The following is a 174,873-nucleotide window of genomic DNA, read 5'->3' as shown; positions in this document are numbered from 1 at the left end:
GCTCATATTCCATTCAGACCAAGGAACACAATACACCTCAAAAGCATTGCGTTCGCACCTTAAAGACAAGGGGATTACTCAGAGCATGAGTCGTAGAGGTAATTGCTGGGATAATGCTGTCCAAGAGCGCTTCTTTAGGAACATTAAATTTGAATACTTGGATGATTTAAGCTTTATTAACCATCAAGCAGTAGATGATGCTGTGGGGCGTTATATTAGATATTACAACAACATTAGGATTAACTCTGCAATTGGCTACATGACGCCATTACAAAAAAGAAGAGAATTATTAAAAACAGGCTAAAAAACCCTACAAAAAAACTTGACCATTACAGCTCTTGGTCTATCACATTACCCATAAAGAAACTATTTTTCCCTATTTCCTCGCAAGTAAAAATAATATCTTTCCAAGATACTGTTATTTGTTCACCATTGCGTTGACTAAAATGTACTAATTGTTCTTTTCGATTAAATCTGATTGGATTATGCGTATAAGTAAAATAAATCCTAAAAAAAGAAATATTAAAAAATATATAAATCATACCTAAAGATGGTATTAAGAGACAAATAAACAAAATTGAAAAAATCGTAAAGGATTCGAATAATGAATTTACAGTGCGTAAAAGAACAAAGCTAAAAGCTAATATAAACCCTAAAAATACTAGACTAAAAAACATAAGACTTGTTTTTGTAGAGGTAAAGGTACTGTCTACCATTTCAAAATAAGTAGAATTAAATTTTGTAATAAAATTACCAGGGTAGCACATGCTATCAGCCACTCTAACTCGTTCATCTAATTTATGGCATCCCTTCTTCTCATCAAACTTGATTTCATCTCTTGGGAACTCTCTTTTAGGCAAAAATAAGGCTTTAATAAATTGTTTTTTTTGTTCACTTTTAAATTTTTTCATTCTATTTGCTAATTTTAATTTTTAAATATAAATGACTATTTAGTATTAACTGTAGCCATTCTTTCGGTTGATCTAGAAAAATTAATTCATCAAAAATTGTTCTGGTCAAGTTTTTTTGTAGGGTTTTTTAGCCTGTTTTTAATAATTCTCTTCTTTTTTATAATGGCGTCATGTAGCCAATTGCAGAGTTGATCCTACTGTAATTATAATATCTGATATATCGTCCCACAGCATCATCTACCGCTTGATGGTTGAGAAAACTCAATTCATCCAAGTATTAAAATTTAATATTCCTAAAGAAGCGCTCTTGGACAACATTATCCCAGCAATTCCCCCTCCTACTCATATCATACTTTGAATTATCCCTTTATCTTTAAGATGTGTACCTAGTACCCGTGAGATATATTGTGTCCCTTGGTCTGCATGGAATATTAGTCCATTCAGCTGGGGCTTATACGTTAAAATAGCTGATGTTAATGCGTTAATAACAAGCTGAGTATCCGCACGTTCAGATGTGGCATACCCGACTATTTCTTTATTTGCTAGATCAAGTATGGTCGCCAAGTAACTCCAATCTTTCGCTGTTCGGATATACGTAATACCGCTACACCAATACGTATTCAATTTAGGCTGATTAAACTGCCTATTTAATAAATTAGGGATATCTGGCCGAGCCTCATCGACATCATAATAATGACGTTTCTTAGGTGTTTTAGCATAAATACCAGCATGTTTCATCAGAGAGCTTATCTTATAAACTCCGATTTTAATGCCTTGTATCATTAACTCTTTCTGCATTCTACGCTTGCCATAGCACTTAAGATTATCATGATGTATCTCAATAATTTTTTCCGTAATAATCTCACTTTCTTGATTAACAACTGGTTTATAATAAAAAGAAGAGACCGGGACTTCTAATAAAGAACACACTCGCTCTATAGATAAATTGGGCTCTGCCTTACTCAGCCTCTTAATCAACGCAATGCGGGATTGTCGTGTATGAATAAGGCTGTTGCCTTTTTTAAAATGCGGATATCCTCACGGGCTTCAGCTAACTGGCGTTTGAGCTCATAAATTTCCCTTTTTTCTTCATTCAGGGGAACTTTACCCTCAGCTAAATTACCGGCTTTCTCATTTAAATACTGACTTTTCCAGCGCGTAACAGCCGAGTGAGATGCACCAGAAATTTCCATAACGTGTTTTATTGAGTGATTGTCTTCAACGATGAGTTTAGCGAATTCATTCTTTTGTTTTGGGGTAAAAGATTGGTGCACTTTTCTGTTTTTATCTGTCATGTAATGTCACCAGTTTGATTGTCATTGTAGGCTATAATTGCCTACAAGAAAACTATACTAGTACAACAGACATATATGTACCTTAGTGTATTTAAGTTCTTAATTGATGATTAGATTTTGATTTAATCTTTTGATTATTCTTAATTATACATTAATTAATCAATTTTTGAACAGCTGAATATTAAGATATATATAAATAAAATAGTTTAACACAAGTTCATTTTAAATGTGTTGAATGCATATGTTGTTGGTGCGAAAAAAGTATTAAGGGATAGACATATACGGTTAGCTTATGATGTGAATTACAAAGTATTTGTTTTGAGGCGGGACTTAGCAACAAAAACACCGAAGGGAGTTAATAATAAACTAACCGCAGTAGGGAACCCCTTCCTTATAGGGAGGGGAGGATGTCAAATCTGCCTGGTTAAGTTGCTAGGAATTAGGCACAAACCAATAAATGCAATTCCAGCCATTACATAAAAAGTATGAGTACCAATTTCACTTAATAATACACCTGATAATGCGGTAAAAATAGCTAAGCCCACTCCAGATGCCATAGTCGCATAAGCTGCTTGGAGATAGATTATTTCTTGCGCTGTATATTGGCTTATAAAACGCATTATTGCCATGTGTCCCATGACATAAGTGAATGCATGAAATGATTGCATTAACAATATAGTAGGCAAGAAAGTAAAATTTGCCATTAAAATCCAGCGTAACACTGTGAATATTGCGGAGCAAATCAATAGCGAACGTATTGTCCACCTACTTACTAATTTGTGACCAAAAGCAAAAAATAAAATTTCGACACCTACAGAGAAGGCAATCAGCATACCAACAATAGTATCACTGTAACCAGCATCAGACCAATAAGTAGCAGCAAAACTATAATAGGCCGCATGTGATCCTTGCACCAGCATAATTGAAAGCAATACTAGAATAATCGAAGGAGTTAAGAACAAAGCCTTAAAATCAAAACTTTGCTTATGGTTATTAAGTTTATTTTGTTGATTCAAATCGGTTAAAGCATTATCGTTAAAGTTATTTTCATCTGGCTTAATGGTATATTTTAAAAAAGTACTAATTACAAATGTAATTTGTGTAATTAAAAGGCAGATAATGATAGCCTTATAATCAAATAAATCTAATAAAATGCCAACGCCAGTACTTGCGATGATGAAGCCTATTGATCCCCATAATCTGACTTTTCCATATTCGAAATAGACTTTTTTCTGCCAAGCAGCTGAAAGAGAATCAGTTAAAGGTATGCAGGGACTTATAATAAAATTGTATAAAACCATCAGTAAAAGTAATAAAACCCAATTTAAAGGAACTAAAAAAGCGCTAGCAGTCATTGCTCCTAAAATCCCAAGAATTCGTAAACTTGGGATCAGATGCTCAGATTTTTTCAGCATTAATGGTACAATTAGGGTTCCTAGGCTTCTTGCAATTAGGCTAATTGCAATCATATTTCCAATATCTTGGTTTGTATAACCAAGACCTTGTAGCCATTTAGCCCAGTAAGGAATTAAAATTCCCCGGCTCATAAAGAAAGTCAAGTATGAAAACGAAAGCCATCTATTTGGTGAAAGTTTATTTCTAAGCAGAAATAAGGTATTTTGCATATCTAACCTTGTCTGGTATGTTTTTGGATTATAAATGTGCATAATGATAGAGCATGAGTTTTGCGTAGTATAAATTAATTAATTCTATGATTTTTCAACTGGATTTCAAAATTAATATAAAATTAAACTAACAAGCTTTAAATTTTAACTCTATTAATTAACTCTACACGACTAATAACTCTTAGCCTAAAGGTTACTTTAATTAGTTAGTTTGTCAATATAATAGATTCGGAATAAATAATATGAATGAAAAGCAAATACAAGCATTATGCTGGCATCCTAAGCGATTGATTGAATTAGAAGGGGGGATTAATTTTCGTGATTTAGGAGGATATACAACTAAAGATGGACGTTCTGTAAAATGGCGAAAACTGTTTAGATCTGGTGCCCATAATTTACTTACACAAAATGATGCTAAACTCCTGCACTCCTTAAGTATAGAAACAATTGCAGATTTTAGAAGTCTTGATGAGCAGCGCAAAGCCCCAACAAATTTAGCCCTATTTGGAAAAAAAGCAGATCACCTTTCATGGAATTATAATTTGGATATGAATGATTCCACATTTCTAGAGAAGTTTAAACAAGGAGGCGATCTGACTGCGTTATCTAAAGAGATAATGTCTTCGTTTTACTTAAAATTGCCTACAGATTTTGCGCCAAGGTACCAAAAAGTGTTTGAATCTATTTTAGCAAACAAAGTTACACTTTTTCATTGCAGTGCTGGTAAAGACCGTACAGGTGTGATGTCAATGTTATTCTTATCTTTATGTGATGTGGAAGAAGAACAAATTATAGCAGATTATGAGATGACTCAGCATGTTGCTAGCCTAAAAAAATTGCATAGCAGTGGTAATAACTCTGCGGATAAAAATAGCACTGCTATGGCGATGTTTGCAAAATTACCAGCAGACGCAGTTAATGCGCTTATGGGGTCACCTATTGAATATATTAAATTAGCCATGGATCAGATTAAAACTGAGTATGGGAGTATAAAAAATTATGCACGAAATGTACTCAATTTAACAGATTCAGATATCAGAACAATACAGGATAATTTTTTGCAATAGGCTTAACTTTTAGAATGTATTTTAGGAGTAATGCAAGTTTATTTCATCTTTCTAAAAGACGAGTATTTCATAATAAGGATCTTGAAAATTTTACTGTAAACCTTCATTCGATTAGGATGAAGTTATCAGTAAATTGTTGAGTAATTTTTAATACGGGCAATAGCTTATTTTGGATAAACCTTAATAATTCTGTATCATCCATGGAATCAACTCGCTGTACATTAGTTTGGCAACAGAACTCAAATAAATATTCATTAAGTTTTAACAGTTTTGACCATAATTTAGAAAAAAACAGACTTGTCGGATGCATTTTAAAATTGACATCAAAAACAGACAGTGTATTTTCAATGGCGTTTCTATCTTTAAGGGTTAGAAGGTGTCTTAAAAAAAACTTTAACCAAACGATGTGTGCAAACTTCAAAGATGGTAAGGAAATTTTGTTTTCTATCAAATAGCGATTGAGATAGTTTTTAAAATCAATTTCACTGATGGTCGAATCAAGATCTAAAGATGCTAAGATTAACAACGAATCAGAAATATTTTCTTGCATGATTAAATTTTCAGCCCATTTGACTATCATTCTATTTATATCTACTTTTGTGAAAGGTGGTAATTCAATAGAATATTGATATGACTCCTCCCAGTCTATAATCATACGGTTTATATTCCCATTTTGACCAAAGGGGACATCATCAATTACTTTAAAACAGAGTAATTCCATGAGGGTGTATTGATAATTCATTAAGATATCCTACAAATAGTTTTGCATGCTACGTGTTAACTGTCTAATTATTTGCGTTTGTTTGTTAAATAAGCGTAGCAACCAAGCATCGCACAGAATAATGATGCTATCCCACCTGCCTGCATAGATGCAGGGCCACTAAAATGAGATGCGATAAATCCAATGATAGGGGCACCAATTAATGTACTTCCCATCGATATCGATAGATAAAAAGCCATAACCCGTCCTCTCACTTCAGCGGGAATTGACAATTGTACTAAAGCATTTGTTGTCGTATTGAAAATTTGAACGAATATGCCACAAGCTACCAAAGCAATGCTAAATAACCAGTAATTAGTAGCGAAACTTCCAATCAATAAGCTACATGCAAACGCAGATGCACCTAGTACGATGAACGATAATGTTGGCTCTGAACGTTTAGCTGCCAATAGCGACCCAATTACTGATCCTATCGCAAGCGTTGAAACTAATGCACCATAGTGTTTAGATGAGAGTTGCAATACTTCAACAGTAATTGTTGAAATAAATACAGTAAAGTTAAGGCCAAATGCCCCAACTAAAAATAGCATCACAAATAAAATTCTTAATTCAGGTTTGTTCCAGACATATAATACACCATCAATAATCTGTTTAAACCTAATAGGTGTTTTAGTTTTAGGGATTAATAAAGCACGATTTAACGCCAGTAATGCCCATAACATGGCAACAAAACTACAGGCATTTAAAATAAATATCCAGCCAGAACCAATAATAGCGATTAAAATACCAGCTATCGCAGGCCCTATTAATCTTGCTAAGTTGAAAGAAGTTGAGTTTAAAGCAACTGCATTAGATAAATCTGAGCCCTCAACTAGTTCAGAAACAAATGTTTGTCTTGCCGTTGCATCAAAAGCAGTGACACACCCAAGTGCAAGTGCAAACCCATATACCTGGAAGAGAGTAATAAGACCAGTTAAAGTTAGTGTCCCAAGGGCTAGAGCCAATAAACACATTGCAATTTGGGTTATGATCAAAATTTTTCGGCGGTCATATTGTTCGACAATATAACTTGTTACTGGTAACAGAAGAAGTTGTGGGCCAAATTGTAAGGCCAGAACTATTCCTAATGCAGACGGATCATTTTGCGTTAACTCTGTTAAGACTAACCAATCTTGACCGGTTCTTTGCATCCATGTGCCGATATTCGAGAATAATGCACCTATAGCCCACCATTTATAATTTGGGTGTTTTAAAGATCTAAATGCTTTTGCCATAGACTACCCTTATATTGAAATCACAATAATTTTATAGTACTGAAAAATAAGTTACCACTAAGAGACAAACTTATCAATTTAAACATTTAAAAATTATTGCGATGACTTTTATTGGGTCTTTTCTATCAAATAAGGAACATAATTAGGTGTAATAAAAGGTTCACTTAGGTTAATTTCAATTTCATCAGTCATATCTACTTCTAAATATTGATTAATTCCATATAAGTTTTTGCCTTGTAAAAACGTTCTGTTAGTATCATATTGTTGTAGCTCAATATCGGTTCCTAATCTTGCCGCAAGCCACCTAGACATTTCAAAATGTGATATCCAGTACGTATTTTCAACTGAGTCAGCTAATTTTGTTCCATTAGGGGCATTCCAGCTTGCACTTAAAAGGGGGACTATTGCAACTTCTTTTCTTAAAATATTATGTCCCCATAGATTATCTTCACCTAACAGCTGACCATGATCTGCTGTGATCACGACATGGTTTTCACCTTCTAAAGAATAAATTCGTTCAAGAATCTGATCTAAAACAGAATCTGTAAATAAAATAGAATTATCATAACTATTTTTACCTTCAATTATTCTATCTAACTCATCATCGTCGTTCCATTTTGCAAATTCTTTTCGATTAGGGTCATAGTTAATTTTATAAGGGGCATGTGCACCACGAAGTAAAATAACAACAAAGTTTTTACCTTGGAGATTTTGCTCATCAATAAATTCAATAATAGCTTGGTCTCTTTTTTGTTCAAATCGTATTAAAGCATCTTCCTGACCAATTAAAGTATCAATATGTCTAACACCTAGATCATTTAACACTCTGGAGCCTTGTGAAGACAACCAAGTGGTTTTGAAACCAGCTTCCTTGGCAAGTTTAAATAGATTAGTTTCTTCCGATTTTAATTGTAAGAGATTACCTGGATCTTGTATTACATTCATCATTAAAGGAATGCTTGCAGCTGTGGCCACAGCTGCAGCAATACCTTTATGAGCTGTTAAACCTTTTGATTGCCATTTCACCAAATTAGGTGTTGTTTCTCTTTCATAACCAAAAATTTGCATGTGATCAGCTCTTATTGAATCTGCGATGATTAGCCATACAGTATGAGCGTTTGATTCTATTTTTGATAAAATTGGTTTTGGAATTTCTGCTTTTGGCATCACATCTTCTATATCTGGAAAGCCTTTTACTAAAAGAAATGAAAAGGTGTCTAAGCTATTATATAAGCTTGGTCTAGTCGGACTTGGCAAAAAAAAGTTCAAATCACGATAAGTTGCTCGGTAAGGTTTAGAGGCAAGGATTAAAAAAATGCCTAAATAACAGAAGGTGGTTAACCATTTATTTAAACGGTTGGGCAGAAAACGCCAAAAAAGATAAAAATTGATTAAAAATGGTATAACAACAGCAAGAATTATATGTAAGTGCTCAGTTAATGTACCTTGTACAGCACTACTTATGTCCCCTGTTTCTTTAAGTGAACTTGTTATTGTTGTTGGGTCGAGAGGTCTACCTAAATAAGAAATATGTAGCAATTGGATAAATTGCATAACAGCAAAAAGACTAATAACTGTTAAAGCTAACGTTCTATTGCCTGCAAGCCAAAGTAAAAGGTGGAAACCCAATAAACTTAGGGTGAATTTTAGTTCAAACGTAGCTTGGTTTGCTTCGGTAAATAATTTTTGTATATAATCATCACTTTGCATAAGCAAGCTTGATAAAGCTGCTAATATTAAATATTTTAAAAAAATTTTAATGTTAATTTTGGCTTTTGGTGTTAAAAATTGCATAATTTGAATTTATTTATTAGTAGATGTATTCATTTATGGGAGTTATTACTCTCGCACGATATTTTCATAAAAAGCTCATGTTGATTAGGGTGCTTTAAAGTTATGTGATTTTTTATAACCGCTGATTCTACACAACCCATAGTTAAATAACCATCATCACCCATATCATCCATAGTCAGGCTAAGTTCAGCTCCAGGATTCCAAATAACAATATTACAAGGCTGTTTAGTGAATAGTTTATCACATGCATTTTGGTAAGTAACATGATTGTTTGATAATGTGATTTTACGTTTAAACCCACAATCATGCAAACTGATTGTATCAGAGGGATTTGTGAAGATTCTATCAATATGAGTTTTAAAGTGAGTTTCTGAATTCTCATTATCATCAAATGATTGTTTTTCTCTTAAGGCATCTATGTAATTTCCACCTACATTTTTGACTCGAACATTATGAATATCTGACAAGTTAAAATAACTATGTAAAGCCGTGGTGAAGCTAAACTCTCCTTTTGATGTCATCGATATATTGCACTCATCACTCAATCTAAATGTCATTGAAAGCAAAAAATTGTGTGGCCAAATTTTAAGCGTTTCAGCTGTTTCGCAAAGCGTGAGGGTCAATTCCACATATTCATTGGTGTCATCGATATTTTCTAGATTCCAAATTGTATTTCTCGCAAAGCCATGTGATGGAGAACCTAAAGGACCAAACCAAGGCCAACAAACAGGTATGCCACCACGAATTGCTTTGCCAAGTTTAAAAGGGGAACGTTCACTTACCCAAAATACAGGTTCAGTTTCATTGGGTTGCCAACTAATCAGATGACTTCCTTGTTTAGCAATTGCCGCTTTGAATTTAGGGTGCTTGATAACAAGGATATCAAGTTCACCAAATTCACTTATTGCTACATGCTCTGAAACCTTTTCACGAGTAGGTAGGTTGAATAATGTTTGATGAATGTTAGTGCTAACTTTTTCATTCGAAACTATATTATTGTTCATGTATCTTCCTAAATATTTACAATGAATGATTCTTGTTATGTCATATTTTATTACTTTTAAAGCCTATTAATAGCGTAATAAGATGCTAGTATAGTAACGTATAAAATTAAATGCTAAAATCATATCTAATGAACCATATTACAACAAAATGCAGTAAATATCATTAACTGTATTAGTTTATTAAATAATAAGCATTTTTGTGTTAACCAATTTAGACTGAAAATATATGACATCAAATACAGTATTACCTATTGTCCCTTCTGCTAAAATTTGCGTTCCTGACGAAAGTATTATCGAACAAAATAGCACCCAAAAAGTTATTATTGGCATGTCTGGAGGGGTTGACTCATCTGTTGCTGCATATCTTTTACTGTTACAAGGCTATCAAGTAGAAGGTCTTTTCATGAAAAATTGGGAAGAAGATGATGGCACAGATTATTGCACAGCTGCGGAAGATCTAGCTGATGCTCAAGCCGTAAGTGATAAGTTAGGGATAAAGCTGCATGCAATTAATTTTGCTGCTGAGTATTGGGATAATGTTTTTGAACATTTTCTTGAAGAATATAAGGCAGGTAGAACACCAAACCCTGACATTTTGTGCAATAAAGAAATAAAATTTAAAGCTTTTCTTACTTATGCTGCAGAAGATTTAGGAGCAAACTATATTGCAACAGGTCATTATGTGAGGAGAGCTCAAGAGTTGGTAGATAATAAGCTTGTCACTAAAATGCTTAGGGGGTTAGATTCAAATAAAGATCAGAGTTATTTTCTCTATACTTTAAGCCATGAACAAGTTGCGCAAAGTTTGTTTCCTATAGGTTCACTTGAAAAGACACTAGTCAGGCAAATAGCATTAGAACTAGATTTAGCAACAGCGAGAAAGAAAGATTCTACTGGAATTTGTTTTATTGGAGAACGAAAATTTAGTGATTTTCTTGCTAGATTCTTACCTGCTCAACCTGGAAAAATAGTCAGTGTAGAAGGACAAGTATTAGGGGAACATTTAGGATTAATGTACCATACTTTAGGACAACGTAAGGGTTTAAAAATAGGTGGTGTTAGAGAGGCAGATGAAAACCCATGGTATGTCGTCGACAAAGATATTGAAAAAAATGAGTTAATTGTTGCACAGGGGGCGAATCATGTCCGATTACAGTCAATCGGTTTAATCGCAGAACAATTACATTGGGTAAACACTTTAACCCCATTTTTGGATCGGGATATTGGATTTAAATGTACAGTAAAAACTCGATATCGCCAATCAGATATTCCATGTGAGATATACCTAGCTAAAAATGAAACCCTTTTGGTGAAATTTGCGCATGAAGTTACGGCGGTTACACCTGGTCAATCTGCAGTTTTTTACTTAGATGATGTTTGTCTGGGTGGTGGAATTATACAAGCAAGAATTCCAAAAAATTAAGCATACATTATTATCATTTAATTGGTCTTCAAAGTTATAATAAATTAAGCGTTCACCTAGTGTAAATGGAAACGCAGCTCTAAACTAGATAAGGAAATAAGGAAATATTGTGTCGAAAAATTATTCAAATAATATCATAGCATTAGCTGGGTTATGCCAAGCTGCAACACTTGTTAGAGATCTATCGCAAACAGGCCAGGCATCCGAACATTATCAAACCGCTTTAATTGATAGTTTACTTCAAAATAATCCAGAAACTGCATTGGATGTTTATGGTGGCGATTTAGATAATATACGACTTGGTTTAAAAAGCGTTAACTATTTATTAAATATGGATAAAAGCCCTGCAGTATTTGACATAACAAGATATGCATTATCTATGCTTGTTCTTGAAAGGCGCCTAATGAGGTCAACTGATTCTCAGAACACGCTAAGACTCAGAATGGCTAGCTTAACCAATAATATGAATGTGATAGAAGATAACCATGAACAACTCATATATAAAATTGCTGGAATATATGCTGATGTTATTAGTCCATTAGGACAAAGAGTGCAAGTAACTGGATCAGAGCAAATTTTAACTAATACTCTAGTTCAAGCTAAAATTAGAACTTTATTGTTATCAGGTATTCGTGCTGCAATTTTATGGCGGCAAGTTGGTGGCAATCGTTGGCAATTTGTGTTTGCTAGAAAAAAAATGATCGATACTGCTGAGTCACTACTTAATTATGTTGAATAATACTTAAAAAAAGTACTCAAGTACTTTTTGAGGAGACAATAATATGATATCTGTTAAGCGAGCAACTACCCAAGATGTTAGTTTACTGATACCGATTTTTAATCAGTATCTTTTATTTTATCAGCAGGAGATTGATTTAATTACACAAGAAAAATTTTTATGTGACAGGTTAAGCCATCATGAGTCAATTATTTTTATCGCGCTTAAAGATGAGCAAATCGTTGGGTTTACCCAGATATACCCAACATTTTCTTCAATAAATTTGACGACTAGCTTAATATTGAATGATCTTTTTGTAATCGAATCTGCTAGAAAAGGTGGAATAGCCAGACTATTAATGGATGCAGCTATAAGATATGGACATGAGATAAAAGCAAATGGAATTTCATTAGAAACAGCTCAAGATAATGCCAAAGCACAAGCACTTTATGAATCTCTTGGCTTTGAAATTGATGAAAAATTCATTCACTATTTTTTAAGACTTAAATAATCACACAGAAATATTTTAAACTTTGCGGAGCCTACATGGAATTAACAACTTTGAGTGCTATATCACCTATAGATGGTAGATATGGCGATAAAACATCAAACTTAAAAGCAATTTTCAGTGAGTTTGGTTTATTAAAATATAGGGTTACTGTTGAAGTTAAATGGCTTCAAATGCTATCAAAGACTGATTTAATCAAAGAGGTTCCTAGTTTTAACCAAGCGACTAATGAATTCCTTGATTCTATTATCACTAATTTTACGATTGAGGAAGCTCAAAAAATTAAAGAAATAGAAAAAACGACTAATCATGATGTTAAAGCAGTTGAATATTATCTTAAAGATAAAATAAAAGATCAGCCTGAACTTAATAGTATTAGTGAGTTTATACACTTTGCATGTACTTCTGAGGATATTAATAATCTATCTCATGCACTGATGTTAAAAGAAGCTAAGGAAACGATTATTACCCCTTACTGGACTGAAATAATTGAGCAGATGGTTGGTTTAGCAAACGAATATGAATCAATTCCATTATTGTCTAGAACTCATGGTCAGCCGGCTACGCCTTCAACATTAGGCAAAGAGTTTGCGAATGTTGTTTATCGATTCAAGCGGCAATTAAAGCAGCTTGAACAAATAGAAATATTAGGCAAAATTAATGGTGCTGTCGGGAATTTTAATGCACACATTGCAGCTTATCCAGAAATAAACTGGCGCTTATTAAGTGAGACCTTTATTACGGAACTCGGTATTACCTATAATCCTTATACTACTCAAATCGAACCTCATGATTATATAGCGGAATTATTTGATTGTATTGCTCGTTTTAATACTATTTTGATTGATTTAGATAGAGATATATGGGGCTATATTGCGCTCAATCATTTTAAGCAAAAAACAATTGCTGGTGAAATAGGTTCTTCGACTATGCCTCATAAAGTTAATCCAATCGATTTTGAAAATTCAGAAGGCAATTTGGGTCTTGCTAATGCTATGCTGAATCATTTAAGTTCAAAGCTCCCAATTTCTAGATGGCAAAGGGATCTAACGGACTCAACTGTATTGAGAAACTTAGGAGTAGGGATTGGTTATTCTATTATAGCTTATCAAGCAACCTTAAAAGGATTGCGCAAGTTAGAAGTTAATGAAAATGCGCTTTTAGATGAGTTGGACAATAATTGGGAAGTGCTTGCAGAGCCAATTCAAACAGTCATGCGTCGATATAATATTGAAAAACCATATGAAAAACTAAAAGAACTTACTCGTGGTAAAAGAGTCAATAAAGAAAGCATGCAACAGTTTATCGACTCTTTAGAACTACCATTAGATGAAAAAATCAGACTTAAAGAGATGACCCCTGCAAATTATCTAGGTAATGCAGTTGATATGGTCAAACGCCTAAGCTAATTCAATTATTTTTTGATCCCTAAACTTTTACGGCTAATACTTATATTAGCCGTTGTTAATTATAAAACCAGACAATGAAAATCTTACTAACCACACTTAATGCTCGATATTCACATGCTTCTTTAGGGTTACGCTACTTAAAAGCAAATATGGGGGACTTATACGAGCTCACACAAATCCATGAATTTACTATACAGCAATCACCAGAAGAAATTGTTGAACAAATTGTTGCATTATCTCCTAAAATAGTGGGGTTTGGTGTGTATATCTGGAATGTTGAAGAAACAACCAAGATTGTTCAGACTTTAAAAGTATTGAGACCTGAAATTAAAATCATTTTAGGTGGTCCAGAAGTATCTTATGAGTACGAAGCACAAGCTATAGTGCAAAGTGCTGATTATTTAATTACTGGTTGGGGAGATGTAAGTTTTCCTGCTTTATGCCGTAATTTAATAGACGGATTAAGACCACAACAAAAAGTGATAGCAGGAATTCAACCACCATTAGAAAACATTACGCTTCCATATGATGAATATACAGATGAAGACATTAAGCAAAGAACTGTTTATGTCGAAGCATCTAGAGGATGTCCTTTTACCTGCGAATTTTGTTTATCAAGTTTGGATAAAAAAGCATGGAGTTTTTCATTACCTGAATTTATGAATGCAATGGATAATCTTTATAGCAGAGGATTAAGGCAGTATAAATTTGTTGATAGAACATTTAATCTAAAAACTGATTTCACTACGACTATATTGACATTTTTTTTAGAAAAATTAGCTCAAAATCCTAGTGATGAGTTATTCTTGCACTTCGAACTTGTACCAGATCACCTTTCTGACGAACTTAAGGAATTAATTTTACAATTTCCTGAAGGGTGTTTGCAGTTTGAAATCGGCATACAAACACTTAATCCATCGACACAAAAACAAATTTCAAGAAGAACTAACTTAACTAAAGCTGAAGATAATATTAGGTGGCTTGTTGAAAAAAGCCACGTACATCTTCATGTGGATTTAATAGCTGGTTTACCTGATGAGAATTTAGAAACATTCGGTCAAGGAATGAACCGCTTATATTCTTGGCAACCTCACGAAATTCAGTTAGGTATTTTGAAACGATTAAGAGGGACGCCTATTATTCGGCACACTGAAGCATTTGAGTATAAGTATAGTTCTGAACCACCATATTCAGTAATGGAAAATAAAGATGTTCATTTCGATGAAATGAATCACATGAAAAGGCTCGCTAAATATTGGGATTTAGTTATTAACTCAGGAAGATTTAAACACATCCAGCCACTTTTACTTGAAAGTCAACCGTATGAAAATATGTCTAATTTAACCAAATGGTTATATGAACGGTTAGGGCGCTCTCACTCCATTCGTTTAGAAAAATTATTTGAATTGATTTTTGAATATCTTTTTAATGTTAAAAAAATTGAACCTGAATTGCTAAAAATGGCGATTACTGAAGATTTCGTCAAAACAGGTATACAAGGCTGGCCAAAATTTTTGGGAGAGCAACCTGATAATTGGAGAGAAAGAATGAGCGAATTAAATAAAAGAAGACAAGATAACGATGGGAATGCAACCCCTAAAAGGCAGCAAAGACATAAAGAGTAGGACTTGTAGCAAGTAATCAATAATACAAAAACTGCAAAAATGATAAGCAGCTTTTGTATTTTCAAATTTACTCAATATTTAATGATTCAAAACTCACAAATCGAACTAGGTCTACTAAATTAAGTTATGTGCATTAGCATAAGTATCACATCGCTTTAACCAACCAGGTAAGAAAACATCATCTTTTTTGTTGCTTGGTTGATTGTTAACCCTAGCTTTAAGTGTTTTTTTACATCCTTCAGAAAAATCTGAAAGTGCGGTTCGACCTACATTCGAACCATTCATACTTTCCAATACCTGCTGTAATCCCCAACTAATATTATTGTACTCTTTAATAGGTTTAGTTCCTTCGCCTTTAAAATTTACATAATCAATCAACGGATATAGACCATTTTTAGTTTTCATCACGCGAGTAAACTGTTTTTTGATATGATCAGGTTTTTTAGAGCTCGCTACCATTTTATCAACAGAGTCTAATAGACGTTTATAGATAAACACAATTTGGACGTCTTTAGTTTCTTCAAAAAAACGAATTAATTCTTCAAATTCACCACGTTTTCTTGCCGCTTCGAATTCAGAACGATTTTTCCATGGGGCATACCTAGATGTCAAAATCTTTGGGACTTTACGATTGTTTTGTTGATAAAAAGCAATTAGGCTTGGCAACATATCCCCATAGCTTGCATTATAACCCTTTGGATACCATATAAAATGACCAATCCCTAATGATGGGAAAGGCTCGTTAGGGTTCCAATATACTAAGTTATCGCGATTTTCCCCTGTTTCATTTTTATAGATCATTTGAGCTATAGTCAGAAGCTCTTTTCTTGCTGCGGCAATTTTAGGATCAGCAGAAGAATTATTCTTTTGTAACTTTACAACTTCATCGAATGAAGGAGCGGATTTTGAAATAGGGGCTCTGTCAATTTTTTTGTTACTAGAAGAACACGCTGTTAAAGCTGTAAGACAGAGCAGTATTATAGGAATTTTTGATGCATTTAAAAAAGATAACATTGTAAGCGCCTAATAGAGATAAAAAATAAGTTAATAAAATGAATTATACCTTTATTTTATGATGATTAGAAAATAAATTATTAGTTTTGAACTTGTGATATATAAGAAGTAGACTGCTAGTATGATTTTTCTTTTTAATAACAATATCTAAATTGCTTGTATGACTAAAATAAAGGAAGGAATGTATAGAAAAAAATAGATTTAAACACAACTGCTGTTAGATAAATGTTCGTTTCAGAGCGTAAAAAAGTATCATATTATGATCCTTGTTGATTTAATGTTTGCAAAGATTTTATAGGTTGGCAAAATAGTGCTATTAACTTAACTATTTCTATTTAATTGTATTGAATGCGTGCAATTCAAATTTTTTTGAAAAGTAGATAGCTAGTTTAGGAGTGTTTGTTTAACTGTTATTTAATAAAAATCGATACACTGATTCAAGGATTTATTATGAGCTTAAAATTTTTCTTAAAAAAAATATTTACCTTAATGTTCAGAATTGAGGTAATTGGAACCTTTTCTAATACTAGCGATACAAAAAAAATCATCACCCCTAACCACGTATCTTTGTTAGATGGCATATTATTAGGCTTATTTCTACCGATTGAACCAGTTTTTGCGATTTACAGCCCATATATCGAAAAAGCACCATTGAAATGGCTCAAGAGTAGAATGAAATTTTTACCAGTTGAACCGACTAATCCATTTGCAATTAAACAAATGATAAAAGAAGTGGATTCAGGTGTCCCCCTAGTCATCTTCCCAGAAGGCCGCATTTCTTTAACGGGGTCTTTAATGAAAGTATTTGACGGTGCAGGTTTCATAGCTGCTAAGACAAATGCTGATATCATACCAGTTCGGATTGAAGGTGCTGAATTTAGTTTTTTTAGCTATCTAAAAGGTCTGGTAAAGCTACAAATCTTTCCAAAAATAACAATTCATATATTACCAGCGGAACGTTTAGATATGCCCCTTTTAGGGACAGGAGCACAAAAAAGAGCGATATTAGGGGATCAATTACATCGCATTATGATGAATGCAAAAGTTGACGCAAGAAAAGCCCAAACCATCTGGGAAGCTTACATTCAAGCTGCGTGTAACTATGGTATGAGCACAAAAATTATCGAAGATATTAATTTTATAGAAGAATCATATAGAACGCTAACAAAAAAATCACTTGCATTAAGTCGAATTTTTGATAAATGCAGTGCTAAAAAAGAAACGTTAGGGCTCTTGTTGCCTAATGCGACTGTTATGGGAGCGGCAATTTTAGGGGCTAATTTAAGCTCGAGGGTTTGTGCGTTATTGAATTACACTGCTGGCGCAAAAGGCATTAATAGTGCTGTAATTGCATCAGAAATTAAAACTATTATTACCTCTAGAAGCTTTATTGAAAAGGGCAATCTTGAAAATTTAATCCTTGATGTTAAGTCCGTTAACTGGATATTTTTAGAAGATTTTAAAGATAGACTCACGCTAACAGATAAAGTTTGGATTGGCATTAGAACTTATTTTCCAAACCTAGTTAAGCAATCAGTAGAACCAGATAGTCCTGCTGTTAATTTATACACATCTGGGTCAGAGGGTAATCCAAAAGGTGTTGTGCATAGTAATAGTTCAATCTTAGCAAATATTGAACAAATTAAAGCAGTTGCTGATTTTACCCCAAAAGACAAATTTATGTCCTGCCTGCCACTATTTCACGCTTTTGGTCTTACAGCTGGATTACTTGCACCATTGTATTGCGGTAGCCGATTATTTTTATATCCAAGCCCATTACATTATCGTATTATTCCAGAATTAATTTATGATAAACAATGCACTGTGTTATTTGGCACGTCCACCTTTTTAGAAAAGTATGCCAAGTTTGGACATCCATATGATTTTGTCAAATTAAGATATGTCGTAGCCGGAGCAGAAAAATTAAGCCAACAGACAAAACTGTTATGGCAGAATAAATTTGGAATAAGAATCTTGGAAGGTTACGGTGTCACAGAATGTGCGCCCGTTATATCTATCAACGTACCTATGGCGGTTAAAGAAGGAACAGTTGGAAGAGCGCTGCCTAGGATTGAAACTCGCTTGATACCGGTGCCTGGAATTGATAATGCTGGTGTATTACAAGTTAAAGGACCAAATGTGATGCAAGGGTATTTGAAAGTGGAAAAACCAGGTATGTTAGAACCTACAGGGGCTTATAATGCTAATGGTCAATTTGAATCTGGTTGGTATGATACCGGTGATATCGTAAGCATAGATGATGATGGGTATTGTAGCATATTAGGCCGGATGAAACGTTTTGCAAAAATAGCAGGTGAAATGGTCGCACTTGAATCAATTGAAAACTTAGCTTTGGCGATAAATAAAGAGGCGCAGCATGCAGCTGTAACCCGTAAGGATGAACAAAAAGGCGAGGCTGTTGTTCTTTTTACAACAGATAAATCACTGAACCGTGAAAAATTAAGAGAACAAGCGAAAATTATTGGGATGCCGGAAATTTCGGTGCCAAGATTGATTTGCTATATAGAAAGTATCCCATTATTAGGTTCAGGTAAAACAGATTTTGTCACCCTTACACAATTAGCATTGGAAGTATAATGCTTAACATTCATACTTTCAAATTTGAGGTAATATATGAATAAAAATGAAACCACAAATGAAGCTGTGCCATTATTCAATCGAGGTTTAACTTCTGTTGCGTTAGCTCAATTTTTTTCGGCGCTTGCAGATAACGCGTTACTTTTTGCAATATTAGCGCTTGCGATTAAGTTGGAATATGCAAGCTGGATTGATCCTATTTTTCAATTATTATTTGTTGGTGTATATGTGATAACGGCCCCTTTTGTTGGAAGTTTTGCTGATAAATTTGATAAGGGTAAAGTTATGCTAATTTCGAACGGACTAAAATTAGTCGGTTCATTATTAATATTTAGCGGCGGAAATCCGTTTTTAGGGTATGTCATTGTAGGGTTAGGGGCTGCGTTGTACTCCCCAGCAAAATACGGTATTTTAGGTGAGGTCTCTCACCCAGGAAATCTTGTTAAAGCGAATGGTGTAATCGAGGCAAGCACTATTGCTGCGATATTAATTGGCGCAATTGCTGGTGGATTTGCTGCAGATCATCATACAACATTTGCGCTAGGTATGTGCGCAGCACTATATTTTGCAGCCCTTATTGCAAATTTATATATCCCCAAATTACCTGCAAAAAATATAGAGATGTCTTGGCATCCTAATACGATGTGTAAAAATTTTATTCAATCACTTAAAGTACTGTTGTCGGATATCGATGCAAAAGTATCATTATTAGGTACAAGTTTATTTTGGGGAGCTGGGATAACTTTAAGATTCCTATTAATTGCTTGGGTACCTTATGTTCTTAATGTTGTTGATAAAACGACCCCATCTATTTTAAATGCTACAGTTGCAATTGGCATTGTCATCGGATCAGGATTAGCCGCAAAATTTATTACATTAGAAAAAGCCAAATTAGCGCTATATGCAGGGGTGTTAATGGGGATATGTGTTGTTATTGCTATGTTAATTGAAGTGAGACCAGAAGTTTTAGCTGATGGTATCACTCATAACTTGGAATTTTGGGCAATTCAACAAGCATTAATCCCAATTCATGCTATGCTTATTTTAATAGGGATTTTTGGTGGTGTATTTATTGTCCCATTAAATGCGCTTCTTCAAGAAAGAGGCCGTGATTTAATTGGGGTAGGAAAGGCGATTGCTGCACAAAATTTTTCAGAAAACAGTATGATGTTATTTATGCTAGTGTTTTATACTCTTTTTCATTCGCTCGGTATGAGCCCCAATATTATGGGAATTGGGTTTGGCGGGATTTTTGCTATCACAATACTCATAATTATCTTTAAGACAATGAAAAATAAATGAAAGCATTCCAATTAAATAAGTACTAATCTTATTGAAATAATAATTTCCTTTATTTTCTTATGCCAAAAAGGAATGTAGCATATTTAAAGCGGTAAAATCATGCATGAAAAAGAAAATGGAATGTGTAATTGCATTTAAATCAATTAAATAGTAAAGGTTTTAATCTATTTGTCATGAAGCATAGTGTTCACTAAAGGATAAAATAATGGCTGACTAAAATGACATTCATTATTCTACTAATAGCAAGTTTTTTTGCAAAATAATGAGGTTCAGTGGATAATGAATAATTAAGTTTAAAAACTTAAGCTAAATAGTAGATAAAAAGTTTTAATGAGGAAGACATGGATAGAGATAAGCCACAAGGTGAACTAGTTCTAAGAACACTTGCAATGCCGACTGATACTAATGCAAATGGAGATATTTTTGGTGGATGGTTGATGTCACAAATGGATTTAGGAGGCGCAATATTAGCAAAAGAAATTGCTGAAGGGCGAGTTGTGACTGTGAAAGCCGACAGTATGACATTTTTAAAATCTGTAGCTGTTGGCGATGTAGTTTGCTGTTATGCTGAGTGTTTAAAAACTGGTAAAAGTTCGTTAACGATTAATATACAAGTTTGGATTAAACGACTAGCGACAAGTCCAATTGGGATACGATATCAAGCTACAGAGGCCACATTTACTTACGTTAGAGTGGATAAATCAGGCAAACCTATAGAATTACCAACTGCAAGGCAAAACTTTTCATTTGGCAATACGCCATTATCACATATTTGATTTTTAAAGGTATTGTATTATTAAATGACTTGTAAATGTAAAAATTAGCTCAAATAGTGCTATTGACGTATTTTTATTGGTATTTTTGGTCAATATCAGCGTAAAATAGATGCTAAGTATTTATAATCATAAAGTACGCACTTCCATCTTATTTCATTAGGGTAAACAAAGTTATATATGAGTAAAAAATTACACATCAAAACATGGGGATGTCAAATGAATGAATACGACTCCTCTAAAATGTCAGATCTTTTATCCGCAACACATGGTTATGAGTTAACTGATAGTCCTGAGGAGGCCGATGTTTTATTACTTAATACATGCTCAATACGTGAAAAAGCACAAGAAAAAGTCTTTCATCAACTAGGCAGATGGAGGAAGTTAAAAGAAAAAAATCCCGATCTCATCATTGGTGTTGGAGGTTGTGTTGCTTCTCAAGAAGGGGAAAATATCCGTTCTCGAGCAAAATGTGTAGATATTGTATTTGGTCCACAAACCTTGCATCGATTACCTGAAATGATAAATCACGTTCAAGGATCAAACTCACCTATTGTTGATATAAGCTTTCCAGAAATTGAAAAGTTTGACCGATTACCTGAGCCTAAAGCTGATGGCGTGACAGCATTTGTTTCAATTATGGAAGGATGCAATAAATATTGCACATTCTGTGTTGTCCCATACACACGCGGTGAAGAAGTTAGTAGACCTGTGGATGATGTATTATTTGAAATTGCTCAGCTTGCAGATCAAGGTGTCAGAGAGGTAAACCTCTTAGGGCAAAATGTGAACGCATACAAAGGCCTCACTTTCGATGGTGAGATATGTCGTTTTTCTGAATTGTTGCGCTTAGTCGCTGCAATTGATGGAATTGACAGAGTAAGATACACAACTAGTCATCCTATAGAGTTCACGGATGACATAATCCATGTCTATGAAGATACCCCAGAACTTGTGAGTTATCTTCATTTACCAGTACAAAGTGGTTCAGATCGTATATTAAATTTAATGCAACGTGGACATACGGCCTTAGAATATAAATCTATTATCCGTAAACTTAAAAAAGTAAGACCTGATATGCTGTTTAGCTCAGATTTTATTGTTGGTTTTCCAGGGGAAACTGCAGATGATTTTATGCAAACTATGAATTTAATTGCTGATGTCAATTTTGATACGAGTTTTAGCTTTGTTTATTCTTCAAGACCAGGCACTCCTGCTGCGGAAATGGAGGATGAAGTAAGTGAAGAAGAAAAAAAACAAAGATTGTACTTGTTACAAGAACGCATAACGCAACAAGCGATGCAATTTAGTAGACGTAAATTAGGTACCATTGTACGTATTTTGGTCGAAGGTACCTCTAAAAAGGATGTAATGGAACTCCAAGGACGTACTGAATGCAATCGTGTTGTTAATTTCCAAGGTACTCCTGATATGGTTGGCCAGTTTGTTGATATTGAAATCACTGAAGCGCTAAATAATTCATTGAGGGGTGTTGTTGTTAGAACAGAAAAAGAAATGGGACTAAGAAGTATTGAATCGCCAAGTAAAGTGATTGCGAGAACCCGTAAAGAAAATGAGCTTGGTGTTGGTATCTACACACCAGACTAGTATATCGTTCCTCCTCATTGATAACGAAGAGTATTTAATGAGAAGGAAATATTCGCATTGCTTGTATGGAGATAATTAATTGAATACCTCAACTCAAGAAATATTTTTAGAACCTGCAGATTCTGATAGACTGCAAAATCTTTGTGGTCCTATGGATTCACATATCACTGTTTTAGAAAAAAGATTGGGTCTTGAGATTAATCGACGCGAGAATCGCTTCAAATTAATTGGTAAGACATTTATAGTTAATGCTGCAATCAAGTTATTAAGAGATTTATATATCGAAACTGCACCGATTAAAGGACGCATACCAGAAGTTGATGTTGAGATGATACATCTAGCTATTAAAGAAAGCGGTATATTAGATCAAGCTAAAGACCATACACCTGATTACGGCAAATCTGTCAATATTCAGACGAAGCGTGGTTTAATTAAGCCAAGAACGCCTAATCAAGCCACTTATATTTCCAACATCCTCACACATGATATTATTTTTGGAATTGGGCCTGCTGGTACGGGTAAAACATATCTTGCAGTTGCAGCTGCTGTAGATGCACTTGAAAAACAAGAAATCAGACGCATATTATTGACAAGGCCAGCTGTAGAAGCTGGTGAAAAATTAGGGTTTTTACCAGGAGATTTAGCACAAAAGGTCGATCCTTATTTGAGACCGCTATATGATGCCTTGTTCGAAATGTTAGGCTTTGAAAAAGTTGAAAAATTGATGGAAAGAAATGTGATTGAAGTTGCTCCATTAGCGTATATGCGAGGGAGAACTTTGAATGATGCATTTATTATTTTAGATGAAAGCCAAAATACAACACCAGAACAAATGAAAATGTTTTTAACAAGAATTGGTTTTAATTCTAAAGCTGTTATTACTGGCGATATCACTCAAATTGATTTACCAAAGCATCAAAAATCTGGTTTAAGACATGCGATTGATGTCTTGAGTCAATTAGATGAACTGAGTTTTAATTTTTTCCAAAGTGAAGATGTTGTTCGTCATCCAGTTGTAGCAAGAATTGTAACAGCATATGAGCTTTGGGATGAAAAAGAGAGACAAGATCAAGAAACGATGAAACGAAAACGACAGGAAATAATGCAGCGAAGCACCCAATCTGAAAGTATAATTGAGACCAATGTTGAATCTAAAAATGAATAAGCCTTTTATAATTGATTTTCAAAATGCATTAGAAATTGAACAATCCTCTCTTCCAGAACTTGAGCAGATCGAATTATGGGCTGAATCTGTTCTTAAGTTATTTGAAACTGAGGCTGAATTGACCATAAGAGTTGTCGAGTTAGAAGAAAGCCAGTTATTAAATTTTCAATATAGAGGGAAAAATAGCCCAACAAATGTGCTTTCATTTCCATCTGAAAGTCATGAAAGTTTAGAAACAAAACTTTTAGGGGATTTAGTGATCTGTCATGCTATTGTTGCAAAAGAAGCCCAAGAACAAGGTAAAAAAATTAATGCTCATTACGCTCATATGGTAATACATGGATGCCTACATTTACTAGGTTATGATCATATTGAACCTGAAGATGCTGAAGAAATGGAATCGATAGAAATTGAAGTAATGGAATCATTAGGATTTAAAAATCCTTATGAAATTGATTAACGTGTGCTACTTTATTTAGATAAACATGATTGACTCATATTAGTCATTCTTAATAGGAATAAATATGTCAGAAGAGAATCCTCCGAGTAGAAACTTAGATAAAGAAACCCATAATTCACAAAGTTTTATCTCTAGTTTGATGCAAAAACTATTTAAAAAGCCTCTACAGGATCGTGCAGAATTATTAAAAATCATGCATGAAGCTAAAAATGAAGAACTCATTGATCCGGCAACTTTAGACATGTTAGAAGGTGTGATGGATATTGCAGACCAGAGAGTCCGAGATATTATGATACCTCGTTCTCAAATGGTAACATTACAACAAGATCTAACGTTATCAGCTTGCCTGGATATTATTACAAGATCAGCCCATTCAAGATTCCCCGTAATAGGTGAGGATAAAGATCATATTGAGGGGATTTTACTCGCAAAAGATCTTTTACCCTTTACTTTGAGCAGTGAAGAAACATTTGAACTAAAAAAATTATTAAGACCAGTTGTTATTGTTCCAGAGAGCAAACGTGTAGATAGTATGTTAAAGGAATTTAGATCATCACGTTACCATATGGCAATCGTAATAGATGAGTTTGGTGGTGTATCTGGATTAGTTACTATAGAGGATATCTTAGAGTTAATTGTGGGGGATATAGAAGATGAGTTTGACCCTATTGAAGAATCCGATGTAAGACAACTTAACAAACATACTTTTAGTGTGAAAGCACTTATTGATATTGAAGAATTTAACGAGATATTTTTAACTCATTTGAGTGATGAAGATGTTGATACACTCGGTGGTTTAGTTATGCAGACTCTTGGACACCTCCCTGAACGAGGCGAAAAAGTGACGATTGATGGCTATTTATTTAAAGTGACGGCTGCAGATAATCGTAGGATTATTCAAGTTCAAGTTACCATACCTGAAACTGCCCCAACTCCGATTTTGACTAATGCATCTGAATAATCAATTAATTATAATAAATTGAAATATATAGAATAAATACATGAAAATAAGTATTTCATTACTAAGTAAATTAAGTGTTGCTTTTATTTTTGGCGCTTTAGGCGTACTGGCGTTTGCACCATTTGACCAATATCTCCCTTATAATGGTTTATTGATATTTGCAAGCTTAGCGGGTTTATTTTTCTTAATTGAGACTATACCAAATGCAAGTAAAACTAAATGGATTGGATTTACGTGGGGCTTAGGCTTTTTTGGATTTGGCATCAATTGGGTATACGTCAGTGTTGCGGGTTTTGGAGGGATGCCTTATCTTGCAAATCTTTTTATAGTGGGGCTATTAATTGCATATTTATCTTTGTATCCTGCTTTATTTAGCTATCTAATTAATAAATTATCTCCTAAAAATAACCAAGCAAAATGGATTCTACTTGCCCCAATTATTTGGGGGTGTGTTGAATTCTTAAGAGGTTGGGTGCTTACTGGTTTTCCATGGTTACAAATTGGATATTCACAAATCAATTTACCACTTAGACATCTAGCGCCTATTTTTGGTGTTGAGGGAATTAATATAGCGCTTGTGATCCTAAGCGCCATGTTAATGCTATTGTGGAGGATTATTTGGACGTGCATATCTGCCAAACAATCAGTTGCTTATAAGAATTTCTTTATTCTTTTAAGTGGTTTCTTATTGCTAAATTTGAGTCCTTTGTTTCTAGGAATGATTAAATGGACAAATGAAGTTCCAGAAAGAGCAATTGAAGTTACACTTATTCAGCCTAATATTGATCAAAAGCTCAGATGGGAAGGTCAGGAGCTTGCTAATATTATCGATAAAACTAAGCAGTTAAGTTTACCGCATATTGGAAGAAGTGACCTTATTATTTGGCCTGAAACAGCCATTCCAAGTATTGAAAGCTATCAGAGATATTTTTTGAAAGAATTTGATGATTTTTTGAGACTTAACAATACTCAATTAATTACTGGTTTAGTCGATATGAGGGATAATGGAACAACCTATAATGCTGCGATAGTTTTAGGTACTAAAACTCCTTATGAGTTGCCAGATTTATCAGCAACGGAGGCAATAATACCCACGGAGCAAAGATATTTTAAACATCATTTAGTACCATTTGGTGAAACTGTTCCTTTGCAAGATATTATGAAGCATATTGCTCCATTGTTTAATTTACCTATGTCATCTTTTAGCCAAGGGCCTTATATTTCTCCTAATTTGATTGCTGCGAATCGAAACTTTGCCATGGCAATTTGCTATGAAATTATTTTAGGGCAACAACTTAGATCTAACATGACTAAGGATACAGATTTTATCTTAACAATTAGCAATGATGCTTGGTTTGGTGAATCGACTGGGCCATGGCAACATCTAGAAATGGCTAGGATGAGAGCTTTAGAATTAGGAAGACCAGTGCTTCGCAGTACTAATAATGGTATCACTGCAATTATTGATGCAAATGGTAATATTACAGCTAAATTAGAACAATTCAAGGAAGGAACCTTGACTGAGAACGTTTCTCCGACATCTGGAGTAACATTATTTGCCCAATATGGAAATTACATCAATTGGTTAGTTAAGTTTTTTTTATTGGTGATTTTACTTTTAATAGTAAAAATCTACCGTAAGAAAAATTAAGCTCCGTAATGAGAATAATAAATTATATATTGGATCCAATATGCAAGATAGTTCACTCTTTCAATTTGAACATAACGAAGAAACTGGTAATATTACTGTAATTTTTGATGCTAAAAATTTTACACATGAAAATATTCAGTCAGATACACATATCAAGATAACATTAGATCAGTTAGTGCATGAATTTAGTGCTAAGGGATGGGATGCATCAAGATTAAATAATGAATCTGCTGCAAATTTTATTTTTCAGTGTAATGAAAAAAACAGTGTTACCAATCCTATCCGTGAATCTATCGCAAATATTGTTGATGGTAAATTTCAAATAACTATCTCGCAAGATAAAATGAATGCTTACTTGCAAATATGGCCTGCATCCGGCGGTAGACTTGTATCTGAAACTGACGTTAAATCAAAATTAGAACAACTGAATATTGTATTTGGCGTTGATGAAGCTTTAATATCTGAGTTAATCCAAAAGCAGCAAACACCTGCTACAGTGATAGCTTCAGGTATTCCAGCTGAAGAAGGGAAAGCTGCACATTTTATTAGTTATGTCGAGGGCCTAGTGCCCTATGATTTAATGAGTAATCAAGATGAAGAATCTTTTTTTGACTTGTTTAGTTTGAAAAAATTACCATACATAAAAATTGGCACCCCTATAATGCGGCTTGTACCTAAATATGATGGCGTAGATGGAATAGATATCACTGGGGCATTTATTACTCCAAAATCGTATCCTGACATTACTTTTGCAGAAGATTTAAAAGGGGTGAAATTTGATGATCTAGATCCTAATTTATTGATTGCAGCTGTTGAAGGTAAACCTATTTTACATAGATATGGAATGAGCGTTGTACCTTATCATGAAATTAATTTAGAAGGTATTGGTACCAAATATATTGAGTTTGAAGGCGCTTTAGTAATAAATGGTGACTTACAAAATGGGATGGATGTAAAAGTAAATGGTGATATAGCTGTAGATGGTACTATTGGTATTTCGAGAGTTGAAGCATCAGGTAGAATTAGCACGAGTGGGGGGATAATAGGTGCCCCAGATATTGAGGAAACATCTAAACAGGTCCATATCGTTTGCCAAGGTGATATTAGAGCAAAATTTATTGAAAATGCAAATGTCCGTTCATCACGTTCTGTTTATTGTGAACATGCTATTGTTGGTAGCCAGGTAATTGCAGGTGAATCAATTTTTGTAGGCAAACGAGGTGTGAATAGCGGCCTTATTCGTGGTGGAAAACTTATTGCATTTAACAAAGTGATTGCTGGTTCAATTGGTTTCGATAATGGGCTAGAAACGCACATTCATGTTGGTATTGATCTTTTTGTAGATAATAAAAAATATAAAATTAAAAAAAGATATGATGAAATTTTGGTTGAAAAACAAAAGCTGGATAAGTTAATCAAGTTAATTTTTGAAGAGCCTGAACGAGGTGAAAATGGGATTGCACAAAGAGTCAAATTATCAAGGGATAAAATGATTGAGAAGCTCGATGAATTAAGATCGACATACCAAAAAATTGAAGCGAATATACATGGTCTTGAAAGCGCTAAAATTGTTTTTTATGATACACTTTATGGCGGAACAACTATTTCAATTGGTAATAGGACGATGGAATTTAAAAAAGATGTTTTTAGTTCAACCATTTATTATGGTATTGATGGTGAGATTAAATTAGGTGGTTTAGCACTTAAATAATCTCTAAATTAATTACATGATAGATCAATCAAAATCAACTAAAGGTATATAAAATGAAACTTTATTATAAGGCAGGTTCATGTTCACTATCGCCACATATTGCTTTAAGAGAAGCGGGTATAGACTTTACGCTTGAAGCTGTAGATTTAGCAACAAAAAAAACTGAATCTGGTGAGGATTTCTTAGCGATTAATCCTAAAGGACAGGTGCCTGCATTATTGCTTGATAATGGTTATTTGCTTACAGAAGGTGTTGCTATTGTACAATATATAGCTGATCAAAAGAAAGATCGTCAGCTTTTACCAGAATTAAATTCTTTAAAACGATATGAAGCAATAGGCTGGTTAAATTTTGTCTCAACAGAAATGCATAAAGGTTTTGGTCCACTTTATAATCCAAAAACACCTGAGGAATATAGGGAAATTGCTAAAGCTAACCTTATGCAAAAACTAGCAATGCTAGATAAGCATTTTGCTAGTAATGAGTATTTACTAGGTGCTAATTATAGTTGTGCTGATGGATATCTGTTTACTGTTATTAATTGGACTTTTTTCTTACAGATGGATATCAGTCATTTAGAGAATGTTAAAAAGTATATGAAGCGAGTAGGGAATAGGCCTGCTGTACTAAGCGCGTTAGCCGCAGAAGGACTTCAATTAAATTGGTAGTAAATGTTTTTTACTAATATTGAATATTCAAAACACACTAAAAAATATACTGAATGATTTTTAGTGTGTTTATTACAGCCACATTACCTTTCTTGCTTAAGCCCAATTGCGTATTTTAATATAAAATTTTTTATTAAATTGTTATGTTCTACGGCCATGAATAAAAAATTTCTTAATAATTTAATTGGTCTATTTTTGTTAGAAAAAGAAAAGTAAATGGCATCCATAGCACTTTGCATCAATAAATTATCTTTAATGCGCTTAGAATTATACTTAGATAATACCTCGTTTGAATACCAATTTTTACCAGAATTATGAGATGTGACTATTAAGTTTGAAAGATATTCAATGTCCTTAAAGCCTAAATTAGCACCTTGACCTGCAAGTGGATTAATAGTGTGAGCTGCATCACCTACTAAAGCAATTCTTGGTTTCCAATACGTTTTTGCATGCATTCTAGTTAAAGGGAACATAGCTTTATCAATAACTTCAATTTCCCCGATTCTTGCAGGGAAGGCGAGTTTTATTTCATTTGTAAGTTGTTCGTCTGACAGGCTCATTAATTGCTTTATTTTAACCTTATCATCATACCAAATTAAAGATGCCCAGTTGTCATGTAAAGGTAAATAAGCTTTTGGGCCTGATGGAGTGAATTGTTGCCAAGTAATATCTTTTTCTAAACTATTAGTTTTAACAGTAATCAGCATACAGCTTTGGTTATATTGCCATCCTATTGTGCCTATGTTAGCAAGTCTTCTAATACTCGACTGTGCACCATCAGCACCAACAATAAGCTTTGAGTAAATCGATTTTTTTTGAGAATTAGCACAATCAAATTCGATTGTTTGTACTTCATTTTCATCTATAGAGCTAATTTTAGTTACACTAGCACCTTCAAAAAAGGTGATGTTAATTTTTTGTTTTACTAATGAGATTAAAGTTGATTGTAAAATGCTATTTTCTACCATGAACCCTAATTGTTGATATCCGAGATTAGCAGAATCAAAATTAACAGCAGGTAAATGTGCATCCCATGTGGATAATTTAGAATATGGAGTATAACGTTGTTTTTCTAAGTGTTCCCAAACATGAATTTTAGCCAGAAAATCTTTCGTGCCTAACGATAAAGATGAGACTCTTATATCTGGTTGTTCTGCAGTGGAATAGATGTCTTGCGTTAGGAAAGATTTATCAATAATGGCAATATTAAATCCTTCGTTAGCGAGTGCAATTGCAAGTGAGAGACCTATCATTCCAGCCCCCACTATGGTTATATCGAAATCGGATTCAGGCTGTATTTTTGCATCATGTACTTGTTTTAAAATAATATCAGGCATGACTCGAATTTCCTTGCAATAAAAAAATGTATACAATTACATTAAGTATATGTATGTATAAAGTTTATCTACATTTAATGTAATTCAAATAAAAGTGAAAAGACAAAATTGAGTGTAATGATTTAGAGCTAATAACTGAGAACATTACATGGGTTAAATCAAAAAAATGAGATATAGTCCACACTCTTAGCACAATCAAGACTAAAAAAATAAATTATATTGATCTAATGCAAGTTATCATGCAAATATAACAATTAGAACAAAAAAATGAATTCACTTGTATACTGAAAGTTTAACGTAACGCTTTAATTGTTGCAAATGAATACTTTTTCCCTCTTTACTTTACGTTTCATTAAGGTTATAAATTTACTCCTTGTTCTTAAGCCTAACCGTTATGTATTTAGTCTGTGGTTACAAGATAAATATAAAACTAAATAAGATGTGCTTAGTAACGTACAAGCACTAAAATTAAATTGATAGAGGTTGTTAATAATGAAATTTAAGTTATCTAAATTAGCTTGTTTGACAATAGGTATTGTTGGTTTGTCATTTTCTACAATATCACAAGCCAATACATTAGTTTATTGCTCTGAAGCATCGCCAGAAGGGTTTAATCCGCAGCTTTATACTTCTGGTACGACTTATGATGCATCATCGGTACCAATGTATAACCGGTTAATTGAATTTAAACTAGGCACAACTGAAATTGAGCCAGGGCTTGCTGAAAGTTGGGAAGTGAGTGAAGATGGTTTAGTTTATACGTTTAAACTGCGCCAAGGTGTTAAATTTCATGAAACAGATGATTTTACACCAACACGTGATTTCAATGCAGACGATGTAGTGTTTAGCTTTATGAGGCAAAAAGATAGTGCTCATCCTTATCATAAAGTGTCTGGTGGTACTTATGAATATTTTCAAGGTATGGGAATGGGCGATTTAATCAAATCAGTTGAAAAAGTTGATGACTATACTGTCAAAATGACATTAACTAGGCCAGAGTCGCCTTTCTTAGCAAATCTAGCAATGGATTTTGCCTCTATTCTCTCTAGCGAATATGCTGACTTAATGTTAGAAGCAGGCACCCCTGAAAAAGTTGACATTAACCCTGTAGGAACAGGCCCATTCCAATTAGCAGAATATCAACAAGATTCTACAATTGTATATGATGCATTTCCTGATTATTGGGGAGAAAAGGCTAAATTAGAAACGCTCATTTTCTCTATAACCCCAGATGCGTCAATTCGTTATGCGAAAATGCAAAAAGATGAATGCCAAGCAATGCCATACCCAAACCCTGCTGATATTGCAAAAATTAAGCAAGACGAAAATTTGACTGTATATGAAGAACCTGGCCTGAATGTTGGATATATTGCTTTTAACGTCACCAAACCACCTCTTGATAATGTTAAGGTTAGACAAGCATTAGCAATGGCTGTCAATAAACCAGCTATAATTGATGCTGTATACCAAGGAGCAGGGCAACAAGCCAAAAATTTAATTCCACCATCAATGTGGGGTTATAATGATGATGTCGTAGATTTACCATTTGATATTGAAAAAGCTAAAGCTTTATTAAAAGAAGCTGGCATTGCTGAGGGAACTAAAATTGATCTTTGGGCTATGCCTGTTCAAAGGCCTTATAATCCTAATGCAAGAAGAATGGCTGAGATGATCCAGGCTGATTGGGCTAAAATTGGCATTAATGCGCAGATAGTCAGCTATGAATGGGGTGAATATTTAAAACGTGCTAAAGATGGAGAACATCAAGTAGTTATGATGGGATGGTCAGGTGATAATGGTGATCCTGATAACTTTTTTGCAACGCTATTTAGCTGTGCAGCTGCTCAGGATGGATCAAATTACTCAAGATGGTGTTACCAACCTTTTGAAGATATTATTCAACCAGCGCGTTCAGAAAATGACCATGAAAAAAGAGCGGAGTTATATAGGCAGGCTCAAGTGGTGATGAATGAACAAATGCCAGCAATCATGATAGCTCACTCAACTGTTTTTGAACCGGTGAATAAACGAGTTGATGGCTATATTGTTGATAAATTAGGTAAACATTTCTTCAATCAAGTTTCAATTAAAGATAAGTAATGATTATATTAACGCATGATTAAAGTTTTTTAATCATGCGTTATTTAATAAAAAATTATTTTTTTTAAAGATTCAGTCATTTTTTTATTGACCAATCATCTCAGATGCGTATTATCACGCCTTTTTAAAATGTTTCATATCCGCTTCAAATGTTTTTGGGATACAATCTTAATAATCAGAGAACGTGTTGCGGCTATCAGGCTGATAATTTTTTTATTGCTACTTCTAGGTAGTCGTCATGACTATCTAGAAGTAGCAAACAAATGAACAGAGATAACGAGCAATGTTTCAATTTATTTATAAAAAACTACTCATGATTGTTCCAACTTTTATTGGGATAACATTAATTACATTTTCTTTAGTTCATATGATACCAGGTGATCCCGTTTTAATCATGTCAGGTGAACGAGGGCTTTCTGAAGAACGTCATGCTCAATTATTAGCAGATTTTGGTTTAGATAAGCCACTGTACCAACAATATTTTTCCTACATTAAAGGTGTAGTACAAGGTGATTTAGGAAAATCATTTAAATCAAAAAAACCGGTATGGGATGAATTTGTACCAAGATTCAAAGCAACGTTTGAACTTGCTTTTTTTGCTTTAATTATTGCAGTTGGATTAGGAGTCCCTTTAGGTGTTATTGCTGCGGTTAAACGGGGATCTTTTTTTGATCATGCAACAGTATCACTTTCATTAACAGGATATTCCATGCCAATTTTTTGGTGGGGGATGATGCTTGTTTTAGTCGTATCAATTTACTTAGATATAACGCCAGTAAGTGGACGAATCGATCCTACCCTAGTTAGATTTCCTAGAAGTGTTAGAGATGATTTAACAGGATTTATGCTTATCGATACACTCTTATATGGTAAAGAAGGGTATTTTAAAAGTGCAGTATCCTATCTGATTTTACCTGCAATTGTTTTATCTACAATCCCACTCGCTGTTATTGTTCGTATGACGCGTTCAAGTATGCTCGAAGTTTTAAATGAAGATTATATCAGAACAGCTAGGGCAAAAGGCCTGCCTAAATGGCGTGTAATTATCATTCATGCACTAAGAAATGCGCTAATGCCTGTGATTACTGTTATAGGATTGCAACTTGGTGCTTTACTTTCTGGGGCAGTGTTGACTGAATCAGTTTTTTCATGGCCTGGTATTGGTACATGGTTGATTGATTCATTGAATCGCCGGGATTACCCTGTCATTCAAGGTGGCGTTTTAATTGTGGCCACATTGATAATTTTTGTTAATTTAGCCGTGGATATCCTTTATGGATTCATTAATCCTAAAGTTCGTAATAGCTAATTTGACGCAGAGTTAAACGATATAGAGGAAATCATGTCAGAAAGCCATTCACTTAATACAGTACAAACTCAAGCAAACATAGGTCCGGTACCTTTATCTCCAGCAAAAGAGTTTTGGAAATACTTTTCAAAAAATAGAGGTGCTGTTGTTGGACTTATTTATATAATTGTCATGTTAATTATTGCAATATTTGCCCCTTGGATTGCCCCACATTCTCCTTTTGAATTACATGATATTAAAAATTTAGACTCCTTACCTCCACCATTTTGGTTGGAGGGTGGCAGCACAAAATTTATTTTAGGAACAGATGATATTGGGCGTGATATGTTATCAAGAATCATTTATGGTACACGCCTATCTCTTTTAATCGCCTGCTTTGTTGTGACGCTATCATTGGTATTTGGTGTCATAATTGGTTTAATTGCAGGGTATTTTGGTGGTGTGATTGACGCAACAATTATGCGTATTGCAGATATTATGATGGCCTTACCTAGCTTGTTGCTTGCTTTAGTTCTTGTATCAATCTTCGGAAAGTCAATTTATACAGCTTCTTTAGCTTTGACTTTTGTTGGGTTGCCTCATTATATAAGGCTAACTAGAGCCCAGGTTTTATCTGAAATGAAAAAAGATTATGTGATAGCCTCAAGAGTGGTGGGTGCTGGAAATTTGAGGCAGATGTTTAACAATATCTTACCTAATTGTTTGGCCCCTCTTATTGTCCAAGGCTCATTAGGTTTTTCCAATGCAATTTTAGATATGGCTGCACTAGGTTTCTTAGGTATGGGTGTGCAAGCTCCGGATCCTGAGTGGGGGACATTGTTAGCCGATGGACTTAAATTTTTACAAAGTGCATGGTGGATTGTTGTATTTCCTGGTTTAGCAATTCTGTTTACTGTTCTAGCATTTAACTTAGTTGGGGATGGACTAAGGGATGCTTTAGATCCTAAGTTAAAGCAATAAAACAATAAGACTCTTTAGAGCTAACTTATCAAATCTAACACAATAAAATTTTATACTAAGCTCAGTTTAATGGGCATAAATTAGGATTATAGTTATGGCATTACTAGAGTTACAAAACTTGTCAGTTCATTTTGGTGAAAAAAATCAACCTTTTAAAGCAGTTGATAGAATTTCATATCAGGTTGAAAAAGGACAGGTGGTTGGAATTGTTGGTGAATCAGGTTCAGGTAAATCAGTGAGCTCCTTAGCTTTGATGGGGCTTATCGATTATCCAGGCATTGTAAGCGCAGATAAAATGCTTTTTGATGGTATTGATTTACAAAGTCTAACTGAAAAAGCAAAAAATAAAATTATCGGTGCTGATATCGCAATGATTTTTCAGGATGCGATGACAAGTTTGAATCCATCTCATACAGTTGGTTATCAAATTATGGAAGCATTAAAAGTTCACCAAGGTGGGACTAAATCAGAGCGGAAACTCCGCGCTATTGAATTATTGAATCAAGTGGGGATTCCCGATCCTGAATCACGATTAAAAGTATATCCTCACCAATTATCTGGAGGGATGAGTCAACGAGTTATGATAGCAATGGCGATTGCATGCAGGCCTAAACTATTGATAGCTGATGAGCCAACAACTGCTTTAGATGTTACTATTCAAGCTCAGATAATTGAATTATTGCTTGAATTACAACAAAAAGAGCAAATGGCATTAATTTTAATTACACATGATCTTGCATTGGTTGCAGAATCTGCAGAGAAAATCATTGTTATGTATGCAGGTCAAGTTGTTGAGGTCGCTGATGCAAATTCATTGTTTGTGAATCCTATGCATCCTTATACTGAATCTCTACTGAAAGCCTTGCCTGAATTTTCTCAAAATCGCTCTAGGCTCGAGTCTTTACCTGGGGTAGTACCAGGTAAGTATGACAGGCCAACAGGGTGTTTGTTAAATCCCCGTTGTCCGTATGTTAAAGAAAAATGTTTACAAACTGAACCTGAGTTAACTCAGGTAGATTCGCATTTAGTCAAGTGCCATTTTCCCTTAACAGTCAACAAATAGATATTGACATTCACAATTAGGATTAAAGCTTTATTCGATAGGTCGATAGGTTCTCTTAAAAGGGATTATAGAAGGTAATAGGATTATGAATAGTCACCAAATTGATGAACAATCAAATAATGTAGGAAAACAAAATGCAGGTGAAACAGTATTGCTTGCAAATAATTTAAAAAAATATTATGAAGTAAAGAAAGGGGTTTTTGGTAAATCACAGACTGTTAAAGCTTTAGATGGGGTTTCTTTTGAACTAAAAGTTGGTAAAACACTTGCAGTTGTAGGTGAATCAGGTTGCGGTAAATCAACTCTTGGAAAACTTCTTACAATGATTGAATCACCCACGCAAGGCGAACTCTTTTATAAAGGGCAAGATTTACTTGATAAAAATCCTGCTAATAAAGCCTTGCGACGCCAAAAAATTCAAATTGTTTTTCAAAATCCATATGGCTCACTAAATCCAAGACAAAAAGTAGGGCATATATTAAGTGAGCCTCTTGAGGTTAATACTTTATTATCAAAAGAAGCTATCCGTAGTAAAGTACTAAAAATTATGGCTAAAGTTGGATTGAAAGAGGAATTTTATGACAGATATCCTCATATGTTTTCTGGTGGACAGAGGCAAAGAATTGCAATTGCAAGAGGATTGATGCTTGAGCCAGATATTGTCATAGCAGATGAACCAGTTTCAGCTTTAGATGTCTCTGTAAGAGCACAGGTCCTAAATTTAATGATGGATTTACAAGAAGAGATGGGGCTTGCTTATGTATTTATTTCTCATGATTTATCAGTTGTTGAACATATAGCTGATGATGTAATGGTTATGTATTTAGGGCGCTGTGTCGAAAAAGGCACAAAAGAACAAGTCTACGCAAATCCTATGCACCCTTATACACAAGCTTTATTATCTGCAACGCCAAGATTAAAAAAACAAGAGAGAATTGAGAGGATTAAACTTGTTGGTGAACTTCCTAGCCCACTCAACCCCCCTAAAGGATGTGCATTTAGTGCTAGGTGTGCTAAAGCATTCGATAAATGCTTTACTGCTCAGCCAGTACTTAAGGATTATAGTAATCAGCTAGTTGCATGTTTTTATGTGGAAGAGAATCAATAAGAGTATAGCTGTGCTTATCAAGTTATGATAGGCATAGTACAAATATATTCTAAATTAACTCAAGTGGATTAAATTCACCTAAGATTATTTTTAATTTTTGGGCTCTTGGTAGCTGTTTTATTTTGTATTCCAGCTGAGCTGCTTTTTTATGGGTGAGTTCGGTTAATACATAAACAATTCTCAAAGGGCTTTTCCCTCTCAATGCTTTTGCTCCTTTGCCTTTTTGATGTGCAAGAAATCTTTTTGTTAAATTATTTGTAATACCCGTATAAATTGATTCATATCTATCTTCAATCATGTACAGGCACCAATCAGTATTAGTAATTGGGTTAGAGGTAGAATCGTTTATGATAATCATTTCTTTAATTTCAACGTATAAATTGATGTCTAATTGCTACTAAGTAGTTTTAATTTGTTAAATTTAGATTAATCTCAATGTTATTTATTATTGAATTATAGTGGCTTATCATTATCTTGTTTCATCTTGAAACCCTGTTTCAATTAATGATTTTGCTATTGCTATAATTATGTAAGTTAATTTTACATTTGCTCATGTTTAGTTATGAATTTTAGCGTTAATTAGTTCCATTGAATTTAAAAGAATGGTATAAAATAGAAATAATAATGCTAGAATTATATTTTAAGTTATTTTAATCAAGTCTATCAAATAGGTCAAAAATGAAAACTGTACTATCACAATCATCCTTAGCTAGAAAATTCGCTACAGATAAATTAGCCGATACATTAATGCTTTATGTCTTAATTGTTTATTGTTTTGTCACAATTGGATTGGCTTTTTTTAAGCAACATCATGGAAGTCAATTAATCGAAGCAATAATTAGCTCATTAATTGTATTAGGTATAGGCGTTTTTGGATATGTATTATATAAGGGAAAAGAACCTTGCCGATACTTCATGGCTGTTACTTTGATGCTTATGGTTGCGTTACATATTCATTTTGCAATGGGGATGATAGAATTTCATTTTGGCGTTTTTGTTACCTTAGCATTGCTGCTTATGTACAGAGATTGGCGACCTATTATGGTCGCAGCAGTTGTTATTGCTATTCATCACGTTGTAGTTGATAGATTACAGGCGGCTGGTTTTGAAATATTTTGTTTAGAAGAGGCTAATTTTAAACAAGTTATGATACATGCTGCTTATGTGGTTGTTCAGACAGGATTTCAAATAAAAATAGCAATGATGCTCAAAACATCTGAAATGAATTCGTATTTGTTATCTGATAGGCTTCAGATTGCAATGGATAATCTGAATGTTGCTGTGAGTGAAGTAAAAACTCATAGTGCTTCAGTCTTTGAATCTGCAAATACAATTGCGACAACTGGGGAGTATTTAACAGAAAAAAGTAGCAATGCTTCAATAAGATTGCATCAAACAGCTGTAACGATTGAAGAGTTAGGCGAATCAATAACAGAGAATGAACAAATCGCAACTAGCGCTGACAAATTAATAACATCAGCTGCCAATGAGGCAAGAGAGGGGCGGTCATTAGTAAATGAAATTGTTAAAGTTATGAGTGATATTGAAGTTTCAGCTTCTAAAATTTCAGCTATCACTGAGGTCATTAATGGTATTTCATTTCAGACGAATATTCTTGCATTAAATGCTGCAGTTGAAGCAGCTAGAGCGGGTGAGCAAGGTCGTGGATTTGCTGTGGTGGCATCTGAGGTTAGAACATTAGCACAGCGGGCTGGTCAAGCTGCTAAAGAAATTGAAGTATTGATAGATACAAGTGTTACTCATATGAAAGAAGGGGTAAAATTTGTTAACTCAGCGAACACTACTATTAGTAGTATGGCAGTATCTGTTGAAGACGTTTCAGGACTTGTTAGCAGCATATCAAAGAATACAGAGTCACAATCTTTACAAGTACAAGTTGTTAATCAATCCCTTAAAACACTTGAAGAAGTTGTCAAAGATAATGATATTGCTGCAAAAAACAGTGTAGGCATTGCATTAGATTTGCAGAGTCATGCGGATGCTCTCAATACAAGTATTGCAAAAGTCGATTTAGATAACACTATCTATGATGGTGAGCAAGAAGTGATTATCGGTGATATAAGTGAGCATAATTAATTTTTAAGTATTTGTAATATAAGCAGGCTCAATATCTATTGAGTCTGTATTCTTAGATGGATTTTCTAGATGAAAAAATTGCAAGTTTTTGCTCCAACTAGTTTGAATCGTTTTTCAATTCTTTTTATATTGTTTTATTTTATCCCCTACCATGGATTCGCTGAGACTCTCCCCTCAAAACCTTTTCGAGTGATTACAACATTTACTATTTTGCAGGATATGGCGCAAACTATTGCGGGTGACAAAATGGTAGTTGAATCGATAACTAAGCCAGGCGCCGAAATTCATGATTATCAGCCTACACCAAAGGATATTGCTAAAATTCAGCATGCGGATCTGATTTTATATAATGGTTTGAACCTAGAGTCTTGGTTTGAAAAGTTTTATCAAGATATAAGAACTATTCCTGCTATTTTAGTTACGGATGGGATTGTCCCAATAAATATAGAGAATTCTGAACACACTAACGAAGCTGAGTTAATACCAAATCCACATGCATGGATGTCACCTAACAATGCTTTAATTTATATTGAAAATATAAAAAATGCTTTTATTGATTTAGATCCGCCCAATAGGACTTATTACGAGCAAAATGCATTAGACTATGCCGAGAAAATCAAACAATTAGCACTTCAAATTGAAAAAAAATTAAGCTATCTTGAACCTGAAGCAAGATGGCTTGTTACATCTGAGGGGGCATTTAGTTATTTAGCCAAGGATTTTGATTTAAAAGAAGCTTATTTGTACCCTATTAATGCAGAACAACAAGTCAAACCAAGGGAGCTAACTGAATTAATCGATTTAATTAAGTTAAATCAAATACCCGTTGTGTTTTCAGAAAATACTACTTCAGATAGACCTGCTAGAACAATTGCTGCTGAGACTAACGCGATTTATGGAGGAGTCTTATTCGTTGATTCATTATCAAACAGCGAAGGGCCAGTCCCTACCTATCTAAAATTGCTTGAAAGAACGCTTGATACAATAGTTTTAGGTTTTGAGACTGCAAAAGAGAATTAGGAGTCAATTTGAACGGTTTAATTAAAAATTTAGCCCACTTATCTGTCAAGAATATTAGCTATGTTTATAGTAACGGCAATCAGGCAATAAAAGATGCTTCATTTGAACTTGAAGGTGGAACAATTTGTGCTCTGGTTGGGCCTAATGGTGGCGGAAAATCTACTCTTTTCAAAAGTTTAATGGGAGTTGTAGACCCGATGGATGGCACGGTGAGTTTAAATGGGCAGACTATAAAACAAGCTCTTCGTAATAATCTCATAGCCTACGTGCCTCAAACGGAGGAAGTTGATTGGGATTTCCCGATACTTGTTCGTGATGTCGTTATGATGGGGCGATACGGATCTATGAACCTATTAAGAATTGCTTCTAGAAATGATCATTTGGAAGTCGATAAAGCAATAGACTTAGTTGGATTAACTGATTATAAAACCAGGCAAATTGGTGAGCTTTCTGGTGGGCAGAAAAAGAGAGTATTTCTTGCAAGAGCACTAGCACAGCAAGGTAAAGTGCTAATGCTTGATGAACCTTTTACGGGGGTAGATGTTAAAACAGAAAATGCAATTATTGATTTGCTCCAACGTTCAAGAGAACAGGGGCATTTAATTTTGATTTCAACTCATAATCTTGGAAGTGTTCCAGAATTTTGCGACCAGGTTGTCTTATTTAACCGTTCGGTAATTGGATTTGGCGGCATTAGTGAAACCTTTACCGAAGAAAATTTGCGTAAAACTTTTGGAGGGGTTCTGAGGCACATTAAATTAAGTTCAACAGAGCTTCATGATGATGACGATACAAGAGTTGTGACAGTATTGACTGATGATGAGCGTCCTGCAGTATTTTATGGCAATACTCAACAAGATCCTCCTTCAAGTACTGTTAAAGATTAAAAGGGAATGTGATGATTGATATACTGCTATTACCGTTTGATTACCAATTTATGATAAACGCGATGCTTATCTGCACAGCCGTAGGAATTATTTGCGCTTTACTTTCTTCCTTTTTAGTTCTGAATAATTGGTCATTAATTGGCGATGCTTTATCACACGCGGTAGTTCCTGGCGTTGCGATTGCTTATTGGTTAAGTCTACCTTTTATTGTTGGGGCTTTTTTCAGTGGAATAATCGCAGCCTTCGCTATGGTCTTTATCACTAAGGTCAGCAAATTAAAAGAAGATGTAGTAATCGGATTTGTGTTTTCAAGTTTTTTTGCTCTAGGGTTGCTATTAATATCTATTTTTCCAATAGATATCAGTATACAAACTATAATCATGGGAACTGTCTATACAATTAATCAAAACGAGTATGTCCAAATTGCAATTGTATTTTTTCTTTCGTTGGCCATTATGGTCTTTTTATTTAAAAACTTAGTAACAGTGATATTTGACAGTGGTTATGCGCATGCAATAGGAGTTAGTGAACTAAAAGTTAAATTGCTTTTTTTTACGATATTAAGTGCTGTGATCGTGATATCACTTCAAGCAGTTGGTGCTATACTCGTTATTGCACTTTTAATTATACCTGGTTCTTGTGCTTATTTACTATCAGATAGAATAGGTATGCTTGCTTTTATTGCCATGTTAACTGGTGGTTTAAGTGCATTTTTTGGAAGTTATTTTAGCTTTTTTTTAAATGTTTCTGCAGGGCCTGTAATTGTTTTAATCCAAGGATTAATATTTGTCTTGTGCTTTATTTTTGCACCAAAGCATGGATTGCTAAACAAACTTATTAGGCGTAGAAAAAAAATAGGGACTTATCATCCTAAATCTTATTTAGGAGAAAAACATACTTTATGATTGAGCTCTATAATTTTTTTGTTGAACCCTTTACCTATCCGTTTATGCAAAGGGCCTTAGTCATGGGGCTTACAATTGGTATTGTCTGTGCTTTTTTATCGTGTTTTTTAGTGCTAAAGGGTTGGGCGTTAATGGGAGATGCTATTTCTCATGCTGTGCTCCCTGGGATAATATTAAGTACGTTAATCAACATGCCAATCATTATTGGCGCATTTATTGCAGGCTTCATTACGACTATTTTAATTGCTTATATTAAATCTAGTACAAGATTAAAAGAAGATAGTGTGGTTGGTATTGTTTTTTCATTTTTTTTTGCACTTGGATTGTTTTTATTTGCTTTTATAGAAACTCAATTGCATTTAACACACATCTTGTTTGGTAATATCCTAGGGGTTGATGCTGATAATATGCTAAAGGATATCATCATTTTGTTTTGCGTATTCCTACTTTTGTTGGTTAAGAGTAAGGATTTGATTTTATTTTGTTTTGATTCCATTCATCTGAAAATGCTAGGGAAATCCACAAGGTTATACCATTATTTTTTACTTTTAGTTCTCTGTCTAGTAATTGTTATTTCAATACAGGCTGTGGGGATATTATTTGTTGTAGCGCTTCTAATAATACCAGGGATGTTTGGTTTTATAATAGTTAAGAGATTTGAACAAATGGTATTTTTATCAATTATATTTTCAGTGATGACAATCATTTTGGGAATACTATTAAGTTTTCATCTTGATGTCGCAACTGCGCCGTTAATTGTTGTTTTCCAATCTATAGGGATTTTGATTGCTTTGCTATGTAAAAAAGAACGATATAGAGAGAGAAGTAAATAAAATACAAAAAATAAATTTGTGGAATAGAGTTAAACATAGAAGGTAACTATATGAGCCGTAGACGCTATATTGAATTAATGACTTATGAACTAAAAAAAGAGCAGGAAGATGCATTTCATGACGCTGAAGTAAATTTATCTATTCCACTGCATAAGCAAATGGGGATTAAGGTTGTAAGTTTTGGACCATCATTACATGATCGAAGCCAATATTTGTTGATACGTGCATTCAATTCAGAAATTGAATATGCGGAACAATTAGCTAATTTTTACGCTTGTGAAGAATGGCTAAAAATTCGTGAAGAGATAGTAAGTAGAATCATTAGCGCACATAAGATTACGTTTTGGCTAGAGGATGATCATATAGTATGCTTAAAAAATATAGTGTTAAACTAAATAATAGACCCTGTAAATAATTCCTACCATTTCTAACTATGCTTGTTATGGTGATGTTATTTCAAACAAATGCTTGAACTGTATTGGTTTACTGATTCTAAACACTCTTGAAACGGTAATACAATGAGTGTAATTAAATAAAGCTGAAAGCATATTTTACCATTGTTTGGGATTATAATAGCTGTCATGCATCAAACGTTGTTAGTTGATAATCTCATCTTCCTTAACTTAAATACATTAATATACTCAGTCAATTGCAGGCTGGACTAACTTATGTTACGATCTTTAAATATAGTCGGAAATCCACTACAGTGTTATCTATTCTTTTGAACAATCAAGCTCAATTCAAATAATATGACCATTTCGATATCATTGGAACATAAAACTGCATAGAAGAAGTACATAGGCTGTGCGCTAAATGATGTTTTTTGAAATTTTGTCTAGGTTTAAATAAATAGATTTATGCAGATGTATTCGTATTAACAAAGCCAGGTGATGCTTGTTTATAAGTTTGCCGTGATTAATGCTTTTAATAATTTAATAAATGCTTAAGAAGAAATTATGAATCTCAAAATAGATACAAATGAACAACAAAATTCAGTTTTAAATAACATCAATAAGCTTACACAGCGTAAAATTTTAAGAACCCAATGTCCTGATGCAAAAGGATTGATATCAAAAATAACTAATATCTGTTACAAGCATCAATTGAATATTATTCAGAATAGCGAGTTTGTGGATCATAGGTCAGGGCATTTCTTTATGCGAACAGAACTAGAAGGAATTTTTAATGATGAAATTTTTCTAGCAGATCTTGGGTCATCACTTCCAGAAAAATCTATTTATGAGCTTAAATCTGGCATAAAGCAAAAAATTGTTATCTTAGTAACAAAGGAAGCCCATTGCCTAGGTGATCTGTTAATGAAACAAGCTTATGGCGATCTAGATGTTGAAATATGCGCAGTAATTGGTAATCATGCACTGTTACAACCCCTAGTTGAACGATTTAATATACCATTTTATTTAATTTCGCATGAAGGATTAACTCGCGAAGCACATGATTTAGCGATGCGAACTAAAATATCTGAATTCTCGCCTGATTATGTTGTTTTGGCGAAGTATATGAGAGTGTTAACCCCTGAATTTGTTGCCTTTTTTGATAAAAAAATTATTAACATTCATCACTCATTTTTGCCAGCGTTCATAGGGGCTAAGCCATACCATCAAGCTTATGAAAGAGGTGTTAAAATTATCGGCGCAACAGCTCATTTTGTTAACAATAATCTTGATGAGGGTCCAATTATTATGCAGGATGTGATCCATGTAGATCACACCTATACAGCAGAGACAATGATGAAAGCAGGCAGAGACGTCGAAAAAAATGTCTTAAGTCGTGCGCTTGAAAAAGTAATTGCTGAGCGTGTTTTTGTTCAAGATAATCATACCATTATTCTATGACTTCTCATTATTATTATCGAGTGAATTATTAAACTGAAATAATTTACATGCAACACTTGACAGTGCACATCCTTAGTTGCTTAAAGGGTGTACTGTTTACGGGGTATTTATAATCAATCAGTTCTAAGTCAGCTTTACAAAATGAAAAATAGCGCTATAATGCGCTGGTTATATAATTAAGTTTTATTATATGGTGGGGTTCCCGAGCGGTCAAAGGGAGCAGACTGTAAATCTGCCGTCATCGACTTCGAAGGTTCGAATCCTTCTCCCACCACCATCCGATTATTTATCAACTTAATGATAAATCCTTCATACCTCAAAATATAACAGTAATCATTCTATCTACTTGAAGATAGTACTTAGTTAAGATTATTCCTTTTTGAAATGGTTCAGATATAAATAGCATTTTCTATAATATATTTTTTCACTGAGTCAGGCAAAAGAAAATCAATTTCTTGCATTTGCATTCTTAATCGACGTATTTCTGTGGCTGATATTTGGAAATAGGGTGTATTTGCTTTATAGATATACCCATTTGAATAATGAGTAATGTTAGTTGTAGAGGCTGTTTTATTCTGATTTATCCATTCGTTTAATATTTTATTATCAATACGATATTTATTATCTTCTCTTTTACAAACAATGATATGACAATAATCTAGAAGGGATTCCCATTTGTGCCAGCTATCTATTGTATTAAGTGAATCTTCTCCAATAATAAACAGTAGAGGCGTATCTTTACCTATCTCTTCTCTTAATTCTATCAATGTTTCAATTGTATATGAATGACTCTTTTTCTTAAGTTCCCTTGTATCGATCTCAAAAATACTTTCATTTTCGATTGCAAGTTTAAGCATGGTTAAGCGTTGTATTGGTGATGCAATAGGCTGAGGTCTATGTGGGGGGATATTGTTGGGTAAAAGTGTAATGGTCTCAAGGTTTAATTGATTAGCGACTGCTTTGCATATACTGATGTGCCCATTATGAATGGGATCGAAAGTGCCGCCGTAATAAGTAACTGGTTTTTGGTTTGATGTGTTCATTTTGACACTCTAAAGCTAATAATAAACGTATGCAAGTTGCCTAACTTCATTATTGTATAATCAAGTTTGTTTTATGTAGAGGTTTTTTACTGCAAATTAGTAGTGAAATATCATTTAGATCAGACCAAATGTTAGCTGAATAATCACTTTTTATTTGTATTTCAAGTTCAGCTAGTGAACTTAAAGCAATTGATAATTGAGTAAAGGATAGTCTTTTAAGTGCTTCAGTATAGAAATTGCGGCGATTCTGCCAAATTTTGAAATGATCAAATATAGAGCGAATATCAGTTTGCGATAATTGTGAAGACATTTTGATCATTTGTATGAGTTCAGTTTGTAATGTCCTAATTAAAATAATAGGCTCGAATTCTTCTTTTTTTAATTGTTGTAATATGTGTAAAGACCGTTTTGCTTTCCCTAACAATAATGCATCTATCCAATGGTATGGTGTGAAGTGAGCAGCATCAAATAGAATGTTCTTTAAATTTATTGCGGTGACTAGCTTATCAGTAAAGAGTAATGAAAGATTATTCAGCATTTGTGATAAGGCTAGTAGATTTCCCTCATAGTGGTAGCAAAGTTCATGAATAGCTTCTAATTCAAGTTTTAACCCAATATTTTTTGCTCTTCTATCTACCCAGGTTGATAAGTTTTCTCGGTTTGGCGTGACGCATATCACCGTAATTGTGTCATCATTAAATAGGGCTTTATACCACTTGCTATTTTCTAATGCTTTTGTAGGTTTTGGCAACTTAATAATCAATAAAATATCTTGGTGTAAAAGTGTCGATAGCTCTATAAGTTTTTCACCAATGCTTGCAGTAATAGATGACTCAGGTAATTGAATTGAAATGATACGTCTGTCAGAGAATAGACTCAATCCTTCACATAGAGAAAAAATTGAGTTCCAGTCTGTTTTTGCTTCTATATTAAAACTATCATGTTCACTAAATCCTTCAGTTTTTGCACGTGACAAAATGGCCTGCGCACTTTCTTCAACTAATAGAAGCTCTGTCCCAGTAATTAGATATTTTGGTCTAAGCTTTCCTTTTGGCTCAGGTTGGCTTAAATGAGATGTTATCAGTTGATTGTCGTAAAGTCGCATACGATTATCCTTCTATTAGCAAAAAATAGTAACCACTTTTATTGCTAAGGCAAAATTGTAGCTTCTGTATTTATTGACTCAATTCTAAAGGCACTCAACCGTCTAACAAGTTCTTGAGCCGCCTGTTGACGCATTTCTTGTCGAATGATTTCTTGTTCACTATTTTTTTGCATTGCTGCTAGTGGGTTATCAAAAAAAGTCCTATGTATTCTGACTGTCATTGGGAATATTCCCTTTTCTGCAACAATTAAATGGGCTGTCACTTCTAAATTCAACTGATACTCAGCACTTTTACCGTTCATGAAAATAGAGGCAGTATCCCTTGATTCTGTAGTGGTTACAACGCCAAAGCGAGGATGTATAAATTGATCTTGTTTACCATTTTTGGTTAGATTATCACTCGAAGCAATAAGCGTAACATTATTTAATCGTAATTCATTACGCAGTGTTCTAGAGAGCGGCCCATTTGGATCATTAGAAAAGAGCTCGATAGTCTTAAGCTCCTCTGGAATTTGATAGGTTGTACCTCTTAAACTAAAACCACATCCAGTTAAAACCAGGAGGAGTGCTAAAGTTATTAGCTTAAACCCAAATAATGCATTAATTTTGATAATGTCAAAATTGCGCGTTTTAAGGTGTCGAGTTGTAAGTCTTTGTTGCATATATTCCTATCTTTTGGATTATCCAATATTTATCTCGGCCAATTTAATTATTGACCAAGATTGGAGCTTTTTTTGTTATTGTTTAACTTACGACAAAATTAAACAATTTACCTGGTACATAAATCGCTTTTCGAAGTGTTAAGCCTTCAGTATATTTAATAATGTTAGGTTCAGATAATGCAAGTATTTTCGCTTGTTCTTCACTACAATCAGCAGGAACTTGGATTTTCCCCCTAACTTTGCCATTTACCTGCAAAACAATTTCCTTAGAGGTTTCGATAAGCGCAGATTCATCCATTACTGGCCACATTGCTGTATCTATTGATTCAGAGTAACCTAGTTTTTGCCATAATATAAAGCTTGCATGCGGCATAAATGGATTTAGCATTAAAATAACAATAGTTAATGCTTCATGCATTAGAGCTCTATCTTGTTCAGTCTCTTGGCTTGCTTTAGTTAGATGATTTAATAATTCCATTACTGCTGCTATTGCCGTATTAAACGCTTGTCTACGACCAATGTCATCTGTAACTTTCGCTAGTGTTTTATACAGTTCCCTTCTTAAATTGAGTTGTTCATTAGTTAGCAGAGAAACATTAACGGGTGTAGTAGGGCCTTTTGCTGAATGCTCAAATACTAATCTCCATACGCGCCTTAGGAAACGATTTGTACCCTCTACTCCTGATTCTTGCCATTCTAACGTCATTTCTGGAGGAGCGGCAAACATAACAAATAATCTAACCGTGTCAGCACCATACTTGTCAACCATATCTTGAGGATCAATGCCGTTATTTTTTGACTTAGACATTTTACTCATTCCAGCGTAAGTCAGAATGTTCCCATCTTTATCAACAGCTGAAATAATTTTTCCTTTCTCATCTCGTTTGATATCAACTTCTAATGGGGATACCCATACTCTTTGACCAGTTTCACCAATATAATAAAAAGCATCAGCAAGTACCATACCTTGGCATAGCAGACGTTTAGCGGGTTCATCAGAGTTTACTAGTCCTGCATCCCTAAGTAGTTTATGGAAGAATCTAAAGTAAAGCAAATGCATGATAGCATGCTCTATTCCGCCTATATACTGATCTACAGGTAACCAATAATTGGCTGCTTTAGGGTCTAACATTCCTTCATGATATTGAGCTGATGTATATCTAGCGTAGTACCAAGATGACTCCATAAACGTGTCAAAGGTATCGGTTTCTTTTAATGCAGGCATTCCGTCAATCGTGATTTTAGCCCAGTTAACATCCGCTTTAATTGGACTAATTATACCATCCATAACCACATCTTCAGGTAAGATAACAGGCAACATGTCTGATGGAATTGCTCTTTGTGTACCATCTTCCATTGTAGCAATAGGGATTGGTGCCCCCCAATATCTTTGACGAGAAACTCCCCAATCTCTCAGACGATAGTTAATTTTTTTCTCACCTTTACCTAGCTTAATTAACTTATCCGCAATAGCATTAAATGCAGATTGAAAATCTAATCCATCAAATTCACCTGAATTAAATAAGCGACCTTTATCTGTCATTGCACTTTCAGTTAAAACAGGCTCACTACCGTCAGTGTTTAAAATGACAGGTGTAATATTTAATTTGTATTTAGTCGCAAATTCAAAGTCTCTTTGATCATGTGCAGGTACGGCCATGACCGCACCAGTTCCATACTCCATAAGTACAAAATTAGCAACCCAAATAGGGATCTGTTTACCTGTTAGTGGATGAGTGACAGATAATCCTGTCGCCATTCCGAGTTTTTCCATTGTTGCCATATCGGCTTCAGCAACTTTTGTAGTCTTACATGTTTCTAAAAATTGAGCTAATTCAGAATTGTCTTTAGCTGCTAAAATGGCAAGTGGATGACCTGCAGCAACAGCAACATAAGTGACGCCCATAAAAGTATCTGGTCTAGTGGTGTATACGGTTAATTTATTGATTGCTTCATCCGTTATCCCAGTAACATTAAATGTAATGTTTAAACCTTCTGAGCGACCTATCCAGTTACGTTGCATTGTTTTAACTTGTTCTGGCCACTCATCAAGTTTATCTAAATCAGCAAGTAATTCATCAGCATAGTCAGTGATTTTTATAAACCATTGAGGGATTTCTTTGCGTTCAACTTGCGTATCACATCTCCAGCAGCAGCCCTCAATGACTTGTTCATTAGCTAGAACTGTTTGATCATGTGGACACCAATTTACCGCCGAAGTTTTTTTATAAACTAATCCTTTTTGATATAACTCTGTAAAAAACCATTGTTCCCAACGATAATAGTCAGGATCACAAGTTGCAAATTCCCGACTCCAATCATAGCCAAATCCTAGTGCCATTAATTGTTTTTTCATATACGCAATGTTTTCATACGTCCAAGGCGCTGGTGCAGTATTATTTTTTACAGCAGCTCCTTCAGCAGGTAATCCAAAAGCATCCCAACCTATTGGTTGTAAGACATTTTTTCCTTGCATTTTTTGAAATCTTGAAATGACATCTCCAATCGTGTAATTACGCACATGCCCCATGTGTAGGCGACCAGAAGGGTACGGTAGCATGGATAAACAATAATATTTTTCTTTTGTTGCATCTTCTGTGACATTAAATGTTTTGTTCTCATTCCAGTAATTTTGTATGGTAGATTCTATATTACTATGATGATAGTCTGATGTGATTGATTGTGAAATCGCTTCATATACTTTTGAATGATGATTATTTGGAAACGAAGTAGTCGTTGAATTAGAAATGGTTTGAGTCACGAAACAATCCTTTTAGTTTTATTCAAGATAAGAATGGTTTATTAATTATTGAGATGCCTAAGCAGTAGCTCAGGATAGTTATGTTATTATATCAGACGTAGTAAGAAAATTGATAAGTTCACGTTAATTATTTATTTGAGCGAAAATTCTAAAGATATCTATTGTATGATTATGAAGTATCTGTCTTGCTTACTACAAAAAATTATGTGGCTTGAATTGTTGGCAATAGCCTAAACCACCAGCTTAACTACTTAGCATCATGCAATTTACCTTTATACATCACAGCAACTACGCCTAAAATTATTAATGCAATACCGAAAAAATGACTTAATTTGAACTGATTATCTGTTGTAGGTAAAAAGTAAAATGAAAAAGCGTATACAATTATATAGCTCAAACTTAAAAATGAATAGGCTTTTGACAATGCAAAGTAGGTTAAGGTTTTCCCCCAGATTAAAAAAGAAGCAATATAGCATAGCATACCTATTATTATATATTTATGCTGTTTCAAGAGATCAAGTAACATTGAGGCTATTGCATATACATCAAAAACTTGAATAATATAAAGCTTATCAATACTGGTTTGTATTGAACTGTTCTGCATGCCTTTAGCTAGGAAGATTTGTGCTATTGAAACCATCAAGATACTAATTGTTAAGTAGCAGTACGGGACGACATTATTTCTAACTTTCATACAATTGTCTCACGTTTTATTGGTAATGAATGCGATTTTTGCAAAAAGACGCAGTTTATCATATGATTAAAATAAATGCATAATGCATGTAGATAGAATTTAAATTCGTCATTAATGATTTTGTTGTGTAAACACACGATAAACGCAACTATTTTTAAATTTTGTATCCTCTAAACTGAGCGCAATTTCAACCTAATGGGGATATTGCGCTATGAAGTTAACGATTGAAGATAAATCTGCCCACGTAGTCGATTGGCGAAAGTCTGGTTTAACCCAAAGACAGTACAGCGAACTACATCAAATAAACATTCACACTTTTAAAAGTTGGGTTCAGTTATTGAAAAAAACATTGGCTGAGAGTGCGTCTGTTCCAAGCCCTGAATTAGCTGCTGTAGAAAACTCTGTTACCATATCTCCTAGTAAAATGCTTAGTGATATCATCCCCGTTACGGTTGCTCCTCAGGTGAGCGTCGATGGTGTGTGTTTAGACAATTCTACTCATCATTCACCTCAATCACGACCACAAGTCAAACAACCCAATTCATAATGTTCATCTGGTTTACTTGCAGCAAGTGAAATTAAACCGCCACCGCCAGTGGCGAGTCTCATCTTGACCTCTGGCTTGCAAATTCAATATGATGTCCGATTACTTTCACAAGTGCTACAGATGCTAGGGCATGTTTAATCCAACCTCTATCTTTTTTGTGACAGCCCCTTTGATATGCGCGCTGGACTGAGCCGTTTAGCTAGCCACGTACAGATGAATTATCCTGATAATTGGCATGAGGGGACCCTTTTTATTTTTACTAACCGTCAGAGAACGATGTTAAAACTCATCACGGTTGACTCACATGGAATTTGGCTCTGCCAGTGTAAGCTGTATGGGCGAAATTTCCCTAAGATTAAAACAGGCCAAACAGAGTTGATCCTCACACCCGAACAGTTTAATTGGCTCAGTCAGAGGATAAGTTTTCAGCAAATTGATGGCATTAACCTCAAGGAGTTTGTTTTGCAATAGAGCAAAATACGCTACCAGTATGCAGCGTGCATCCCTGAGGTTTTAGGTCTGTTGATACTGATTAAGCCATGAGAAAATCAAGCTTAAGCATCTGTTTTTTTATAATTTATTTATGGGTTTGTGCTTTGTATTTTGTTATGATACAAGGCATGAATACACCTGCCTATGAGTCTACAGAAAAGAACTATGAGTTGCTCTCAAAAGAGCAATTAATCGTACTCATTCATAAATTTGAGCAAGGTATTGCTAATTACATTGCAGAAAATAGCATCTTACGTACTCATATTACGCTCATGAACCAAAGGACGTTTGGTCGTAAAAGTGAAGCTCATCCCAACCTCAATCAAGGTGACTTATTTACCCAGTATGATGCCCAAGATGACAACTTTCTTGACAGGTTCCGCCTGACCCGTTGGGGCCAATCAGATAGGTAATATTTTCCAGTGTCAGTTCTGTTGGTTCAGCACCAAAACTTTGAAAATTTGATATCCGAATACTGTGCAGTTTCATCCTTGCTTTCAACTCCTAGAAGTATTTTCTTATCTTAAAATAAGACAGGGGAAATTAAACTCATGGCTTTTGGTAACTCAAGTTACAATTTCTATTGCGACCTGATTTTCTATTGCAACTTCAATCTGATTCTCTATTACAGAGTAAATATCAACACTCTCATCAGGTACTTCAATACTAATAAGAAGGCTAAACTGCACTCTATTTTCCCACCGCTCTTCTGCAGTTTTATATTTCCACCATCCCCCGACTGGAAAAATAGCTATAGTATGCATATCAGCTAAATCTTGAGCACTACCAGTCCAGTAATCTGAATGAATTGAACCTCTTGTTCGAAGTTGACTCCCTAAAAACCACCCATCATTGTCACCTTCTGGTCCATCGTAATCATCCATATTTGCTAAACCATTAATGTAAGAACGGAAGTTAGCAATTGATTGACCAGGTCTGATAGTTTCAAACCTTAAACCATGAGATTGATAGCTATATCTTGTACGATAGCCTCTCCTACCAGGATTAGGTTCTATGAAGTAAGATAAAGTAACTTTGAGTTTAACTTCTAACTCTGGCGGCAAATTTTGCAATTCCGCGAGAGGCCAAGGTAACTGATAAAGTTTCATTTGATTTAGTCTAGGATCAGATGACGCATTAGCATCTTGGGATTTGATAAATGGCTGAATTTCGCCCTCAGCGATCAAAGTAAGCGCATGGTCAGCACTATATCTAGCTCTATCAATGTTTGTTACACCATACCCAACCGTACGCAATAATGTTTCTTTTGCTACTTTAGGACTATGTACTGCACTTAATAAACCAAATCGTTCCATAATTCGTGGAGTCCACTCCGCAGAGTGAATTATCAAACCTCGTATAGTCTCGGGCCAAAGTTCAGGATACTCGGCTGTTAACTGAGCCGCACATCTCGAGACTAACGCACACGCAGCGCTTGTATCACTACCCCGTTCAAAAACCTGACCGGTAGTTTTTCCTGATGTTGTTAATAATCCAACAGTATCTTCATTACTGAGTTCAGTCTTATCAGGTGACAAAAGTCGATTATCACCTTCGGCAACTACATCTGGCTTAAATGGTGCTTGTTTTCTCCACGCCCAATTCACCGAAGAACGACTTGATGGAGCAACATCACCCGCCATTGCAAATGGTGACCAACCTTCAAAATAGGGGTCATCATTTGTGGTCATTTCTGTATATGCCCCAACAGTAATAGCATTCCATGCTTGAGCTGGATCTTCTATCTGCGCGAGATTGACTTGATCCCAGTAGTCTTGGTCAGGACGAATATCTAAGTTGTTACCGGCAGAAATAACAAAAAGTCTCCGCTTTCCATCTTGCATACCAGAAGTGAATTGATCAATTTCTGCAGACCATGAAGAAGGTCTGCCACTTTCTCTCTCATGATCAGACGTAACAGCAAGGCTATATACTCTATTTATATCAGGCCTATCTACTTCAAGTTTGGATGCTGTTCCTACCGTTATAGCCCCATATAAAAAGGGATCATTGTTGCCTTGAGGAGGTAAAATTCTTGCTGACTCAATAACATGTGATAGTTGGATAGCGCTATTTCCTAAAACGACATCCATCAAATTTCCAAATGCTGCAAGTCCTGCCTGCAAAGAACCATGCTCATTAAACGGCGCTTGTGCTTGATATTGATCGTATTTGGGCCAATCAGGATCCCAAGAAACAGAAAAATCATCACAGCACACTTTACTTAACAGCATGTTATTGTAATTAATACCAGTATCAAGTATTGACACACTGGTTGTTATATTATCTGAAAGAGATACTCGATCAGAAATACTCTTCAGCCACTCTTGTTGCTCTTTTGGTGAAGAGCTAATGATGGGAACTGGTGTCTCCTTCGCTTTCCGAATTTCTTCTAAATTTGAAATTAATTCAGGAGCTTTCTCTAGTTTATTAACTGAGGCTTTAATAAGAACAACAAAAGAATTGAAAAATGAAAGAGATGTGTTTCCTAAGCGACCATCAACTCTTTCAGCAAGAGACTCTGCTATTTTTTTAACGTCGTCTACGGTGTTACTTTTCAACCATAATTCCCACCAAACATCAAGATTCCTATCTGCAGGAAATAACTCTATAGGATCTGTCCAAAATGACTCCAAACTTGCAAGTCTTATCTCGGAAATACTATCTATTAACGTATGATTTCGAGGAAAAGAAACGCCTTCCTTATTTGGTTTTCCATCTTTCTGAGGGTCTAAATACTGTTGTATTTTTTTAAGGAATGTATCACGCTTATCTTCGGGTATAAAAATTAACGCGAACTCTCTATCTCCTCTCATCTGGCAAGAACAGAGTTTAAAATCTCTGTTATCTAAACTATCTAAAGGGAGCTTGCATCCATCAGCTCCGACAATTTCAACATAAATACCAGAATCATCTGTGATAGGATTAATTTGTTGTTTTCTTTTTTGTTCGTAAGCATTTATTAAATTCTGATATAAACCAGCCAAATAACTTCCATGTTGGTTTCTATCTCGACTAGGAACACCTGAATTTCGACCAGGCCTTTTAGATTTAAAAGGTTCGTCAATGAAAAAACGAGCCACATCTAAATGCTTCCTTTTAGAAACCATATAATTCCCTTATATACTTTTTATTTGTTATTACCTGACTGCCTTCTAGAAAAGGCCTTTAACAGTATTTCACTTGTTATTTTTGCATTAAAATTCAAAACAGCTTCTTTAGCTGCATCTTCACAAGATCGGGTAATCTCAGCAGAGCTCAAACCATTTGCAGCTTCAGCAACCATCCTCCAATCAAAATCATCGGTATCGAAAAGTGATAGACGGTTTTGAATAAGAAGGCATATTTGATCAAATTTTGGTTTTTCAAACTTAATGATATCATCAAATCTTCTATAAAGCGCTTGGTCTAGTAACTCTGGATGGTTTGTAGCTGCAACAATAATACTCTCTGATGCATCTTGCTCTACAAACAACAAAAATGAGTTTAACACCCTACGAATTTCCCCAACATCATTGGGTGCACCTCGTTGAGTTCCTATAGCATCAAATTCGTCAAAAAGATAAACAGCTCTTGTTTGCCTTATATGATCAAAGATCAAACGCAACTTTGCAGCAGTCTCCCCCATAAAACGTGTAATAAGATTATCTAGGACGATTGTATAAAGAGGTAATTTTAACTCTGTTGCCAACATAGATGCAGACATTGTCTTACCAGTTCCAGGAGAACCAGTAAAAAGAAGTTTTCTACGCGGCTGCAAACCAAACTGACTGAGTTTGTCCTTCTGACGTTGTTCTAATATCACCTTCTCCATACGTTCTTGTATGTCATCAGAAAGAACAAGCTCATTAAGACGAACACTGTGTGGCGTGAGCTCTAATAGACCTTTTAACTCACTTTGATTCTGTTGCGCAAAAGGTATAGTTCTAGACGATGCTAGACCCAGCTTATTGGTAGAACGCTGAGATTTCTCAACAAGATTTTTAATATCGCTCGCAAGCTTATTATGCCCCTGTCGAGCTTCATTGGCAGCAACCTGAAGGGCAACAGAGTAAAAACGCTGATCGTCACGTTCAGCGTGACTCTTTAAAAGCGCTTTTAGTTGTTCCGCAGTAGCCATTATTCAATCTCCATAAGACGGGGGAACTTTACCAACTTTATACAATAAAGTCTGTGTAGTATGACAGGGTTTAAGCACTTAATCCCCTCTAGAACTTTGTACACTCACCACCCCTACATGATTATATAGATACACCATATCGCCTAGCAACATCAGATACAGGAATAGAACCATCTTTGAGTAATGCCCTAATCTCCCTGATATCTTTTTTCTGTAACTTTGGCTTCCGCCCACCCAAGCGACCGAGAGCTCTTTCGGCTTCCAATCCCGCCTTAGTACGCTCGCTAATCAAATTTCGCTCAAATTCAGCCAAAGCAAACACATGAAAAACCAGCTTTCCAGAAGCACTGTTCGTTTCAATCTGTTCTTGTAGGCTCAGAAATCCAACCGGTCGCTCATCAACCAGATGGGTAACAACGTTCACTAAGTCTGCCAGACTACGACCTAACCTATCTAGCTTCCAAACGACCAATGTATCCCCAGGTCTAAGAGCCTTTAAGCAGTTATCCAGTTCGGGTCTAGCGGCATTCTTCCCACTGGCCTTGTCCTCGTAAATGATCTCGCAACCAGCAGCCAACGCATCTCTCTGCAAATGCAGGTTTTTATCGTCGGTTGAAACTCTGGCATAGCCAATCTTTTGATTCATGTACGTTATTTTAACATAGAATTTTATACAAGTATTTTAACAAATTTATAGATTAAATTCCAACCAACTTGCTAAGTTATGAACCGTTAAGAAAATGGTGGTTTGTTGAACAAAAAAAGCTAGGCTCTTTCTCTGAAAAACTTAATCTATATAAACAACCATGTCTAGTTCTATATATAGTTAAACCTATGGAGATATTAAGACGCCAGTCACTATTAGCATTTCCGATGATGTGTAGCGCAGATTGGAAGCGTTGGCTGTCGGATTCGACACACCAGAGAGAGTTGTCGTGCGATTGCTCGACTCGGTTGAAGAGGGCGGACCCAAGTCAAGCGAAAACAAACCGTCCCTAACCTTTGTCCCTGATGAGACCGCTTTCAAAAATGAGTTGATAGCTCGCAAGAAGGCACAGGTCGTTCTTCATTTGAAAAACGGTGAACGAGATGTCATTCATTGGAATGCGTCTAGATTCCAACCCAGTTCAAATCTTCGAGCTAATTTATGGTCTGGCATTCTGAGAAACTGGAAGAATAAAGGGATCACATCTGCTGAACTTTCGGTTCTACCTAAGGGCCACAACCATTCTGACAACAATACATATCTATTAATAGCCATTGCCGGAGAAGTTCATTGGACGCTCGAAGAGGTAGAGCAGTACTTCGTTGATTACGATCTAGTAGGCAGTAACGACGGCCATCCTTACTATTACCTAGCGACGTTCAATGATGAGACACCTGACGAGCTAAAGCAAATTGCAGGGCTGAACAGCTCAAATCAACTTCACTTGGGTCTAAACATAGTTCCGGATGAAGATCAGGGAGAATTCGTGTAGAATAATATCTTTATATAATCAATATCTTATGTGTTTTGTGGTTGGTGAATTTTACTCCCTATTTGCTCCAAAAAAACGCATGATACATTGATTTAAAATAACTAATTACTTTCTGTGTTGGGAGGTAATTCTCCTAATTGACATCCTCCCCCTGCTAAAGCAAGGGGATCCTTACTGCGCACCTTCAATTACTTAAAGGAGTCACTTCGGTGGGTTCTTGCTTCACAGAGATGGCTAACCACACATTCTCTCCACAAGCTAACAAGCGGTGCCCCCGCTCTAAGATATTAATCGTACCGACCACATTTGCGTGATTTTCATAACAACAATTGACACATTGAAACTGGGCTTGTGTCTGTCGATTCTCCCTAGCAATGTGACCATAACACGGGCACGTCTGACTTGTTAAAGACGAAACGACACGCTCCAGCAAAACGGGGCATATTACGCCGTTGTATACCGCTAGGCTTCAATTCAAGTTTAAAAGCTTGAGGTCGTTTCATATATGAATTTCAATTGGTCTATGAGAAAAAATCAAGATATCAGACACAGAAGAAATTGCGTATTTCTAATTCACGTTTACTTAGTCTTTGTCACAAAATATCGACGTGATGTCTTTACTAAAACCATACAGGATGAATCATGTCTGATCTTTACTGATGTTTGTGCCGATTTTGAATCTGAACTCTTCGAGTTTGACGGTGAGGATGATTATGTTCACTTACTGGTCAACTCCCGCCAAAGGCGGCTATTTCTAAACTCGTCAATAGACTCAAGGGCGTATCTAGTCGGCTGATTAGGCAAAAATTATCCTAGCATTCGCCAAAAACTGTGGGGAAGCGCTCTGTGATCACCAAGTTAGTTTGCGGGCAGTTGTAGCGGTGCGCCTATTGCTGTCGTACGTCAGTATATTGAACAGCAACGTATACCTCACTAATTCCCAAGAGGACTGCGAGGCAGTCGGAGCTTACATACCAGCCCTAAAGGGCAAAGTTTTACGCACTTTTGATAAATTAAAAACGAAGTAAAACCTTTTCAAAACTCCCCGCTTGGCTTAACAAAGATATCGACGGGTTGCTCCCATTTAAGCCCCGCGAAAAAAACAATGACCCCAAAATAAAGTCAAAAAATTTTAAATTTTTGTTGAAAATATTCATTTGTGCACCTGTGTTAATCGTAAGCTTACTTTGGTGTGACCTATATAAACAAAGATAGCTATTGTATACGCAAGAGTTATCTTTGTGCTTATTTTAAAACTATCTTGATTATGAACAGTGAGTAGAGCACATATTGTGTCACCCCAGAAGATATTCATGAACATTAGAAAGTTTAAAGATTTTTACGGATAATTTACAGTTAAGCACTCTAGTTTACATCTGATTCGTTAGAATTACGTCGCTTAATAAAGACTAGATGATTTTCAGTGTATTTAGTCGTTTTTTTTAATCCTTAGGAGTTATAACATGAATAGATTAGTTAAATTTGCACTTATCCCTACAATACTGACTACGTTAACTTTTTCAGTGTTAGCCGAAACCGATAATATGGGTGTTGATAGACAAATACATAAACATCAAGTTAAGATAGATAGAATGTTTGCGGGATTGAATTTAACAGAAGAACAAAAGCAGGCAATTTCAGCACTGATTCAGGAAAGAGCTACTCAACAAAATCAACAATTAGACACTCGTAAGGCAATAGAATCTCTTGCATTAAGTAATAACTTTGATGAAGCTAAAGCAAAAGAACTCATACAAGCTCAAGCTGAACAAAGACAAACAAGGCAACTAGAGAAGTTAAAGCTTAAAAATGAGATATATAACCTTCTTACACCTGAGCAAAAAACACAATTTACAGCTAGTTTAGAGCAAAGAGAATCAAAACGTTCTCAACTTAAAGATGAACGCCGTGAAGGAAGAAAAGATCAAAGACGTAATGATAAGGAGAGAAGGCATAACGAAAATAGCTAAATTAATAAGATTAACATAAGGATATGAATTCATTTCTTATGGAAAGCATCTAAGCTCTATCATATTTGACAGAGCTTTTTTTTACTGTGTTTCAGTTAACAAGAAAAGCAATCCCACCCATAATCATCACTAACCCAATATAATTAATAGCATTAAGTTGCTCGTTAAAAATATATCTTGCGCCTAAACTAATAAATATATAGTTAATACTAAGCAGAGGGTAAGCAATTGATACATTGATATATCTTAATACATATAACCATGTGATGAAACCAAATCCTAAAAAAATAACCGCAGTTAACGTCCAACATAACGATATAAACTGAATACAATTATGTTTTATATTGCTAGGTTTTTTTATATCAGAGTTAGCACTATTTCTCACTAATGCTGCTTGTTTTTGGCAAAGCTGCCCTGCGCTAGTGAGAAGGCTAGTGATAAAAAGTATGAGATAAATACTCAAAATGGATCATACCAATATAATGAAAAACGGTGCTCTTCTGAAACAAAACTAGCAGGAGGTAAGCTAGGTTGAACTAATGAGTTTGATTTTTTAAGCCTTACAATCGCAACACTACCATGTTTTCTTTTTTCATTAAGCCAATTATTTAAGTTTTCTTGTGGTATAAATCTATATTGACTATCAGGGTAGCCTAATCCATATGCAAGTTCACCTTTTTCATTTAATAAAAATATTTCAGGATTAGAAAGTTCATATCCGAGTGCTGTTGCTACGCCAATACTATCTGAAACAATTACAGTTGAATCTGTTAATAATGGGAGATGATCTTGTATAAAAGATTGTGGCTGCTTTGAATCAACGATTTTATCTGGAACAGTAAATCCAAAAAGCAAACTTAACAGTAGGGGACATCCAGCTGCTAGATACCAATATCTATGCTTATTTAATAAAGTTAAACCACCAAAACAACTCCAACTAAAAAAAATAATTATTCCTATACCTACTTTACTAAATTCATGTTTTGAAAATAAGTTTAATGAAGGAATAAAACCACTTATCATTAACATGAGTAATATTATTCCTAAAACTCCAAAGCTAATATTAATTATTGCATTTAGTGTAAAAGGTGAAATTTTGTTAAGTTCTGATAATCGGAATTTACCGATAGTATCTAAAGCCTTGATGGTATTTTTTTTATGAATTAAGTAACTGATATAAGCAGCGATTGTAATTGCTAACGCAGGCATACAAACAAGAATATAGGTCAATAATTTTCCTTTCGCGATACTAAAGAAAATAAAGGGAATCCATAGCCAATTAATTAGTAACCAATATGAAGTGGGTTTATTTCTATTAGTAATACAGTGAAAACATGCTTGGATTAAAAAACCTAACCAAGGTAAGGATGCTAATAAAATTATCGGCATATAATACCAAAAGGGGGCTTTATGCTGTGCATTATCATGCGCAAATCTCTGTATATGTTCTATCCAAAAGAAATAATGCCAATAGTCTGGCTCCCTTGCGTGAATAGCAAGTGCCCAAGGTAAACAAAAGGCTATTAGCGTAAAAATTGTTATAAGACAATAGCGCAAATCCCTATAAATTTGACCTATTAATATTGATGTTGGTAGGAGAATTATGACCGGAATTACAACACCTAAAAATCCTTTTGTTAAAACTGCCATAGCACAAAAAAAGCCAATTAATCCATACCCAATTATAGAAGTAAAGCGACTGCTCTTAATAATAGTTGTAATGTGAGGGGCTCGTATAGGGTTAAAAGCATCCTGATTAATTTTAGTATATACATAAATAGCACCAGTAATCCACATCATTAACATAGGATCAAGGACACTGTAAGTGCCAACTGCAAAAACTAAAAAAGATGTTAAAAAAATCAAAACTGCATATTGTGCTGTTTGTTTCGATTTAAGTAGTATGAGTGTGATTTTATAGATAAAAAAAGCGGTCACCATCGTACTAAATACTGATGCAAATCTGACAGCAAAATTTGAATGTCCAAATATAAGCTGGCTAATTGCATTAAGCCAATAGCCGGCAATTGGTTTTTCGAAATAGCGTAAACCTAGTAAATGAGGGACAATCCAGTTTCCACTATCAATCATTTCTTTACTAATAGCGGCATATCTGACTTCATCAGGTTGCCAAAGTAAACGATTATTTAGAGGGACGATATAAATTATGAAGAATATACCGCTTATTAATAAGGTAAAATAATGGTTAATTATTTTCATTCTTGTGTATTAAGTCCTGTAGTTATGATATCAATAGATTGATTTAAGATAAATTTAGAAAATTTAAACCATGTGTTTTTGTTGTGCTACCCATCCTTCTCTGCCTGTAATAAAGCCTTTTGCTATCGAGCATATAGGGAGATGTTCTACTGAGGAGGGGATTAAATCTATTAAAGGACAAAAAGAAATTTGTTCCTTAGTTGCCATAGTTAAAAAATTTTCGAAAAGAGCCAGTTTTGAAATACCTTCAACTTCGGCATGAATTGTGTAAACAGGGACACCAGAATGTAGGTGAATTTTATCAAGAATATAGGCATTATAGTGCTCTTCGCTCACCGTATGTCCAATAATTTCATCATAGGTTGGTAAAGATACTGGTACTTGGATAGTTCCTAACGTGCCATCGGATAGTAATGGAAAAAAAGGGGTATCTCCCCGACAGTCACTATTGTATGTGAAATTGAAATTAGACTTGATATCTATCACCCGTTGCGTTGCCCGCCATCCTGCAACAGCAGATGAGGTAACACAGTTTCCAACAATGCCAATTAATTCATCCATGGCAAGTTCAATCTGGCGTAAAATGATTTCATCAGGCCAGTGGGCAATATTGCGTTGCCAAGCATGATGGTCCCATGCATGCATGCCAATTTCATGTTGCTCATCTTTTGTCATTTGTATTGCAAGTCGAGCGTGTTTCCCTATTAATTTGCCAGGCCAAGCTGTTCCAGCTGTTAAAATACTCCAACCATACAGTGAGTAAGCTTTCGACATTAGCATCTTTTTTAAAAAATGAGGCCTGAGTAGACGCCAAAAATGTCTTCCCATATTATCTGGCCCTACACTGAAATAAAATGAAGCTTTAATGTTATGCTTTGCAAGTATTTCTAATAAATTAGGTACGCCAATTGAGGTGCCTTTTAATGTATCTACATCAATTCTTAAACCTACAACTTTCATTTTAATGCCTCATAGGAAGATTGATTTTTATTGAGCTTGACAGCTTGCCTTAAAAAATGGTCAAGCGTATTTTTCAGAGTCTGCTCTAATGCGATCTCAGGTGTCCAATGCAGTATATTTTTAGCCTGACTGATATCAGGTTTTCTAAAATCAACATCTTGATATCCCTGCCCGTAAAAATCCATTGCATCCACAACTTTTATTGGTAGAGGTTTTGGCAAATATTTCGAAAGTGGGTGACTGACATAAGCATTAACTAATCGATTGGCTAATTCAGCAATACTTGCTTCATTTTCAGGATTACCAATATTGATAATTTGTCCATCACACAGACCATTATGATTTTCAATAATTGCGATGAGAGCATTAATCCCATCCTCGATATCAGTAAAACAGCGTTTTTGTAGTCCACCTTCAACTAATGCGATAGGTTCTCCATCAACTAAATTTGCTATCATTTTTGTAATCGCTCTAGACTTTCCTTGTCTAGCTAATTCTAATGAATCAAGACCAGGCCCCATCCAGTTGAAGGGTCTAAATAATGTAAACTGTAATTGATTTTCACTCCCATACGCCCAAATTACTCTATCTAATAATTGTTTTGAACTTGCATATATCCATCTTTGTTTGCTAATTGGACCCATAATTAGATTTGAGTTTTCTTCATTGAATTTTTCATCATTACACATCCCATAAACTTCAGATGTGGAAGGGAATATGATTCTTTTTTGATATTTTACACAGTGCCTAATAATCTCCAAGTTAGCTTCAAAATCAAGTTCAAACACTGTCAAGGGCGATTTAGTGTACGATTCCGGAGTAGCAATTGCGACTAATGGAAATACGATATCAGAAGATTTGATAAGAAATTCAATTTGAGTTTTATGCAATAGAATATCAGCTTCATAAAAACGGAAATTTACATCATTTTTTAATGATGCAATAGCAGAATCATTAATATCAACACCGTGAACTCTATAATTTCCATCAGCGAGTAATCTAGTTGCAAGATGCTGCCCAATAAAACCATTTACTCCAATAATTAGCACAGTTTTGAGCTTTTCTTGTTTATTTTTTACTGGCCCAAATTTATCTAGCCTGTTTAAATTGAAATGCTTTGCTAGTTGATTTCCATTTAGCCAAATATTTGTAATGGGTGTATTGTTTGAGTCTGTTAGCGATTCTATTTGACAAGACTTTACTTCAAGAGAACCATCAAGGGTTGCAATAATTAGGGGATCGGTTGATAAAATAGTGCCAGGTGCAGAATTTTTATCGTTCTGTGAATTATGAGTGAGTAATGCAGCTTCCCAAATTATAATTTTTTGGTTCTTATAGAATGTAAATGCACCAGGGTAAGGTGCACTAACCCCGCGAATTAGATTATAAATTGAAAGGCTATTACTATCCCAATTTATTAGGCCATCCTCAGGTTTTCTTCTTGGGAAATAAGAAGCTTGTGACTCTTGTTGTGAAATAGTGACGTAATTGCGGCTTTTTATTTTAGGCAAAGTTCTATCTAATAATAACTCTGCTGCGATATTCATTTTATGCAATAAACTACGAGCAGTATCGTTGATATCAATTGGTATTTTTTGTTGTGCAACAATTTCTCCTGCATCTAACCTATCTGTCATATGATGTATGGTCACACCTGTTTCAGAAGCACCTTTTATAATAGCCCAATTAAGAGGAGCGCACCCCCTGAAATGAGGTAGTAATGAACCGTGAAGATTGAATGTTCCAATTTTAGCTAATTCAAGAATATTCATACTTATTTTTTCACGATAATAAAATGAAAAAATGTAATCTGGATTAAGCTCAGCGATATAACTTTCCCATTTCATAGTATTAATCGTATCAGGAGCAAATATCATCAAATTATGTTCTGCACATTTTTTTGCGACAGATTCAAAATAGATATGCTCGTTTGGGGAGTCTTTATGTGTGAAAACAGTAATGATTTCAAATCCAGCTTTGATTAAAGATTCAATGCCCGTACAGCCTATTGTATGGTAGGCGAACACCACTGCGCGATTTTTCATAATTAACGATCCTTGTTTAAATGTTTATTTTAAGATTTGATTTTATCAATGACATGCAAGATGAAGTATCTAGGCCTTGCTCTGACATCGTTATAGATTCTCCCAATGTATTCACCTAAAATACCAAGGGCGATAAATTGAGCTCCAATAAAAATAAATAACACTGCAAAGAGAGTAAATACCCCACTAGCTGCCCATTGAGGTCCTAAAAATAACCTTAAAGAAAGAAGGGTAATAGCAAATATAAATCCAAGACTTGCAATAAGGCAGCCAATTAAACTAAGTAGTCTAAGAGGTGTCGTAGTAAGGCATGTGACTAAATCAAACATCAAATGAATAAGTTTAAATACGCTATACTTAGATTTACCATGGAGTCTTTGCTCGTGCTTAACTGGAATATCAATAGTTTTTCTTGCAAAGCTATTTGCTAAGATAGGAATAAATGTACTTCTTTCATGACACAGCAGCATTGCTTCTACAATGTGTTTGCGATATCCCCTTAACATGCAACCATAATCACCCATAGGTTTGCCTGTGATAGTTTGAATTAAGCTATTTATTTTCATTGAAGCAGCCTTACGAAACCAACTATCTTGCCTATTTTCTCGGATTGTTCCAATTACATCATATCCTTCCTCTGCATGATTTACGATATTAGGAATCTCTTCAGGTGGATTTTGCAAATCACCATCTAATGTGATGATCAAGTCACCTTTTGCTTGTACAAATCCAGCCATAATTGCACTATGCTGACCATAATTACGATTTAGAAAAACACCAATTACATGGTTTTTGCTTAACTCAGCAAGCTGTGCGATTAGTTCGGATGAACCATCCGTGCTTCCATCATCAACTAGAATAATCTCAAAAGATTTTGAAGTAGCAAGAGAAGCGTTAAATACTCGCTCAAATAAAATGGGAATGTTCTCTTTTTCATTAAATATCGGTATCACTAATGAGATCATTTCAATCGGTTTATTTAAGAACATTTCTACTCCTTGTGAAAAGGTCTAAAATATTAATGACACGATCAGCGTCTTCAACTGTCATATCGGGAAATAGAGGTAAACTTAAAATGCGACTATCATTCCATTCGGTATTAGTAAGATTATTCGGGCTTTGTGTGTTTGTATTTAGATGCTTTTGGTAATACCTATGAGTATGAATAGCCTTAAAATGTAGGCCTGTATGAATCCCGTGCTCTTTAAGAAAATTCATCAAATCTTCTCTGCTACAACTTAAAAGTGAAGTGTTGATACGAATAATAAATAGATGCCATGCATGCAAATGATCATAATTTGGAATGGATAGGGGGGTATAATATTCAGTATCTATTTTTTTAAGATAATGTTCAGCGAGTAGTGCTCTTTTTCTATTAATGTAGTTAAGCTTTTCAATTTGAACGCATCCAATCGCTGCATGAAGATCAGAAAGGTTATACTTAAAGCCTGGTTCAATAACTTCAGCAGTAGGCTTGCGTTGCCGAGTAACTTGGTCAATATCTGTTTGTGCAATGCCATGAAACTTTAGCTGTCTCAGCCGCTTTGCAAGAACATTATTATCAGTAACTACTATCCCTCCTTCAGCGCAGGTGATATTTTTTATTGCATGAAGTGAAAAAATTGCTGTACCGCGTTGACCGATTATCTCATTTTTATAAACGCTACCAATTGCGTGTGCGGCATCTTCAATAATTTGAATGCCATAATCTTTTCCAATTTGATAAATTTCCTCTAAATTACACGGTACACCTGCAAAATGCACTGGTATAATAGCCTTTGTTCTTTTAGTGATGGCTTTTTTAATCGCATCAGTACTGATTAAAAGAGTATTGATGTCTATATCAACAAATATAGGATCAGCACCTACTAACCGTATCATATTAGCAGTTGACACCCATGTCATCGAAGGTGTGATGACTTCATCTCCCGGACCGATTCCTAATGCATATAATGTTAAATGCATACCAGCTGTTGCTGAAGATAATGCAATTGCATGTTTAGCTTTGAGTAAATGGGCAAAATGCTCTTCTAACTGTTGATTGTAAGTGCCAGTAGTAATCCAACCAGACTCTAATACTTTCAATATAGCTTGAGATTCTTTTTCATCAAAATAAGGTCTACTAAAGGGTAAATAATTACTCATGCTGAATCCTTTTTTATTTGATTTAAATATTGCTCTTTACGATAAACAGGTTTTCTTCCAATGCTAATGTAGGTAATATTTTGAGCAATTGCATCGGCTAAAGAAAATAGGTTACGCCCATCAAATATGACAGGTTCAGTGAGAGAGGTTTTTAATATATCAAAATTGATTTCATAAAATTGTTGCCAGTCCGTGCAAATAATTAATGCATCTGCATCGATAAGAGCAAGTTCTTTAGATTCTGCAAATGTTACTTGCTGGTTATTTGCAAAATACTGTTTTGAATTTGTAATAGCTACAGGGTCAAAGGCTGTACAAGTCGCCCCTAATTTACAGATAGAATTGATTACAGTAAGGCTTGGTGAGTTTCTAATATCATCAGTTTCAGGTTTAAAAGATAATCCCCAAATTGCAAAATGTTTGCCACTAATATCATGGCCATAATAATTTAACACTCTATCTACTAGTAGGGTCTTTTGCTCACTATTGACGGCTTCTATTGCCGTTAATAAATGAGGGAAAAATTGGTGTTCTTTAGCTTTATTAATTAAGCACTGGATATCTTTAGGAAAGCAAGAGCCACCATAACCACAACCTGCATCGATAAAAGAAGGACCAATTCTTGAATCACTAGCAATACCAGCTTTGATAGCATCGATATCAGCGCCAAGTAATTCAGCTAGCCTAGCCATTTCATTGATGAAACTAATTTTAGTGGCTAACATACAATTTGCTGCGTATTTAGTCAGTTCAGCGCTTCTGACATCCATCTCTAATATCGGAATTCCTTTTTTTGTGAACGAATGATAAAGCTTCCTCATAATTGAGAGCGCTTTTTTTGAATTGGAACCAATAATAATACGCTCTGGGTGTAGACTATCAATCACAGCCGTCCCTTCTTTTAAAAATTCAGGATTAGATATAACGTCAAATTCAATTTTGTCTCTATTTAAAATAGAGGCTAGTTTATCGTTTGAATTCATAGCTTGAACATAACTAGACGCATTTTCAGCTAAAGTTTCAAGAATTGTATTTTTAACCAAGTCAACTGTTCCAACTGGAACGGTTGACTTATTAATGATTAATTTATATCCATTTATATAGTTTCCAATTGTTTTTGCGACTGTTTCTATAGCGCTCAGATCAGCACTACCATCTTCATAAGATGGAGTGCCCACTGCAATAAATAAAATATCAGCAAACTCAATACATTCTTTTGGATTTAATGAAAATGATAGACGATGTGCGAGCTTATTTCTTTCGACTAATTGGTCAAGACCAGGCTCAAAAAAAGGAATAATCCCATCATTTAGCTGGTTAATTTTTGCATGATTAATATCTACACACATTACATCATGTCCTAATTCTGCAAGAGTTGCTGCTTGAACAAGTCCTACATAACCTGTTCCAAAAACGGTAATTTTCATTGTTTTTCCTTAAACTTATGAAATAGAGAAGGAGTTTCCCCTCAATTAAATATAGTTATTTAATATTATTGGTGATAAAAAAAATGACAAAAAAAAACATTATTTGTATAAAAACCAGATTATATTTATGTAAACATTATGCAGATGTTCGTTGTAATTTATGAGTTAATCACTTAACGAGCGTATATCAATGCTTGAGATTTATCTGGTTTGCAATTTTTAAAAAAAAGGATATTTTGAAAGGTTCTTCGTGAGAATTGTTATTTAAATTCTCAAAGGATTGTAAAAATAATAAATATTTAAGTATTATATTGTTACATCGTAGGACTGTTTAATCGTAAAAAGTTATTACTAAATTTTAGTGGTTAGAAGCTAGTGAAAATCTTTTTTTGACAGAAAAATATTCGTAATATATTGATAATTTTATGAAAAAATATTAAGACGCATTTTTCTTTTCAACCTAAATACATGGCTAGATAATAAGATATGAGTTGATAAAAAAGTTACAAAAAATTCGAAATCTTATTGTTTGTGAGTTAATGGTTGCGCTTGGGCTTTAGTTGAGCACTATCTAAGATAGGGATAAAAGAAATTAGCTACTACTCATAAATGAACTTAGTTAAGAATCATTAGTAGGTACTTAAGGTTAATTAATAATTAATTTCTGACTAAGTCATTGTTTGGTATTTAATTTCATGCATAACTGAAATAAAGCAGTATTACTATCTTGTTTTGAGTGAGCTAGTGCTGCCTATTTACTCAGGAATTTAAAAATTTTTTCTTTTATTTTAATCTCATTTTCATCATCCATTGCGTTAAAAATAATAAGCATAAAATCTGGTAACTAGTGAAGTGCTGTTCTCGCTACTTTGTCCGTAGAAATCATAACACCAAACATCAGTGTTAATGACCTCTTTATTTATTTTATAGTAGTTTGCAGAGCGGGTACGTTCACTCTGCCGCCAGAGTTCATTATCTTTATGTTTTTCTCTCTTAGCAGTAAACTCACATTTACGCCTTTGACCATATGATTGGTAAAGATGATTATTCCTATCGCAGTTTGTGCAGATTTCAAAAGATGTATTGCAGTCAGTGCATTGAGTATACCGACCTGGTTAAGTGGCAAGTGCTTAGGAGCTGGGTTCGATAGAAAGCAGTATCGAGGACAAATCTTTAGTTACCCTACATATTACCATTAGAAACTATCAAGCCCAAAGCCCCTATCGAAAGCATAAACTACATCACATTTTTGACACAAATTCTATATGTAACTGTAGAGTCATTATGTGAATTAGAAAAGTGCGTTAAAAGCCAAATTTACGCACTTTTTAACAGCCATTTACAGGATAGGAGTTTTCATGATTAACACATTAATATTGACTTTTATAATAACAAATCAACTGTAACTTCAGCAGTATTGTTTGCAAGGCATGAATAATCAGGATAAATTTTTATCATTTCATTAATTAGAATATCAACAATTAAAAGAGCACCTACTTTTGATGCTAAAGCTCCACCAGTTAAAGGACCTTCTGGATTAGCAGCAACCAATACTTCTGTTGATATATTTCCTAAAGGGCTATTTGAAATATTCGAAATAGCGACTATTTGCTTATGATTTTTTTTGAGACTATTTGCAACTTCAATAATTTCTCGAGTAGAACCTGAACTTGAAATAGCAAACCATAGATCATCTATATTTGGATGAATTGACTGCATCATTGCGATATGTGTATCTGTATGCATTAATGCTGTTTTACCAATTCTGATAAGTCTATAACAGAGATAGTTTGCAACTATAGATGATGCTGCAACACCAATACAATGAATAATCTTAGAATGGTGTATTAAATTACAAATACGAATAATCTGCTCTCGGTCAATTAAACTAAGAGTGTCTTTAAGACTGTTAATTGCACATTCTGTCGCAAAATTAGGGATGTCATCTTTCCTTTGGCCTAGAGAATTTGATTTGAATTTTAGATGGTTTAGTTCCAAAGCCAGTGCCATTTTGAAATCAGAATAGCCATTATATCCTATATCGCGACAAAATCGTAATACCGTAGCTTCGCTTGTGGCTGTTTTTTGTGCCAGAACAGTGATTGTCATAAATTGTATTTGCTCTGTATTTGCTAATATATAATCGGCAATCAAGGCAAGTTTAGGACTTTTGGCGATTTTATTTGTTTGTATTTGGTAGAGTGGATTTTTCATAACCTAAGTAATTTTGTAACTTTTTAAATACAATTAATTTCATTAATTGCATAATTAGCTATTTATATATGCACTTAGCTGAGTCGGTAGATATCATAACTCAGCTAATATGTCTAGTTTATCAGCTAATTTGATATTTAGCTATTATTTGATTTTTATAAGTTTCCGCTTGAGTTCCGAAAATTATTTGCACTGCATTTCCCGACCTAAATATTCCTTTTGCGCCAATTGCTTTCCAGCTAGCTTCATCGGTAACAAGAGATTGGTTATGAATGGTTACTCGTAATCGAGTTATGCAAGCATCGATTGATTTTATATTTTCTATACCGCCAAGTTGGGACACTATTAACTCAATAAGTGGTTTATTGCCCTTGGATTGCGGTTTCTTTGATTTTTCTTTTTCATCAAAATCTTTTCTTGTGTAGAGTTTCGCATCTGTATCATTACGACCTGGAGTAGAAATATTAAATTTTAAGATTATTGTTTTGAATAAAAAGTAATAAATTATTGAATAGATAGGACCTAGTATTAATATCCAATGATAGGAAGTTTTTTCAGTTCCTTGCAATAATCCGAAGAATGTAAAATCAATTAGCCCCCTTGAAAATGTGATTCCAACCGCAACATCTAAAATGTGCATAAGCATATAGGCAATACCTTCTAGCACAGCATGAATACCATATAATACTGGTGCAACAAATAAAAAAGTGAATTCAATAGGCTCAGTTATACCAGTTAGAAATGATGTCAATGCCGCAGATAAAAATATACCCTTTATTCTTGAGCGATTTTTAGAATCAGCGCAGTGATACATAGCCAATGCAGCAGCAGGAAGACCAAACATCATTGGCAAAAAACCACCAGTCATAGTTCTAGTTGCTTCTGAACTAAACTTAATGGTCTCAGGATCAGCAAGCTGTGCAAAAAAGATTTTCTGACCTCCTGATACAACTTGTCCCCCAACTTCCATAACACCACCAAGTTCTGTATACCAAAATAATGGATATATTGCATGATGCAATCCAAAAACATTTAATAAACGCATAAGGGTTCCATATAGAAATGTACCTATATACCCCATAGAAGAAAAAGCTTCACCAGAAAAAACGATAGCTTTAAAAATAGGAGGCCAAATAAATGGCATTAAGAGACCTAAGGGAATGAAAAAAATCATTGTAATAACAGGGATTAGACGGTTTCCACTAAAGAATGCCAAGTAATCTGGGAGCTGTACCTCAGAAAAGCGATTTGTAATATAAGCAGATAGGAATCCGCACATAATACCGCCAAAAACACCGGTTTGCAGTGTGAAAATTCCTAATTCTTTAGTATAGAGAGCCGCAAGACCCACGGCAGTATCTGGCGATATTCCTGCTTTTGTCAATGCGTCAATACTTGTGGAATCAGGCGTTAACCCTTGAAAACCTAATACTGTACTTATAACTGTATGATATAGGAGAAAGCCAATTACAGCAGCGAGAGCAGCAGTTTCTTTATTTCGATTTGCCATACCTATTCCAACGCCTATTGCAAAAAGCAAAGGAAGATTTGCAAATACAAATAAACCTGCGTTAAAACAGAGTTTTAAAATACGATTGAGTATAGTGCCATCTTGTAAAAATGTCAGTTGATAGGTTTCTATTAATGGACCACTTGTAAAGGCTCCCCCAACACCTAATAAAATACCAGCCATAGGTAATACTGCAATTGGAAGCATAAAGGCGCGTCCTATCCTTTGTAAGGTAGCAAATATATTCATATGTAAATCCCGTTGTAAGTTATCTAAGTATCTAAGTCTAGTTAATTATTCCATATATTTCGAAATTCTAATCTGATTATCTTCATATGAAAAAAAACTTCAAAGATAATAAAGTAAATTTGCAATCAATATCACAAAAATAATTTTTATCTATAATAAAAATTATTTTCATTAAAAATTAATTTATAATTCTTACAAATAGGAATTATATGAAGTTATTTTATTCAGCTATCAAAAATTTAGTGGTTTCCACTAACGATGATGGATATTTAATAGTTAACAAAATAAAAACTGAGGCTTGTATGAAACAACAATTAGAAAATATGACTTACGTAAATGATAAATTGGAAGATTTTAAGAGGGAATTATTTGGAAAAATTATTGTTTCAATACAGCCTGTAGAGAAGAGCCCTCTTGATACAGGTGATTATATTGTTGCTGTTGCTAAAGCAGCTAAATTAATGAATGTGCCAGCAATTCGTATCCAAGGTGTTGATAATGTCAGGATAGTATCAAGTGAAGTTGATATACCAATTATAGGGATTGTTAAGAGAGATTTGGATGATTCACCAGTGCGTATTACTCCCTTTATTGAAGATGTCATCGAATTGAAAAAAGCTGGCGCAGCAGTTATAGCATTTGATGCAACAGACAGAATTAGACCTATATCACGTGAAAGTATTTGCCATGAAATTCATAAAGCAGGGTGCTTTGCTATGGCTGATTGTGCAGCTTATGAAGATGGGATCTGGGCAGCTAAAAATAATGTTGAATTTATTGGTACAACATTATCCGGTTATACAACGCCAATAACTCCTCTTGAACCTGATTTTGAACTTATAAAATCTTTTAAAAAAGCAGGCTTATATACAATTGCAGAAGGCCGTTTCAATACGCCTGAACTCACACAAAAAGCAATTCTATCAGGTGCTGATTGTGTTACAGTTGGTTCAGCATTAACGAGATTTGAGGTTGTACTTGAATGGTTTAATAATGCAATTAGCAAATAGGTCTAAAGTCAGTATATTTAGCTAGGATTGCATTTTAAGGAGCGTATTTTTGACTTGTTATCCAAAATAATCTGTAATGAGTTTCTCAGATTATAGTCTTAAATATCTCAATTTTAATGACCCCTAAAGTTCTTTGTAATTAACTTATTGACCTAAATATTTGAATGATATTTGAATTTTATTATAGGCCATTTATGAATGGCCAATAAAAAGATTTAAATAACGCGATGCTCGACTTTTTTATTGCATAACTGGGAGGGAGATGGCATAACTTACAACTAATTAAGAGACGAATCAAAATTAGGAATAAAATCATGCCATCATTAGTGGATTATATCATCTATACTTTTATTAAATAGACGATAGCTTAAATAAAATACTGGAAGAATACGATAGACCTCTTAGAGCAAGAGGGTTCAAGCCAAAGCTTTCAGATAGCGAAGTCATTACAATGGAGCTCATTGGTGAATTATTTGGCATTGATAGTACGGTAGGGATTTGGAGATGCTTTAACAAGCATTGGACTGATTTATTTCCAAATCTCTCTTCCCGTAGTCAATTTGCCAAACAGTGCCAAAATCTTTGGGTTGTTAAGCAAAAAATATTGGAAAACCTTAATTCGTCTGGGTATTTATTTCATATTATTGACGGATTTCCAATCGCTGTTTGTCATAACAAACGGATTATCCATTGCAAACAATTTAAGGGAGAGGCAGCTAGGGGTTACTGTGCTTCTAAAGAACAGTATTACTACGGATTCAAAGGACATCTTGTTGTTAATCAAGATGGTGAAATTGTTAATTTTGATGTTACTCTCACAAATATAGATGAAAGAGAGATTCCAATAGAGTTACTTGAAGGTAAAACAGGGTTAGCATTAGGGGATAAAGGCTATTTGGGGGCTGAGACAGCGGAACAATGCATAAACTATTGGATTGCTATTGAAAAACCCGTTAGGAAAAACATGAGAGATAAACTCCCTAAAAAAATTAGAAATTTTTGAAATGATAAAAGAAGAATTATTGAAGGTAAAATTGGTCAACTCGCTTAAAAATTCAATATTGAAAGAACATTCGCAAGAACAATGCTGAGCTTTACTATTAGGCTGAGTAGGAAAATATCATCACACAAGCTGGCCACCCTATTCAATAAAGAACAAGGTAGACCCATTTTAAGTATCGCAGATCTCGCATTTTAAAGTCGAGCATCGCTTTTGATTAGTAATTTAATTGTAATTGGAGTGCATTATTAGTAATTGATATTTGTATTGAAATTGGACGAACTGTAAATTTGAAATTGATGTGAATAACATAATATCTTTAATAAAGAGGAGTGACAAGTGAGAAGTCAACAATGTAGTTACCGCTTAATTGATAACAAATGGATTCATCGTTATAGAACGCATGGGTATTTTATCCTGATTTCATTACTTTTTAGTTGTTTTTTAGTTTTACCTAGGCAAGTTCAAGCTGAACAAGATAGAATCCCTAAAGAAACGTATGACAATAGTTCATACACCCTAATCGGTAAACTAAATGACATACCAATCGTGCTTTGGATGCGTACTTACCCAAGTGGAAACTGGGTAGGGCGTTATTTTTTAGCGGATAATCCATTAACTGATATTCGCTTTAGTGGTGATATGGTTAATAATCAGCTTCGATTTACTTTTTTTGAAAACAATCCTGATAAAGATAAAGGGATTGTGATTGATATGATAAAAGATAAACTTGAAGCGAGAATAATCGATCCCAGCTCTGCGGCAACAGACCCTTTTGAATTGAATAGTGTTTTAAGTACTGATTTTATTTTTTCTCCTGGTTTGACGATGTTTGCTAATGACGATCTCTATGAAGCCTTAAGGCAGGTTCATTTTGATTTGAAACCAGGTGAAGTGACTACGTACAAAGATCTTAAGTTGCAATGGTATTCAACAGCAATGCAAGCGGGCATGCAATTTTTTAACATTTCAAGTAATTTACCATCAGATGTGCTTGAGGAAATTAATACCACACTTGAATTAGATTATCGCAGGGCTATTCGTTCTATTCAGTTATTTGAGTTTAGTGAAAATCATTTTAATACTCAGATCACATATAAAACGGCTAACCAACTGAGTGTGATGAGTGATCTGTTTTTAAAAAATAATGATGGAAGAGTGTATGCATCGAAGAATGGATATAACTTTGATTTAGCAACGGGTAAACTCATTGAACTCTCTGAGTTACTTAATTTCAATGATCCTGATGCGGTAGGTACTTGGTTTGTAGAATATTTTAGACAGCATGAATATGATTTCATAACATTGCCTGATGCTGCTTGCCTTGGAATAGATAATCCGACTACTTGGTCAATTGATAATTTGGATTGGTATTTAAATGATAAAGGGATCAATCTAATACCATACATTGATTATCCATGTGATGTTATCGCAGTTCTACCTTTTTCTTTGATTACAGAAAGAAAAATGGGCCTCTAATCAATGAACATAATTAATTAGGTTACTAAAATAATGATTGTGATGGCGCCGTTCCAAATAATTCGCATTATTTAGTGATTATCTATGATGATAATCACTAAATTTAAGTAATTTTGTAGCTTAAGATCAATATAACATAGTAACAATTTGAGAAGTGGAAAAATTAAATGCTCGCTTTAACTAGTTTTAGTTAAGGAACATGGCTTGCCAGCTTTGATTCAATGTGTTTTTAGAGTGATCGGCCAAATGGCGGTTACCCAGGTAAATCAAGATGTGATCTGAACGCGGTAGATATCAAAATTAATTAAAGAAAAGATGAATTTAATAATAATAAAGATGATTAAAGAAATCTTATTTTGAATGTGATAGAATCGTAATATTAACCTATTTTTTCCATTACACATATCGAGATTGTATGTATCAACCTGTTTCTCTTTTTATAGCCTTCAGATATCTTCGTGGACGCCCCTCAGATAGATTTGCACGTTTTGTTTCATTTTTTTCTACTCTTGGAATTCTTCTTGGTGTGATGTCTTTAATCACAGTTACCTCAGTGATGAATGGATTTGAACGGGAGCAAGAAAAAAGTATTTTACAATTTCAGCCCCATGCAGTCATATCTAATAGTACTCATCCAATAAGTGCAACTGAATTATTATCATCTGATCCAAAATTTAAGCCTTTTTTAAATAATAAGACTAATGCTAAGGATATTTTGCGCATAGAACCATTTATACAAGCTGATGTCGTGTTGCAAAGTGCTCAAAATATTGCACCTGCATTAATGATAGGAGTGTTACCTGATCAGTATGAGCCTTTGTTCGATTTTTTTTATTTTGCTGAGAAAACGGATCTTAGTGCTGGTTCATATAACACCGTAATAGGTAGTGAGCTTGCAAACAACCTGGGTGTAACAAAAGGTGATGAAATTAGGATATTGGTCCCAAGTGTTACTCAGTTTACACCAATGGGGCGCATACCAAGCCAAAGAATTTTTAAAGTGGTAGGTATTTTTCAATCTAATAACCAAGTAGATGGTACACAGCTACTTGTCAATAGAGTTGATGCGTCAAAATTAATGAGATTAAAAAATGACGAGGTGACTGGATGGCGTTTGTTTTTAGATCGACCCTTAAATGTATCGCAAATTGATACTACACTTTTACCCGAATCTTTTATTCTAACTGATTGGAGAGAAAGGCAGGGGGAGCTTTTTCAAGCTATAAAAATGGAAAAAAATATGATGGGGTTATTGCTTAGTCTTATCATAGCCGTCGCCTCTTTTAATATAGTCACATCACTGAGTTTAATTGTAATGGAAAAACAGGGTGAAATTGCCATTTTACAAACAATAGGACTGACAAAATTAAAAGTGTTAGCGATTTTTATTGTACAGGGCGCTTCAAGTGGAGTGTTAGGTGCGATTTTGGGGACATTATTTGGATTTTTGTTAGCAAGCCAAATAAATAATTTGCCAATTATAGGATCGATGATGGGTGGAAGAGAGTTGCCAATTGTGCTTGATTTTTCACAAATTTTGATGATTATGCTTTCAGCGATTGCAATTGCATTGTTATCAGCTCTTTATCCGGCATTAAGAGCATCTTCTATTATGCCGGCACAAGCATTACGCTATGAATAACTAAACTGAGTATAAACTAATTAGGGACTTATGAATAATTCATCGAATTTAGATTCAATTCTCGTTAACTGCGATAATGTAGTTAAAATGTATCAAGAGGGAACAAATCAAACTCTAGTGCTAAACAATGTCAGCTTTCAAATGAAAAAAAGCGAATTGTTGGCAATAGTCGGTAGCTCAGGCTCTGGTAAAAGTACGCTGTTACATTTATTAGGTGGATTAGATACGCCAACTTCAGGTGAGATTTATTTCAGTCATAATAAATTGTCTTCCTTGAATAACGATCAAAGAGCGGTGATGAGAAATCAGCATATAGGTTTCATATACCAGTTTCATCATCTTCTACCTGATTTTTCCTCACTTGAAAATGTTGCTATGCCATTGTTAATAAGTGGTGAATCGGTTGCCAATGCGAAGAAAAAAGCTTCTTCAATGTTAGCAAAGGTTGGTTTAGCACATCGTTCATCACATAGACCTAGCGAGTTGTCTGGTGGGGAACGACAACGAGTTGCTATCGCAAGAGCATTAATCAATGACCCTCTACTTGTGTTAGCTGATGAACCTACAGGGAATCTAGATCAAAAAAATGCTAATGATATTTTTGAATTAATTAAATCACTTAATGAAATACAAAAAACTGCTTTTTTAGTCGTAACACATGACTTAAATTTAGCCAAGAAAATGGATAAACAGCTTGAAATGCGAGATGGTATTTTATCAGATAAACCAATGCTGCTTGAACAATTTTCGAAATAAGGATATCTAGACATGTTTGCTTTACCACTTACACTTAAAACAGCATTAAGATTTAGTAGAGGTAAAAAACGGGGTGGAATGGTTTCATTAATTTCTCTTTTTTCTACTTTAGGCATTTCTCTTGGTGTTGCAGTACTAATTGTTGGATTAAGTGCAATGAATGGTTTTGAAAGAGAGTTAGTTAACCGAGTGTTAGGGGTTGTCCCACACGGGGAAATTATCCCTGAACAACCGATGCAAATTGAAACTAACTTATTAGTCAACCGAATTGAAGCGAGCGATGGTGTTGTTGCAGCCGCTCCCTATGTATCAATGACTGGGTTAGTAGAAAATGGCATTCATTTACAAACAATTCAAATTAAAGGCATAGATACTGATTTAGAGTCAAAAATAAGTGCGTTACCTAAATTTATTTCTGATAATGCATGGAATTCTTTGCAACCAGATAAAAATCAAATCATATTAGGTGCAGGTGCTGCTAGATCTATTGGTGCGAAAGTTGGGCAATCTGTTACTATCATTATTCCCAATAGCTCTGCTGATTTAAAATTACAGCAACCAAAGAGAATTAGATTACAAATAATAGGACTAATTGAGTTAGGTGGATTAATCGACCACAGTTTAGGTCTTATTCCTTTAGAAGACGCTCAATCGTACTTAGGTAAAGGTCAAGAAATTACTGGGGTAGGGCTTAAACTATCAGATCCATTTCAGGCTAGAACCCAGGTAAAAAAAGCAGCTGAAAACACAAGGCTTTCTTTGCATTATAATAGTTGGATTAATCAATATGGCTTTATGTATAATGACATTCAAATGATCAGAGGAATCATGTACTTAGCGATGGTGTTGGTAATGGCTGTTGCATGTTTTAACATCGTATCTACTTTAGTTGTCGCTGTTAAAGAAAAAAGCACGGATATTGCAATATTAAGGACATTAGGCGCAAAAAATAGATTTATATTATCTATTTTTATATGGTATGGATTAATATCAGGATTTATTGGCACGTTTATAGGTGCGTTAATAGGGATTGCAGCCGCATTATATTTGACAAACGTTATTAATGCCTTAGAAGCGATGCTTGGTGTAGAGTTTTTATCTGCTGATATTTATTTTGTGGATTTTTTACCGTCAGAATTGCACTTGTTAGACGTTTTTCTCGTATTTACAACGTCGATAGTTTTAAGCCTAGTTGCAAGTTTATACCCTGCAAATAGGGCAATTAAACTTGAACCTGCTAAAATTTTGAGTGGGCAATAAATAATTAAAATCTACTAGCAATTTGTCAGTGTCTTGTATTAAAATTAAGCCCCGTACTTTCTTTTAACTTTAGGAACCATTTTAAATGAAACCACGAAAGCGATTATCGCCTAATAGTCATGGTGTACTTAGAAATCGTAAACGTCGTATTTTATTACAACAAAGATGCCGATCAGGTGTTTTTTTTAAGATAAGTGAAATAAAACATGAGAAAATTGATTGGCAAATCGTAGAACTCCTAACCTAGATAATTATCCTCAGTGCTTTTATTAAATATTATTCCAAGGATGGATTAATATTGTTACTGCATTTGATTTTTGTGTAAATCATTGATTTTTAATTTTATTTATCGCTTATTTTTGGTCGTTTAGTTAACTCTATTTTGAGTTAGAACTATATAAATCAAACGATAAAACTAAAATGCTTTTCTTTTGTGCAATTATTATTTTAATTGGTAGTTTTTTGCTCTTTTACAAAGTTCAGGTATGAGTTAATCCAACTTTTTCAAATAGGTAGACCTTGGGTTGAACAGGGTATTTTTGTGTTGCAAAGCTAGGATTGCTATTAAATACAAATTAGTTAAATATCAATAATTATGTGCATAGCATCAGCAAGAGGAAGTTTAGCTATGTCCAAGCAGAAATAATGAATATTAATTTAAAGAATTAACACTAGTGTTTCAAGACTGTTTTAAAATAGCATGGATTTTTTCTGCGAGAGCCAAGGAGATACCAGGTACTTTAGCTATTTCATCGATTGTTGCATTTTTTAAAGTTTGCATTCCACCCATATATTTTAATAAAGCTTGACGTCTTTTAGCCCCTACACCTGGTATGCTTTCAAGTGAACTTGTACCTTTTACTTTTCCTCTTTTTTTGCGGTGCCCGCCAATTGCATGATCATGTGATTCATCTCTAATGTGTTGTATTAAATGTAATGCTAACGAATCACTTGGTAGAGAAAAGCCATCTCCCTCAGGTTCTAAAAATAAAGTTTCTAATCCAGCTCTACGTTCAACACCTTTAGCAACACCCAGAAGTATTGGTTTTGATTTATCCCAACTAACATTAAGCTCTGCAAATATCCTAAATGCTTGTCCTAGCTGCCCTTTGCCACCATCAATAATAATAACATCAGGGATATTTTCATTCGTAATCATTTTTCCGTAGCGACGAGTCAGCACTTGCCCCATCGCAGCATAATCATCACCTGGTGTAATGCCTTCAATATTATAACGTCGATAAGCAGAGCGAAGTGGGCCATTAGTGTCAAACACAACACATGAAGCTACGGTTTGTTCACCTTGTAAATGACTAATGTCAAAGCATTCAAGTCTTGATATTGAATCAAGATTTAAGACTTCTGCAAGTGCGGTCAATCTATCCGAAATGGTAGATTTTTGGACGAGTTTAGTTGATAGTGCAATTTTGGCATTAGTTGATGCTAGTTGTAAGTATTTTGCTCTATCACCTCTTGGTTTAGATTGAATTTCGATTTTACGACCTGCTGATTGGCTTAGAGAATGAGCAAGCAAGTCTATTTCTGGCAGAGTAAAATCAATTAAAATTTGTTGAGGGATATCTCGACCTTCACTTGCTTGTAAATAAAATTGGCCAATAAATGTCTGAACTACTTCAATTAATTCAGTGTTTTTAGGAATATTAGGAAAATAACTGCGACTACCTAATACTTTGCCTTGCCTAATAAATAAAACATGTAAACAGGCAACACCGGATTGAAAATCATAGCCAATTACATCAATATCGTTTCCATTATTTGAGACAAACTGTTTTTCTGTCACGCTTCTAACTGCTTGGATTTGATCTCTATAAGCTGCGGCTTTTTCAAACGCGAGTAACTCACTAGCTACTTCCATCTTTTGGACTAATTCATTAATAACTTGAGTGTTTTTTCCTTCTAGGAAAAGTTTAACAAGATTAACTTGTTCAGAATAGGCAGTATCAGAAATATAGCCATCAACACAAGGAGCACAGCAGCGACCAATTTGATACTGTAAGCAAGGTCTAGAACGATTTTTATAAACAGTGTTTTCACATTGTCTGATAGGAAATAGTCGTTGAATAATTGCTAAGCTATCCCTTACCGCTTGCGCATTAGGATAAGGACCAAAGTATTGTCCTTTGGCTTTTTTCGAACCGCGATAAATAGAGATCCTTGGATGCTTGTCATTACTTAGGAATAGGTAAGGGTAAGATTTATCATCCCTTAATAAAACATTATATTTTGGCTGGTATAATTTAATGTAGTTATGCTCAAGCAGCAATGCTTCAGTTTCGGTATTCGTGACAGTAACATCTATATTTGATATCTGTTTTACTAATGTTTCTGTTTTTATACTACCTAAATTTTTTCTAAAGTAACTAGATAATCTTTTTTTTAAATCTTTTGCTTTACCAACATATATAACAACTTCATCTATATCGTACATACGATAAACACCAGGGCTCGACGTAACATTCTTAAGAAAAAGTTTTGAATTAAAACCAGAGAGTAGTTCCTCAGTCTCTTCAATTTCAATAAATTCTATCTTAGTTGACTGTTTAATCGATTTGGGGTGCTGATTTTGCGTATTAAAGTCGTTCATATTGCTCTAGTTATCAGTGTTTTTACAATCTCTGCTACAGAAGTAGTCGCAAAGGCATATTAGCTATTTTTTTTATTTTTTTTAAAAGGATTAGGTAATTCACTTATTAGAACTGCAAATAAGATAAGTGCACCACCAAACAATCCTAAATAAGAAAGCTTTTCACCGGCAATTCGACCAACAATTCCTGCCCATACGGGTTCTCCAGCATAAATGAGTGTTGCTCTAGTTGGGGATACCGATTTTTGTGCCCAGTTCATCACAAATTGAATAAGCGCACTCATAACACCTAATCCAATTGCACTATATAGCAAATAAGGCGAGAAATTAGGGAGCGATTCCTGAGTTGGAATCATTAAAGTAAATGAGAATATAGCAGCAGATAAAAGTTGAATTAGGGTCACTCTACGGCTATCTACTTGATTAGAAAAATGACTTATTAATATTATTTCTAATGCGATTGCTAATGCGCTAAAGATAGTTAAAATTTCACCAATTGAAAAAGAAAGGTATACAAAAGATTCACCCTCTGGTTTAGTCAGGAAAAATAAGCCAATAAAAGCTGAAATTATCCCTATCCAAGACATTAGACCAGGTAGTCTTCTTAATATTAACCATTGCAAAATTGGAACAAATGGCACGTAAAGTGCAGTAATAAAGGCGGAGGTACTACTAGGGATGGTTTGTAACCCTACAGTTTGCAAGCCATAGCCAAGGGATATAGCAAAACCAATAAACATCCCTGCTTTTAATTCATACCATGTTAGGCCTTTTAATCTTTTATAAGAAAAACATAAAAGGGCTAGTGCAGCAGCAGAAAATCTTAAGCCAACGAAAAAGAATGGTCCACTATATAGCATCGCATGTTTAACTATAAGAAAAGTACCTCCCCAAAGAATAGTTATTGCTATTAAACAAATCTCTGGGGTTGAAAATCCTAATAATAGTTTTTTGATATCTTCATTATTACTTTCTAACGTAGTTTCAGCATTTGTTTCACTATTGTTTTGCATATCTTCAAATCCTTGGTGGGCGTGTAAGTGCTTTTAAATGTACTACTTAATTGTTATTTAGCATGGTATCGAATTATGATATCGTATAATTTTTTACGAATCTTATCAATAATTACCATAAATGATTATTATTTTAAGATAAATTCAAAAAATTATAATGCGGTTTAACTAACAAACGTACTACCGTTATGCAAATTTATCCCAAAGTTCTTGGCTTAATTGAATGAAATGCTCGTTATTGGTTTGATTCCATCTTATTTCAAACCAGAGAAACTGTAGGTAGTGAATCCAAGGAATCCAAGGAATGATTGCTTCATAAAGCCTATGACTCATAGCTTGGTATTGATTTTCATTTTGTTTGACTAACATTTCGCGTGATTCGATGTAGTTAGCCAAAAAATTGATGGCTTGGCTTTTTGACCAATTCATTGAATCAATAATTGCGGCAAGAGCAATGTGCTCCTCAGTATCACCTGCATATTCCCAGTCAATTAGTTTTAGTGAGTTGTTCTCAAAGATTAAATTATCGATATGCACATCCATATGGGATAACACCATGTGGGAGCGACTCGGAGGTTGTGCATAATTAAAAATGCTATGATTTTTAGCCCATTTATAGGTGATTCTTTTTTTATCAATCTGATTAAAAAGGAAGTTAAAACGTTTTTTTAGTGTTATTTGATGTCTGGAAAGTGGTGAACTATGTATCTTTTGGATCACATACCCTAACTTTTGGGGGATGTAATCTAGCTGGGGTGTTAATGTTTTATTGTTAGGTAACCATTCTAGAATCAACCATTCGCGTGACAGTGTCACGCAGTGTGGCGCAATGTTTTGAAATTCAAGCTGCCTTAGAATTTTGTGTTCAATTTTTCTATTGATCCCTAACTGCATCTTAATTTTAGAGTTTTCGCGAGCTATCCATTTTTTGTCTCCTAGGTCAATGATCCAGTTTGTACCACTTAATCCGCTAATTGGAGTAAATCTAGTTGATTTAATTGATAAATTTGCGTTGAAGGATGAGTTGTTAGGGTTGCTCTGAGCGTGTTTTTTTAAAGCCAAATTAAGTGAGGGTTGTAATAATTGGTCTACAACTGAACGTAATGAGTTCGGAATTAAATAAGTATCAATTTGCATACGTTTTGTACAATTAAGTTTTGCTGAGCCCAATAGATTTAAAAATTAAAAAATTGCCTTTGATTCACCTTCTGCAAGAATTTCTGAGCTTGATGCATCAATAAGTTGCAAGGATAAAATTGGATCACTAGCATCGCCAGATAAACTCGGATAAATAACAAAGTTTAAATTTAAAGCTTTAGCAATTGCAATTGCCTTACTTCTATTAATTAGTGTGTCATTTGGAGATACGCCTAGTTGTTGTTTCGCTAGATTAATGCTTTGGTTATCTGCAATTTGAACTTTTGCTTTGGCAAATGCACTTTGTTGAATAATTTGGTCTAATGCAAAAATCGGTATTGAACCATTAGTTTGATTGCTGATTGAATTGATATAAATAGCACTTGTTAGCTTACTAAGTTGATCTGATGAGTTTAATGAACTGAATGCTTGTTCACTCATTGCCTGCCAGTTAGGCGAACCCTCTGGTGCGATATAATTAATGGTTTGCTTTTGGGTTGAAATATTTACTGGGCTATTTGCTGCTATAGGAGTAGTAGTCGAAGCACTATTTAAAACAGCGTTTGGATCTGAGATGATTTGATCTAATATTAATTGACCCTCATCTGAAACATGAGCATTTGGTGCGTTAATTTGAGGATTACTCGGCACGTTTTCTATTGTAACTGAAATATTATTCTCGATAGTAGGCGTAGGTGGCAAAGGATAAGATTGACTTTTCACTTGAGTCATTTCAGAAGCTGCTTTTTTATTAGATTCAATTTTCTCTACGGGTGCAGGTATATTTTGATTAAGATTGCAACCCTGAAGTATAAATGATACTGATAATGGTATTATGCAGTAGATTGCTTTTTTTGAATATTTATAAGAATTGTTCATCCATTACTCCGATTGAATACTTAGAATTGTTTATATAAAGTTTAACTGAATAAAAGGGCGATGTGCGAGCATTTAATTTAATTTATTCAGCTTTTTTATCTCTACTCATATAATCTTGGGCTATTTGCGTTATATTTTGTTTTATTAAATCTGACATTGAATTCAGCTGACGTAAAATTGTATCAACAGTCACGGTTGTTACTGAATTGAATTCAACATTAATTTTGTGTCCTAATCTTTTTTGTCCAAGTGAAGTTGAGAGTTTTTGTGACATTGATAAATGAACACAAAATTTATCGTTGAGCACTTCAGATATACTTAGCACATGCCCATTAAGACCAATAAGAGATTTTTCAAATAAATATTTTGATAGGTCAATTCTATCTAATTTTAACCAGATTTGATGATTATGTTCCGAAGTGAAAATTCGGCATATTTCAGCTTGCGTAGATATTTGGCCTGAAAGCATGAAAACTGTTATGTCATCCCCTAATTTGAGAGGCATATCAATACAGACAGTATTTCCTTTTTGGAGAGAGCCTAGAGTTGTCGTTCTTAAATTATCTTTAGTTAGCTCAACTGTAATTGATTGAGCATCAATTGCACAAATAGTCAATGCACAACCGTCAACGGTGACTTGAGAACCTAAAGTTAGCAAAACTAGTTTATCCTCTTCAATCTCAATTGATAATTGATAAGATTGATGATTCTCATTTACATCATTCACTTTTGCTAAAAATTGATTTCGGCCATTGAACATTGAATTGTCCCAAAATAAGAATTGGCATTAATCGTTTTATTGTAATTCATTCAAAACGATTCTATGTTGCTATAGGTGAATTTTTAAAAATAAAGTGCTATCTGTCAACTTGGCAATGCTTGTGCAATAATTACTGATTATACATGTCATTATTAAGATAATGGCGAAAGAATTGTAAAATAAGTTTTTACCAAGTTTGGAATTCAAGTATATCATGGAGCTCTATCCGATCGCAAAGCAATTACTTTTACTGTCATGCACTAACTGTAGTATGGCTTCTTGCAAGCCAGTATTCTATATAAATGATAGCCATTAGGTATGTGTGCTTATACAGTGTGCCCTAAAATTCTTGCCTTTAGGGCAGAGAAATAAGGTGCAATTTTTTAGCTAACTAGATATGTTGTTGCTCTATATGTTGCCCAAATAGAAATATTGACGTACAACCGAAACTGCTGGCAAAGTAGCTTGACAGCCGTCGCTTTTAACTCCCTGCCAAACAGGCTATTTCCAATTTTGTTAGGAAGCTTACCTGCAAATGAACGTGAGTGTACTCTACGTCCATTTCGATTAGTTCAAACGTCAAAATCGCTGCGTACAGTGCTAAAGTTATCACCTCAGGGCAAACGGGTGGGTTTTAATCAGTAAAAATGTTTGCATTTAAATGCTTTTAATAAATATTCGTCTCAAGTACAAGCAAATATTCTCTTATTTTTAATGCTCGCTTTAAGCGTTTTTTCATTTAGATATGTATCAAATATGTACCCTATACCCTCTTTCATAGTCAAATATTCATTATTATCATTACGAACTTTGACAACTAGATGAACTTATCTAAAGGCATAGCTTCCATGTTCTTAATTTTTCTTATTATTTCCTCATTGAGAAAATTTCTGATAGAATTACACTATAATCTTTGTTTTTTAGTCAATAAAGTTACTGAAAAATACATTTAAATCGATGATTAAAGTGACTTTTGAGATGTAATACCTGTCAAGAACGATGAAGAGGATCCTCACTAGAACACTGATATGAAAAATTTACTTAATCCTATTTCTAATGTTGGCATCCATACATTAGGTATTGAATTATTTCCTGATGCTGAAAAAGTCTTTTCTAGAGATGTTGAAAAACATGCCGAATTTTTGAATCCACTTCTATTAATTGAACTGAGCTTGATAAATCCAAAATGGCAGGGTTCTGTTCCACTATTATCGCCAATTGAACCAACCATTGAAGGATTCCTTGGGGATGGGGGCGATCACAGTACGCATAATTATTATCTTGGGATCAACACGATTTGTCTAAAAGCTGATGATAATTGGCGATTTGAATTGATGGGAGATTTCGCTTATTTTGAAAAAGAGCATGTGCCAAATTCTAAAGAAAATAACGAGAACTACGCACGTGAGCAAGCATCATATGAAAAGAAAAAAGCTTTGTTTCGAGCTGGAGAGACGTTATATAACTTTTCTACTCCTTTATTTGTTGAAGGCGGTGAGCCGCTATTTAACAAATTTGGTGGTGAAGCTAATATAGGAAATTGGACTAATGATATTCATTTGCCTTTAAATCAAGAACCCTACTCACATTCAGATGAAATGATTTACCCGCTGGCTGAAGATGGTAATCGATTTTATTTTATCGCAAGCGTATCAGGTTATTATTTTAGAGATTCGGGAGCAGATGAAATTTTACTTTTCTATGAACCAGTTAATAAAATCATACTATTAACTTTTGATTGGTCTTAACTTTCAACAATTAATCCTATCTAATCTTGCCTAAACTGGGCTAAGCAGGGCTCATTTTGTTAAATGTTAAATCAACTTATCTCTTTTGGTAATCAAATATTATTGATATGTAACCGTTTTTTACAATCAATACGTTACCTAGCCCCACCTATGTAATATCAAACCTAGCGCTGTTAGTAGCCACTTTTTTTTACATCGCATCCAATTTATGGCAACGATAGACGCTATGCCCCCTGTGTATGAACGTCACCACTAAGCCACTGATGGTCAAATGTGCTTCGCTTTAATATTAAATGGCTTCGATTTGGGAAAAGAAATTGGCTAAATAGTTGAACCAATTACCCATTAGCGAGCAGTTTTAAGATGATACCCTCAAGACTGAATTCTGGACTCGGGATACTATTGCGCACGTGTATGATAGGCTTCATCAAGTAAGACTTAATGATCTCTATGAAACCATCGCTATGATAGCGCTTAAAACGCTTAATCTGGTTGCACAATCAGTTAACATCGAAATAACTAGCATCCATCGTCACAGTACAAATACGATAGGGCCAGATAAAGAAATGATTTCTAAGGTGAACGTCAAGTATGGATACAAGGAAAATAGAGATTAGGTCACATAGAGCCATTGTAATAATATTAATTAAAAGATTTTTAATTCAATAGCTTATAGGGTATTTTAAGTGACTAAATGCTTCGCTTATTGATGTTAAATATGGGGTTGATGATTCATACATGATAGATTGCCTAATAAATATCAACTCATTATCGCATTAATCCCAACATGGTATTAAAATTGTATAAAACATACCCATTTGCTCTGTAATCACCAGTTTAATAATGTATTTCGTCACCCGTAAGGTGTGAAGCTTGACTAGGAAAACAACTGTATATCCTTGTCAAAATTTGAGGTGGGCACGGTGGTGAAGCAGCTTACTCGCCATTTTTAGGCTAAATTGGGTTTAAATCGGTCGATATTAGATCAAGTTTTCTGCGAACTGTTTCGCCAGCTTGAATATAAACAAGCTTGGCGTGGTGGTCAGGTGATTGCGATGACGCAGGAACTCACTGAAGAACCTGTTTTACAGCGATAAAATGACTCAACAGGGATCCCATTTTAACTAGATGTATATGTCAAATCTCCCAACGATATGTTATTTTAAATTCATCTAAATTTGGTGAGGGAGCTAAAGCTAAAGCTGCATTAAATTCAACATCTGAGATATAACAATACTGTTTTTTAAGTTCATTGAGACTACTATATGTTTCGGGTGGAATGGATTTATCATCTGAAATAATCTCATATGTATCTTTCTTTTTATAAACTCTTCTTTTGGGCTGTGTTTTAACTGAATTGCGTAATGCAGATAATTCTTTAATTATACTTTGCAGTATGGCTAGTTGCTCTGGAGAGAACTCTGTAAGTACTGATTCTAATATAGATTCAATATCAGTTAAAACCGCTAGTTTAGCTTCTTCAGGACTGATTTCACTGTCAATATAAGAAGATGTATCGGCTAGGCAGTGCATTAAATTTTGGTACAAAAAATCACTGAATGAACTAGATATGAATTTACTGTATTCATCATCATGATAAATTAATGCAACCCCCCATGTGTGAAGTGGAGTATTTGGATTGTTATCCAATGGCATAAGACAATACGCATCGCCAGCACCTGTTTGCCCAAAAGGTAAGAAAATTAATCCTGCTTGTGTAGTGGGGTTTAGCCATATCAAATTCTCCGCAATCTCTTCATCACTAGACCATTCAAAATCCCAAGCATTAATTAATGCAGGTGGGTTTTTAAACAAACGCTCTCGCCAAGTATCGGCCCAAATTGCAGGGGATCCATAGTGCGTTTTATTAGTTAAAATGAGCTGTAATAATGATTGAGGTAATGTTCCATTTGTTTGAATGGTTTGGTTCAGTAATAATTGTTGCATGATTCATCCTTAAGCTTTTGAGTGATCTTAATCTAAGGCAAATGGGGATGATGATATAATTCGATCCCCTACACTAAGTAACGTGATGCTCGGCTTTTTTGTCGCATAAGTTTGAGGGAGGCGGCATAACTCACCTCTAATTAAGAGACCAATCGAAATTGGGACTAAAATCATACCATCAGTAGTAGATTATATCACCGAGGCTTTTATTAAAATAGGCGAACACTTAAATAAAATACTGGAAGAATATGGAAGTCTGCTTGACATTTATCGTTATCACAGAATAAAACATAGATATTTTATCCTGACCCATTTATTTAAATTCACATATTGGCTAATTCTATGAAATCTTTTAGAGGAAGTATGATAAAATATTTGCTAGCAAAAGACATTTTTTTAAGTAGATGGATTTGTGCTATTATTCTGAAAGTAACAATATGTATGTGATATTTAGTAGCATGCAGTTGTAGTAATATCTAGAATAAATGCTAGCAGTATGAGTATGAATGCTTTAATGCTATCCTAGATCTTAATCACAATTTTAACACCTATACATTAGTTTTTATCAAAATTTGCTAGGATGAACCTTAAACCTGTAGAGTTAAACTTTGAGGCGATGAGCCAAGTATGACTTAAAAGCAGATAGATTGTTTTTATAGACTAATGAATAATAATTTAAACTAAGAAGACTAACATAAGCATGAAATATATAAGAAATTTTTCTATAATAGCCCACATAGACCATGGTAAATCAACTCTTTCAGACCGTATCATTCAGATATGTGGCGGTTTATCAGATAGAGAAATGGAAGCTCAAGTACTAGATTCTATGGATATAGAAAGAGAGCGTGGCATTACGATTAAAGCACAAAGTGTTACACTAGATTTTAAATCTGAGGATGGCAACACTTATCAGTTAAACTTTATTGATACTCCAGGGCATGTTGACTTTTCTTATGAAGTTTCGCGTTCATTAGCAGCCTGTGAAGGTGCTCTTCTAGTTGTTGACGCAGGCCAAGGCGTTGAAGCTCAAACACTAGCGAATTGTTATACAGCTTTAGACATGAACCTTGAAGTAGTTCCAGTGTTAAATAAAATAGACCTTCCAGCTGCTGATCCTGAAAGAGTTGCAACTGAAATAGAGGATATAGTTGGTATTGTTGCAGAAGATGCGGTTAGATGTTCAGCAAAAACTGGTCTTGGTGTAAGTGATGTTATTGAGCGCCTAGTCAAAGAAATCCCTCCACCTGAAGGAGACCCTTTGGCACCATTACAGGCGCTGATTATTGACTCATGGTTTGATAATTATCTAGGCGTGGTTTCTCTTATCCGTATCAAAAATGGCACTTTGAAAAAAGGCGACAAGGTCAGGGTGATGTCCACTGGTAATGATTACAACGCTGATAGGCTTGGGATATTTACCCCAAAAAGAGTTGATAAAGATGAATTAAAGTGTGGTGAGGTAGGCTGGCTTGTTTGTGGAATTAAAGATATCAAAGGCGCACCAGTAGGTGATACATTGACACTTGCAAAAAATCCAGCAAAAGAACATTTACCAGGATTCAAGAGAGTTAAACCCCAAGTTTATGCAGGTTTATTTCCTGTAAGTAGTGATGATTATGAAGCATTTCGAGATGCTTTGGGTAAGTTAAGTTTAAATGATGCCTCATTATTTTATGAGCCAGAAAGTTCAACTGCTTTAGGTTTTGGATTTAGGATAGGTTTTCTAGGTCTATTGCACATGGAAATTATTCAAGAACGTTTAGAGCGAGAATATGACTTAGATCTTATTACTACCGCTCCTACTGTAGTATATGAAGTAGTCACAACTTCAAATGAAATCGTTTATGTTGATAGTCCTGCAAAATTACCCCCTACAACAAGTATACAAGAGTTGAGAGAACCTATTGCTGAATGTCATATGCTGTTGCCTCAACAATATCTTGGAAATGTGATTACTTTGTGCGTGGAAAAAAGAGGCGTGCAAACTAATATGGTTTATCATGGCAATCAAGTTTCATTGACTTACGAAATACCTATGGCTGAAGTGGTATTAGATTTTTTTGATAAATTAAAATCAACGTCTAGAGGATACGCATCGTTAGATTACGGATTTAAACATTTCCAAGCATCGAACATGGTAAGAGTGGATGTTATGATAAATGGCGAGAAAGTAGACGCACTTGCTTTGATTACGCATAAAGATAATTCTCATAGTAAAGGGCGTGATTTAGTTGAGAAGATGAAAGATTTCATACCTAGGCAGCAATTTGACATCGCTATACAAGCTGCAATTGGCAATCAAATAATCGCCAGATCGACAGTCAAACAATTACGAAAAAACGTAATTGCGAAATGTTATGGTGGTGACGTGAGTCGTAAGAAAAAACTGTTACAGAAACAAAAAGACGGTAAAAAAAGAATGAAACAAGTGGGTAACGTAGAACTACCACAAGAAGCATTCCTTGCCATACTACACGTTGGTAAAGATTAGAATATCTAATTTAAACATAGCGTGTTAATTTTAAAAAAGGATTAAGTAATGGTAATAAATAAATTTGCACTTTTTTTAGTTATAGGGGCAGTGATCACAGGAATATTTTGGCTTGCCTACAAAATTTTCTTTAAAAAAGCGCATCAAGAATCAATGATTAATAACCAACAGCCATCTGCACTTCATACTTGGTTCGATGGAATAGGTGGGCTATTTCCAGTGATCGCGATTGTGTTAATTTTTAGGTCATTTATATTTGAGCCTTTTCAAATTCCATCTGGTTCTATGATGAGGACATTACTTGTTGGTGACTTTTTATTGGTAAACAAATTTAGTTATGGCATTAAAAATCCAGTGACTAACGCAAATTGGATTGATGTCTCAGATCCAAAAAGAGGTGATATCGTAGTATTTAAGGCACCACTTGAACCTGAAAAGGATTTCATTAAACGAGTAATTGGCTTACCGGGTGAGCGAGTGATGTATAATTATGAAACCAAAGAACTGAAAATTTTACCTGCATGTATGAAAGGCGCATCTGAAATTGCACCTGTAGGGTGCAAATTAATTGATATTTCATATAGTGAAATAAAAGAAAGTCAGTTCTATTCTGTAGATAACTCCCAAGCTATTTTAGAAATTCCTGAGGGTGAATCAAATCCAATTGGAATAAAGGGAGTAAGATTGCTAGAAAGAACTGAAACTATTAACGGTCGTACTAATACTATTCTACTTGATCCTAGCCGTAGGGATGATTTTAGAGCCTATGTCTCATCAACATGGGCAGAAGATTATTCTAGGGAATTTACAGTACCTAAAGATAGTTACTTTGTGATGGGTGATAATAGAGATCATAGCAGTGATGGACGTTTTTTCGGATTTGTTCCAAAAGAAAATCTAGTTGGTAAGGCTGTATTTATTTGGATAAGCTTTGAAAGATTACCAGATGAATGGCCAACAGGAATTAGATTTAGCAGAATAGGCATGATTGAATAAAGACTATTTTGACAGTTTACTAAGCCGGCCTATCTTTTAAAGGTCGGTTTTTTTGTTTTTTTACATTGCGTAATAATACGCCATAGTTGTATACCTTAGTAATGATGAATAAACTTAAAATTGAAAGATTAGAACGTAAACTTAGTTATAAATTTAAAGATCCAGTTTTATTAACTATGGCCTTAACGCATAGAAGTGCTAATGGTCAACATAATGAACGCTTAGAATTTTTGGGTGATTCTATCCTTAGTTTCATAATCGCTGATACACTTTACGCTAGATTTCCAAAATGTAATGAAGGTGATTTAACTAGAATGCGAGCTTCTCTTGTTAAGGAAAATACATTATCAGAAATCGCCAGAGAGTTTGATTTAGGAAATGTATTAGTTTTAGGGCCAGGGGAGCTTAAAAGTGGTGGGTTTCAAAGAGATTCGATATTAGCAGATGCCATTGAAGCTATAATAGGTGCAATTTATATTGATAATGGCATTGAGACCGTAAAGTCTGTTGTACTTGCTTGGTATGAAAATCGTCTAGCTAATATTAGTCCAGGTGATAAACAAAAAGATCCAAAAACTCGCTTGCAAGAGTTTTTACAAGCTAACCATCGCCCTTTACCACTTTATACTGTTATACAAGTCAAAGGCGATGCTCATAATCAAGAGTTTACAATTGAATGTGATATTGATGGTTTAGTCGAAAAAATAATTGGCAAAGGAACAAGTAGACGAAAAGCTGAACAGAGTGCTGCAGCTCTAGCTTTAACTGCACTTGGAATAAATTAAATTACAATGGTTTATTGACAAGTTTAATTAATTTAAAAATGAGAAATGAATGACTATTAATACTTTAGAAAATGGAAAACCTGATATGGAAACTTATTGTGGTTTTGTTGCGATTGTTGGCAGACCCAATGTAGGAAAATCAACGTTGTTAAATACGATTCTCGGACAGAAAATATCTATCACATCTAGAAAAGCGCAGACAACAAGACATCGGATACTAGGCATAGATACGCACGATACACACCAAATTATTTATGTGGACACACCGGGTTTGCATATTGAAGAAAAAAGAGCTATTAATCGTTTGATGAATAAAGCCGCTAGTTCATCAATTGGTGATGTTGAATTGATAATCTTCGTTGTAGAAGGAACACATTGGACCGATGATGATGAAATGGTCCTAAATAAATTAAGAAATGCGAAAGCACCTGTGATATTAGCAATAAACAAAATAGATAATGTAGAAGATAAATCTAAACTTCTGCCTCATATTCAATTTTTGTCGGAACAAATTAAATTCCTTGAAATAATTCCAATTTCAGCCGAAAAAGAAATTAATTTGGAAGCATTAACGAATATTGTTAAAAATAATTTACCAAAAGGAGAATTTCATTTCCCTGAAGACTATATTACTGATCGCTCGCAAAGGTTTATGACAGCAGAAATTATCCGTGAAAAATTAATGCGTTTTTTAGGAGAAGAGTTACCTTATTCTGTGACTGTGGAAATAGAACGATTTGCATCAAATGAGCGTGGTGGGTTTGATATAAACGGCTTAATTTTGGTTGAGCGAGATAGCCAAAAAAGAATGGTTATAGGTTCCCAAGGTAGTAAAATTAAGACGATTGGTATTGAGGCTAGAAAAGATATAGAAGCAATGCTAGATTGTAAGGTTCATTTAGAATTATGGGTGAAAGTGAAGTCTGGCTGGGCCGATGATGAGCGTGCACTCCATAGTCTTGGCTATAATGAAGATTAAGGTAGATAAATTCTTAACTTAAATTGTTGATTTATAAAATTATATTATCTTTACTTTAGTTGCGGTATACTTATTCAGACCAGTTGAGTTTGGTTATACGTTAGATTTAGAATATGGATTATTTGAAAAATAAAAGGTCTTTCATGAAAAATAAATTTTGTTTTGGATTACTTTTATCTGCTCTTTTACTAACTGGCTGTCAAAGTGAAATAGATCCTGTCCCTCTTGGCGTAAAACAACGCGATAGAGGTGAGTATATGGTCGATAGGCAACAAGTTAAAGTGGAAAATGGTAATGCAATGGTATTGGTAATGCATTACACTGCATTAGATGATGAAAAGTCACTGAAAGTTTTAACTGGTGGCGAAGTGAGTATTCATTATTTAGTTCCTTCAATCCCTAAAATTGAAAGGGGTAAACCTGTTGTAATTCATTTGCTACCTGAGGATGCAGAGGCTTGGCATGCTGGAAAAAGTTTTTGGCGGGGTAGGGAGAAGTTAAATACAAGTTCAGTTGGAATCGAGATTGTTAATACTGGTTATACAGATGAACCCGATGGAACACGCAAGTGGTATAAATTTAATGATGAACAAATAGATTTAATTATACCACTTGCAAAAGATATTATTAAAAGGCACAACATAGCACCTTATAATGTTGTTGCTCATAGTGATATTGCCCCGCAGAGAAAATCTGATCCTGGTCCACTATTTCCATGGGATAAACTTGCACAAGCAGGTATAGGTGCTTGGCCGAATGCAACTGATGTAAAAAAACACTTAGCTGGGCGACCTAAAAATATGCAAACAGATGTGTTAACAATGCAAAAGCTATTAGCAAGATATGGCTACCAGGTTCCATTGCATGGTCAATTAGACAAAGAAACTAAAAACGTTATTGCAGCTTTCCAAATGCATTTTAGAAGAAGTAACTTTAACGGTATTCCTGATGCGGAAACAGAGTCGATACTAAAGGCGTTGATTGATAAGTATAAGATTAAGTCGGCAACAGTATAGTTTTTTGTTCTTATCTTAACTTGAATCACAAATTGACAGGTAGTGTTACCACTAAGTTTAGATAATTTGATTAATTACGAACTTAGTGGTTTTATAAATAAATTTATTTTTTGTTTTTACTGGCCCTGTTGCCTTTCTTTTTGTTTGCCTTTTTCTTCTCTTCTTTAACTTTTTTTGTTTTCTTAGAAGGTCGGCCTGAATGTTTTAGGTTAGGCTTTTTAGATTTAGGCCTTAGAGTATCAATAACTCTATAGGGTATTTCTTCTCCTAAATAGCGTTCTGCTTTGTTCAATAGTAAAAAATCATGTGCTTCAACTAATGAAATCGCAATGCCTTTTTTACCTGCGCGTGCTGTTCTACCAATACGATGTAAAAATACATCAGCCGTTCGAGCCATATCAAAATTAATAACATGAGTGACATCAGGTATATCAATACCACGAGCCGCAACATCAGTTGCTATTAATACCTTTACTTTCCCATTATTTAATCTTTTAATCGCTTCTTGACGTTTATGCTGAGCAAGGTCACCTTCTAGGTAGCTATTGGGAATACCAGCAGATTGAAGCTCTTTTGACAATTGGTGTACTTTCTCTTTTTTTCGAACAAAAATAACTATTTTATCTACACCTTCTTGGCCTAAAATGTGAGTTAATAAGGCAAGTTTATGAGCATAGTCATCAGCACGATAGTAGTATTGAACGATTTTTTTACGCTCTTTACGAGAGGATTGTGCTTGTAATATAACGGGATCTGTTAGTACGCGTTTAGCAAATTCTTCAACATCATTGCCTTCAAGTGTTGCTGAATAAAGTAGGGTTTGCTTTCGCCATCTGGTTTCAGCTGCAATGGTTTCAACATCTTGTGCAAATCCCATATCTAATAATCTATCAGCTTCATCGAGAATAAGTATCTCAATTGCACGACAATCAAAATTTTCTTCACGAATATATTGTAGCAGCCTGCCAGTTGTGGCAACTACAATATCTTGGTTTGTTGAGAAAATTTCAGCGTGGTTAACATAAGATACACCACCTGTTATGGTTGTAATCGCTAAATGTGTTGCACCAGATATTTCTTTAGCTTGCTCTGCAATTTGATGAGCAAGTTCCCTTGTTGGAGTTAGGATTAAAACTCTTGGAGGGCCGCCATTTTTACGAGGGAAATCTAGAAGATGTTGCATAGCGGGTAATAAAAAAGCAAGTGATTTACCGGTCCCAGTTGGTGCTGAGCCTAGTACATCATGACCCGCTAAAGTTGCAGGAATTGCAATTGATTGGATTGAGGTAGGCTTATGCAATCCTTTTTGAGAAAGACCAGTCAGAAGACGGTCATCTAATGATAACTCATCAAAACTGTTGAGAGTAGGCTCTTCGAACTGAGTGTCTTGATGTTCTTCAGTTAATAGCCCAATATCTAACTTCTGTTCATCGATGCTAGTTTGATTAGCTAGCTTAAATTTTTTTATGCTAAGTCGTTTTGCATTAGCGGTCCGACTTGGTAATGTTACTGTATTTAAGGGGATATCTGAATTTTTAGACATGTTGACCATTTGCTTTAAGTGGAGGAAAATAAAATATGCTGTAGTGTAACGTTTTATTATGAATTTTTGTAGAGTAAAGAGAAACTATTTAATGAAAACAGGTTTTCAATTCAAATCATTTTTTATTGCGCACGATCAATGCGCCATGAAAGTAGGTACTGATGCAGTTATTCTGGGTTGTAGTGTGCCAGTTGAAAAACGCATGCGAATTTTAGATATTGGCACAGGCTCTGGAATTATTGCATTGATGCTTGCACAAAGAAACAAAAATGCTGTGATTGATGGCATTGAAATAGATGAAAGGGCAGCAATGCAAGCAAAAGAAAATTTTACTAATTCACCTTTTAGCGCTCAACTTACTTCGCACTGTATATGTGCCAAAAAATTTGCTGAAACAAAAATAATTAAAAATTATAACATCGGGGATACAGAATTAATGCCATATGACTTAATTGTATCTAACCCCCCTTTTTTCCACGCTAATGCAAGTAGTGATATTGATTCAAGGAGCATCGCACGCAGCGTATCTAGATTGACGCATATAGAGTTGGCCACAATTGCATACAAATTGTTGGAGAGTGATGGTTTGTTTTATTGCATTCTACCATTACAAGAAGGTGTTAAGTTTTTAAATAAGATATTAGATATTGATTTGATTAATATTGAACAACAAATGGACAAAATTAAAATAGTCGCTAATTGTTTAAAATGGTCTTTGGATGAATTAATTATTATAAAACCTAATCAAAAGAAAAAAGCGAATAGATTGATAATTGGACTAAAAAAAGTTGATTTAAAGAAAATAGATATATCAATAATTGATAATCAACATGAATATGATGTGAGCCCAACTTTCCTTACTATTAGAAATAATGACAATAGTTACACTGCTGAAATGAAAGTATTGACGTCACAATTTATGCTTAAACATTAAATTATCATTTTGATTAATAGGTCATTTTTTTCTACGATATATAAAATACTCTCAAAATCATAGAAATTTTTCATTAAATAAGTATATAATGACTCTTTAGTTAACTTTACCATTTTCGGAATATGAATGACGGCAAATCCTCCTAATATTAACAATGAATACAATAGTGTATTAAATCTTAGGCAGTTTGAATTAGCGCAATCAACAAAACCTTTTAAGGCAAGGGGATTCAAACTGCAACGATGCAATCGTTGTTTAATAGCGGACTTTTTATGTGTATGTAACGACGCTAACCCAATTGCTATTGACTCACGATTTTTATTAATTATGTATAAAGGCGAATCGATTAAGCCCAGCAATACAGGGCGATTAATAGCCGAAATACTGCCCAATACTAAAGCTTTTTTATGGCACAGAGTTGATGTTAATCAACTTCTACTTGATGCTATAGATGATGATAGTTATGAATCTTACCTAGTTTTTCCAGCGTTGTACGCAGAGGCTGATCGCAGGGTTTACCATGATTTCGAGCTCAACTGGTCTAAGTTGGGTAATCAATTTACCATTAACTCTGATAATGAACTTAGGCAATCTGAAAAGAAAAAGCAATTTATTATTTTAGATGGAACTTGGACTGAGGCAAAGAAGATGTTTCGCAAAAGTCCATATTTAGTTAATCTTCCTATGCTTTCTTTAAGTGATATCAATGCTCATCCGTATTTGTTAAGAGAAGCCTCTAGAGTAGAGCAGCTAGGAACTGTTTCAGTTGGACTTTCAATTTTAAATTTGCTTGCCGAACACGATGCCTATCAATCCCTTTTGAGGCTAACGCAGATATTTACTCATAGATATCTTTCTAGTAAGGCGAGAAATCCACAAAATTTAATTAAACTAATGAAGTTAGAATGTGATATCAAACACTCTAATTAGGCTGCAGTACGCAAATTAATTGAATCTATGATAAACTATAAAGTAAAAGTAACTTAGGTCTCTTGTCCTAAGTTGCCATATCAATACTGGCTAATTTAAATGAATTGGTTTAGCTGCTATTAATTAAGTTGTTTTAAACGCTCATTTTTATGGTTAATAGCTAGTTAATCAATTATTAGGAAGTTATCTATGTTATCTTTTTTTTCTCGTGAAGATGCTTTGTTTTGTATTGAAAAGCTCCCTAAAGCGACTTTGGATAAGTCTGCGATTAGTTTTTATAATAGCCCAAAGCACTACAGCGAGGAGCTATTCAAGCAAATTGCTCAGGCTAAGACACGAATTTATTTAGTTGCACTTTATTTTGAAAATGATGAGGCTGGGCAAAAAGTTATTGATGCACTTTATCAAGCTAAAAAAAATCAGCCGCAACTTGAAGTTAAAATATTTGTAGATTGGCACCGAGCCCAACGAGGTCGAATCGGAGAAAGTGAAACACTTACAAATGCCGATTGGTATAGTAAAATACGCGATAAGATGACTCCGCTCAATATTGAATTTTATGGTGTTCCAATCAATACTAGAGAGGCTCTAGGTGTACTTCATTTCAAAGGTGCAGTATTTGATGATAATATTTTATTTACTGGTGCCAGTATTAATAACGTTTATTTACATCATTTAGATAAATATAGATTTGATAGATATCATTTAATTAAAAGCAAGAATTTAAGTGATTCATTTGTGTGTTTTATTGAAAAGAAATTGCTTCCTGAAATAGCAGTCAAAAGATTAGATAGCCTTGTTAGACCTAAAACACAGGAATTTAAAAAATCGATCAAGCAACTGCGTAAAAAGTTAATGGATGCAGCGTTTGAATTAGAGGGAGAAACAGATTCAGACGCTTCTATTATTGACCCCATAACTGTCACCCCAATAGTTGGCTTAGGCAATAAAAATGCATTTAATAAATTAATCGGTCAATTACTGATTGTGGCAGAAAAAGATATAGTCATTTGTACCCCGTATTTCAATTTACCAACATTAATTACAAAAATTCTTCGACAAATGCTTAAAAAGGGAGTTAAAGTTAAAATTGTTATTGGTGATAAAACCGCTAATGATTTCTATATCCCTGAAACTGAGCCATTTAGAGCGATAGGCGGTTTACCTTATTTATACGAACTTAATCTGAAAAAGTTCATGAAAAGTAATCAAAAATTTATTGATAAAGATTTACTCTCAATCAATTTATGGAAAGATGGGGATAATACCTATCATTTAAAAGGTGTCTGGATTGATGAAGAGTGGATGTTGATAACAGGGAATAATCTTAACCCAAGGGCATGGCGATTAGATTTGGAAAATGGACTTTTAATTCGAGATAAAGAAAAGTTTTTAATAGAAAAAAAACATCAAGAATTATCAAATATTTTGACAAATACAACACAAGTTGCACATCACTCTAATTTAGATACAATAGATAATTATCCACTAAAAGTAAAAAAACTCATCAGGCGTGTAAAGCGCCTTAGACTTGACAAAATCATCAATAGAATATTATAACATAATGACAAATATACTTAAATCTTCCCAGTTAACGCCTGGTGTTAAATACCGTGATGCTGCAAAAATGTCTTTAATACCTGTTAAGCAAGTATACGAGACTAAATTACCGAAGCCTAGCTGGTTAAAAATTAAATTACCTGTGGAAAATAGCGCAGTAAATAAGATAAAAGAAGCATTACGCTCCAATGGACTTCATTCTGTTTGTGAAGAAGCCGCCTGTCCTAATTTATCTGAATGCTTTACGCATGGTACGGCTACATTTATGATCTTAGGCGCGATTTGTACAAGGCGTTGTCCTTTTTGTGATGTTGCACATGGCAAGCCTCTTGCCCCTGACGAGAATGAACCTGCTAAGCTGGCTAAAACTGTTCAAGATATGGGATTAAAATATGTGGTCATTACTTCAGTTGATCGAGATGATTTGAGAGATGGTGGTGCGGGGCATTTCTCAGAAACGGTTAAAGAAATAAGAGAAATGAATCCTGCGATTAAAGTCGAAATTTTAGTTCCCGATTTTAGGGGAAGAATGGATATTGCGATTGAGCTCTTAACAGCTAATGCACCCGATGTATTTAACCACAATCTTGAAAATGTACCAAGATTGTACAAAGAAGTTAGACCAGGAGCAAATTATGAATGGTCACTTAAGCTGCTAAAGACATTTAAAGAACGAAATCCTCAGGTGAAAACAAAATCTGGCCTCATGGTGGGACTTGGGGAAACAAATGAAGAAATATTACAAGTCATGCAAGACTTAAGAGATAATGGTGTGACAATGCTTACACTAGGACAATACTTACAGCCAAGTAGAGAACATTATCCTGTCCAAAGGTATGTATCACCTCAAGAATTTGAAGACTTTCGATTAAAAGCAATTGCTATGGGGTTTGAGCATGCTGCATGTGGACCACTTGTGAGATCTTCTTATCATGCAGATCTGCAGGCAAAAGGGATTGAGGTTAAATAGTATGCAGGTTAGCTTTCATACTGTTATCGCAGTATTTGTTGGAGGCGGATTAGGAAGCGTATTGCGCTATGTTATTAGTATAAATTTAAACCCTCTAAATCAGATTATTACTATTGGTACATTGAGTGCAAATTTAATTGGTGCAATTATCATCGGAATTTCTATTGGTTATTTTGAAATGTCAACTGCAATACCAACATCTTATAAATTATTTATAGTAACGGGTTTGTGCGGCGGCTTGACAACATTTTCTACCTTTTCTTTAGAAGTATTTCAGCATATTCAAAGCCAAAATTGGTTAGCTGCCATTTTCATGATTGGTATTAATGTTTTTATTTCTATTTTGTTTGTTGCCTGCAGCTATTACAGTACCATTAAAATTTTATCAAACGGTTAACTTATTTTATCGTTTCAACACAGGATTTAGGAGTCAATAATGGAAGGCAAAGTTAATGCTTTTTTTGCAGATAGAAGCTTTGGATTTATTACAGATGAGAATGGAGAAAATCGTTATTTTCATTTAACTAAAGTGGTAAATCCAGCTGCAATAAAAATTGATGCTGAAGTTACATTTAAACCAATAGAGCGTGAACAAGGCTTAGGTGCTGTTGATATCAAAGTTCATTTTCATGGTGAACATATCTTCATTGCAGATGAAAAAATTAAAATAGCAGCAATTAAGCAGTATAACATTTATCAAAAAATGCAACCATTAGCAAGAGAGATAAAAGATAATACCATTGTTTCAATCGGTCTTTTAATGAATCGAATTAAACCAGAAACTGCTAAAGCTCCCGCTGAAACTGAAGAGCTGCTCACGTATCTAGAAATTGAACTTTTTCATGCTGAAAGCATAATATTTACTTCGCATGAAATTGATATTGATGAAGCTTTATCCTATTTGCAATTATTACCAATACGGTTTATTGATAAAAGATAAAATGATTAGGAGCTCATAGAGCATGTTTCGTGCTTGTTAGTGAATTTATGATGAAATTATCAGGAAGTAAATTAAACATTATTAATTTTAAAGTTTTAGGTGTTTTATTCTTGCTAGTTAACCTAATTTTATTACTCTACATAATTATAATGAGTTGGATTAAAGGTTCTCAGATTGATGAATCAATCGATATATGGATAAGTCAGCAAAATAAAACGTTAACAACGGGTGCCTTTATTAGTACGAGATCTGAAGCTGGTCTTTTTGAAAGGCGTTATCAAATATCCTACGTTCAAGCTAAGGAAGGTAAAAATCATACCGAAGCTTTAATTGAAAGTAATATCATTTTTTCATATGGTTTGATGCAACAGTTATTCAAAGAGGGTGACATTGCTATTGATCTGAAACTTGTGGTGAATGATCTAAGTCATTTTATTTTATCATCTATTGATAATCTTCCTGTCAAAGACTTATTGATAGAAAGACTTAAACCTAATTCTAGGATAGAAGGTTTGGTAACAGTAATATATGATTCTGAAAAGGGATTACTTGGTAATTTTAAAACAATCAATTTACCTGATGTAGTTGTTTTTGATACTTTAGAATTTGAGGATATCACGGGCACCTTTGCCACCAATCTAAATTCAATGGCTACTCATATAACGATAAATCAGCCTAATATTAAAGTGTTATCAAAAACTGAGCCAACAACCAGTAATGAGGATATTACTAATATTGCCCAAATTATTATTCCTACTGCTGAAATAGCTAATATTAATGATCTTAATATTTCCTTTGATTTAGATAAAACAGCCACATTCACAGATCTCCAATTATCTGCTAAAACGCTTTCAATTGATACTTTACAAGCGAATAATCTAAATGTTTCTATGAAAGCCAGTCAAAGGGAAGATGTACCATTAGTCGAGTTAGAATCTACATTAACAAGCTCATCAATTATTTATTCTGACAAATCCTTCGGTGATTTATCTATTAAGTTAGGGCTAGGTAATATTGATTTAAATACGCTTAAAAAAGCTATAGATACAGCACATATTCGATTTGAATCTGATAAAGTCGATGGAATAAATAAGTTTCCTTTATCAGTCTATTATTTTACTCAATGGTTACAGAATAAAGAAACGTTTTTAGCGAATTATCCATCGTTTACTATTTCTGAATTTAAAGCTAAGAATCAAAATATTAATTTTAGTAGTTCGTTAACATGGCAATTTCAGCCAAGTGGTCAAGAATCTGATCTTTATATCAATCCTCTCATTACGTCAATCTTTAACCATACTCAAACATTATCTTTTGATATGATGCTAAATCAATCTGCTTTGAGACAATTGTTATCTATAATATTTTCATTCAATGATGAAAAGCAAATAGATGATTATCTATTTGTTATGAATGAGATGAATAAAACAAGACCCTTTTTAGAAATTAGCATTCAGCATCCTAATATTCAATCAAAAGATACAAAAGAAGAATCAAAAGCATCATTAGACTTACTTAATCCAAATTCTGTGGCTAAATTTAACTTTAGCTTTAACTCATTAAAAAGAGAGGTTGTTTGGTTAAATAAAGTATTTAAATTGGAAGAGTTTAGAACGTATATAAATCATTTAACTCAGCAGGATTAACGCTAAACTGTACTTTTTAAATGCTATCAATTGACTTTGTTGAACTTAACAGGAAAAAAAAATGAATAATATTTATCGTAAGAAAGCTCGCACTGCTTTATCTGGTAATTGGCAACTAATGTTGATCGCTTGTTGTATAGGCCTTTTTTTCTATGAAACACTCGGGAGTATTATATTTTTATTAACCTCAAGAGATGTTTATTTGAAATTTCAAATAGCTATGAGTCTAGGCAATCTAAACGGCGTTTCTCGTGAAGAATTATCATTTCTTATGAGTAATTTGTTCTTAGTCATGGTTATTGGGGTTGTGCTGTCCCCTTTTTGGGGTGGTTTTAATTGGTTAGCGCTCGCTTTGGCAAGGAAACAGCCAATTGTATTAGATGAAATATTTACACCGCTTAAGACGCAACCGGTAAGGATGATTACATTTTGGTTTTTATATTTTATTTATATCTTTGGCTGGACACTTTTATTCATTATACCAGGTATTATTAAGATGCATTCTTACTCAATGGCTATCTATTTACTAAAGGATAACCCTGATATGACGCCAAACCAAGCAATCACACAATCTTGCGAGTTAATGAATGGTAAAAAAGGGGAATTATTTAGTTTAGCAGTGAGTTTTGTAGCATGGTTTATCTTAACTCTTGTCGTTACATCCATCATTGTCGAGTTAGCTGCAGTATTTTTATTTTCAAATAATCCTTTAGCATTTGACATAGCACAACTCATTATCAGTTTAATCTTAATGTGTCCTTTTTATGTATATTTCAAAACTACATTGGCTATTTTTTATCTAGATATCACGATGCAAAGTGATAGTCATGATAATTTAGCAAAAGAGGAAAAAAAATCAATTCTAATATAGGTATTGAAGATTAAATTGTAATGTGTAATAAGTACGGGGTACTTTGTTTTGTAAGAGACGCTTTTTCAAAGTATATAGGTAATCAGGGTGAACCTTCTAAAAGCTTTTCTTTTTATTTATATAATGACGCTAACTATCTTAATCTTCATATTAAGTTCACTTGAATATGAAGATTTTTTAGGTACTGAAGGAATTCAAACAGTATGCGATGTACTCAGAATTTTGGAGGTTAACGACATACGTCGATCAATGGCACTAGGTATAGTCTATGCTACTGTTCCAATTGTTATTTATATTTTCTTAATGCGCTTTAAATGCCATTTTATAACTTCAAGTTACTGTATTTTGATTGCTGTATGGTTTTATTGCTTTGTAATTAAATATAGAAATTGTTTATGGTTTTAGGAAAGTATACTTTTAATAATACAATCAAGTTAGTCAAGGGAGTTTGTCTTGTGGCTAACTTAAAATAATTTTTTAGTTGATATTCAAGCGAATCGAAAATTCCTCTAAGATTACTTTTTTGTGCTCCCCATAAATTTATCTTTAGGCAATGTCAAACATAACTAACTGATTTTTAGTTGGGAAAAATTTTAGCATATCAATTTTATCACCTTTAGGATGAGCTACTATTAATCCGTAATAAAGCATTGCTTCTTTATCACCTTCTCTAACTTCCACAACGAACCATTCTTTAGCACCAATTTTGGGCTTGAGAATTTCTGATATCGTATTTCAATCTACATAATCAGAATCTGCTGATACTGGAAATAGATACAATAATGAGTATAAAGAATTATCTTTAACCTTAAAATTGTAAGTTAGTTTAACTTTCCCGGCAGGAAATTCTATTACGAGTGAAGCTTAATATTGTTAGGGAAAAAATAATATCCCTTTAGTTTATAGAGGTCCAAAGATGATTAAATTACAAACTAATTTTAAAATTCAGCTTAAGCAGTAAAAAAATATATTTAATTTACCATCCTAATCATTATTAGCTTCTAATAAATTTACGAACCCAATCATTAGCAGGTGTGTGTTGAATTTCCTCAGGTGTACCCCATTGAATAAGTTGTTTATTAGTTATGACACCTACAAGATCAGCCATCGCAAAAGCTTCCCTTTGATTATGAGTTACTAAGATAGCTGTTTGCCCTGTTGCTTTTAGTATGTCTAATAACTCTGGGAGTAAACGTTCGCGTGTTTCAACATCTAAATTCGAGAATGGTTCATCTAATAATAGTAATTTAGGCTCAGGTGCTAATGCTCTTGCTAACGCAACACGTTGTTGCTGGCCACCAGAAAGAGCATGAGGGTAGCGCTTTGCAAGATCTTCAAGACCTACTAAAGCAAGTAGTGAATTTACTTTTTCTAAGCGAACTTCTTTGTTTAAATGTTTTAATCCAAAACTAATATTCTCTATAACCGTTAAGTGTGGGAATAGAGCATAATCTTGAAACACCATTCCAACCAGTCTTTTTTCAGGTAATGTAAGATGATTTGCTGTTGAAATTACATTGTTATCTAAGATTATGCTGCCATCGCAAAGTGGTTCAAAGCCCGCAATGCACCGTAATAACGTTGTTTTACCACAACCAGATTCACCTAAAAAACAGCCAATTTTTCCTTTAGGTAGGATTAATGATAAGTTTTCAATAATCGCATGCTCTGAATAACAAACTGTAATTGAGTCGAGGTTTAAAAAATCTTGCATAGAATACCTTAATAAGCAGAGTAAGAGTTTCGCTGTGAGCGAGCTAATAAAATAACAGGCAATAGACCTACTAAAACAATTAACATTGCTGCTATTGCGCCTTCTTCATATGCACCTCTGGAAGCTTCAGCATAAAGTAAGGTTGCTAGAGTCTCAAAATTAACTGGCCGTAATAGCAAAGTTGCAGGCAATTCTTTCATCGCATCTACAAATATAAGTAGGGCGGCTGTAATCATGGATGGTTTTAATAATGGAATGTGAACACGATACAAAGTTTGCCAACTGTGCATACCTAATAATCTAGATGATTGCTCTAAAGAAGGGGATATGCGTGCTAAACCAGCTTCGAAGCTCCCTGTTGAAATTGCCATAAAGCGAATAACATAAGCAACTGTAATACCAATTACAGAACCTAGCATAACTTGATTCCCTAAGCTCATGGAATATAGAATTTTATCAGTCCAACCAAATGGCGTTAATAAACCGATAGCAAGAACGGTTGCAGGAATGGCATATCCTAGACAGGCTATGTTTTTTAATAATTGAGGAATAAAAGCATTTTTTGAATCGCTTAAGCGTCTAGCTGTCCAAGCGACACAAAGGCCTAAGAATACTGTTACCAAAACTGCCGTAAAAGAAATAAAATAAGTATTAAGCGCGCTATTAAATAGCTTATCCGACAGTCCCTCTTCACTAAACCACCTCCTAATACTTTCATGAAGTAGGTAACTCGATGGAAGGATGAAACCAAGTGATACTGGAGTCCAGCATAAAGCTGCAATTACAATTCCTTTAGTTTTATTGACACGTTTAGGTTGAATTGTTTTTGAGCGAGAACTTGTAGTATATCTAGAGGATCGTCGAGCTCTTTTTTCTAGTGTAATAATAAAAACAACAATTAACAGCATACTAAGTGCTATTTGAGCTGCACCAGCAAAATTTGAACGACTAGCCCATGTTGAATAGATTGAAGTTGTTAGGGTTTGTACTCCTAAAAATTCAGATGCTCCAATATCATTTAATGTTTCTAACAAGGCAAGACTTAGACCAACAATGATAGCTGGCCTAGATAATGGTAGCACAACACGAAATATCACACCTACGTTACTGGTACCAAGACTCCTTGCTGCTTCAATAAGGTTTGATGATTGCGTAATGAGCATGGCTCGTGTGCTTAAATATACGTATGGATACAAGACGAAGCCTAATAAAAAAATCGCACTTATCAATGGATAACTTCTAATTGTAGGAAGTTGAAACTGCCTTGGAGAATCATAACCGAGTATGTCCCTTAGCAATGATTGAATAGGTCCTAAAGGATGAAGTAAATCTAAATAAGTAAAGGCTATGATATAAGTTGGTACGGCTAAGGGGAGTAATAATGCCCAATTGAGAATTTTTTTAGTTGGGAAATGGTAGAAGGTCATTAAGTAAGCTGAACCAGTTCCTAGCAATGTAACGACTATACCTACACCAACTAACAGCAAAAGTGTATTTAACGCAACATTTGGTATGACATAATTAAGTAAATGAAGCCAATGGCTAAAATCAGCAGAAAAAGACCAAATAAAAAGGGTTACTATAGGAGAAAGAACGACTAAGGCAACAACTAAGGCAACCATTAAACTAAGCCAACCGCGCTGGGTTTGTAATTGAATCGCATGTTTGAGCTTGAGGCTAAAACTTGAAGTATGGGACAAAGTGGATTTCCTAATGTTATATATTTTAATGATTCGATATCTTATTTTAGTACAATTCTAACATAAATGAAAATAGTTCTCATTCAGTTTGACGTATTTCTTTGAATCGATCAATTAAATAGCGAGCTTAAATTGATCTAACCCACTTTTAATATGAATATTATATTATTATAAGGTCATTATGAGATGTTGAAACAATGTCTTTAGCAGTATTTGAATAACGATTTGTTGAGAGATTTATCCATTTTGGCGTAAAATCCCATTCTTTAGGGCTGAAATAAATGGCATAACAACGAAGTTGTTATTTTAGAGGTGTTCTTTTTTATGCTATATAATCCTTGAAAATAGATACTGGTCCGCCAGTACAACGACCTAAAAAACAAATAAGAAAGAGATCATAAACGACCTCGCTAATGTGTATTTATTAGCTCAACAAAAAAAGCAAGGTTAAATAAAATAACCTTGCTTTAACTAGAAATAGCAAATATTAATTATGATTAGTCAATGTCCAAGCACCATTTAGCATGAGAAGAGACGCCTTAGTTCCAGGCTCTAATGAGATTGAATTTGTAAGTGAATCTATATGAATTTGATAATCACTTTTATTTTCAAATACTAATGCATTATTCTCATGAGCAAGTTCAGGTAGATTCATTGAATCGATAAAATTATCATTATCGAATTTGAATGACATTACACGATATTTATTTAAATCAATAGTCCATAATTCAGGATTCTCGTTTAATTGAATCATTGATACCTTATCGCTAACTGTATACAGTTTAGCTTCTAGATCAATAATTGCTGTATTATCAGTGAAATTTTCTAAAGGTTCACTGATATACCCTTGTGCAACTGCACCACCAGTACTCAAATAGAAACCTGAATCATTTTGCGAAGGTTTATTAGCAAAAAATTCTGTTTTACCATAACCATAATTGAAACAAAGGGATTGCCCACCCATAAATGGTATATATGGACGTGATACTTTTGCTAAGGCAACTTTTTTATCATTGATATGTTCAGAAGAACCATACACGACATTTGAAAAAGTTGCTTGACGTAATTCAGTTAAGCCACAGTTCATTGCTTTAGGTGTTGTTTCTTCTATCTGAGAAAAATATTGTCTTGGTAAAGAATCAGCAGTAATACCAATTGATGCATTAAAGATAGATTCTTGTGAAAACGAATTATCATCTGATAGTTTATCTATTGAAACTGAAAATGTTTGAAACGGTGAATTTTCAGTTGAAATATTTAATTTCACAGAGTATTGTTCATTTTCTTGCCAATCAAAAGGAAGGGTACATTTAATGCTATGAGCTGAGGCTAACATACCATTCTTGTGACAAATGTTTGCATTATCTTCAATTATTTCTGGGCTTTGATGGGCATTAGGAAGCATAACAAATGAGATCTTTTTCTCACCGAATAGGTTATGTTCAAAGTATACATCCCCAATCGTATCCCCATACCAACTTAAAGTATGAAATAAGGTATCGGGTGTTGATTTAATCGCAGTAAAATCAACGCTTGTACTTCGAATTTCTTCACTATCGTTGAAGTAGCTAATCATCAAGCTAGGGCTTACTGTCCTATTTTCTTGATATGATGTACTACCTAATATTAAATTTGGTGAAGTTTGACCGACAATAGTAGCTTCTAAAAAATGACCAGGTTTAGTTCCTGCTATCCACCAACCTTGAATCATTCCATTCTCATCACTACGTGTTGTGATTGGAAAATATTTTCCATCTAATAAACTTGATGCTTTAACAACAACATCACAGTCTTTTATAGGCTGATTTAATTTATCTAATACGATCATAGATACAGGATCAGGATGCCATTCTTTAGAACCATCTTGATAGATAGAATGCGCAAAGATGGAATGGGCAAGTGCAAAATTTGGACTTCCATCTGTTACAATATGTGCTTCTTCACAAGCTTGCGTGTTTGCAAAGACACTTAATGGGCTTACTATAGATAACAACATTAGATATTTAAAACGCATAATTTTATCCTCATTAAATTGATTCGACAGTTATTCTGTCAAGCTGAGGATAATTAATTGAAAGTAAATAAAATATCAAAATTTTGTTTTTAAATATTTGATTGTGAATGTTATTGTTGCGTAATTCATCTTGTCATGTGTTGATATTTTAGCCCGTGTGGCTTTTGTCTAAAGAAGGAATTATTTTTTTTACAAATAGATCCATGTTGATCGTGTTAAATAGTCATGTTACCGCTTAGAATCAATCAAGTAATTAAGAAACTATCTTGCGTTATCTTAGGTGTTTGATAAAAAACTTGTAAAGCCCTAACTAACTTTGCAGGTCTCGGTGCTAAAGGATAATTAAGCCTTTCAAGTACTTTAGCATGAACGCGTTTTTTAAATTCTCTGTGGTCAGGCTCAAATGAGCCATTCAGATTGTCACAACTTACTTGGAATGGAAACCCTGCTGCAACAGAAAAAATCCATTCATAAGATTGAGGAGCAATTTCTACGTTTTCAAACTGTGATTGTGTCTCTTTATCACGACCATCAGGACAATACCAATAGCCAAAATCTATTAAATTCCAACGAGTCGGACCTGCAACACACCAGTGTGCTATTTCATGTAATGCACTGGCATAAAAACCATTAGCAAAAATAATTCTGTTAAATGAATGAGTTTCATCAGCTGGCAAATAAATAGGTTCATCTTCACCTTTAATGAGAATGGTGTTGTGTGAAACTTGAAAGCAAGCATTGAATATATTGATAATATCCTCAATCAAAAATTCTTTTGTTTGAGTTGTGCAATGAGTTAAATCCTCATTAAAATACATATTAAGACCTCAGTGTGTATTTAAAAAATTCCATTTTACGATAATTTTATAACTAATATTAGGAGATTAGCTAAAAGTTTGATTTATATTGTCAAATGATATTTCTATTCATGTATAAGTGGTTAAATTGCGTTCAGTTATCCGGTATGGTGTGAAATTTCATCCTTCAAAGTAAGGATGTAAGGTATACTTTTATACAATACCAAGTATAGATATTGACGCACCAAAGAAACTGCTGGCAAAGTGTCTTAGAGTTTCAATGAATACCTTTGTAGTAATCGTCTAGGCATCGTCTTTAAACTTCATAATAACCTGGGCATGACTAATTTTGGAAAAGAGCTTACCTGTAAACGAGCGTAATAGCACTCACTGTCCATTTTCGACTAGTTCAACAGCTGCAAAAACGCATAAATCATTGCGTATACTAGTATAGCAACCGCATAGCTTTTAATGGTATATTGCTTAAATACCTGTCGTCGATATGGTTAAAATAATAGAGTAAGTCCAACAAACACCAAGATAAAAATTTTAGGAAAGTACAGTCTATTCTTAGATGAATATTAGTTTCTTTTTTCATGGACTAAAGTATAATACTACACATGAAACAATTACAAGCCTTCAAATTCCAGTTAAGATCTCATAGTCAGCAAGCTTGAGACATTTGTCGCTTCGCTTGAGCTTGTGTTTAACACTTCACTGGCTTTGTAGTATGGACATCATGAGACGGGTAATAAATACGCTCTCTTTGTAAAAATAGTGGTATGGCTGGTTGACAAAATCCTATCAACCTTTGCCGCAGGTTTCAAAAGAACTTCAGCCTTAAAAACTTCTTTCAAAAGCGAGCACCTTCCACGTTTTAAAAAATGCGGTCACCGTGATGTATTCGCTACTTGTAAGGTGTGAGTATTTATCAGGGTAATAAGTGTATGTTGTTGTCAAAACCGGGGTAGGGAAGGTTTTGTAATAATCTTAAAGTCATTTTTGAATCTGCTATGAATACAGCTATTAGGCAGCTGGTATACATAATAATGGTAAGTCAAAATATCGGCTAGCAAACTATAGGTGTTAAATCGGATCTAGCTGCGGTATTCAAGAGATATTTTAGTGATAAATGGAAATGGATCATTGATTAAGTGCCGTTATAATTAAGGGTGATGTCAAAACTACTTTATAAAGCATGACGCATTAAAAAAGCAAAGCGTGACTTTGGAAAATAAGCTTGGTTGGCTAACTAGCATATCGGTAGATGGCAGTAGATCACTATAGTCGCATTTTAATCAATTAGGAAGATGTTACTCAGATGCTTAATGAAAGCTAGTAAAGAAGTATACAAAGATTAAATAGTGTTACAGAGCGGACTGAAGGCTTATCTCAAAGTAGCGATGAAGCCTTTAAAGTGAGAATGAAGCAAAGAGGTCTAATAATCTAGTTTTGGATAATTAAACACTATTAAATATCGAGGTGATATAGTTGGGCAAAACAGAATATTTTCCATCACTGGTTAAGCGTGTTGAAATGCTAAAATAGGATAGGCTAGTAGGTTTTCATACTACTATCCTGTTGAGTTAAATTAATTCTATTTTATAGATTCAGAAAAAGAATAATTCTATCGGTTTTAACGGTATTTTTAAGTCAAATAAGTAATATTTTAAGAATATAAAACTTTTTGATTGTGTTTACAAAGGCTAAGGTTGTACTAATGAGTTTTTTATCTTTAGAATTTATTATTTGTTTTTCTCTTTTTCTGTTTACTTACTGGATGATAAGTCATAAACCTTCATGGCAGAATATGTTGCTGCTATTAGGGAGTTATGCATTCGTTGGCACGTTTTCATTTTATGCGGTATTTGTTTTATTTTCATTTAGTACTCTTATTTACCTTATAGGAAAGCTTGCAGAACAACTTTCTAAAAAGAAACTTATCACCATCCTATTTGTTGTCATTATTACTCTCTTTTTTCTTTTTTTTAAATATTATACGGCTTTATTTGAAGGACTTACTAATTTAACTCAAGATTTAGGTCTCTCTGTATCTCTTCCTATTTTGAATTTAGTCTTACCTTTAGGGTTATCTTTCTACCTATTCCATTCTGTTAGTTACATAATGGACATCAAAAATGGAGTGATTAAATCTCCTCGAATTTGGAATGTTTATTTGTACCTCGCTTTTTTTCCAAGTATTGTTGCAGGTCCCATTAATAGAGCGAATGATACAAAAAATCAAGCTGGACTTTTGCCACAATTACTATCTTCGCGCAAACGCCAAATCATTCAGCCTAAACGAGCGTTATTTTTATTATTTATGGCAACAGTAAAACTCTGGGTGTTAAGCAGTTATTTAGCAGATTGGTATGTTGATAGTATTTTTTCAACACCAGCAGATGCGAGGTCAGATGAAGTATTAGTGAGTATATATGCTTATGCTTTTCAAATTTATTTCAATTTTTCAGGGTACAGTGAGCTCGTATTAGCACTTGGCATGCTATTAGGTATTCATTTGCCTATTAATTTTAAAACGCCTTACATAGCTAAAAATTTAAAAGAATTTTGGGATAGATGGCATATCAGTCTGTCACTTTTCATTCGTGATTTTATTTATATTCCTCTAGGAGGAAGTCGCAAAGGTTTTGTAAGAACACAAGTTAACATACTGATTGCTATGACGCTTTCTGGAATATGGCATGGGGTGGGGGTTAATTTTATTTTATGGGGCATTTTACATGGACTGGGACAAATTATTTCTAATTGCTTTGGACTTATCAAGAAAAAAATAGTGTCTAAAAATCCAGCATTTGCAAAATCCTCAGTTAATCAGGATATTTTAACTAAGTCATATCTGGCAAGTGTATTAGAATTTATTAATAGGCATGCTATGAGAATATTAACTTTTCATTTCATCTGCTTTACCTGGATATTTTTTAGATCACCTAGCTTGGACACTACAATCAATTTATTTGAAACACTTTCTCATTTTAATCTTTACTCAGCCTTTCTTGTTAACTTTAATTCAATAACTCTATTTAGCTTATTAATTATATTTTACCCATTTATTGTAAAGATACTCAATCGGTTGATTGAGTATCTTTTAAGACTGTCATGGCCATTTTACTTAATAATCCTCGCAATTCTAATCCATATTTGTATTACACTCGCGCCATCAGGTGTGCCAGGGTTTATCTATGCAACATTCTAATTCGACTAAAATTACAGATGAAATAGCAACTATGCTATCTGAAAACCAACAGTTACTGGATGAGTTAGATGCATTGATGAAGGAAAACAGTACTGAAGCGCAAGTTTCGCATAAATCTACAAGTGATGAAAAAACTTCGCTATCCAGCATACCTGAGCCCCTGATTTCTAGCGAGGAACAGAGATCACCAAGCATTGATTTTACGCAATTACAGAATATTGTAGAGATTGACTCTGATGATAAAAGTTCAGAAAATGAATTTAATGAAGCGCCAAAAGCTAGTGATGAAGTCACACTAGGTAATAATACATACCATTTTGAATTAAAAAAAGTAAATAACCAGCATGCTAACCAAGATAGTAACAAGTTCCTGAAGGAGTCAGATTCTAGCTTAATTTTAATTGATAATGATACAGCGTTAAATGTTGAGGGTGTGGAAAATTCAATATTACATACGCCGTCTCATTCTCCAGATTTAGAATTTGTTAATAAAAATAATCATTTTGAACCTATCTCTCAGGAAGAAAATAAGTTTTCTGATGAAACTTGGTTAACAATTACAACCATTTTAATCGGTATTTGGGTGTTTTTTTGGCTTAATCAAAATTCTATTAATACATATTTCCAACAGAAGTATCATCATAGCAGCCCACTTGAGATATTTGATTCTTTGATGGTATGGGATATAGGGGAGATAATCAATGATAAACCTATCGAGGTGATTTCCTCTATTTTTATCTCTAAAGGTGATGAAAATAGTGGCTTGGCGAGCGATATAGAGAACTTTGAGAAAGATCATGACGTAATTGAATCTCAATCAAAACAGATTTCTTTAGCTGTTCTGCCATTAATTTATTCAACAAATGATGAAACGGAAAAGCTATCTAAATCTGTTAGTTATAATTTAGAAGAACAGCCTTTGGAAAGTAAGCGCACATCAAATGGCAGTGTTCAAGATGACTTATTGACGAGTGAAGTAGAGTTCAAGCTTCGTAGCATTGAACAGCTCAGCCCTGGTGATGCTAACAATCCTCCCAGATATGGATATTTGTTAAAAGAAGGAGAAAAGGTTTTTTTTGCTGGTGATTCTTTAATGCAGGGCGTTGCACCGCATGTTATTAATAAGCTTAAAAAAGAGTTCAACACTTCTAGTATTAACTTAAGTAAGCAAAGCACTGGTCTTACTTACCCTAAGGCTTATGATTGGCCTAAAACAATTGAAAAAACATTACGTGAGAATGATGATATTGGACTGCTTGTGATGATGCTAGGTGCGAATGATCCATGGGATATGCAGGTCAAAAAAGGGGAACCCTACTTAAGATTTGGTACAGATATTTGGAATCAAGAGTATCAATCTAGAATTGATGCTATATATCGACTCGCAGCAGCAAAAGGGATTGGGGTGATTTGGATAAGTGCACCTTCGATGAAAAAAGGAAATCTTAATAAAGGAGTATTACACCTAGATACACTTTATAAGCAAGTAACTGAGCATTATGGGGGGATTTTCTTAGATAGTAATATCATGTTTGGTTATGAATCTGATATTTATAATGCTTATGCAACTTGGAATGAAAAAAACTCTAAAATAAGAGCTGATGATGGCGTTCATTTTACACCAACTGGCCAGAAAATAATTGCTGAGTATGTTTTGTCCGTAATTGGGGTTTTAAAACTAGCACCGGCAGATGAAACAACCGCACCTTAATGCTAGCTTGTCTAGCGTTATATGGCTTTTTGTGAAATTTTAACAGATAAGGAAAATGATTTATGGGATTGAATACTGTGAAAGCATGTATGAAATACTTAATGAAATCAAAAATAAAAATTATGATTGCATTTATACTAACTATACTCTTATTAGGGTGTCAAGAAACACTAACTAGTAATGAATCTGAATATGGCAAAAACCAAAATAATTCATCTATTAATCAAGCAGGTAATTTGTATAATTTTAATATTAATAGCACAGTACAATTACAAAATCATTTTTTAAATGCGAATAATCATCGCGTTCATATCTTGCAATTAGGGGATTCACATACAGCTGCAGATGTATTTACTGGCAAGGTAAGAACTATCTTGCAAACGAAATATGGAGATGGCGGAATTGGATTTATCCCTGCTGCAGATATTAAAGGAATCAGATCTAATTTAGTAACGATTGAGACGAATAACTCTAAATGGGAAATTTTAACTAGCCGCAAAGAGCAAAGCTCGATTTTTCCATTAGGAGGGTATCAAGTTAATACACAAAATCAATCAGGTAATATTCAAATAAAACCTAGAAAAAATTATGTGTCTAAAATTAATAAATATGAGATGAGCATTTTATACCACTCCTCAACTGACAATACAATTATAGTCAATCGTAATAAACTTACAATTGATGGCAAATCCAGAAATTGGGCTTGGTCTCCATTTGTAAGCAATTTATCTCTTCCAATACAATTAGACGTTAACCAATCAAAAAACTTATCAATAGGAGGCATATTTCTTGCATCAGAAAAACAAAATGGTGTTGTTTTATCTACATTAGGCATAAATGGTGCAACAGCCATGTTTTGGGATAAATGGCACACTAGCTGGTATAATAGTTTAAAAGAAATTTCGCCTCAAATGGTAATTCTTGCGTATGGCACTAATGAAGCTTATGACGCAACGTTAGATTTAAATCAATATAAAATCGATTTAAATGCTAGAATACAAAAGCTTAAATCATTATTACCTAATACTGCTTTTCTATTAATTGGCCCTCCTGACTCCATGAAAATAAAAGGTCCAATGGCATCTACCCAGTGCCATAGTCAATATGCTAATCATTTAGCAGCAATAATTGAAATTCAAAAACAAGTAGCTAAAAAGAATCAAATCATGTTTTGGGACTGGCAAGCTGCTATGGGTGGGCCATGCTCAATTCAAAAATGGGTTTCAAAGCAACTGGCAAAAGATGATATGGTTCATCTTACGGCAGAGGGGTATGAGATGAGTGCTAAAAGTTTTTCAGCTGATTTAATTAAATTGCTTGGGGCAGGACAGTAGATGAGTATGTTAAATTAGTGGTTATATTAAGCCTTTATAAGACATTGTTATAAAGGCTATGGTGCCTTATTTTTGTAACTGACTTAATTGAGTTACGATATTAAATGCCTTACCACTTTCTATCACATCTAAAATGATTCTGGTATTTTCAGATAAGTTTTCATGCCCAAAAAGACGCATCAACATGGCGACATTGATTGCAACAGCAGCATTATGAGCTTTTTCTCCATGCCCCTGTAGAAGTTGAGTGATTAAAGAGCGATTGAGTGTTGGATCCCCACCTTTTAGCATATTTTGTGAATAGGTTGGTAAACCAAAATCATCAGGGGTGACCATATATTCAATGATTTTTCCATTATTTAGTTCAGCAACATGTGTAGGCCCGTCTATAGTCACTTCATCCATTCCATTACCATGTACAACCATTGCTCGTTGATAATTGAGTGCTAATAAGGCTTCAGCCATTGGTTTGATTAAGTGTTCTGAATAAACACCAACTAATGCTAGTGGTGGATGGGCTGGGTTAATTAATGGACCTAATACATTAAAAATTGTCCGTGTTTTTAATAGTTGCCTAACTGGCATTGCATGTTTAAAACCAGTATGGTAGAGAGGTGCAAATAAAAAACAGACATTCAATGTATCTAATGCCTTTCTGGAAATATCAGGGGGCATATTGAGATCTACGCCAAATGCGGCTAGTAAATCAGATGAACCGGATTGACTTGAAACACTTTTATTACCGTGTTTGGCAATTTTTAATCCACATGCAGCTGCAACGAATGCACTTGCAGTTGAAATATTAATACTATCAGAACCATCACCACCTGTCCCTACAATATCAGCAAATAGATAATCTGGGCTTGGAAATACTTTAGCGTCGCTAAGTAATGCCTCTGCCGCTCCAGCTATTTCAGCTGGTGTTTCCCCTCTCACTTTCATGCCAATTAAAGCACCAGCGAGTTGGGCTTGATCTAAGTTCCCTTTTATGATCTCAATAAAAAGAGATTTAGTTTCCAGTTGGTTTAACGCTTGTCCAGTATAGAGTTTATTTAGTAGTGTTTGCATGGCATTGTTTCCATATTTGCTTAAATATGTTTTTTTTAAGCAATTGTGTTGATTAAATATTAATAGGATAGACTAAGTTAGCATCATCACCGTTCAGCCCTCTAAATCCCCAGTTTTCGGGTGGTGATTCTAAAATGACAATTTCAACATCCACTGACGAAATATTTAATTGGGTTTGAAAATCTGCAAAAAGTCTTTTAATCAAATCTTTCTTAGTAGTTGTTAGCCGACCTGACATTATGTGAATTTCTATAATTAAATAATTATCTGTTCTTGGAGAAGGATAGATGAAATTTTCATCTTCTAGATAAAAAAATCTATGAAAACGCTTGTCTTTTGGGATGCGAAATATTTGTGTAATTGCATTATGTATTATTTCACTTATGGCAATTTTATTGCGTTCAAGGGTCGCTTTATGGCCATATATTTTCACTTGCGCCATATCTAATTAATCGCCCAATTAATAGTCTGGTTTAATAATTTTTCACCTTGTGGTGTCAGTATTGATTCAGGATGAAATTGGAATCCTGCAATTTTAAATTGATCATGTCTTACCGCCATGACAATTTTTTTCTCATCATCCCTATAACTGAAGCTGCTTAGGACATCTTCAGTGCTTGGTAAATAAGCGTTTACTGTTAAGGTGGCAGGAATTTCAGTGCCGACTAATGAATGGTACCTTGCAACTCTAAGTGGATTGGGTAAAGAAGTGAACATAGCTTGATTATCATGCATAATACCGGATGCTTTACCGTGTATAATCTCTGGTGCTGCGCTAACTTTACCACCAAATGACTCAATAATTGCTTGGTGCCCTAAGCAAATACCAATGATTGGCATTTTTCCAACAGCAACAGAAATAAGATCCAATAAACATCCTGCAGCAGAAGGTGTTCCAGGGCCAGGGGAGAGGACTAAAATCGGATCTATTATAGCTGACAGTTTGGTTTGGATTGTCTCTAGTGACAATGAGTTACGATATACCGAAACCTGATGTCCTTGTGATCTTAACTGATCGACTAGGTTATAAGTAAATGAATCTATGTTATCTAATAAAAAAATATTTGCCATTTTATGACTCCTGCATTTGATGAGCAATTTTAATTGCCGTTAGTACAGCACTTGCTTTAGCTCTTGATTCATCTGCTTCTAGTTGTGGCACAGAGTCAAGCACTACGCCTGCTCCTGCTTGGACATATGCAGTACCGTTCTCTACATAAGCAGAGCGAATAACAATACATGTATCAAAATCACCATTACTATTTAGATAGCCAATAGCACCACCATAACTCCCACGTTTTGTATTTTCAGTTTTTGCAATCAGTTCCATAGCTCTAATTTTTGGCGCACCAGTTAAGGTACCCATATTCATACAAGCTTGATAAGCATGAAGCACATCAAGATCAGATCTCAGTTTACCAACTACTCTTGAAACAAGGTGCATAACGACAGAATACCTATCCACTTTTGTAAGATCTGCAACATATCGAGAACCAGGTTCGCAGACCTTGGATAAATCATTTCTAGCTAAATCGACAAGCATAATATGTTCAGAGAGTTCTTTATGATCATTACGTACCTCAAACTCTAACCTAGAATCTAAATCTAAGTTAATACTCCCATCTGCATTTTTTCCTCTTGGCCTTGTGCCTGCTATAGGATAAATTTCAAGTTGTCTTGTTTCGTTATCATATTTCAGAGCACTTTCTGGTGAGGCCCCAAATAAGGTAAATAGAGTGTCTTGCATATAAAACATATAAGGGCTTGGATTAAGTCCTTTTAATGTCTGATAGGCAGCTAATGGTGCAGGGCAAGGAAGAGAAAATCTTCGAGAAGGTACAACTTGGAATATATCCCCAGCGATGATATTTTTTTGCAGCTCAGCGACTTGATTACAATAGGTTTCATCATCAAAATTAACGTTTAAGTCAGCGCGCTCGACTTTAACCGATGAAATTTGTTCAAGTGGTTGATTGAGTGAATCATGTAATTGTTTAAGTCGACTTATTAATCTCACTCTTTCAGCAGTATCATTGCTTAAAAGTGCAGATTGTAAGTATGATGTTTTGGTTTTATGATCGATAAAAAGCATTACTTCAGCTAGATAAAAACACAGATCTGGGCAATTATTTTTATTTTCGACATCAGGTAATACTTCATATTGATTAATTAACTCATATGCGAATAGGCCACCTAAAAATATCGCATTAGTGTTTTCTTTGTTGCTTGTATCAAAGCAACTGATTGTCCTTAAAATATCAAAAACCGAAGTTGATTTTAAACGCTCATCTTCATCTAACTCTTGTGATATTGTAGGCAATTTAAGTTCTAGCTTTGTTCCAAACTCTTTTAAATCAAAAGTAATCTCATCAGGAAGGTTGTTGATTAAATAAGATAGTATAACATTTCCATTTTGTGTCAAAGCTTCTATTTCAACGTTTTTTCCATAAGCTGAAATTCTGACAGCGCTGTCAACGATCATCATGCTTTTCAAATTATCTTTACTAGCTATCTCAGCCGATTCTAAAAGTAATGTAGCACTTCTATTTTTACATATATGCTGAAAAGTTAAGGTTGGATCTGCATGGTAAGGGACATCCATCCGCATTAAGTTAATTTTTCGCTTTGAGTTACTACCTGACATCATTCACCTCATTAAGTTTGTACTAGTTAGCTAGTGTGATAATACCAATCTAAGCTACTAAGTCAAGTAAAATGTGCTTCGTTACTATGATTATCATTTATTATTAGCCGAAAAATTTATTTTTATTAATAAGTTAATTTTGTAATGGTTTAGGATTGTAGTTGAAAATTCCACTTCAAAAGGGTAATGTATTCATCTATTGTGTGTGTAGAGCTGTTATAAATGCTTTCATAATTATCGAATGTGCCATAAAATTTCGTCTATCACAGCGGGGAATAAAGTACTTATTTTACTTAAAAGGCTGTTTGTTATTTTATATGCTGTATTGCGTATTAACAAATCATTTATCCAAAATTTGTACTGTTCTGCTTTTTATTTGATTCCGCATATAATTACGCTAAAGAGGTCAAATGCTACCTCATAAAAATAATAAACAACAGTTAATAAACCACTGCAATTTATTGTTAATTTTTATTTTTTTAGCAACGTAACTAGTTCGAGTAGTGTCAATCAAGCTAAAATAGAGAATCTTAAAGACCTAATTTGACTACCTCAACGCTTTAATTGAGTTCTGGACTCATCTAATGTTGTACTGCTCAGTAAAGCATGTTGCAGACAATTTTAAGCATCATATATGTACTATTGGGCTTGAGAGTTGACGAAATTAGGTCATGACGTAAAATTAATAAGACCATAAAAAAATCTTATAAGGTAAGTCATAAGAATGATAGGCGTGGTGCAGAGGATATCTTGTTATCCATAAGACGCAACAAAATTACATTAGAGCGTGTACTGCTTTTATCAATCTCAGCGGAGCATTATTAAGTGAATTTTGATATATGCTAATCACAAGGCGAAACGCATGTACATAAACTCATAAGCGAAGCATTATAGCTAAAATCACAAATTCCAGACTTTTTAAAACAAGCAGTTGCAGTTCAAAATGCACTACTAGAATGACTGGATGAAAGCATTAAAAAATTAGAAATTTTAATCAATCAGCATGGTTACCCTGTTTTATCAGTGTTATCAGCGCGATTGTTTCATCTAGCGGATTGAGTCTTGGTCAATACAGCTAGCCTAGTAATTAAGTGACAGGGTAACGATTAAACAGGAAACTTTGGTGGTTTTGCTCTTGAATAAATGTTTGACGGGGAAATTAGCGGCGTACATTTGAATCAAACAATAAGTGGACTTATATCAAACATCAGGATACTGTAATGTCTCTTATACGAATATCAGTTTCTTTTTTTATCGTCTAAAGTATAATACAATACATGAAACAATTACATGTATTGAAATCGCAGTTAAGACCAAATAGTCAGTAAGCGTCGGTTACACGCCGCTTTGCTTGGTTATGTTGCTTTGGATTTAATACATTACTGGCTTTGCAGGATAAACATCAAGAGGCGAACAACAATACGTTCCCTATGTAAAAATGGCGGCATGGTTGGCTGATTGGGGCAAAGCCCCTAAAACTCAGTAGCAAAAAAGAACCCCTCACTCAAGCTTTGCAGCAGGTTCTAAAAGATCTTGAACGTACTTACAAAAACTTCTTTCAAAAACGAGCCGCCTTTCCACAGTTTTAAAAAACGCGGTCAACATAAAGCATTGCGCTATCGGCAGGATGTGAAGCTCGATCTGGATAATAACCGTAATTTGGAGTTTTCATAATGGTTGCAATTAGACGTATCCATCTCAATGAAACAGGTGAATTTGACATTAAAGCCTGGATAAATTCTTTACCTTTAAGTCATAGTGATGCATCAGCAAAATTAACTGATGCTTGGCATTTTCTTTCCAATAGATTATCACATGTAATTGATTGGCGTGTATCAGCTGAGTCATTATCTGAAATTTCAATTAAGCATAAATTAGATCCAACTGAACAAACTCATGAATTTCTTTTAATTCTACGCGGGCTTGAAATTGTAGAGATATTATCTGCATTAAATATGGACAATGATACGCTAGTTGCAGCGCTTCTTTTTCCATGGCGGCAAGACAATATGTTAACTGATGATGTCATTTTAGACCGTTTTGGTACGTCAACACTTTCGTTAATAAAGGGTGTTGTACAAATGGATAACATTCGCCAATTAAAATCAGCCCAAATTGATCGAATGAAAACGAGTCAAATTGATACAATGCGTAAAATGTTACTTGCTATGGTAGAGGATTTTCGCTGCGTAGTGATTGCATTAGCAGAAAGGATTGTTTTTTTACGCGAAGTTAAAGACGCAGCTGAAGATGAAAAAGTATTAGCAGCGAAAGAATGTAGTTCAATTTATGCACCATTAGCGAATCGTTTAGGAATAGGCCAATTAAAGTGGGAACTAGAAGATTACTGTTTTAGATATCTGCAACCGAAAAAATACCACCAAATTGCGAGTTTATTAGATGAACGTCGATTAGATAGGGAAGAATACATCCGTGAATTTGTTTTAACTTTGCAAAATGCTATGCGTGATGAGCAAATTACTGCTGAGGTTTATGGCAGGCCAAAGCATATCTATAGTATATGGCGAAAAATGCAAAAAAAACATGTTGATTTTGAAGAACTATATGATGTTAGAGCAATTAGAGTGATAGTAGACAAGCTGCAAGATTGTTATGCGGCTTTAGGGGTTGTGCACACGCGATTTAAGCACTTACCTAAAGAATTTGATGATTATATAGCTAACCCTAAACCTAATGGTTATCAGTCTATTCATACTGTTGTATTAGGACCTAAAGGTAAAACACTTGAGGTTCAGATAAGAACTAAACAAATGCATGAAGATGCTGAATTAGGGGTAGCGGCGCATTGGAAATATAAAGAGGGCGGTCAATCTAATCCAAAATCTTCCATTGAAGACAGAATTAATTGGTTACGTAAATTGTTAACTTGGCAAGAGGAGATGGTTGATACAGGGGAAATCCTTGAAGAAGTCCGAAGCCAAGTGTTCGATGATAGAGTATATGTTTTCACACCTCAAGGAGATGTTATTGATTTACCGATTGGCTCAACACCGCTAGATTTTGCCTATCATATCCATAGTGATATTGGTAATCGTTGTATAGGTGCAAAAATATCTGGAAAGATTGTTCCTTTCACTTACCAGTTGCAAATGGGTGATCAAATTGAAATTATCACTCAGAAAAATCCTAACCCTAGCCGTGATTGGCTTAACCCTCATTTAGGTTATATTACTTCTAGTAGAGGTCGTTCAAAGGTCCAAAATTGGTTTAAAAAACAAGATAGAGATAAAAATATTATCGCAGGAAAACAAATTTTAGACCATGAATTACACCAGATTTCTGTGAGCATTAAAGAGGCAGAAAGAGTATTATTAAAACGGTATAATGTTCATAGCATGGACGAGTTTTTAGCTTCTCTTGGCGCAGGTGACGTACGCATACAACAAATGGTGAATTTTTTAAACCAGCAGTTTGTTAAGCATACACCTGAAGAAGAGGATGAAGCAGCACTTAAACAGTTGACTCAAACACAATTTAATAAAAATCGTTCGAAATCTGATGTACTTAAATCTAAAGAAAACTCTTTGGGCAAAGGGCGAGTTGTCATTGAAAACGTAGGAAATTTATTGCACCATCTTGCAGGATGTTGTCAGCCTATTATAGGTGATGCAATTTCAGGTTTCATTACCCAAGGTAGAGGGATATCAATCCACAGACAAGATTGTGAACAATTACATGAACTCAGCAATAATTTTCCAGAGCGAATTGTTGACGCAAAATGGGGAGAGAGTTATTCCAGCGGGCATCAGCTAACACTTAGAGTAACAGCCTATGATAGAAGTGGTTTACTCAGAGATATCACCACTATATTGGCAAATGAGAAGATTAATGTATTCTCAATCAATAGTAAAAGTGATGTTAAACAACAAACAGCAAAAATAGACATGCAAATTGAAATTTATAATTTGGATGTGCTAAATCGAGCTATCGTTAAACTCAACCAAATTAAAGATGTGATTGAAGTAAAGAGGTTGTAATTTAATATTAGATGGTTTTTTTCCTTCGGATAGTAACTAATCTGTTTATGCTATGGTAATTTGAGTTATTCTTGATTGCTATCAGATCACCAATCATTATAATTATGAAGTCAGCAGGGTTTTTATGTGTTTGATTTTTAAGTTTATTATGAGCGGTGATTTTTTTGTTTTCAGGAAGTAAAAGAATCTCAACCCTGCAGCTATCTGTAATGCCAAGTTTTATGAGGACATGTGTTCACGCTCTGAATAATAATTAAGAATTTTAGTTTGCTTGTATTAATTTAGAGAACAATTGTGATTTTGCTTAAGATATAGGAAAGAATTTCAGGAACAAAGCTAAGCTATATATCTAGTTGTTAGATCTTATTGTAAATAAATATTAAACATAGATTTAGAATAAATCCATGTTTAATTATAATCTAATTTTTAATCTGAGTAAGGGGTCAATAAATTAATGTTTTTGATTTTAGTAAGTTTGATATAAAAGCTTAGGTAAATGGAATGTTAAATATTAGCGTGATAATTAAAAATGCATAAAGATAAACCGAATAAAAAAGCAAATTTATATTAAAAATAATATTGCAAATTGTAATTTAACATTTATTGTCAAAATTTGACATGCTAAATTTAAATAAATGTAAAATGGCTTTGTTAAAATAAGATGTAAAAATATTTCTTGTATTCAAGATGTTTATGAAAATATTAAAATATAGATATTAGCTAAGATTAGGTAGGGAAGTTTAAAGCATTAAAGATTAAGTAAAGGAAAATTATTTGCACGTTTTACTCTAGTTAAAACGTGCAGTATAAATTTATTCTGGCGTGTCCACACTATCAAGTAAAGACTGAAGCTCACCTCTTTGATACATTTCCACTAAAATATCACACCCACCAATTAATTCACCATTAACCCATAATTGAGGAAAAGTGGGCCAGTTTGCAAATTTTGGCAGTTCTGAACGTATATCTGGATTTTGAAGAATATCAACATAAGCAAATGCTTTGCCACAAGCGCTTAAAACCTGCACAGCTTGGGCGGAAAAACCACAGCTTGGAAATTTTGGCGACCCTTTCATATAAAGAATAATATTGTTTTCATCAATTTGTTGTTTTATTTTATCTAATGTGCTGATTTCTTGTGTCATAGTGACTCCTTATTATAGATTGAGTATTAAAAAGGGTTCTGGTGATGCTAATCCCTACAGAATGCAATTATTGACAATCCTTGTATGGATTGTACATTAAAATAATAGCAAATGAAAAAACTTATTGAAATTTCATGTTTGACGATTTTTTTTTAAACAAATTAAATAAAAACAAATTATGAGTGGAGACAATCATTGTAATAATCTCTGTTGCTAAAATCTTTATAAGATAAAATAGAATTTTAACTTGCTATCTATCGCATCTTTATTGATAATAACAAAGTGTAGATTTAATAGTTTTATACTTTCAATAAAATTTATATAATCTGTTTTTTGAATGCTAATTTATTTGAATTTTAAGTGTTGAACGTAATACTTAATATTAAGTTAATTTAATCAATTTCTACCATAACTTACTATAATAGAGAGAGTTAACGATGAGCGAAACCATTAAAACATTAAATAATATAAGAACATTAAGGGCACAGGCTAGAGAGTGCTCATTAGAGACCTTAGAAGAAATTTTGGAAAAACTTCAAGCCGTAGTTACAGAAAGACGTTCTGAAGAAGAATCAATTAAGGCTGAGTTACAAGAAAGAGAAACTAAAAGAATGCGTTTGCTTGAATTAATCGCACAAGAAGGTTTCCAGCCATCTGAGTTAGTGGAAATGGTTACTAGCTCATCTAAAGTTGTCAAATTTCCTAAGGTACCATCCAAAAGAGCAGCACGACCTGCAAAATATAAATATATACATGAAACAGGAGAAGAGCGTACTTGGACAGGTCAAGGCCGTATGCCTACACCTATTAAATACGGTATCGAAAATGAAGGGAAATCACTTGATGATTTTTTACTATAGAAGTGATTTAACAAATTGCTTTGAATTCATACCTGAAAGAAATTAGGAAGAGTTAAATTCTTTGGTATTGAAGATTTTTCTACTTTATCGGCTGATGTTGCTTATTTCATTAGCCGATTTTAGTCGCATATATTACCTTAAACACGCTTGCCATTTACTAAAACCGTATTGTTGAAATCTAGGAACTGGTTAATCAGATACAATATGTCATACCATTCTTTTAGGCTATTATGTTCTACAATGATATTCTAAAGTATAGATATTACTGAAAAAACTTTCCAAACTTTTATCTTAGAACTAATGATGAATTCGTTAATGCTATTGTTAAAGATTAGTATTCAATAACTCATGTTATGGAAGGCTCTGGTGTAGATAACACAGATATAACGAGTTTGAAAAGCCATCATTTAAATGAGAAAGACGCTCATTTAGCTAATAAGAAAAGTTACCTTTAAGGTAGGCAAGAGGAGAATTTATGAGCTCAAACGTCAGTTAGCTTAAGCCCATGAAGATATCGATTCCTTAATATGTTAAAACACTAGTTAAATTTGAGTACTATGTAAGTAATTTGATAATTAATCCTACGTGTATAGATGTTCCAACCGTCAACGCTGCTTCATTTATCTTAAATTTAGGGTGGTGAACGTTATAATAATCGGCACTATCACCTACACCTATCATCATAAAAGCACCAGGCACTTTCTCTAAGTAAGCAGAAAAATCTTCCCCTCCAAAATTAGGGTGCTCAAATGTTGTAATTTTTAAATCTGGTAAATATTCATGGATCATGTCATTTGCGATTTGGCAAGCTTCAGCATTATTAATCCCCACTGTGTAACCTTTAGTCCATTCTATCTCAAATTTTGCACCATAAGCATGACAGATCCCTTCAATTGTTTGTTGAATTAAAGTTGGCACAGATTCACGAACCGCTTTACTATGCGTTCTTAATGTCCCCGCTAAATGAGCAGTATCAGGAATAACATTATAACTATTACCTGCTTGTAATTTAGCAATTGTAAGAACAGGCGCATAAATAGGATCAAGGCGTCTTGCTATAATCGATTGAAGATTTGTAACGATATTAGCTGCAACTAATACTGAATCAATTGTGAGGTGAGGCATTGAACCATGCCCACCTTTACCTTGAATTTTTATATCAAAATTATCTGTTGATGCGCAAAACACACCAGGTTTTATCACAACTGTACCAACAGGTGCTCCAGGCCAGACATGTAGGCCAAAAATCATATCGACATTATCTAATATACCAATTTCAATTAACTCTTGAGCGCCTCCTGGAGGGACCTCTTCGGCATGCTGGAAAATGAAAACAACTTCACCTTTGATAACATCTTTCATTGTAGATAATACTTTTGCTGCGCCCATCAACATAGCTGTGTGAGCATCGTGACCGCATGCATGCATGATATTTGGTTTAGTTGATTGAAACGATTCACCACTTTCTTCTTGTAGCGGTAATGCGTCTATATCAGCCCTTAAAGCAATGCATTTTCCAGGTTGGTTTCCTTGTAAACGAGCAACTACACTATTAGGTGTTGGTTGACTAATTTCTAATTCTTTGTATTGTGATAACTCATTAAAAATATATTTTGCCGTTTCAAATTCCTGAAATGATAATTCAGGATTTGCATGAATATGTCTTCTCCACCGACTAATATCTGATTCAGATGCCTTAATAAGTGATGTGATAGTTGGGTTCATAAATTCTCCATTTAACATGTATTTACTGTCGTTAGAAATGCCATTGCAAACTAAAATGAGCTAAAATAGCAGCAAAAATAAAAGTTCCTGCGAATACTGATAGTGCGACAGGTATTATTTTCCAAGATAGTTGTTTAAATAGTTCTAGATCTTTTCCTACAGCAAGTCCAGCATACGCCAAAACAGGTGTGCTAACTGATAAGATATTGATTTGTGATATGTTTTCTATAATGAAACCACTGACAGGTGATATGTTTGAGGATAATAACATTCCTAGACCTGAAATCCAGATAATAGAGGGGATTTTTTTTAAAAGTGGTAACAGACTTAGACTATATCCAATCGCAGCAACGGCAGTGATAATCATGATACCAATGAAAGCAGGTAACATAGGAGGACGATATCCTACAAAATTACCAATAAAAATAATGCCACTCATAAGCAACATCAAAATAAAAACTTCGCAAACTTTAGCCATTATTGCTCCAAATTAATCAGATTGTATCTCAATAAGTTTTTTTTCGAAAATTGCTGAAAAACAAATATAATTTCTCTGCTAATGGTAAGGATATATAGACATACATATACATACCAATTATTGAAGATAAAATATTAGCAGTTAAGGCGTAGAATTTAATCTCACTCTCAAGATCTGGATATCTATCAGCAATAGCCCCAACACCCGCAGTCATCATGCTAAAACTCCCAACACCAGCTCCCATAGCAAGTGCGAATGGATTTAAAATATCAAGTGTAGCGATGAAGCTTGCTAGTAAAGAGATAAAAATGGCACCAAATACTGTTCCAACAATATACATAGCCATAACACCACGACCTTCAGCACTATCTAAGGTGTACTTATTATCAATAATTGCAATATTATTTTCTCTACCAATACTATAAGTTGCTCCGATTGCTTCTCTACCCATACCTAATGCAACAGCAATAGGTAATCCGAGTAACAAAGTACCCGCAAAATGCCCAACTTCTTGCAGTATTAATGCGATTGATGCTTTTTTAAGGGTAGCTAGGTGAGGGCCGATTTCAAGACTATATCTTGACACTAAAATCATTAGCACAATAGACATACCTATGCTAGCTCGTTTCATATTAGTTTCATTTAAAATCTTAAACTTTGGAAAGCTAATTCCCCCTCCAATTACCATGGCAAATAGCATAGGTAAAATAACAATTGATCCTATTGTCACTTTGCCTATCCATTCAGCAAGTAAGACTGTTAAAATGCAGAGAAAGTGTAACCTAATATCTTTTAATATATGCATGAAATAACCTTATATTAGAGTCATTTAACCTATATAATAGGTGTGTAAAATTGTGTTAGATTATGTTAGTACAATATAATAGACAGGATTTTGTAGGGCTATGTCACTGCAAAAGAAATTTTTATCACTCTATCATATTTGTAAGTTTAGAATAGTTTTACTCACCTTCTTTAGTCATAAAGGACTCTAAAAGAGGGCAATCCTATTTTAACGATGCTAATCAATCAGCAAAATGATTATGCCGAATAGACCAGTTGAAGTGGTTTTAAATATCGGCATATCAAGATGTTCTTCGTTTTTATTAATTAAATTTTTAAACGTAGTTTAAGTTATTTGAACATCAGCTCAATTTTAAAGTAAACATTTTCTCAATGGATCATGTAGAACTACTGAATTGAATCACTATCAGTCTAACTAATGAGGATTGAGTAGAAATAGAATAGATAAATTGACTTAATTGAAATAATTATTTTTTAATGCTAGTATCGTAGCAGGATTAAGTAAATTAGACAAGGTATGAGGTGATGTGTTAAAACTGATTTGCAGTCTAGTTCAGTTAAAGGTAATAGGTTGATAAAAAACATGAACCAATTATTTTTAGGCTATAGTTACATGGACTTACAGTAAACTTGATTGATGACTACTTAAACTGAAAACATATCATCAATGCATTTTTTAAAGAGGTTTGAAATGGATATTATTAAAAGTCTTTTACTTGTGATAACAATGGTACCAATTACCGTTTTTGGTGTAATGTTTTTACTACACATATTCTCTTCAGTTTTTAAAAATATTTCAAGATAAGATGTGCAATAAGCCTAGTTAGTTTCTGGGGAAGTTAGGAGTATTATAACAAATACGCATGTTTTATCAGTGAAAGTAATTGATAGATAAAGCAAAAACCTTTTCCTTCTCTTATGATTTAATACAAATAAAGCGATAAAATGATAAAAGTTAAAGCATGTTAAAAAATAAAGTTTTTCCAAAATGCCACAGGCTATTTGTTTGCATATTTACATCGATATTGGCATTTTCAGCTCACTCATTTACCTTTACTCAAGTAGATATTCCATTACATAAAAATGACCAGAATGATTCGCTTAAGATAACTATTCATGCAAGCCATTCTTTGAAAGATAAACTTACCCCAATTCTAAAAGAATTTAATCCTCCGAAAGATGTTGATTTGCAAATTATCTATACTGGTTCAACATTTAGTGCAAAACAATTGGAACTAGGTTCACCTATTGATCTTATTATCTCAGCTAATAGCCATGATATGTTGCAATTGCAGAGGTTAAATTGGATTTCAGATATCACACCTCTTTGGGAAAACAGACTAGTCTTAATCAAGGCTCCTAATCATAGGAAAAATATACTTACAAAATGGCAGAATTGGAATTCTGCTTCAAAATCTCAGGTTGACTTAGATACAATCGAGCTAGGTACAAACAGCCTGGATACTAAAACCTCAAATGAAATTCTCAATTTTAATATCTCAGATGCAGCTAGCTGGGAAAATTTATTTGTTGATAAGCCTAGAGCTAGAATTGGATTAGCAGATCCTTTGTCATCTGCTTTAGGCATGTATACCGAGCAGGCTTTATCTAATATTAGCATTAATCCGAAAATTTTAGGTCAAGGCATTTACTACTTTGACAGTCAAATTGTGCTTTCAAATGTTTTAGATAGACAAGTAGATTATGCGATTGTTTTTTATTCTGATGTTGTTAATGAGCTAGAAGAACAAGTTATTACAATCATTCCTAATGATATGCATTCACCAATCATTTATCAGGTAGCACAAGTTAACCGAGAACAATCAGATTTAAAAAAAGAAATGCTTAATGCGTTAACTGATTATTTATCTGATACTTCTGTGTCAATAAAAATGCTTGATGCCGGTTTCACGATTGCTTTACCTGACAATACATCGCAAAATAATATGACAATACCTTTAAGTTTGATGGAATCAGTTCCATCCAGCACAATTGAAATAATAGAGCAAGATATCAATACAGTATTAGATACTGATGTCATCATAGATATACCACCACATATTGAACCTATTTCAGAATTAGAATCAACAGAAAACTTAGGAAAAGAGAATACTAATGAATAATTTTTATGAAATTCAAGTCTTGCTACTAAGCCTTAAAGTCGCAATATGTGCGGTTTTGATAAGCTTACCTTTTGGCATATATATTGCTTGGATATTAGAAAAAAGAGAGTTTAAAGGTAAGATCATTATTCAAAGCTTAGTCAATTTACCCTTAGTACTGCCTCCAGTTGTAATTGGTTATTTGTTATTAAATATTTTAGGCAGACATGGATGGGTTGGCTTTTGGATATATGAATGGGTTGGATTTAGTTTTAGTTTTAGCTGGTGGGGAGCTGCTATAGCTTCTTCCTTAGTTGCATTTCCTTTAATGGTCAGATCAATCCGTAGTTCAATTGAATTATTGGATGAAAGCCATCAACAAGCAGCTAAAACACTAGGAGCCTCAAGTTTTAAAATATTTTTTACAATTACAATACCATTATTAGTGCCAGGTATTTTGGTGGGCATGGTCCTAGCTTTTGCAAGAGCTATGGGTGAATTTGGTGCAACTATAACGTTTATTGCAGTGATGCCAGATTCTCCACAAACATTACCAGTTGCTATGTTTAGACTAATGTCCACTCCTGAAGGAAGCGCCTCGGTTTTTAGACTTTGTTTAATTTCAATCAGCATTGCCGTTTTTGCACTGATTATTTCTGAAATACTAGCTAAATGGGGTAAAAAACGTTTGGGGGCTAAATGCTAAAATTAAATTTTACACAAAGACTTGGTGATTTTAAGTTAGATATTAATACGGATATGAGCACAAATGGTATAACAGCGCTTTTTGGATTGTCAGGTGCAGGTAAAACATCCCTTTTAAATGTTATTGCAGGATTAACTAAGCCTGATAAAGGGCAAGTTATTTTTAATGACAAAGTTTTTGTTGATACAACAGCAAATGTTTTTGTACCTACAAAAAAACGTAAGATAGGTTATGTTTTTCAAGAGCCTAGATTATTTCCTCATTTGAATGTAGGGCAAAATCTAAGATTTGGTATGCCTAGAAAAATGAAACCTGAACTTGATGCAATAATTGCATTGCTTGATTTAAGAGACTTACTTAAGCGCTATCCATTGCATCTATCGGGTGGTGAAAAGCAAAGAGTATCAATAGGCAGAGCCCTTTTAAGTGCACCTGAATTATTATTGATGGATGAACCTTTATCTTCCCTTGATTTGCCAAGAAAGCGTGAGTTATTACCTTATTTAACAAACTTAGCAAGGAATGTAAAAGTTCCAATCCTGTATGTCAGTCACAGTCTTGACGAAGTACTTAGAATTGCTAATAGGCTAGTTTTGATTGAAGAAGGTAAGGTTACAGTTAATGATGAACTCAATACAGTCTGGGAAAGCGGTGCTTTAAGACCTTGGCTTGAAGAAACACAATCTGAAAGGCAAGAAGATAGTAGCCTTTTACAAGTACAAATAATTGATCAGCAACCACGTTACGGTGTCACAGCCCTTTCACTAGGAGATGACTTATTTTGGGTTGATCATATCCATCTACCAAAGCATGAAAAACTACGGGTGAGAGTCTTTGCAAAAGATGTTATCTTATCCTTACAAAATCCAAAGGGTAATAGTTTAGGTGCTGGATTATATGGAAAAGTTGTTGAATGTCTTCAAGATGATGGTGTAGTTTATATACAAGTCAAAATTGGTGAGCATAAACTTTGGTCAAGGATTTCCGAATGGACACAAAGAGAGCTTGGAATCAAAGCAGAACAATGGCTTTATGTTCAAATAAAACAAGTCGTGATTGTCGAATAAAAGCAAAAAACAACATTATATGGATTGATTCTGTATAATAAATATTTTGTCGAATAGATACTAAGGAATCAATATGATTGGACGTTTAAGAGGAGAGGTAGTAGCTAAACATCCACCACTTGTTGTTTTAGATGTTGGTGGTGTTGGATATGAAGTCTTGATGCCTATGACGTGCTTTTATGATTTGCCAGAATTAGGGCAAACAGCTCAGATATTAACACATTTTGTCGTTAGAGAGGATGCTCATCTGCTCTATGGCTTTAATGCAGAACAAGAAAGAGCCCTATTCAGAGAATTAATAAAAGTGAATGGAGTAGGTCCGAAACTTGCCTTAGCGATATTATCTCGTATGTCAGCAGTACAATTCATCCAAACAGTTGAAGCTGAAGATAGTAAAGCATTAACACGTTTACCAGGTGTAGGTACTAAAACAGCAGAGCGCCTTGTGGTTGAAATGAAAGATAGATTTAAAGGAATGCAAGGTGATATTTTTAAATCTAATAATTTAGTCAATGTACCTCCTTCAAGTACTAATACAGCAACGGCAAATCATCAAAACGATTTTCAAGCAGAAGCATCTGCTGCACTTGTTTCATTAGGCTACAAACCTACTGAAGCAAGTAAAATGATTAATGCAACATTAAAACGATTACCTGAACTTAATAGTGCAGAAACACTTATTAAAGAAGCCCTTAGAGCGGCTTTATAAATTAATACACCTTAGGGCATATTCAAATGATCGAACCTGATCGCATTCCAGAACGCATTATTTCACCCAAAATTTTGCAAGATGATGAAAATTTAGATAGGGCAATTAGACCTAAAACATTGGTTGATTATGTTGGACAACCACAAGTTACCGGTCAGATGGAAATTTTTTTAAAAGCGGCTCAACTCAGAAAAGAACCCTTAGATCATCTTCTTATATTTGGTCCCCCAGGTCTTGGTAAAACTACACTCGCAAATATTGTTGCAAATGAAATGGGAGTTAATTTAAGAACAACTTCGGGACCTGTTTTAGAAAAGGCGGGTGATTTGGCTGCAATGTTAACGAGTTTAGAACCAAATGATGTTTTATTCATTGATGAAATACACAGACTCTCACCAGTTGTAGAAGAAATTTTATACCCAGCAATGGAAGATTATCAACTCGACATTATGATTGGTGAAGGTCCAGCAGCACGCTCAATTAAACTAGAGTTGCCACCTTTTACACTTATTGGTGCAACAACTCGAGCTGGTGCATTAACGTCTCCTTTAAGAGATAGATTCGGTATTATTCAAAGACTAGAATTTTATAACGTTCCAGATCTTCAATCTATTATATCAAGAAGTGCAGCATGTTTATCCTTACCACTTACAGATGATGGTGCTTATGAAATTGCTTGCCGTGCTAGAGGTACACCAAGAATTGCAAATCGTTTATTGAGGCGTGTACGCGATTTTGCTGAAGTCACTGCAAATGGTTTAATGAATAAAGAAATTTCAGCTAAAGCACTTGATATGTTAGATGTTGATGATAAAGGCTTTGACTACATGGATAGGAAACTTCTCCTAGCAATTATTGAAAAATTCGCTGGGGGGCCTGTGGGGCTCGATAACGTTGCCGCTGCGATTGGGGAAGAGAAAGAAACAATTGAAGATGTATTAGAACCATTTTTAATCCAGCAAGGTTTTATTCAACGAACACCACGAGGAAGAATGGCAACAAATTTGGCTTATCAACATTTTTCAATTATAAAGCCAGAAGTACCCATCAAATAGATTAAAATTATTCTTAATCGTAAAAGGTAATTGAACATGACTTCCCAACCATATCGTTTATTGATCTCAAACTCCCATGATCCTTGGTTTAACCTAGCGGTCGAAGAAACAATTTTTAATTCACTTACAAAACAAAAAATTTTATTTTTATGGCGCAATGATAATACAGTTGTGATTGGGAGAGCACAAAATCCTTGGAAAGAATGCAATACCAAAAAAATGCATGAAGATGGTGTAAAACTCGCAAGGCGAAGTAGTGGTGGAGGGGCAGTATTTCATGATCTTGGTAATACATGCTTTACTTTTATGGCTCCGAAACCTGATTATGATAAACAAATATCAACTGGTATTATTCTAGATGCACTTAAATTCCTTGGTATAGAGGCAAAAAGCTCGGGCCGCAATGATTTAGTAATCGAAGTTGATGGTTCAGAACGTAAGATCTCAGGGTCTGCATATAAAGAAACATTAGAAAGTGGATTTCATCATGGAACACTGCTTTTAAATGCGAATCTGTCGAGACTTTCTGATTATCTAAATCCAGATCCAAAAAAGTTACTAGCTAAAGGGATTACCTCAGTTCGTTCCAGGGTGATGAACCTAAATGAAATTTTTCCTAATATCAATCATGATATTATTTGCGATGCCATAATTAAGGCATTTTTCCAATATTATAATATAGCTGTTGAGCCTGAAGTTATTTCAACTGAAGTCATGCCAAATTTACCTGGCTTTAAAGAACGATTCATAAAGCAAAGTAGTTGGGAGTGGAATTTTGGTAATGCACCTGCTTTTACACATGTTTTAGACGAACGCTTTAATTGGGGCGGTGTTGAATTACACTTAGATGTGAAAGATGGTAAGGTTAATCAAGCTAAGATTTTTTCTGACAGCTTATTTATAGCCCCATTGCTTGATTTACAGGAAAAATTAATTGATTGTATTTACGGAGCCGAGCAATTTAGTCATGTCTGCAATTCAATTATTAACATGTATCCTTTACATAAAGCAGAATTATGTGAACTAAGAGACTGGATCAAATCATCAATAGCATAACTCAATTTTCATATATATTCCCATTTATAGACTAATAGCTTCATTTAAAATTTGTTTAATAAATTATTATTCGATATTAATTTGTACAATCTTTTGAAAAACCTCGCCCTTAATAAGGGTGAGGATGGTTGATTTGTCCTGATGAAACTCAAATAAGTAAAATTAATGTTGTTCTCTATTATATTGTTAAATTGATAAATAAGGCAAAAAATCACATAGGAGCGAGTACAAGTTCCATTTGATTTTGTATAAATTCAGCATTTTTTAACCATAGATGAAATTCTGGACCTTTAAGAGTGCCTTTTAGTGAACAATCCACATTCCAGAGTCTTAGCAGATAATCAGCATTTGCCTTGCGAACTTTTAATTTGCGTTCTGCTTTTACCATACAATAATCTAGTTCTATTGCTTCTTTATGGGTTATATTGGGATGTGGGGCAAGTACAAGCTCAATTGTTTCGTTCCAATTATGGTCAAATTCTTTAGATTCAAATTCATTAATACTATCTTCAATTACACATTCTGCTGATTTTATTCTAGTAATTACAAAATCACGAAATTCACCTCGTAATCTATCGAATCCCCGAACATGCCAACGTAGTCCATTATTAACGATTGTGTGAGGAATGATGACACGTTCTTGCTCACCACTACTTAATGAAATATAGCGAATTTTAATCGGCACGCCTTTATCAAATGATTCGGTAACTTTAGATAACACATCTAAATTAGGCTCATTAAAAAGGTAGGGTGTTTCAATTGGAAAATTGCTTTCAATAGTAGAATCCATACCATCGCCAAATCCATGTGAAATTGATGAAAGAATCTTGCTAACATGGTATTCAAACAAAGGTTTGAAATTAGGCCCTCTAACTTGCATTCTGAGTTTAGCATCATATGATAGATTTTCAGGAGCAAATTGCTTATAAAGAACAAAATCTTTCGTAACTTGAGTTGGATAGACATTAAACCGCCTACATATTTCTACACGATTAGTCTGTCCTTTAAACATAAGGGCAAAATCTATATAAGCAAGTCTTTCTCGAGTTGTCGGTGGAACAACTTCTAAAGTTGGATAATTACGCATATTTTTTATTTCCATGTGACATAAGTTAAATAAATCTAATAAGCTATCATGCTAAACACTATATTAGTAATAGACTTTAGAGTATATCATAACACTTAAGGTTCCTAATGTGTGTTAAGAAACTGCTAAGAGAATCACAATTTGCTCTATGAATTCTAATTTCTAATTTTTGATTTTTGAAGATTGAATCATTCAGTTGGTTACAATAGGTCTAGGTTCAAAAAATATTAATTCATCTTCTAAGACGCTTGATTGCTTAATATCATCGCTGATGAAAGTAAAAATTGATATGTTTTCTAGAGAGCTCTTATCAAGGGAATCATTGTAGTCCTCGTGATTCTTAATAGTTATTAATAAACTTTCAATTTCTTGCTTTAATTCATTAAAGCTATCCAGATTTGAAAGGTTTGCAGGAAATTGTCCTTGTAATTGTACGTATTTTTGCAATAACTGATGTAATTCTTTCCTATTCTCAAAATGAGATAAGTCGTATGATAGTTTATGAGAAACCACAAAGGGCGCGAAATTTTTAATTTGGGGGGCAGTCTCTTTTTCTTCAGATTTCTTGATTACATCAGCCCATTCAGTAAGATAGTACTTACGATAATCATCTAGTCTAAATATTTTTTTTAAGATTGCTTTATCTTGGTTTGCAAAAAGATACACTTCATCGGGTAATTTTTTATCTATTCCATAGTCATAATCTGCATTAATATAAAAGTTATTATAGATAAGTGCATCATCATAATATTCATACCCATTTATGATTACATTGTGCTTAACCTCAATTTCTTTAAGATTGTTACTATAGTACTGCTCTGTTAAAACATATGTTTCACCAGAGGGATTAAGTAATAATTTCTTTTTTTTAGTTGGAATAAGATAAAAATGAACGCTTTCGGAATCAATATCTGGATGAAAATCACCATCAAGAAAATTCATTTCATGCTCACCAAATGCTAGCTCAATTTCTAAAAATTGAAATGGTGAAATATTATGGCTCGTTCCATCAATACTAATTTGCATCGTATTATCAGTTGGATTATCGATAACAACTGTTGTGCTCGTTTTGTTTCTATCACATGCAGATAATGACACAATGCCAAGTAATATTAGCAATATATAAGTTATGCGTCTAAGTGATAAGGAAATTTTCATAAATAAGTATAATAAATTAGAGGGATATACAAAAAGTGCGTACAAACGCACGCACTTTGAAAAGGGTAAACTTAATCTGCTGATGGTGATTCTAACTCGTCATGGTGCTCGCCTTCTTGGTCGATAGCTTTTTTATTGCCAACAAATTCGAATTCCAATCCCTTTTGATCTGTTTTAAGATTAACTTTAACTGAGCCTCCATGAATCAATTGCCCAAATAATAATTCCCGCGCAAGTGGTTTTTTTAAGTATTCTTGAATCATTCGAGACATAGGTCTTGCGCCCATAGCTTTATCGTAACCCTTTACTGCCAGCCAACCACGAGCATCTTGTGCGACATCCATTGATACACCTTTCGAGTCTAATTGAGCTTGAAGTTCGACAATGAATTTATCAACCACTTGGCTAATCACATCAGGCGACAAGTGATTAAACCATATCACATTATCAAGACGGTTCCTAAATTCAGGCGTGAAGATTTTTTTGATCTCCTCCATACCATCAGGCATAAGATCTTGGTGAATTAAGCCAATTGTGCGCTTTTCTGTTTCACGCACACCAGCATTTGTTGTCATGACTAAAATTACATTTCTGAAATCGGCTTTTCGACCATTATTATCAGTCAATGTACCATTATCCATTACTTGCAATAAAATATTATAAACATCTGGATGAGCTTTTTCTATCTCATCAAGCAAAAGCACACTATGAGGGTGCTTAATAACTGCATCAGTCATCAAGCCACCTTGATCAAATCCAACATAACCTGGAGGTGCGCCTATTAGCCGGCTTACAGTATGACGTTCCATGTATTCAGACATATCAAATCTAAGTAATTCAATATTTAAGGCCTTAGATAACTGTACTGTAACTTCAGTTTTACCAACGCCGGTAGGTCCTGCAAATAAAAAAGCACCAACAGGTTTTTTCTCATTTCCAAGCCCAGCTCTATTCATTTGTATAGCATCAGCTAATACATCAATCGCTTCATCCTGACCAAAAACTAGCATTTTAAGACGATCGGGTAAATTTTTGAGAAGCTCTCTATCATCTGAATTGACAGTTTTTTCAGGAATACGAGCAATTTTAGCAACCACCACTTCAATATCAGTGACATTAACTGTTTTTTTACGTTTGCCAACAGGTAATAAGCGATGACGAGCACCAGCTTCATCTATAATGTCAATTGCTTTATCTGGTAAGTGCCTATCATTTAGATATTTTATAGACAGATCAACAGCAGCTTGTAACGCTTTTAATGTATAACGAACATCATGATGTGCTTCATATTTTGTTTTTAATCCTAATAAGATTTGATACGTTTCTTCTTTTGTAGGTTCAACAATATCAATTTTTTGGAAACGTCTTGTTAGGGCTCTCTCTTTTTCAAAAATAGTACTGAATTCTTGATAAGTGGTCGAGCCTATCACTCGCAACTTACCACTTGAAAGGGCAGGTTTAATTAGGTTCGCGACATCTACTTGACCTCCCGATGATGCACCGGCTCCTATTATTGTATGAATTTCATCAATAAATAAAATCGCATTTTCATCATTTTCTAACTGTTTTATAAGGGCTTTAAAACGTTTTTCGAAATCTCCCCTATATTTAGTTCCTGCTAATAAAGATCCTATATCTAAGCTATAGATTACTGCATCTTTAATTATATCAGGGACATTTCCTTGTGTAATTTGCCAAGCAAGGCCTTCAGCTATAGCTGTCTTACCTACACCAGACTCACCTACTAGCAATGGGTTATTTTTTCTACGACGGCATAATACTTGTATCGCGCGTTCAAGTTCTTTTTCACGTCCGATTAAAGGATCTATTCCACCTGCCTCTGCTATTTTATTTAAATTAGAACAAAAATTATCCATTTTATCTTCAGGACTTATGCCACTATTTGGATCATCTGCTTGGGATGGTGAATCTTGCTCATTTTCATTATTTTTAAGAAGACCATGAGAGACATAATTGACAATATCAAGTCTTGATACGTTATATTTTTTCAATAAATAGACTGCTTGGGATTCCTGTTCGCTAAATATCGCAATGAGCACATCAGCACCTGTTACATCTTTATTACCAGAAGATTGCACGTGGAATATGGCTCTTTGTAATACCCGTTGAAAACTCAATGTCGGCTGCATATCATGAGTAGAATCATCTTCAGCTATGATAGGCGTTGTTTGTTGAATGAATGCTGATAAATCTTCTCTCAAATAAGCAAAATTTAGTTTACATGCTTCTAGTGCTGCATGTGCCTCAGGGTTATCTAATAAGCAAAGCAATAAATGCTCTACAGTCACAAATTCGTGATTCCATTCCCTAGCTCTTGCAAAGGCAAGGTTTAAAGATACTTCTAATTCTTGATTAAGCATAATAGGCCTTGGTCTAATATTATTACGCCTTCATGTAGCGTAATTAGGGTTAAATGAGCGTAAGTTTAATTACTAAGCTAATCGATTGTAATCTACTTTTAATTGCTATGATTCGTCTTTTTCTAACTTACACATTAATGGGTGCTCATGTGAACGAGCGTATTCTGTAACTTGTGCAACCTTAGACTCAGCAATTTCAGCAGTATAAACACCACAAATTGCACTCCCTTCAAGATGAACTTTCATCATAATATCATACGCAATATCTTCACTATGGTGAAAAAAATGAGTAAGGACATCAACAACGAAATCCATGGGGGTAAAATCATCATTGAGTAATAACACTCTATATTTTTCTGGTGGCGCAGGGGTTGCATTAGGTGTTTCTTTCTCTAAAACAAGAAGGTTATCATCAAAATCAGGTATAAATTTCTTTATTAAATCATTCATAAGTTAGCTCAAACAGTAAGTAAATATGTTGGTAGTTGCAATCAATAAATAAATTTAATTTGGTTTAACCTGTATTTACCTTCCCGTCACAGGATTCTTTTTGGCAGTGACCGTAGAGATACATGCTATGATTTGATAAAGCTATCTGATTTCTATCCCCAATAGCACGCTGCAGTGCTTCTATTTCTTTATCTCGAAATTCTGTTACTTTACCACAATCCAAACAAATTAAGTGGTCATGATGGGTTTGCTGTGTTAATTCAAACACTGCACGGCCACCTTCAAAATTATGCCTCAGTACAATTCCTGCATCTTCAAACTGATTCAGGACACGATAGACTGTAGCTAATCCTATTTCATCATTGGTTTCAAGTAGTTTTTTATATAAATCTTCTGCACTAACATGTTGAAAATTTGGATGTTGTAGTAACTCTAATATTTTTAATCTTGGTAATGTGACTTTTAAACCAGCATTACGAAGTGCCTTATCATTGTTAGTCATCTTTGTGCCTGTTTCATCTGTATTTGTAAAAAAATAATGGTCTAAAGTGTATTACTTAAATCTTGCCCATACGGGTGCATGATCAGACGGTTTATCCATCGATCTTAATTCATAGTCTATACCAACTTCAGCCAAATGTGCAGTCAAAGCATTGGTGGCAAGCAAGTAATCAATTCTAAGTCCTCTATTATCATCAAATCCTTTAGAACGATAATCAAACCATGAATATTGGTTATCTTGTTCAGGATGAATAATACGGTGGCAATCTTTCAAACCCCAGTTTTTAAGCTGATTTAGCCATTCTCTTTCTTCAGGTAAGAAAGAACATTTTCCTGTGCGAAGCCAACGTTTTCGATTTTCTTCGCCAATCCCGATATCAATATCTTCTGGGCTGATATTAAAATCCCCCATAATGACTAATTTTTCTTCTGGTGAACAGTGTTTATCTAAGTAAGACATCAAATCGCGATAAAATTTTTCCTTCGCAGGAAATTTAGTCTCATGTAAGCGACTTTCTCCCTGGGGGAAATATCCATTTAAAACCTTAATTTTACCTATTGGTGAGTCGTATTGAGCCATAATCATACGCCTTTGAGCTTCATCATCATCGCTAGGAAACCCTTTTTGAATATTCATAGGAGGCAGTTTACTTAACATTGCTACACCATAATGTGCCTTTTGCCCGTGAAAAATAACATGATAACCCAATGCTTCTATTTCTTCTTTTGGAAACAAATCATCATGAACTTTGGTCTCTTGTAGACCAATTATATCTGGTGCTTGTGTGGCAATAAGCTCACTAAGCTGATGTAATCTTGCTCTTATGCTGTTAATATTAAAAGAAACTATTTTCATAAGTGGGTGCCTGTAATTTTATCTTAGCGTAAATTTGTTAAACCTGATGTAAAATTTATGGAACAAAATTTAACTATCATTAGTAGATTGAGATTGTTAGATTGATTCTATACTAGCATTGTAGCAAATTGCAGCCAAAAGGGCACCTATGAATCTATTAATTATTAGATTTTAAGATTTAAATCGATAGTAATAGTTGGGAATTAAAGTTATTAATTCAGTTACATTCCATTTAGTTTATAGAAAATAGTATAAGTTGTGTATTCTTTAGTTGGTCCTTTAACTTCAGCTTGTTTCACAAAACAATCAAATGAACGATCTTTTTTATCAAAAAGAGCGCAAAGATCACCACGGTAACAAGATAATTTCTCTAGTGCTTGGCTTGATAATTGATTGATATTAGCATTATGGTAATGATCTAATGCTGCGTTTAATGTAACAAATAAATTCTGAGTTATTTGATTATAGAGAGTAATATCATAATTATCATTGCCACAGATATGACGTTTTGCATTTGTTTTCGGAAGGTCGTTCAAAGCGCATAAATCAAAACTACAAAATTGCTTACTTGTAAGATTATAGTGATTGAGTGTGGCTTGTTCATCTAAATTAACTAAGGGGTTTGATTGATGCGTGCCATTAAAGCGATTATTCGGAAAATCAATAAATAGGCGAGTGTCAGTTAACCTATAGATATAGGTTTGGTTTGCCTTTAAAGCAATATCTAAATATTTTAAATGTTCTTCATAAAAGAGACTAAATTCATTCACATCAGAATCTGGTGTCATCTTCGCAAACGATCCTTTTCCACTTAAAATCCTGATATAAGAAAATTCACTATGTTCATTTTTACTATCAATAAACAGCTTAGTATTTTGAGTTGGTCGCGATAACTTATCTAAAATAATTCTGATAATATTCCAATCACCATTAAGTGAATTTATGTTAAATTTAAAATCATTTCGCATTTATAGATTATCCCCAATCTAAAATCTTAAAATGTAGCGAACTTAAAAGATTGATTAAAAAACACAAGTTGTTGTTAGCTATAAATTTGCTAGTCTAAGGTCTAGGTTAGTTTCAGTATTGCAACTTATTAAAAACAGTTAAGTTAAAATACGCAGAGGTAACCTATTTATTCGATTCGACCGTTATCTTACGCATCAGCGCTATCCTTAATTAGGTATTATGATAATACTGTAATCAACACCAGCACGAACAGCACTTATTCGCCAAATTTGGTTTTCACTGAGTAAATTGGTAGAGTAAGAGTGGTTTTCATTTAACTTACTAATTAATTGATCAGAACCAAACAAAAAACGCGCAACATTTTTCGCAATTATATTGTTTTCTGCATTAGCCGTATAAAGTTCACTTGTATTCGCTTTAGGAAGAGTCCATTTGATTGCTAATTTATCTTGATTAGCAATAATTTGAAATGGGGCAAGTGAATGAGCCTGGAATTGGAAATGTTCTGTTGCTATCTCACCATTTATTGCTCTATATGAGCTAATAGGTAACTTGCCACTTGATTTCACTAGTTGCTGTAAAAAGGCAGGGTTAACTAGTATAGTACGCTCGGTATGTTGAAAATTTAGTGCCGGCTGGTTAGGCGCACTTTGAACTGTAAAAACACTCAACAAAATCAAGCTATAAAAAATAGAGCAAAAAAAACGACAAAAATGATACATTCAACACATCCTGTGAGTTTAGACTAATTATATAACCAGTTATAAGGAATAACTTGTCAAACAATTAGAATCAGTATAAATTCTGCTCTAAGATAGTCTAACAAATCAATTTTCATTCATTATAAAACGCTATAACAAGCAGATCAATTAATTACCCATCTATGCACTTTGGTAGCAACGTAAATTTATTATTTATATAGATATAAATAATAAAAACAAGTTTTTATGGGGTTTATTTTATAATAAGGCAAATAGACATGAACAGGCACATTAATGAGCAATCAACCAAAGTGATATTTTGGATTGTTAGACACGGCAAAACAATGTTTAATTTAACATCACGCGTTCAAGGTTGGTCTGATACCCCTTTAATCAAAGAAGGTGAAGCGGTAGTGCGTAACCTTAGCCAAGGTCTAAAATCTATTAATTTTGATGCAGCATATAGTTCAGATAGTGGTAGGGCACGCCAGACACTAAAAATATTACTCGAAAATCAACCTCATTTAAACGGACGCTTCATTGAAGATTGGAGACTACGAGAGCTTAATTTCGGTATTTTTGAAGGTGAAAAAGATGCCGTTATGAAAGATGAAATTGCCAAATTAATTAATCAAAGCCCATTGGAACGTCAAGAGAGCTCTAAGCCCTCTATATTTGCTGATAAGGTCGCTGAACTCTCGCTACAACAGCAGGGAGATAGTTCAAGTTGGCCTGCCGAAAATTATTATACACTGACAAATAGACTCAAATCAGCCTTACTAGATATTACCAATCAACATGCAAAACTTGGTAGTAACATCACGCCTAATATCCTAATAGTCTCTCATGGTGTCGCAATTTGGGCTCTCTGGGAGATGATAGATGAATTGAGAGGCTATCAAGGTGGTGGCATACAAAATGCGAGTATAATGAAAATTCGAGTGCTGGAAGATGATACATTTGAACTCATTATTGCGAATGATATGAGCTATTTAAATTGATTTTTTTCAGCATACAAATCAAGTAACTATTGCGATAACTAACCCTGCCTAATTTGGACAAGTTAATACGAACATCAACTCTTTATTGGGTAAACTGAATTAAGCAGGATAACAAAAACAAATTTTTCAAAAGAGAAATCTCTGTATTTTCTAGGTTTACCATTATTATGTGAAAGTTAGATAATTTTTAAATCGATAAAATCAAAAAGATAATAAATCTAAATCTGAACTATTAGATTTTGTTGATTGAATATTAGACAATGAGTAACAGTTAAACTAAATTTATATCAACATAACCATTTAATGGTTGCTCATGCCGTTACTTACCAAAGCCACTTTACTGTCTGAGCTAGGCATAAATGCTTAGTATGACATGGTTTTTTTATATAAATACTAAAGAAAAAAACTTCCCTTAGGTAAAGAATTATATCGTTTTGAGTCTAATCCTAATCCCTACTTCTTAGATTGAAGATCTAAGCGGTAGATTTCAATGCCTTCAGGATCTCTTTTGAGCGAAATAAGATTCACTTTCGCACCTGATTTAATATAATTATGGGCTTTATCATGGCCAGCAGTCCCAAAACGAATATCTAACGTTTTGTCACTGACAATAGGCCGTAAACGCCAATTATTGTCGGCTTGTATATCAATTTGGCCCTCTAAAGCTGAAACTTCTGTGATGTAGCTCGCCAAAATCGCTCTATTTTCATCTGGCGCAGCGATAACAACTTTATCAGACCCTGTACCTGCAAATTTACCTCCAAATCCTCTATAATTATTTGTCACAACGTAAAACAGGTCAGACTTAACAATAGGTTTTCCTTCAAATGTTAAATTAACAATTCTTGAAACATCAGGATTGATAAGATTACAATCCCCATCATACCTAGCCGGTTGCGTAATATCGATTTCATAAGACACTCCGTCTATCACATCAAAGTTATAGCTTCTAAAATCATTAAAATTGATTAATTCTTGAGGGTTATCGTTCTCAATATCGATTTGATTAAATTGGCCAGCAGAACATTCAAGCCATTGCTGTACTTCTTCACCTGTGATTTTGACTACAGTTAACGTATTAGGATAGAGATAGAGATCCGCTGCATTTCTATAGGTTAATTCACCCTTATCAACTTCAGTGTAGCTTACAGCATAACTATCACGCCCCCCCGCTTTAAATGGAGCTGCTGCTGATAAGATGGGAAGTTTTTCAAGACTCCCGTCTTTATCTAATACATTTTGTACATAAGTTATCTGAGCTTGATTGACAATTTGAATTGTAGGGGAATCTTGTATTAAAGCTAAGTATCCATAAAGATTATTTTTAGATTTTCCAATTGGTTGATTCACATAATGTTGAGTAGCATCATGTGCAGTAGATAATAAGTTAATTAATTCAATATCTGCTTCAACTAATGCTGATTTTGACGTTGCATCAAATATAGGTCGACTTTTTGCGTGTGCTTGTACTACTGACCAATTCCCGTTTTGATTATCAAGTGTAATATCGATGACACCTAAATGATCGCCCCAAAAGCCTGGCATCACGGTAGGGGTCCCATTAATAAGACCGTTATTGATATCAACATGTGGTAATCCATCAAATTTAGAACTTGGGAATACTGAATGTGAGTGCCCTGTAATAATTGCATCAATATTAGGTACTTCACTTAGATAAAAACCAGCATTTTCCATGCCATTAACATATCCTGATGCATCAATACCACTATGATTAATTGCTATTATTAAATCAGCACCTTGAGCTTTCATTTTAGGTACCCATTTTTTCGCAGAAGTAATAATATCTTCTGTTACCACTTTACCGTCTAGATGTTGTTTATCCCATATTGTGATTTTTGGTGCAATAAACCCAATATAACCAATATTTAGTGTGACAGTGTCACCTTTGATGGTTTTGACAGGCGTTGGAATAATAGTGTAGGGTGTGAAATACGGGGCATTGGTTTGTGCATCTAAAATATTTGCGTTGACATAAGGGAAATTTGCACCTTTTAATACCTGGTTTAAAAATGGCAATCCATAGTTAAATTCATGATTACCAAGTGTTGCGACTGTGTAGTCTAAAGAGTTCATTGCAAGCATAACAGGATGAAGTTCTTCATCAGTAAGCCCTTTACTTGCAATATAATCTCCTAGGGGACTACCTTGTATTAAATCACCATTATCAATCAATACGGTATTTTCAGTTTCCAGTCTAGCTTGCTTAATCAAGCTTGCTGTGCGGGTTAAACCAAACTTTTCTGTTGGCTCTAAACGATAATAATCATAATCCATCATGTTGGCATGAATATCTGAGGTCGCAAGAACTCTTAATTTAATGACATCAGCAGTCGCAAGTTTAGTCATACATCCACCTAATGCAATCAAAAAACAGATAAATTTAACAGGTTTTATTAGCATGTTAGCCGCCATTACGTTTGATATAATACATGACTTCTAAGGTTAATGATTAAGTAAAACGCAAAAAGGTTGAAAATGATTAAGGCTTATTTTTAATAAGCCTTCAGTAAGTTTATAAAAGATCATTAGGACCAAATGAATTAGGAAGAAGGGTGCTTATCGTTGTTTTATGAGTATCACCTTTTAAATTAGCTAAAATAATTGGCATATCTTTATCACAAAACTCCCTAATGACTTGACGACATGCTCCGCATGGCGCAATAGGTTCGGGTGTATCCCCCACAATGGCCATAGCTTTAAATGTTACTTTACCTTCTGATACAGCTTTAAAAAGAGCGGTACGTTCAGCACAATTTGTGAGTCCATAAGACGCATTTTCGATGTTACATCCTCGAATGATTTCACCTGTGTCTGTTAATAAAGCAGCGCCAACTTGAAATTTAGAATAAGGTGCATAAGCGCGCTTCATGCCATTTATTGCTTCTTTAATTAATACTTCAAATTCAATTGTTTCATTTGACATTTAGAGACCTCAGTGTTCTTTTAAAATATATAAAATTAATAATAACCTGTCCGTGTGACTATAACATCTGTATTACTTACCAAAAATCAATTTCTTTATTAAATAATCAGCCATAAATACGTGACTCTCTTAACAGCTTTGCAATAAGCTTCTTTTGCTTCCCTTTAAAACTAATCTATTTATATCATGTAGATGTTTATTGGGTAATGATCTGATAGATTAATTTAGGTGCAGGTACTTTTTCTCCAATTTCAATGCATGCATAGAGTTTTTCCATAACTTTAGTGACCTCAGATTGATTCGCATAAATAGTAACCAATGATTCCCCAATTTCAACATGATCCCCTACTTTTTTTCTAAGTATTAATCCAACACCAAGATCCACTTCATCTTCTTTTGTTGCTCTACCAGCACCTAACCACATAGCAGCAATTCCAACTTCATCAGCTATAATGTTTCGAACGTAGCCGCTTGCTTTTGCTGGAACTTCTATTTTATAAGAAGCTTGGGGTAGATTCTCAGGATGATCAATAATTGAGGCATCCCCACCTTGGCTAGTTAGGAAAAGTCTAAATTTCTCTAAGGCTTTGCCATTATTAATTACTTCAAGTAATATTTTTCGTGCATCTTCTAAGGAGTTTGCTTTTTTAGCAAGCATAACCATTTGGCTGCCAAGCACTAGACTGAGCTCCATCAAATCTGCAGGACCTTTTCCTCTTAATGTATCAATTGCTTCTTGCATTTCAAGTGCATTGCCAATTGCATATCCAAGTGGTTGTGACATATCAGAGATCACAGCCATGGTATTTCTTCCAACATTGTTGCCAATTCGAACCATTGCTTTTGCAAGTTCAACCGATTCTTCTTCTGTTTTCATAAATGCACCAGCGCCAGTTTTGACATCAAGCACGATGGCATCAGACCCTGCTGCAATTTTTTTACTCATAATAGAACTTGCAATTAATGGGATTGAATTAACTGTACCTGTGACATCTCTTAGGGCATATAATTTTTTATCAGCAGGAGTTAAATTACCTGATTGACCAATAACTGCAACCTTATTTGTATTGACTAAGTTAATAAATTCCTCTTTAGAAATTTCCAAATGAAATCCTTTAGCCGATTCTAGTTTATCTAAAGTACCGCCTGTATGACCTAGACCTCTACCTGACATCTTAGCTACCGGAATATCAAGCGCAGCAACTAAAGGAGCAAGTACTAAAGTAGTTGTATCACCTACGCCACCTGTAGAATGTTTATCAACTTTTATGCCCTCTATAGCAGATAAATCAATTGTTTCTCCAGAATTGACCATTGCCATTGTTAAGTCCGCTCTTTCTTGGTCATTCATATCTTGAAAGAAAATAGCCATTAGAAGTGCACTTGCTTGATAATCAGGGATATTACCTTTAGTATAGCCATCTATAAAGTACTGTATTTCTTCTCTAGATAATGCTAGCCCTGCAGTTTTTTTAGTTATTAAATCAACAATTCTCATAATATACTCCTAAAAAAATGAAAATATGCACCAAGTTAAAAATTAATATTTAACGATAAATAGTTGAAGTGTTAATGTGCTTCATAATTAACTAACAAATACTAATCCAACTATTGTTGCGCTTAAAAAACTTACTAATGATGCACCATAAAGTAATTTTAAACCAAAACGACTCACAATATTTCCTTTTTCTTCATTCAGTGCTTTGACTGCGCCACTAATAATGCCTATTGACGAAAAATTGGCAAAAGAAACTAAAAATACTGAAATAATAGCTAATGTTCTAGGGCTATACTCTGTAGTGCTGCTTCTTAGCATTTCCATTGCAACAAACTCATTAGTAATTAATTTTGTCGCCATAATACTCCCCGCATCAATACTTTCATTTACTGGGATACCAACTAAGTAAGCAAGCGGGGAAAATAGATAGCCTAAAAATTTAGAAAAACCTATATTAAAAATAGTCTCAAAAATTGCATCAAACATTGACATCAAGGCAATAAATCCAACTAGCATGGCACCTACAATAATCGCGACTTTAAAGCCGTCTAATATATATTCACCTAGCATCTCAAAAAAACCTTGTTTTTGTTTTACAACAGTTAAAACATCCTCTTGCTTAGAAATTTCATAAGGATTGATAATAGATGCGATGATAAACCCACCAAATAGATTTAAAACAATCGCGATTACAACATATCTCGGTTCTAATAAATTCATATAAGCCCCGACAATAGACATTGAAATAGTAGACATGGCAGAAGTACAGAGCGTGTAAAGGCGTTTTTCATTTAGCATTCCAAGTTGGTTTTTTAAAGAAATAAACACCTCTGATTGTCCTAAAATGGCTGATGCAACAGCATTATAGGATTCAAGTCTTCCCATTCCATTAATTTTACTTAACCCAAGCCCAATGTATTTGATTATGAATCCTAGTATATTAAAATGCTGCAAAATACCGATTAAAGCAGAGATAAATACAATTGGCATCAGTACCATTAAGAAAAATGAGAATTGACCTTCAAGTAAAAAACCGCCAAATACAAAATTGATCCCATCTGCCGCATAGGTGAGTAATTTTTCAAATGCACCTGCAAAGCCACCAATTAAAAAATTACCAATTGAGGTATTCATCAAAATAATCGCGAGGATAAATTGAAGAATTATCATGGTTAAAATAGGTCTGATGCGAATAGATTTTTTATCATTACTGACTAAAAATGCGAGCAATAATATGACAGTAATGGAAATCAGGCCAATTAAATATTTCATGCTAAACTCCTGTATTACCTATTTAAATAAAAGAAATTCAAAAAACGATCTAACTTGTTTTTCTTAGACTAGAGGCTAGAGACTAGAGTATTATGCTTACTAACTTTTTACTCGTTAATTTTCGTATATTCTCTAACAATAGATTCAAGTGAATTTTTAATCATGCCATTAAAAGTAGTTTCATATTCTACGGCTATTGTTTGCGTATTAGTGCGAATATGATCTGATACTGTCAATATTGCCATAACTCTGGCACTAAACTCAGCTGCTACAGCTTAAATACCAACTGTTTCCATTCCCACTCCTAAAATGTCCTATTTTTCAATTGCATCAAACATATTAGGATCTGTGGTGTAAAATAGAACAGCAGAAAAATATTTCCTATTTTAATTGTAATGGACTTAGCTTTTGCAGCAGCGACTGGATGAGTTACTATTTCAAAATCAGCAATAGCAGCAAAATCGTTATCTTTAAAGCGAATACTATTTACTCTTGAATCGGTGCACCCAACTAATCCTATAATTACACCCGGTATGTTTATATCAGAGCGAACTGCACCATAAGCGCTAACATGAATGATTTGTTTTACACCAAATTCAGTAATAAGTCCTTAAACATAGGTTGAACAAGGCGGTATACCCATCTCGTGCTCCATAACAAAAATAGGAACATCCTTATATAGACCAATAAATCTAAGCATACCTCTTACATCAGTTACTTATTTATGATGTGAGTAGTTAAAAAATTTTCAGCGAAATATTGAGCTGACAAAGAGTCACTAGGCATTAAAACAACTTAAGCAAAATCACCTTTTTGTACATTATTGTGAGCAGTTTACATAGATAGATTCCTTTATTCATGGAATGAAAGATTAATATACTATTTTATGTTCGGTGAAGCATGAGTTAGTCAACTAATTAACATTTAAGTGATCTTAATGTTATTATTATAACAAATGGCGTAGATGTGTTTTGTGATCCTTCTCACTTTAGCGATAAATAAACTAAATATTATGTTTTAAAAAGATCATTTATGTTAATTATGAAACATAGAAGGGCTTTTGTGTGAATGGTCTTCCTGTGAAAATTAAATGATAAAGATTAAATCAGCTATAAATCAATGTGTTAAATTATTAAGGTGGAAGGCTAAAATTCGACTCTTTTAGATAAAGCGCTGAGAATTTATTAGGTTAAAAATCAATGTAACGATTAAAAAAAATCACCGAAACCAATATGTGCCAATAGCGTAACTAGTTATGCTATTGGGATATTTCTTGGACACACTCATTAAAGGTGAATATTTCCAAGTTTATTGAGTTGCTAGAAACTTAAAGCCGTCATGTCACATATAGGGAGAACGATGAAATTGCATCAGTTAATTCAGTATGGTTATCCGCTCAATTAATTGAAAATATTGTAATAAATAACTAATAACAATAATAAATCAACTCTGTACTCTGATAATGGTAGCCACATGATAGCGTACACAATATATGCTAAATTAAAGTAGCTTTGGCACAAAGCTTCCTATAGTAGTTCTATTGTAAGTAATGGTAATGCATTATCTTTAATGTAACTGTTGAAATCCTTTTTTGTATGAATCCCTTCATTTTAATGATAAACGAGATAAAATTAATGTTTTAATTAGATCATATATGTTAATATTGCAACATTAATTAGACTCTTGGAGCTTATTTTTCTGTTAAAATTAAACTTCAAAAGTTAAAGACTCTATAAATAAAAGCGTTGAATTGGTTAGATAGAACAATGAAATTCAACGCTCTTTTTTGAATGCCTTCTTTATTTAAGACTCTAAACTAATTCTAATGAGTTATTTAAAATATTATTAATGAGAATGAGGACGTACAAATGAATTATGCAAGCTATATCGACCATACGTTATTAGCAATGGATGCGACAATAGACAAAATTAAACAAACTTGCGAGGAAGCAAAAAAATATCATTTTTACTCAGTATGCGTTAACTCATGTTACGTACCTTTAGTAAAAGAAACACTTAGTGGTAGCGATGTAAAAGTCTGTTCAGTGGTAGGGTTCCCTTTAGGTGCTATGCTTACACGGGCTAAAGCATTTGAGGCACAACTTGCTGTTGAATTAGGTGCAGAGGAAATTGATATGGTCATAAATGTTGGCTGGCTTAAAAGCGGTATGCTCCAAGATGTATATGATGATATTCAAGCGGTCAAAGAAGCTTGTAATAACGTTCCTTTAAAAGTGATATTAGAAACCTGTTTACTAACAAAAGAAGAAATAAAATTAGTTTGTGAAATGTGTGTGAAGCTTGACGTTGCATTTGTTAAAACATCAACAGGATTTAGTCATTCCGGAGCAACTGTTGAAGATGTTATGCTCATGCGCAAAACAGTAGGGCCTCTTATGGGAGTAAAGGCATCAGGAGGCGTTAGGTCAGGTGAGACAGCAACTCAAATGATTCAAGCAGGAGCTACAAGAATCGGTACTAGTTCGGGTATTGCAATTATTGATGGAAATGCTACAGCAGCTACAAATTATTGATATTACTTTACATTCCTATTTAATATTTTTTTCACGTTTAAAACCTCCCTATCAATGGGAGGGATATAAAGTATATTGGATAAATTCAGCTCGAAATGCCACAATTGAAGAAAATACTCAGTCAGTTTTTAGCTAATTTCGTATAAATATATAAGAGAAATAAAGGTTAACTTTGGCTATTAAATCTAAATCTTCACTCGGCTTGTGTTAAAAAACAGACTATTTTTTCATCATCCATTACGCTTAAAATAAGCTCTTGCTTTTTTTAATCTAAGAATCAATTTTTTATTTTGTGCATGTTTATAATGGTGTGGTTGCCAATTACTCATTAATGTTGATATTTTAGCTTCTTGTTTTTCAATAATGTCTTTTCTATTTCTCTCATATCCCCAAATTAAATATTCTATATTGACACTAATAGATTGATATAAATCGCAAGCATTGATGAAAATTGATTCAGCCTCCTCAGTTTTTTCCATTGCTGTATAACAGTTGGCAGCTAAAATAGCATAATCTTCAGCATAAGTGCCTGCATCTTGTGACTCAATCGATTGTAGATAAGACAAAGCCTGAGCAAATCGGCCTGCTTCGAAAAATGCTTGAGAGGCATTTAAAGTAAATTTAACTTTGTCACTAAAAGGATCGTTTAAACATTCTAGGTACGCAGATGCAGCTTTTAGGGGCTCTCCAACTGCTAAATAAGCTTCAGCAAGACGTTCATGATTTTCTGGGGTTGCGGAGTATTGGTATTGCTTGAGTGCTTCTTTTAGCTCTTTTTGCGGATCGAGTAGCTTTGTAATACCTGAAGCAGTTTTTGAAAATGCTTCATTAGATTGTAAATCATGTCGATAAACAGCTAAAAAATAGGCAAGAGAGCCTAAACCAGGAAATGCAAGTAGGATGTAAATCCAAAATGTGTTTTGTTGAGTTCTTGTAGCATGCATTGAAAAAAAAAGAGAAATTGCAGCATGTATTGCTAACCCGATGGTATATATCATGAAACAACCTTAATTTGTCACGTTATCATAAAATAAAGGCTTGTAGTTATTACATAAAAAGATCATGACTATTATTGGTTTGCTATTATTAACCTGATAATTGCTAAATTGAAATAGCCATCTTCTCTAAGCATTTTAACACATCCATACTATGTGTTTCCATTAAAGATATATCCTTTATACCTTCAGCAATCAATCCTTGATGATATTTCTCTACTGCTGCTTTTCCAAATTTATGTACATCAGCATGAGGCTTTTCCATTTGTGCATAGCCATCTAATTTAGCAAAATAGCGTTTACCCTCGCCATCATAGTACCATTTACCTAAGCGGCACATTGTATGATTCGCAAATTCTCCTTCAGTTTTTTTTGAAACACCAAAAAATACTTTATAAACTTCAAACTTAAATACTAAGTGGTCTATTTTTGCAAGTTCAGTGAAACTTCGCAGTGCTGTGCTGGCAATTGCTTCTTCCATATGATGAAATAGAGTCAATACTTGTTCTATATTGCTTTTAGTAAGCTCACCTTGTTGTGCTGATTGCGTTGCATTTGTAGATAATACAGAAATACCGTCTAAAGCATTATGTGTATCCGTTTGAATTTCTTTTACTAATAAGTTTATATCTGCAGCTGCTATTCTAGAGCGTTCAGCTAGACTTCTAACTTCACCTGCAACAACAGCAAATCCGCGTCCAGCACTGCCAGCTCTCGCAGCTTCAATCGCAGCGTTCAGAGCAAGTAAATTTGTTTGACTAGAAATTTGCTGAATTAATGAAATAATAGCGCCAATTTGTTCTGAACTACCCTTTAAGTTTTCAACAGTTAAAATGGTGTTTTTAGATTTATTTGCTAATTCAAGCAGGTCGTAACTCATTGTTTCTATTAATTGTCTACTGCTAGTTGACACTCCGTTTTGTTGTATTTCTTCTACTTTAATTTTTTCATTTACTAGGTTAGAACTTAATATATTCAATGTTTGTTGAGACAATCCCAGACTTTCTGCAAATTTAATTAGATTCAAATTTAGCTCATGGTTATTTTTTATAGTACTTTGCGAAGTGGTTAACTCAGCTTCTGCGGTATTTAAAGAAGATGTTAATTGATTGATTCTAGTCTCTAGATGCTTAATTTGTTTTAGTAATGAATGTTTGCTCTTAAAATACGGTGCTAACTGGGTTAAAAAAGTCATAATTGCCTCTGCTTATATATTAAAGAAATATAATATAACAATTAATTACCTAATGCATTATTTTTGCATTAATGGTTGCTTTTTTTGGTTACATTTTACACTTTTAAGTATTTAAGATTAAACTATAATGTTTTTAATTAATCTCATTTCATCATAACGCTGATTATATTAGTAGGTATCAACAAAAGAATGAGCAAAGAGTCTTACTTGCATTCAGCTAAAAAGTGTCTGTCAAGCATGCTTTAAATGTTGCTATTGTATTTATGTCGACAGATTACCTCTAGCAGCATAATAAAACGTTTGGCGCTAAAGGTTACCGTTAAGTTAAACGCTTGTTAGAGCAAATAGAAGGATGGCGGTATTAATCAAATAAACGGTTAGCAATCCCCCCTTAATGGGGGGGGAGTTGACTATTGATAGATAAGTCTAAGCCCTTTTATATATGAAGTGCTTGAACCAATAGCGCCTGTTGAGAAAAATATAATTCCGTATATTGGTGCTGTATTACGAATAATATCTGTTTGTGATTTTGACGTGCCAGAAGCATTGCCAACAAAGGTATGTAAGACGTTATCATTTGTATACCAGCTTAATGATCTAATAATAGTTGTATCATTTGGCCTTGCTGCATCGTAAGTCATATCTACTTTTAATCCAGAATTAACTTGTAATCGACTAAGTTCAAGATAACAACCATTTTGGCTAAATGCGCCACATTCTACGCCCGTACTTCCTCCTGAGAGAATAATGTTTTGGTTATTTCTTGCAGATGATAGCCAATAATCGCCCCATAATCTGATTTCAGGAGTTGAATTTGCATAAATTACAACAGCATGCTCTCGATAAAAAGAGGCAGCCCCAAGTAGATCACCTAAATTATAGTTATCAGCCCTCGCTACTTTGGTGACTGATAGTTTTTGATAGGTAAAAGTAATTGGTATGTTGTCTTGTTCTTCATAAACATAATAGGGAACAGTAAATACTCCATTACCAAGAGAGGTTACGTTTGGATGAGTTGTTGTCCATGTTCCATTTGATGTAATATCAATTATAGTACCACTTTCAAGCGTGCCTTTAGCCATTAAATAGGTGGGCGCTACGGTATTCATTTTCTCTGTACGAGGGAATATGATTTCAATATTTGTCACGGTTTCTACAACTGATTGAGCGACTTGAGTTGCGCCTGGACGCTCAAATTGATCGTTTGGTGTTACCTCGACAATTATGGTGTATCCAACTTTACTCGCATCAATAATAGGAGAATTAGGCACTAATCCGGATTGAATAATATCTCCTCTAGACCATTCAACTTGATTATTAGAAAAATCCTTATAAAACCACCTATAAGTTGATTTGTCGATTATGTTTAGCATTCCGTTAGGATCAAAGTCATACACAGCTTCTATTGATTGATTAATCATAGGTGTACCAATTAACCTTAGATTCCTAATATCGGCAGTAATTGATTGTACAATCACAGGTATACTGCTCGTCAATACTCCGTACTTAAAATTAACTTCTGAAGTAATTGGCATGCTGTTAAGTGATGAAATAAATACATTACCATTTGTTTCAATTAAAACATTAGGGTTTCCTGCAGACCAAGAACCTTTAGCACTCACATCAATGACTGACCCTAATGAATAGAGGGCTGATGCTGTTACTTTCTTGACACTTGTTTCACCAAGATTGAAACGTAATTCGTTAGGTGCAAGAGAAAGACTAACTAAATGTTCAATTTCCATTGATGTGATTGATTTTTCACCAGTAACACCAAATTGATCTGTTGGGATAACTTCTAATGTGATTGATGCGCCAGCATGAAAAGGTTCGATTTTAGGTGAAGGAGGTATGACCCCAGATTGTGAAATAGTACCATCGGACCAGAACATTTTTGATGAGCCAGGTAAAGTATAAAACCATGTATAAGTAGAATTATCTTCAAAATTTGGGAATAGGTTAGAATCAAATTCATATGTAGCCTCTAAAGTACCATTAATAATTGGACTACCTTTAATAATTAAATTCTGAATTGAAGGCTCAACAGGAGTAACTTTAACATTCACTTCACGTGTAAATTCATTGTAAATGAACATCACTTTACCTTGTATTGCTTCATTTTGATTAACTATAGATACACTACCATTCGAAGATACTAAAATGGAATTATTATCAGATTGCCAAATCCCGATACTAGTTAAATCTAGTTGAGAACCGTATTCGTAACTGGCGATAGCATTGATCTGTTTTGATTGCGACTCGTTTGCATTAAAAGTTAATTCTGATGGGGTAAGAATAAGCTCTATTAAACTTTCTACATTGCCTTCTATAGAAGATATTGGACCAGTGTCACCTACTTGATTAAAAGGTGTTACTTCTAAGCGAATTCTTTTTCCAGCAAATAAATGATCAATCGTTGAAACGGTAGAGATCATACCAGGGTCATTAACTTTCCCTTCATCAAACTTAATCCATTTGTTTTCTAAAGATAGGTAAAACCATTCATAAGTTGATTCATCTAAATTTTCGCTATTAAATTGTTCTAATAGATAAGAGGCTGTTATTTTTTTATTAATTAATATTGGCTCGTTAAAATGTAATTCATTTATAATAAGCGTATTTTTTCTAATGTTAAGTTTAACTAAAGCCTGTTGGCCAAGATAGCTAATTGTGATATTGACTGTTTTTTCCTCTGTTAACTCAGGATTAACAGTGACAAATCCATAAGAATCTATTGATACATCTTTATCATCAGATTGCCATTTATTGATATTGTGAGTAATGATATCCCCATTGGAATAATAAATCGTAGCTTTAAGCTGTAATGCATTGGTTTGATTAATTATATAATCAACCTCATTATAATTAGTCTCAATGCGCAAAACACCTATTACTTCTGAAGTAACAGAATTTGAACTGCCTATTCGATCATCTGTATCGCTAGGTATTATTTCAAGTTTTAAAGATTTACCTGCATACTCTTGCTTTAAATTTTTAAATTCTGGCGTTACTCCTGATTCAAGTATCGTACCAGTAATTAACGTATCCCATTTACCTGAATCATTTTCGATCTGCCAAATATAGGTCGAGTTATCAATAGAGTTTTTCTTACCACCATCATTAAATGTGTATTTTCCATAAACAGATTCATTTACTCTAGGTTGCATACTTAACGTCAAATTATCAATGCTAGGTGGGTAATAAAATTGATTATTAGGATCCTGTGAATCAATAGTATAGGGTTCACTTACAATTAACAAACCATCTTGTTTTTTAATCGCCATAGCAGTAACTTCAATGACACTTCCAATATCTGAATCAGTTAAAGGTGGGGAATAAGGGGAATTTTGAAAATCCGTGTTTGTTATCCGACCTAAGTTTTTTGTCGTCCCCTTAGGTCCCCACCAAAATCTCATTTCTAATTCATTTGAGCCAATTGAATCAGGTTCAATTTGATATTGTGCTTCAAGGGTACTTGATAAACTAAATTCACCATACATATATAGCGTTTTGATAATTGGCCTAGCAAAATTAGGTTTAATCTGTGTGTGAATAGGCAAGGGGATTTGTGTTATCTTTTCTCCTAAATTAGGTGCCGATTCTAGCAATGCTTGGCTTGTAGGTTTTTGTCCAAAAAAATAACTTATATCCCAAATTTTAGCTTGTGTTCCCTTATTTGGATTACCTGTTGCTGAAATGGGACTATAGGTAAATCCGATACGCTTATTAACAGCATTTTCAGGTATTTTTAACCTAGATGTGTATTGACTTAGCATGTTCGTGCTTGGTGGTAATATTGAATCAACGTCAGTTATTAAGGTCCAAATGAGATCATCAGGTGATACCACCGCATTCCATTCGGTATCTTTATTATCTAAAATATACCAATCTAAATTGTGAGTCTCTAATACGGAACATTTATCATTATCTTCATCACGCAGGTTGAAATAAGGTTGTAAATCTTCGTTAGCTTTAAACAGTTCTGGCGAACATAACGAGGAAGGAACTGCTAATATTATCCCTGGTGTCAGTGCTGGTGTTAAATCGGGAAAAAAAATGTATTGATTGTCTAAGTTAGCTTGTGCTGCAATTGACTGTATATACGGGGCATAACCTTTAATTTGTTTTGTTTTATTAGAACTTTCATTAGTCAGCTTTGCTGCTGCAGACATTGTGGTAAGTAACAGTAAAAGTAAAATCCATTTCTTATACATTAAATTTTTGAGAAACATGAGCATTCGCTCAAGTGGGATAGCTCTGCACAGTTATGCAGCCGTATTCTCATACTCCTTGTAAGTTGTTTGATTGCTATCGATTAGTGTTATGCGTAAAATGCAATAAAAGCGACAATTTGTTAACGAGTTGTCTATTATTAGCATTTATAATCAGATCCTTGGTTAATTGTCCTTTGATTTGTTTTGAGCGTGAATATTAAGTGAAAAGATAAATCGTTGCTTTTATCCAAGTGAATTACCTTTTCGAATAAGTTATCATGAAGAAAGCTTACCTAAAATCAAATTTATATTAGAGCTTTTTTTTATATACAAAACATACTGATACAGTGTAAGGTGTTTTTTTCAAGGGTTAATTAAATGTAAATTCATGTGTTCATTTAAACCGAATTTTCGGTTGTTAGGTTATCAAATCAATTTTGGGAAGCATTTATGAAGAATTATCGATTCATTCCACCTAAAAACACGTATTTTCAGAAAATTATGGCAAGTTGGATAAATTCAGCTAAATGGCAAGATGCGAGATATCGACTATTCAGTAGATTACCTTATTTAAAAATGAAAAGTGATGCTGCTGACATAGTTTATATGAATTGGGTTGTACCTACAGAACTGATAAAATTAAATTTATCTCATTTTATTCCAAAAGGTATGACCTTGATAGAAAGAGATGGATTAACTATTTTAACTATTTTGACTTATCAACATAAACATTTTGGGCCTAAGATTGCAGGACCATTTCGTAGATTGTTTCCCTCACCACAACAAAGCAATTGGCGATTTTATTTAGACTATTCCAATCAAAAACATCAAAAAAGGACTGTCATTTTTATTAAAAATTTGATGAATAGCGCGCTTTATACATATATTACTCGCCTTTTTACAGATGTATTGCCAACACATTTACCTAATCAATTTTCACATCTAGTCACTGATAAATATATTGCAACTGAAATTAAAGCAGGGGCAGGGAGCGCTAGTGAAATGAGTTTTTTAGGGATCATAGAACAAAATTATAATTTGCCATCTGAATTTCATTCTTTTTTTAATACATGGGAAGATGCAATGAAGTATATCTGTCTACAAAATAGTGCAATTAGTGTAGGGCATTCAGTATCTTTTATTGCTGAAGCAGAAATAAAACTTCCAATTAGAATTGAAGAGATAATATCTGTGAAGGCAGTTGATTACATACCAGGAGAGTTATTAGTTAAATTAGGAGCAAATGCATTACCATTTTGTTTTTTAGTGAAAAATGTTGAGTTTGAAGTGTTATCAGAAAAAAGAATCGATGTTTCATAATTCCCGCTTCTTTGCTTAACATATCTACTTAAATATGCAAAATTAAGTTTATCGGAGCGTGTAGTCAGGACATGAAATACAACAAGTTACTAAATGAAGTTAATGAAAAGGAAATATTAAAAATCGCTCCAATTCATTATGTTGAGTTATTTAAATATCTTATAAATAAAGATATCACACATGTAAATAACCCTAGTATGAGTAAAATGGAAATAGATGAATTTTTAACAAGCTTTGAAGTGACGAATGAATCAAAGAAAGGATTTGATGCAGAAATTCTATTTGAAATTTTTTTTTCAATTACTCATAAGAAGTCTTTATCACGACTATTTTCTCGAGCAATAGTGGAAATACCTAAAACGCTTAATAAAGTCTTATGTTTTCGTTCTACTGTTGAAATGTTCCATTTCCATCAACAGGTAAGATGTTTAAAAATTATTATTGATAAAATACCAGATATTGATAATACACAATCGTCCTTGAAAGATCATCTATGTCTTTATATCAAGCAGGCATCTATCTACGCTTCTCCACCGCCAGAACACTATTTTTGGGCTGCTGTATTAAAATCGGACCAGAATTTACTCAATGAATGGTTATCAATTATTACTGCTCATTTGCACAAACCAGATGGTTTAAATAGACCCATCATTAATTTACTATTAGCTTGTGAAAATCACATTGGGCATCAAATAATAAAGACAATCTTAAATGATAATAAGAACAATAAAGTGTTATTAAACAACTTTATCGCAGGGCTAGGTGCATGTGATAAAAAAGGGGCGCTGTTTTATTTTGATATTTGTCAATCACTTAGATTGTTTGAGGTGCCAAAATATCAAACTGCAATTCTTGCAAATTTTGGTATGAGCGCTAAAAATACAGGCGAAGCCATTAAAATATTAGAGATCATTCATAAAAACCTGTTAACACAAAATGCTTGTGATGATTTTTTAGTGAAAGCAAGATTCTTAGAAGACTATGAATTATATGGTTTATTAATTTGCTTGGGTATGAAGGATTTAGATCTGTTATGTGAAGAAATTTGTTCAAGTGTTAATATCTTCGATACTGAGCAAATAGAAATCATGATGATTTACTTATTTAATACAGGCATGTTTATTTTATTTAATAAGGTGTGTCGTAGTGTATTAGTTCAATTAATAGCAAATCAAGATCTTAATCTAAAACAGATAAAATTATTTGCTCTAATGAATAATTTAAAGTTAGCAGATCCGTATATGCTAAATATATTAGAGGAAGAGGGTGATCTTTTTTGGCAAGTTTCTGAATATATTAAAAAAATGGAAGAATATTTATCTATAGCAAACATCGATACGGACTTTACGAATACTTGGGATTTTTTTGAGTTAACCTACACACTTGAAAATCGTTACGGCTTACTTTTAGCTTTATCAGATGAGTCACCAGAAAAGCTTAAGTATTTATTGAATCAATATTCACATCTTTGCAAAGGTGTTAAAAATAAATTGATTCATTCACGGTTTAAACCGTGTTCTCTTTATAGTTATACAAGTGAAGTTGATGAAACTAAAACTATTTCTGGTGGGGAGATTAATTTCAGTTTACTATTAAATTGTTTGAATGATAAAGACATAGGGATAGCGATTAAAGCAGTTAATTTATTAAGAAGGTGTTCTGATGAATTACCAATCACAATAATTGAAACGCTATTTATGCAATTTAAGCGAAATAATAAAGCGCTTAATCCTTCTTTATTAGCATTATTTAAATGCCTATCTATCAAACAAATATGTAACTTGATTTTAAGACATAGTAAAACTAAGCACCTGTTGCTACAAGCTTCTATGGTCGAAATTCTGTGTTTACATCAGAGTGCACAAAAGGAGAGTTTGCTTATCGAATGTTATGATGTTGTGATTTCCATGAATAAGTTGAGTGATGTAGATAGAAATAGACTAGAAAAATGGTATGTTAATCTAAATGTACTTTAATTAGCGAGCCATGATTTAAATATAATTACAATTATGATAAAATATTTACGCTACTTTAATATGTCAATTTTGAAGTAATATTTACAAATTAGATATTTAGTTATAACTAAACTAATTTCCCTTTAACACCTAATAGTAAAAGAATAAAAAAACATGTCAGATAACACTCAATTAAACTTAAATAAGCTAGATACAGTTAACACAAGCAATGCGCAAAATTCATCTACTGTGGCTAATCAGCAATTAATGGATGGGCCTTATCCATGGAGGTTGCTAAAAGTTAATAAATATGAAGAAGCTGCGGGATTTTGGCTTCGTTTTGTGGCCAGATTAATAGACTCCCTTATTATTTTTATTGGTTACAGTGTTATAGCATTTATTTTTGCTATATTTGCAGGTATCGTTTCAGGGTTTGATGAAGATACAGTTGGCGCAACTTTTATGGGGATTTATCTTTTTGGTCTATATATAGGACCATTTTGTGTTTCTCCTTTTTATTATGCGCTATTCGAATCTTCAAATACATGTGCTACGCCTGGAAAAATGGCATTAGGAATTATTGTTATAGGTAAGCATGCTGAAAAAATAAACTTTTGGCCTGCATTTGGTAGAACCTGCGTAAAAAACTTATCTTTTATGTTTGTTCCTTTTATTGGTATTGCTCCTGCTTTTACAGATAAAAAACAAGCAGTACATGACTTCCTGTTACCTACTTATGTAGTTAAAAAAAGCGCGCTTTATACAATATATAATAACAATTATCCATTCTTAGCCAAAAACACTGTTAATTTTTCAAATGCATTAATAAGTGCACAAGAATTAGAATATATTCAAAAAAGCAACATTCAAAATAATAATCAAAACCAAAACCAAAACCAAAGTACAGTTACTAACTCACAGTCAAACATTATTGTTTAATTATTATGTTAATTGAATAATTTTTAGAAAATTTTATAAAACTCCTTAATGATTATGTAAGGAGTTTTGAAATTTTAATTCTTAAGGTAGGGCAATTGGACTTTTAGCTCGGTTGTCTTAACTGAACAATAAATGAATAGAATTATTGTTAGCTTTAAAAAATGATGCTTAAATCATGAAATATTAAACGCACAAACTAGGTAGTTAACGCTAAATAGATAATTTTTTCATAAAAACTAATTTATCATCGCCATCCTCATAATAATCTGGGAGAGTCGCTATGTGTTGATAATTCGAATTCAGATAGCATTTACGAGCAGCTGCATAATTCTCTAGGCCTGATGTTTCAATTAACAATATTCGTGCTTTGTAAGCTTCGAGTTCTTCTTCTACCGCTTTAATAATAGATTGGCCTAGTTTAAGGTTTTGATATGATTTAAATATAGCGATTAAGAGCAGATTCCAAGTTTTATCAGTCATAATTTCTGGCGCCACATAGGCTACACCAATTACTTGATTATCTTCTAGCTCTGCTACAAACCATCTTTCTTCAGATGAACCATCAAAATATTTAGTTGTCATATCTCCTAAATAATCACTTGGAAACAACCCATTATCATCAATAATTAAAGCTACGTTCTTTAGATCTTCGTATTTCATAGCACGAATAGATATAGTATTCTTCATAATTTCCGTTTAAAGTTTAAAGTTTTTTTCTAAAATAACTGCTTTTTTTGAGTTATTAGCTAGAGAATGCATCAATTCTCTTGATATAGATTATCTCATGTCCTTTTAGGAAGTACAAACTGTCAGTTCTGGTAGCCTAAAGTAGCTCAATTCTCAACAAATGTTGATTATTATTTGTATAATTAATGAGGCTAGGGTTATTGAAAATTAAGCGTTTGCATTGATGGTTTTTACTGAGAGAAGCATTAATATTACACTTTATTTTGAGATTAGCTTAATTCTACTAGTATACAAAAATAAAATGTATTAAACATAAATCAAATTAATGTTGCGTTCTATTAATTCGAAACATACTTACTTAAAGGTATGAATAGAATGTAAACTTTAGTATAATGACTCATTTACATAAAATTGTACTTAAATAAAAAATTACCTGCTTTAAAATTCACCATTCATTAACGTTTAAAAAGGAAAGTAAATGTCACAAGTATCATCTTTTTTCACGCCAAAGAGAATTATTCTCGCAATTGGAATAGTAAGTATTGCTGGAATTGCTAAAAGCTCTGTCCTTATGACTGATGCAGGCTATACGTACATTTATCAAAATAACATTACAGGTACATTGGATGTTTTTAGTGAACCAGGTATTCATTTTAGAATGCCTTTTTTGTCTAAAATAACTCGTTACGATCAAGTTGTCACTGTTTCTTTTGGGAATAATCAAGGTGAAGCGTTTTATCAACGCTTAGAAGCATTACCTGTTAGGTTTGCTGATACCTATACAGGTACTGTGCCTGCAACTTTTCGATTTAGGCTTTCACATGATCCCAAAGAAATTACAACTATGCATAGAGAATTTCGTTCAAATGATAATTTAATCGAAAGTATGCTGATTAAAAATGCCCGGAACGTAACTGTCATTACGGCGACACAATATACTGGGGAAGAATTTTTTCAAGGTGGATTGAACCAATTTAAAGCTCAGTTATCTGATCAATTGATTAATGGAATTTATTCAACTGAACGACGTCAGGTTGAAATTGATCAGGTAGATCTTGTGCCAGTAGGGCTAGATCAAGATGATTCAAATAAGCTGCAACCGACTAAACAACTAGTCTGGAAGACTGTGCCAATTGAAAATGAGCAGGGCCAACCAATTAGGCAGGATAATCCATTAAAACAATATGGTATAACCGTAACACAGGTAACAATAGGCGATCCGGCTCCAGAAGAGCAACTAGATAAATTGCTTACAGACAAGAAGAAATTAGTTGCTGAACGTATACGAGCCATTCAAGAGCAAGAAACGTCAAAAGCACAAGCTAAAACAGAACAACTGCGTAAAGAAATTCAACGTACCCGAGAAGTTCAAGATGCGCAACGCACTAAAGAATTAGCAGTGATTTCGCAGCAAAAAGATGTTGAAGTAGCGCGTCAAATCGCTGAACGCGAATTAGTTGAAGAGCGTAAGAAAAAAGATATTGCAACATTGACTAAAGCTAAAGAGCTTGAGATATCAAAAGCAAATTTAGAGATTCAAAAAGCAAATGCGCTATCATCTGAATATGAGGCTAAAGCTATTCGTGAAAAAGGTATCGCCGAAGCAGATGTGTTATCTGCTAAATATGGTGCACTTGGACAACATGAAAATGTCTATTTGGCTGAATTAAATCGAGATGTTGCAAAACAATTATATGAAAACTTACCTAATTTTAAAATTAGTATGCCACAAAATTATATCAATGGTAGTAACGGTAATTTAACCTCAAACTTAGATGTTATTACCGGCTTATCAGCACTAGGTATCATGGAAAAAACTCAGGAATTAAAGGCATCTAAAGATAACGAGTAAGTATAAATTATGGGTGTTTTATTGTGCGTATTGAATCATGTAATAAGGCATCTATGTATAATGCATTTGAATTAAAATCTTTGTACTTTACGTGTTGTAAGAGTTAATAGAAAACTAAGGGCAGAATCATTTTTTGTGGTTAGGTATGACAAAAATGATTTACTCCCATTTGATTTTTATTAAGCTTCGCTTGTATGAAACTTTTCTCTCCATTAAGATTTAATCTTATTTTACTAAAATTGAAAAACGTGTTTATTTTAAATTGATGTCACTTATCAATTAAATGTATTCATTTCTGCTAATAAGTTAAGTGCGTATGTTAACGTTAAGAGCTATTTTTTAATAGAGGCAGCTAAGAATGTCTAAAATTTTGACAGGTGATGAACTGCTAGATTGGTTTTATTCTGTTGGTGATGATTTGCTTGATTTTGATGAAGAAAGTTGGCATTGTGAATTAGCAAAGCATACTAAAGATCTTATTCTAATTCCTAATTCATTAGACTTATTAATTATTGGATGTAAATTTTATTTGCGTTTTGAACAATTTGATGCCTGTCAGTCATGGTTGACAACGTATTTAATTAATCTTGAACAGAACCAAATGACTCAGACTGAAAGCAGTTGTGATGTTTTTCAGTTTTTTAAATACTATTGTGAATTTAAAAAGCTTATTCATCAAAAGCAAAATCACTATGCTAGTGATATTGCTAATCATATTATCAAGTTAATAGAAAAAAATTATGTTGATTATAAATTATATTTCTCTAGTGAAGTAGCTAATCAATATGTCTATCTTTTAGACCGAGTTGATTTTGATGTTTTTAAAGAGTTAACTGAAATATTTTATGAGGCTAACTTATTACAACAGTGGGCTAGGCTTAAGTTTATGATTGAGCAGGATAGGTTGAAGTATACAATAAGTAATTATAAAGATTCTCAATGCGAAAACAAATTATATCCACTTCTTACGAGTATGATTACTTGCTTTAGTAGTTATGCCTATTATTATCGTAAAATTGACGATGAAATAGGTATTGAAGCGTTAAAGCAAAAGGTTGAGTTTTTTTTGATGATACTCACTAAGAAAATAGATAAATCAGCGTTATTTATTTTAGAGTTAGCGTTGCGTCTTATGGGAGAAAACCCAGTTATACAGTCATTTGTATTTGCTTACTACAACAAAATATCATTAGCACAGTGGGGGGGATTTACTGAATATGAGCGAAGGTCTTGTTTGCTTAAAGTTGAGCGGATAAACCTGTTAACAAGTTATAGAATAGAGGGCGTTACAGCGAATGTTGTTAAAAAAGCTGAAGCTAATTTCAAATACTTATCATCAATTACGGATGGTACTTGTTATTCTATACTGCTACAAAGTTGCTTTGAGTATAAACCACATTCTCGCCCACAATTAATTAATAAAGAACGCTACTTTACTACATTAAAAACGATAATTTGCGATATACGGGGTACTCCTATAGTTTCTGATTTGCAAACTATGCCGCAATACAGAGAGGTGTTACCAAATAAACATTACTTGGTCTTGATGCTGCTAAATCAATTGTATCACAAAACTACAATGAATGATTTGAGAGGTAATGCATTTGGATTAGATAGAGAAACATTGCGTCATTTTTATCGTCAATTAATTGAGTTGATTGATGTAGATAATAATGATCCTTGCGTAGTGGAGACTTTGTGCCATTCAATCTTGTATTTAAGCGATTTTAACGCATATCAACTTATGAGCAAAAAGCTGTATTTTGGCAATCAAGAAATTAACCAAGGAATGCCTTTCGCGTATCTATTTAAATTAGTAGCAAAATTAAAAATAGAAGGCTTGCATGTATACTTGAATGATGAAATTCCAGTTATTTTAACTGCAACTGATGGCGAGAAAATTTGTTCAAATTTTCACAATACGCTTGGATGGGTATTCAACAAACAATACAAAGATTTAAATTTTAAAGAGCAGTTACAAATTGATTATGTTTGTTTGTACTTGAATCTTTCAACTATTGAATGCTATGAAAATTTCTTTAAAACAGGAGAGGGTGGATTTAGTGACTTGAATCATTCTGGCTATTTGGAAAAATGTCGTAATGTCTTTTTGTTAGCAAGTAAAATTTACCAAGCTTTCGATGAATATCAGTCTAACACTCTCTATCCATTTACCGAGAATAAATATGATTGGCTAAAGCTTGTTAGTAAATATCAATCATATAATCAATAGAAATGATCGAGGCATGATTCACTTACAGATACAAAAAATCACGGGTTATTTAAAATATCATAAGTCAATTTACAGCAAAAGATTGACATGTGATAGAAGTATTGTTACGAACAATCAATCTTAATGTGCCCAGCAACTATCTCAAAGAGTAAACTCCTAATCTCAGTTAATCAGACAGTAGAAGAGGTAAATTACTTATTTGTGCAACTAATGAGATGGCTTACAGTAAGGAGGGTAAGTGAGAGTATTTTTTGAGATAATCTAAATAATGATATTTATATTGGTTCATAATGCTCAATTTAACATAATATACATTATGCGAATTATTTATCTAATGATTCTATGGTCGTATTTGCTCGTAGTCATTCCGTTTAAATAATTTTAATGCAGATTTAGCTAGATGTAGACTGAAATGATTGTAGATGTATTTTGTAATGTCTAATAGAAAATATATAGATTCAGTTATCAGCCATTCGTAAAATTTATACCCATCATCAGTATGCCATTTTCATCAAAGCGGACTGATTGCTTTTATCGCTTCAATGAAGTCTATTACCTTTTGTTCCCCTATCTTGTTGTGTTACTTAGATTCAATCAGAATTGCTTTAAACAAATATTACTGTAATTTTTATTAGGGTAATTTAAGTTTAATGTATTTATGGGGAGTTATTCATCACTGCAAGCTAAAGAATATTAACTGATTTTTTGCGAAGCTAAATTTGGTTTTAGCTAGATATTGCTAACTTAGGTGGAGAGCTGACCACTAGATCAAAGAGATCGCGCTCGCCATCCATTTCAACTCGTTCAACATCAAACTATGCACATACATTGCTAAATAAGCGTTATGTATGTGCATAGTTAATGATAAACACAAGAGAAATATACATTTAAAGAATTATATTTCAATGTGGATGGAGTTAATATATAAAATAAAAACAATATATTATAAGGTTTTCTCTAGCCACTGACCGGGTGGTGTTACGTAAAATATGATAAGCATTATCCCATTCAGTATTCATTACTTAAATTACTACCCTTACCCTTTCATTCTTATCTCAGAACCAAAGATCAATGGTGCCTAAGATTCACAATGAAATCAAGCCTAAGTTTTTAAAATCAATTACTTGGAGTCGATTGTAGTTATCCAATTGTTAAGCAAAGCAAGCATCTTCGATATTTTTTCAAAACGTTTAGACTTGTACGATTGAAGTTTTATAATCGATATTTTTTAATATAAGTGAATATGGTCGTTTAGATTTATCAATGCTATCATTAACTAAAATTGTTACTTGTCTAGTCTCATCTAATATATGATTTCTATGCATCTCTGCAATCGCAATCGTATATTCAGTTTGTTCTGGGTCACGCAAAAATGTTTGAACATCAGTTCAATATTCACAACGGAATAAAAATATGCATCAATAGTTTTATTGTTTATCTAAGATGTTTTTTCTCTAGTTCTTCAGTAAATCTTTCTGATAACTTCTTTAATATTAATCTCACAAATTTATCAGAAAGTAACCCGCTTTCTAATGAAAGTATATGGGTTAATATATCTAAAAATTTTTTGTAATATTATACATAAATAAAAGAACGGCCATAGAACCGGCTAAAGCTGTAAAAAAAAGCCCTATAGTCCATCGTCTAAAAGATTTAACATCTTGACTAATAGTCTTATCGCTCTCTTTTAAAGAATCATTAGAGCTTTTAATCTAAGATTTAAGCTCACTTTTTAATTCTTTTATTTCACCTTGTATTCGTTCGATTGGCTTATCTATTGTATTTTTATAATTTAAACTGTTTTCGTCAAGTTTTGAATCAATTTTGTTAAGCAAGATTTTTATATCGCCAATGTCTCTTTTAATGTATTCAACATCAGATTCAAGTTTTGCAAGTCTAGCTTCCATATCGCCACCTCCACCACCAGTATTATTCGAACCATTACGAGATTCTTGGTTAAAAGGTATTACATTATTTGACATTAGAGCTCACTATTATTTTTAATCCATAAATCAATTACTTCAGCATTAAACGCAAATTCATAGCCACAATTAACACAATATAGCTTTATTGAGGTGTTTATCTCTTTTAGACTAGCATTTGAATCAAGCACATTAGACATAATTACAGAAATGTTTGCGTCAATCTTATCTGTGTCACTTTCAATTATGTCTCCATAAATCTTAATTTGACGGCTTCCACAAATCATACAAAAACCTGCATCAACGCCTTTACTTTCAAAAAATCTTTGTGTAGCACTTAATTTTAAAATTATTAATCCCCCATAAGATTCAATTTCTAAAATAATAATACACCAAAAATGAAAGGTCTGAAAGCATTCTAAGAATGAATAGCCTATCTAGTTTAGTAAAATATGGTAAGAAAGATGCTACAGTTACGATCTTTTATGAATAATTTGTAAGCGCTAATTTTAACAGCAAACTATTCATATTTATTCAATTAATGCTTAGGAAAATCGACTGTTTGATGGTATAGAGACTTCCGATAGCAGATTAAAAAATCAAGTAACGAAACCGTTCAGCTTATGTCTAATAATCCAGGTATACCTATTAATAGCATGGGAGATGGCTGGGAAAAAATAGAGGGGCATATATATTAATTCCTTATGTACTATTAAAGTCAGATGTGGAAAAATTAGAAAAGTTTTAACTTTTCCCCAATCATTAAGCCATACTCACTAACTAGATATTTTTGGAGACGGCTTGTTGGTTTTTCTGGAAATTGGTATTGAATTATGTTCTTTTTCAGTAAAAAGCTTAAATTGCGCTTAAACGCACCATGCTTATCTGTTAAACCTAATTTACTGACTAGTTCATTAGATGAAATAGGATTGAATTGTTCAATCAACAGAAATAATTCACTTAATGATTTATTTTCAAATGCACGCCTAATCTCTTCGTCTATATGTAGATCTGACTGGGCCCTTTTATCATCTGACTGGGCCCTTTTATCATCTGACTGGGCCCTTTTATCATCTGACTGGGCCTTTTCATCTTCCGACTGGGCCTTTTTATCTTCTGACTGAGCCCTTTTATTATTAGTGAGCCCCCTATCTTCTTCTAATTGTATTTTATTATCTGCGTAAAGTGGTATTTCAGTTATAGAAGCATAATTACGATGATTGTTTTCTAGGAAAAATGAATTGATTGGTAATCTGATTAAAAAATAACTTCTATCAAAGTCTGTTTCAAATACAGGCTCGGGAGATTCATTGATTTTCATAGCCCTTAGAATTTTAGGTATACCAGTAGATCGGCCTTCTGTTAAATCTAATTCTTTTAAAAACTCACCAATTCGCCTATTTCTGTACCTTCGACTAACAGCTTTGCCTTGCCTTAGACTACTTAAATCTATTGAATGATCTGGGCCAGGAAAGCTCAAAACTACTAGTTCAGTTTGGTCTATCCTAATTTCAACAGGTTCTCTTATTTCATATGAACGATGATATATGGCATTTACAACAGCTTCTTCAATAGCTGAGAATGGGAAATTCCAGTAACGTGAAGATTCAGCACGATCGTTATGCTTTATAATTATCTGTTTTAAATAATTATTTTTAATGTAATTTAATGCATTTTTTAGCATCTGATCTATTGGTCCCTTAAATATTTTTTCCTCGAATCTTTCACCTCCTGCACCGTCAGGAAAGAAAACAACATCAATTTGCGTAACTGGAAAAAATTGTGCTGGTTGCTCGTTAAAAAATAATAGTCCTATATTTTTAGGAAAAAGCATTTCATTAGGGCCGCCAGCAACATTCATTTGTCTAGCTAATGTTGATAGCTCGAATGATTTTTTATCAGCGGTAAGATCACTGTCAATATTTTTTAAAAAATTGATCATTAAATCAATTGATAATTCTTCCAAAGGAACATTTTGACAAAATCTGTCATCAAAAGGTATAGTTGCAGTGAGAGACAACAATTCCTTGTTATAATCCCCTTTTGCTTTTACTGTGCTTGAATGAAGTCTAATATAATAATCCCAGTCTGAAAGTTTTTTTGACAAGCTTGTTTTAGCTTTGTAAGGACGAGTACCACCGCCTGGTGCCCAAATAACTAAAACATGCCTATTTTCAATTTCATAAACAGCTGTTAATGGATGGTATGTTGGACTAATTGCACTATTACCAAGATTGAGTAATTCTTTTTTTATGGTATCGATTTTTTCCAGGGGTATGCCAATTGGAGGTAGCACTGCTTGACCTTGATTCTCTGAAATTCCAATAATGATATAGCCACCGCCTAGATTATGAAAATCATTAGCAAAGGCGCAAATAGTATGAATAATCGATTCTGGGTTCCACCCTTCCTTGAACTCAAGACGTTCATTTTCTACTGTCTTGGCTGATAGAAGATCATTGATATTGATTGGTAGTTTTTGATTGTTCATTTTAGCCTGCTAAGGATATCAAATTATAATTAAATGAGTTTGTAATTAATAGTAATTTTATCGTTAAGTCTAGCCCGATTAAGGGAGTGAAATGTCACTTATAAGGTATTATACACGATGATTAGTTTATCATTTATTGAGTTTAAATTTGCAATATTAATGGATGATAGCTTAAATGCTGTTAATGAAGACATGCCTTAAAATGTAATGGTCAAGTTTTTTTGTAGGGTTTTTTAGCCTGTTTTTAATAATTCTCTTCTTTTTTGTAATGGCGTCATGTAGCCAATTGCAGAGTTAATCCTAATGTTGTTGTAATATCTAATATAACGCCCCACAGCATCATCTACTGCTTGATGGTTAATAAAGCTTAAATCATCCAAGTATTCAAATTTAATGTTCCTAAAGAAGCGCTCTTGGACAGCATTATCCCAGCAATTACCTCTACGACTCATGCTCTGAGTAATCCCCTTGTCTTTAAGGTGCGAACGCAATGCTTTTGAGGTGTATTGTGTTCCTTG

At 33.9% G+C, this 174,873-nt stretch carries 142 protein-coding genes, 1 tRNA gene and 7 pseudogenes; 77 read left to right on the top strand and 73 right to left on the bottom strand.

All coding sequences use genetic code 11. The features are described 5' to 3' along the window. A partial coding sequence (locus BMW37_RS06950) for an integrase core domain-containing protein (RefSeq protein ID WP_143047607.1) occupies positions 1–304 on the top strand: 304 nt, incomplete at its 5' end. 25 nt (positions 305–329) lie between these two features. Here BMW37_RS06950 and BMW37_RS06945 read toward each other — a convergent pair. The 5 genes from BMW37_RS06945 to BMW37_RS06930 all read right to left on the bottom strand — a co-directional run bounded on the left by BMW37_RS06945 (position 330) and on the right by BMW37_RS06930 (position 3,831). Next, positions 330–911, bottom strand: coding sequence for a hypothetical protein (locus tag BMW37_RS06945; protein WP_093318960.1), 582 nt, complete (start codon positions 909–911; stop codon positions 330–332). A gap of 157 nt (positions 912–1,068) precedes the next feature. Next, on the bottom strand, positions 1,069–1,176 hold the full coding sequence (locus BMW37_RS15925; RefSeq protein WP_177168607.1) for an IS3 family transposase: 108 nt from the start codon (positions 1,174–1,176) through the stop codon (positions 1,069–1,071). 77 nt (positions 1,177–1,253) lie between these two features. Next, on the bottom strand, positions 1,254–1,889 hold the full coding sequence (locus BMW37_RS06940) for an IS3 family transposase (protein WP_093318958.1): 636 nt from the start codon (positions 1,887–1,889) through the stop codon (positions 1,254–1,256). Next, the gene (locus BMW37_RS06935) at positions 1,886–2,206 is read right to left on the bottom strand and encodes a transposase (RefSeq protein WP_093318955.1); all 321 of its coding nucleotides are present in this window, start codon (positions 2,204–2,206) and stop codon (positions 1,886–1,888) included. Before BMW37_RS06935 ends, BMW37_RS06940 begins: the two co-directional genes overlap by 4 nt. A 410-nt stretch (positions 2,207–2,616) precedes the next feature. Then, on the bottom strand, positions 2,617–3,831 hold the full coding sequence (locus tag BMW37_RS06930) for a 3-phenylpropionate MFS transporter (protein WP_177168606.1): 1,215 nt from the start codon (positions 3,829–3,831) through the stop codon (positions 2,617–2,619). 242 nt (positions 3,832–4,073) lie between these two features. Here BMW37_RS06930 and BMW37_RS06925 point away from each other — a divergent pair, with 242 nt between their 5' ends. After that, positions 4,074–4,898 carry a tyrosine-protein phosphatase gene (locus tag BMW37_RS06925; protein ID WP_093318950.1) on the top strand — a complete coding sequence of 275 codons (825 nt, stop codon included), beginning with the start codon at positions 4,074–4,076 and terminating at the stop codon, positions 4,896–4,898. 103 nt (positions 4,899–5,001) lie between these two features. Here BMW37_RS06925 and BMW37_RS06920 read toward each other — a convergent pair whose 3' ends face one another. The 4 genes from BMW37_RS06920 to BMW37_RS06905 form a co-directional block, all read right to left on the bottom strand. Further along, the gene (locus tag BMW37_RS06920) at positions 5,002–5,640 is read right to left on the bottom strand and encodes a hypothetical protein (RefSeq protein WP_093318947.1); all 639 of its coding nucleotides are present in this window, start codon (positions 5,638–5,640) and stop codon (positions 5,002–5,004) included. A gap of 47 nt (positions 5,641–5,687) precedes the next feature. Next, positions 5,688–6,893, bottom strand: a complete 1,206-nt coding sequence (locus tag BMW37_RS06915) for an MFS transporter (protein WP_093318946.1) — start codon at positions 6,891–6,893, stop codon at positions 5,688–5,690. Between the two features lie 108 nt (positions 6,894–7,001). Next, complete coding sequence (locus BMW37_RS06910; protein WP_093318943.1) at positions 7,002–8,687, bottom strand: sulfatase-like hydrolase/transferase; 1,686 nt, start codon at positions 8,685–8,687, stop codon at positions 7,002–7,004. Between the two features lie 29 nt (positions 8,688–8,716). Continuing rightward, positions 8,717–9,691: a D-hexose-6-phosphate mutarotase gene (locus tag BMW37_RS06905; protein ID WP_093318941.1), complete on the bottom strand. Its 975-nt coding sequence runs from the start codon at positions 9,689–9,691 to the stop codon at positions 8,717–8,719. Positions 9,692–9,983: 292 nt separating this feature from the next. On the opposite strand from BMW37_RS06905, the gene mnmA reads away from it, so the two are divergent. The 5 genes from mnmA to BMW37_RS06880 all read left to right on the top strand — a co-directional run bounded on the left by mnmA (position 9,984) and on the right by BMW37_RS06880 (position 15,374). Further along, entirely contained in the window at positions 9,984–11,114 is a 1,131-nt protein-coding gene (mnmA, locus tag BMW37_RS06900) for a tRNA 2-thiouridine(34) synthase MnmA (protein ID WP_281241264.1), read from the top strand. Between the two features lie 109 nt (positions 11,115–11,223). Next, positions 11,224–11,853 carry a high frequency lysogenization protein HflD gene (hflD, locus tag BMW37_RS06895; RefSeq protein ID WP_177168605.1) on the top strand — a complete coding sequence of 210 codons (630 nt, stop codon included), beginning with the start codon at positions 11,224–11,226 and terminating at the stop codon, positions 11,851–11,853. Positions 11,854–11,896: 43 nt separating this feature from the next. After that, entirely contained in the window at positions 11,897–12,343 is a 447-nt protein-coding gene (locus BMW37_RS06890; RefSeq protein WP_093318932.1) for a GNAT family N-acetyltransferase, read from the top strand. A 35-nt stretch (positions 12,344–12,378) separates the two neighbouring features. Continuing rightward, a complete protein-coding gene (gene purB, locus BMW37_RS06885; protein ID WP_093318929.1) occupies positions 12,379–13,749 on the top strand; it encodes an adenylosuccinate lyase in 1,371 nt (456 codons plus the stop codon). A 74-nt stretch (positions 13,750–13,823) separates the two neighbouring features. After that, the gene (locus BMW37_RS06880; protein WP_093318927.1) at positions 13,824–15,374 is read left to right on the top strand and encodes a B12-binding domain-containing radical SAM protein; all 1,551 of its coding nucleotides are present in this window, start codon (positions 13,824–13,826) and stop codon (positions 15,372–15,374) included. A 114-nt stretch (positions 15,375–15,488) separates the two neighbouring features. On the opposite strand, the gene BMW37_RS06875 is transcribed toward BMW37_RS06880, so the two are convergent. Then, on the bottom strand, positions 15,489–16,388 hold the full coding sequence (locus BMW37_RS06875; RefSeq protein WP_093318924.1) for a hypothetical protein: 900 nt from the start codon (positions 16,386–16,388) through the stop codon (positions 15,489–15,491). A 450-nt stretch (positions 16,389–16,838) separates the two neighbouring features. On the opposite strand from BMW37_RS06875, the gene aas reads away from it, so the two are divergent. The 10 genes from aas to gstA all read left to right on the top strand — a co-directional run bounded on the left by aas (position 16,839) and on the right by gstA (position 29,285). Further along, positions 16,839–18,986, top strand: a complete 2,148-nt coding sequence (aas, locus tag BMW37_RS06870; protein ID WP_093318922.1) for a bifunctional acyl-ACP--phospholipid O-acyltransferase/long-chain-fatty-acid--ACP ligase — start codon at positions 16,839–16,841, stop codon at positions 18,984–18,986. Positions 18,987–19,022: 36 nt separating this feature from the next. Next, positions 19,023–20,288, top strand: coding sequence for a lysophospholipid transporter LplT (gene lplT / locus BMW37_RS06865; RefSeq protein WP_093318919.1), 1,266 nt, complete (start codon positions 19,023–19,025; stop codon positions 20,286–20,288). Positions 20,289–20,629: 341 nt separating this feature from the next. After that, positions 20,630–21,064 (top strand): acyl-CoA thioester hydrolase YciA, encoded by a 435-nt coding sequence (gene yciA / locus BMW37_RS06860; protein ID WP_093318917.1) that lies wholly within the window; start codon positions 20,630–20,632, stop codon positions 21,062–21,064. Positions 21,065–21,241: 177 nt separating this feature from the next. Beyond that, positions 21,242–22,669: a tRNA (N6-isopentenyl adenosine(37)-C2)-methylthiotransferase MiaB gene (gene miaB / locus BMW37_RS06855; protein WP_093318914.1), complete on the top strand. Its 1,428-nt coding sequence runs from the start codon at positions 21,242–21,244 to the stop codon at positions 22,667–22,669. Positions 22,670–22,748: 79 nt separating this feature from the next. Further along, positions 22,749–23,834 carry a PhoH family protein gene (locus tag BMW37_RS06850; RefSeq protein WP_177168604.1) on the top strand — a complete coding sequence of 362 codons (1,086 nt, stop codon included), beginning with the start codon at positions 22,749–22,751 and terminating at the stop codon, positions 23,832–23,834. Continuing rightward, positions 23,827–24,294, top strand: coding sequence for an rRNA maturation RNase YbeY (ybeY, locus tag BMW37_RS06845; RefSeq protein ID WP_093318979.1), 468 nt, complete (start codon positions 23,827–23,829; stop codon positions 24,292–24,294). Before BMW37_RS06850 ends, ybeY begins: the two co-directional genes overlap by 8 nt. A gap of 64 nt (positions 24,295–24,358) precedes the next feature. Next, on the top strand, positions 24,359–25,255 hold the full coding sequence (corC, locus tag BMW37_RS06840; RefSeq protein WP_093318912.1) for a CNNM family magnesium/cobalt transport protein CorC: 897 nt from the start codon (positions 24,359–24,361) through the stop codon (positions 25,253–25,255). A gap of 40 nt (positions 25,256–25,295) precedes the next feature. Further along, entirely contained in the window at positions 25,296–26,906 is a 1,611-nt protein-coding gene (lnt, locus tag BMW37_RS06835) for an apolipoprotein N-acyltransferase (RefSeq protein WP_093318909.1), read from the top strand. Between the two features lie 40 nt (positions 26,907–26,946). Beyond that, complete coding sequence (locus BMW37_RS06830) at positions 26,947–28,617, top strand: flagellar assembly protein A (protein WP_093318907.1); 1,671 nt, start codon at positions 26,947–26,949, stop codon at positions 28,615–28,617. Positions 28,618–28,670: 53 nt separating this feature from the next. Continuing rightward, entirely contained in the window at positions 28,671–29,285 is a 615-nt protein-coding gene (gene gstA, locus BMW37_RS06825; protein ID WP_093318904.1) for a glutathione transferase GstA, read from the top strand. An 83-nt stretch (positions 29,286–29,368) separates the two neighbouring features. Here gstA and BMW37_RS06820 read toward each other — a convergent pair whose 3' ends face one another. Then, positions 29,369–30,622, bottom strand: coding sequence for an FAD-dependent monooxygenase (locus BMW37_RS06820; protein WP_093318902.1), 1,254 nt, complete (start codon positions 30,620–30,622; stop codon positions 29,369–29,371). Positions 30,623–31,114: 492 nt separating this feature from the next. Between BMW37_RS06820 and dppA the strand changes: the two genes are divergently transcribed. The 5 genes from dppA (at position 31,115) to BMW37_RS06795 (ending at position 37,162) form a co-directional block, all read left to right on the top strand. Then, a complete protein-coding gene (dppA, locus tag BMW37_RS06815; protein WP_093318899.1) occupies positions 31,115–32,722 on the top strand; it encodes a dipeptide ABC transporter periplasmic-binding protein DppA in 1,608 nt (535 codons plus the stop codon). Positions 32,723–33,005: 283 nt separating this feature from the next. Beyond that, on the top strand, positions 33,006–34,031 hold the full coding sequence (locus BMW37_RS06810; RefSeq protein WP_093318897.1) for an ABC transporter permease subunit: 1,026 nt from the start codon (positions 33,006–33,008) through the stop codon (positions 34,029–34,031). A 33-nt stretch (positions 34,032–34,064) separates the two neighbouring features. Then, entirely contained in the window at positions 34,065–34,991 is a 927-nt protein-coding gene (dppC, locus tag BMW37_RS06805) for a dipeptide ABC transporter permease DppC (RefSeq protein ID WP_093318894.1), read from the top strand. A gap of 94 nt (positions 34,992–35,085) precedes the next feature. Beyond that, the gene (dppD, locus tag BMW37_RS06800) at positions 35,086–36,054 is read left to right on the top strand and encodes a dipeptide ABC transporter ATP-binding protein (protein WP_093318892.1); all 969 of its coding nucleotides are present in this window, start codon (positions 35,086–35,088) and stop codon (positions 36,052–36,054) included. An 85-nt stretch (positions 36,055–36,139) separates the two neighbouring features. Continuing rightward, positions 36,140–37,162, top strand: coding sequence for a peptide ABC transporter ATP-binding protein (locus tag BMW37_RS06795; RefSeq protein ID WP_093318889.1), 1,023 nt, complete (start codon positions 36,140–36,142; stop codon positions 37,160–37,162). Between the two features lie 49 nt (positions 37,163–37,211). On the opposite strand, the gene BMW37_RS06790 is transcribed toward BMW37_RS06795, so the two are convergent. Continuing rightward, positions 37,212–37,460 (bottom strand): GIY-YIG nuclease family protein, encoded by a 249-nt coding sequence (locus tag BMW37_RS06790; RefSeq protein WP_177168603.1) that lies wholly within the window; start codon positions 37,458–37,460, stop codon positions 37,212–37,214. Positions 37,461–37,840: 380 nt separating this feature from the next. Between BMW37_RS06790 and BMW37_RS06785 the strand changes: the two genes are divergently transcribed. The 8 genes from BMW37_RS06785 to BMW37_RS06750 all read left to right on the top strand — a co-directional run bounded on the left by BMW37_RS06785 (position 37,841) and on the right by BMW37_RS06750 (position 45,034). Further along, a complete protein-coding gene (locus BMW37_RS06785; protein ID WP_093318883.1) occupies positions 37,841–39,259 on the top strand; it encodes a methyl-accepting chemotaxis protein in 1,419 nt (472 codons plus the stop codon). Between the two features lie 69 nt (positions 39,260–39,328). After that, complete coding sequence (locus BMW37_RS06780) at positions 39,329–40,279, top strand: metal ABC transporter substrate-binding protein (RefSeq protein ID WP_093318880.1); 951 nt, start codon at positions 39,329–39,331, stop codon at positions 40,277–40,279. Positions 40,280–40,287: 8 nt separating this feature from the next. Beyond that, positions 40,288–41,166, top strand: coding sequence for a metal ABC transporter ATP-binding protein (locus BMW37_RS06775; RefSeq protein ID WP_093318878.1), 879 nt, complete (start codon positions 40,288–40,290; stop codon positions 41,164–41,166). 11 nt (positions 41,167–41,177) lie between these two features. Then, positions 41,178–42,071 (top strand): metal ABC transporter permease, encoded by an 894-nt coding sequence (locus BMW37_RS06770; protein ID WP_093318875.1) that lies wholly within the window; start codon positions 41,178–41,180, stop codon positions 42,069–42,071. Continuing rightward, entirely contained in the window at positions 42,068–42,904 is an 837-nt protein-coding gene (locus tag BMW37_RS06765) for a metal ABC transporter permease (RefSeq protein WP_093318872.1), read from the top strand. Before BMW37_RS06770 ends, BMW37_RS06765 begins: the two co-directional genes overlap by 4 nt. A gap of 50 nt (positions 42,905–42,954) precedes the next feature. After that, positions 42,955–43,299: a hypothetical protein gene (locus tag BMW37_RS06760; RefSeq protein ID WP_093318870.1), complete on the top strand. Its 345-nt coding sequence runs from the start codon at positions 42,955–42,957 to the stop codon at positions 43,297–43,299. 561 nt (positions 43,300–43,860) lie between these two features. After that, positions 43,861–44,757 carry a formyltetrahydrofolate deformylase gene (purU, locus tag BMW37_RS06755; RefSeq protein ID WP_425441765.1) on the top strand — a complete coding sequence of 299 codons (897 nt, stop codon included), beginning with the start codon at positions 43,861–43,863 and terminating at the stop codon, positions 44,755–44,757. A 192-nt stretch (positions 44,758–44,949) separates the two neighbouring features. Beyond that, positions 44,950–45,034, top strand: a tRNA-Tyr gene (locus BMW37_RS06750). A gap of 112 nt (positions 45,035–45,146) precedes the next feature. Here BMW37_RS06750 and nadD read toward each other — a convergent pair. The 5 genes from nadD to BMW37_RS06725 all read right to left on the bottom strand — a co-directional run bounded on the left by nadD (position 45,147) and on the right by BMW37_RS06725 (position 51,022). Next, positions 45,147–45,800: a nicotinate-nucleotide adenylyltransferase gene (gene nadD / locus BMW37_RS06745; protein ID WP_093318867.1), complete on the bottom strand. Its 654-nt coding sequence runs from the start codon at positions 45,798–45,800 to the stop codon at positions 45,147–45,149. 49 nt (positions 45,801–45,849) lie between these two features. After that, positions 45,850–46,905: a DNA polymerase III subunit delta gene (gene holA, locus BMW37_RS06740; RefSeq protein WP_093318864.1), complete on the bottom strand. Its 1,056-nt coding sequence runs from the start codon at positions 46,903–46,905 to the stop codon at positions 45,850–45,852. A gap of 44 nt (positions 46,906–46,949) precedes the next feature. Beyond that, complete coding sequence (gene lptE, locus BMW37_RS06735) at positions 46,950–47,567, bottom strand: LPS assembly lipoprotein LptE (RefSeq protein WP_093318862.1); 618 nt, start codon at positions 47,565–47,567, stop codon at positions 46,950–46,952. 82 nt (positions 47,568–47,649) lie between these two features. Continuing rightward, positions 47,650–50,244 (bottom strand): leucine--tRNA ligase, encoded by a 2,595-nt coding sequence (leuS, locus tag BMW37_RS06730; protein ID WP_093318974.1) that lies wholly within the window; start codon positions 50,242–50,244, stop codon positions 47,650–47,652. Between the two features lie 331 nt (positions 50,245–50,575). Further along, complete coding sequence (locus tag BMW37_RS06725; protein WP_143047604.1) at positions 50,576–51,022, bottom strand: DMT family transporter; 447 nt, start codon at positions 51,020–51,022, stop codon at positions 50,576–50,578. A gap of 211 nt (positions 51,023–51,233) precedes the next feature. Here BMW37_RS06725 and tnpA (BMW37_RS06720) point away from each other — a divergent pair, with 211 nt between their 5' ends. From tnpA (BMW37_RS06720) to BMW37_RS15090, 3 genes and pseudogenes are all read left to right on the top strand, one after another. Continuing rightward, positions 51,234–51,569, top strand: a complete 336-nt coding sequence (gene tnpA / locus BMW37_RS06720; RefSeq protein ID WP_093318856.1) for an IS66 family insertion sequence element accessory protein TnpA — start codon at positions 51,234–51,236, stop codon at positions 51,567–51,569. A 162-nt stretch (positions 51,570–51,731) separates the two neighbouring features. Continuing rightward, positions 51,732–52,040 (top strand): annotated as a pseudogene (tnpB, locus tag BMW37_RS06715) (IS66 family insertion sequence element accessory protein TnpB); the annotation flags it as partial. Positions 52,041–52,177: 137 nt separating this feature from the next. Further along, positions 52,178–52,474: a hypothetical protein gene (locus BMW37_RS15090; RefSeq protein WP_177168602.1), complete on the top strand. Its 297-nt coding sequence runs from the start codon at positions 52,178–52,180 to the stop codon at positions 52,472–52,474. Between the two features lie 153 nt (positions 52,475–52,627). On the opposite strand, the gene BMW37_RS06710 is transcribed toward BMW37_RS15090, so the two are convergent. The 3 genes from BMW37_RS06710 to BMW37_RS06700 form a co-directional block, all read right to left on the bottom strand. Beyond that, positions 52,628–55,171, bottom strand: coding sequence for a S8 family peptidase (locus BMW37_RS06710; protein WP_093318852.1), 2,544 nt, complete (start codon positions 55,169–55,171; stop codon positions 52,628–52,630). Between the two features lie 20 nt (positions 55,172–55,191). Then, on the bottom strand, positions 55,192–56,181 hold the full coding sequence (locus tag BMW37_RS06705) for an AAA family ATPase (protein ID WP_093318851.1): 990 nt from the start codon (positions 56,179–56,181) through the stop codon (positions 55,192–55,194). A 121-nt stretch (positions 56,182–56,302) separates the two neighbouring features. Continuing rightward, positions 56,303–56,827, bottom strand: a complete 525-nt coding sequence (locus BMW37_RS06700) for a recombinase family protein (RefSeq protein WP_093318850.1) — start codon at positions 56,825–56,827, stop codon at positions 56,303–56,305. Positions 56,828–57,071: 244 nt separating this feature from the next. Here BMW37_RS06700 and BMW37_RS06695 point away from each other — a divergent pair, with 244 nt between their 5' ends. Further along, positions 57,072–57,659: a hypothetical protein gene (locus BMW37_RS06695; RefSeq protein WP_218139473.1), complete on the top strand. Its 588-nt coding sequence runs from the start codon at positions 57,072–57,074 to the stop codon at positions 57,657–57,659. A gap of 184 nt (positions 57,660–57,843) precedes the next feature. Here BMW37_RS06695 and BMW37_RS15920 read toward each other — a convergent pair whose 3' ends face one another. Further along, on the bottom strand, positions 57,844–58,092 hold the full coding sequence (locus BMW37_RS15920) for a zinc ribbon domain-containing protein (protein ID WP_218139471.1): 249 nt from the start codon (positions 58,090–58,092) through the stop codon (positions 57,844–57,846). Beyond that, positions 58,058–58,162: pseudogene (locus BMW37_RS15915) on the bottom strand (helix-turn-helix domain-containing protein); the annotation flags it as partial. The gene BMW37_RS15920 and the pseudogene BMW37_RS15915, both read right to left, overlap by 35 nt. Positions 58,163–58,182: 20 nt before the next feature. On the opposite strand from BMW37_RS15915, the pseudogene tnpA (BMW37_RS06680) reads away from it, so the two are divergent. Together tnpA (BMW37_RS06680) and BMW37_RS06675 are read left to right on the top strand one after the other, a co-directional pair. Then, positions 58,183–58,596: pseudogene (tnpA, locus tag BMW37_RS06680) on the top strand (IS200/IS605 family transposase). A gap of 526 nt (positions 58,597–59,122) precedes the next feature. Further along, positions 59,123–59,629 (top strand): Spy/CpxP family protein refolding chaperone, encoded by a 507-nt coding sequence (locus tag BMW37_RS06675; protein ID WP_093318848.1) that lies wholly within the window; start codon positions 59,123–59,125, stop codon positions 59,627–59,629. Between the two features lie 91 nt (positions 59,630–59,720). Here BMW37_RS06675 and BMW37_RS06670 read toward each other — a convergent pair whose 3' ends face one another. From BMW37_RS06670 to BMW37_RS06630, 9 genes are all read right to left on the bottom strand, one after another. Then, on the bottom strand, positions 59,721–60,092 hold the full coding sequence (locus BMW37_RS06670; RefSeq protein WP_177168601.1) for an EamA family transporter: 372 nt from the start codon (positions 60,090–60,092) through the stop codon (positions 59,721–59,723). Further along, a complete protein-coding gene (gene arnT, locus BMW37_RS06665; RefSeq protein WP_093318846.1) occupies positions 60,089–61,849 on the bottom strand; it encodes a lipid IV(A) 4-amino-4-deoxy-L-arabinosyltransferase in 1,761 nt (586 codons plus the stop codon). Before arnT ends, BMW37_RS06670 begins: the two co-directional genes overlap by 4 nt. Before the next feature lie 63 nt (positions 61,850–61,912). After that, positions 61,913–62,809, bottom strand: a complete 897-nt coding sequence (gene arnD / locus BMW37_RS06660) for a 4-deoxy-4-formamido-L-arabinose-phosphoundecaprenol deformylase (RefSeq protein ID WP_093318845.1) — start codon at positions 62,807–62,809, stop codon at positions 61,913–61,915. Further along, a complete protein-coding gene (gene arnA / locus BMW37_RS06655; protein ID WP_093318844.1) occupies positions 62,806–64,854 on the bottom strand; it encodes a bifunctional UDP-4-amino-4-deoxy-L-arabinose formyltransferase/UDP-glucuronic acid oxidase ArnA in 2,049 nt (682 codons plus the stop codon). Before arnA ends, arnD begins: the two co-directional genes overlap by 4 nt. A 29-nt stretch (positions 64,855–64,883) precedes the next feature. Continuing rightward, positions 64,884–65,843, bottom strand: a complete 960-nt coding sequence (gene arnC, locus BMW37_RS06650) for an undecaprenyl-phosphate 4-deoxy-4-formamido-L-arabinose transferase (RefSeq protein WP_093318842.1) — start codon at positions 65,841–65,843, stop codon at positions 64,884–64,886. Further along, positions 65,830–66,999 (bottom strand): aminotransferase class I/II-fold pyridoxal phosphate-dependent enzyme, encoded by a 1,170-nt coding sequence (locus BMW37_RS06645; RefSeq protein WP_093318840.1) that lies wholly within the window; start codon positions 66,997–66,999, stop codon positions 65,830–65,832. Before BMW37_RS06645 ends, arnC begins: the two co-directional genes overlap by 14 nt. Further along, complete coding sequence (locus BMW37_RS06640) at positions 66,996–68,426, bottom strand: UDP-glucose dehydrogenase family protein (RefSeq protein WP_093318838.1); 1,431 nt, start codon at positions 68,424–68,426, stop codon at positions 66,996–66,998. Before BMW37_RS06640 ends, BMW37_RS06645 begins: the two co-directional genes overlap by 4 nt. Before the next feature lie 1,383 nt (positions 68,427–69,809). Then, complete coding sequence (locus BMW37_RS06635; RefSeq protein WP_093318836.1) at positions 69,810–70,640, bottom strand: MurR/RpiR family transcriptional regulator; 831 nt, start codon at positions 70,638–70,640, stop codon at positions 69,810–69,812. A 121-nt stretch (positions 70,641–70,761) separates the two neighbouring features. Beyond that, on the bottom strand, positions 70,762–72,399 hold the full coding sequence (locus BMW37_RS06630; protein ID WP_093318834.1) for a PTS transporter subunit EIIC: 1,638 nt from the start codon (positions 72,397–72,399) through the stop codon (positions 70,762–70,764). A 323-nt stretch (positions 72,400–72,722) separates the two neighbouring features. Between BMW37_RS06630 and BMW37_RS06625 the strand changes: the two genes are divergently transcribed. From BMW37_RS06625 to BMW37_RS15085, 7 genes and pseudogenes are all read left to right on the top strand, one after another. Further along, entirely contained in the window at positions 72,723–73,409 is a 687-nt protein-coding gene (locus BMW37_RS06625) for an N-acetylmannosamine-6-phosphate 2-epimerase (protein ID WP_093318971.1), read from the top strand. Between the two features lie 314 nt (positions 73,410–73,723). Next, positions 73,724–74,607: pseudogene (locus tag BMW37_RS06620) on the top strand (IS982 family transposase). A gap of 141 nt (positions 74,608–74,748) precedes the next feature. Next, positions 74,749–75,888, top strand: a complete 1,140-nt coding sequence (locus BMW37_RS06615) for a hypothetical protein (protein WP_093318830.1) — start codon at positions 74,749–74,751, stop codon at positions 75,886–75,888. Positions 75,889–76,303: 415 nt separating this feature from the next. Continuing rightward, entirely contained in the window at positions 76,304–77,530 is a 1,227-nt protein-coding gene (gene lolC, locus BMW37_RS06610) for a lipoprotein-releasing ABC transporter permease subunit LolC (RefSeq protein ID WP_093318828.1), read from the top strand. A gap of 30 nt (positions 77,531–77,560) precedes the next feature. Continuing rightward, positions 77,561–78,286, top strand: coding sequence for a lipoprotein-releasing ABC transporter ATP-binding protein LolD (gene lolD / locus BMW37_RS06605; protein ID WP_093318825.1), 726 nt, complete (start codon positions 77,561–77,563; stop codon positions 78,284–78,286). 12 nt (positions 78,287–78,298) lie between these two features. Continuing rightward, entirely contained in the window at positions 78,299–79,546 is a 1,248-nt protein-coding gene (gene lolE / locus BMW37_RS06600; RefSeq protein WP_093318823.1) for a lipoprotein-releasing ABC transporter permease subunit LolE, read from the top strand. An 85-nt stretch (positions 79,547–79,631) separates the two neighbouring features. Next, positions 79,632–79,793 (top strand): hypothetical protein, encoded by a 162-nt coding sequence (locus BMW37_RS15085; protein WP_177168600.1) that lies wholly within the window; start codon positions 79,632–79,634, stop codon positions 79,791–79,793. A 432-nt stretch (positions 79,794–80,225) separates the two neighbouring features. On the opposite strand, the gene uvrC is transcribed toward BMW37_RS15085, so the two are convergent. The 5 genes from uvrC to BMW37_RS06575 form a co-directional block, all read right to left on the bottom strand. Further along, a complete protein-coding gene (gene uvrC / locus BMW37_RS06595; RefSeq protein ID WP_093318820.1) occupies positions 80,226–82,151 on the bottom strand; it encodes an excinuclease ABC subunit UvrC in 1,926 nt (641 codons plus the stop codon). Between the two features lie 59 nt (positions 82,152–82,210). Then, positions 82,211–83,164: a DMT family transporter gene (locus BMW37_RS06590; RefSeq protein WP_093318818.1), complete on the bottom strand. Its 954-nt coding sequence runs from the start codon at positions 83,162–83,164 to the stop codon at positions 82,211–82,213. A gap of 186 nt (positions 83,165–83,350) precedes the next feature. Then, positions 83,351–84,301 carry a phosphotransferase gene (locus tag BMW37_RS06585; RefSeq protein WP_143047603.1) on the bottom strand — a complete coding sequence of 317 codons (951 nt, stop codon included), beginning with the start codon at positions 84,299–84,301 and terminating at the stop codon, positions 83,351–83,353. 45 nt (positions 84,302–84,346) lie between these two features. Further along, complete coding sequence (locus BMW37_RS06580) at positions 84,347–85,180, bottom strand: hypothetical protein (protein ID WP_093318814.1); 834 nt, start codon at positions 85,178–85,180, stop codon at positions 84,347–84,349. An 82-nt stretch (positions 85,181–85,262) separates the two neighbouring features. Further along, positions 85,263–85,940: a riboflavin synthase gene (locus BMW37_RS06575; RefSeq protein WP_093318812.1), complete on the bottom strand. Its 678-nt coding sequence runs from the start codon at positions 85,938–85,940 to the stop codon at positions 85,263–85,265. A gap of 1,028 nt (positions 85,941–86,968) precedes the next feature. On the opposite strand from BMW37_RS06575, the gene BMW37_RS06570 reads away from it, so the two are divergent. Both BMW37_RS06570 and BMW37_RS15910 read left to right on the top strand, forming a co-directional pair. Beyond that, positions 86,969–87,688 (top strand): hypothetical protein, encoded by a 720-nt coding sequence (locus BMW37_RS06570; RefSeq protein WP_093318809.1) that lies wholly within the window; start codon positions 86,969–86,971, stop codon positions 87,686–87,688. A 953-nt stretch (positions 87,689–88,641) separates the two neighbouring features. Beyond that, positions 88,642–88,767: pseudogene (locus BMW37_RS15910) on the top strand (RNA-guided endonuclease InsQ/TnpB family protein); the annotation flags it as partial. Positions 88,768–88,825: 58 nt separating this feature from the next. Here BMW37_RS15910 and BMW37_RS06560 read toward each other — a convergent pair. Next, a complete protein-coding gene (locus tag BMW37_RS06560; RefSeq protein ID WP_093318807.1) occupies positions 88,826–89,635 on the bottom strand; it encodes an SMI1/KNR4 family protein in 810 nt (269 codons plus the stop codon). Positions 89,636–90,335: 700 nt separating this feature from the next. Here BMW37_RS06560 and lepA point away from each other — a divergent pair. The 5 genes from lepA (at position 90,336) to BMW37_RS06535 (ending at position 95,905) form a co-directional block, all read left to right on the top strand. After that, complete coding sequence (gene lepA, locus BMW37_RS06555) at positions 90,336–92,129, top strand: translation elongation factor 4 (protein ID WP_093318805.1); 1,794 nt, start codon at positions 90,336–90,338, stop codon at positions 92,127–92,129. A 48-nt stretch (positions 92,130–92,177) separates the two neighbouring features. After that, complete coding sequence (gene lepB / locus BMW37_RS06550; protein ID WP_093318803.1) at positions 92,178–93,125, top strand: signal peptidase I; 948 nt, start codon at positions 92,178–92,180, stop codon at positions 93,123–93,125. Between the two features lie 104 nt (positions 93,126–93,229). Continuing rightward, entirely contained in the window at positions 93,230–93,910 is a 681-nt protein-coding gene (gene rnc / locus BMW37_RS06545) for a ribonuclease III (RefSeq protein ID WP_093318969.1), read from the top strand. A gap of 85 nt (positions 93,911–93,995) precedes the next feature. Further along, positions 93,996–94,889, top strand: coding sequence for a GTPase Era (era, locus tag BMW37_RS06540; protein WP_425441767.1), 894 nt, complete (start codon positions 93,996–93,998; stop codon positions 94,887–94,889). A 143-nt stretch (positions 94,890–95,032) separates the two neighbouring features. Next, the gene (locus tag BMW37_RS06535) at positions 95,033–95,905 is read left to right on the top strand and encodes an N-acetylmuramoyl-L-alanine amidase (protein WP_093318799.1); all 873 of its coding nucleotides are present in this window, start codon (positions 95,033–95,035) and stop codon (positions 95,903–95,905) included. A gap of 103 nt (positions 95,906–96,008) precedes the next feature. Here the strand turns inward: BMW37_RS06535 and srmB are convergent, their stop codons facing one another. Beyond that, a complete protein-coding gene (gene srmB / locus BMW37_RS06530) occupies positions 96,009–97,448 on the bottom strand; it encodes an ATP-dependent RNA helicase SrmB (RefSeq protein WP_093318797.1) in 1,440 nt (479 codons plus the stop codon). A gap of 145 nt (positions 97,449–97,593) precedes the next feature. On the opposite strand from srmB, the gene BMW37_RS06525 reads away from it, so the two are divergent. The 9 genes from BMW37_RS06525 to BMW37_RS15905 all read left to right on the top strand — a co-directional run bounded on the left by BMW37_RS06525 (position 97,594) and on the right by BMW37_RS15905 (position 105,704). Beyond that, on the top strand, positions 97,594–98,382 hold the full coding sequence (locus tag BMW37_RS06525) for a tRNA1(Val) (adenine(37)-N6)-methyltransferase (RefSeq protein WP_177168599.1): 789 nt from the start codon (positions 97,594–97,596) through the stop codon (positions 98,380–98,382). A gap of 126 nt (positions 98,383–98,508) precedes the next feature. Further along, entirely contained in the window at positions 98,509–99,312 is an 804-nt protein-coding gene (locus tag BMW37_RS06520; protein WP_093318793.1) for a tRNA-uridine aminocarboxypropyltransferase, read from the top strand. A 189-nt stretch (positions 99,313–99,501) separates the two neighbouring features. Then, a complete protein-coding gene (gene pssA / locus BMW37_RS06515; RefSeq protein ID WP_093318791.1) occupies positions 99,502–100,872 on the top strand; it encodes a CDP-diacylglycerol--serine O-phosphatidyltransferase in 1,371 nt (456 codons plus the stop codon). 4 nt (positions 100,873–100,876) lie between these two features. Then, complete coding sequence (gene lipA, locus BMW37_RS06510; RefSeq protein ID WP_093318966.1) at positions 100,877–101,842, top strand: lipoyl synthase; 966 nt, start codon at positions 100,877–100,879, stop codon at positions 101,840–101,842. A gap of 1 nt (position 101,843) precedes the next feature. Next, entirely contained in the window at positions 101,844–102,239 is a 396-nt protein-coding gene (crcB, locus tag BMW37_RS06505; protein ID WP_093318788.1) for a fluoride efflux transporter CrcB, read from the top strand. A gap of 39 nt (positions 102,240–102,278) precedes the next feature. Further along, positions 102,279–102,782 carry a cold-shock protein gene (locus tag BMW37_RS06500; RefSeq protein WP_093318786.1) on the top strand — a complete coding sequence of 168 codons (504 nt, stop codon included), beginning with the start codon at positions 102,279–102,281 and terminating at the stop codon, positions 102,780–102,782. 149 nt (positions 102,783–102,931) lie between these two features. After that, positions 102,932–104,428, top strand: a complete 1,497-nt coding sequence (locus BMW37_RS06495) for a DUF945 family protein (protein ID WP_177168598.1) — start codon at positions 102,932–102,934, stop codon at positions 104,426–104,428. Between the two features lie 61 nt (positions 104,429–104,489). Next, positions 104,490–105,299 carry a DUF975 family protein gene (locus tag BMW37_RS06490; protein WP_093318781.1) on the top strand — a complete coding sequence of 270 codons (810 nt, stop codon included), beginning with the start codon at positions 104,490–104,492 and terminating at the stop codon, positions 105,297–105,299. An 87-nt stretch (positions 105,300–105,386) separates the two neighbouring features. Then, positions 105,387–105,704, top strand: a complete 318-nt coding sequence (locus BMW37_RS15905; protein WP_425441763.1) for a DUF2645 family protein — start codon at positions 105,387–105,389, stop codon at positions 105,702–105,704. A gap of 141 nt (positions 105,705–105,845) precedes the next feature. Here the strand turns inward: BMW37_RS15905 and BMW37_RS15720 are convergent, their stop codons facing one another. The 5 genes from BMW37_RS15720 to BMW37_RS06470 form a co-directional block, all read right to left on the bottom strand. After that, the gene (locus BMW37_RS15720) at positions 105,846–105,980 is read right to left on the bottom strand and encodes a hypothetical protein (protein ID WP_281241261.1); all 135 of its coding nucleotides are present in this window, start codon (positions 105,978–105,980) and stop codon (positions 105,846–105,848) included. Between the two features lie 313 nt (positions 105,981–106,293). Further along, positions 106,294–107,013: an ABC transporter ATP-binding protein gene (locus BMW37_RS06485; RefSeq protein WP_093318778.1), complete on the bottom strand. Its 720-nt coding sequence runs from the start codon at positions 107,011–107,013 to the stop codon at positions 106,294–106,296. An 8-nt stretch (positions 107,014–107,021) separates the two neighbouring features. Beyond that, complete coding sequence (locus BMW37_RS06480; RefSeq protein WP_245711035.1) at positions 107,022–108,713, bottom strand: ABC transporter permease; 1,692 nt, start codon at positions 108,711–108,713, stop codon at positions 107,022–107,024. Positions 108,714–109,200: 487 nt separating this feature from the next. Further along, on the bottom strand, positions 109,201–110,727 hold the full coding sequence (locus BMW37_RS06475) for a hypothetical protein (RefSeq protein ID WP_093318775.1): 1,527 nt from the start codon (positions 110,725–110,727) through the stop codon (positions 109,201–109,203). Positions 110,728–110,972: 245 nt separating this feature from the next. After that, the gene (locus tag BMW37_RS06470) at positions 110,973–111,545 is read right to left on the bottom strand and encodes an elongation factor P hydroxylase (RefSeq protein WP_093318774.1); all 573 of its coding nucleotides are present in this window, start codon (positions 111,543–111,545) and stop codon (positions 110,973–110,975) included. A gap of 1,699 nt (positions 111,546–113,244) precedes the next feature. On the opposite strand from BMW37_RS06470, the gene BMW37_RS06465 reads away from it, so the two are divergent. The 3 genes from BMW37_RS06465 (at position 113,245) to BMW37_RS06455 (ending at position 117,783) form a co-directional block, all read left to right on the top strand. Next, positions 113,245–114,738 carry an MBOAT family O-acyltransferase gene (locus BMW37_RS06465; protein ID WP_093318773.1) on the top strand — a complete coding sequence of 498 codons (1,494 nt, stop codon included), beginning with the start codon at positions 113,245–113,247 and terminating at the stop codon, positions 114,736–114,738. Continuing rightward, positions 114,725–116,449 (top strand): SGNH/GDSL hydrolase family protein, encoded by a 1,725-nt coding sequence (locus BMW37_RS06460; protein WP_093318772.1) that lies wholly within the window; start codon positions 114,725–114,727, stop codon positions 116,447–116,449. The genes BMW37_RS06465 and BMW37_RS06460 overlap by 14 nt, the downstream gene beginning before the upstream one ends. Positions 116,450–116,511: 62 nt before the next feature. Next, a complete protein-coding gene (locus tag BMW37_RS06455; protein WP_093318771.1) occupies positions 116,512–117,783 on the top strand; it encodes an SGNH/GDSL hydrolase family protein in 1,272 nt (423 codons plus the stop codon). A gap of 66 nt (positions 117,784–117,849) precedes the next feature. Here the strand turns inward: BMW37_RS06455 and trpD are convergent, their stop codons facing one another. Genes trpD through BMW37_RS06435 form a run of 4 tightly spaced genes read right to left on the bottom strand, consistent with a single transcriptional unit; the run spans position 117,850 to position 121,495 of the window. After that, on the bottom strand, positions 117,850–118,851 hold the full coding sequence (gene trpD, locus BMW37_RS06450; protein ID WP_093318770.1) for an anthranilate phosphoribosyltransferase: 1,002 nt from the start codon (positions 118,849–118,851) through the stop codon (positions 117,850–117,852). 52 nt (positions 118,852–118,903) lie between these two features. Further along, positions 118,904–119,293 (bottom strand): tautomerase family protein, encoded by a 390-nt coding sequence (locus BMW37_RS06445; protein ID WP_093318769.1) that lies wholly within the window; start codon positions 119,291–119,293, stop codon positions 118,904–118,906. A gap of 2 nt (positions 119,294–119,295) precedes the next feature. Beyond that, positions 119,296–119,922, bottom strand: coding sequence for an aminodeoxychorismate/anthranilate synthase component II (locus BMW37_RS06440; protein ID WP_093318768.1), 627 nt, complete (start codon positions 119,920–119,922; stop codon positions 119,296–119,298). Between the two features lies 1 nt (position 119,923). After that, entirely contained in the window at positions 119,924–121,495 is a 1,572-nt protein-coding gene (locus tag BMW37_RS06435; RefSeq protein ID WP_425441762.1) for an anthranilate synthase component 1, read from the bottom strand. A 1,673-nt stretch (positions 121,496–123,168) separates the two neighbouring features. Here BMW37_RS06435 and relA point away from each other — a divergent pair. Next, on the top strand, positions 123,169–125,493 hold the full coding sequence (gene relA / locus BMW37_RS06430; RefSeq protein ID WP_093318765.1) for a GTP diphosphokinase: 2,325 nt from the start codon (positions 123,169–123,171) through the stop codon (positions 125,491–125,493). A gap of 812 nt (positions 125,494–126,305) precedes the next feature. On the opposite strand, the gene grxD is transcribed toward relA, so the two are convergent. Then, complete coding sequence (grxD, locus tag BMW37_RS06425) at positions 126,306–126,638, bottom strand: Grx4 family monothiol glutaredoxin (protein WP_177168597.1); 333 nt, start codon at positions 126,636–126,638, stop codon at positions 126,306–126,308. A gap of 437 nt (positions 126,639–127,075) precedes the next feature. Between grxD and BMW37_RS06420 the strand changes: the two genes are divergently transcribed. Next, a complete protein-coding gene (locus BMW37_RS06420) occupies positions 127,076–127,498 on the top strand; it encodes an H-NS family histone-like protein (protein ID WP_093318762.1) in 423 nt (140 codons plus the stop codon). Between the two features lie 555 nt (positions 127,499–128,053). Here the strand turns inward: BMW37_RS06420 and BMW37_RS06415 are convergent. Genes BMW37_RS06415 through BMW37_RS06405 form a run of 3 tightly spaced genes read right to left on the bottom strand, consistent with a single transcriptional unit; the run spans position 128,054 to position 130,506 of the window. Continuing rightward, positions 128,054–129,223, bottom strand: a complete 1,170-nt coding sequence (locus BMW37_RS06415) for an amidohydrolase (RefSeq protein ID WP_093318760.1) — start codon at positions 129,221–129,223, stop codon at positions 128,054–128,056. A 31-nt stretch (positions 129,224–129,254) separates the two neighbouring features. Beyond that, positions 129,255–129,701 carry a hypothetical protein gene (locus tag BMW37_RS06410; RefSeq protein WP_093318758.1) on the bottom strand — a complete coding sequence of 149 codons (447 nt, stop codon included), beginning with the start codon at positions 129,699–129,701 and terminating at the stop codon, positions 129,255–129,257. A gap of 28 nt (positions 129,702–129,729) precedes the next feature. Then, a complete protein-coding gene (locus BMW37_RS06405; RefSeq protein WP_093318756.1) occupies positions 129,730–130,506 on the bottom strand; it encodes a DUF3100 domain-containing protein in 777 nt (258 codons plus the stop codon). Between the two features lie 961 nt (positions 130,507–131,467). On the opposite strand from BMW37_RS06405, the gene BMW37_RS06400 reads away from it, so the two are divergent. From BMW37_RS06400 to lplA, 6 genes are all read left to right on the top strand, one after another. Continuing rightward, positions 131,468–132,628 carry a molybdate ABC transporter substrate-binding protein gene (locus BMW37_RS06400; RefSeq protein ID WP_093318753.1) on the top strand — a complete coding sequence of 387 codons (1,161 nt, stop codon included), beginning with the start codon at positions 131,468–131,470 and terminating at the stop codon, positions 132,626–132,628. Further along, entirely contained in the window at positions 132,621–133,313 is a 693-nt protein-coding gene (gene modB, locus BMW37_RS06395) for a molybdate ABC transporter permease subunit (RefSeq protein ID WP_093318751.1), read from the top strand. The genes BMW37_RS06400 and modB overlap by 8 nt, the downstream gene beginning before the upstream one ends. Continuing rightward, on the top strand, positions 133,307–134,380 hold the full coding sequence (gene modC, locus BMW37_RS06390) for a molybdenum ABC transporter ATP-binding protein ModC (protein ID WP_093318749.1): 1,074 nt from the start codon (positions 133,307–133,309) through the stop codon (positions 134,378–134,380). Before modB ends, modC begins: the two co-directional genes overlap by 7 nt. 73 nt (positions 134,381–134,453) lie before the next feature. Beyond that, the gene (gene ruvA / locus BMW37_RS06385; protein WP_093318746.1) at positions 134,454–135,089 is read left to right on the top strand and encodes a Holliday junction branch migration protein RuvA; all 636 of its coding nucleotides are present in this window, start codon (positions 134,454–134,456) and stop codon (positions 135,087–135,089) included. A 26-nt stretch (positions 135,090–135,115) separates the two neighbouring features. Continuing rightward, entirely contained in the window at positions 135,116–136,144 is a 1,029-nt protein-coding gene (gene ruvB / locus BMW37_RS06380) for a Holliday junction branch migration DNA helicase RuvB (RefSeq protein WP_093318742.1), read from the top strand. Positions 136,145–136,180: 36 nt separating this feature from the next. Beyond that, a complete protein-coding gene (gene lplA / locus BMW37_RS06375) occupies positions 136,181–137,200 on the top strand; it encodes a lipoate--protein ligase (protein WP_093318739.1) in 1,020 nt (339 codons plus the stop codon). Between the two features lie 211 nt (positions 137,201–137,411). On the opposite strand, the gene BMW37_RS06370 is transcribed toward lplA, so the two are convergent. From BMW37_RS06370 to BMW37_RS06335, 8 genes are all read right to left on the bottom strand, one after another. After that, positions 137,412–138,287 (bottom strand): helix-turn-helix transcriptional regulator, encoded by an 876-nt coding sequence (locus BMW37_RS06370; protein ID WP_218139469.1) that lies wholly within the window; start codon positions 138,285–138,287, stop codon positions 137,412–137,414. 192 nt (positions 138,288–138,479) lie between these two features. Beyond that, a complete protein-coding gene (locus tag BMW37_RS06365) occupies positions 138,480–139,445 on the bottom strand; it encodes a hypothetical protein (RefSeq protein ID WP_143047600.1) in 966 nt (321 codons plus the stop codon). Positions 139,446–139,516: 71 nt separating this feature from the next. Then, positions 139,517–141,826 (bottom strand): ATP-dependent Clp protease ATP-binding subunit ClpA, encoded by a 2,310-nt coding sequence (gene clpA, locus BMW37_RS06360; protein ID WP_093318734.1) that lies wholly within the window; start codon positions 141,824–141,826, stop codon positions 139,517–139,519. 105 nt (positions 141,827–141,931) lie between these two features. Further along, complete coding sequence (gene clpS / locus BMW37_RS06355) at positions 141,932–142,276, bottom strand: ATP-dependent Clp protease adapter ClpS (protein ID WP_093318733.1); 345 nt, start codon at positions 142,274–142,276, stop codon at positions 141,932–141,934. Positions 142,277–142,340: 64 nt separating this feature from the next. After that, positions 142,341–142,778: a ferric iron uptake transcriptional regulator gene (gene fur, locus BMW37_RS06350; protein WP_093318732.1), complete on the bottom strand. Its 438-nt coding sequence runs from the start codon at positions 142,776–142,778 to the stop codon at positions 142,341–142,343. Between the two features lie 51 nt (positions 142,779–142,829). Further along, positions 142,830–143,633: an exodeoxyribonuclease III gene (gene xthA / locus BMW37_RS06345; RefSeq protein ID WP_093318730.1), complete on the bottom strand. Its 804-nt coding sequence runs from the start codon at positions 143,631–143,633 to the stop codon at positions 142,830–142,832. A 221-nt stretch (positions 143,634–143,854) separates the two neighbouring features. Next, entirely contained in the window at positions 143,855–144,601 is a 747-nt protein-coding gene (locus tag BMW37_RS06340; protein WP_093318727.1) for a DUF6314 family protein, read from the bottom strand. A 207-nt stretch (positions 144,602–144,808) separates the two neighbouring features. Next, on the bottom strand, positions 144,809–145,324 hold the full coding sequence (locus BMW37_RS06335) for a hypothetical protein (protein ID WP_093318726.1): 516 nt from the start codon (positions 145,322–145,324) through the stop codon (positions 144,809–144,811). Between the two features lie 257 nt (positions 145,325–145,581). Here BMW37_RS06335 and BMW37_RS06330 point away from each other — a divergent pair, with 257 nt between their 5' ends. After that, positions 145,582–146,304, top strand: coding sequence for a histidine phosphatase family protein (locus BMW37_RS06330; protein ID WP_093318724.1), 723 nt, complete (start codon positions 145,582–145,584; stop codon positions 146,302–146,304). A 453-nt stretch (positions 146,305–146,757) separates the two neighbouring features. On the opposite strand, the gene BMW37_RS06325 is transcribed toward BMW37_RS06330, so the two are convergent. The 5 genes and pseudogenes from BMW37_RS06325 to BMW37_RS06305 form a co-directional block, all read right to left on the bottom strand. Beyond that, positions 146,758–148,725: a bifunctional 2',3'-cyclic-nucleotide 2'-phosphodiesterase/3'-nucleotidase gene (locus tag BMW37_RS06325; RefSeq protein WP_245711034.1), complete on the bottom strand. Its 1,968-nt coding sequence runs from the start codon at positions 148,723–148,725 to the stop codon at positions 146,758–146,760. A gap of 112 nt (positions 148,726–148,837) precedes the next feature. Continuing rightward, positions 148,838–149,248: a cytidine deaminase gene (locus tag BMW37_RS06320; protein WP_093318713.1), complete on the bottom strand. Its 411-nt coding sequence runs from the start codon at positions 149,246–149,248 to the stop codon at positions 148,838–148,840. 196 nt (positions 149,249–149,444) lie between these two features. Then, positions 149,445–150,746 carry a pyrimidine-nucleoside phosphorylase gene (locus BMW37_RS06315; RefSeq protein ID WP_093318711.1) on the bottom strand — a complete coding sequence of 434 codons (1,302 nt, stop codon included), beginning with the start codon at positions 150,744–150,746 and terminating at the stop codon, positions 149,445–149,447. A gap of 87 nt (positions 150,747–150,833) precedes the next feature. Beyond that, complete coding sequence (locus tag BMW37_RS06310; RefSeq protein WP_093318709.1) at positions 150,834–152,018, bottom strand: NupC/NupG family nucleoside CNT transporter; 1,185 nt, start codon at positions 152,016–152,018, stop codon at positions 150,834–150,836. Between the two features lie 107 nt (positions 152,019–152,125). Then, a pseudogene (locus BMW37_RS06305) lies at positions 152,126–152,804 on the bottom strand (phosphorylase family protein). A 1,082-nt stretch (positions 152,805–153,886) separates the two neighbouring features. Between BMW37_RS06305 and deoC the strand changes: the two are divergent. Further along, on the top strand, positions 153,887–154,552 hold the full coding sequence (gene deoC, locus BMW37_RS06300) for a deoxyribose-phosphate aldolase (protein WP_093318706.1): 666 nt from the start codon (positions 153,887–153,889) through the stop codon (positions 154,550–154,552). Positions 154,553–154,782: 230 nt separating this feature from the next. On the opposite strand, the gene BMW37_RS06295 is transcribed toward deoC, so the two are convergent. The 3 genes from BMW37_RS06295 to BMW37_RS06285 all read right to left on the bottom strand — a co-directional run bounded on the left by BMW37_RS06295 (position 154,783) and on the right by BMW37_RS06285 (position 160,974). After that, entirely contained in the window at positions 154,783–155,550 is a 768-nt protein-coding gene (locus BMW37_RS06295) for a hypothetical protein (RefSeq protein WP_093318703.1), read from the bottom strand. A 103-nt stretch (positions 155,551–155,653) separates the two neighbouring features. Further along, positions 155,654–156,742 (bottom strand): methyl-accepting chemotaxis protein, encoded by a 1,089-nt coding sequence (locus tag BMW37_RS06290; protein ID WP_093318700.1) that lies wholly within the window; start codon positions 156,740–156,742, stop codon positions 155,654–155,656. A 410-nt stretch (positions 156,743–157,152) separates the two neighbouring features. Continuing rightward, positions 157,153–160,974 carry a hypothetical protein gene (locus BMW37_RS06285; RefSeq protein ID WP_143047599.1) on the bottom strand — a complete coding sequence of 1,274 codons (3,822 nt, stop codon included), beginning with the start codon at positions 160,972–160,974 and terminating at the stop codon, positions 157,153–157,155. Positions 160,975–161,406: 432 nt separating this feature from the next. Between BMW37_RS06285 and BMW37_RS06280 the strand changes: the two genes are divergently transcribed. The 3 genes from BMW37_RS06280 to BMW37_RS06270 all read left to right on the top strand — a co-directional run bounded on the left by BMW37_RS06280 (position 161,407) and on the right by BMW37_RS06270 (position 165,170). Beyond that, positions 161,407–162,276 carry a DUF2071 domain-containing protein gene (locus BMW37_RS06280; RefSeq protein ID WP_093318698.1) on the top strand — a complete coding sequence of 290 codons (870 nt, stop codon included), beginning with the start codon at positions 161,407–161,409 and terminating at the stop codon, positions 162,274–162,276. Positions 162,277–162,347: 71 nt separating this feature from the next. Continuing rightward, positions 162,348–164,252: a hypothetical protein gene (locus BMW37_RS06275; RefSeq protein WP_093318697.1), complete on the top strand. Its 1,905-nt coding sequence runs from the start codon at positions 162,348–162,350 to the stop codon at positions 164,250–164,252. A gap of 153 nt (positions 164,253–164,405) precedes the next feature. Continuing rightward, positions 164,406–165,170 (top strand): RDD family protein, encoded by a 765-nt coding sequence (locus BMW37_RS06270; protein WP_093318696.1) that lies wholly within the window; start codon positions 164,406–164,408, stop codon positions 165,168–165,170. A 210-nt stretch (positions 165,171–165,380) separates the two neighbouring features. Here the strand turns inward: BMW37_RS06270 and BMW37_RS06265 are convergent, their stop codons facing one another. Then, a complete protein-coding gene (locus tag BMW37_RS06265) occupies positions 165,381–165,857 on the bottom strand; it encodes a GNAT family N-acetyltransferase (protein ID WP_093318695.1) in 477 nt (158 codons plus the stop codon). Between the two features lie 478 nt (positions 165,858–166,335). On the opposite strand from BMW37_RS06265, the gene BMW37_RS06260 reads away from it, so the two are divergent. Further along, complete coding sequence (locus tag BMW37_RS06260; protein WP_093318694.1) at positions 166,336–167,709, top strand: SPFH domain-containing protein; 1,374 nt, start codon at positions 166,336–166,338, stop codon at positions 167,707–167,709. 358 nt (positions 167,710–168,067) lie between these two features. Beyond that, positions 168,068–169,942, top strand: coding sequence for a hypothetical protein (locus BMW37_RS06255; protein ID WP_093318693.1), 1,875 nt, complete (start codon positions 168,068–168,070; stop codon positions 169,940–169,942). Between the two features lie 728 nt (positions 169,943–170,670). Here the strand turns inward: BMW37_RS06255 and BMW37_RS15495 are convergent. The 5 genes and pseudogenes from BMW37_RS15495 to BMW37_RS06230 all read right to left on the bottom strand — a co-directional run. Further along, positions 170,671–170,778, bottom strand: a pseudogene (locus BMW37_RS15495) (IS200/IS605 family transposase); the annotation flags it as partial. Between the two features lie 354 nt (positions 170,779–171,132). Beyond that, positions 171,133–171,312 (bottom strand): hypothetical protein, encoded by a 180-nt coding sequence (locus BMW37_RS06250; RefSeq protein WP_093318692.1) that lies wholly within the window; start codon positions 171,310–171,312, stop codon positions 171,133–171,135. Between the two features lie 342 nt (positions 171,313–171,654). Next, entirely contained in the window at positions 171,655–171,924 is a 270-nt protein-coding gene (locus tag BMW37_RS06245) for a hypothetical protein (RefSeq protein WP_093318690.1), read from the bottom strand. 673 nt (positions 171,925–172,597) lie between these two features. Continuing rightward, positions 172,598–174,355: an RNA-binding domain-containing protein gene (locus BMW37_RS06235; RefSeq protein ID WP_093318684.1), complete on the bottom strand. Its 1,758-nt coding sequence runs from the start codon at positions 174,353–174,355 to the stop codon at positions 172,598–172,600. A 233-nt stretch (positions 174,356–174,588) separates the two neighbouring features. Next, on the bottom strand, positions 174,589–174,873 hold a 285-nt coding region (locus tag BMW37_RS06230; protein WP_143047598.1), incomplete at its 5' end, for an integrase core domain-containing protein.

The sequence above is a fragment of the Thorsellia anophelis DSM 18579 genome (assembly GCF_900111395.1).
Classification (GTDB): Bacteria; Pseudomonadota; Gammaproteobacteria; order Enterobacterales; family Thorselliaceae; genus Thorsellia; species Thorsellia anophelis.
Note: the sequence above shows the minus strand (reverse complement) of the source record. Positions and strands in the feature narration are given on the sequence as shown.

What these genes read in the sequence shown, in the direction of transcription:
- dppA (WP_093318899.1), top strand. Translation starts at nt 31,115, where the DNA reads ATGAAATTTAAGTTATCTAAATTAGCTTGTTTGACAATAGGTATTGTT.
- BMW37_RS06410 (WP_093318758.1), bottom strand. Translation starts at nt 129,701, where the DNA reads ATGGCTAAAGTTTGCGAAGTTTTTATTTTGATGTTGCTTATGAGTGGC.
- holA (WP_093318864.1), bottom strand. Translation starts at nt 46,905, where the DNA reads ATGCGACTTTACGACAATCAACTGATAACATCTCATTTAAGCCAACCT.
- BMW37_RS06500 (WP_093318786.1), top strand. Translation starts at nt 102,279, where the DNA reads ATGGAAGGCAAAGTTAATGCTTTTTTTGCAGATAGAAGCTTTGGATTT.
- BMW37_RS06310 (WP_093318709.1), bottom strand. Translation starts at nt 152,018, where the DNA reads ATGAAATATTTAATTGGCCTGATTTCCATTACTGTCATATTATTGCTC.
- BMW37_RS06255 (WP_093318693.1), top strand. Translation starts at nt 168,068, where the DNA reads ATGTCTAAAATTTTGACAGGTGATGAACTGCTAGATTGGTTTTATTCT.
- BMW37_RS06445 (WP_093318769.1), bottom strand. Translation starts at nt 119,293, where the DNA reads ATGGCGCAAGTGAAAATATATGGCCATAAAGCGACCCTTGAACGCAAT.
- yciA (WP_093318917.1), top strand. Translation starts at nt 20,630, where the DNA reads ATGGATAGAGATAAGCCACAAGGTGAACTAGTTCTAAGAACACTTGCA.
- BMW37_RS06560 (WP_093318807.1), bottom strand. Translation starts at nt 89,635, where the DNA reads ATGCAACAATTATTACTGAACCAAACCATTCAAACAAATGGAACATTA.
- BMW37_RS06435 (WP_425441762.1), bottom strand. Translation starts at nt 121,495, where the DNA reads ATGTCAGGTAGTAACTCAAAGCGAAAAATTAACTTAATGCGGATGGAT.
- arnD (WP_093318845.1), bottom strand. Translation starts at nt 62,809, where the DNA reads ATGAAAGTTGTAGGTTTAAGAATTGATGTAGATACATTAAAAGGCACC.
- BMW37_RS06770 (WP_093318875.1), top strand. Translation starts at nt 41,178, where the DNA reads ATGATTGATATACTGCTATTACCGTTTGATTACCAATTTATGATAAAC.
- BMW37_RS06290 (WP_093318700.1), bottom strand. Translation starts at nt 156,742, where the DNA reads ATGACTTTTTTAACCCAGTTAGCACCGTATTTTAAGAGCAAACATTCA.
- BMW37_RS06640 (WP_093318838.1), bottom strand. Translation starts at nt 68,426, where the DNA reads ATGAAAATTACCGTTTTTGGAACAGGTTATGTAGGACTTGTTCAAGCA.
- BMW37_RS06420 (WP_093318762.1), top strand. Translation starts at nt 127,076, where the DNA reads ATGAGCGAAACCATTAAAACATTAAATAATATAAGAACATTAAGGGCA.
- BMW37_RS06920 (WP_093318947.1), bottom strand. Translation starts at nt 5,640, where the DNA reads ATGAATTATCAATACACCCTCATGGAATTACTCTGTTTTAAAGTAATT.
- BMW37_RS06725 (WP_143047604.1), bottom strand. Translation starts at nt 51,022, where the DNA reads ATGAAAGTTAGAAATAATGTCGTCCCGTACTGCTACTTAACAATTAGT.
- trpD (WP_093318770.1), bottom strand. Translation starts at nt 118,851, where the DNA reads ATGCAAACACTACTAAATAAACTCTATACTGGACAAGCGTTAAACCAA.
- BMW37_RS06575 (WP_093318812.1), bottom strand. Translation starts at nt 85,940, where the DNA reads ATGTTCAATGGCCGAAATCAATTTTTAGCAAAAGTGAATGATGTAAAT.
- lnt (WP_093318909.1), top strand. Translation starts at nt 25,296, where the DNA reads ATGAAAATAAGTATTTCATTACTAAGTAAATTAAGTGTTGCTTTTATT.
- BMW37_RS06905 (WP_093318941.1), bottom strand. Translation starts at nt 9,691, where the DNA reads ATGAACAATAATATAGTTTCGAATGAAAAAGTTAGCACTAACATTCAT.
- BMW37_RS06585 (WP_143047603.1), bottom strand. Translation starts at nt 84,301, where the DNA reads ATGCAAATTGATACTTATTTAATTCCGAACTCATTACGTTCAGTTGTA.
- ruvA (WP_093318746.1), top strand. Translation starts at nt 134,454, where the DNA reads ATGATTGGACGTTTAAGAGGAGAGGTAGTAGCTAAACATCCACCACTT.
- relA (WP_093318765.1), top strand. Translation starts at nt 123,169, where the DNA reads ATGGTTGCAATTAGACGTATCCATCTCAATGAAACAGGTGAATTTGAC.
- pssA (WP_093318791.1), top strand. Translation starts at nt 99,502, where the DNA reads ATGTTATCTTTTTTTTCTCGTGAAGATGCTTTGTTTTGTATTGAAAAG.
- BMW37_RS06625 (WP_093318971.1), top strand. Translation starts at nt 72,723, where the DNA reads ATGACTTACGTAAATGATAAATTGGAAGATTTTAAGAGGGAATTATTT.
- BMW37_RS06335 (WP_093318726.1), bottom strand. Translation starts at nt 145,324, where the DNA reads ATGTATCATTTTTGTCGTTTTTTTTGCTCTATTTTTTATAGCTTGATT.
- BMW37_RS06440 (WP_093318768.1), bottom strand. Translation starts at nt 119,922, where the DNA reads ATGGCAAATATTTTTTTATTAGATAACATAGATTCATTTACTTATAAC.
- BMW37_RS06280 (WP_093318698.1), top strand. Translation starts at nt 161,407, where the DNA reads ATGAAGAATTATCGATTCATTCCACCTAAAAACACGTATTTTCAGAAA.
- BMW37_RS06570 (WP_093318809.1), top strand. Translation starts at nt 86,969, where the DNA reads ATGAAAAATTTACTTAATCCTATTTCTAATGTTGGCATCCATACATTA.
- BMW37_RS06890 (WP_093318932.1), top strand. Translation starts at nt 11,897, where the DNA reads ATGATATCTGTTAAGCGAGCAACTACCCAAGATGTTAGTTTACTGATA.
- BMW37_RS06675 (WP_093318848.1), top strand. Translation starts at nt 59,123, where the DNA reads ATGAATAGATTAGTTAAATTTGCACTTATCCCTACAATACTGACTACG.
- clpS (WP_093318733.1), bottom strand. Translation starts at nt 142,276, where the DNA reads ATGAATGATTTAATAAAGAAATTTATACCTGATTTTGATGATAACCTT.
- BMW37_RS06475 (WP_093318775.1), bottom strand. Translation starts at nt 110,727, where the DNA reads ATGCGTTTTAAATATCTAATGTTGTTATCTATAGTAAGCCCATTAAGT.
- fur (WP_093318732.1), bottom strand. Translation starts at nt 142,778, where the DNA reads ATGACTAACAATGATAAGGCACTTCGTAATGCTGGTTTAAAAGTCACA.
- BMW37_RS06535 (WP_093318799.1), top strand. Translation starts at nt 95,033, where the DNA reads ATGAAAAATAAATTTTGTTTTGGATTACTTTTATCTGCTCTTTTACTA.
- purU (WP_425441765.1), top strand. Translation starts at nt 43,861, where the DNA reads ATGAATCTCAAAATAGATACAAATGAACAACAAAATTCAGTTTTAAAT.
- BMW37_RS06830 (WP_093318907.1), top strand. Translation starts at nt 26,947, where the DNA reads ATGCAAGATAGTTCACTCTTTCAATTTGAACATAACGAAGAAACTGGT.
- BMW37_RS06260 (WP_093318694.1), top strand. Translation starts at nt 166,336, where the DNA reads ATGTCACAAGTATCATCTTTTTTCACGCCAAAGAGAATTATTCTCGCA.
- deoC (WP_093318706.1), top strand. Translation starts at nt 153,887, where the DNA reads ATGAATTATGCAAGCTATATCGACCATACGTTATTAGCAATGGATGCG.
- lptE (WP_093318862.1), bottom strand. Translation starts at nt 47,567, where the DNA reads ATGCAACAAAGACTTACAACTCGACACCTTAAAACGCGCAATTTTGAC.
- BMW37_RS06700 (WP_093318850.1), bottom strand. Translation starts at nt 56,827, where the DNA reads ATGAATCAAAAGATTGGCTATGCCAGAGTTTCAACCGACGATAAAAAC.
- BMW37_RS06765 (WP_093318872.1), top strand. Translation starts at nt 42,068, where the DNA reads ATGATTGAGCTCTATAATTTTTTTGTTGAACCCTTTACCTATCCGTTT.
- lolE (WP_093318823.1), top strand. Translation starts at nt 78,299, where the DNA reads ATGTTTGCTTTACCACTTACACTTAAAACAGCATTAAGATTTAGTAGA.
- BMW37_RS06275 (WP_093318697.1), top strand. Translation starts at nt 162,348, where the DNA reads ATGAAATACAACAAGTTACTAAATGAAGTTAATGAAAAGGAAATATTA.
- BMW37_RS06930 (WP_177168606.1), bottom strand. Translation starts at nt 3,831, where the DNA reads ATGCAAAATACCTTATTTCTGCTTAGAAATAAACTTTCACCAAATAGA.
- BMW37_RS06460 (WP_093318772.1), top strand. Translation starts at nt 114,725, where the DNA reads ATGCAACATTCTAATTCGACTAAAATTACAGATGAAATAGCAACTATG.
- BMW37_RS06270 (WP_093318696.1), top strand. Translation starts at nt 164,406, where the DNA reads ATGTCAGATAACACTCAATTAAACTTAAATAAGCTAGATACAGTTAAC.
- BMW37_RS06485 (WP_093318778.1), bottom strand. Translation starts at nt 107,013, where the DNA reads ATGCAAGATTTTTTAAACCTCGACTCAATTACAGTTTGTTATTCAGAG.
- lepA (WP_093318805.1), top strand. Translation starts at nt 90,336, where the DNA reads ATGAAATATATAAGAAATTTTTCTATAATAGCCCACATAGACCATGGT.
- ybeY (WP_093318979.1), top strand. Translation starts at nt 23,827, where the DNA reads ATGAATAAGCCTTTTATAATTGATTTTCAAAATGCATTAGAAATTGAA.
- BMW37_RS06405 (WP_093318756.1), bottom strand. Translation starts at nt 130,506, where the DNA reads ATGCATATATTAAAAGATATTAGGTTACACTTTCTCTGCATTTTAACA.
- arnA (WP_093318844.1), bottom strand. Translation starts at nt 64,854, where the DNA reads ATGAAAAATCGCGCAGTGGTGTTCGCCTACCATACAATAGGCTGTACG.
- rnc (WP_093318969.1), top strand. Translation starts at nt 93,230, where the DNA reads ATGAATAAACTTAAAATTGAAAGATTAGAACGTAAACTTAGTTATAAA.
- BMW37_RS06875 (WP_093318924.1), bottom strand. Translation starts at nt 16,388, where the DNA reads ATGTTATCTTTTTTAAATGCATCAAAAATTCCTATAATACTGCTCTGT.
- BMW37_RS06645 (WP_093318840.1), bottom strand. Translation starts at nt 66,999, where the DNA reads ATGAGTAATTATTTACCCTTTAGTAGACCTTATTTTGATGAAAAAGAA.
- tnpA (WP_093318856.1), top strand. Translation starts at nt 51,234, where the DNA reads ATGAAGTTAACGATTGAAGATAAATCTGCCCACGTAGTCGATTGGCGA.
- miaB (WP_093318914.1), top strand. Translation starts at nt 21,242, where the DNA reads ATGAGTAAAAAATTACACATCAAAACATGGGGATGTCAAATGAATGAA.
- gstA (WP_093318904.1), top strand. Translation starts at nt 28,671, where the DNA reads ATGAAACTTTATTATAAGGCAGGTTCATGTTCACTATCGCCACATATT.
- dppD (WP_093318892.1), top strand. Translation starts at nt 35,086, where the DNA reads ATGGCATTACTAGAGTTACAAAACTTGTCAGTTCATTTTGGTGAAAAA.
- lipA (WP_093318966.1), top strand. Translation starts at nt 100,877, where the DNA reads ATGACAAATATACTTAAATCTTCCCAGTTAACGCCTGGTGTTAAATAC.
- BMW37_RS06465 (WP_093318773.1), top strand. Translation starts at nt 113,245, where the DNA reads ATGAGTTTTTTATCTTTAGAATTTATTATTTGTTTTTCTCTTTTTCTG.
- purB (WP_093318929.1), top strand. Translation starts at nt 12,379, where the DNA reads ATGGAATTAACAACTTTGAGTGCTATATCACCTATAGATGGTAGATAT.
- BMW37_RS06525 (WP_177168599.1), top strand. Translation starts at nt 97,594, where the DNA reads ATGAAAGTAGGTACTGATGCAGTTATTCTGGGTTGTAGTGTGCCAGTT.
- grxD (WP_177168597.1), bottom strand. Translation starts at nt 126,638, where the DNA reads ATGACACAAGAAATCAGCACATTAGATAAAATAAAACAACAAATTGAT.
- BMW37_RS06820 (WP_093318902.1), bottom strand. Translation starts at nt 30,622, where the DNA reads ATGCCTGATATTATTTTAAAACAAGTACATGATGCAAAAATACAGCCT.
- BMW37_RS06285 (WP_143047599.1), bottom strand. Translation starts at nt 160,974, where the DNA reads ATGTTTCTCAAAAATTTAATGTATAAGAAATGGATTTTACTTTTACTG.
- xthA (WP_093318730.1), bottom strand. Translation starts at nt 143,633, where the DNA reads ATGAAAATAGTTTCTTTTAATATTAACAGCATAAGAGCAAGATTACAT.
- BMW37_RS06760 (WP_093318870.1), top strand. Translation starts at nt 42,955, where the DNA reads ATGAGCCGTAGACGCTATATTGAATTAATGACTTATGAACTAAAAAAA.
- BMW37_RS06490 (WP_093318781.1), top strand. Translation starts at nt 104,490, where the DNA reads ATGAATAATATTTATCGTAAGAAAGCTCGCACTGCTTTATCTGGTAAT.
- lepB (WP_093318803.1), top strand. Translation starts at nt 92,178, where the DNA reads ATGGTAATAAATAAATTTGCACTTTTTTTAGTTATAGGGGCAGTGATC.
- BMW37_RS06810 (WP_093318897.1), top strand. Translation starts at nt 33,006, where the DNA reads ATGTTTCAATTTATTTATAAAAAACTACTCATGATTGTTCCAACTTTT.
- BMW37_RS06340 (WP_093318727.1), bottom strand. Translation starts at nt 144,601, where the DNA reads ATGCGAAATGATTTTAAATTTAACATAAATTCACTTAATGGTGATTGG.
- BMW37_RS06590 (WP_093318818.1), bottom strand. Translation starts at nt 83,164, where the DNA reads ATGCAAAACAATAGTGAAACAAATGCTGAAACTACGTTAGAAAGTAAT.
- BMW37_RS06370 (WP_218139469.1), bottom strand. Translation starts at nt 138,287, where the DNA reads ATGCGTAATTATCCAACTTTAGAAGTTGTTCCACCGACAACTCGAGAA.
- BMW37_RS06320 (WP_093318713.1), bottom strand. Translation starts at nt 149,248, where the DNA reads ATGTCAAATGAAACAATTGAATTTGAAGTATTAATTAAAGAAGCAATA.
- BMW37_RS06915 (WP_093318946.1), bottom strand. Translation starts at nt 6,893, where the DNA reads ATGGCAAAAGCATTTAGATCTTTAAAACACCCAAATTATAAATGGTGG.
- modC (WP_093318749.1), top strand. Translation starts at nt 133,307, where the DNA reads ATGCTAAAATTAAATTTTACACAAAGACTTGGTGATTTTAAGTTAGAT.
- ruvB (WP_093318742.1), top strand. Translation starts at nt 135,116, where the DNA reads ATGATCGAACCTGATCGCATTCCAGAACGCATTATTTCACCCAAAATT.
- BMW37_RS06880 (WP_093318927.1), top strand. Translation starts at nt 13,824, where the DNA reads ATGAAAATCTTACTAACCACACTTAATGCTCGATATTCACATGCTTCT.
- BMW37_RS06325 (WP_245711034.1), bottom strand. Translation starts at nt 148,725, where the DNA reads ATGCTAATAAAACCTGTTAAATTTATCTGTTTTTTGATTGCATTAGGT.
- aas (WP_093318922.1), top strand. Translation starts at nt 16,839, where the DNA reads ATGAGCTTAAAATTTTTCTTAAAAAAAATATTTACCTTAATGTTCAGA.
- BMW37_RS06910 (WP_093318943.1), bottom strand. Translation starts at nt 8,687, where the DNA reads ATGCAATTTTTAACACCAAAAGCCAAAATTAACATTAAAATTTTTTTA.
- BMW37_RS06785 (WP_093318883.1), top strand. Translation starts at nt 37,841, where the DNA reads ATGAAAACTGTACTATCACAATCATCCTTAGCTAGAAAATTCGCTACA.
- modB (WP_093318751.1), top strand. Translation starts at nt 132,621, where the DNA reads ATGAATAATTTTTATGAAATTCAAGTCTTGCTACTAAGCCTTAAAGTC.
- lolC (WP_093318828.1), top strand. Translation starts at nt 76,304, where the DNA reads ATGTATCAACCTGTTTCTCTTTTTATAGCCTTCAGATATCTTCGTGGA.
- BMW37_RS06520 (WP_093318793.1), top strand. Translation starts at nt 98,509, where the DNA reads ATGACGGCAAATCCTCCTAATATTAACAATGAATACAATAGTGTATTA.
- BMW37_RS06295 (WP_093318703.1), bottom strand. Translation starts at nt 155,550, where the DNA reads ATGATATATACCATCGGGTTAGCAATACATGCTGCAATTTCTCTTTTT.
- corC (WP_093318912.1), top strand. Translation starts at nt 24,359, where the DNA reads ATGTCAGAAGAGAATCCTCCGAGTAGAAACTTAGATAAAGAAACCCAT.
- BMW37_RS06925 (WP_093318950.1), top strand. Translation starts at nt 4,074, where the DNA reads ATGAATGAAAAGCAAATACAAGCATTATGCTGGCATCCTAAGCGATTG.
- BMW37_RS06790 (WP_177168603.1), bottom strand. Translation starts at nt 37,460, where the DNA reads ATGATTGAAGATAGATATGAATCAATTTATACGGGTATTACAAATAAT.
- lolD (WP_093318825.1), top strand. Translation starts at nt 77,561, where the DNA reads ATGAATAATTCATCGAATTTAGATTCAATTCTCGTTAACTGCGATAAT.
- BMW37_RS06330 (WP_093318724.1), top strand. Translation starts at nt 145,582, where the DNA reads ATGAACAGGCACATTAATGAGCAATCAACCAAAGTGATATTTTGGATT.
- BMW37_RS06635 (WP_093318836.1), bottom strand. Translation starts at nt 70,640, where the DNA reads ATGAAAAATCCACTCTACCAAATACAAACAAATAAAATCGCCAAAAGT.
- BMW37_RS06705 (WP_093318851.1), bottom strand. Translation starts at nt 56,181, where the DNA reads ATGGCTACTGCGGAACAACTAAAAGCGCTTTTAAAGAGTCACGCTGAA.
- BMW37_RS15090 (WP_177168602.1), top strand. Translation starts at nt 52,178, where the DNA reads ATGATACAAGGCATGAATACACCTGCCTATGAGTCTACAGAAAAGAAC.
- clpA (WP_093318734.1), bottom strand. Translation starts at nt 141,826, where the DNA reads ATGCTTAATCAAGAATTAGAAGTATCTTTAAACCTTGCCTTTGCAAGA.
- BMW37_RS06470 (WP_093318774.1), bottom strand. Translation starts at nt 111,545, where the DNA reads ATGTATTTTAATGAGGATTTAACTCATTGCACAACTCAAACAAAAGAA.
- BMW37_RS06365 (WP_143047600.1), bottom strand. Translation starts at nt 139,445, where the DNA reads ATGAAAATTTCCTTATCACTTAGACGCATAACTTATATATTGCTAATA.
- BMW37_RS15085 (WP_177168600.1), top strand. Translation starts at nt 79,632, where the DNA reads ATGAAACCACGAAAGCGATTATCGCCTAATAGTCATGGTGTACTTAGA.
- BMW37_RS06455 (WP_093318771.1), top strand. Translation starts at nt 116,512, where the DNA reads ATGGGATTGAATACTGTGAAAGCATGTATGAAATACTTAATGAAATCA.
- BMW37_RS06495 (WP_177168598.1), top strand. Translation starts at nt 102,932, where the DNA reads ATGAGTTGGATTAAAGGTTCTCAGATTGATGAATCAATCGATATATGG.
- lplA (WP_093318739.1), top strand. Translation starts at nt 136,181, where the DNA reads ATGACTTCCCAACCATATCGTTTATTGATCTCAAACTCCCATGATCCT.
- BMW37_RS06630 (WP_093318834.1), bottom strand. Translation starts at nt 72,399, where the DNA reads ATGAATATATTTGCTACCTTACAAAGGATAGGACGCGCCTTTATGCTT.
- nadD (WP_093318867.1), bottom strand. Translation starts at nt 45,800, where the DNA reads ATGAACACATCAAACCAAAAACCAGTTACTTATTACGGCGGCACTTTC.
- srmB (WP_093318797.1), bottom strand. Translation starts at nt 97,448, where the DNA reads ATGTCTAAAAATTCAGATATCCCCTTAAATACAGTAACATTACCAAGT.
- BMW37_RS06315 (WP_093318711.1), bottom strand. Translation starts at nt 150,746, where the DNA reads ATGAGAATTGTTGATTTAATAACTAAAAAAACTGCAGGGCTAGCATTA.
- BMW37_RS06400 (WP_093318753.1), top strand. Translation starts at nt 131,468, where the DNA reads ATGTTAAAAAATAAAGTTTTTCCAAAATGCCACAGGCTATTTGTTTGC.
- dppC (WP_093318894.1), top strand. Translation starts at nt 34,065, where the DNA reads ATGTCAGAAAGCCATTCACTTAATACAGTACAAACTCAAGCAAACATA.
- BMW37_RS06580 (WP_093318814.1), bottom strand. Translation starts at nt 85,180, where the DNA reads ATGAACAATTCTTATAAATATTCAAAAAAAGCAATCTACTGCATAATA.
- uvrC (WP_093318820.1), bottom strand. Translation starts at nt 82,151, where the DNA reads ATGAACGACTTTAATACGCAAAATCAGCACCCCAAATCGATTAAACAG.
- crcB (WP_093318788.1), top strand. Translation starts at nt 101,844, where the DNA reads ATGCAGGTTAGCTTTCATACTGTTATCGCAGTATTTGTTGGAGGCGGA.
- BMW37_RS06795 (WP_093318889.1), top strand. Translation starts at nt 36,140, where the DNA reads ATGAATAGTCACCAAATTGATGAACAATCAAATAATGTAGGAAAACAA.
- arnC (WP_093318842.1), bottom strand. Translation starts at nt 65,843, where the DNA reads ATGTTCTTAAATAAACCGATTGAAATGATCTCATTAGTGATACCGATA.
- era (WP_425441767.1), top strand. Translation starts at nt 93,996, where the DNA reads ATGGAAACTTATTGTGGTTTTGTTGCGATTGTTGGCAGACCCAATGTA.
- BMW37_RS06235 (WP_093318684.1), bottom strand. Translation starts at nt 174,355, where the DNA reads ATGAACAATCAAAAACTACCAATCAATATCAATGATCTTCTATCAGCC.
- lplT (WP_093318919.1), top strand. Translation starts at nt 19,023, where the DNA reads ATGAATAAAAATGAAACCACAAATGAAGCTGTGCCATTATTCAATCGA.
- BMW37_RS06945 (WP_093318960.1), bottom strand. Translation starts at nt 911, where the DNA reads ATGAAAAAATTTAAAAGTGAACAAAAAAAACAATTTATTAAAGCCTTA.
- BMW37_RS06415 (WP_093318760.1), bottom strand. Translation starts at nt 129,223, where the DNA reads ATGAACCCAACTATCACATCACTTATTAAGGCATCTGAATCAGATATT.
- BMW37_RS06935 (WP_093318955.1), bottom strand. Translation starts at nt 2,206, where the DNA reads ATGACAGATAAAAACAGAAAAGTGCACCAATCTTTTACCCCAAAACAA.
- BMW37_RS06265 (WP_093318695.1), bottom strand. Translation starts at nt 165,857, where the DNA reads ATGAAGAATACTATATCTATTCGTGCTATGAAATACGAAGATCTAAAG.
- BMW37_RS06780 (WP_093318880.1), top strand. Translation starts at nt 39,329, where the DNA reads ATGAAAAAATTGCAAGTTTTTGCTCCAACTAGTTTGAATCGTTTTTCA.
- BMW37_RS06710 (WP_093318852.1), bottom strand. Translation starts at nt 55,171, where the DNA reads ATGGTTTCTAAAAGGAAGCATTTAGATGTGGCTCGTTTTTTCATTGAC.
- BMW37_RS06245 (WP_093318690.1), bottom strand. Translation starts at nt 171,924, where the DNA reads ATGTCAAATAATGTAATACCTTTTAACCAAGAATCTCGTAATGGTTCG.
- arnT (WP_093318846.1), bottom strand. Translation starts at nt 61,849, where the DNA reads ATGAAAATAATTAACCATTATTTTACCTTATTAATAAGCGGTATATTC.